223 protein-coding genes and 3 pseudogenes are annotated in these 225,237 nt (G+C 69.2%); 55 read left to right on the top strand and 171 right to left on the bottom strand.

Going from position 1 to position 225,237, the window contains the following annotated elements; all coding sequences use genetic code 11:
- Positions 1-19 precede the first annotated feature (19 nt).
- Entirely contained in the window at positions 20-1,933 is a 1,914-nt protein-coding gene (locus FVE25_RS17035; protein WP_157247938.1) for a zinc metalloprotease, read from the top strand.
- 1 nt (position 1,934) lies between these two features.
- Here FVE25_RS17035 and FVE25_RS17030 read toward each other — a convergent pair whose 3' ends face one another.
- Complete coding sequence (locus tag FVE25_RS17030; RefSeq protein WP_157247937.1) at positions 1,935-2,348, bottom strand: hypothetical protein; 414 nt, start codon at positions 2,346-2,348, stop codon at positions 1,935-1,937.
- 50 nt (positions 2,349-2,398) lie between these two features.
- On the opposite strand from FVE25_RS17030, the gene FVE25_RS17025 reads away from it, so the two are divergent.
- The 3 genes from FVE25_RS17025 to FVE25_RS17015 all read left to right on the top strand — a co-directional run bounded on the left by FVE25_RS17025 (position 2,399) and on the right by FVE25_RS17015 (position 4,854).
- Positions 2,399-3,079, top strand: a complete 681-nt coding sequence (locus FVE25_RS17025) for a response regulator transcription factor (protein ID WP_157247936.1) — start codon at positions 2,399-2,401, stop codon at positions 3,077-3,079.
- Positions 3,076-4,323 carry a sensor histidine kinase gene (locus tag FVE25_RS17020; RefSeq protein WP_157247935.1) on the top strand — a complete coding sequence of 416 codons (1,248 nt, stop codon included), beginning with the start codon at positions 3,076-3,078 and terminating at the stop codon, positions 4,321-4,323. Before FVE25_RS17025 ends, FVE25_RS17020 begins: the two co-directional genes overlap by 4 nt.
- Positions 4,324-4,557: 234 nt before the next feature.
- Positions 4,558-4,854 carry a PepSY domain-containing protein gene (locus FVE25_RS17015; protein WP_157247934.1) on the top strand — a complete coding sequence of 99 codons (297 nt, stop codon included), beginning with the start codon at positions 4,558-4,560 and terminating at the stop codon, positions 4,852-4,854.
- A gap of 5 nt (positions 4,855-4,859) precedes the next feature.
- On the opposite strand, the gene FVE25_RS17010 is transcribed toward FVE25_RS17015, so the two are convergent.
- Complete coding sequence (locus FVE25_RS17010) at positions 4,860-5,531, bottom strand: HNH endonuclease family protein (protein ID WP_157247933.1); 672 nt, start codon at positions 5,529-5,531, stop codon at positions 4,860-4,862.
- A gap of 240 nt (positions 5,532-5,771) precedes the next feature.
- Here FVE25_RS17010 and FVE25_RS17005 point away from each other — a divergent pair, with 240 nt between their 5' ends.
- Both FVE25_RS17005 and FVE25_RS17000 read left to right on the top strand, forming a co-directional pair.
- Complete coding sequence (locus FVE25_RS17005; RefSeq protein WP_343046144.1) at positions 5,772-6,350, top strand: RNA polymerase sigma factor; 579 nt, start codon at positions 5,772-5,774, stop codon at positions 6,348-6,350.
- Positions 6,347-7,411, top strand: a complete 1,065-nt coding sequence (locus tag FVE25_RS17000) for a CU044_5270 family protein (protein WP_157247931.1) — start codon at positions 6,347-6,349, stop codon at positions 7,409-7,411. Before FVE25_RS17005 ends, FVE25_RS17000 begins: the two co-directional genes overlap by 4 nt.
- Here the strand turns inward: FVE25_RS17000 and FVE25_RS16995 are convergent.
- The 5 genes from FVE25_RS16995 to FVE25_RS16975 all read right to left on the bottom strand — a co-directional run bounded on the left by FVE25_RS16995 (position 7,371) and on the right by FVE25_RS16975 (position 15,305).
- Positions 7,371-10,466, bottom strand: coding sequence for a 2Fe-2S iron-sulfur cluster-binding protein (locus FVE25_RS16995; RefSeq protein WP_157247930.1), 3,096 nt, complete (start codon positions 10,464-10,466; stop codon positions 7,371-7,373). The two genes, FVE25_RS17000 and FVE25_RS16995, sit on opposite strands and share 41 nt — an antisense overlap.
- Entirely contained in the window at positions 10,463-10,702 is a 240-nt protein-coding gene (locus FVE25_RS16990; RefSeq protein ID WP_157247929.1) for a sarcosine oxidase subunit delta, read from the bottom strand. Before FVE25_RS16990 ends, FVE25_RS16995 begins: the two co-directional genes overlap by 4 nt.
- Positions 10,702-11,904: a sarcosine oxidase subunit beta family protein gene (locus tag FVE25_RS16985; RefSeq protein WP_157247928.1), complete on the bottom strand. Its 1,203-nt coding sequence runs from the start codon at positions 11,902-11,904 to the stop codon at positions 10,702-10,704. The genes FVE25_RS16990 and FVE25_RS16985 overlap by 1 nt, the downstream gene beginning before the upstream one ends.
- Positions 11,901-14,294, bottom strand: coding sequence for a GcvT family protein (locus tag FVE25_RS16980; protein ID WP_157247927.1), 2,394 nt, complete (start codon positions 14,292-14,294; stop codon positions 11,901-11,903). The genes FVE25_RS16985 and FVE25_RS16980 overlap by 4 nt, the downstream gene beginning before the upstream one ends.
- A 180-nt stretch (positions 14,295-14,474) precedes the next feature.
- On the bottom strand, positions 14,475-15,305 hold the full coding sequence (locus FVE25_RS16975) for an aminoglycoside adenylyltransferase domain-containing protein (protein ID WP_157247926.1): 831 nt from the start codon (positions 15,303-15,305) through the stop codon (positions 14,475-14,477).
- 118 nt (positions 15,306-15,423) lie between these two features.
- Here FVE25_RS16975 and FVE25_RS16970 point away from each other — a divergent pair, with 118 nt between their 5' ends.
- The gene (locus FVE25_RS16970; protein WP_157247925.1) at positions 15,424-15,660 is read left to right on the top strand and encodes a FitA-like ribbon-helix-helix domain-containing protein; all 237 of its coding nucleotides are present in this window, start codon (positions 15,424-15,426) and stop codon (positions 15,658-15,660) included.
- Positions 15,657-16,043, top strand: a complete 387-nt coding sequence (locus FVE25_RS16965) for a type II toxin-antitoxin system VapC family toxin (protein WP_157247924.1) — start codon at positions 15,657-15,659, stop codon at positions 16,041-16,043. Before FVE25_RS16970 ends, FVE25_RS16965 begins: the two co-directional genes overlap by 4 nt.
- A gap of 239 nt (positions 16,044-16,282) precedes the next feature.
- Here the strand turns inward: FVE25_RS16965 and FVE25_RS16960 are convergent, their stop codons facing one another.
- From FVE25_RS16960 to miaA, 6 genes are read right to left on the bottom strand one after another with little or no spacing between them, the layout of a single operon-like run.
- Entirely contained in the window at positions 16,283-16,645 is a 363-nt protein-coding gene (locus tag FVE25_RS16960) for a phosphomannose isomerase type II C-terminal cupin domain (RefSeq protein WP_157247923.1), read from the bottom strand.
- A 39-nt stretch (positions 16,646-16,684) separates the two neighbouring features.
- A complete protein-coding gene (locus FVE25_RS16955; RefSeq protein WP_157247922.1) occupies positions 16,685-17,443 on the bottom strand; it encodes an SDR family NAD(P)-dependent oxidoreductase in 759 nt (252 codons plus the stop codon).
- Positions 17,443-19,719, bottom strand: a complete 2,277-nt coding sequence (locus FVE25_RS16950) for a tetratricopeptide repeat protein (protein WP_157247921.1) — start codon at positions 19,717-19,719, stop codon at positions 17,443-17,445. The genes FVE25_RS16955 and FVE25_RS16950 overlap by 1 nt, the downstream gene beginning before the upstream one ends.
- A gap of 19 nt (positions 19,720-19,738) precedes the next feature.
- Positions 19,739-20,491, bottom strand: a complete 753-nt coding sequence (locus tag FVE25_RS16945; RefSeq protein ID WP_246267106.1) for an SCO6745 family protein — start codon at positions 20,489-20,491, stop codon at positions 19,739-19,741.
- Positions 20,492-20,517: 26 nt separating this feature from the next.
- Complete coding sequence (dapF, locus tag FVE25_RS16940; RefSeq protein WP_157247920.1) at positions 20,518-21,330, bottom strand: diaminopimelate epimerase; 813 nt, start codon at positions 21,328-21,330, stop codon at positions 20,518-20,520.
- Positions 21,327-22,220: a tRNA (adenosine(37)-N6)-dimethylallyltransferase MiaA gene (gene miaA, locus FVE25_RS16935; RefSeq protein ID WP_246267104.1), complete on the bottom strand. Its 894-nt coding sequence runs from the start codon at positions 22,218-22,220 to the stop codon at positions 21,327-21,329. The genes dapF and miaA overlap by 4 nt, the downstream gene beginning before the upstream one ends.
- Positions 22,221-22,301: 81 nt before the next feature.
- Here miaA and FVE25_RS16930 point away from each other — a divergent pair, with 81 nt between their 5' ends.
- On the top strand, positions 22,302-22,583 hold the full coding sequence (locus FVE25_RS16930; RefSeq protein WP_157247918.1) for an antitoxin: 282 nt from the start codon (positions 22,302-22,304) through the stop codon (positions 22,581-22,583).
- Positions 22,584-22,624: 41 nt separating this feature from the next.
- Here the strand turns inward: FVE25_RS16930 and FVE25_RS16925 are convergent, their stop codons facing one another.
- Entirely contained in the window at positions 22,625-23,152 is a 528-nt protein-coding gene (locus FVE25_RS16925) for a methylated-DNA--[protein]-cysteine S-methyltransferase (protein WP_246267102.1), read from the bottom strand.
- Between FVE25_RS16925 and FVE25_RS16920 the strand changes: the two genes are divergently transcribed.
- Positions 23,121-24,014, top strand: a complete 894-nt coding sequence (locus FVE25_RS16920; RefSeq protein ID WP_157247916.1) for a ribonuclease Z — start codon at positions 23,121-23,123, stop codon at positions 24,012-24,014. The two genes, FVE25_RS16925 and FVE25_RS16920, sit on opposite strands and share 32 nt — an antisense overlap.
- Here FVE25_RS16920 and FVE25_RS16915 read toward each other — a convergent pair.
- From FVE25_RS16915 to FVE25_RS16905, 3 genes are all read right to left on the bottom strand, one after another.
- The gene (locus FVE25_RS16915; RefSeq protein WP_157247915.1) at positions 24,011-24,679 is read right to left on the bottom strand and encodes a class III extradiol ring-cleavage dioxygenase family protein; all 669 of its coding nucleotides are present in this window, start codon (positions 24,677-24,679) and stop codon (positions 24,011-24,013) included. The genes FVE25_RS16920 and FVE25_RS16915 overlap by 4 nt on opposite strands.
- Before the next feature lie 161 nt (positions 24,680-24,840).
- Positions 24,841-25,581: an isocitrate lyase/PEP mutase family protein gene (locus tag FVE25_RS16910; protein ID WP_157247914.1), complete on the bottom strand. Its 741-nt coding sequence runs from the start codon at positions 25,579-25,581 to the stop codon at positions 24,841-24,843.
- Positions 25,582-25,655: 74 nt separating this feature from the next.
- Positions 25,656-26,198 carry a hypothetical protein gene (locus tag FVE25_RS16905; RefSeq protein ID WP_157247913.1) on the bottom strand — a complete coding sequence of 181 codons (543 nt, stop codon included), beginning with the start codon at positions 26,196-26,198 and terminating at the stop codon, positions 25,656-25,658.
- A 492-nt stretch (positions 26,199-26,690) separates the two neighbouring features.
- Here FVE25_RS16905 and FVE25_RS16900 point away from each other — a divergent pair, with 492 nt between their 5' ends.
- Positions 26,691-26,852 carry a hypothetical protein gene (locus FVE25_RS16900; RefSeq protein ID WP_157247912.1) on the top strand — a complete coding sequence of 54 codons (162 nt, stop codon included), beginning with the start codon at positions 26,691-26,693 and terminating at the stop codon, positions 26,850-26,852.
- Positions 26,853-27,044: 192 nt separating this feature from the next.
- Here the strand turns inward: FVE25_RS16900 and miaB are convergent, their stop codons facing one another.
- Positions 27,045-28,535, bottom strand: a complete 1,491-nt coding sequence (gene miaB, locus FVE25_RS16895) for a tRNA (N6-isopentenyl adenosine(37)-C2)-methylthiotransferase MiaB (protein ID WP_157247911.1) — start codon at positions 28,533-28,535, stop codon at positions 27,045-27,047.
- 173 nt (positions 28,536-28,708) lie between these two features.
- On the opposite strand from miaB, the gene FVE25_RS16890 reads away from it, so the two are divergent.
- The 5 genes from FVE25_RS16890 (at position 28,709) to FVE25_RS16870 (ending at position 33,797) form a co-directional block, all read left to right on the top strand.
- The gene (locus FVE25_RS16890) at positions 28,709-29,428 is read left to right on the top strand and encodes an amino acid ABC transporter ATP-binding protein (protein WP_397081721.1); all 720 of its coding nucleotides are present in this window, start codon (positions 28,709-28,711) and stop codon (positions 29,426-29,428) included.
- Between the two features lie 18 nt (positions 29,429-29,446).
- Positions 29,447-30,310 (top strand): glutamate ABC transporter substrate-binding protein, encoded by an 864-nt coding sequence (locus FVE25_RS16885; RefSeq protein ID WP_157247909.1) that lies wholly within the window; start codon positions 29,447-29,449, stop codon positions 30,308-30,310.
- Between the two features lie 63 nt (positions 30,311-30,373).
- A complete protein-coding gene (locus FVE25_RS16880; protein ID WP_157247908.1) occupies positions 30,374-31,042 on the top strand; it encodes an amino acid ABC transporter permease in 669 nt (222 codons plus the stop codon).
- The gene (locus tag FVE25_RS16875) at positions 31,039-31,899 is read left to right on the top strand and encodes an amino acid ABC transporter permease (RefSeq protein ID WP_157247907.1); all 861 of its coding nucleotides are present in this window, start codon (positions 31,039-31,041) and stop codon (positions 31,897-31,899) included. Before FVE25_RS16880 ends, FVE25_RS16875 begins: the two co-directional genes overlap by 4 nt.
- Positions 31,900-31,970: 71 nt before the next feature.
- Positions 31,971-33,797: a S9 family peptidase gene (locus tag FVE25_RS16870; protein ID WP_157247906.1), complete on the top strand. Its 1,827-nt coding sequence runs from the start codon at positions 31,971-31,973 to the stop codon at positions 33,795-33,797.
- Here FVE25_RS16870 and FVE25_RS16865 read toward each other — a convergent pair.
- Together FVE25_RS16865 and FVE25_RS16860 are read right to left on the bottom strand one after the other, a co-directional pair.
- Positions 33,794-34,624 carry an NAD(P)H-binding protein gene (locus FVE25_RS16865; RefSeq protein WP_157247905.1) on the bottom strand — a complete coding sequence of 277 codons (831 nt, stop codon included), beginning with the start codon at positions 34,622-34,624 and terminating at the stop codon, positions 33,794-33,796. The genes FVE25_RS16870 and FVE25_RS16865 overlap by 4 nt on opposite strands.
- Positions 34,625-34,640: 16 nt before the next feature.
- A complete protein-coding gene (locus FVE25_RS16860) occupies positions 34,641-35,678 on the bottom strand; it encodes a saccharopine dehydrogenase NADP-binding domain-containing protein (protein ID WP_219825525.1) in 1,038 nt (345 codons plus the stop codon).
- An 88-nt stretch (positions 35,679-35,766) separates the two neighbouring features.
- Here FVE25_RS16860 and FVE25_RS16855 point away from each other — a divergent pair, with 88 nt between their 5' ends.
- Positions 35,767-36,372, top strand: a complete 606-nt coding sequence (locus tag FVE25_RS16855; RefSeq protein WP_157247904.1) for a TetR/AcrR family transcriptional regulator — start codon at positions 35,767-35,769, stop codon at positions 36,370-36,372.
- 54 nt (positions 36,373-36,426) lie between these two features.
- Here the strand turns inward: FVE25_RS16855 and rny are convergent, their stop codons facing one another.
- Entirely contained in the window at positions 36,427-38,064 is a 1,638-nt protein-coding gene (gene rny, locus FVE25_RS16850) for a ribonuclease Y (protein WP_157247903.1), read from the bottom strand.
- 652 nt (positions 38,065-38,716) lie between these two features.
- Between rny and FVE25_RS16845 the strand changes: the two genes are divergently transcribed.
- On the top strand, positions 38,717-39,946 hold the full coding sequence (locus FVE25_RS16845; RefSeq protein ID WP_181019617.1) for a tyrosine-type recombinase/integrase: 1,230 nt from the start codon (positions 38,717-38,719) through the stop codon (positions 39,944-39,946).
- Between the two features lie 100 nt (positions 39,947-40,046).
- On the opposite strand, the gene FVE25_RS16840 is transcribed toward FVE25_RS16845, so the two are convergent.
- On the bottom strand, positions 40,047-40,301 hold the full coding sequence (locus tag FVE25_RS16840; protein ID WP_157247901.1) for a helix-turn-helix transcriptional regulator: 255 nt from the start codon (positions 40,299-40,301) through the stop codon (positions 40,047-40,049).
- A gap of 161 nt (positions 40,302-40,462) precedes the next feature.
- Between FVE25_RS16840 and FVE25_RS16835 the strand changes: the two genes are divergently transcribed.
- Entirely contained in the window at positions 40,463-41,602 is a 1,140-nt protein-coding gene (locus tag FVE25_RS16835) for a tyrosine-type recombinase/integrase (RefSeq protein WP_181019616.1), read from the top strand.
- 42 nt (positions 41,603-41,644) lie between these two features.
- Here FVE25_RS16835 and FVE25_RS16830 read toward each other — a convergent pair whose 3' ends face one another.
- From FVE25_RS16830 to FVE25_RS16770, 14 genes are all read right to left on the bottom strand, one after another.
- Entirely contained in the window at positions 41,645-41,986 is a 342-nt protein-coding gene (locus tag FVE25_RS16830) for a hypothetical protein (protein ID WP_157247899.1), read from the bottom strand.
- A 304-nt stretch (positions 41,987-42,290) separates the two neighbouring features.
- On the bottom strand, positions 42,291-42,524 hold the full coding sequence (locus tag FVE25_RS16825; RefSeq protein WP_157247898.1) for a hypothetical protein: 234 nt from the start codon (positions 42,522-42,524) through the stop codon (positions 42,291-42,293).
- Entirely contained in the window at positions 42,521-42,895 is a 375-nt protein-coding gene (locus tag FVE25_RS16820) for a GNAT family N-acetyltransferase (protein WP_157247897.1), read from the bottom strand. Before FVE25_RS16820 ends, FVE25_RS16825 begins: the two co-directional genes overlap by 4 nt.
- On the bottom strand, positions 42,892-43,014 hold the full coding sequence (locus FVE25_RS56290) for a hypothetical protein (RefSeq protein WP_281367859.1): 123 nt from the start codon (positions 43,012-43,014) through the stop codon (positions 42,892-42,894). The genes FVE25_RS16820 and FVE25_RS56290 overlap by 4 nt, the downstream gene beginning before the upstream one ends.
- Positions 43,004-43,468, bottom strand: a complete 465-nt coding sequence (locus FVE25_RS16815; protein WP_157247896.1) for an XF1762 family protein — start codon at positions 43,466-43,468, stop codon at positions 43,004-43,006. Before FVE25_RS16815 ends, FVE25_RS56290 begins: the two co-directional genes overlap by 11 nt.
- The gene (locus tag FVE25_RS16810) at positions 43,458-43,793 is read right to left on the bottom strand and encodes a hypothetical protein (RefSeq protein WP_157247895.1); all 336 of its coding nucleotides are present in this window, start codon (positions 43,791-43,793) and stop codon (positions 43,458-43,460) included. The genes FVE25_RS16815 and FVE25_RS16810 overlap by 11 nt, the downstream gene beginning before the upstream one ends.
- Positions 43,794-43,853: 60 nt before the next feature.
- The gene (locus tag FVE25_RS55160) at positions 43,854-44,420 is read right to left on the bottom strand and encodes a KTSC domain-containing protein (protein WP_246267100.1); all 567 of its coding nucleotides are present in this window, start codon (positions 44,418-44,420) and stop codon (positions 43,854-43,856) included.
- Positions 44,421-44,423: 3 nt separating this feature from the next.
- Positions 44,424-44,573 (bottom strand): hypothetical protein, encoded by a 150-nt coding sequence (locus FVE25_RS16800; RefSeq protein WP_157247894.1) that lies wholly within the window; start codon positions 44,571-44,573, stop codon positions 44,424-44,426.
- A 4-nt stretch (positions 44,574-44,577) separates the two neighbouring features.
- Positions 44,578-44,769, bottom strand: a complete 192-nt coding sequence (locus FVE25_RS16795) for a hypothetical protein (protein ID WP_157247893.1) — start codon at positions 44,767-44,769, stop codon at positions 44,578-44,580.
- A 505-nt stretch (positions 44,770-45,274) separates the two neighbouring features.
- Entirely contained in the window at positions 45,275-45,877 is a 603-nt protein-coding gene (locus tag FVE25_RS16790) for a pyrophosphohydrolase domain-containing protein (RefSeq protein WP_157247892.1), read from the bottom strand.
- 60 nt (positions 45,878-45,937) lie between these two features.
- Complete coding sequence (locus FVE25_RS16785; RefSeq protein WP_157247891.1) at positions 45,938-46,192, bottom strand: hypothetical protein; 255 nt, start codon at positions 46,190-46,192, stop codon at positions 45,938-45,940.
- The gene (locus FVE25_RS16780; RefSeq protein ID WP_157247890.1) at positions 46,185-47,441 is read right to left on the bottom strand and encodes a hypothetical protein; all 1,257 of its coding nucleotides are present in this window, start codon (positions 47,439-47,441) and stop codon (positions 46,185-46,187) included. The genes FVE25_RS16785 and FVE25_RS16780 overlap by 8 nt, the downstream gene beginning before the upstream one ends.
- A 199-nt stretch (positions 47,442-47,640) precedes the next feature.
- Positions 47,641-48,084: a hypothetical protein gene (locus tag FVE25_RS16775; RefSeq protein WP_157247889.1), complete on the bottom strand. Its 444-nt coding sequence runs from the start codon at positions 48,082-48,084 to the stop codon at positions 47,641-47,643.
- Between the two features lie 182 nt (positions 48,085-48,266).
- Entirely contained in the window at positions 48,267-48,503 is a 237-nt protein-coding gene (locus tag FVE25_RS16770; RefSeq protein ID WP_157247888.1) for a hypothetical protein, read from the bottom strand.
- 424 nt (positions 48,504-48,927) lie between these two features.
- Between FVE25_RS16770 and FVE25_RS16765 the strand changes: the two genes are divergently transcribed.
- Positions 48,928-49,257, top strand: coding sequence for an Lsr2 dimerization domain-containing protein (locus FVE25_RS16765; RefSeq protein WP_157247887.1), 330 nt, complete (start codon positions 48,928-48,930; stop codon positions 49,255-49,257).
- Positions 49,258-49,360: 103 nt separating this feature from the next.
- On the opposite strand, the gene FVE25_RS16760 is transcribed toward FVE25_RS16765, so the two are convergent.
- The 8 genes from FVE25_RS16760 to FVE25_RS16725 form a co-directional block, all read right to left on the bottom strand.
- Positions 49,361-49,822, bottom strand: coding sequence for a hypothetical protein (locus FVE25_RS16760; RefSeq protein WP_157247886.1), 462 nt, complete (start codon positions 49,820-49,822; stop codon positions 49,361-49,363).
- Positions 49,819-50,121 (bottom strand): hypothetical protein, encoded by a 303-nt coding sequence (locus tag FVE25_RS16755; RefSeq protein WP_157247885.1) that lies wholly within the window; start codon positions 50,119-50,121, stop codon positions 49,819-49,821. The genes FVE25_RS16760 and FVE25_RS16755 overlap by 4 nt, the downstream gene beginning before the upstream one ends.
- 734 nt (positions 50,122-50,855) lie before the next feature.
- Positions 50,856-51,071 (bottom strand): zinc finger domain-containing protein, encoded by a 216-nt coding sequence (locus FVE25_RS16750; RefSeq protein WP_157247884.1) that lies wholly within the window; start codon positions 51,069-51,071, stop codon positions 50,856-50,858.
- Between the two features lie 1,539 nt (positions 51,072-52,610).
- Positions 52,611-53,726: a methyltransferase domain-containing protein gene (locus FVE25_RS16745; protein ID WP_157247883.1), complete on the bottom strand. Its 1,116-nt coding sequence runs from the start codon at positions 53,724-53,726 to the stop codon at positions 52,611-52,613.
- Complete coding sequence (locus FVE25_RS16740; protein WP_157247882.1) at positions 53,723-53,863, bottom strand: hypothetical protein; 141 nt, start codon at positions 53,861-53,863, stop codon at positions 53,723-53,725. The genes FVE25_RS16745 and FVE25_RS16740 overlap by 4 nt, the downstream gene beginning before the upstream one ends.
- A gap of 25 nt (positions 53,864-53,888) precedes the next feature.
- Positions 53,889-54,944, bottom strand: a complete 1,056-nt coding sequence (locus FVE25_RS16735; RefSeq protein ID WP_157247881.1) for an alpha/beta fold hydrolase — start codon at positions 54,942-54,944, stop codon at positions 53,889-53,891.
- Between the two features lie 238 nt (positions 54,945-55,182).
- Positions 55,183-55,512 (bottom strand): hypothetical protein, encoded by a 330-nt coding sequence (locus FVE25_RS16730; RefSeq protein ID WP_157247880.1) that lies wholly within the window; start codon positions 55,510-55,512, stop codon positions 55,183-55,185.
- 69 nt (positions 55,513-55,581) lie between these two features.
- Positions 55,582-55,929: a Scr1 family TA system antitoxin-like transcriptional regulator gene (locus FVE25_RS16725; RefSeq protein WP_281367862.1), complete on the bottom strand. Its 348-nt coding sequence runs from the start codon at positions 55,927-55,929 to the stop codon at positions 55,582-55,584.
- Positions 55,930-56,068: 139 nt separating this feature from the next.
- Here FVE25_RS16725 and FVE25_RS16720 point away from each other — a divergent pair, with 139 nt between their 5' ends.
- Positions 56,069-57,577, top strand: coding sequence for an NF041680 family putative transposase (locus tag FVE25_RS16720; RefSeq protein WP_246267098.1), 1,509 nt, complete (start codon positions 56,069-56,071; stop codon positions 57,575-57,577).
- 53 nt (positions 57,578-57,630) lie between these two features.
- Here the strand turns inward: FVE25_RS16720 and FVE25_RS16715 are convergent, their stop codons facing one another.
- From FVE25_RS16715 to FVE25_RS16695, 6 genes are all read right to left on the bottom strand, one after another.
- Positions 57,631-58,197 carry a Scr1 family TA system antitoxin-like transcriptional regulator gene (locus FVE25_RS16715; protein WP_281367857.1) on the bottom strand — a complete coding sequence of 189 codons (567 nt, stop codon included), beginning with the start codon at positions 58,195-58,197 and terminating at the stop codon, positions 57,631-57,633.
- 16 nt (positions 58,198-58,213) lie between these two features.
- The gene (locus FVE25_RS16710) at positions 58,214-58,969 is read right to left on the bottom strand and encodes a DUF6879 family protein (protein ID WP_157247877.1); all 756 of its coding nucleotides are present in this window, start codon (positions 58,967-58,969) and stop codon (positions 58,214-58,216) included.
- Positions 58,970-59,234: 265 nt separating this feature from the next.
- Positions 59,235-59,357 (bottom strand): hypothetical protein, encoded by a 123-nt coding sequence (locus FVE25_RS56285; RefSeq protein WP_281367856.1) that lies wholly within the window; start codon positions 59,355-59,357, stop codon positions 59,235-59,237.
- Between the two features lie 121 nt (positions 59,358-59,478).
- Complete coding sequence (locus tag FVE25_RS16705) at positions 59,479-59,886, bottom strand: Imm10 family immunity protein (RefSeq protein WP_157247876.1); 408 nt, start codon at positions 59,884-59,886, stop codon at positions 59,479-59,481.
- Positions 59,887-59,937: 51 nt separating this feature from the next.
- Positions 59,938-60,348 (bottom strand): hypothetical protein, encoded by a 411-nt coding sequence (locus FVE25_RS16700; protein WP_157247875.1) that lies wholly within the window; start codon positions 60,346-60,348, stop codon positions 59,938-59,940.
- A 91-nt stretch (positions 60,349-60,439) separates the two neighbouring features.
- Positions 60,440-68,116, bottom strand: a complete 7,677-nt coding sequence (locus tag FVE25_RS16695; protein ID WP_157247874.1) for an RHS repeat-associated core domain-containing protein — start codon at positions 68,114-68,116, stop codon at positions 60,440-60,442.
- A gap of 807 nt (positions 68,117-68,923) precedes the next feature.
- On the opposite strand from FVE25_RS16695, the pseudogene FVE25_RS16690 reads away from it, so the two are divergent.
- A pseudogene (locus tag FVE25_RS16690) lies at positions 68,924-69,368 on the top strand (transposase); the annotation flags it as partial.
- A gap of 573 nt (positions 69,369-69,941) precedes the next feature.
- On the opposite strand, the gene FVE25_RS16685 reads toward FVE25_RS16690, so the two are convergent.
- From FVE25_RS16685 to FVE25_RS16655, 7 genes are all read right to left on the bottom strand, one after another.
- Positions 69,942-70,394, bottom strand: coding sequence for a hypothetical protein (locus FVE25_RS16685; RefSeq protein ID WP_157247872.1), 453 nt, complete (start codon positions 70,392-70,394; stop codon positions 69,942-69,944).
- A 1,317-nt stretch (positions 70,395-71,711) separates the two neighbouring features.
- Positions 71,712-71,969 (bottom strand): hypothetical protein, encoded by a 258-nt coding sequence (locus FVE25_RS16680; protein WP_157247871.1) that lies wholly within the window; start codon positions 71,967-71,969, stop codon positions 71,712-71,714.
- 29 nt (positions 71,970-71,998) lie between these two features.
- Positions 71,999-74,383, bottom strand: a complete 2,385-nt coding sequence (locus tag FVE25_RS16675) for a hypothetical protein (RefSeq protein ID WP_157247870.1) — start codon at positions 74,381-74,383, stop codon at positions 71,999-72,001.
- A 154-nt stretch (positions 74,384-74,537) separates the two neighbouring features.
- A complete protein-coding gene (locus FVE25_RS16670; protein WP_157247869.1) occupies positions 74,538-75,074 on the bottom strand; it encodes a hypothetical protein in 537 nt (178 codons plus the stop codon).
- Between the two features lie 76 nt (positions 75,075-75,150).
- The gene (locus FVE25_RS16665; RefSeq protein ID WP_157247868.1) at positions 75,151-76,263 is read right to left on the bottom strand and encodes a hypothetical protein; all 1,113 of its coding nucleotides are present in this window, start codon (positions 76,261-76,263) and stop codon (positions 75,151-75,153) included.
- A 92-nt stretch (positions 76,264-76,355) separates the two neighbouring features.
- The gene (locus FVE25_RS16660; RefSeq protein ID WP_157247867.1) at positions 76,356-76,691 is read right to left on the bottom strand and encodes a hypothetical protein; all 336 of its coding nucleotides are present in this window, start codon (positions 76,689-76,691) and stop codon (positions 76,356-76,358) included.
- A gap of 66 nt (positions 76,692-76,757) precedes the next feature.
- On the bottom strand, positions 76,758-77,357 hold the full coding sequence (locus tag FVE25_RS16655; protein ID WP_157247866.1) for a hypothetical protein: 600 nt from the start codon (positions 77,355-77,357) through the stop codon (positions 76,758-76,760).
- A 321-nt stretch (positions 77,358-77,678) separates the two neighbouring features.
- On the opposite strand from FVE25_RS16655, the gene FVE25_RS16650 reads away from it, so the two are divergent.
- The 4 genes from FVE25_RS16650 (at position 77,679) to FVE25_RS16635 (ending at position 79,798) form a co-directional block, all read left to right on the top strand.
- A complete protein-coding gene (locus FVE25_RS16650) occupies positions 77,679-78,026 on the top strand; it encodes a hypothetical protein (protein WP_157247865.1) in 348 nt (115 codons plus the stop codon).
- A 119-nt stretch (positions 78,027-78,145) separates the two neighbouring features.
- Positions 78,146-78,334 carry a hypothetical protein gene (locus FVE25_RS16645; RefSeq protein ID WP_157247864.1) on the top strand — a complete coding sequence of 63 codons (189 nt, stop codon included), beginning with the start codon at positions 78,146-78,148 and terminating at the stop codon, positions 78,332-78,334.
- 45 nt (positions 78,335-78,379) lie between these two features.
- Complete coding sequence (locus tag FVE25_RS16640) at positions 78,380-78,628, top strand: hypothetical protein (RefSeq protein WP_157247863.1); 249 nt, start codon at positions 78,380-78,382, stop codon at positions 78,626-78,628.
- Between the two features lie 57 nt (positions 78,629-78,685).
- Positions 78,686-79,798: a hypothetical protein gene (locus FVE25_RS16635; protein WP_157247862.1), complete on the top strand. Its 1,113-nt coding sequence runs from the start codon at positions 78,686-78,688 to the stop codon at positions 79,796-79,798.
- Between the two features lie 231 nt (positions 79,799-80,029).
- Here the strand turns inward: FVE25_RS16635 and FVE25_RS16630 are convergent, their stop codons facing one another.
- From FVE25_RS16630 to FVE25_RS16585, 11 genes are all read right to left on the bottom strand, one after another.
- The gene (locus FVE25_RS16630) at positions 80,030-81,517 is read right to left on the bottom strand and encodes a hypothetical protein (protein ID WP_157247861.1); all 1,488 of its coding nucleotides are present in this window, start codon (positions 81,515-81,517) and stop codon (positions 80,030-80,032) included.
- Positions 81,517-82,350, bottom strand: a complete 834-nt coding sequence (locus tag FVE25_RS16625) for a hypothetical protein (RefSeq protein ID WP_157247860.1) — start codon at positions 82,348-82,350, stop codon at positions 81,517-81,519. The genes FVE25_RS16630 and FVE25_RS16625 overlap by 1 nt, the downstream gene beginning before the upstream one ends.
- Positions 82,347-82,829, bottom strand: a complete 483-nt coding sequence (locus FVE25_RS16620) for a hypothetical protein (protein ID WP_157247859.1) — start codon at positions 82,827-82,829, stop codon at positions 82,347-82,349. Before FVE25_RS16620 ends, FVE25_RS16625 begins: the two co-directional genes overlap by 4 nt.
- Positions 82,826-83,632: a hypothetical protein gene (locus FVE25_RS16615; protein ID WP_157247858.1), complete on the bottom strand. Its 807-nt coding sequence runs from the start codon at positions 83,630-83,632 to the stop codon at positions 82,826-82,828. The genes FVE25_RS16620 and FVE25_RS16615 overlap by 4 nt, the downstream gene beginning before the upstream one ends.
- Before the next feature lie 291 nt (positions 83,633-83,923).
- On the bottom strand, positions 83,924-84,442 hold the full coding sequence (locus tag FVE25_RS16610; protein ID WP_157247857.1) for a hypothetical protein: 519 nt from the start codon (positions 84,440-84,442) through the stop codon (positions 83,924-83,926).
- Entirely contained in the window at positions 84,364-84,870 is a 507-nt protein-coding gene (locus FVE25_RS16605; RefSeq protein WP_157247856.1) for a hypothetical protein, read from the bottom strand. Before FVE25_RS16605 ends, FVE25_RS16610 begins: the two co-directional genes overlap by 79 nt.
- 29 nt (positions 84,871-84,899) lie before the next feature.
- Positions 84,900-85,709: a C40 family peptidase gene (locus FVE25_RS16600; protein WP_157247855.1), complete on the bottom strand. Its 810-nt coding sequence runs from the start codon at positions 85,707-85,709 to the stop codon at positions 84,900-84,902.
- Positions 85,706-85,834: a hypothetical protein gene (locus FVE25_RS56280; RefSeq protein WP_281367855.1), complete on the bottom strand. Its 129-nt coding sequence runs from the start codon at positions 85,832-85,834 to the stop codon at positions 85,706-85,708. Before FVE25_RS56280 ends, FVE25_RS16600 begins: the two co-directional genes overlap by 4 nt.
- The gene (locus FVE25_RS16595; RefSeq protein ID WP_157247854.1) at positions 85,831-86,001 is read right to left on the bottom strand and encodes a hypothetical protein; all 171 of its coding nucleotides are present in this window, start codon (positions 85,999-86,001) and stop codon (positions 85,831-85,833) included. Before FVE25_RS16595 ends, FVE25_RS56280 begins: the two co-directional genes overlap by 4 nt.
- Positions 86,002-86,166, bottom strand: coding sequence for a hypothetical protein (locus FVE25_RS16590; protein ID WP_157247853.1), 165 nt, complete (start codon positions 86,164-86,166; stop codon positions 86,002-86,004).
- A 57-nt stretch (positions 86,167-86,223) separates the two neighbouring features.
- On the bottom strand, positions 86,224-86,487 hold the full coding sequence (locus FVE25_RS16585; RefSeq protein ID WP_157247852.1) for a hypothetical protein: 264 nt from the start codon (positions 86,485-86,487) through the stop codon (positions 86,224-86,226).
- Positions 86,488-86,518: 31 nt separating this feature from the next.
- Between FVE25_RS16585 and FVE25_RS16580 the strand changes: the two genes are divergently transcribed.
- Positions 86,519-86,686: a hypothetical protein gene (locus FVE25_RS16580; protein ID WP_157247851.1), complete on the top strand. Its 168-nt coding sequence runs from the start codon at positions 86,519-86,521 to the stop codon at positions 86,684-86,686.
- On the opposite strand, the gene FVE25_RS16575 is transcribed toward FVE25_RS16580, so the two are convergent.
- From FVE25_RS16575 to FVE25_RS16325, 54 genes and pseudogenes are all read right to left on the bottom strand, one after another.
- Positions 86,683-88,236, bottom strand: a complete 1,554-nt coding sequence (locus tag FVE25_RS16575) for a hypothetical protein (RefSeq protein WP_157247850.1) — start codon at positions 88,234-88,236, stop codon at positions 86,683-86,685. The two genes, FVE25_RS16580 and FVE25_RS16575, sit on opposite strands and share 4 nt — an antisense overlap.
- Positions 88,237-88,239: 3 nt before the next feature.
- Positions 88,240-88,758 (bottom strand): hypothetical protein, encoded by a 519-nt coding sequence (locus tag FVE25_RS16570; protein ID WP_157247849.1) that lies wholly within the window; start codon positions 88,756-88,758, stop codon positions 88,240-88,242.
- Positions 88,758-88,961 carry a hypothetical protein gene (locus tag FVE25_RS16565; protein ID WP_157247848.1) on the bottom strand — a complete coding sequence of 68 codons (204 nt, stop codon included), beginning with the start codon at positions 88,959-88,961 and terminating at the stop codon, positions 88,758-88,760. Before FVE25_RS16565 ends, FVE25_RS16570 begins: the two co-directional genes overlap by 1 nt.
- Position 88,962: 1 nt before the next feature.
- Positions 88,963-89,277, bottom strand: a complete 315-nt coding sequence (locus tag FVE25_RS16560; protein WP_157247847.1) for a hypothetical protein — start codon at positions 89,275-89,277, stop codon at positions 88,963-88,965.
- 14 nt (positions 89,278-89,291) lie between these two features.
- The gene (locus FVE25_RS16555) at positions 89,292-89,546 is read right to left on the bottom strand and encodes a hypothetical protein (protein WP_157247846.1); all 255 of its coding nucleotides are present in this window, start codon (positions 89,544-89,546) and stop codon (positions 89,292-89,294) included.
- A 68-nt stretch (positions 89,547-89,614) separates the two neighbouring features.
- Entirely contained in the window at positions 89,615-89,899 is a 285-nt protein-coding gene (locus tag FVE25_RS16550) for a stage V sporulation protein S (RefSeq protein WP_157247845.1), read from the bottom strand.
- Between the two features lie 132 nt (positions 89,900-90,031).
- Positions 90,032-90,613, bottom strand: coding sequence for a hypothetical protein (locus FVE25_RS16545; protein WP_157247844.1), 582 nt, complete (start codon positions 90,611-90,613; stop codon positions 90,032-90,034).
- Positions 90,610-90,828 carry a hypothetical protein gene (locus FVE25_RS16540; protein ID WP_157247843.1) on the bottom strand — a complete coding sequence of 73 codons (219 nt, stop codon included), beginning with the start codon at positions 90,826-90,828 and terminating at the stop codon, positions 90,610-90,612. The genes FVE25_RS16545 and FVE25_RS16540 overlap by 4 nt, the downstream gene beginning before the upstream one ends.
- Positions 90,828-91,394: a deoxynucleotide monophosphate kinase family protein gene (locus FVE25_RS16535; RefSeq protein WP_157247842.1), complete on the bottom strand. Its 567-nt coding sequence runs from the start codon at positions 91,392-91,394 to the stop codon at positions 90,828-90,830. Before FVE25_RS16535 ends, FVE25_RS16540 begins: the two co-directional genes overlap by 1 nt.
- Positions 91,391-91,528, bottom strand: coding sequence for a hypothetical protein (locus FVE25_RS16530; RefSeq protein WP_157247841.1), 138 nt, complete (start codon positions 91,526-91,528; stop codon positions 91,391-91,393). The genes FVE25_RS16535 and FVE25_RS16530 overlap by 4 nt, the downstream gene beginning before the upstream one ends.
- Positions 91,525-91,656: a hypothetical protein gene (locus FVE25_RS56275; RefSeq protein WP_281367854.1), complete on the bottom strand. Its 132-nt coding sequence runs from the start codon at positions 91,654-91,656 to the stop codon at positions 91,525-91,527. The genes FVE25_RS16530 and FVE25_RS56275 overlap by 4 nt, the downstream gene beginning before the upstream one ends.
- Positions 91,653-92,333, bottom strand: coding sequence for an FAD-dependent thymidylate synthase (gene thyX, locus FVE25_RS16525; protein WP_157247840.1), 681 nt, complete (start codon positions 92,331-92,333; stop codon positions 91,653-91,655). The genes FVE25_RS56275 and thyX overlap by 4 nt, the downstream gene beginning before the upstream one ends.
- Before the next feature lie 93 nt (positions 92,334-92,426).
- Positions 92,427-92,630: a hypothetical protein gene (locus FVE25_RS16520; RefSeq protein ID WP_157247839.1), complete on the bottom strand. Its 204-nt coding sequence runs from the start codon at positions 92,628-92,630 to the stop codon at positions 92,427-92,429.
- Entirely contained in the window at positions 92,599-93,897 is a 1,299-nt protein-coding gene (locus tag FVE25_RS16515) for a hypothetical protein (RefSeq protein WP_157247838.1), read from the bottom strand. Before FVE25_RS16515 ends, FVE25_RS16520 begins: the two co-directional genes overlap by 32 nt.
- Entirely contained in the window at positions 93,831-94,226 is a 396-nt protein-coding gene (locus FVE25_RS16510) for a WhiB family transcriptional regulator (RefSeq protein WP_157247837.1), read from the bottom strand. The genes FVE25_RS16515 and FVE25_RS16510 overlap by 67 nt, the downstream gene beginning before the upstream one ends.
- Entirely contained in the window at positions 94,226-94,531 is a 306-nt protein-coding gene (locus tag FVE25_RS16505; protein ID WP_157247836.1) for a hypothetical protein, read from the bottom strand. Before FVE25_RS16505 ends, FVE25_RS16510 begins: the two co-directional genes overlap by 1 nt.
- A gap of 215 nt (positions 94,532-94,746) precedes the next feature.
- Complete coding sequence (locus FVE25_RS16500; RefSeq protein WP_157247835.1) at positions 94,747-95,829, bottom strand: RecA family protein; 1,083 nt, start codon at positions 95,827-95,829, stop codon at positions 94,747-94,749.
- A gap of 192 nt (positions 95,830-96,021) precedes the next feature.
- A complete protein-coding gene (locus tag FVE25_RS16495) occupies positions 96,022-97,956 on the bottom strand; it encodes a glycyl radical enzyme family protein (protein ID WP_157247834.1) in 1,935 nt (644 codons plus the stop codon).
- A gap of 45 nt (positions 97,957-98,001) precedes the next feature.
- Positions 98,002-98,418, bottom strand: coding sequence for a hypothetical protein (locus tag FVE25_RS16490; protein WP_157247833.1), 417 nt, complete (start codon positions 98,416-98,418; stop codon positions 98,002-98,004).
- The gene (locus tag FVE25_RS16485; RefSeq protein ID WP_157247832.1) at positions 98,411-98,812 is read right to left on the bottom strand and encodes a hypothetical protein; all 402 of its coding nucleotides are present in this window, start codon (positions 98,810-98,812) and stop codon (positions 98,411-98,413) included. Before FVE25_RS16485 ends, FVE25_RS16490 begins: the two co-directional genes overlap by 8 nt.
- A complete protein-coding gene (locus FVE25_RS16480; protein ID WP_181019615.1) occupies positions 98,809-100,761 on the bottom strand; it encodes a DNA polymerase in 1,953 nt (650 codons plus the stop codon). Before FVE25_RS16480 ends, FVE25_RS16485 begins: the two co-directional genes overlap by 4 nt.
- Positions 100,762-100,880: 119 nt before the next feature.
- Complete coding sequence (locus tag FVE25_RS53860) at positions 100,881-101,621, bottom strand: hypothetical protein (protein WP_181019614.1); 741 nt, start codon at positions 101,619-101,621, stop codon at positions 100,881-100,883.
- A gap of 17 nt (positions 101,622-101,638) precedes the next feature.
- Positions 101,639-101,896, bottom strand: a complete 258-nt coding sequence (locus FVE25_RS16475) for a hypothetical protein (RefSeq protein WP_157247830.1) — start codon at positions 101,894-101,896, stop codon at positions 101,639-101,641.
- Position 101,897: 1 nt separating this feature from the next.
- Positions 101,898-102,416 carry a MerR family transcriptional regulator gene (locus FVE25_RS16470; protein WP_157247829.1) on the bottom strand — a complete coding sequence of 173 codons (519 nt, stop codon included), beginning with the start codon at positions 102,414-102,416 and terminating at the stop codon, positions 101,898-101,900.
- 10 nt (positions 102,417-102,426) lie between these two features.
- The gene (locus FVE25_RS16465) at positions 102,427-102,888 is read right to left on the bottom strand and encodes a hypothetical protein (protein ID WP_157247828.1); all 462 of its coding nucleotides are present in this window, start codon (positions 102,886-102,888) and stop codon (positions 102,427-102,429) included.
- A gap of 147 nt (positions 102,889-103,035) precedes the next feature.
- Positions 103,036-104,703 carry a DEAD/DEAH box helicase gene (locus tag FVE25_RS16460; RefSeq protein ID WP_246267169.1) on the bottom strand — a complete coding sequence of 556 codons (1,668 nt, stop codon included), beginning with the start codon at positions 104,701-104,703 and terminating at the stop codon, positions 103,036-103,038.
- 66 nt (positions 104,704-104,769) lie between these two features.
- Positions 104,770-105,765 carry a toprim domain-containing protein gene (locus FVE25_RS16455; RefSeq protein ID WP_157247826.1) on the bottom strand — a complete coding sequence of 332 codons (996 nt, stop codon included), beginning with the start codon at positions 105,763-105,765 and terminating at the stop codon, positions 104,770-104,772.
- Entirely contained in the window at positions 105,752-107,005 is a 1,254-nt protein-coding gene (locus tag FVE25_RS16450; protein WP_157247825.1) for a DnaB-like helicase C-terminal domain-containing protein, read from the bottom strand. The genes FVE25_RS16455 and FVE25_RS16450 overlap by 14 nt, the downstream gene beginning before the upstream one ends.
- Positions 107,005-107,448: a hypothetical protein gene (locus FVE25_RS16445; RefSeq protein WP_157247824.1), complete on the bottom strand. Its 444-nt coding sequence runs from the start codon at positions 107,446-107,448 to the stop codon at positions 107,005-107,007. The genes FVE25_RS16450 and FVE25_RS16445 overlap by 1 nt, the downstream gene beginning before the upstream one ends.
- The gene (locus tag FVE25_RS16440; protein ID WP_157247823.1) at positions 107,435-108,127 is read right to left on the bottom strand and encodes an ATP-binding protein; all 693 of its coding nucleotides are present in this window, start codon (positions 108,125-108,127) and stop codon (positions 107,435-107,437) included. The genes FVE25_RS16445 and FVE25_RS16440 overlap by 14 nt, the downstream gene beginning before the upstream one ends.
- Positions 108,124-109,050, bottom strand: coding sequence for a helix-turn-helix domain-containing protein (locus FVE25_RS16435; protein ID WP_157247822.1), 927 nt, complete (start codon positions 109,048-109,050; stop codon positions 108,124-108,126). The genes FVE25_RS16440 and FVE25_RS16435 overlap by 4 nt, the downstream gene beginning before the upstream one ends.
- 237 nt (positions 109,051-109,287) lie before the next feature.
- Entirely contained in the window at positions 109,288-110,364 is a 1,077-nt protein-coding gene (locus tag FVE25_RS16430) for a hypothetical protein (protein ID WP_157247821.1), read from the bottom strand.
- Positions 110,365-110,461: 97 nt separating this feature from the next.
- Positions 110,462-110,764 (bottom strand): hypothetical protein, encoded by a 303-nt coding sequence (locus tag FVE25_RS16425; RefSeq protein WP_157247820.1) that lies wholly within the window; start codon positions 110,762-110,764, stop codon positions 110,462-110,464.
- A complete protein-coding gene (locus tag FVE25_RS16420) occupies positions 110,761-111,087 on the bottom strand; it encodes a hypothetical protein (protein ID WP_157247819.1) in 327 nt (108 codons plus the stop codon). The genes FVE25_RS16425 and FVE25_RS16420 overlap by 4 nt, the downstream gene beginning before the upstream one ends.
- A gap of 95 nt (positions 111,088-111,182) precedes the next feature.
- Positions 111,183-113,543 carry a hypothetical protein gene (locus FVE25_RS16415; protein WP_157247818.1) on the bottom strand — a complete coding sequence of 787 codons (2,361 nt, stop codon included), beginning with the start codon at positions 113,541-113,543 and terminating at the stop codon, positions 111,183-111,185.
- Position 113,544: 1 nt separating this feature from the next.
- Complete coding sequence (locus FVE25_RS16410; protein WP_157247817.1) at positions 113,545-115,998, bottom strand: hypothetical protein; 2,454 nt, start codon at positions 115,996-115,998, stop codon at positions 113,545-113,547.
- Between the two features lie 24 nt (positions 115,999-116,022).
- Positions 116,023-117,417 carry a hypothetical protein gene (locus FVE25_RS16405; RefSeq protein ID WP_157247816.1) on the bottom strand — a complete coding sequence of 465 codons (1,395 nt, stop codon included), beginning with the start codon at positions 117,415-117,417 and terminating at the stop codon, positions 116,023-116,025.
- A gap of 3 nt (positions 117,418-117,420) precedes the next feature.
- Entirely contained in the window at positions 117,421-118,476 is a 1,056-nt protein-coding gene (locus FVE25_RS16400) for a hypothetical protein (RefSeq protein ID WP_157247815.1), read from the bottom strand.
- Positions 118,473-118,835, bottom strand: a complete 363-nt coding sequence (locus tag FVE25_RS16395) for a hypothetical protein (protein ID WP_157247814.1) — start codon at positions 118,833-118,835, stop codon at positions 118,473-118,475. The genes FVE25_RS16400 and FVE25_RS16395 overlap by 4 nt, the downstream gene beginning before the upstream one ends.
- Positions 118,836-118,855: 20 nt before the next feature.
- Entirely contained in the window at positions 118,856-119,542 is a 687-nt protein-coding gene (locus FVE25_RS16390) for a hypothetical protein (RefSeq protein WP_157247813.1), read from the bottom strand.
- A gap of 7 nt (positions 119,543-119,549) precedes the next feature.
- Entirely contained in the window at positions 119,550-121,031 is a 1,482-nt protein-coding gene (locus FVE25_RS16385) for a baseplate J/gp47 family protein (RefSeq protein ID WP_157247812.1), read from the bottom strand.
- Positions 121,024-121,449: a GPW/gp25 family protein gene (locus FVE25_RS16380; protein ID WP_157247811.1), complete on the bottom strand. Its 426-nt coding sequence runs from the start codon at positions 121,447-121,449 to the stop codon at positions 121,024-121,026. Before FVE25_RS16380 ends, FVE25_RS16385 begins: the two co-directional genes overlap by 8 nt.
- A gap of 29 nt (positions 121,450-121,478) precedes the next feature.
- A complete protein-coding gene (locus tag FVE25_RS16375) occupies positions 121,479-122,147 on the bottom strand; it encodes a phage baseplate assembly protein V (RefSeq protein ID WP_157247810.1) in 669 nt (222 codons plus the stop codon).
- Positions 122,148-122,158: 11 nt separating this feature from the next.
- Complete coding sequence (locus FVE25_RS16370; protein ID WP_157247809.1) at positions 122,159-123,304, bottom strand: hypothetical protein; 1,146 nt, start codon at positions 123,302-123,304, stop codon at positions 122,159-122,161.
- Complete coding sequence (locus FVE25_RS16365) at positions 123,297-123,560, bottom strand: LysM peptidoglycan-binding domain-containing protein (protein WP_157247808.1); 264 nt, start codon at positions 123,558-123,560, stop codon at positions 123,297-123,299. Before FVE25_RS16365 ends, FVE25_RS16370 begins: the two co-directional genes overlap by 8 nt.
- Positions 123,557-124,309: a hypothetical protein gene (locus FVE25_RS16360; protein ID WP_157247807.1), complete on the bottom strand. Its 753-nt coding sequence runs from the start codon at positions 124,307-124,309 to the stop codon at positions 123,557-123,559. Before FVE25_RS16360 ends, FVE25_RS16365 begins: the two co-directional genes overlap by 4 nt.
- A 323-nt stretch (positions 124,310-124,632) precedes the next feature.
- A pseudogene (locus FVE25_RS57380) lies at positions 124,633-124,914 on the bottom strand (aggregation-promoting factor C-terminal-like domain-containing protein); the annotation flags it as partial.
- 417 nt (positions 124,915-125,331) lie between these two features.
- Positions 125,332-125,841, bottom strand: a pseudogene (locus FVE25_RS55150) (C40 family peptidase); the annotation flags it as partial.
- A 1,530-nt stretch (positions 125,842-127,371) separates the two neighbouring features.
- Positions 127,372-128,214, bottom strand: coding sequence for a T4 family baseplate hub assembly chaperone (locus FVE25_RS16350; protein ID WP_157247805.1), 843 nt, complete (start codon positions 128,212-128,214; stop codon positions 127,372-127,374).
- 39 nt (positions 128,215-128,253) lie between these two features.
- The gene (locus FVE25_RS16345) at positions 128,254-128,802 is read right to left on the bottom strand and encodes a phage tail protein (RefSeq protein ID WP_157247804.1); all 549 of its coding nucleotides are present in this window, start codon (positions 128,800-128,802) and stop codon (positions 128,254-128,256) included.
- Positions 128,803-128,849: 47 nt separating this feature from the next.
- Positions 128,850-130,400: a phage tail sheath C-terminal domain-containing protein gene (locus FVE25_RS16340; protein WP_157247803.1), complete on the bottom strand. Its 1,551-nt coding sequence runs from the start codon at positions 130,398-130,400 to the stop codon at positions 128,850-128,852.
- Positions 130,401-130,414: 14 nt separating this feature from the next.
- The gene (locus FVE25_RS16335; RefSeq protein WP_157247802.1) at positions 130,415-131,050 is read right to left on the bottom strand and encodes a hypothetical protein; all 636 of its coding nucleotides are present in this window, start codon (positions 131,048-131,050) and stop codon (positions 130,415-130,417) included.
- Between the two features lie 96 nt (positions 131,051-131,146).
- Positions 131,147-131,674 (bottom strand): hypothetical protein, encoded by a 528-nt coding sequence (locus FVE25_RS16330; protein ID WP_157247801.1) that lies wholly within the window; start codon positions 131,672-131,674, stop codon positions 131,147-131,149.
- A complete protein-coding gene (locus FVE25_RS16325) occupies positions 131,671-132,471 on the bottom strand; it encodes a hypothetical protein (protein ID WP_157247800.1) in 801 nt (266 codons plus the stop codon). The genes FVE25_RS16330 and FVE25_RS16325 overlap by 4 nt, the downstream gene beginning before the upstream one ends.
- 93 nt (positions 132,472-132,564) lie before the next feature.
- Here FVE25_RS16325 and FVE25_RS16320 point away from each other — a divergent pair, with 93 nt between their 5' ends.
- Positions 132,565-133,005 (top strand): hypothetical protein, encoded by a 441-nt coding sequence (locus FVE25_RS16320; RefSeq protein ID WP_157247799.1) that lies wholly within the window; start codon positions 132,565-132,567, stop codon positions 133,003-133,005.
- A gap of 77 nt (positions 133,006-133,082) precedes the next feature.
- Here the strand turns inward: FVE25_RS16320 and FVE25_RS16315 are convergent, their stop codons facing one another.
- From FVE25_RS16315 to FVE25_RS16250, 14 genes are all read right to left on the bottom strand, one after another.
- Positions 133,083-133,502, bottom strand: coding sequence for a phage tail fiber protein (locus FVE25_RS16315; protein WP_157247798.1), 420 nt, complete (start codon positions 133,500-133,502; stop codon positions 133,083-133,085).
- Positions 133,502-133,747 (bottom strand): hypothetical protein, encoded by a 246-nt coding sequence (locus tag FVE25_RS16310; protein ID WP_157247797.1) that lies wholly within the window; start codon positions 133,745-133,747, stop codon positions 133,502-133,504. The genes FVE25_RS16315 and FVE25_RS16310 overlap by 1 nt, the downstream gene beginning before the upstream one ends.
- Entirely contained in the window at positions 133,735-134,061 is a 327-nt protein-coding gene (locus tag FVE25_RS16305; protein ID WP_157247796.1) for a hypothetical protein, read from the bottom strand. The genes FVE25_RS16310 and FVE25_RS16305 overlap by 13 nt, the downstream gene beginning before the upstream one ends.
- A gap of 84 nt (positions 134,062-134,145) precedes the next feature.
- A complete protein-coding gene (locus FVE25_RS16300; RefSeq protein ID WP_246267096.1) occupies positions 134,146-135,174 on the bottom strand; it encodes a N4-gp56 family major capsid protein in 1,029 nt (342 codons plus the stop codon).
- Between the two features lie 13 nt (positions 135,175-135,187).
- Complete coding sequence (locus tag FVE25_RS16295; RefSeq protein ID WP_157247795.1) at positions 135,188-135,949, bottom strand: hypothetical protein; 762 nt, start codon at positions 135,947-135,949, stop codon at positions 135,188-135,190.
- Between the two features lie 11 nt (positions 135,950-135,960).
- Complete coding sequence (locus FVE25_RS16290) at positions 135,961-137,670, bottom strand: phage portal protein (protein ID WP_157247794.1); 1,710 nt, start codon at positions 137,668-137,670, stop codon at positions 135,961-135,963.
- A gap of 123 nt (positions 137,671-137,793) precedes the next feature.
- Complete coding sequence (locus FVE25_RS16285) at positions 137,794-138,210, bottom strand: hypothetical protein (RefSeq protein ID WP_157247793.1); 417 nt, start codon at positions 138,208-138,210, stop codon at positions 137,794-137,796.
- A 72-nt stretch (positions 138,211-138,282) separates the two neighbouring features.
- On the bottom strand, positions 138,283-139,863 hold the full coding sequence (locus tag FVE25_RS16280) for a phage terminase large subunit family protein (RefSeq protein WP_246267095.1): 1,581 nt from the start codon (positions 139,861-139,863) through the stop codon (positions 138,283-138,285).
- 87 nt (positions 139,864-139,950) lie between these two features.
- Positions 139,951-140,238 carry a hypothetical protein gene (locus tag FVE25_RS16275; protein ID WP_157247792.1) on the bottom strand — a complete coding sequence of 96 codons (288 nt, stop codon included), beginning with the start codon at positions 140,236-140,238 and terminating at the stop codon, positions 139,951-139,953.
- Complete coding sequence (locus FVE25_RS16270) at positions 140,228-140,506, bottom strand: hypothetical protein (protein ID WP_157247791.1); 279 nt, start codon at positions 140,504-140,506, stop codon at positions 140,228-140,230. Before FVE25_RS16270 ends, FVE25_RS16275 begins: the two co-directional genes overlap by 11 nt.
- Before the next feature lie 141 nt (positions 140,507-140,647).
- On the bottom strand, positions 140,648-141,481 hold the full coding sequence (locus FVE25_RS16265; protein ID WP_157247790.1) for a hypothetical protein: 834 nt from the start codon (positions 141,479-141,481) through the stop codon (positions 140,648-140,650).
- Positions 141,482-142,325: 844 nt separating this feature from the next.
- On the bottom strand, positions 142,326-143,135 hold the full coding sequence (gene recX / locus FVE25_RS16260) for a recombination regulator RecX (RefSeq protein ID WP_157248347.1): 810 nt from the start codon (positions 143,133-143,135) through the stop codon (positions 142,326-142,328).
- Positions 143,136-143,860: 725 nt separating this feature from the next.
- On the bottom strand, positions 143,861-144,976 hold the full coding sequence (gene recA / locus FVE25_RS16255; RefSeq protein WP_157247789.1) for a recombinase RecA: 1,116 nt from the start codon (positions 144,974-144,976) through the stop codon (positions 143,861-143,863).
- Between the two features lie 142 nt (positions 144,977-145,118).
- A complete protein-coding gene (locus FVE25_RS16250) occupies positions 145,119-146,486 on the bottom strand; it encodes an alkaline phosphatase PhoX (RefSeq protein ID WP_157247788.1) in 1,368 nt (455 codons plus the stop codon).
- Positions 146,487-146,637: 151 nt separating this feature from the next.
- On the opposite strand from FVE25_RS16250, the gene FVE25_RS16245 reads away from it, so the two are divergent.
- Positions 146,638-146,919 (top strand): hypothetical protein, encoded by a 282-nt coding sequence (locus FVE25_RS16245; protein ID WP_157247787.1) that lies wholly within the window; start codon positions 146,638-146,640, stop codon positions 146,917-146,919.
- Here FVE25_RS16245 and FVE25_RS16240 read toward each other — a convergent pair.
- Both FVE25_RS16240 and FVE25_RS16235 read right to left on the bottom strand, forming a co-directional pair.
- Positions 146,906-147,100, bottom strand: coding sequence for a DUF3046 domain-containing protein (locus FVE25_RS16240; protein WP_157247786.1), 195 nt, complete (start codon positions 147,098-147,100; stop codon positions 146,906-146,908). The genes FVE25_RS16245 and FVE25_RS16240 overlap by 14 nt on opposite strands.
- A 264-nt stretch (positions 147,101-147,364) precedes the next feature.
- Complete coding sequence (locus FVE25_RS16235) at positions 147,365-147,853, bottom strand: VOC family protein (RefSeq protein ID WP_219825524.1); 489 nt, start codon at positions 147,851-147,853, stop codon at positions 147,365-147,367.
- 51 nt (positions 147,854-147,904) lie between these two features.
- Between FVE25_RS16235 and FVE25_RS16230 the strand changes: the two genes are divergently transcribed.
- Both FVE25_RS16230 and FVE25_RS16225 read left to right on the top strand, forming a co-directional pair.
- Positions 147,905-152,437 carry an ATP-dependent helicase gene (locus FVE25_RS16230; protein ID WP_157247784.1) on the top strand — a complete coding sequence of 1,511 codons (4,533 nt, stop codon included), beginning with the start codon at positions 147,905-147,907 and terminating at the stop codon, positions 152,435-152,437.
- 87 nt (positions 152,438-152,524) lie between these two features.
- Positions 152,525-153,616, top strand: a complete 1,092-nt coding sequence (locus FVE25_RS16225; protein WP_157247783.1) for a carboxylate-amine ligase — start codon at positions 152,525-152,527, stop codon at positions 153,614-153,616.
- Here the strand turns inward: FVE25_RS16225 and FVE25_RS16220 are convergent.
- The 4 genes from FVE25_RS16220 to FVE25_RS16205 form a co-directional block, all read right to left on the bottom strand.
- Positions 153,594-155,321 (bottom strand): hypothetical protein, encoded by a 1,728-nt coding sequence (locus FVE25_RS16220; RefSeq protein ID WP_157247782.1) that lies wholly within the window; start codon positions 155,319-155,321, stop codon positions 153,594-153,596. The genes FVE25_RS16225 and FVE25_RS16220 overlap by 23 nt on opposite strands.
- Positions 155,306-156,061 (bottom strand): ABC transporter ATP-binding protein, encoded by a 756-nt coding sequence (locus FVE25_RS16215; RefSeq protein ID WP_157247781.1) that lies wholly within the window; start codon positions 156,059-156,061, stop codon positions 155,306-155,308. The genes FVE25_RS16220 and FVE25_RS16215 overlap by 16 nt, the downstream gene beginning before the upstream one ends.
- Positions 156,058-156,648: a TetR/AcrR family transcriptional regulator gene (locus FVE25_RS16210; protein WP_157247780.1), complete on the bottom strand. Its 591-nt coding sequence runs from the start codon at positions 156,646-156,648 to the stop codon at positions 156,058-156,060. Before FVE25_RS16210 ends, FVE25_RS16215 begins: the two co-directional genes overlap by 4 nt.
- Before the next feature lie 310 nt (positions 156,649-156,958).
- Positions 156,959-158,095, bottom strand: a complete 1,137-nt coding sequence (locus FVE25_RS16205) for a cytochrome P450 (protein ID WP_157247779.1) — start codon at positions 158,093-158,095, stop codon at positions 156,959-156,961.
- 37 nt (positions 158,096-158,132) lie between these two features.
- On the opposite strand from FVE25_RS16205, the gene FVE25_RS16200 reads away from it, so the two are divergent.
- Positions 158,133-158,552, top strand: coding sequence for a MarR family winged helix-turn-helix transcriptional regulator (locus FVE25_RS16200; RefSeq protein WP_157247778.1), 420 nt, complete (start codon positions 158,133-158,135; stop codon positions 158,550-158,552).
- A 93-nt stretch (positions 158,553-158,645) separates the two neighbouring features.
- On the opposite strand, the gene FVE25_RS16195 is transcribed toward FVE25_RS16200, so the two are convergent.
- Complete coding sequence (locus FVE25_RS16195) at positions 158,646-159,278, bottom strand: M15 family metallopeptidase (protein ID WP_246267093.1); 633 nt, start codon at positions 159,276-159,278, stop codon at positions 158,646-158,648.
- Positions 159,279-159,305: 27 nt separating this feature from the next.
- A complete protein-coding gene (locus FVE25_RS16190) occupies positions 159,306-160,454 on the bottom strand; it encodes an ROK family transcriptional regulator (RefSeq protein ID WP_157247776.1) in 1,149 nt (382 codons plus the stop codon).
- A gap of 306 nt (positions 160,455-160,760) precedes the next feature.
- On the opposite strand from FVE25_RS16190, the gene FVE25_RS16185 reads away from it, so the two are divergent.
- The 4 genes from FVE25_RS16185 (at position 160,761) to FVE25_RS16170 (ending at position 165,308) form a co-directional block, all read left to right on the top strand.
- Positions 160,761-161,942 carry an extracellular solute-binding protein gene (locus FVE25_RS16185; RefSeq protein ID WP_246267091.1) on the top strand — a complete coding sequence of 394 codons (1,182 nt, stop codon included), beginning with the start codon at positions 160,761-160,763 and terminating at the stop codon, positions 161,940-161,942.
- 2 nt (positions 161,943-161,944) lie between these two features.
- Positions 161,945-162,967 (top strand): carbohydrate ABC transporter permease, encoded by a 1,023-nt coding sequence (locus FVE25_RS16180; RefSeq protein ID WP_157247774.1) that lies wholly within the window; start codon positions 161,945-161,947, stop codon positions 162,965-162,967.
- Positions 162,964-163,815, top strand: a complete 852-nt coding sequence (locus FVE25_RS16175) for a carbohydrate ABC transporter permease (protein WP_157247773.1) — start codon at positions 162,964-162,966, stop codon at positions 163,813-163,815. The genes FVE25_RS16180 and FVE25_RS16175 overlap by 4 nt, the downstream gene beginning before the upstream one ends.
- Before the next feature lie 74 nt (positions 163,816-163,889).
- Positions 163,890-165,308, top strand: coding sequence for a glycoside hydrolase family 3 protein (locus FVE25_RS16170; protein ID WP_157247772.1), 1,419 nt, complete (start codon positions 163,890-163,892; stop codon positions 165,306-165,308).
- Positions 165,309-165,349: 41 nt separating this feature from the next.
- Here the strand turns inward: FVE25_RS16170 and FVE25_RS53855 are convergent, their stop codons facing one another.
- From FVE25_RS53855 to FVE25_RS16150, 5 genes are read right to left on the bottom strand one after another with little or no spacing between them, the layout of a single operon-like run.
- Positions 165,350-166,387 carry a 2-oxo acid dehydrogenase subunit E2 gene (locus FVE25_RS53855; protein WP_181019612.1) on the bottom strand — a complete coding sequence of 346 codons (1,038 nt, stop codon included), beginning with the start codon at positions 166,385-166,387 and terminating at the stop codon, positions 165,350-165,352.
- Entirely contained in the window at positions 166,380-167,345 is a 966-nt protein-coding gene (locus FVE25_RS53850) for an alpha-ketoacid dehydrogenase subunit beta (RefSeq protein ID WP_181019611.1), read from the bottom strand. Before FVE25_RS53850 ends, FVE25_RS53855 begins: the two co-directional genes overlap by 8 nt.
- The gene (locus FVE25_RS16160) at positions 167,342-168,259 is read right to left on the bottom strand and encodes a thiamine pyrophosphate-dependent dehydrogenase E1 component subunit alpha (protein ID WP_157247771.1); all 918 of its coding nucleotides are present in this window, start codon (positions 168,257-168,259) and stop codon (positions 167,342-167,344) included. The genes FVE25_RS53850 and FVE25_RS16160 overlap by 4 nt, the downstream gene beginning before the upstream one ends.
- Positions 168,256-169,659, bottom strand: coding sequence for a condensation domain-containing protein (locus FVE25_RS16155; protein ID WP_157247770.1), 1,404 nt, complete (start codon positions 169,657-169,659; stop codon positions 168,256-168,258). The genes FVE25_RS16160 and FVE25_RS16155 overlap by 4 nt, the downstream gene beginning before the upstream one ends.
- Positions 169,656-171,062, bottom strand: a complete 1,407-nt coding sequence (locus tag FVE25_RS16150; RefSeq protein ID WP_246267089.1) for a class I adenylate-forming enzyme family protein — start codon at positions 171,060-171,062, stop codon at positions 169,656-169,658. The genes FVE25_RS16155 and FVE25_RS16150 overlap by 4 nt, the downstream gene beginning before the upstream one ends.
- A 207-nt stretch (positions 171,063-171,269) precedes the next feature.
- Here FVE25_RS16150 and FVE25_RS16145 point away from each other — a divergent pair, with 207 nt between their 5' ends.
- From FVE25_RS16145 to FVE25_RS16135, 3 genes are read left to right on the top strand one after another with little or no spacing between them, the layout of a single operon-like run.
- Entirely contained in the window at positions 171,270-171,506 is a 237-nt protein-coding gene (locus tag FVE25_RS16145) for an acyl carrier protein (RefSeq protein ID WP_181019610.1), read from the top strand.
- Positions 171,503-172,765, top strand: a complete 1,263-nt coding sequence (locus FVE25_RS16140; RefSeq protein ID WP_157247768.1) for a condensation domain-containing protein — start codon at positions 171,503-171,505, stop codon at positions 172,763-172,765. The genes FVE25_RS16145 and FVE25_RS16140 overlap by 4 nt, the downstream gene beginning before the upstream one ends.
- Positions 172,762-174,597 (top strand): N,N-dimethylformamidase beta subunit family domain-containing protein, encoded by a 1,836-nt coding sequence (locus FVE25_RS16135; RefSeq protein ID WP_157247767.1) that lies wholly within the window; start codon positions 172,762-172,764, stop codon positions 174,595-174,597. Before FVE25_RS16140 ends, FVE25_RS16135 begins: the two co-directional genes overlap by 4 nt.
- Here FVE25_RS16135 and FVE25_RS16130 read toward each other — a convergent pair.
- Genes FVE25_RS16130 through FVE25_RS16100 form a run of 7 tightly spaced genes read right to left on the bottom strand, consistent with a single transcriptional unit; the run spans position 174,563 to position 184,933 of the window.
- The gene (locus FVE25_RS16130; protein WP_157247766.1) at positions 174,563-175,276 is read right to left on the bottom strand and encodes a PIG-L family deacetylase; all 714 of its coding nucleotides are present in this window, start codon (positions 175,274-175,276) and stop codon (positions 174,563-174,565) included. The genes FVE25_RS16135 and FVE25_RS16130 overlap by 35 nt on opposite strands.
- Positions 175,273-176,430 (bottom strand): hypothetical protein, encoded by a 1,158-nt coding sequence (locus FVE25_RS16125; protein WP_157247765.1) that lies wholly within the window; start codon positions 176,428-176,430, stop codon positions 175,273-175,275. Before FVE25_RS16125 ends, FVE25_RS16130 begins: the two co-directional genes overlap by 4 nt.
- 22 nt (positions 176,431-176,452) lie before the next feature.
- The gene (locus tag FVE25_RS16120; RefSeq protein WP_157247764.1) at positions 176,453-177,106 is read right to left on the bottom strand and encodes a DUF6875 domain-containing protein; all 654 of its coding nucleotides are present in this window, start codon (positions 177,104-177,106) and stop codon (positions 176,453-176,455) included.
- Between the two features lie 5 nt (positions 177,107-177,111).
- Complete coding sequence (locus FVE25_RS16115; protein ID WP_219825523.1) at positions 177,112-178,341, bottom strand: FAD-dependent oxidoreductase; 1,230 nt, start codon at positions 178,339-178,341, stop codon at positions 177,112-177,114.
- Entirely contained in the window at positions 178,338-179,321 is a 984-nt protein-coding gene (locus tag FVE25_RS16110) for a methyltransferase (protein WP_181019609.1), read from the bottom strand. Before FVE25_RS16110 ends, FVE25_RS16115 begins: the two co-directional genes overlap by 4 nt.
- A 43-nt stretch (positions 179,322-179,364) precedes the next feature.
- The gene (locus tag FVE25_RS16105) at positions 179,365-180,675 is read right to left on the bottom strand and encodes an MFS transporter (RefSeq protein WP_157247762.1); all 1,311 of its coding nucleotides are present in this window, start codon (positions 180,673-180,675) and stop codon (positions 179,365-179,367) included.
- Positions 180,668-184,933, bottom strand: a complete 4,266-nt coding sequence (locus FVE25_RS16100; protein WP_157247761.1) for a non-ribosomal peptide synthetase — start codon at positions 184,931-184,933, stop codon at positions 180,668-180,670. Before FVE25_RS16100 ends, FVE25_RS16105 begins: the two co-directional genes overlap by 8 nt.
- Before the next feature lie 112 nt (positions 184,934-185,045).
- Here FVE25_RS16100 and FVE25_RS16095 point away from each other — a divergent pair, with 112 nt between their 5' ends.
- Positions 185,046-186,572 carry a glycoside hydrolase family 3 protein gene (locus FVE25_RS16095; protein ID WP_157247760.1) on the top strand — a complete coding sequence of 509 codons (1,527 nt, stop codon included), beginning with the start codon at positions 185,046-185,048 and terminating at the stop codon, positions 186,570-186,572.
- A gap of 45 nt (positions 186,573-186,617) precedes the next feature.
- Here the strand turns inward: FVE25_RS16095 and FVE25_RS16090 are convergent, their stop codons facing one another.
- Positions 186,618-187,796, bottom strand: coding sequence for an ROK family transcriptional regulator (locus FVE25_RS16090; protein WP_157248344.1), 1,179 nt, complete (start codon positions 187,794-187,796; stop codon positions 186,618-186,620).
- 89 nt (positions 187,797-187,885) lie between these two features.
- On the opposite strand from FVE25_RS16090, the gene FVE25_RS16085 reads away from it, so the two are divergent.
- Positions 187,886-189,658, top strand: a complete 1,773-nt coding sequence (locus FVE25_RS16085) for an endonuclease/exonuclease/phosphatase family protein (protein WP_157247759.1) — start codon at positions 187,886-187,888, stop codon at positions 189,656-189,658.
- A 57-nt stretch (positions 189,659-189,715) separates the two neighbouring features.
- Complete coding sequence (locus tag FVE25_RS16080; protein WP_157247758.1) at positions 189,716-190,165, top strand: RrF2 family transcriptional regulator; 450 nt, start codon at positions 189,716-189,718, stop codon at positions 190,163-190,165.
- On the opposite strand, the gene FVE25_RS16075 is transcribed toward FVE25_RS16080, so the two are convergent.
- Complete coding sequence (locus FVE25_RS16075) at positions 190,136-191,335, bottom strand: MFS transporter (RefSeq protein ID WP_157247757.1); 1,200 nt, start codon at positions 191,333-191,335, stop codon at positions 190,136-190,138. The genes FVE25_RS16080 and FVE25_RS16075 overlap by 30 nt on opposite strands.
- Positions 191,336-191,419: 84 nt before the next feature.
- Between FVE25_RS16075 and FVE25_RS16070 the strand changes: the two genes are divergently transcribed.
- Entirely contained in the window at positions 191,420-192,007 is a 588-nt protein-coding gene (locus tag FVE25_RS16070; RefSeq protein WP_157247756.1) for a TetR/AcrR family transcriptional regulator, read from the top strand.
- Entirely contained in the window at positions 191,994-192,767 is a 774-nt protein-coding gene (locus FVE25_RS16065) for a DNA-formamidopyrimidine glycosylase family protein (RefSeq protein ID WP_157247755.1), read from the top strand. The genes FVE25_RS16070 and FVE25_RS16065 overlap by 14 nt, the downstream gene beginning before the upstream one ends.
- Here FVE25_RS16065 and FVE25_RS16060 read toward each other — a convergent pair.
- The 8 genes from FVE25_RS16060 to FVE25_RS16025 form a co-directional block, all read right to left on the bottom strand.
- A complete protein-coding gene (locus tag FVE25_RS16060) occupies positions 192,764-193,120 on the bottom strand; it encodes a helix-turn-helix domain-containing protein (RefSeq protein ID WP_157247754.1) in 357 nt (118 codons plus the stop codon). The two genes, FVE25_RS16065 and FVE25_RS16060, sit on opposite strands and share 4 nt — an antisense overlap.
- 256 nt (positions 193,121-193,376) lie before the next feature.
- Positions 193,377-193,874 (bottom strand): CinA family protein, encoded by a 498-nt coding sequence (locus tag FVE25_RS16055; RefSeq protein ID WP_157247753.1) that lies wholly within the window; start codon positions 193,872-193,874, stop codon positions 193,377-193,379.
- A complete protein-coding gene (pgsA, locus tag FVE25_RS16050) occupies positions 193,871-194,443 on the bottom strand; it encodes a CDP-diacylglycerol--glycerol-3-phosphate 3-phosphatidyltransferase (protein ID WP_157247752.1) in 573 nt (190 codons plus the stop codon). Before pgsA ends, FVE25_RS16055 begins: the two co-directional genes overlap by 4 nt.
- Before the next feature lie 52 nt (positions 194,444-194,495).
- Positions 194,496-195,899, bottom strand: a complete 1,404-nt coding sequence (rimO, locus tag FVE25_RS16045) for a 30S ribosomal protein S12 methylthiotransferase RimO (RefSeq protein ID WP_157247751.1) — start codon at positions 195,897-195,899, stop codon at positions 194,496-194,498.
- A gap of 36 nt (positions 195,900-195,935) precedes the next feature.
- Positions 195,936-196,709 (bottom strand): helix-turn-helix domain-containing protein, encoded by a 774-nt coding sequence (locus FVE25_RS16040; RefSeq protein ID WP_157247750.1) that lies wholly within the window; start codon positions 196,707-196,709, stop codon positions 195,936-195,938.
- Between the two features lie 78 nt (positions 196,710-196,787).
- On the bottom strand, positions 196,788-199,298 hold the full coding sequence (locus FVE25_RS16035) for a DNA translocase FtsK (RefSeq protein ID WP_157247749.1): 2,511 nt from the start codon (positions 199,296-199,298) through the stop codon (positions 196,788-196,790).
- An 81-nt stretch (positions 199,299-199,379) separates the two neighbouring features.
- Positions 199,380-199,952, bottom strand: a complete 573-nt coding sequence (locus FVE25_RS16030; protein ID WP_157247748.1) for a response regulator — start codon at positions 199,950-199,952, stop codon at positions 199,380-199,382.
- A complete protein-coding gene (locus tag FVE25_RS16025; RefSeq protein ID WP_157247747.1) occupies positions 199,949-205,156 on the bottom strand; it encodes a HAMP domain-containing protein in 5,208 nt (1,735 codons plus the stop codon). Before FVE25_RS16025 ends, FVE25_RS16030 begins: the two co-directional genes overlap by 4 nt.
- A 117-nt stretch (positions 205,157-205,273) precedes the next feature.
- Here FVE25_RS16025 and FVE25_RS56270 point away from each other — a divergent pair, with 117 nt between their 5' ends.
- Positions 205,274-207,736 carry a SpoIIE family protein phosphatase gene (locus tag FVE25_RS56270; RefSeq protein ID WP_157247746.1) on the top strand — a complete coding sequence of 821 codons (2,463 nt, stop codon included), beginning with the start codon at positions 205,274-205,276 and terminating at the stop codon, positions 207,734-207,736.
- On the opposite strand, the gene FVE25_RS16015 is transcribed toward FVE25_RS56270, so the two are convergent.
- Both FVE25_RS16015 and FVE25_RS16010 read right to left on the bottom strand, forming a co-directional pair.
- A complete protein-coding gene (locus FVE25_RS16015) occupies positions 207,726-208,628 on the bottom strand; it encodes an aldose epimerase family protein (protein ID WP_157247745.1) in 903 nt (300 codons plus the stop codon). The genes FVE25_RS56270 and FVE25_RS16015 overlap by 11 nt on opposite strands.
- Positions 208,625-209,566, bottom strand: a complete 942-nt coding sequence (locus FVE25_RS16010; protein WP_157247744.1) for a LacI family DNA-binding transcriptional regulator — start codon at positions 209,564-209,566, stop codon at positions 208,625-208,627. Before FVE25_RS16010 ends, FVE25_RS16015 begins: the two co-directional genes overlap by 4 nt.
- 115 nt (positions 209,567-209,681) lie before the next feature.
- On the opposite strand from FVE25_RS16010, the gene FVE25_RS16005 reads away from it, so the two are divergent.
- On the top strand, positions 209,682-210,557 hold the full coding sequence (locus tag FVE25_RS16005; RefSeq protein ID WP_157247743.1) for an NAD-dependent epimerase/dehydratase family protein: 876 nt from the start codon (positions 209,682-209,684) through the stop codon (positions 210,555-210,557).
- Entirely contained in the window at positions 210,554-211,603 is a 1,050-nt protein-coding gene (locus FVE25_RS16000; RefSeq protein ID WP_157247742.1) for a mandelate racemase/muconate lactonizing enzyme family protein, read from the top strand. Before FVE25_RS16005 ends, FVE25_RS16000 begins: the two co-directional genes overlap by 4 nt.
- 50 nt (positions 211,604-211,653) lie before the next feature.
- On the opposite strand, the gene FVE25_RS15995 is transcribed toward FVE25_RS16000, so the two are convergent.
- On the bottom strand, positions 211,654-212,451 hold the full coding sequence (locus tag FVE25_RS15995; protein ID WP_157247741.1) for an NAD-dependent epimerase/dehydratase family protein: 798 nt from the start codon (positions 212,449-212,451) through the stop codon (positions 211,654-211,656).
- A 135-nt stretch (positions 212,452-212,586) separates the two neighbouring features.
- Between FVE25_RS15995 and FVE25_RS15990 the strand changes: the two genes are divergently transcribed.
- Genes FVE25_RS15990 through FVE25_RS15970 form a run of 5 tightly spaced genes read left to right on the top strand, consistent with a single transcriptional unit; the run spans position 212,587 to position 217,394 of the window.
- Positions 212,587-213,900 carry an ABC transporter substrate-binding protein gene (locus FVE25_RS15990; RefSeq protein ID WP_157247740.1) on the top strand — a complete coding sequence of 438 codons (1,314 nt, stop codon included), beginning with the start codon at positions 212,587-212,589 and terminating at the stop codon, positions 213,898-213,900.
- Positions 213,897-214,826 carry a carbohydrate ABC transporter permease gene (locus tag FVE25_RS15985; protein WP_157247739.1) on the top strand — a complete coding sequence of 310 codons (930 nt, stop codon included), beginning with the start codon at positions 213,897-213,899 and terminating at the stop codon, positions 214,824-214,826. Before FVE25_RS15990 ends, FVE25_RS15985 begins: the two co-directional genes overlap by 4 nt.
- The gene (locus FVE25_RS15980) at positions 214,823-215,680 is read left to right on the top strand and encodes a carbohydrate ABC transporter permease (RefSeq protein WP_157247738.1); all 858 of its coding nucleotides are present in this window, start codon (positions 214,823-214,825) and stop codon (positions 215,678-215,680) included. The genes FVE25_RS15985 and FVE25_RS15980 overlap by 4 nt, the downstream gene beginning before the upstream one ends.
- A 40-nt stretch (positions 215,681-215,720) precedes the next feature.
- Positions 215,721-216,482: an IclR family transcriptional regulator gene (locus tag FVE25_RS15975; RefSeq protein WP_157247737.1), complete on the top strand. Its 762-nt coding sequence runs from the start codon at positions 215,721-215,723 to the stop codon at positions 216,480-216,482.
- Between the two features lie 12 nt (positions 216,483-216,494).
- Positions 216,495-217,394, top strand: coding sequence for a 5-dehydro-4-deoxyglucarate dehydratase (locus FVE25_RS15970; RefSeq protein ID WP_157247736.1), 900 nt, complete (start codon positions 216,495-216,497; stop codon positions 217,392-217,394).
- Between the two features lie 512 nt (positions 217,395-217,906).
- Here FVE25_RS15970 and FVE25_RS15965 read toward each other — a convergent pair.
- Positions 217,907-218,725, bottom strand: a complete 819-nt coding sequence (locus tag FVE25_RS15965) for a dioxygenase family protein (protein WP_157247735.1) — start codon at positions 218,723-218,725, stop codon at positions 217,907-217,909.
- Between the two features lie 148 nt (positions 218,726-218,873).
- On the opposite strand from FVE25_RS15965, the gene FVE25_RS15960 reads away from it, so the two are divergent.
- Positions 218,874-220,244, top strand: a complete 1,371-nt coding sequence (locus tag FVE25_RS15960) for a pyridoxal phosphate-dependent decarboxylase family protein (protein WP_157247734.1) — start codon at positions 218,874-218,876, stop codon at positions 220,242-220,244.
- A 99-nt stretch (positions 220,245-220,343) separates the two neighbouring features.
- Here FVE25_RS15960 and FVE25_RS15955 read toward each other — a convergent pair whose 3' ends face one another.
- Positions 220,344-221,810: an aldehyde dehydrogenase (NADP(+)) gene (locus FVE25_RS15955; protein WP_157247733.1), complete on the bottom strand. Its 1,467-nt coding sequence runs from the start codon at positions 221,808-221,810 to the stop codon at positions 220,344-220,346.
- A gap of 112 nt (positions 221,811-221,922) precedes the next feature.
- On the opposite strand from FVE25_RS15955, the gene FVE25_RS15950 reads away from it, so the two are divergent.
- Together FVE25_RS15950 and FVE25_RS15945 are read left to right on the top strand one after the other, a co-directional pair.
- Positions 221,923-223,209 carry a glucarate dehydratase family protein gene (locus FVE25_RS15950; protein ID WP_246267085.1) on the top strand — a complete coding sequence of 429 codons (1,287 nt, stop codon included), beginning with the start codon at positions 221,923-221,925 and terminating at the stop codon, positions 223,207-223,209.
- Positions 223,210-223,402: 193 nt separating this feature from the next.
- The gene (locus tag FVE25_RS15945; protein ID WP_157247732.1) at positions 223,403-224,563 is read left to right on the top strand and encodes an alpha-amylase family protein; all 1,161 of its coding nucleotides are present in this window, start codon (positions 223,403-223,405) and stop codon (positions 224,561-224,563) included.
- The last annotated feature ends 674 nt before the right edge of the window (positions 224,564-225,237 follow it).

The raw sequence follows: 225,237 nt of genomic DNA, 5'->3' as shown, positions 1-225,237 counted from the left end.
AGCGAGCAGGGAGCCCCCCATGATCAGCGGCTTGTACCAGGGTCAGGACGGCGACGCGCGGCTGGAGCTCCGGGTGGACGTCGACGGAGCGCGGCCGACCGGGCGGGTCAGCGGGGACCTGTTCTCCGTGGCCGGGGCGACCACCTCCTACGTGGGCTCCTTCGTGGTCGAAGCGGCCGAGAGCGCCACCGAGGAGAACAGGACCCGCGTGTGGGGCGCCGGCCGCTTCACCTACGGCGTCACCACCCGGAGCGTGAGCATCCGGATCACCGGCGAGGGCGGCACGGCGCACGTGGGCGGGCGGAACTTCACGCTCACCCACGCCTCGCCGTACTTCCGCTCGGTGCTGCTGGAGCAGGACTCGGTCGTGGGAACGGTCCCGTTCGTCGCCTACGACACCGGCACGCTCCCCGGCCCGACCGGCTCCCCGCCGCGCGAGCTGAGCGTCCAGGCGGCGTTCGCGGAGGCCGGGATCGAGCTGCGGGTGGCCGAGCCGGGCGTGGTCCCGACCGGCGCCGCGGGCGCCGATCTGGCCTGGGACGACGCCGAACTGCACCACGCGATGACCACCCAGTTCAGCCGGTACGGCGACGCCGCCGCCTGGCGGGTGTGGCTGCTGGTGGCCAGCAGGCACGTGGGCGGCTACCGCGGCATCATGTTCGACTACAACGACAGCTTCCAGCGCCAGGGCGCGGCCGTCTTCTACGACGCGATCCAGGGCCAGACACCCCAGTCCCAGCGCGCCCAGCTCCGCACGTACGTGCACGAACTCGGGCATGCGTTCAACCTCCTGCACTCGTGGCAGAAGAACCTCGCCTCCCCGCCCCAGCCCCTGGGCCCGAACGGCGGCTTCGGCGACCTGTCGTGGATGAACTACGTACAGAACTACCGCCCCGGCGGCGAACAGGGCTATTGGTCGGCTTTCCCGTTCCAGTTCACCCACTCCGAGCTCATCCACCTGCGCCACGGCTTCTTCCGCGACGTGGTCATGGGCGCCAACCCGTTCGGCACCGGCGCCGCCGAGATCACCCCCTTCGAGCAGCCGGTGATCGACCACTCGGGCCTGTGCCTGGAGGTCCGCGCCAAGAACGGCTTCGCCTTCGGCGAGCCGGTGGTCGTGGAGCTGAAGCTGGCGGCGGCCGGCGAGCCGCGGACCACCCACAACCACCTGCACCCCGACACCGAGTTCACCCAGGTCTGCATCACGCAGCCCGGCGGACGCACGGTCCTCTACCGCCCGATGATGCGCCACTGCGTGGACGCCTCCCCCGACATCCGCCTGGACGAGAACCACCCCGCCCTCTACCGCAGCGCCTACATCGGCCACGGCCGCGACGGCCACTACTTCCAGCAGCCCGGCGAATACCAGGTCCGCGCCCAGTACGTCGCCGCCGACGGCTCGCACATCGTCTCCAACGTCTGCACCGTGCACGTCGGCTACCCGGTCTCGGCCGCCGACCACCAGGTGGGCGAGCTGATGCTCGGCGAGGAGCAGGGCAAGCTCTTCTCGCTCCTGGGCTCGGACTCGCCGTCGTTGCGCGCGGGCAACGAGGCGCTGGACGAGGTCATCGCCCGGCACGGCGGGCACCCGCTGGCCGTCTACGCCCGGATGGTGAAGGGGCTGAACGCCGGGCGCGAGTTCAAGGACCTGACCGCGGCCAAGAACCTGCGGATCCGGCCGCCGGACGCCAAGGAGAGCATCGAGCAGCTCGGCGTCGTCGTCAGGGAGGCCACGATCGACAACATCACGCTCAACATGGTGACCCGCCGCCTGGCCACGGCCGAGGCCCGCCAGGGCGACCTGGCCGGCGCCCACGCGACCATGGACGGCATGGTCGCCACGTTCGCGGCGAAGGGGCTCAACCCGGTCGTGATGGGCCAGATCCGGCGCCAGGCGGAGCTGACGAAGGCGGCGCTGAGCGCGGAGGCGTAGCTCAGCCGGTGACCGGCCGGCCGTCCTGGCAGCGGACCACCACCTCGACGTCCGCACCCTCCTCGCGGTCGAACTCGACCTTCAGGGAGGCGGCGGGCCCGGCCTCCGGATCGTCCACGGAGTACCCCTGGAAGGGGCTCCAGTTCCGGAGGCTGACCAGGCCCGCCGAGCAGGAGGCGAGCACGGTGCCGCCGGCCGTGCGGATGACCTTGCCGGGCGCGGCGCCCGCGGGATTCGGCGTGCCCGGGACGGCCGTGGGCGTGGGGAGGGTGGCCAGCGCGGCGCGGGCCTCGGCCTGCGTCATGACGGTGCCCCGCGGGCCGGTCAGCACGCCGCCGAGCAGCTCCAGCACCGCCACCGCGGCGCCGGCGGCGGCCAGCGCGGTCACCGCCCAGGCCAGCAACAGTCTCTTCACGCGCCCAGAGTCCCCCATCCATGCCTAAGGCCAGGTTAACGTGGATATATATGGCCTCCATCCTCCTCATCGAGGACGACGTGACCATCCGCACCAGCCTCGGCCGTGGGCTGCGTGAACTGGGGCACGCCGTCTCCTCCTCGCCCACCGCGCTCGACGGGCTGCGCCTGGCCGTCCAGGACCGCCCGGACCTGGTCGTGCTCGACCTCGGCCTGCCCGACCTCGACGGCCGCGAGCTGCTGCGCATGCTGCGCTCGGTCAGCCGGGTCCCGGTGATCGTGGCGACGGCGCGCGACGGCGACGCCGAGATGGTCCCCGCGCTGGACGCCGGCGCCGACGACTACGTGGTCAAGCCGTTCAGCGCGGCCCAGCTCAACGCCCGGATCAAGGCGGTGCTGCGCCGTACCGCCGAGGATCGGCCGGATCCCGCGGTGACCGTCGGCGCGCTCAGCGTCGATCCGCGCTCGCGGGTGGCGACGCTCGGCGGCACGCCGCTCGACCTGACGCCGCGCGAGTTCGACGTGCTGCACTACCTGGCGGCCCGCGCGGGTGAGGTGGTCTCGAAGCGCGAGCTGCTCACCGAGGTCTGGCAGGTCCCGTACGGCGGCGCCGACAAGACCGTGGACGTGCACCTGTCGTGGCTGCGCAGGAAGCTGGGCGAGACCGCCTCCGAGCCCCGTTATCTGCACACGGTCCGCGGGGTCGGGGTGAAGCTGGTCGGGCCCTCGTGAGGCGGTGGCTGGGGCTGCTGGTGGCGGCGACCACGTCGGTGGTGCTGATCGCGCTGCTGGTGCCGATGGCGTTGCTGATCCGCACGGTGGCCGAGAACGGCGCCCTGGCCAGAGCGACCAGCGCGGCCGAGTCCGTGGTGGTGGCGGTCGGCACGCCGGATCTGCGGCAGGCGGTGGAGCGGGTCGCGCAGCCGGTCTCGGTGTTCCTGCCCGGCGGGCAGGTCGTGGGCGGGCGGGCGACGGTCTCCGACGCGGTACGGCTGGCCCGGGCCGGGCGGAGCGTGACGGCGGAGGCGCCCGGCGGGCGCGAGGTGCTGGTCTCGGTGCGCTCGGCGGAGGGCCCGGTGGTGATCCGGGTGTTCGTGAGCGACGCGGAGCTGTCCGCCGGGGTGCGCGAGGCGTGGCTGGCCCTGCTGCTGCTCGGGCTGGCGCTGGTCGTGCTGGGCATCCTGCTGGCCGACCGGCTGGCGTTGCGGGTGACGCGGCCGGTGCACGAGTTGTCCAGGGTCTCCCACCGGCTGGCCGCCGGCGACCTGGGGGCGCGGGCGGAGCCGGGCGGGCCGCCGGAGGTGGAGTCCGTGGGCGTGGCGCTCAACCACCTGGCCGGGCGCATCGGCGGCCTGCTGGACGCCGAACGCGAGTCGGTGGCCGACCTGTCGCACCGGCTGCGCACCCCGCTGACCGGCCTGCGCCTGGACGCCGAGGCCCTGCGCGACCCGGAGGAGGCGGCCCGCATCGGCGCCCGGGTGGACGCGCTGGAGCGCGCGGTCAGCGCCCTCATCACCGAGGCCCGCGGGCGCAGCGCCCCCAAGGCCGGCTGCGACGCGACGGCCGTGGTGGGCGACCGCGTGCGGTTCTGGGCGGTGCTGGCCGAGGACCAGGAGCGCGCCTTCGAGGTGGAGCTGCCCGGCAAGCCGCTGGAGGTGGCCGTGTCCGCCGCCGACCTGGCCGCGTGCGTGGACGCGCTGCTGGGCAACGTCTTCGCGCACACGCCCGAGGGCGTGGCCTTCACGGTACGGCTGGCGGCCCACGAGCGCGGGGCGGTGCTCACGGTCGCCGACGAGGGCCCGGGCTTCCCGGCCGAGCTGCTGGAACGCGGCTCCAGCGGCGGTGGCTCCACGGGACTCGGCCTGGACATCGCCCGCCGTACCGCCCAGGCGTCGGGCGGCGAGATGACGGTGTCGACGGCGGCGGTCGAGCTGGTTCTGGGTCGCCGGCCCGCTTCACACTCAGCGGTGCCGTAGCCTCCTCAGCCAGTTCTGCACCCTCGCCTTGTTCCGCGGGTCACGCACTGCCCGGCGCGCCTTTTCCATGTTTCGCCTGCCCTGCGGGCTGTGCAGGTAGGCGCGGATTCGATTCATCAGTTTCGACATGCCCATCCCCTACCCGAGAGGACGAATCCATGCCGCCGCCTGGCTTAACCCGCCCTTAGGGTTGCCGCAGCGCGGCTTTACCCTTGATCGCGGTTTGGTTGACCCATGAACATCACCAAGAAGCTCCTCATCGCCGGTGCCGGCGCCGGAATCCTGCTCGCGGGCGGCGGCGTGGCCTACGCCGCGGTCGCCGCTCCCGTCGCCCCGAAGGTGAGCGTGGAGCAGGCCATCGACATCGCCAAGAAGCAGGTCCCGGGCGCCTGGGTGCGCGGCGTGGACCACGACGACGACGGCACCTGGGAGGTGGAGCTCGTCAAGGGCGCCACCGAGCACGACATCACGCTGGACGCGGCCACCGGCAAGGTCCGGTCGAACAAGTCCGGCACGGCCGACGACGACTGATCCCGTCAGCAACTCTCGAGTACGCGCTCCATGGCCTGCTTCTCCGCGGCCGTGACCCAGAGCGCGTACTTTGCTTTGACCTCGATCTGCTTGGAGATGTACGTGCAGCGGTAGCCCTTGCGCGGCGGCAGCCAGGTGGCCGCGTCGGAGTCGCTCTTCTGGCCGTTGAGCGGCCCGTCGACGGCCATCAGGTTGATCGGGTCGTTGGCGAACTCCTTGCGCTTGGCGGCCTCCCACTGCTGGGCGCCCTTCTGCCAGGCGTCCGACAGCGGGATCAGATGGTCGATCTGCACGGCCATGCTGGTGTCGTTGCCGCGTTTGAACGTGATGGTCTTGCCGCTGTAGGGGTCGTCGAGGACGCCGGTGAGCACGATGCAGTCGTGGGTACCGGCCTTGAACGTCTCGCTGCGCATGTCCCGCTTGAGGATGTCGTTGCGGGTGTCGCAGCCGTTGCGGTCCACGTCGGCCCAGGCGGGGCCGAACTTCTCGCGCTCGAATCCCGTCTTGGGCGCTCGCCCTTTGACGGCTAGCTTGTCGAGCTTTTTCCTGACTTCACTGGTCTTGATGGGTTTGTCGGCCACAGAGGAGCCGGTGTCCACCCCGGCCTGCAGCCCGCCGCACCCCGCAGCAAGGACCGAGACGGCAACCAACGCGCCGGCCAGACGATCTCTACGCACGCCAACCTCCACCCCAAGCCATGGTCAAAGCCTGCCCTCCTCCACCTAAAGAGGGCAAATTCCTACCTATCCTGGTTTGAAACCATCCGCCCCTGTCCGGCCATGGGCGATCGGGTTACCGAAGTGGGGATGGGCGAAGCAAAAGATCTTGGGAACCTCATCACGCCATCGGGAGAGAACGGGGTGAAGGGCGCGAACGCGCCCTACGGAAGGAAAGCCCCCTATGGAAAGACTCACGCTGTGGTGAGCGCCGCGCTGTCCGGCCGTCCCGTGGCCGAGGCCGACGCCGCCGTCATCGCGGAGTCGCTGACCGATCCCGACAGGTTCGCCCGCATCTTCGACCTGCACGCGGACGAGATCCACCGGTACGCCGCGCGCCGCCTCGGACCCGAGGCGAGCCTGGCCGACGACGTCACCGCCGAGACCTTCCTCGTGGCCTTCCGCAAGCGCAGGCGCTACGACCTGTCCCGGCAGGACTCCCGCCCCTGGTTGTACGGCATCGCCGCCAACCTGATCGCCAAGCACCGCCGTACCGAGCTCAGGAGGCTCAAGGCCCTCGCGAGGACGGCGGAGCCGGACGGCGAGGCGTTCGAGCAGCGCAGCGTGGACCGGATGGACGCCGAACGCCTCGGCCCGAGCCTGGCCGCCGCGCTGGCCGGGCTGGGCGCGGCCGAGCGGGAGCTGCTCTTCCTCGTCACCTGGGCCGACCTGTCCTACGAGCAGGCCGCGGAAGCGCTGAGCGTGCCGGTGGGCACCGTGCGCTCGCGCCTGTCCCGCACCCGAGCCAAGATCCGCCGCTCCCTGGAGGGCACCCGATGAACGAGTTCGACCTGGTCAACCAGGCACGCCCCGACGTTCCCCCCTACGATCCCGGCACCAAGGCCATGGCCAGGGATCAGCTGGTCGCGGCGGGCAGGAAGCGCGTCACGTGGCGCAAGCCGTACACCTTCGCCGTGGCCGGAGCGCTCGCGCTCGCGGTCGCCGCGGCGACGGCCGCCTTCCTGCCCGCCGGGACCGAGCCGGCGCCGCCGCGGCAGAACGCGGCGATGCCCAAGATCGCGCTCATGTCCGCGGAGCAGGTGCTCGACCGCGCGGCGGGGGCCGCCGCCGAAGAGCTCGACCCGCGCGACGACCAGTACGTGCTCGTCGAGTCGCAGACGATGTACACCTCGCAGGCGTTCGGCGAGGGCGGCAAGGAGGACCGCTGGCTCTACCGGACCAAGCGCAAGATCTGGCTCAGGGCGGACGGCAAGCGCGATGCCCAGGGCCGCGAGGGCGTGCTCGAGATCGAGACCCTCGACCCGGTCGCCTATCCCGGCTGGAAGATCCCCAAGCTGGCCCACGATGAGAAGGGCTCCGAGGTGATGCCGCTGGTGTACTGCGGCGGCACGGGCCCGTGGAGCAAGAACTACACCGCGCTCAAGCAGCTGCCCACCGACCCGGAGGCGATGAAGGCGCACCTGTACAAGAGCTTCCCCGCCACCGGCGACAAGCAGCAGTCCCCCGAGTACCAGGTGTGGGACGGCGCCAGCGAGCTGCTGCGCGAGTCGTACATGCCTCCGGCGCAGCGGGCCGCGCTGTTCAAGGCGCTGGGCACGCTGCCCGGCATCACCGTGACCGAGGACGCCGAGGACGCCGCCGGGCGCAAGGGGTACGGCGTCGGCGTCGTCTACAACGGCGAGCGTTCCGAGCTGGTCATCGACAAGGAGAACTACACCCTGCTCGGCGAGCGCAGCGTGGTGGTGGAGAAGAAGCAGGACAAGGCACCCGTCGGCAGCCTGCTGGCCTCCACCGCGCAGCTCAGCGTCTCGGTCTCCGACACCGCGCCCGACGCGCCGGTCACCGAGAAGGAGCAGTGCCAGCCGGGCCAGGGTGGCTGAGCGCGTCCAGCAGCCATTCGGCCAGGTAGCCGGTGAAGGACGAGCGCACGTAGACGCGGAAGACGTCCGGGGTGGTCCGCTCCAGGATCACCCCGGCCTTCCCGAGCAGCGTCTGCGCGTGCCCGGGGAAGACCGACGGATGCAGGTCCACCGGGCAGCCGGTGATCAGCACCTCGGCCGCGTCCGGCCCGGACAGCTCCAGGACGGTGCGCTGGCCGGAGACGTCCACCCAGCCGTCCTCGCCGGCGTCGGCCTCGTACACCAGCCACCAGTCCGGGCCCAGCCGCAGGCCACGGCCCGGATCCCGGCCGCGCACCTCCCACATGCGCACGAACGGCAGCTCGCGCAGCCGCACCCGCTCCGAGCTCGCCGCCATGAACCGGTGGTGGTAGCGCGCGGCCGGGCTCTCCGGCCGCCACTCCCCCACCCGGCCCGTCCGCTCCACCGGATCGCCGTCGCGGCGGGCGTTCTCCGGATCGTAGAAGACCGGCTCGACCACCTCGACCGGCACCGACCGGCCGCCGGAGACCGCCTCCAGCCGGTCGCCGGCCGCCACGTCCCGCGCCATCGCCAGCACGGCCGTCTCGTAGCTGGAGGTGACGTGCCCGAGCATCTCGCCGCCGCCGGGCCGGACGAGCTGCGCCCCCTCCTCGACGAACGCCTCGGGCCGCAGTCCGATCAGGCGCTTGCGGCCCGCGCGGGCGGTGTCGGGCCGGGCGTGTGAGCGTTTGCCGACGAAGTCCGGCTTGCGCTTGGAGACGATCCAGTCCATGCCGAGGTCCTGCGGGGTGACGGTCCCGTCGGTCTCCTGCCCGACGATCGCGAAGCCCTTCTCGGCGCGCAGCACGTGCATGGTCTCGGTCCCGTACGGCACCGCCCCCAGGGCCAGCACACTCTCCCAGAGCGCCGCGCCGTACCACCAGGGCACGTTGACCTCGTAGGCCAGCTCACCCGAGAAGCTGATCCTGAACACCCGCCCGTCCACCCCGGCGACCTTCGTCTCCAGGAAGCGCATGAACGCCAGCTCGGCCGCCTCCGGCGCCAGCGCGGCCACCACCTCGCGCGCCTTCGGCCCGGCCACCGCCACGGTCGCCCAATGGTCGGTCACCGAGGTGAACCGCACGTCCAGCTCCGGCCACTCGGTCTGCTGCCATTCCTCCAGCCAGTCCAGCACGGCGGCGGCGTTGCCCGTCGTGGTCGTCATGAGGAAGTGATCGGGGGCGAGCCTGGCGGTGGTGCCGTCGTCGAAGACCATGCCGTCGGCCGTGCACATGAGCCCGTACCGGCAGGCGCCCACGGCCAGCGTCGAGTAGAGGTTGGTGTAGATCCGGTCCAGGAACACGCCCGCGTCCCGGCCCCTGATGTCGATCTTGCCGAGCGTGGAGGCGTCCATGGCGGCGACGGTGGTCCTGGCCGCCGCGCGCTCGCGCCGCACCGCCTCCTCCATGCCCTCGCCGGGCTCGGGGAAGTAGCGCGGCCGTTTCCACTGGCCGACGTCCTCGAAGACCGCGCCCCTGGCGACGTGCGCGTCGTGCATGGCCGTGGTCCTGACCGGGTCGGACAACGGGCCGCGGTCGCGCCCGGCCAGCGTCGCGAAGGCCACCGGCGTGTACGGCGGGCGGAACGTGGTCGTGCCCACCTGCCCCGGGGCCGCCCCGAGCAGCGTGGACATGACGCCCACGACCACCGCCCCCGCCGTCTTGCCCTGGTCGGCGCCGGTGCCCGCGGTGGTGTAGCGCTTGACGTGCTCGGCCGAGCGCATGCCGGTGCCCGTCGCCCGGCGCAGGTCGGCCACGGTGACGTCCCGGTGCAGGTCGGCGAAGGAGGTGTCCGGGTCGTCGCCGGTCACCCACAGCCGGGCGGGCTTCCTGAGCGGGCTCTCGTCGCTGTCCGGGACGTGGAAGGCCGCGCGTTCGGTGATGCCGGCCAGCTCGGCCGCCTGGGTTCCGGCCGCGAAACCGTCGGCGATCGCCTCGGCCGTGCCGTACAGGCCGCGGCAGGCTCCGGCCGAGCGTTCGGCCTGGGCGGACAGGTGGGGCAGGAACGCCTGGAGCTCCTCGTCGAAGCGGAGCCTGCCCTGCGACTGGCTGAACAGGTGGACCGCCGGGTTCCAGCCTCCGGCCACGGCCAGCAGGTCCGCCTCGAGGTGCCGCCCGTCGGCCGTGCGGACGCCGGTCAGCAGCCCTTCGGCGTCCGCGGTGGTGCCCGTGACGAGCTGCCCGTCGCGGGCGTCGAGGAGCGCGGCCACCTCCACCCCGGCCGCCGCCAGGTCGCGGGCGGCCTCGTGGCCCGAGTCCGTGCACGCGAAGACCACCGCGCGGGTGCCGGGCCGCACGCCGTACCTGTTGACGTAGGTGCGCGCGGCGGAGGCGAGCATGACGCCGGGGCGGTCGTTGCCGGGGAAGGCGAGCGAGCGCTCCTGCGCGCCGGTCGCGAGGACGACGCGGCGGGCGCGCAGGTGCCACAGGCGCTCGCCGGACGCGCGCTTCTCGACCGCGGTCAGGTAGTTGTCGTCGTAGTAGCCGATCGCGGTGGTACGGCTGAGCAGTCGCACCTCGGGCAGCACCGACAGCCTGGCCACGACCTCGCGCACCCAGCCGAGCGCGGGGGCGCCGTCCAGCCGGACCCGGCTGCCGAGCAGGTCTCCGCCGAGCGCCGGCTGGTCGTCGAGCAGGATGACGCGGGCGCCGGCCTCACCGGCCGCCAGCGCCGCGGCCAGCCCGGCCGGTCCGCCGCCTGCGACGAGCACGTCGGCGTGCAGGTAGCCCTTGTCGTGGCGCCGGTCGTCCACGGCGTCCGGATCCACCCGGCCCCTGCCGCGCAGGCTCCACGCCGAAAGGCCCTCGTGCAGCTCGACGGTCGTGGCCGCCAGCATGGGGTCGGCGCCCACCCGGACCAGCGCGTTCGGCTCCTCGGGACCGGCGCTGAACACGCCGCGCGGGCGGCCGAGATCCACGCTGTGCCCGACCACGCGCACGCGGTTGCGCAGCAGCGCCGCCGCCAGCGTGTCGCCCGGCCTGCCCTCGTAGACACGCTCGTCGAAGGTGAACCTCACGGCCGCGGCCTCATCTCGTGGGTGACGGTGTGGCGGAGCAGGGAGAACCAGGTGCGGCAGCCGTGCACGTGGAACCAGCGCTCGTGGAACCAGCCCTTGGGGTTGTCGCGCATGAACAGGAAGGCGGCCCACTCCTCGTCGCCGGCGTCAGGGGCATAGGCGAGGTCGGCCTGCCCGCCGTACCGGAACTCGTTCTCGTCGCGGGGCCCGCAGTGCGGGCAGTCGATCAGCATCATCAGTGCGCCACCGCCGCGGCTCCGTGCTCGTCGATGAGCGCGCCGGTGGTGAACCGCTCCAGCGCGAAGGGTACGGCCAGCGGATGCGGCCGGTCGTGGGCAATCGTGTCGGCGTAGACCCAGCCGGAGCCGGGAGTGGCCTTGAAGCCGCCGGTGCCCCAGCCGGCGTTGACGAACAGGCCGTCCACGGGGGTGTGGCCGATGATCGGGGAGGCGTCGGGCGAGACGTCCACGATCCCGGCCCACGTGCGCAGCACGCGTACCCGGCTGAAGACCGGGAACAGCTCCAGGGCGGCGGCCATCTGGGCTTCGATGACGTGGAAGGCGCCGCGCTGGCCGTAGGAGTTGTAGGCGTCGATGCCGGCGCCCATGACCAGTTCGCCCTTGTGGGCCTGGCTGACGTAGACGTGGACGGCGTTGGACATGACCACGCAGTCCAGAACGGGTTCCAGGAGTTCGGACACGAGCGCCTGGAGGGGGTGGGACTGCAGCGGCAGCGGGAATCCGGCCTTGGCGGCCAGGACGGAGGTGTGCCCGGCGGCGGCCAGGGCCACCTTGCCGGCCGCGATGGCGCCCTTCGTCGTGTGCACGGCCCGGACCCGGTTGTTCCTGATGTCGAAGCCGGTGACCTCGACGTTCTGGATGAGGTCGATGCCGTGGGCGTCCGCCTTGCGGGCCAGCGCCCAGGCCACGTGGTCGTGCTTGGCGATGCCGCCCCTTCGCTGCAGGGTCGCGCCGAGGACCGGGTAACGGGCGTCGTCCGAGACGTTGACGATCGGGCAGAACTTCTTGACCTCGTCGGCCTCCAGCCATTCCGCGTCCACGCCGTTGAGGCGGTTGGCGTTCACCCGCCGCCTGCCCTCGCGTACGTCGCCCAGGTTGTGGGCCAGGTTGACCACGCCGCGCTGGCTGAACTGCAGGTCGTAGTCGAGCGCCGCGCTCAGGTCCTCCCAGAGCTTCAGCGAGTGCTCGTAGATGGCGGCGCTCTCGTCCCACAGGTAGTTGGAGCGGATGATCGTGGTGTTGCGCGCCATGTTGCCGCCGGCCAGCCAGCCCTTCTCCAGGACGGCCACGTTGGTGATGCCGTGGTTCTCGGCCAGGTAGTACGCGGTGGCCAGGCCGTGGCCGCCGGCGCCCACGATGATCACGTCGTAGCTCGGCCTGGGGTCCGGGTTACGCCACAGGAAGTCGGGATGGCTCACCGTCGGATCTTCTCCATCTTGGGGTCGAACAAGGGCTCGGTGGCGACTGTGGCGGGGATCGGGCGGCCGAAGTAGGAAATTTCCACTTCTGTTCCTTCTGTGGTGAGCTCGATCGGCAGCCAGGCGTAGGCGATGGGGCGGCCGATGGTGTGCCCGAAGGCCGCGCTCGTGGTGTACCCCACGGTCTTGCCGCCGTGCCGTACCGGCTCCTTGCCCATCACGACCTCCGCGCTCAGCAGCGGCACCAGCTTGCGGCCGATCTCCTTCGTCAGCGCCTCGCGGCCCAGGAAGTCCTTGTCCTCCCTGACGGCGAAGCCCAGGCCGGCCTCGTACGGGCTGTGCTCGGGCGTCATGTCCACGCCCCAGAGCCGGTAGCCCTTCTCCAGGCGCAGGCTGGTGAACGCCGCCCGGCCCCCGGCGATGGGCAGGCCGGTGGCCCAGAGGGTGTCCCAGAGTTTGCCGCCGAGGTCGGCGCTGGTGTACAGCTCCCAGCCCAGCTCGCCGACGTAGGACACCCGCATGGCGGTGACGGGCACGTGCCCGATGTAGCCCTGCTTGCAGGTGAAGTAGCGGAATCCTTCATGAGACATGTCCATGTCGGTCAGCGGCTGCACCAGGTCACGGGCCTCCGGGCCCCACACGCCGACGCAGCACGTGCCCGGCGTGATGTCCCTGACCCGCACGTCGCCGGGGGCGTGCCGCTGGAGCCAGTCCAGGTCCAGGTTGCCGTTGGCGCCCACCTGGAACCGCTCCTCGGTCAGCCGCGCCACCGTGAGATCCGACCGCACCCCGCCCCGCGCGTCCAGCAGCAGCGTGTAGGTGACCGCGCCCGGCTTCTTGTCCACGTTGTTCGTGGTCAGGCGCTGCAGGAACGCCGCCGCCCCCGGTCCTTCGACCTCGATCCGCTTGAGGGGCGTCATGTCGTAGAGCGCGACGTGCTCGCGGGTGTGCCGGGACTCGGCGGCGGCGATCGGCGACCAGTACCGGCTCGCCCAGCCGTCGCGTTGGGCGCCGGTCTCGTCGCCGGCCAGCGCCGCATTGGCCTCGAACCAGTGCGGGCGCTCCCAGCCCGCCCCTTCCAGGAAATATGCCCCAAGCTCCTGCTGGCGCCGATAAAAGGGACTTGTCCGCATAGGCCGCGGCGACTCCATCGGCTGGAGCGGATGGATGATGTCGTACACCTCGACGAAGTTCTGCTTCCCCCGCTCCTCCACGAAGGCGGGAGAGAGCTGCACCGGCTCGAACCGGTTCAGCTCACACTCGTGCAGATCGAACGTGGAGCTCCCCTCCACGAGCACCTCGGCCAGCGCCCGCGCCACCCCCGCCGAATGCGTCACCCACACGGCCTCCGCCAGCCAGAACCCGTCCAGCCGCGGCGCCTCGCCGATCAGCGGGAACCCGTCGGGCGTGAAGGAGAAGATCCCGTTGATCCCCTCCTCATAGCCCGGCTCCTTGAGGACGGGCAGCAACTCGACCGCATCCCGCCAGGCCGGCTCGAAGTCGGCCGCGGTGAACGCCTGCACCGACGGCATCGTGGTCCCCTTGGGCCCGATCTCGGCCTGCCGTACCGGCATGGGCCGATGCGCGTAGGACCCGACCCCGATCCGATCGAAGTGCTCGCGAAAGTAAAGATCCCGATCCTGATGCCGCAGAATGGGCCGGGTCGCTTCGTGACCGTCTTTGCGTACGGCCAGCCGTCCCGACTTGGCGTACTGATGGGCCAGCGGCAGCAACGGCACGCTCACCCCCGCCATGGCCCCCACGGTCGGCCCCCAGAACCCCGCCGCGCAGATCACGACGTCGGCCGCGATCACCTTGTACTCCCCGGCGGCGTTCTCCGTGGCCACCCCCGTGACCCGCCCGCCCTTCTGCTCGACCCCGACCACCCGATGATGCGCCAGGAACCGCCCCCCGCGCCCGATCGCCCGCCGCGCCTGCGCCTCACCACACCGCAACGCGTTGGCCAGCCCGTCGGTGGGCACGTGAAACCCGCCCAGCACCCGTTCCCGGTCAAGATCAGGCCACAGCTCAAAACACCGCTCAGGGCCCACGACCTCCCCGTGGACTCCCCACGCCTCGGCCCACCCCTGCCTGCGCCGCAGATCCGCCAGCCGCTCGGGCGTGGTGGCCACCTCAAGCCCGCCGACCTGCGCGAAACACCCGAGCGCGCTGTACTTGGCCACCGTGTAGGCGGCGAACTCGGTCATCGTCTTGGAGGGGTTCGTCTGGAACACCAGCCCGGGGGCATGCGAACTCGACCCTCCCGCGGCGAAGAGCGGCCCCTGCTCGACAACGGTGACGTCGGTCCACCCCCGCCCGGTGAGCTCGTCGGCCAGGGCACAGCCCACAATGCCGGCACCAATGATCACTAACCGCGGCCGGGACACCATGCGCCCTCCGGTTGTTCCCTAATACGCAACACGCACCGGACTACGCAACGAACATAGAGCCCACCTCAGCCCCAAACAAGCCCTCAGCCCAGGCTGCCGCCAACCACTCCACGTACCAAGACCGTCGCCCGCGAGGACTATCGGCACGTCCCCTCAGTCTGACGGGCTCCGTCATGACACCTATCCCTTCCGGTCCGCGTCCGCGATCACCTCGGCCATGAACTCGCCCACCAGCCGCGGCAATCCACGCGCATCTCCGACCTCGGGGCCCGGCTGCCCGAGCCGCCGGGCCAGCGCCAGCCGGATCAGCGGGTGCCAGCGCGCCTCGAAGGTGTCCAGCGCGTACTCCGCCGCCGCCTCCTTCGAGATCACCTCACCCGTCGCGATCGTGTGATGCAGGCGAGGCGGGGTCAGCACGGCGGCCATCGCCACCCGATAGGCCGGCAGCAGCGGCTTACGCGGCGGCTTCGCGGACATGGCCTTCCCGGCGAAGGCGGCGAAGTGCCCGTGCAACTGCTGGAGATTCCACTCGCGCAGCCTGCCCGGCTCCGGATCGAGGCCCAGCTCGCCCGGCGCCGGGCCACGCACGGTGACGCCCTTCTCCAGGAGCACCTTCCATACCACCGGGTTCACCTCGAACCCGCTTCCCCGTTTGAAGGTCGGCCCGCTGTGCGAGGCGACCGGCCGGATCCGCGTCACCGGCTCGCCCAGGTCGCCCGCGGCGACGAACACGCCGTTCAGGGTGCCGGGGATGTGCGGCCGGCCCCTGATCAGGGCCTGCCAGGCCGCCGGCAGGTTGCCGGCCTTGTGCAGCAGCGCCAGCCGGCGCAGGTCTCGTGCGGAGAGGTCGCCGTCCGCCACGGCGACGAAGTCGATGTCGCTGCGTCCTGCCCGCCAGGCACGCAGCGCGACCGAGCCGACGACGTAGAAGCCGGAGATCCGCCCCGGAAGCAACCGGTCGGCCACCGCCAGATACCGGGAAACCGCGCGCGCCACATCATCGGGAAGCATGCGACAGAGGCTGACATCCACGGCACGGCCCGATCAACCGGATGGGCGGAGCGTCAGATCAAACACGGACCACCCAATCAGCATGTCGGTCATGCCAAAAAAGCAGTATGCTTTTCCCATGGACGCCACCTTGCAAGTCCGAGGACTGGACGCGGAGATAGTCGCCGAACTGAAGGCGAGGGCCGCACGCAAGCGCATGTCGCTATCCGCCTACGTGGCCGACATCCTGACCGAGGTTGCCACCACCCCCTCCCCCGACAGCGTCAGAGAGCGCTTGGAAGCCCTCCGTGCGCTGGGCGGCGGAGCGAGCCACGACGACGTCGTCGCCGAGATACGGAAGATCCGGGAGACGTGATCGTCATCGACAGCTCCGCGCTCGTCGAGGCACTGGCCGGAGCCACCCCCGCAGACGAACTGCTCGCACGAGTCGCCGGCGGCCGGCTCCAGATTCCCCACCTGCTCGACTACGAGTTCCGCAACGCCCTGCGCGGCCTGCTTCTCGGCGGGAAGATCAGCGAGGCCCGCGCCGAAGGCGCCCGCCTCGTCAAGGCGGGTCTTCCCCTTACCCGTCATCCAGACGACCTGACCACCGAGCGTGCCTGGGACCTGCGCGCCAACTTCAACGGTTACGACGCCACCTACGTCGCCCTGGCCGAGGCACTGGACTGCGCCCTGGTCACCACGGACGAGAAGATCCACAAGGCGGCCGGCAAGTACATCGACGTCGACCTCTACTGACCCGGAGCCCGTCCCAGCCCCAAGCTCACTTCTCGGTACGGCTACCGCGGACCTGGCCGGTGCCCACGCGCAGGTCGTCGTCAGCCGGTAGAGACAGGGCTGACGTTCGGGCAGGCCGATGATCTCCTCGGTGGTCATGGGGCGCAGACAGGCGCCCGGCCGAAGGGAGAACTCCCGGCTGGCTGGAGACCCGGCCTTGCCCCCACGCGCGAAGCGCGCCCGAGGGCAAGCCCATGCTCTTACGAGCGTCCGTATGCGTCCTCGAGCCGCTCGATGTCGTCCTCGTCGAAGTGGCCGAAGGCGATCTCCAGGATGCGGGTGGCCGGGCCGGAGCTGGACAGCCGGTGGGTTTGGCCGGCGCGGATGAGGACCTTGTCGCCCACGGACGGTTCGTGGCGCCGGCCGTCCACCTCGAAGACGCATCCGGGGTCCAGGGCCACCCACAGTTCGTCGCGGGACTTGTGGCGCTGCAGGCTCAGCGTCTGGCCGGGTGCCACGTCGATGATCTTCACCGTGGACACCTCATTCAGCGTAAACCGCTCGAAACCACCCCAAGGTCTCTCATCGCGGATGATCGCGCCAAGCCTATCGATGTCGCCCAATTTGCCCCTCCAAGGACCGTCAAGACGCGCAGCAACGTATCAGGTCAGCAGGATCCCACCGTCCACCGGCAGCGTCACGCCCGTGATGTACGACGAGGCGTCGCTCGCCAGAAAGACGGCCGCCGCCACGAGTTCATCGGCTTCCCCCACGCGCCCCATCACCACGCGCTGCGCGATCATGCGATCCAGGTAACCAGGCGGGAACTCGCCGGTCATCTCCGACACGAAGAACCCGGGCGCCAAACAGTTCACCCGGATCCCGCGCCGGCCCGTCCACTGCTGCGCGAGGTCCCGGGTGAGCCCGATGACGCCCGCCTTCGACGCGCTGTAGGCCGCCTGCGGCAGGCCGGCCGTGGTCTCGCCCAGCACGCTGCCGATGTTCACGATCGACGAGCCCGGCGCCATGACCCGGGCACACGCCTGCGCCATCCAGTAGCTGCCGTTCAGGTTGGTCTCGATGACCTGCCGGAACTCCGCGGGCGTCTCCCGCACAGCGGGTACGGCGGTGCCGACCCCGGCATTGTTGACCAGGACGTCGACCCGCCCGAAGGCGTCCATGGCATGGTCGACCAGCGCCTGGCAGTCCTCCACCACGGAGACGTCCGTCGCCCGGCTCGCGCATCTGCGTCCGGTCTCGAGCACCAGCGCCTCGGTGGCGGCCAGCCGATCGGCCCGCCGGGCGCCGATCACCAGGTCGGCCCCCGCCTCGGCCAGGCCGCGGGCGAAGGCCACGCCCAGGCCCGACGAGGCGCCGGTGACGATGGCCACCTTCCCGTCGAGCCTGAAGCGATCGAGCATCAGAGGCCGTACTCCTTGACGATGCGCTCGTGCCGCTCGACCTCCACGTCGATCTCGCGGGCCAGGTCGAGCCAGGCCAGCGGGTGCGACCAGCGCTCGGTGGCGTCGTCGAGCAGGGCGTCGACCTCGGAGGCCGAGACGTCCGGCGGCACCGCGACCCAGCCGAACACGCCGGGCAGCGGATCGCTGGAGGTCGGGTGGCTGACGGTGTAGTTCTCGTCGGAGTAGACCCACATGGGCCAGCCGCGCTCGGCCATGACCTCGGTGAACTCCGTCCAGTCCTCCTCGGACGGCGCAGCGCCGTCGAAGAAGTAGCTGGTGTAGCCGCCGGGGCGCAGGATGCTGACGGCCGCGAACGGCGGCACGAAGTTCTCCTGCTCCTTCGGGTCCTCGGGGATCGGCTCGAGCAGCTGCGGGTCGAAGACGACCAGGTCGCCCGCGTTGTACTCCATGCCACGCGGCTGCGGCAGCGCCAGGCGGGCGGTGGCCGGGCCGGTGCGGATGGACAGGACCTGCCGCTGGCCGCCGTCGGGCGCGGGGAGGATGACCCGGATCAGGCCCATCTCCTCCTCGATCGGGCCCTCGGCGGACTGGATCGGCATCCCGATCTTGGCGGCGCCCTTGCGGACGGTGTCCCAGTCCTCGGCCGCGGTGGCCATGACGACCATGCGCCAGACGTCCTCGTCGCCCAGGTCGTCGAGGACCTCGGCCAGGACCTGCGCGCCGCGCTGGTTGTTGTCGAGCTGCTGGGCGGCGCCGGAGACCAGGCGGCGGGCCTCCAGCCCGGCGCCGGCGGCGATGGCGTGCTCGCCCTCGGCGACGGTCTCGGCCCAGCGCTCGCGGGCGCTGTGGAGGCGGGCCAGCGCGAGGTGCTGGGCGCCGTGCGGCAGCAGGGCGGCCATCTGCTCCAGGCGCTCGTCCTGGCGGGCCTCGATGAGCAGCGTGGTCAGGTAGGCGACGTCGTCGGCGTCGGCGCCGGCGATGTCGCCGGAGTCGACGAGCAGCTTCCAGTAGATGTCGGCGCCGGTGGCCGGGTAGCCGAGGAAGCCGAGCGTGGTGGTGTGGCGGCGGGTGGCCTCCAGGTCGTCGCCGGAGACCGGGGCCAGCCAGCCCACCCACTTCTCGGGGTCGGCGTTGAAGCCGTCGGCGGCGTCGAAGTAGGCGACCCGCTCGGCCTCGGGGCCGGGCGGGGCCGGCTCCTGGGTGGTGTCGGCGGCGGCGCGCAGGGCGGCGACGCGCTCGGCCACGTCGCCGGGCGAGCGGAGTTCGCCGGAGAACTGCTCGGCCAGGTCGGCCAGCAGCCGCGCCTGCCACACGCCCTGCCGGGCGATGGCCAGCTCGCCGGCGAGCAGGGCGAGCTCCACGCGCGATTGGTAGCCGCCCATCATGCTGAAGTAGTCGATCCACTGGCGCAGGACGCGACCGAGCTGCCAGGTGTTGGTGATCTGGGAGGAGCCGGCCAGCTTGAGCACGACCCGCGACCACTCGACCCAGGCGCGCGGGTGGTTGCCCACGACGTCGAGGTCGGGCAGCGCGTCCACGGCCTCGGCGGTGCGGCCGAGCTCGGCCAGGATGCGGGCGCGGCGCACGCCGTCGCGATAGTCCTTGGCCGGCGGGTCGTCGGCCTGGAAGTCGGCGGCGGCCTGCAGGGCGGTGAGGGCGTCCTCGCGGCGGCCGACGGCCAGCAGCGCCCGGGCGCTCTCGGCGCCCAGCTCCCAGCTCGCCTGCCGGTCGGCGGCGCGCAGCCGTTCGACGGCGGACTCGGCGTAGGTCACGGCCTCGTCGGCCCGGCCGGCGTCGGTCAGCGCCGCGACGTACTGGGTCACGAGGCCGGGGTAGGCCGGGTTGCCGGCCTGGACGTCGTCGATCACCGGGCCGAGCTTCTCCAGCCGCTGCTCGGCGTAGCCGGGGCCGTCGGCGTTGGCCCAGGCGAGGGCGAGCGCCTCGACGGCGGCGGGCGCGGCGGGACAGTCGCGCACCTCTTCGCGCTGGGCGAACGCGAGAAGCTCCTCGGCGTCGCCGATGGCCACGGCGCCCTGGGCCCGGTCGCCGATGCGGCCGACCAGGTGCCAGTAGCGGGCGTAGAACTCCAGCCAGGGCAGCCCGAGCGCCTCCGCCTGCTGGGCGATGGCGGGGGCCATCACGTCGAGCTGGGGATAGCGGCCTTCGTAGGCCTGTGCGGGGAGGTCTCCCAGCGCCATGGCGAGGCCCACGTTGCCCGCCTCAGATAGCTGCTGCTGGGTTTCGCCGACCCAGGCCCAGATGTCCACGTCCATGGGCAGTCAGTCTGCCAGGTCAATGGGCGTGCCCCAAACGGAGAAGCCGTATCAGCTCATCCGATTCAGCCGCGTTAAGGACAGAAAATACCGGCGCCATGAGCCGATCGGTGACCGCCTCCACCTCCGCCCTGAGCGCGACCAGCTCGGGGGACGGTGCGGGGTAGGGCTCCGGCCAGGTGAAGAACCTGGCCATCGCCTCCCCGGTGGAGTGCCCGAACGGAGGGTCGTGGTCGGTGGCCAGCGCGGCGTCCAGGGGGTGCACTCCCGCGGCGAGCACCGCGTTGGCGTGCAGGCCGCCGCGCAGCTCCCGCACGACGTGGAGGAGCTGGGTGGCCCGCGCGGGCGCGTCATCGGGCAGGGGTACGGCCCGCCATCCGGCGAACAGCGGCGCCCCGATCGGGGAGGCCCGCTCGACGACCGGTTCGAGGAGTTCGGCCAGCCTGGCGCATCCGTCGAAGTCGCCGAGCCTGCGCCGTCCCCACGCGTGGCAGGCGGCGGTGTACAGCTCGACCGCCTGCTCGACCGGCATCTTGCGCCCGCCGTCCCAGCTCTCCCTGACGTGCGCGAGCGGGAAGAAGACGGCGACGGAGGCGACGACGTCGGCGTCGCACTCGCCGAGCACGCCGCAGCGGCCACGGAAGTACATCTCGCGGGGGCCCAGCCCGTGTTCCTCGCACAGGGTTTTGACCTCCCGGGAGAGCATGAACCCGCCGCCCAGTTTGCCGATGGGGATCTTGACCTGGATCGCGGTGCTCTGCGGATCAGCCATGCGCCCCAGCATCGCCTAGAAGAACATTATTCTGCAAGAGTCAGATCGCCCTCGGCGATGATCACCGCGGGGCCTGCCAGGTAGCTCGTCTCCTCGGTCAGCGTGACCGTCAGCGTGCCGCCGAGCACCTCGACCGCCCACTCCCCGGTGCTCTCGCCGCTCAGGTGGGCGGCGGCCACGGCGGTGGCCACGGCGCCGGTGCCGCACGAGCGGGTCTCACCGGAGCCGCGCTCGTACACGCGCATCACCGCCCGGCGCGGGCCCACGGCGTTGAACAGCTCGATGTTGACGCCGTTGTGGAAGACGCCGGGGTCGAAGGCCGGCTGGTGGCTCAGGTCGAGCTGGGCGACCGGGTCGCCGATGGCGCAGGCCAGGTGCGGGTTGCCCATGTCGACGTGGAGGCCGATGTACTCCTGACCGGCGACGGTGGTGACGCTCTCGCCGTGCACGGCGGGCCTGCCCATGTCCACGGCGATGTCGCCGCCGGGGCCGAGCCGTACCTTGCGGATGCCCCCTCGGGTGGCGATGCCGAACTCGCCCGCCTCGGCCAGGCCGGCGTCGACGAGGTAGCGGGCGAAGACGCGCACGCCGTTGCCGCACATCTCGGCCATGCTGCCGTCGGCGTTGCGGTAGTCCATGAACCATTCGGTCCGCCCGGCCTGACCGGCGACCTCGGGGCTGGCCTTGGTGCGCACCACGCGCAGCACGCCGTCGGCGCCGAGGCCGGAGCGCCGGTCGCAGATCGCGGCCACCAGCGCGGCGGTCAGATCGAGCTCGCCATCCGGATCGGGGAGGATGACGAAGTCGTTCTCGGTGCCGTGCCCCTTCAGAAACCTCATGCCCCAACCCTAGCGAGGGCCTGCCGCAGCAGATCCGGCGCGTCGTAGGGCAGCCACACCACGCGCGGGTCCCGGCGGAACCACGACTCCTGGCGGCGGGCGAAGCGGCGGGTGGCCCGGACGGTCTCGGCGAGCGCCTCCTCCTCGGTCCACTCCCCCGCCAGATATTTCATGACCTGGGCGTACCCGAGCGCCCGCCCGGCCGTCAGCCCGTCGGCCAGCCCCTTCCCGAGCAGCCCCCGCACCTCGCCGACCAGCCCCGCCTCCCACATCCTGTGCACGCGCCGCTCGATCCGGGCATCCAGCTCGGGCCTGGGCACCTCCAGCCCGATCTGGACACTCGGGTAAACCGCCTCATAGGACGGCATGGTTGCCGAGAACGGCCGCCCGGAGAACTCGATGACCTCCAGCGCCCGCACGATCCGCCGCCCGTTGCTGGGCAGGATCGCCTCCGCGGCCTTGGGGTCGGCGGCCTTCAGCCGCGCATAGAGCACGGCGGGCCCCTCCTGGGCCAGCTCGGCCTCCAGCCGGGCCCGCACGGCCGGATCGGTGCCGGGGAAGTCGAGGTCGTCCAGGGCGGCCCGCACATAGAGCCCGCTGCCGCCGACCAGGATGGGCGCCTCCAGCGTGTCCAGCAGCGGCCGGACCAGCTTCTGGTACTCGGCGACGCTGGCCGTAACCGTCACGTCCCAGATGTCCAGAAGGTGGTGAGGAACCCCGCGCCACTCATCTTGGGAGAGCTTCGCCGTTCCAATGTCCATTCCTTGGTAAAGCTGCATCGAGTCGGCATTGATGCATTCGCCCCCCAGCCGGAGCGCCAGATCCACGGCGAGATCGGACTTTCCGGCCGCGGTGGGCCCCACGACGGCGATGACTGGCAGGTTGCGCACACCGATAAGTGTGTCAACCCAAGGGGTATGAAGGAGACGACGGCTCGGGGGGGCCGCCAACGACCACATCGGGGGATAGACATGTCGATCTTCGACAAGGTCAAGGAGATGTTCAGCGGCTCGGCCGAGAAGGTACAGGACATCCCGGAGCAGCCCAACGCCGGCGCCGCCGACACGGCCACGCCGTCCGGCGGCCTCATGGACCAGGTCCGCGAGCAGGCCGAGGACATGGCCAACCAGGGCATCGACAAGGCGTCCACGGCGGCCGGCGAGGCCACCGGCGGCAAGTTCGACGAGCACATCGCCAAGGGCACCGACATGGCGAAGGACGCCGCCGACAAGATCGACGGCAAGGAAGGCTAGAGGCCGGGCGCCAGGAGATCGAGCGCCCGGAGATCAGGCGCTCAGAGATCGAGCAACGAGGGCTGCAGATAGCCCTCATGGGTGAGCAGCCAGCGTTTGGTCTCCACGCCGACGCCGCCGCTGAAGCCGCCCAGTCCCGCCGCCGCGAGCACGCGGTGGCACGGCACGACGATCGGGATCGGGTTCGAGCCCATGATCGACCCGATCCCGCGCGCCGGCACGCTCGTGCCGCTGAGCCGGGCGAGCTCGCCGTAGGTGACGACCTTCCCGTACGGCACGCCGTGCAGCGCCCGCAGGACGGCCAGCCGGGAGCCTGACATGAGCCCCCAGTCGATCGGGGTCTCGAACGCCTTGAGCTCACCGGCGAAATAACGGCTCAGCTCACCGAGCACGAAAGCCGTACGATCCGGGTCATGAACCTCGTCGAGCCCGACCCGGAGCGGCCGCCAGCCCGTCGCGACCAGACCATCCTCGCTGACGGCGACATGGAGCGCGCCGACGGGCGTCGGCAGCTGCGCGTAGGCGACGGTGGCCATCGTGTCCTCTCGTGAGCTCGTCGTGCTGGGCACGTCCAGCGCGGTCCCTACCCGACACCGTAACCACAATGGCTATGTTTTGCGGTGGGATGGCAGGGGATACCTGTTCGATCCGGGCGAGGGCAGCCAGCGCCAGCTCCTGCACGCCGGCCTCAGCGCCGGCCAGCTGCACTGGATCTGCGTCACGCACTTCCACGGCGACCACTGCCTCGGCGTACCCGGCATCGTCCAGCGCATCGCCCGCGACCGCGTCTCCCACGAGGTCAGGGCGCTCTACCCGGCCAGCGGCCAGGAGTACTGGAACCGCCTGCGCCACGCCGCCGTCTTCACCGACACCGGCGTCATCACCGAGCACCCGCTCTCCGGCGAGAGCGCCACGCTCCCGCCGCTGACCGCGCGCCGCCTGTCGCACCCCGTCGAGTCGTACGGCTACCGCCTGCAGGAACCCGACGGCCGCCGCATGCTCCCCGACCGGCTCAGGAAACACGGCATCACCGGCCCCGACGTCGGCCTCCTGCAGAGCGAGGGCAGCCTGCGCGGTGTCACGCTGGAGTCGGTCAGCGAGCCGCGCCGCGGCCAGTCGGCCGCCTTCATCATGGACACGCGCCTGTGCGACAACGTCTTCGCGCTGGCCGAGGGCGTCGACATGCTGGTCATCGAGTCCACGTTCCTGTCGCCGGAGTCCCGGCTGGCCCGTGAATACGGCCACCTGACCGCGGAGGAAGCCGGCCTGGTCGCGCACGAGTCCGGCGCCCGCCGCCTGGTCCTCACCCACTTCTCCGAGCGCTACGGCTTCGACGCCGAGGCGGAGTTCCTGCTGGAGGCCCGCAAGCACTTCGACGGCGACGTCGTCGTGGCCCGCGACCTCATGACCGTCCCGGTGCCGAAACGCTAAATCCAGGTGGCCACCACGTACCCCACGCCATAGGGCGCCTCGTCCCACAGCTTCTCCGGCCGCAGCCGCGCGCCGCGGGCCGCTCCGGCCAGCACCTGCAGCGGCGCCCGCCCGGCCGCCCACATCGCGGCCGCCTCGCCGGGGTCGAGGTCGGCGAGCGCGGTACGGTCCCCCTCGGCCAGCGCCTTGACGAGCATGCGCTGGTACGGCTGAGCCGCCGGGTCCAGGTAGCCGGGCGCCTTCTCGGTGAGCTTGGCCGCGCCGTCGGCCATGACCAGCAGGGCGGTGCGGCCTTCGCCGGCCAGGCGTTCGCCCAGGGCCAGGCAGTCGGCGGGGGCGGCGCCGGTGGCCACGGCCTGGTAGCCGTCCGGGTCGGCGGCCAGCAGCCAGCGGCCGATGGTCAGGGACAGCGGGAGGACGGGTTCGCCGTCGCCGGCCCGGACGTCCACGCCCCACGGGGCCAGCGTGCCCGCGGCGCCCCCGGCGTACCAGGCGCTCTCCTCGGCCGAGCCGACGACCAGCAGCCGGTCGGGGACGGCGGCACGCAACGCTGCCACGGCGGCCGCGCAGGCGGCACGCAGGCCGTCGAGCTCCGGGGCGGCGGCGCCGGCGAGCTCGGGCACGATCAGCGGAGGGTGCGGGCACACGGCCGCGGCGACAAGCACGCCGCCAGCGTATGCGACCGCGGGCCGGCCAGGCGTGGCAGGTCCGCGACGGGGCGGGGGTGGCAGAGTGGCGGGATGGCAGAGCGGCGGAGTGGCCGGGCGGCGGGATGGCAGGGCGGCGGGGCGGTCGGGCTGTCGGGCTGTCGGGCTGTCGGGCGGTCCTACTGGGTGGTGAAGGGGTTGCGGCCCGCGCGCACGTGGGCGATCAGCTCGGCCGCGTGGGCGTGGACGGCCTGGTGCAGCCCGTGGCCGAAGCTGATCCTGGCCACCCCGGCCGCGGCCAGCTCGGCCTGCGACGGGGAGTCCTTGCGGAACAACACGTTGACCGGCGCGTCGATGGCCGCGACCAGCTCCGCCGGGTTCGGGGCGAGGATCGGGTAGATGCAGTCCGCGCCCGCCTCCAGGTACCGCCTGGCCCTGGCCACGGTCTCCGCGAGCGTCCCCCGGCGGCCCGCGTACGTGTCCACGCGCGCGTTGACGACCAGCTCGGACCCGGCGGCGGCGCGTACGCCGGCCAGGAAGGCGGCCTGCTCGTCGACGTCGATCAGCTCGCCGGTGCGCGGGTCGGAGTCCTCGAGGTTGCAGCCGACCGCGCCGGCCTCCAGCAGCCGCTCCACCAGCTCGGCCGGTCTGAGGCCGTAGCCGCGCTCCATGTCCGCGGTCACCGGCACGTCGACGGCCCGCGCGATCCTGGCCACCGCCGCCAGCATCTCGGCCGCGGGCGTGGCCTCGCCGTCGGCGTACCCGAGCACCGGCGCCACGGCCGCGCTCCCCGTGGCCACCACGGGGAACCCGGCCTCCTGGACGGCCCGCGCCGAGGCGGCGTCCCAGGCGTTGGGCAGGATCAGCGGATCACCGGGCACATGCAGCTCCCGCAGGCCGGCGGCCTTCTTACTCGTCATGCTCAGGAACCTACGGGCGCCGCCTGGCACGGCTGTAGGTCCATTGGGCCGTCAAACCGGCAGACCACTCGGGGCTAGCAGCCGCTCTCGGCGCACTGGCCGGAAAGCTCACCGGCGGGACCGTCTGCGGGGTTGTCCGCCGGAGGCGCGGTGCCGGGCTTGGGAGTAGTGGGTTTGCCGGAGTCCGGCCGATCCGTGGCCGGCTTGCCGGGGTTGGGCTTGGCCGGCGTCTGCGGACCGGGGTCCCGGGGTCCCGGTTCCTGCGCGTCGCCCTCGGGGACCGGGTCCTGAACGGCGTCCTGGGGAGGGTTCTCCTCGGCCGAGCCGTCCTGAGGGGCCTCTTCGGTGACGTCGCCGACCGTGGCGTCCTCTTCGTCGGCGAGCCGGGGGTCGGACTTCTGCGGCTCGGGCTGCTGGCCGGTCTGCGCACCTCCGGCCGGGCGCTCGCCACGATCGGCCAGAAAGAACCCCGCACCGCCCGCCACGAGCGCGGCCACCAGGGCCGACGCGGCGATGACGGCGGTCTTGTTCCACTTCCTGGTACGGCGGGCGGCCCTGGGCTCATCGCCCGGCCCGGTCAGGATCTCGGGCTTGTCCGGCTCGGTGGGGTGATGCATGGGGGAACAGCTCCCTGCGGTCGTATCGGGAAAGCTCGCCGGCTTCCGCGGGTGATGGACCACACTAGCCGCAGCAGTGGAATGCTCGCGCAACAATCACAAAGGAATCACGACTTGTCCCCCTTTGGAGATGTTCGCCCAGGTCGGTGGGGTGGGCTGGCGCCGGTGATCTCCTCCGTGACGGTGCTGGTGGTCGCCGGACTCGGCATTCTCCTGGCATTTCCCGCGCCCGATCCACCCTCGGAAAGATCGGCGAGGTCAGCCGGGTCAGCGCATCGGGTAACGCCGCTTTCCTCTCCCGCGAGCAGTGGCCCCGGCACCTGGATCCAATGGGTCCCGGCACCCGGAACCTCTCCCGGCGCCGGCCTCCCGCTCCCCTCCGCCACCCCGGGCATCCCGGCCCCCGGCCTCCCGGCACCCGAACCGGAGGCGGCAACGCCGGGCGGGACGCCGCGTGCCCGGGATGACGGTGCCGCGCCGAGCAGCTCCGCTGTGCAGCGGAGCGCCCCGGCGCAGGCGCCGTCACCCGTCGGGAGGGCCGAGCCCGCCCCGCAGGCGCCTCCTGTCGAGCCGAAGCCCGGGCACAACCCGTGCGCCACGTTCCCCGACTTCCGCCGGGACTACTGCGAACGCCTGCTCAACCGGCCGGGGTGACCGCGGCCGCCGGTCGAGCGGGCGCTGTGACGGCGGGGACCCCGTCCGGCTGCCGGCCATCGAACCGACCCGCCCGCCCACGGCGGCGGGCGGTGGGGGCGGCGGCTTCGCCGTAAAGCAGGAAAATTCGCCGTAAAGCAGGAAAAGCGGTAAGCAGCAGGAACGGTCAGTGAGACGCGCAGGCAGGAACGGTCAGTGAGACGCGCAGGCAGGGGCGGGCGGGAGCGGCGCGGGACGGCCGATCGACGGCATGCCCAGCGAGACGCCCTTGCTCGGCGGCGCCGACGTGCGCGCCTCCCACGCGTCGCCCGCCCGCGTGCGGCGCAGCGAGACCAGCGCCCCGTCGGCGACGAGGTGGTGCGGGGCCGCGTAGGTGATCTCGGTGGTGACCATGTCGCCCGGGCGTGGCACCTCGCCGTCGCCCACCGCGAAGTGCACCAGCCGGTTGTCGGCCGCGCGTCCGCTCAGCCGCAGCGTGGCCGCGTCCTTGCGCCCCTCGCCCTCGGCGACCAGCACCTCCAGCGTGCGCCCGACCTGCTTCTTGTTCTCCGCCCAGGAGATCTCCTCCTGCAGCGCCACGAGCCGTTCGTAGCGCTCCTGCACGACCTCCTTGGGCACCTGGCCGGGCATGGTGGCCGCGGGGGTGCCCGGCCGGATGGAGTACTGGAAGGTGAAGGCGTTGGCGAAGCGCGAGGCGCGCACCACGTCCAGCGTGGCCTGGAAGTCCTCCTCGGTCTCCCCCGGGAAGCCGACGATGATGTCCGTGGAGATCGCCGCGTCCGGCATGGCGGCGCGCACCCGCTCGATGATGCCCAGGTAGCGCTCGGCCCGGTAGGAGCGGCGCATCGCCTTCAGCACGCGGTCGGAGCCCGACTGCAGGGGCATGTGGAGCTGGTGCATGACGTTCGGCGTCTCGGCCATGGCGGCGATCACGTCGTCGGTGAAGGCGGCCGGGTGCGGCGAGGTGAAGCGGACCCGCTCCAGTCCCTCGACGTCGCCGCAGGCGCGCAGCAGCTTGCCGAAGGCCAGCCGGTCACCGAACTCCACCCCGTAGGTGTTGACGTTCTGGCCCAGCAGGGTGACCTCCAGCACGCCCTGGCCGACCAGCGTCTGGACCTCGGCCAGGACGTCGCCCGGGCGGCGGTCCTTCTCCTTGCCGCGCAGCGAGGGGACGATGCAGAAGGTGCAGGTGTTGTTGCAGCCGACCGAGATGGCCACCCACGCCGCGTAGGCCGACTCGCGCTTGGTCGGCAGCGTCGAGGGGAAGACCTCCAGCGATTCCTTGAGTTCGACCTGCGCCTCTCCGGCGACTCGCGCGCGCTCCAGCAACACCGGCAGTGACCCGATGTTGTGGGTGCCGAAAACGACGTCCACCCACGGCGCCTTGCGGACGATCTCGCCCTGGTCCTTTTGCGCCAAGCAGCCGCCGACCGCGATTTGCATGCGCGGATTCTTGACCTTGGCCGGGCGAAGGTGGCCAAGGTTGCCGTAAAGGCGGTTGTCGGCGTTTTCCCTGACGGCGCAGGTATTGAAGACGACCACGTCGGCGGACTCGCCCTCGGCCGCCGCCACGTAGCCGGCGTCCTCGAGCAGGCCCGACAGCCGCTCGGAGTCGTGCACGTTCATCTGGCACCCGTATGTGCGCACTTCGTAGGTGCGGGCGCCCTCCTGGGTAACAGTCATCGCACGTTCAAGGGTAGTCGTTGCGCGACTTGAGCCGTCCCCTTCACTGGCTAAAACTCCTGCTTGGTGGCGTGATGTGATCGGATCGGTACCGCCCGGTTAGTGACCAGCGTCCTTACGCCCTCTAGGTTGCATGCATGACGGAGAACGGGCACGCGTCTCCACTAGTACAAATGGAGAACGTCAACAAGCACTTCGGGGCGCTGCACGTCCTGAGGGACATCAACCTGACCGTCTCCCGAGGCGAGGTTCTGGTCGTGATCGGCCCTTCGGGCGGGGGCAAGTCCACGCTCTGCCGTACCATCAACCGGCTCGAGACCATCGACGGCGGGAAGATCATTTTCGATGGTCAGGTGCTTCCGGACGAGGGCAAGGCGCTGGCCAAGCTCCGCTCCGAGGTCGGGATGGTGTTCCAGTCGTTCAACCTGTTCGCCCACAAGACGATTCGCGAGAACGTCACCCTGGGCCCCCTCAAGGTGCGCGGGACGGCGAAGGAGCAGGCGGACAAGCGGGCCATGGAGCTGCTGGACCGGGTGGGCATCGCCACGCAGGCGGACAAGTACCCCGCGCAGCTCTCCGGCGGCCAGCAGCAGCGTGTCGCGATCGCCAGAGCGCTCGCGATGGATCCGAAGATGATCCTGTTCGACGAGCCCACCTCTGCCCTGGACCCGGAGATGGTCCAGGAGGTGCTCGACGTCATGATCGGGCTCGCGCGCGACGGCATGACCATGATGGTGGTCACGCACGAGATGGGGTTCGCGCGCAGGGCGGCCAACCGGGTGGTGTTCATGGCCGACGGCCAGGTCGTCGAGGAGAACACCCCTGACGAGTTCTTCACCAACGCCCAGACCGACCGGGCGCGGGACTTCCTGTCGAAGATCCTCACGCACTGAAGATTGAGGTAGAGACACATGTACAAGCGTCGAATCGGCGCCGGGGGCGCCGTGGCCGCCCTGGCGCTCGGCATCGCGGCCTGTGGTGGCGGCGGTGGTGGCAGCTACTCCACCGTCGTCGACAAGGTGACCGGTGCCAACGCGATCGTCGTCGGCACCAAGTGGGACCAGCCGAGCCTCGGCCTGAAGACCGGCGCCGACCCCGTCGGCTACGACGTCGACATGGCCAAGGCCATCGTCAAGGAGCTGGCGGGCGGCAAGGACGTCAAGATCACCTGGAAGGAGGCGCCTTCCAAGAACCGTGAGGCGCTGCTCCAGAACGGCACCGTCGACATCATCTTCGCCACGTACTCCATCACCGAGGAGCGCAAGGGCAAGGTGACCTTCGGCGGGCCGTACATCGTGGCCCACCAGGACACCATGGTCCGCGCCGACGACACGGCCCTGGCCAAGGCGACCGACCTGAAGGACAAGCGCATCTGCCAGGCGGCCGGCTCGAACTCCTACAAGCGCATCACCGACCCGCCGCCGGACGGCAAGCTGGGCCTGCCGGCCAAGCTGGTCGGCGCGAGCAACTACTCCGAGTGCGTGCAGAAGCTCAGCGGCTCCAACCTCGACGCCGTCACCACCGACGACCTGATCCTGGCGGGCTTCGCCAAGCAGGCCGGCGGCAACTTCAAGATCCTCGGTGACCCGTTCACCGACGAGAAGTACGGCATCGGCCTGAAGAAGGGCGACACCAAGACGTGTGAGGCGGTCAACAAGGCCGTCGCCGCGCTCTACCAGAAGGGCGAGGCCCAGAAGATCTGGACCACCTGGTTCGGCGACGCCAAGGGCCTGACGGCGCCCACCGCCGCGCCCCCCGTCGAGGGTTGCGCGTAAGAACACGCCCACGCCGCGGCGGCCGGGGAAACCGGCCGCCGCTGCTCTATGCGGTGGAGCACCATGGACGAACTCATTGAATATGGCCCCCAGCTCTTCCAGGGCTTCCTGGTCAACCTGCAGCTGTCGGCGATCTGCACGGTCCTGGCCCTGATCCTGGGCACGATCCTCGTGGCGATGCGGGTCTCCCCGATCCCGGTCCTGCGCGGCGCGGGCACGGTGATCGTCAACGTCGTCAGGAACACGCCCCTCACCCTGCTGCTGGCCTTCAGCGCCCTGGGTCTCAGCGACACGCTCGGGCTGATCTTCTCGCAGGAGCCGTACGACAACGCCTTCTGGCTGGTCGTCATGGCGATGTCGATCTACGCCTCGACGTTCGTCTGCGAGGCGCTGCGCGCGGGCATCAACACCGTGCCCATGGGCCAGGCCGAGGCGGCGCGGGCGGTCGGGCTGACCTTCATGCAGACGCTGCGGCTGATCATCCTGCCGCAGGCGTTCCGCGCGGTCATCGCCCCGCTGGGCAGCGTCATCATCGCGCTGATCAAGAACACCACGGTCGCGCAGGCGGGCGGCCTCCTGGCCGACTCGGCCTTCGAGATGTATGAGATCTTCGACACCACCGGCGTGTCGATTCCGATGTTCATCGGGATCATCATCGCCTTCATGGCGGTCACGCTGCCGATCGGCTGGTTCGCCGGCTGGCTGTCCAGGAGATTGGCGGTGGCCCGATGAGCAACCAGGCCACGGTCCTGTACGACGCGCCGGGCCCCCGGGCGCGGCTGCGCAACAACCTGTACACGCTGATCACGGTCGTCGCCCTGCTGGGGGCCGGCGCGTTCGTCGTCTACAAGCTGAACGAGAAGAACCAGTTCTCCAGCGACATCTGGTCGCCGTTCTTCACGTGGACGACGTGGAGCGAATACCTCATCCCCGGCGTCCTGGGCACGCTGACCGCGGCGGCGCTCGCCTCGGCCATGGCCCTGGTCTTCGGCGCGGTCTTCGGCCTGGCCAGGCTCTCCGACCACAAGTGGATCAGGTATCCGGCCGGCTGGATCGTGGAGGTCTTCCGCGCCATCCCGCTGCTGCTGCTGATCTTCTTCATCTGGTTCCTGGCACCCGAGCTCTTCGGCGGCGGCGACTACGGCCTGCTGGCCGTGGTGATCGGTCTAACGCTGTACAACGGCTCGGTGCTGGCCGAGGTCGTGCGCGCCGGCGTGCTGGCCGTGCCCAAGGGGCAGGCGGAGGCGGCCTACGCCATCGGCCTGCGCAAGAGCGGCGTGATGCGCCTGATCCTGCTGCCGCAGGCGCTGACCGCGATGATGCCCGCGGTCGTCAGCCAGCTCGTCGTCCTGCTCAAGGACACCGCGCTGGGCTACATCATCACCTATGTCGATCTGCTCAACATGGGCTTCAAGATCCTGCCCTCGGTGCACTTCGGCACGAAGCTGGTCGCGGCCATCTTCATCGGCGTCTTCTACATCGGGCTCAACATGCTGCTCAGCTGGTTCGCCAACTGGCTGGAGAAGCGCAGCCGGCGCAGCCGCAAGACCGCGGCCAAGCCGGTCTCCCTGGCCGAGGAGATGGGCTGAGCCGTCCGTCGTGAGGGGTGGTTACGCGAGACCACCCCTCACGTGCGGCCGTTTTCCGGCAGGATGCGGCTATGCCGTGGCCATCCCCCATCACCACCACCGACGTCGCGCGCGCGGGTCTGCGGCTGGGCTGGCCCAGCGCCCAGTCCGGCCAGGTGTGGTGGACCGAGGACCGCCCCGACGAGGGCGGCCGCACGACGATCATGCACAGGGCCGCCGACGGCACCCGCCGCGAGCTGCTGCCCGCCCCGTGGAACGCGCGCACCCGCGTCCACGAGTACGGCGGGCGTCCCTACGCCGTCACCCCCGACGCGAAGATCGTCTTCACCCATCACGCCGACCAGCGCATCTACCTCCTCGACGGCGCCGGCCCACGGCCGCTCACCCCCGCCGACGACGCCCGCTACGCCGACATGCTCGTCCGCGACGACCAGATCTGGTGCGTGCGCGAACGCCACAGCGGCGACGGCAAGGTCGTGCGTGACATCGTCTCCGTCCCCTTAAGCGGTGGCGCCCCGGTCGAATGGGTCACCGGCTCCGACTTCTTCGCCTCCCCCGCCCTCTCCCCCGACGGCCGCCACCTCGCCTACATCTGCTGGAACCATCCGCGCATGCCCTGGAACGGCACCGAGCTGCGCGTGCTCCGCCTCGAGGACCGCGTCTCCTGGACGGTCAAGGGCAGCCAGTCGGAATCCGTCCTCGCCCCGCAGTGGAAGGACGACCAGCACCTCTACCTGGTCTCCGACTGGTCCGGCTGGTGGAACCTGTACCAGATCAGCATGTACGGCACCTCCTCACAGGCGTTGTTCCCCGCCGAGGAGGAGTTCGCCTGGCCGCTGTGGATGCTGGGCGGCCGGCCGTACCTGGTCCTCGGCGACGGGCGGCTGGCCGTCGTGCACGGCCGCGGCAACCTGCGCCTGGCCGTGCTCGACCCCGGCAGCGGCGAGCTCGCCGATCTCGACGTCCCCTACGACGGCTGGGAGCCCAAGCTCGCCGCCGACGGCCCTTCTCTGGTCGGCCTCGGGTACGGCGGCGCCGTCCCGCGCTCGGTGGTCCGGGTCGACACCGTCACCGGCCGGGTGGAGGCGCTGCGCCGCGGCATCGACGAACTGCCGGACGTCGCGTACCTGCCCACGCCGCGAGCCGTGGAGTTCCAGGGCCGGTTCGGGCGGCACGTGCACGCCTTCCTGTACCCGGCGGCCAACCCCGCGGTCCGGCACGAGGGGGCGACGCCGTACGTGGTGTTCGTGCACGGCGGCCCCACCGGCCACGCGCAGTCGGAGCTCGACCTCGAGAAGGCGTTCTTCACCTCGCGCGGCATCGGCGTGCTCGACGTCAACTACGGCGGCTCCAGCGCGTACGGCCGCGCCTACCGCGACCGGCTGAAGGGCCAGTGGGGCATCGTCGACGTCGAGGACACCGTGGCCGCCGCCGAATGGCTGGCCGCCGAGGGCCTGGCCGACCCCGCCCGGATCGCGGTACGCGGCGGCAGCGCGGGCGGCTGGACGGTCATGGCGGCCTGCTGCCGCTCCGACGTGTTCGCCGGCGGCGTCTCCTACTACGGCGTCAGCGCGCTGGCCCCGCTCATCGAGCACACCCACGACTTCGAATCACGCTACATGGACTGGCTCGTCGGCTCGGACGAGTCCGTCTATCCCACGCGTGAGCCCCTCGCCTTGGTGGGCGGGGTGTCGTGCCCGATGCTGCTGCTGCAGGGGCTCGAGGATCCGATCGTGCCGCCGGAGCAGTCGAGCGCGTTCGCCGACGCGTTGTCGGAGCGTGGCGTCCCGTGCACGTATCTGGCGTTCGAGGGCGAATCCCATGGCTTCCGGCGGGCCGAGACGCGCACCGCCGCCCTGGCCGCCGAGCTCGCCTTCTACCAGCAGATCTTCGCCTAGCCACCCCGGATCGTGCGCGGCGGGCGTCCTCCGACGCGCCGGATCACGTCGGTGACACGGTAGAGCGGGTGGTCGCCGGAGCCGATGAAGCGGAAGATCGCCCACAGGTGACTGAGGTGCTCGACCGCGTACGGGTCCCGGTAGCGCTCGTGGGCCCGTTCCTCCCACACGTCCGGGGCCACGTCCACGTACTCCTTGCCCAGCGCCGCGGCCGCCTCCCCGATCGTCGCCATCTGCCCCGTGAGCGGGACCACCGCCTCGACCGGGCCCTCCTCGTCCAGGAGCCCGGCCGCCACCCGCGCCACGTCCTCGGCGGCGATGAGCGGGATCCGGGTCTCCGGCGGTCCCAGCGGGAGGGCGAGCTCGCGCTCGTCCGCGGCCACCCGGAGGTTCTCGAAGAAGACCGCCGCCCGCAGGTGCACCGCGCCGACTCCGGCCCAGTCGAAGACCTGCTCCGACAGCCAGTGGCGGCGCATGCGCGGCGTGCCTGCCACCGGGGAGGCGTCCAGCTGCGACACCTCCACCACGCGGGCCACGCCCGCCTCCTTCGCCGCCGCCGCGAACGCCGCCGTCGCCTCCAGAAGGCCCGCGGTGACCGGGTAGGTGAAGTACGCCCGCGTGATGCCGGCCAGGGCCGGCCGTACCTGGGTGATCTCGCGCAGGTCGCCGGTCACGACCTCGGCGCCCAGCTTCGTGAGCTCCTGCGCGCGGTGGTCGTCGGCGCGGACGAAGGCCCGCACCCGGTGTCCGCGCTCCAGCAGCAGTTCGGTGACCAGCCTGCCGGTGGCCCCCTGGGCGCCGCCCGCGGCGCCGGTTACCAGGATCATCGTCGAGTCCTTCGTCTCAGGAGGTGGGGAGGGTGAGGGTGAACAGGCCGAGGCGCTCCAGGTCACGCAGGAACGGCTCGGCCGCGAACGCCTCGGCCGGGCCGTACACGCCCGGGCCGGGGCCGCCGCCGCCGGCTTCGGCATCCACGAGCCGGACCGCGGCCTCCACCGAGGCCAGCGCGCTCTCCCGCCACAGGTCGTGCCCGGCGGCCTGCCCGGCGCGGTTGCCGTCGGCGGTGACCACCTGGACCGCCACGGTGAACCTCGACCCGGCGCGGGTGGCGGCGTCGACGTGTTCGCTGGTGAACGCGCGCTCGTCGGTGAACGTGTCCGCGGTGAGCTGCGCCTCCACCCGCCCGGCCCGGACATGCCGGGGGATGGTCACCACGTCGGAGGACGGAATGGGCGCGATCATCGTGCGCGGCCCCAGCGGCGGCGGAAACGGGTAGACGGCGTTGCGCGGCTCGAGGTCCCCGACGTGGAAGGCGCCGCCGGTGTAGGTGATGCGCCGGGTGTCGGCGAACAGCAGCTCGGCGGTGCTCTTGGCACCGGCGGTCAGCATCCAGTCGCTGACCGCGTAGGCCACGGTCACCCGCTCGATGCCGCTCATGCCCGCGGCCACGGCGCCCGCGAGCAGGTCGCCGAGCCCGCCGTAGAAGCTCATCGCGGTGACCATGGTGATGCCCGCCGCCCGGGCACGCGGTCCCATCTCGTCGAACATCCAGGCGGTGTGATGCTGCTCCAGCGCATGATCGACGTAGTGGCACCCGCCGTCGGCGGCGGCCCGCGCGACCTGCCGTCCGGTGTGCGTGAACGGCCCGGCACAGTGCACCAGCACGCCCGCCTCACCGGCCAGTTCCCGCAGCCCCCGCTCGTCGTCGAGGGCGACCTGCCGCACCTGCGCGCCACCGAGTTCATCGGCCAGCGCCTTCAACTTTCCTCCATCGCGACCGGCCAGGACGACCTCCCGGCCGCGCGCCGCGAGCTCCCGGGCAACCAGCCGCCCGGTGTGCCCGCTTGCCCCATAAATGGCGATGTTCGTACGAGGGGACACGGCCCACCTCCATGTTTCATACTGTCGGTATGTAACTGTGGTTCGAAGTTACGTACCGCGAGTATGTAAGTCAATGGGGAGCACGAGAATGACGCCGCGCCGCACACAGGCGGAGCGCTCGGACACGACCACGTCGCAGCTGATCGGCGCGGCGCGGACACTGTTCGGCGCGTACGGCTACGCCGCCACGTCCATCGACGCCGTCGCCGCCACCGCCGGCGTCACCAAAGGCGCCGCCTACCACCACTTCGACGGGAAACCCGGGCTGTTCCGCGCCGCGTTCACCCGCGAGCAGGAGGAGATCGCCGGCCGCCTCGAACAGGTCGCCGCCACCACCCCCGACCCCTGGGCCGCGCTGCGCCTCGGCTGCCGTACCTTCCTGGAGCGCTGCCTGGATCCCGGATTCCGGCGGATCGTGCTGCTGGACGCACCCTCGGTCCTGGGGTGGGCGGAGGTCAGGGAGATCCAGTACGCCCACACGCTCCGCGTCCTCCTCACCGGCCTCCGGGCGGCCATCGGGGTTCCGGAGGAGGATGAGCCGGGAGTGGATGCGACGGCGATCCGGGCCCAGCTGATGTTCGGGGCCCTGTGCGAGGCGGGCATGCTCCTGGCCCGGTCCCCGGATCCGGCCGCCGCCCTGCCGGCCCTGGCCATGGAGGCCGAGCGGCTGCTCACCGCGTTCCGGACCGGGTAGCCCTTTGGTTCCGGTTCCCGCGGCGGCGGCTCCGCCGTACAGGGGAGTGAGGTTCTAGCGGGCGAACTCCGTGGCGCGGGATTCGCGGACGACGGTGATGCGGATCTGGCCCGGGTAGGTGAGCTCCTCCTCGACCTGCTTGGCCACGTCGCGGGCGATCACCTGGGCCTGGATGTCGTCGATGGCGTCCGGCTTCACCATGACGCGGATCTCGCGGCCGGCCTGCATGGCGAAGACCTTGTCCACGCCGTCGTACGACTGGGCGATCTCCTCCAGGCGCTCCAGCCGCTTGACGTACGCCTCCAGGGATTCGCGGCGGGCGCCGGGGCGGCTGCCGGAGATGGCGTCGGCAGCCTGCGTGAGCACGGCCTCGACCGTGCGGACCTCGACCTCGTTGTGGTGGGCCTCGATGGCGTGGACCACGTCCTCGGACTCGCCGTAGCGGCGGGCGATCTCCGCGCCGATCAGCGCGTGGGAGCCCTCCACCTCGTGGGTCAGCGCCTTGCCGATGTCGTGGAGCAGGGCGCAGCGCTTCATCAGCGTCTGGTCCATCTTCAGCTCGGCCGCCATGATGCCCGCGATGTGGGCGGATTCGATCAGGTGCTTGAGCACGTTCTGCCCGTAGGAGGTGCGGTAGCGGAGCTGCCCGAGGAGCAGGGTCAGCTCGGGGTGCATGTCGGTGATGCCCAGCTCGACCAGGGCGTCCTCGCCGGCCCGGGCACACAGGTCCGCCACCTCCTGGCGGCTACGGTCGTGGGCCTCCTCGATGCGCTGGGGATGGATGCGGCCGTCCAGGACGAGTTTCTCCAGCGTCAGCCTCGCCGTCTCCCTGCGCACGGGGTCAAAACACGACAGGAGCACCGCCTCCGGGGTGTCGTCGATGATGAGGTTCACACCCGTCGTCGACTCGAACGCCCGGATGTTGCGGCCCTCGCGCCCGATGATGCGGCCCTTCATCTCATCGCCCGGCAGATGCAGCACACTGACGACCGACTCCGCCGTCTGCTCGGCCGCCACCCGCTGCACGGCCAGCGTCACGATCTTGGTAGCCCGCTTCTCGCCCTCCTTGCGGGCATCACCCTCGATCTCCCGGATGATCAGCGCCGCCTCGCGCTTGGCCTGGTTCTCGATCTCCTTGACCAGCTCCGCCTTGGCCTGATCCGCCGTCAGACCGGACACCCGCTCCAGGATGGCCCGCCGCTCGTCCTCGACCTGCAGCAGCTCCTCCCGGCGACCGGCCAGCTCCGTCTCGGTCTCGGCCAGCTTCCTGTCGCGTTCGCTCTGGCGGCGCGCCTCCTCGTCCAGCCGCTGCTCCCGCTCGGCCAGCCTGCCCTCCCGGCGTTCGAGATCGGCGCGGAGCTCCTTCACCTCGGACTTGAGGACGCGGCTCTGCTCCTCGACCTCCTGCCGCAGCTGCGCCGCACCCGCCGCCGCATGCTCAGATCTGCGCAGAATCTCCTGGGCGTCGGCCTCGGCCTTGTGCCGGATCGCCTCCGCATTCTGCCGGATCTCGCCCGCCTCCTGCCGCGCCTGCTCCAGCTCACCGTGCACGGCGGCCAACTGCTCGGGGGACGGCTTCGCCGTACGCGCGACCTGACCCGACGTGCGCCGCAGGACGATCACCAATGTGGCGATGGTCACGAACACCAAGAGGAGCACGGCCACCAACAGCACCACAACCAGCGGCTCCATGTGCTCCCCGCCCTCCTCGCGTCACAAGATTTCCAAACGCGGCCTGAAAAACGGGAGGGGTCACGTGCGCTGCACGGATAGAGCGATCGGCGTAGGTACCGATATCACGCCAAGACCGACCGGGCGTCGGCTCACCCAGCCGACACCTCGCCTGTCTCGGTCACACGAGCTCGTTCGTACGTCGTTCACCGGTATGGCAATCCGCGCTGCGCGGAGTAACTCCTCACTGCCGTCGAGGTTATGCGTCGAACAAGTCACGAGCAAGCATGGGTTTGCTCACGGTCAGGCGTCGCGTAGCAACTCCTACCCCAGGTCAAGGGCAATTTGCCCCCTCGTGGCGGAGCGTGCCGGGCGGTGCCGGATCGGGCGCGTTCTACCGAGATTTCTACCGCCAAAGAGTCCCTAAGGTGCACATACCGGACACGCGACAGCGTGCAATGAGGGGCTGGCAATGGCATACGTGAAGACCAACCGTGGCAAGCGAGGCACTGACCGTTACACCGGAATGTACCGCGAGCCTAAGGGCGAGTGGGTCACAGAAGTGGTCGAGCGAGGCAACGGGACCACCGAGAAGATCAAAAGACTGGTCCACCGGTACAAGAGCGCCGGCACCTTCGACTCCTACGACCGAGCACTGGAGGTCGCCAGGCAGATGGAGGAGGCCGCGGACTCGCTCATGGGCACCGATCCCAAGTTCCGGGCCACGGTGACGCTGGAAGAGTTCATTCCGATCTTCCTTGAGCAGCACCGAGTGACTCCGAACACCAAGCTCCAGTACCGGGCGGTGCTGTTCCGGCACGTGGTTCCGCTGATCGGGGACTTCCGGGTGGCGGAACTGCGGCGCGAGAACATCCGAAGGCTCCTTCTGAAGCTGGAGGAGGACGGCGCTCCGGCTTCCTCGATGAAGGTGGTGCGTTCCGCGCTGTCGGCGTTGATGAAGATGGCCCGGAACGACGGCTACCGGGACGACAATCCGGTGGAAGGTCAGGTGACACCCTCCTTCCAGCGAGCTCCGCAGCACGCCTGGGACATGGCGATGTTCAACGCCTTCCTGCCGCACCTTCCCAACCGCCCGGCCAAGACCTACGCGATGACCCAGGCGTCTGTGGGGGCCAGGTTCGGCGAGATGGCCGCGCTGCGAGTGTCCGATGTCAACTTCGTGCGGGCGCGGCTCGCGATCAACAAGCGGGTGGTGAAGCTCTCCCGGCTGCTGCCGGAGTACCCCTATCGCCTGATCGAGATGCCCGGGACCAAGACCGGCAAGGACCGTGAGGTCGACCTGGGCAACGAGATCCTGCGGGTGCTGCGCTCCTACATCGATGACTACGGCCTGTCGGGCGACGATCTTCTGTTCCCGGCCTACCTGGTGACCCCGAAGGACGAGAGCCCTCGTCCAACCGTTGAGGAGTTGACGGCGGCCTGTGAGGCGCTGGGCCCCATCGTGTCGCCCAAGACGGGGCGGCTCTTTGAGCACGGCCACTACAACAACTACTACACCGGCAGGTGCAAGGGGCCGTGGTGCACGGCCTCGGCCAACGAGTACTCCCGCAAGCAGCGGCGCAGGCGCAACGGAATGCCCGAGGAGGACTCAGAACAGCCGCAGAGGGCCGAATCGCCGTACCTGGACCCCGATGGGTGGGGGAAGATCTTTGAGGCCGCAGCGGTCGCTGGGGGGCTTGCGCCGATTCCGATGAAGAACCTGCGCCACACGCACGCCATCGCCTTGCTGGACGCAGGGGTCAGCGGTATCTACATCGCCAAGCGCCTGGGGCACACGCGCGAGGTACTGATGGAGCACTACATCGTCGAGCGGCCGGGGGTCCACTTCATCAACCCGGACGTGCTCGACAGCATCGGCATCGAGTTCGACTTCGCCAGCTAGACGCGAAGGAGCCCGCGGCCGTTAAGATCGGCTGCGGGCTCCCGGCCTCCTACGGGAGGGCTTAGGCGTAATGTTCGCAGGGCCTTCAAATCGTGGACCTCTAGGCTGGGTGGCGTTCGCGCCCTCGTCTGATGATGGTTCGTGCGGCCATCCACTTCTTCAGGTCCGGGACAGAGAAGCGCGTGGTCCGGCGGCCGAGCTTGATGTGTGGCAGGCCGCCCTTCTCTACCTGGTCGTAGATCCATTCCTTCTCGACGCCCCATAGTTCGCAGAGCATCTCGGCGTCGATCAGGGCGATGTCGGCGAACTGGTCGCGTGGGCTGGTGAGGCCCTGGTTGGTGTGTTTGGTGGTCACCCGACCAGCGCACCATGGGTATCAACTCCCCAGTCAATATGGCGAAAGTCACACTACACGTGCAACTTTCAGAGATATTCCTGTGGACTTGGTGATCACACGTTCATATGCTGACCGCACCACCACCAACCAGGGCCTCACCAGCCCATGAAGGACACCTCATGGCTACCGCCACCCTTCGTCGCGGGATGGGCTCCGTCCTGCGTCCCGCCTTCTGCAAGCACGGCGAGAAGTCCCGCTGCAAGTGCCCGCGGGTTGCTCGCTGGCGCGACATCGAGGGCAAGCAGCGTGAGCTCACGTTCAGCACCCACACCGAGGCCCTGGACCACCTCTGCGCGCAGTACGAGCTCAAGCGCAAGATCCGTCAGGGCATGCGTCCCAAGGGGGCCGCTCCCCTGCTGTCCATGTTCGCTTCCTCCTGGCTGGAGCAGCGGTCCTCGCTGTCAGCGAGCACTATCCGTAAGTACGACTCCGCGCTGACCAACCATGTGCTGCCGTACCTCGGACAGATGTCGGTGGCCGAGGTCGACTTCGACGGCGTGAACCAGTTCATTCAGGAGCTGAAGAAGTCTGGAGCGGAGCCGGGGCTGATCCAGACGTGTGTGGTCAACCTTCTGGGTCCTATCTTCGAGCTGGCCATTCGGTTGAAGTGGCGGGATGACAACCCAGCCAGAGGCCACGAGCTGGCCAAGGTGAAGGTGGGCAAGCGCATCCTCCCGCGTGTGGATGAGGTTGGGGCCCTGGCGGATGCCATCGGTCCCCGCTACCGGTTGGCTATCTGGCTGATGGCCGGATGCGGTCTACGTCAAGGCGAGGCACTGGGCGCGCGTGCCGGGCTGCTGCGTGGAACGGACACCATCTACATCGACGAGCAGTGGCTGGACCACGGTGCGGGGTATGGGCCGCTGAAGCACAAGGACGTCGGCGAGGGCAGGATCATCCCGTTGCCGCGGGACGTTCTTCGGGAGTACCAGGAGCACGTGGCGCGGTACGGCATCGCTGATGGCCAGCCGCTGTTCCCCTCCCCTGTCAAGGCGGGCCAGCCGGTGAGCCACTCGGCGTTCTCGGCCGCCTTCGCCCGTGCGCGGAGGAAGGTTGGCCTGCGGCCGGAGATCAAGCAGCACAACCTGAGGCACTTTTTCGCCACGCATGCGATCGAGAACGGTGCGGACATCACGCATGTCAGCAAGTGGTTGGGGCACGACTCGATTGAGACGACCTATCGGATTTACGCGGACCTGCTCCGGCAGTCGTTCACGCGAGGTGCGGCAGCCATGGATGTTGCGCTGGCTGCGGCCTAGAACGGCCGAAGGCCCCGAACAAGGGTTCGGGGCCTTCGACGTTCAGCGTCCGCGTTGCCTTCGACGGCGTTTGCGGGGAGGTCTCACCTCCCCCGACTGCTGCTCGCGGACTGATTCGCCCAGCGACCCGATGTCACTGGCCTGGACGTCGATTTGCTTCGAGTCCGCGCTTGGCGTCTCGATGCTGTTTCCTTCTTGTGTGCGTGGGTTCTCCCAGCGGATAGACAGGATTCCCAGGAAGCGGATGTGACCGTTCTGAACCTGGTTACGGCAGGCCAGCCAGAAAAGGCTGATCACTCCCAAGACCGCAATCACCAGGGCCAGAAGGCTGAAGACGCCTCCTTGACCAACCGCCGAGAGGATTCTCTCGGCGTTGGCCATCATGGGTTACCTAGGCCGTCCGCACACTCGTGGAGTTAGGAGTCATGCGCTCCTCCCCTCTTCTCGTAGTCGCCTTCGATTACCTATCCTGACCCGTCCTCGGCAGAGCGCCTGCTGGGTCCAGCGAGAATCTATGTCTGCCCAACAGCAGCAGTCATGTCCCGTCGTCGTCTTGGGGAGACACCGGGCGTCCCCTGGGTGTCGTTGTCGCGATGCGCCCAGGGCCCAACAGCCGCCAACGCGGCTGTTTGCATCAAGCATCGGCTGTCGAACAGGTGATCGCAACTTGTGCGCATGGGTGATCTCGCTATTGAGGGCGGTTCTGTAGGTCGTCCAGGAGACCGAGCATGCTCTGGAGTCCACGGCGGGCTTCGTCGAGTCGGTGTGGGGCGCTGTCCTTGCGGTAGTCCTCTAGTTCGCGCCAGACGCCTGCGAGGCAGACGTCGCCCCAGGAGAGCGCGTCGGGGACGGGAAGGCGGGCCAGGCGCTTGCGGGCCAGGTCGCGCGAGGCGTCGTGTTGCTTGAGGCGGCGGAGTCTCACTGTCCGGGTCTCCTGATCATGGTGTTGCTGATCTCGTAGTCCTTGTTGCGCCCCTTGTTGGGGGTGTAGCCGTGGCGTCGGTAGAAGCGGTCGAGGCCGGATTTGGTGCCGCCGTAGTCGGTTCTGGGAGTGAGGGACACTGTCCAGCCGTGGGCGTCGGCCGCGGCGTGAAGGTCGCGCAGGATGGCGCTGCCGTGGCCTTGGCCGCGTGCTTCCTTGGGCAGGACGATGCGGTCGAGGCTGACGTTGGCGCTCCCGTCGGTGAGGGGGCGTCCGGACAGGTTGATCTGGGCCTGGGGGTAACGGTCGCGGAGCTCGTGCTGGATGCGGTCGAGGTGTTCGGGCAGGAACTGGTGGGGGCTGAGGGTCATGCCATCAGCCCCAGCATGTCGAGCAGGGCGAACTCGTCGTCGATGTTGAGCGCCGCCTCGGCCACGATGGTGCGGACACTGTCTTCGCGGGCGCGCTGGTGGTCAGCTTCAGTGGGCAAGGCGCACCTCCCACAGGAGGCGCTCGGTGCGGTCGACACCGTGGTCGGCGCGGTTGCGGGTGGCACAGTTCCAGCCGGGACGGGCGGCCCGGGTGCAGGTGTGGGTCCAGCCCGCTCCCCTGAGGCTGGCGCCGCTTTCGGTGGCGTGGGTGTAGGTGATGAGGCGCTGGTAGCCCATCTCGGTGGCGATGCGTCGGACGGCGCCGTAGAGCTTGGAGTTGGCGTTGCGCGTGCCGAGGGTGCAGGTGCGGGTGACCTCGAGGGTCAGGCCGTCGTCGTAGTGGCGTGCGACGGGTCGGCCGGCGATGGCGACGCCGATGAGGGTGTTGGTGGTGTCGGCCAGGCCGATGCTGAATCGGTGGCCTACGGGTGCCTTGTGGTGGCGGTGGTGCTGGGTGACGAAGTTTTTGGCCTGGGCGAGGGTCACCGGCACGATGTGGAGGTCACTCGGCATCAGCCTGGGGCCTCTCGCTGTCGGGGTCCGCGGTGATGCGGTTGGGCCGTTGGAAGCGGTCGAGGAGGGTGCCGTCGTCGCTGAGGGCGTGCTCCATGTGGGCCTGGAGGGCGCGGAGCATGGCACTGTCCTCGTCGGGCTCGGTGCCGGTCCAGATGCCGATGGCGAGCGCTCGGGTGGTGAGGGGCAGGCGGAGGATGGCGCAGCGGCCGACGCGGAAAGGGAAGTCGACTTCCTGGGTGGGGGCCAGTTCGATGATCGGCCCGATTTTATTCATTCTCAGGAATTGGAAGTAGAGTTTCCCGAGTTCATAGGTCTTGAACACGCTGGAAACGTTATTGAGAATGGTTTCGAGGGTTGTAATTTCTGGCGGCTAGTTGCTTTGTTAGCGGTTGCCGGTGGGCATGTCGAGGTCTGGTTCTGGCGCGTATGGATAGAAGTTCAGCACGCGGTTGATGTAGCGTCCCGGCGATTTGGCTCGGCGGAAATTTCGCCAGATGTTCGGGGTGACGTTGTAGTAGCCGTAGACGCTGCCGTTTCTGAAGCGGATGTAGAGGGTGCTGATCGACTTTGCGTATCCGGCGGCCAGGGTGCGCGGGCGAGGCGGGTTGATGCTTGGGGTGGGCTGGTAGGCGAACAGGTAGACGTCGTTGCCGCGGGCGGCCATTTCTCGGGCCCACCACTCCATGGGGTCCATGTGGAGGGCGCGGTCGTCGGTGTCGTCGGCCTGGGTGAAGTCGAGGGCGAGCTGTTCGTACCCGTTGCCGGCGGGGGTGGGAGGTTGCTTGGGGCCGAGGACGAGGTCGGCCCAGCGGTCCAGGCGCGAGGGCTGTTGGCGCAGGGAGGCGACCGACGGGATGGCTGGCCGGTTGCGGGGCTTGGGGGCGGGGATGGCGACCGGCCGGGGCCCGGGAAGGTCGAGGCGGGGAACGGGGGTTCGTCTGCGGGCCACTGTCTAGGCGCCCTTCTCTGCGAGGGTGCGGCATCGGTCGGCGGTGACCTTGAGGTCGGCCAGAACCTCGCTCATGTCGTCGAGGGCGGCCAGGAGGGCGCGCCGCGCGGTGGCTACGGGGCCGCTGTGGTCCCTTTCGGTGTCCCTGGCCATGGGGTCACGCCTTCGGGTTCTTGGCGTCCGCCAGGGCGGTGACCACGTCCTCCAGTACGGCGACGACGTCTTCGAGGACTGCTGAGTTCTGCTTGGCCGACTCGACCATGGACTGGGCGACGGGGACGACCTGCTCGATGACGCCGTTGAGGCGGGCGTTCTCGTCGACGACGCGCCGGTATGCCTTTCCTGGCACGACGACTTCCTGAGTGAATATAAGGAAGACGAATGCTGCGAGAGGGCCGAGGAACCACGGATTTGAAAGGAAATCCGCTGCTGGGGTGATGGCCTCAGCGAGCATGGAAGGCAAAACGGTACCGCCGATCAGTCGTGCTTGTGACGTCTGATTCGACGGTACCGTCGCGTGTTTCTTCGGTTATATCGGCGAGTTGTGCCAGGTGGTGTTATCGGCGTTTTCCGTGCCCGGGGAGGCCGCCGGATACGGTTCTGACACTGTGTCTGGTGCCGATGGCCGGGGGCGGCTCGGGGGTGTGTTTCAGCCAGCGGGATTCGGCCTGGGCGCGCTTCTCGGCGGATCGGAGGTCGCGCTCCGTCCGGCTGGTGTTCTTGCCTTCGGCCTTGAGGCTGGCCAGGCGCTTGCTGAGGTGCTCGCGTGTCTCGACGGGGCTGAGCATCTGGATCAGCGGTGTGGGGCGGCGTGGCGGCCGGGTGGGGCCGCCTGGGCGTCGACCGGCCATGCGTCAGGCGCTGGTGATGATGGCGGCGATGTCGTCGTAGGACAGTTCCTGGAACCCGTCTGGCTTGAGGATCTTGCCGTCGCTGCGGCGCTTGATCTGGCCGGTTTCGGGGTCGAGCTTTCGCATGTTGTTGTCGTGGACGAGCTCCATCACCCGGTCCAGGGGGATGTCGAGCAGGTCTGCTGTGCCGTAGACGACGTAGAGGAGGTCGGCGAGCTCTTTGGCCAGGTGGGGGAGGCTGCCGTGGCCGTTGAAGTGGTTGATGAGCTCCGCGCGGACTTCGTTGTACTCCTCGGCGATGAGGCGCATGCGCAGTTCGACGAGGTCTGCGCGGTCGTAGTCGTAGTCGAGCTCGACGAATCGTTTGGTCTCGGTGATCTCGTGCCATTCGGCAAGGAAGCGCATGGGGTCGTAGTAGCGGATGACGACATGGGCCTTGCCGGTTTCGTCGTGCTGTCGGCTGATCTGGAAGGTGGGGCCGGTCTGGGGTCGACGGGTGAGGGTGAAGGTGACGGTTCCGTCGCCGTTGTCGATCGGGCTGTGGGCGTAGGGGTCTGCGTGCCGGAGGGAGTGCGAGAGGTTGGCGGTGGTGTCGCTGGTGGGCACGTTGGTGTTCCTTCGGTTGGTGGTAGTGGTGGATTGCAGCCGGTGGTGAGGCGGCCGTTGTTAGCGGTGCGGGTCGGCGATGGTGGCGCCGAGGTTGATGAGCAAGCGCATGTGGCTGTGGAGTTCGTGCCAGTCGCTGCGCTGTTGGTAGCCGTGGCCCAGGACCAGGGCGGTCCGTTGGGGGTCGTGGCCGTACATGTCGCGCAGGCCGAAAACGTAGCGGACGCGTCGTCCTTGGTGGCGCAGCTTGTTGACGATGTCGCGGGCGGCGACGGAGTTGGCGGCCAGGACGAGGTAGGTGTGCGGGTCAGTCATACAGGCCGTCGGCGAGCCAGATCTTGTACTCGCTGGTGACGTCGCCCTTGCGGGAGTCGATGAACATCAGGCGTTGGCTGGGGCGGCCCATGGCGGCCAGTTGTTCCTGGGCGTAGGTGTTGAAGCTCTCGGGGCTGCCACAGCCGCGGGCGATGGTGCCGTTGAGGGTGACTTCGACGAGTTGGTGCCAGTGGCCGAAGGCGACGTCGTTGAAGGTTTCGGGGATGGCGCCGGATTTCCAGCCCCAGACCTTCTTGCCCAGGCCGTAGAAGGGGAAGCCGGCGAATCCGCCGCGGATCTGGTCTCCGTGGAAGAGCAGGCAGGCGTACTGGTCGCCGATGCGGTCGATGGCGTACCAGGAGCTTTCGCCATGGCCGTCGGGGATGGTGAAGGTGATGCGGGGCTCGTGCTCAAACATGGCCTCGACGATGCGGTAGAGCATGCGGTCGGCGTTGGTTTCGGGGTTGAAGCGGGAGCGTCGACCGCCGGACAGGACGCCGTGGTTTCCGACGACGGCGGTGACGTGGACGCGGTCGAAGGTGGCGAGCATGCGTCGTAGGAAGGTGCCGAGGATGCGGGGGCCGTCGACGACGGTCTGGCGGTAGAGGCTGGAGTCGATGGTGTGGGGCTGGTGGCCGAAGATCAGTTCGCCTTCGACGATGTCGCCGAGGATCCAGACGCGCAGTTCGTTGACGGGGTGTCCGGCGCGCTGGATGTCGGTGATGCGCAGGAGCTTGTCGGCGTAGAGGTTGATGCGCTCTTCGCAGACGGCGGAGTTGTAGGTGGGGGTGACCTTGCCGAGTTGCCAGTCAGCGAGCATGGCGACGGCGACTTCTTCGCGGCCCGGCCCGGCTGGCGCGGTGGGTGCGGGGACGGGGTCGAGGTTGAGGCCGGTTGCGGCGTCGCGGGCGGCCTGGAAGACGGCTTCGACGAGTTCGGCTTTGGATGCCTTGGCCTTGGCCAGGCGGTTCATGAGGTTGAGGTTGGCCCGGCGTAGGTCCTTGATGCGGTCTTCGTCGGTGAGCTCGAGCTCGCCGTCAGTGGCAGGACTGTTGTGGGACGCCGTGGTGTCGGTGGTCTGGGTGGTGGTGGGGATGTCCAGGGTGCGGCGGGCGCGACGGACGCTGGATTCGGTGGTGGTGACGCCGAGTTGGGTGATTCGGTGGGCGGCCTGGACGTGGGTGTAGGTGGTGTCGTGGAGGATGGTCGCGACGTCTGATCGACTCGCAGATATTTCGTAAAGCCCCATACACGCTCTCGCTTTCACTCAAGGGGAGTGCGAGGGACGCTATAGGGACGGGCTCTGTCGCATCAACTCTGGCGCAGGGTAGTTGATACGTAAGAACAGGGCCGGGGATGCACGAAAACCCCCGTAGGTCGTACCTACGAGGGTGACGTCAGGATGTGGATCAGTGGCGGCTGAGCTTTTTGAGCCCTGGGCCGCCCTTCTATCTGGTCGCCTCCTGGTCGATGCGCTCCTTGTAGTAGCGCAGGTCGGCCGGGGGGATACGGCCGGCCTCCTTGGTGGTGATAGGAAGCTCAGGGTCGTCTTGCTTCCAGCCCAGCAGGGCGGCGCGGACTTCCTCGGCTGTGGCGCCGGTGAGGGTCTTGGCGTCCGTCCTAGCCAGGCCGCGTCGGGGACGGGTTGCGCCCGAGCTGGCGACCAGGGCTCTGCCTACGGCGCGCTTGCGAGAGAGGGCGGTCAGGTCGACGAACTGGTTGGCCAGTTCGACCAGCTCGGCGGCGCATTCGGCGCACAGGTGGCCCGAGCCTGCCTGGTTGCCGATGACGACGTTGGTCTCCTGCTGGGTATCGAGTGGCTTCTGGCACAGGACAACCTTCCCATTGTCATCCACACCACGTTTCCTGTCGCAGACGGCTTGGATCGCCATCGCTATCTCCTTGTTCGGTCTCGCGGGTGACTTCAAGCGTTCATGGAGGGGCTAGAACGCCTCAAGCCCGAGGCCCGACAGCGGCGGAGCTGTCGGGACTCAGGCTTGAGATTAGCAACTTATATTGTTGGATGCTACCGAAGCACATAGGTTACACATATAACGAAAGCTGTATCACAGGTTCAGCTTTCGATCCTACTAGGGGGTTCGCCGTCGACTTCGGGATCGTCGTCTGCGTCCCAGAACGCCTTCAACCCCAAAGGGGTAGGGAAGTAGTGCGCCCGCCCGTCAGGCCCCAGACGGATCTCGACCAGCCCTTGCCGCGCCAAGTCAATCAAGTCTGCTTCGACATCCGCAATGGTGGGGATGGCTTGCGGCTGGGCGATCCCGGTCACATCGGGCAGGGCATAGCGGGTCATCTTCACCCATCATTCGTCATATCTCGTGGAGGCACCCGGTCAGCACACCCGGGGAGGCCAACTCTAGCGCGTTTAGCACACTAGTTCGACTTCTGGATGGCCATTATCGCAGGCAATGCTATGTCTCGGGTGTGACACTTAGCGATGCACGGCGGATCCGGCGATGATTGGCGGATCTTGTGATAGCGCCGACATCTTGGTTGCGGTCGGCTGCTACAGGCGTGGTCGGCGGCGGCCTTCTGGCTGCGGATCTTGGGCTCGCCTCAGATAGGCCCCTCCCCATGGGCCTATCGGCGTAGCGATGCCGTCCCGCCACAGGCCACGTAACAACTGCGACAGCTTAACAACCGCTCCGGCTTTACGAGAATTGGTTTGAGTTGGTAGCGTCGCCGCACCACCAAACCAACCACCAAAGGACCCACCCATGCTTGTGGTCATCGAAACGATCACCGACGACTTCGACGGCAGCGAGCCTGCCAGCACTGTCCCGGTGACCTACAAGGGATACAGCTTCGAGATCGACCTGTCCCGCGAGAGGGAGGCCGAGCTCGACCAAAAGATGGCCCCGTACATCACCCACGGCCGCCGAGTGACAAACCCGCGATCCACCGCGAGCGTCACCGCCCAGCGGCGCCTTGCAGAGGCGCCCAAGATCCGCGCATGGGCCAAGGCCAACGGCATCGCGGTCAACGACTTCGGCTTCATCCGCCGTGATGTCGTGGCCGCCTACCGGGCCGCCATCGAAGCTGCCTGACCGGAGCCGTACACGACGAAGCCCCCAACGCCACAACGCTGGGGGCTTCGTCGTTGGGCCTTTACGAAGTAAGAAACGTGTTCTGGCGCGGGTCCGCCGGCGCCTACCGCTCACTCTCTCGACCTATGGGCCAGCGGAACAGGAGCTGGGCCCGCTGCTTCGGAACGATCTGGGCCATGTCGATTGGGTCTCCCCCGGCGGGCTGCTGCCAGGTGACAACCGCGTCGGTGTCGACCAGCAGGCCGGCCGCGACGGAGCAGGTGAGGTACTCGATCGCGTCGCGCCGGGCTCGCCCGGGCTTGATCTGTGCCCATGCCTCCCACCTCGCCGCGGGGACCTCGATGACCATGTGGAAGCTCTCAACCCAGCGGCCCGGCTCGCTCGCCGCGGGGCGCGAGCCGCGCCAGTGGATGCGGGCGTTGGTGTCGGAGATGCCGGGCAGCCATCCGATGGCGTCGCTCAGGTGGTAGCCGACATCCCACGGACACATGAGCAGGTCGACTCCGAATCGGTCGGCCCAGGAGTCCTCGGAGACCGACACCGTGAAGGACAGGTCGATCTTCACCGCCGGGCGCCGAAGAGCTTGCGGCCGTCCAGAACGCGCAGTGTGATGCCCTTCTCTCGGCAGATGGTGCGCAGCTCGGGCTCGTAGCCGTCGAACCAGTCGGCGTCGACGACGTCGGCGCCGGTGTTTCCAGCCGGGCCGGTGACGTGGAAGTAGACCGCGTCGCGAACGTCCAGGACGCGCTCGGTCTTGAGGCAGACGATCTGGTGTGCGACCGCGGCCTGGAGCTCGATACGGTCGACGGCCAGGTCGGCGTCCATCGCGCCGGTCATGACTGCGGCGATGTCGTTGGTGAACATGCTGGATCCTTCGTGGTTGGGTGTGGCGGCTTACGGCCGGTGGTGAGTCGACCGATCAATTCACGTAAAGCTTAATAGCGAGTACGACTTTCGCACAAGAGTTGGGGTGGGCCATCTCCGGGGCCCGAGGGAGGGAAGCCAGGGAGGGGAGCCCGCCCCCCTGCTCGCGAAACGGCACAACTCTCCCGTTCAGGAGGGTCGTCTCACGAGCAGGTGGGGGTCAGCTCATCTCCGTACGCCGTCGGTCGGTCGCATCGGTCGGATCGCTGCCAGGACGGTCATTACGCGTCCCCAGGGCGGGATGCTCTACAGGGTCCAGCGCCCAGGCCCGCTCCCCCGCGGGGATGGTGTCGTCCAGGGCGCACCCCTCTGCGGGGTCCAGGCCGAGCCTGCCGTGTTCCGATCCCGTGCCTCGCGGCCTATCCCCCGGACATCGGGACCTTGCCGGAACGGTGGCCGTCGCGCGTGGGGACTTCGGGGACCAAAGCCTGGCCGCCTGTAGATTCAGTGACCCCTCCAGCCCTTTCGGGCCTCGCACTACACCCGGTGGGTTAGCCGGCGGGAGGTACTCATTCCGCCTCGTGCCTCCATGGCGGGACGCCTGCGGAACGCAGCGCGTGGCGGGCTTCTGGCGCCCGTCCGTGCCTCAAGATTGTTTCGACGGGCAGACGCTACAGCACGCCCATGACTTCACACAAGTTCTCGTAAAGCCGGATATTCACTCCGACTTTCGACTAGGATTCATCCTGCTCACGCTCAGCTCGCTGCTGGTCGAGCTCGTCCTGCTTCTGGCGACGCTCAGGGTGAAGCTTGTCCTGCGGCACCATGCCGCGGTGGCGGGCCTTGGTCATGCACGGCTGACCCTTGACCGCCATGCACTCCAGCCGAGGGCACGTGACGTCAGCCGTCTCGAAGCGCTTGTGCTGCGGCAGCACCCTCTTGGTAGCCATGACGCAGAGTCTAACGAGCCTCGTCGCTGAGCTGTCTAACGCAACTGCCAGCAAAGCAAGCAGAGCTCCATGCCTCCGAGTTCTTTGAAGCGTTGCGGGAAGTCGCGGCGTTCTCCTCGACTACGCGATAACCGCCTCCCACCCTCCACGCCGCAGGGCGATCTGGCCATCGGGTTCACCATTGCTCCGGCCCGCCCACTGACAGTTCCCCATGCTGAAGCCGGTAGTCCCTTAGTTCGTCGAGGAGGTCCCACCGACGCCTGGGCCGCCCTGTGTACCGCCGGCCGGCCGCTTGGATGGGTAGATGTCGCTCGCTCCCACGAGCCGTCCTCGTGGGCCATCCACGCGACGAACTCGCCGTTGTCCATTTGAGTGAACCAGTCCAGATGCCGGGGGCGGTGATGTCCAACATGGGCGACAGGCCCCAAGCTTCGACCACGTTGATCACGGGGATAGCGGCCGATCGTCACCTCATCGCCCTCGCGCCAGGGGTCGTCCAGTTCGATGCTGACTGGGTACGGCTCCGTGGCGGGTGCCTATGAAGCCTTGCCCGGCCCCCACTCAATATGGCCCCACGCGCTGCCGGCCTCGCGCTTGTCGACCGGGAAAGGCCCGAAGGAGATTGTCGAGGCGGCGATCACCGACTATGCCGACGCGCTGGGTGCCCCCACCGAGCTCAACAAGAACGACCCAGGATTCACTGAAGCGTTACCGCACGACTACAGCAACGCGCGAACCGGCGACCGAACGGCAGCGGTGAAGACCCCGATCTGGTCATCTCTCCGTTCGAGTGGCTCCGATCTCTCGTGCACGGCTCTGGCATTCCTGCGACTCTTCCGGGCAGCGTGGGCGAACCACGGTTACAACAGCGTTGAACCTGTACCTCAGAAAGCACGACGTCCCGCAGAACGTGCATCGCGACTCTGATGGCCATCTCATCGCCGGATGAGAGAGTGGCCTGCCCCACGACGTTTCGCCTGAGTAGGCAGGTCGACGCCGCCCGATCTCGGGAGCTAGTGAGCCGGGTTCGAGTTCCTGGCACACCACGTGAGGCGTGGCCAGCACCAAGTGCCTGGTCAGGGTCTCGCGGGTCATGCACTCTGGGGCGCGAAATCTCGAAATCGGGACACTAGCGCGGCCACAACACCACAAATATGATCACGACTTGTGCGGAAATCCCTCTGCGCGGCGTTCAGCGCTGCCTCCCTCCTTTTCCTGTCCATCCCGGCTGCGTCGGCTGCCGCCACGACATCAAACGCAGGCTGGTGCACGGAGAAGCAAGATAGCGGCCGGTACTACTACAAGCACGGCAAGCATTGGGACTGTGTTTCGCCGGGCGCGTTCTGTGCGAAGGCTCAGTACAACCAGTACGGCTACTCGATGCGGCACGCTACGCACAGCCGGAAATACAAGTGCACCCAGTACCCGAATGGCACCTGGCACTGGAGGCCGGTCAAGTAGCGCTCTCCCCCCATGGACTGCCCGGTCATCCTCCGCGAGGATGACCAGGCAGCACTCGGACGGGACTGGTCACGTTGATCACAGATTGACGACCCGCCCGGGATGGTCCACCCAGATGACGTCGCCCTCCGGCGTGCTGCTGTAGCCGTACCGGTTGCTGGCCGGGCAACCCCAGGAGATCCAGCGCAGGAACACCTCCTCGGCTTCGCCGTACAGGTCGCGGTCGCCGCTGGCCTGCACGATCCAGTCGCCCACCTCCTCATCCCACGTGACGTAGGCGGCTGAGGTGTCGGAGTGAGCCCACAGCACGAACCCGCCGTCCTGCTCGGTGGTGCAGACGACGCCGGGCAGCATCGCGTTCAGGAAGATCGAGGCTGCCCACTCCCCGGCGATTCGCTGCGGGTCGATCCGGGCCGGGCGCTTGCGGACGTCGTCGCCGAGCCCCCGAAGCTCCCCGGAGCGCTGGCCGCGCATCATCATGAACGAGCAGCCCGATTCGATACGACCGACCGCTGTGCCATCGCCCACGGCCCGCAGGGCAACGAACGCACCGTACCGCCATGTCGGCATCCACGGGAACACGATGGTGCCGCCTGGCCGGGTCTGCTCGATCCATGCGGGCGACGCCTCGATCGCGCCGACGGTGACGTGCACAGCGTCGTACGGCTGGCCGCTGGGATAGCCCAGGGTGCCGTCCCCGTGGATCAGCCGGACGTCGTCGTGACCGGCCCGCGCCAGGTTGCCCCCGGCCTGCCGGTAGACGTCGATGTCGATCTCAACCGTGGTCACCTGGCCGTCACCGACGAAACTGGAGATGAGCGCTGCCGTCCACCCGGTTCCAGTGCCGATCTCCAGCACGTGATCGTCGGTGTGGAGGCCGAGGAGCCCAAGCTCGGCAGCCACGATCGTGGGCATGGAGTTGGACGAGGAGTAGAGTCGCCCGTCCTCGTAGCCGTCGACAACGGGTGTGGCCCCGTCGTCGATCTGGGTGACGATCGAGATGTCGCTGTAGACGGCCTTCTCCCAGGCCGAGGCATCCGCGTCACGGTCGATCACATAGCCGGGCCCGTCGCCCGGCGACACCCACGCCTGGCTCGGGATGAACAGCCCTCGCGGGTTCGATCCCAGGGCTTGCAGCCATCGGGGGCCCAGCGGCTCGAAGGGCCCGGCTATCTGGTCGCTCAGATCGGTCACTTCTTCTCGCCTCCGGCGTGTGAGCCGTCGCCCTTGCCGCCCGGCTGCGTGCCGTCCGACGACGGTTTCGGCTGCTTGGGCAGCGGCTTGTCGCCGGGCTTCTTGTTGTCGTCGTGCTTGCCTACCTGGGGTCTCATGGCATTCTCCCTCTACCTGTTGGGCCTAGCTGGACTTCGCGGTCCGGAGCTTGGCGCACATGTCGGTGACGGCCTTGACGATCAGCTCAGGCTCGTCGGCCTGGATGTTGTGCGCGGCCCGCTCGGCGACGATCAGCGTGCTGTCGTCGGACAGGCTGACCAGGTCGGTTTGGATGCGCGCCCAGACGCGGTTGTAGCGCTCGGCGACCTCCGGCGGCCTGCTGGCGAAGTAGTCGCCGTAGTAGGTGTCTGCTGCCGGGTATGGGGCTTTAGAGATGACGGTCAGCGGCAGATTCCCGAAGTGCGTGCGTCCGGCCTCCAGGACCTTGATGGCTCCGGCCCGGCCGAGATCCTCCAGGACCTCCGCGCGGCGCTGCCCGCTGGTCAACTCCAGCGCCATCCCCAGCTCGACCAGCTCGGCCGGGAGGCGCTGCCGCATCCGACGCAGCATGTCCGGCTCTTCCCCTCGACGGATCGCCAAGAGCAGCCGAGCGCGGACCAGGCCGCAGGGCATCACGGCGTAGCGCAGGGCCGACCCCCAGTGCCGCAGCGGCCCGGCATCCCGCCAACCGAACTCCTCGATCATCCAGGTCATACGCTCGGAAGGGGCATCCACGAGCACCATCCCAGCGACCTGGTCACGGTGGCGGGCCACATACAGCCGGGCGATCTCCCCGCCCATCGAATGACCGACGAGCAGGAACGGGCCCGGCTCGCCGGACGCCTCCAAAACCTCGTGGAGCTCATCGGCCAGCGCCGAGCAGCCACGCCACTCCCACCAGGACGGACCCTCGCTCCATCCAAGCCCCGCCCGGTCGTACTGCCACACCCGCTGACCCGGCACCAGTCCCCGCCGGACGTGGACCCAGCCCAGACCGTTATCGGTCATACCGGGCAGGATGACTACAGTCGGGCCGCCCTCGCCCTCGGCGTGCACGTGCAGTCGCCGGCCTCGGACCATGACGAAGCGGCCGGGTGCGGGGAAGCGGCGGAGGTCAGTCCGCTCGGATGTCTTCTGGTACAGGGCACTGGCGAGACCCGCCAGGGCGAAGCCGACAGCAGTTCTACCGATGATGGTCACGACATGGCTCCTTCGACGCGAGGGGGCTAGCTGACCTTGCTTTGCGGCAGATAAAGGACTTGACCGCCGCGTCCTTCTGTTTCGAGCGCCCGCCGCAGCTCTTGAAGGGAACCGCGGTGAACGTTGTCCTGGCCGGGTACGGGGCTACGCCGGGTCGCGATCAAACGGCCGGGGACGCACGACTCGGTGATCTCCCAGCGCGGGAAGCCACGGACGAGAACCGCTACACCCCGCTCGTTCACGGTGTGCCCGCCAGCAGTGCGGCCTGCCTGGCTTCCTTGACGTGAACGACGCCACCAGTCAGCATCAGCGCCACCCTGAACTCCTTGCGCTCTACCGTGATGGTGGCCCGTGCACGTCCCCGATGGTCATAGATCTCCAGTTCGGGTTCGGAGTAGCGGGGAACCATGCTCTCCATGTGGAGGCGGATACGGGAGACCAGCCGGAAATGCACCTCCCCGCGGTTAGCGGCGAGCAGATTCATCACCCCCTGAAGGCGCTGCTCGTGGCGCTCGGCGGTCTCACGGGTGATCTCGTTCCGGGTGCTCTCGGCGGCTCGGGGGGTCATACACCGACGGTGACGTGCACGTCTGCGCGCTGACTAGGAGATTGCCCAAGGTTGCCGCCCTGCGCTGTCTTACGCTCCTAGTCTCTCCAGAGCAGCAGTAATCAGGACTCGGGCTGCCGCCCCATGCGCGGCATGTGCCGCCAGTGCGGTGAATATTTGTATATACAGGGCGACCTCTCCCGGTTGTCGCACTTCCAGTAGGCCAGAGACCAGCTCGACGGCCACCAGCTCGTCGTCGAACATGTAGAACGCCTCCGGCTGCCACAGGCCGTACCGCCTTGCTGAGTCCGGGACGATCCCCACAGAGACGGACGGAAGCTGCATCGCGGCTTCCAGGTGATGCAGTTGCTCGGAGAGCACCGCTGCGGGAACGGTGCGCTGGGTAAGCTTGTTGTTTGAGTTCTGATCTTCGCGTATGCCGCGTTCGGCGGCTCGGGTGATGTATCACCACACAGCGGATTGTGGCCGTTTCGGCACGGTGTGTCGCCGTGAAAGGGGACGGTCACCGTCTCATCTTCGGATTCGACCAAGACTCCGAGGCGAGGCGGTGACCGCGATGCCCACTCTGGCACGCGCGACGGCGACACGAACGCGGATCGACACGATGAGCGCCAGGCCGGACGGACTGGCCCGGTTGTCGGAGTTCCGGCAGGAGTTTTACGCGTGCCTGATCGCACGGCGCGATGAGCTGTTCGAGCTGGCCGAGGCGGTGTTGTGCACCGAGGGGCCGGTCAAGACGCTGGTGGACCTGGCGCTGGCGCCTGAGCACCGGCGCGGGCACGCAGCGCTCTACGACGGAGTCAACCACGGCCGGATCGAGATCGGGCGGCTGCGCCGGACACTGGCGACGCTACCGCTGCCGCGGGCGGCCGATGGCCGGATCGTGCTCGCGGCCGATGTGTCGCCGTGGCTGCGGCCCGACGCCGTCACCAGCCCGGACCGCTCCTTCTGCCACACCTACGGCCGCAGTGAGAAGAGCAAGCACCAGATGATCCCGGGCTGGCCATACTCCATCGTTGCCGCCCTGGAGAGTGGCCGTACCTCCTGGACCGCGCTGCTGGACGCCATCCGGCTGGAGCCAGGCGCCGACCTCGCGCAGGTCAGCGCCGACCAGCTGCGCCAGGTCGTCGAGCGCCTGATCGAAGCGGGCCGGCACACCGACGGCGACCCCGCCATCCTCATCGTCGTGGACGCCGGCTACGACGTGCCCCGCCTGGCGTTCCTGCTGGCCGACCTGCCCGTGGAAGTCCTGGGGCGGATGCGCTCCGATCGGGTGATGCGCCGTCCCGCTCCCTCCCGGGAGGAATTCGACCGTGCCCACCCCTACGGCGGCCGCTACCCCAAGCACGGCGCCGAGTTCGTCTTCGGCAAGCCCGCCACCTGGGGTGACCCGCACGCGGCGACCGTCACCGACACCACTCGCTACGGCAGTGCGACCGCGATGGCGTGGGACCGGCTGCACCCGATCTTGACCCACCGGGCCGCCTGGCAGGACTACCCCGGCGACCTGCCTCTCATCGAGGGCACCGTAATCAGGCTGCAGGTCGATCACCTGCCCTCTGGCGGTGACCCCAAGCCGCTGTGGCTGTGGTGGTCAGGCACCGGCGCGACCGAGCATGACGTCGACCGGCTCTGGCAGGCGTTCCTACGAAGATTCGACCTGGAGCACACGTTCCGGCTGCTCAAGCAGACCCTTGGCTGGACCAAACCACGCCTGCGCGACCCGCAAGCCGCCGACGTCTGGACCTGGCTGGTCATCGCCGTGCACACCCAGCTCCGCCTCGCTCGCGGGCTGGTCCACGATCTACGCCGCCCCTGGGAGAAACCCCTGGATGCGGCCAAACTCACCCCAGCCCGGGTCCGCCGGGGGTTTCGGAACCTGCGCACAAAAGCGCCACCGATCGCCCGTGCGCCCAAACCGTCTGGGCCCGGCCGTGGACGGCCGCTCGGCTCCACCAATCGCCGCGCTCCGCGCTACGAGGTTGGGCTTCTCCTGGTCACCGGCGAGCTCTACAAACGCCCAGCTCACCACAAGAAGGGCACCAAACCCCGCCGCACCACCTGACCGACTACACACAGCCACCACCCAGAAGGTCCCGAACGTCGCGAACGCGAAGATCAGAACTCAAACAACAAGGTAAGGGCCTGTTCCTCGATGATGAAGACGAACCGGCGCCTACCAGATCGCAGCACGCTCTGGCGGTCTATACGCTCGGCCACAGCTTCGGCGATGTCGTCGGCGGGCAGCGACAGCCGGTCACGGATGGCAATCAGCCCCGCCTCGGTGTAACCGGCCGTCTGGAGCAGGCCGGGAATCATGTTCGGGGTGTAGGCCCGCAACAGCGTCGCCCGTTCGTAAACCGGCCGGACAGCCGCCTGTGCCTGACGCATGCCCGCCCGATGCGAACGGCGGTATGTGACCCACATGCCGGCGACGGCCCGTTGTTCGGCCAGCAGTTCCTCTCTGCGTTGTGGGCCTACCTTGCAGGCTTCGCACCACAGGCGCACGTCAGAGCTGCTGGCCGCTCTGGTCGCGTTCTCGATCCGCGACACCTTCTCCGGCCTCCATCCGGCCTTAACTGCCAGCTCGCGGCCAGTAATGCCTGCCTGCTCTCGTACCTCGCGCAATTGATCAGCGAGGGCGCGGCGTGCCGCTTGTGCGCTGGAGGACGGCGAGACAGGCAACGGAGGCGCTTGTGGCTTACGGCTTGAAGTCGGCGTGAGGAATGGCCCGATCCCATAGGACCTCGAAAGCGGCGAGATTCTGCGCCACTACTGTCCGATCCCCGGTGGACTGCTCCGATGTAAGGCGACCGTCGAGGTCAAAGTGTGCGAACCTCACGGTTGCCGTGTCGAATAGCCAGAAGTCATGAGCGGGTAGCAACAAGCCGACCGCTTGACTCCGTGGCAGCCAGCGCACTTGCTCACCTGGCGTGACGTTCACCTCTTCCGTAATCGCATGCTCCCACCAGAGGTAGTCGGTGAGGGGCTCAGGCACGATGCGTAGACGCCGGAACGTCACGCCTCGGGCGACTGCCGTACGGATGGTGTTGCGCCATGCCTCGTCGCGCTCGTCGTCAGCTGGGTGTTGGGAAGTCTCCTTCCAAACGAGGAACGACGGATCGTCCAGACCGTAATGCGGCTGCATCTCCAGATGTGCGGCCGATCGCTGGATGACGGCGATCATGTCCTCGATGCGGAGCGGGCCGTGTCCTTGAAGGCCGGGCTCGTAGTCACCGGCCGCAGCTTTCGCGATAGCGGGCCACATCGACGCGGGCATCCTGAAGACACCTTCGTCGATGTCGATGTCGGCGTGCTTGGTCACCTGGGCGATGATCTCTGGGTCAGTGACGACCTTCCCGACGAAGATCCCGTCGCCGCTTTCCCGTTCGACGTGCACCGCTGGGCAGTTACCGTGCGGCGAAGTGTCGCTCATGCCGACGAAATCTAGCGACATGCTGTCCTCCTGCGCTGGGGGATTGCCGGAGATTGCCGTGAGCGTCCTCACCTTCTCTCCGGTGATGTAGGGAGTCAACGAGATTGCCCAACATTGCCACTATGCATGTGGTTGCTACCCGCGCCCCGAACAGCATCTCCCGGGTCGTCGAGCGAACAGCCAAGCGTATCCAGATGCGGTGAAGGCTCCGGTGATCTACCGGAGCCCTTGTCCTATCCCGTCATAGATTGATTGATCGAGGAGTACATGCCTGCGGGCGGGACGACTACTTCAGGATTCGATTGTCTGCCCATTTCGCGGCGTAGGCCGCCTTGTCGCAGGCGGGACTGGTGCAGATCACTTCCCACCAGTGATCCAGGTTCGTGCTCGCCAGGCCGGTGGTGTCCATGTTGCCGTAGTGCGGGTAATTGAGCTGACTGGGGACGACCTTGGTCCACTCGATCAGAAAGCTTAACGAAAGAATCCCTCTGCTGACGTTCTAGTATCTCTTCAAAGCAGCAACGTCGCCCCTACAAGTCGATCACTCTTGGGCGGGCATCGACTCGGCCGTACGTCATAATCCGTCTGAGTGCTTGCCGAAATCGTTCAATTGAGACATCATCCGAATCAAGGACGATTTCGACGTAAGGGCTCGGCAGATCAAGCGTCTCTAGAGCGTCCAAGTCTAAGGTGACTAACAACTTGTTGTCGCGGAGAGTGATCTCCTCCACCGCACCGTATGCGGTCCGCTGGTCAGCAGTGACAACGCAGTGGGTGTCCCAGGAAAGGTCGTCGCCCTGCTCATTCGGTTCAGTGCTGCATAGAAAGACAAATGCCATTCCCGTGCCGTCCCGGGCTTCCGCCACCCCAGCAGATAGACAGTCATAGTCTTGGCAGTCATCTACGCTGACTACGTGCGCCGTGAATGTTACAGTCATACGCACCAACATAACTAAGTGGATGTGGATCCTACAGGCCGCCCAGGTTCCCTATAGGTTCACAATCACTTCCGGAACGGAGATATAAGAAAAGAACTCTTCCAGGCCATGCCGTGCTTCAGCGGCAAGGGAGGTCGGTTCAAAATCCAACGATACTTTAGCGTCTATACCAAGCTGCCAAGCGCTAGCATCGTCGAGCGTAATGCTGAGAATAGAACCGTCGAAGCTAATAGACTTTATGGGCCTAGCCACCGCTTGCCCCGCCTCAGTCGCAATAAGATACGACTGAGCATCCTCAGCTTCTGCCCCAACCTTTCCGTCGAAGTACAGCCTGCGACCCGTCCCCTTTTCGCCCTCTATGAAAGTGACAACGAAAGTCCCCTCAAAAGGAACCTTCTGAGCGAACACATGCCGGACGGTCCACCTCGTAGCCATGTCGGGATAGTACTCCCTAATGTCCACGCGAGCAAGTTGGGTGGAGGTTAAGCCCTCTCCATCCCCACTCTCGGTGCTGCCTCAAGCAAGAGAATCCTTGCCCGAGGCAGCGGAGCACCTATTTACATCTGGAGCATTTTCCGCCGCCTCCATATGTGAACCCATTCCATACCGCCTTATTTCCGCGGCCGCCACCGGCTGACCAGTAGCCTCCGCCAGGGGCTCCGGGACCCGCGGACCGCCAGATGTATGTGATACTGACTCTGCCTCTCTCGTTTCTCCATCGCTCGTTCATGGCCCCCTTACAGCTAGGGCATGGCGGATATTGCCCTTCCATAACTATGTGCCACCCCGGCCTAACTGGCGTACTTCTCATAGCGCGGTTTTCCGTGTGAGTCAAAAGAGAAGTCCTGGGGAAACCCTTTGCTATCTCCTCTGGTGTGGCATTGCCGCTTCTAAGCGTAAAGCTGCTCTGGGGAACGCCCTTCTCATTGTAAACGGTAACCGTCATGATGTGCGGCGGCTTGCCTGACGAGAATTTACCTAGTCCGACTACGCCAGCACCGCCAACTAGTAGTGTTCCACCAACACCGATGCTAGAGAAATTATTGCACCATGAAGCCTGAACACGGCAGACCTCTTTAATGACCCAGGATTGTTCTGCAGTTTCATCCTCGCTTGCATGTCTGCGGCATCGCGCATCGCTTCCGCACAACTTCTGAACCGCTGCATTGACAATGCTATCCAGTTGCCCCTTGGTTGGGGCGGCGATAATAGTCCCGTTGACCAGAATTACAACTCGATAGCGAGCTGCCTCCAAAAGGTCGTTGCAGTGCTTCTTGCCCAGCTTCTGCTCGCACCGCTTCTGCGCGTTATAGTCCGCACAATACGGGTCAGTCTTCGATACCGTACAGTCGTCAGGATTTGGGCCCGCCCTGCCCCCACCTGAGGGCTTCGTGCTACCGAATCGCATAAACCACCACATACGACTCAGTTGTTTGTCACTGAGCTCAGGATTCCAAGCTCGATGAAAAGCATCTCGCTCCGCTTGACTTGCCAGCCAATAATCCTCACCAATACCTCGAGGCAGCTTTCGGCCATTCTCCATTACACCGATACGCCTGGCCTCTGCTTCATCGAAAAGCGGTGCGTACTCTACCGACTCCCATTCCGCATGTGGTTCAAATCCACCGCAGATATCCAAGCCAGCCCCGCTGCAGGCTATGGGGCCTCCGGAACCTGCCCCCCCAGGCTGTAGGCATACGCCGGCGCTGCATGGGTCTCCCCAGTAACCACCGCCGGTGTTGCCCCAGCCTGATGTGCCGCCGCTGTTCCAGGAGTTGGGGGTTTCCGTGGCGTGGCCGGTGGGGTCGATGCCGGTGAGGGGTGAGGCGTTGGCGTAGGTGTAGCGGTTGGCCTGGACCGACGGGCTGGGGTTGAGGTTGGCGGTGTCGCGGCTGGTGAAGGTGCCGGTTCCGGGTTGGTACCAGCGGGCGTGCATATTGGTTTTGCCGGTCTCGGGATCGGCGTATTCGCCCTGGTAGCCGAGGTTGGTCTTGGCGCCGGTCTGGGCGGTGATGGTGCCGAAGGGGTCGTAGGCGGTGCTGGTGGCCAGACCCGTAGTGCTGAAGGTGGCGACAAGGTCGCCGTGTAGATCGGTAAGAGTGGCTACCACCGGGCCAGTGCCTTCTTGCTGACCGAGCAGGCCGCCGAATGGGTCGCGGCCGTATCGCGCTTGGATGTCGCCACTGGTTTCACTGATCTTGGCTAGGTCGTTACCGAGACCGGAGTAGGTGAAGGTCTGCTTAGTGGTACCGCGGGTGCGGCTGGTGACGCGGTCGAGGCCGTCGTAAGTGTAAAGGCTGTCGCCGTCGGCGATGAGCCGGTCGAAGGCGTCGAAGGTCAGGTTCGTGGTCTGGCCGTTCTTGGTTTCGGTGGCCAGGGTGCCACGGGGGGTGTAGGCGTAGGTGGTGCCGTTGCCGCTGGTGAGGCGGTTGCGTTCGTCGTAGGTATAGGTCTTGTCGCCCGCTTTGGTGCGGTTGCCGGAGGCGTCCCAGGCGTAGTCGGTTTTGGCGCCGCCGGGGGCGGTCCAGGAGGTCAGGCGGCCGGCGTGGTCGTAGGTGTAGGTGTTGATACCTGCGCCAGCCGTACCTGCAGTGGTCTTGGTTGTGAGGTTGTCATCTTTGTCCCACCCATAGGTGATCTTCGCCAGCTGGGCGCCCGTGCCGTTCTTCAGCGTCTGGGATTCGAGGCGGTCAACAGCGTCGTAAGTGAAGGTCTGGGAATCCGAAGCCGCTCCGGTGTTGGTTTTGCCGGTCATGGAGGTCAGGCGGCTAGCCTTGTCGTATCCATAGGTCAGCGTCCGCCCGGTAAGGGGATCGGTGGCGGTGGCGAGCCTGTTGGCCTTGTCCCACGTGAAGTTCGCTGTGCCCGCGTCGTCAACACGCTGAATGGGGTTGCCAGCCTCGTCGTAGGTATAGGCGGTGTATGTAGTGAAACCCGTAGGGGGTTGTTCCACACCGACGAACGTCAGCAGACCGCGGTCGTTGTAGGAGAGATCCGTGTTGTTGATACGTGTGGTGCGGCCAGCCAGGTCGTACCGGAAGTAGCGATGAGCACTGGCCGCGCCCCCGCCTGAACCGCTCTCTTGGGTTAAGAATCCGAGATAGTCGAAGTGCCGGTCGATGCGCACCCCACCCGGCAGCAGCGAGGTGACGGGGTTGCCTGCCTGGTCGTAGATGCTAGTCCAGGTGCGGTCGGCAGGGTTCGGGTGTGCCGTGGTGGCCGGCTCGGTTACGGTTTCGGCCAGGCCAAGGCTGTTGTAGCTGGTCCAGGTGGCGTTGCCGCGTCCGTCGGTCAGCCGGGTACGAGCACCGGTGGCGTCGTAACCGAAGCGGGTGGTAGTCGACTCGCTCGCAGAAATCGGCTCGATCAGCGAGGTGACCCGGTTGAGGGCATCGTAGGTCTGCTTGGTGACGTGTCCCTCGGGGGAGGTGGCGCTGATCGGGTTGCCCGCCGCATCGTAGGCGGTACTGGCCGAGCGCACCATCGCGCCGCTGGCGTTCAGATCCTGGACGCCGATCTGGCGGCCAGCCAGATCGTATTCGGCCGTGGTGGCGTTGCCCTCCGGGTCGGTCGTCCTGATCAGGCGCCCAGCCAGGTCGTAGGCCATCAACGTCTTGTTCGTGGCCGGGTCAGTCTGTGTGATGACCTCACCGGCGGCGTTCACGGCGAAGCTGGTAATCCGGTCGCCCGGCGCGACCTGTCTGATGAGCCGGCCACCGTCGTTGTACTCCAACCGCGTGGTGAAGGCTGCAGGCGCAGGGCTGCGCTCCACCTGAGTGCTGGTAATGACTCGGCCCAGATCATCGTAGGTCTGCTCACTGCGGGCGCCCGTCGGGTCGATGACGGCGAGCTTCTCTCCGACGAGATCGTAATCGACCACTGTATGGGCGGACTGCTTACCTTCCGGCGCCAAGTTGTTGATACGGACCTGGTGCCCGAGCTGGTCATAATCGAAGGTGGTGGAGAAACCCTGCGGGTTCGTGGTTTTGATCAGCTGTCCGGCCGCGTCGTATGCGTACGTGGTGGTGGGCGTCATCGCCAGCCCACCGGGCGGTGTGTACGATGGTGCGACCTGGCTCATCAGACGGCCTGCTTTATCGAAGACCGAGGTGAGCGTCCGGCCTTCTGCGTCGGTCTTGTGAGTCTCGGCGCCGAAGGTGTCGTAGCCGATCTTGACAGTCGGTTTAGCCGAGGTACTGGATCCCGCTTTGTCGACCGCCACCTGCGGTCCAACGGCTTCGGCCAGGCGGCCCATCGCGTCGTAGCGCATCCTGGTGGTGAAATCGGCAGCGGTCACACCAGCGACGTTGCCTCGTGGGTCGGTGATCGCGGTGACCAGGCCGCGCTCATCGTAGGCGAGCGTGGAGATGAGGTCCTGCTCGCCGTTCTCTACCGTCTCCCGGGTTGGCAGGTTGGCCTTGTTGTAGGCGTACTCGGTGCTCTCTGCCCGTGTGCTGCCGCCACCAGTGTGGGTGGTCTTCAGAATGTTGCCGTTGGCGTCGTAGGTGAAGGCGGTCTTGCGCACGAGCTGGGCCGGGTCGAAGGTCTGCGACGTGATACGGCCGGCCGCATCGTAAACGGTCTCGGTGGTAGCGACGCCGCCACCGGTCACCAGCTTGGTGCGCTGGCCCGCCGCATCGTATGTGTGCGCTTCCAGAGTGACATCGCGAGCCGTGGCCGAGCCGTTTAGTTTCACGTCGTCGGCGATCTTCTGCCACAGCAGGTTATCAGTGAAGTAGGTGTAGGACGTCTTGCGACCCATGGCGTCGGTCCGGGTGGCTAGGCGGCCTGCGGGGTCGTACGCGAGAGACTCCAGCACCACGTCCTGAGCAGGTTGCGGGTTGACTGGGCTGCCTGTCCATCCCTTCAGCGTCCGGGCGTGAAGCTCGCCGCGCTTCGTGTAAGCGTTCTCGACTACCGTGCCACGAGCATCAGTTATGCGTACAAGCTGGCCTAGGGTGTTCCACGTCTGGCGGACCACACCCCCCTCAGCGCCGGTGATCGTCTCCACTCTGCCCTGGGCATCGTAGGTATTGACGATGGAGCGTGCGACGTCGCCGCCGGTCAGGTCGGTGACGATCTCGCTTAGCGTGTTGCCGTCCGCGTCATAGGTCCGCGTGGTCTTCTTGGTGTGAGTAACACCGGAAACCTCGTTCTTCACCCCAGGCTCGGTCAGCGTCTCGGGCCGGCCAGCAGCATCATAAGTAAAGACGGTCTTCACACCATCTGGAAAAGCTGACGATACCTGGGTGGAACTGGTCGGTCGTCCGATCGCGTCGTAGTCCAGCTTGGTGATCAGCCCTCCGGGGTCGGTCTGCTCAACCAGATCACCGGCGGCTGTGTAACGGTAGGTCCAGGAGTGGCCCCGCAGATCAGTCATGATCTTCGGCAGTCCGGCCGGGGTAGTTCCACCGCCGACGGCTGTCTCCGTGCCGTCGGTGTAGGCGACCGTGGTGGAGCGGCCGTTGGGGAAATCAGGGGTGGCTGGAGTGGTCTGCTTTATCTGCTCGCCGAAGCTGTTGTATTCGATCGAGGTGGCGTAGGTGTTGTCAGTCGCCGTTGCCGAGCGAGCGTCGCGGATCTTGATAGGGCGGTCATTGCGGGGGTCGAACTCGTCGTTGGTGTTGAGGCTGTACTCGACGCGCTGTGTTTGGCAGTTGCCCGCCGAACGACATGTTGAGACGGCTAGTGCGTTGCCGCGTTTGTCGTTGGCGCGCGTGACGGCGTTGCCGTTCGGGTCCGTGGCCTTCTCCAGGAAGCCGCCCGTGTCGTAGCCGTAGCTAGTTTTCTTGCCGAGCTGGTCTGTTATCGAGATCAGACGGTTGCCACGCCAGCTGTCGTGCTCGTATACGAGTGTGTTGCTGGCGGGATCGGTGACCGTGATCTTCTCCACGACGGACAGGTCAATGAGGTCAACAGGCCCGGGGACGGGCGCACTGATCTGCCAGGTGCCGCCGTTAGCGTCAGTATAGGTCTTGATGCGGTCATTGCCCGTGTCATAGACAGCCCGCATCTCCACTCTGCCCGAAGGACGGGCAATCTTCGTGAGCAGGTGCGGCGCGGCGGTGCGAGCGGCGTAATGGAGGGCGACCTCTTGTGCCGACAGTGGTTTGTCAAAGATGGCCACCTCGTCCAAGTAGCCGCTGTAGTTTGTGGCCGGGATCGCAGGCCAGATGTTGCTCTGAGCACCGGCTGGCGTGGTCAGCGGATTACCGTCATTGAGAACGCCAGCGCCGAGCTGTGCGGTCACTGGCCAGCCGCCCCATCCGGGGGTAGCTGTCACTGTCCCTGCCACCGTGCCGTCCACGTACATGGTCTGCTTATCACCAGCCATGGTCAGAACCACGTGATGCCACTGTCCGTCGTTGACAGCAGAAGCGCTGGTAATCGGAGTGATCGGGGAACCATCGGTTGGACGGAACTGCCCGCGCAGCTTGCCGTCTGAGCCGACATAAATCGCCGACCGCGAGTAGAAGTACTCGTCAGTTCCGCTCGTGGAGAAGATCGCGCCCTGTTGGCTGGTCTTAAACCACGTCTCGAAGGAAGCGCCAGTGCCGATTCGGGCGATCACATGTTCAGGCAGCGTGACTGACGGCTGAGGGCCAGTGACCCCGCGGCTCAGTTGAATTGCAGTATCTGTGCTGCCTTCAATCGCTCCCGGCTGGCCGAGGGTCACGTCGTTGTAGCGGCCTGAGGACCCCGCCCAGCCTGCGTCTTTAGCCTCCTCCTTGCTCGTCTCACCCAGACGCCAGTAGCTCAGCGGGTCAGAGTTCAAGACCGTGCTCGCATACTGCGACCCAGTGGTGTAGTCATACGCAGTGCAGTTAGGCGCCTTCTGAGGAGAACAGACCTGCGTGAGCTTGTCACCGTCGTAGATATAGGTCCACTTCAGCGGCGTCCCATTCACCGGGGCAGTCATCACCTCGGTGACATGCTTGCCGGTCCAAGTGAACGTCAGCCTCCGGTCGCCAAGACCGGTCACCTTCTCCAGAGTCCCGGCAGCGCTGTAGGTGAGCGTTAGGGCACGGCCACGCAGGTCGGTGATCTTGGTCAGGCGGCCCTGGCCGTCGAAGTGATAGGAGGTGGACGCCTTGTCCATAAGCCGCCAGCCGCCATCGGAGACATTGGCCAGCGTCGCGTGCATCCCCGGAGGTGGCTGGAAGGTGCCGTCCCCGCTGGCCGCGAACCGCACCTGCTTACCGTTGGCCAAGGTCACCAGCAGTGTCACACCGTCAGGATGATTTTCCGTCACGATCCGCATGTCCCAGGCCGTCGACCAGCCAGCACCGAACATGCCGCCGCGATGCGGATCCATGCTGTTGTAGGAGCGCACCACTCCCAGCGGGAGCCCAGCATTCGCCACCAATGCGTCGGTCACGCTCGTCGTGTAGTTGCCCGTCGCGGTCTCGAACGCCGCTCCTGTCGAGGATGTGGACAGTTGTGAGGTAATCACGGGCTGGCGCACGCCGGTGGTGAACGTTCCGGTCCAGCCTGCGGTCTTGGAGTTGCTGGTGTCGGTGACGATGACCCGCCACCAGTACTGCTTACTCCAGACCAGCTTGCCAGCCGGCACCTGCCAGGTGTTCACATCATTGCCCAGCGTGGGTGCGGACGCGCACCCCTTGCTCAGTGCCTCGTCCTCACAGACGGTGAAGGCGTAACTGAGTGCGTAGAAGCCAGCATTGCTGCGCGCGAGCGCCCGCAGTGTCGGTGTTCGTGTGCCCACCAACATCCCACCCGGCGGGGACACTGCGTGCAGCGTCGGCGCCGGCGGCTCCGGCTGCGGATCCGGTGGGCACGACCCGGAGTCGTACCACGTGCCCCAGTCATTATCACTTCCCGGGGCGACCAAGGACGATGCGCCGTCGCTCCTTGCCGTCCAGATCCGCCATTCACGGACCCGGTTCTGATAAGTGACCTGAGCACCGCCTGGATAGTTCCGCGGTTCCCAAATCGGATAGCCGGTACAGGGTTCGCTCGCCACCCCGGACATCGCAGTCGTTGTGCTGGAACGTTCCTCAGACCGCAGCGCCTTCTTCGGCCGCCCCATCTCGGGGTCGACCTCTGCAGCCACCCGCTGCGTGACAGTGGTCTCCACCAGTGACGGCAGCGACTTTGCAGAACCCATTTGCTGCCGAGGCGTGTCAACCGAATTTGCCGCTACCGTGGACGTCTGGCCTGCGGTGGCCACGGCCGGCATCACAGTCATTCCCAGCAGCCCTGGCGTCACCGCAAGTATTAAGCTCGCGGCCAGCGACTTGCGTGTATGCCGAAAGAAGACACGCGAAAATGGACGCACGTGCTATTCACACTCCGAACCGACGAGGGACGTCCCCGCACAGGACGTCAGACGTTCTCCGCTCCATCCGGCACGCAGCAGATCCATCGGCCCGGAGGCTCAGAACACACAACCAAACGGGCAAAGCGTAACTTTCGAACGACCACTCTGCAAGATCGCCCCTGACATCATCCAGGTACATAGCGTGATATTTTCGGTTCAGTGAACTGATACATACGCCAGGTCCAGCAGGACACGCACCAATAAGTCGAGCAAGACCGCATCCGTTGTATCGGCGCTTGTCGGTCCACTCGCTCCCTCGGCATAGGACCAGCAGGAAGTACTCCCAAAATCGCGCCCGTCAGGCGAAGTCGAGATGTACCCACCCGCGAGTGAACCATGGTTACCGCGTGGTGATGGTGGTACTGATACAGGGCTCGGCACGAGCCAAACAGGCCGCCCGACCTCATCAAGGGCGGGGCGGCCCCTTGCGTTCCAGCAGGGGATTCACACTTACCGATCTCATGCCCAACAAACTGAGCATCCCCGAAGTAGCGCCAGGCTCGGGCTCGGCTCGCTGGCTCGTACAGGTCGTTGCTCAGCGCGCCTTGTAGGTCACGAGCGATATCAGCGCACCTCGATGAACGTACCTGGGTCGACGTCCGTGAGCTCCTCGGCTGTGATGACGAATCCCCTTCCCAGCTCGAACATCCGCTCCTGCGAATGGTCGAGGCGATCAAGACCGCACTGGACGCCTAGACCGTCACCGTTCCCGGGACCACCGCAGACGTGACCGTCCTGCCGCACCTGGCCCGCTCCTGCTATCAGTCCACAACCAGCGCAAACAGATCGCGGCATAGGTCGAGGGGATGCTCGATCCGCGCCTTCTCACCGAGGTTCTGATCTCGATGCTCGGCTTCGAGATCAGAACCGCCTCCCGTGTCCTTCTGAAGATCGGCGACATCACTGCCTTCCCCACCCGCGGACATCTGGCCGCCTATGCCGGCCTCGCCCCCGTCACACGCCGCTCCGGCTCCGCCATCCGAGGTGAACACCCAACCAAAGGCGGCAACAAAGCCTTGAACCGCGCCATCTTCCTGGCCACGTTTGCCTCCCTCGCCGACCCGCTGAGCAGGGCCTACTACGACCAGAAGAGAGCCGAGGCCAAAGGCACAACGCCGCCCTCATCTGCCTCGCCCGCCGCTCAGGCGGCCGGATGGACCCCCGTGAGACGATCACCCACATGAACGAGTTCACCCCAGACCTGATCGCCGCCGCCATCCAGGACCGCGGACCAATCTGGGAAGCAGCAGGCATCCACTGGCTACTCACCACCGGGCCACGACCGACAAGCCCGCAGTCTGGGCCACCTGCGAGAACACCCACAACCTCGCCCAGCTCACCATCTGGACCAGCGGAGAAGCCGAACTCGATCTCGGCCACCCCACCGGCGGCGCCACCACGAGCACCCGCTACAACCTCGCCACGCAAGAGGACCTCGCTACGTGCCTCGACGACCTCACCAGCCTGCTCAACCAGCGCCCCGCTGCTTGACAAACTCCATAGGGACACCCCCGGCATGGCCAGAGCGGGCTCAAAGTTGTTAGGCCGCAGCCAGTCTGGGCGGGGACGGGCTGGAAGCACCGTCCACTCATGCATGTCGAGCAGGTTGAGGTCGACGGGAGGGTTGTCGCCGAATGCGTCGAGCATGTGCTTGGGGGGCGTGGTTCTCCGTAAGATGTTTAATGGCGAGCGATCCTAGCCAACCAAACCCTCCTCAAGTCGATGCAGAGTCGGCGGCGTTCTCCGTAGTTTCCGACTCCCTGCGAACCCTGACATTCTCGTGGACGGCGCTCAGGTGACCTCCTGGGGCCAGCGGCTTCGTCGTAAATCCGCAGTCCCGGTCGTAGTCGATGTCTAGGCCCCGCTCGACCTGACTGAGCAACCAGCGCAAGGCGGTGTTCAGCTTCACCTCGGGTACATCAGCGAACTGTACATAACGGGACAGATTACGTAGGTTCGTCGCCTCCCGACTGTGTTGGTGCTCCGTTGCGATGATCCACGGGAGGAAGGATTTGTGACTCACATTCCCGCCCTGGAACCCCTCGCGCTCGGCCGCTTGTTGTACACCGCCGACCGTCATGCCGTACTTCTTCGCGATCACCGCGTACGGCAGGCCCGCGTTGAAGTCGAGTCGGATCTCTTCTGGGTGTGCCTTGTAGTTCGCCACTTCGCCCCTCCCTTATCGGATCTGTGCCCGCTAGCGTATCGGCGGGCCGCCGCTGCCAGCATGGCCGCCACCTCGCCACTTTCTGGGGAGGTTTCATTTTCAAGATAGACCCTCTTTCACCCAGACAAACGCATGCGTTTTCGAGCGGATTTTTCCTCTCGCCTTTGAGTCACACCTTTCCTGAGATGTACTACAAGCACTCGCCAGTCACTTCTCGGCAACTGCGAGCCATTCCACTTCACATTGGCCACTGTCTTATAGCCTCTGGCGCGAGACGCCCAGAAAACCGGGCTGGATACGTTGCATAAGACGTGTTTAACGGTGGGCGGGGGTCGCATTTGTCAAGAGGGCTGAGAAGTTCATGGTTTCCTACAAAATCCATGCGCGTACACATGCCGCCACGATGCACCAAAGGGTTCGGCGTACCTGTGCGCACTTGCTGGCTTAATGCTGACCGCTGACAGAATTGCTGCTTTGACCTGCATAGACGTGGACGCGTGGAGATGGTTACATCTCCTAGCCTTTCAGGCCGAGGCGCTGACCTGCACGAACGCAAGGCGCGAAGGAATGACATCGCGAGCCTCTTTCGGAGGTCGCCGAGGTGGCCAAGTTGGCGCTTTTCCACGATTTGTAGGGTTCAGAGCTTGACTTTAGGCCACTGCGTCCCGCCATTTTCAAGGCCCGTGGCGGTATGTCCTGACAAACTGAGGTGCCGCCATGTGGTGGACTTGCTACGCACGGACACATCAATTATCAGTGAGCACCATTTACCGATAGCTACACATATTCAAAAATGGCTCGGAAGAATGGGCCAGATAATCGCGCTGAATAATCGTGAGCTGCGCCGTACCGGCGACGTGGGCGGGCCGGTCGAGTCCGTGGGCATGCTGTGGGGCATCGTGTCGGCAACGGAGTGCGCTGAGCCTGGCGCGATTTCGGGCCGTCAGCAGGGCCCGGACATGCGGAAGCCCCCGGCGATGCCGGGGGCCTGGGGTTGGGTGCTAGGCGCTGAGGGTCTTGTTCACGAGGTCCTCGGCGCGCTTGACCGCGATCTCGGCGGACCCCTCGGGCCTTTTCCCGCGCATCCCGCGCACGCAGTTGGAGCCGTTCCAGACGGACCAGACCCAGCCGTCGCCGTCCTTGTCGGGGAAGACCTCGCCCCAGATGTAGCCGTCGTCGGGGGGCGTAGTAGGCGACCAGGAAGGCGAGGCCGTGGTTGGGGTGGAGTCGCCAGACCTCGCGGCTCTCGGTGGCGGCGGTCAGTTCGGCGTCCTGCATGGTGAAGTCGTACATGGGTGGTCCTTCGGTTGTTGGTGGTTACTCGTAGGCCAGGTGCTCGAAGCACTCGCGGGCCGTGCGGCGGTTGGGGAAGTAGCGCGTCCTGTGGGGTTCAGGGCTTGCGCCGAAGTGGGAGCGCTGGACGAACCAGCGGCCCGCTCCCCCGGCGAGGGTGAAGGTCACCGTTCCGGCCCCTTGGATGTCGCGGTCTCCCTGGTCGTAGTGGCGGACCCTTGCGCCCTTGCGGTCTTTGGGGATGTCGGGCTTCCAGGCCAGGGCGTCGGGGAGGTAGCTCATGGCGGCGAAGGGATTGCCGGGCGGTACGGCTAGGCGTCTATGTCGGCTTGCCAGAGCTGGCCGATCTTCTCGGCGATCTCGCGCTGGGTGGCGGTGAGGGCGTTCTCGTCGTCCTCCAGGCCGTAGGTCTCGACGAGTTCGCCCAGCGTGCGGAGCGCAGTCTCTACGTCGTCGCCGAGCAAGGCGGCGAGGTCGGGCCGGTGCCGGTGCCAGAGGTGGCCCACCCTGCGGGCGACGTCGAGCTGGCGGTTGCTGAAGACGTCGTGCCCGTCCTCGATGCCGTAGGTGTGGACGTAGGCACCGAGGGCGCGCAGGGCGATGGCGATCTCTTCGGCGGCGAGTTGCTCGGTGAGCGTGGCCGGAGCGGCGAGGGGCGGGACGCTCAGGGTGAGGATGGAGACGATCACGTCGGCGTCGAAGGGGTAAGAGAGGCCGATCCTGGGGTGTTCGTCGTTGGTGTGGACGACGCTTGACCAGCCCTCGAACTTCTCGATGACCTCGAGCACCAGGATGTAGTCAGCGCAGCACTCGTGGATCAGGTGGCCGGGCTTGAGGTCGCGGGCCTTGATCGTGACGTGCGGCAGGGTGCGGGGTGCGCTGGGCGCTTCTTCGTCGTCAGTGGCGGGGGCGAAGTTGGCAGGCGGGTCGACCAGCTCGAAGCCCTCGGCGTAGGCGGTGGCCTGCTCGGTGAACACGTCGTGCATGGCGGCCATGTCGGCGACGTAGTCGGCCATGGGGTCAGCGCTATTGGCCGCGTTCTCCAGTTGCTGGAGCTTCTCGATCCAGGCGCTTCCGTCGTCGGTGATCTGGGCGGCGTCGAGGGTCTGGACGCGGTGGCCTCGGCGGGTAGTGGTCTCGGCCGTGATCGGCGTGACCAGACCTCGACGGACGAGCGCGGAGAGGGTGGCGGCGGTGGCGTGCTGGCCGGGCTCGCCGAGCTGGGGGCCGCCCCGATAGATGATGCCGGGCTTGCCCTGTTGCCGGGTCTCGTGGGCGTAGGTCAGTGCGCGGAGCATGGCGGGGGTGATGTAGGCGGTCATGGTGGGGGCTCCTTCAGGTGGTTGGTTGGTGGCGGTGCGGGCCCGGTGGTGAGTCGGGCCTGGTGGGTTAGTCGTCGACGGGCTCGGGCGGCGCGGTGGCGATGACGCGAGCGCAGAGGGCGCAGGTGAAGTCGGGCTCGCCGGGCTCCATGTCGAGGGTCCAGGGGTAGACCTCGCCGATCTCGGCGTCGTCGTTGTCGTACGGCGGGAAGCAAGCGGGGCAGAGGTGGCCGATGGGCTCGACTCGGTAGGCAAGTGCCTCAGCGGCGGGCCTGCGGCTGATCTGTGGGTACACGGCGGGCGGCCTCGGGTTGGTGGTGGTGTCGGCCCGGTGGTGAGGCGGGCTCTGAGGGGTTGCTCAGGCGGCGGTGGTGAGCCGGTGGAGGGGGGTGAGGCGCTCAGCTCGTGTTCGCGGTCGTAGAAGGCGAGACGGGCCCGCTTGGCTGCTGTCTCGGGGTCGTGCCAGCCGTAGTAGGCGACCACGTCGGCGGGGCCCTGCGGGGTGAGGGTGTAGACGGCGAACATGGTGCGACCAGTGGGTGTGCGGTGCTCGGCCAGGACAGCAGCACCGGACGCGGCGGGGGTGGCTGCAATGACGTCGTACAGGTGGGCGTCGAAGCCAACCGGGCGGAGGTTGACCATGTCGCCGGGGACTGGCGGGTTGACGGGGCAGGCGGGGGCCTCGATCTCCCAGCCGAAGTAGTCGACGGCGAGGGGGTGCGCGAGGGTGGGCAGCTCGTCAGAAGGGAGGCCAGCGGCGACATGAGTCTCCCAGCCTGCGATGGCGATCTCGGCCCAGCGCTTGGCGTAGAAGTCGCTCCAGAGGATGTGGCCGGGGTAGGGCTGCCCGTCATCACTCATGGTCTGGTCGGCGTTCTCCATTGCGCCGCTGATCGCGTGCCAGGCGTCGGTATTGCCCTCGGTCTGGAAGACGTGGGCGGCGAAGCGGATCAGCGCGTCAGGCGTGAGGTGAGCGGCCTCGTCGGGCAGGCCCAGGGCGCGGACTTCGGCGAGCTTGGCGGCCTCGGCCTCGGCCTTGCGGACCTCGCGCCAGTTGGACTCGTACACGTTGCCCACGGCCAGGATGCGGTGCCCCCCGGCGGTGACCGCGATGCTGCGCACGCCGAAGGTGTATCCCTCGGCCTGGGTGTAGCGCTCGATCTCCTCGGCCCGCTCCCAGACCACGCGCTCGGCGTGGGTGCCGAACAGGCTCACCTGGGTGCCGGTGCGCTCCTTGATGCGCTCGCCGTATGCGGTGCACCGCCGGTAGACGCCTTCGACCTTGAAGTCCCGGCCCTGGACCAGGCCGATAGAGCGGAGGGCGCGGGCGATGGCGATGGTGGGGGTCTTGGCGGGGGCGATCTTGCGGGCCATCTGGGGGTCCTTCCGGGGTTGCTGTCGGGCGGAGCCTCAGCATATCTCGTAAAGCGCTACATGTATTAGCGCTTTCGCGCATGCCGACGGGCTGTGACCAAAACGCAACAAGCCCCGGCTGTCAGGCCGGGGCTTGTCGTGGCGTCAGAGCAGGTCAGGCCAGGTAGGGCGGGCGTCGAGCGCCGCCGTTGAGAAAGTCGTCCATGGTGCCGTGCACGCGCTCCAGGCCATCGAGGACCTCGGCGAGCTGCTCCGGTGTCAGGCGCGGCCAGCGCAGCCCGATCAGGGCGACCAGGGCCGCACGCTCAGACTGCACAACCCTGCCCCACTCGTCCCGCAACCACTTCAGGTGCGCAGCCTCGGTGGAGAACTTACGAAGCTCGCTCGTCGCCTCGTAGAAGCTGGTGGCCTGATTGGTCAGCAGGGTGTCGAGGACGGCGGGCGCGAACGGGACTGCGCACTCGTCCGGGTAGGGGATGCCGTCGTCGTCTCCGGTGATCAGCACCGGGTCCCGGCGGCTGGAGATGCACGTCAGGAGGATCCTGGGGTCGTGCCCTGGGGCGGGCTGGTCGTCGTACTCGATCCCTTCCGCCAGGATCGCACGGAGGAGCTCCAGGGCTTGGGCGGGCGGGGTTGAGTCGGGGACGTGGTAGGTCACGACGGCCAGGGCGTCGATGGTGTGAGTGCCCATGGTGATCTTCCTTCGGGGTGGTGGTTGGTGGTGGTGGTGGTGCGGGCCCGTTGGTGATGCGGGCCTGGTGGTGGGTCTAGCGGGCGAGTACGGCTTCCTGCGTCATGCAGTGCCCACAGGTGCAGTCGACAGGGTCGAGGTCCCAGGCGCTGGCATAGCCGGTGACGCTGTCAGCACCGAGTACGTGGGCCAGGGCGTCGGGGTCAACGGAGAGGATGCGCACATGGCCGGGCCCGGTGCGGTCCACGTAGACCTGGGCTGACGGGGTGTCGGTGTTGGTGCGCGGGCCCGTCTCTTCTTCTTCCTCGCTGCGGTATTCGATGTCCGCGCAGGTGCCGCATTTGCCGTCGTAGCCGTCTCCGTCGACCGGCTCGCCGCATTCGCACAGGATGGTGTCGCACTCGCTGCACACCGCCCCCTCGTCGTCCCAGTCCGCTCCGCAGTTGGGGCAAGGGGGAGGCCCGACGGGCTCGATGTCCCAAACGGTGAGTCCCTCCAGGGGCTGGCCGCTGATGTCGTAGGCGAGCACGTTGCCGTTCGCGAACACGTCGCGGACCTCGAAGTCGTCCACGATCTGGGTCCGGTCTCGCAGGGTGTAGCGGGTGGTCGAGGGGACCAGCCAGTCGGTGCGCGGTCCCTGTTCGATCTCGTCGGCGTTCCGGCTGGACTCCTCGGCCCGGGCCTGCTCGGCCAGGTATTCGGGCGAGGGGGTCCAGATCCACGGCTCGGGGCGCAGCTTGGTGGTGGGCACGGTGAGCTCCACGCCGTCGTGGTCGATGCGGGCAATAGCCGCCGGGGTGTCGTCTTCTAGGGCGGCCTGGACGTCGATCACGTCGACTGGCACAGTCAGGTCTGGGTTGTGATCAGGGTGGAAGGTGATCCCCTTCATGCCCGCCGTGATCGGGGTGGCCACCAGAACGATGGTGCGGCGGAGTGTTCCGGTCTCGCGGGTTCCGCCGTAGGTGATCGTGTAGGTCTGGCCGGGCTCGTGTTCGATCAGCCGGGCGTCGTTGTAGCGGGCCAGCACCTCGAAGGCGTCGGCCACGGTGACGACGCGGTTGATGTACCCCCAGGTCTGGCAGGAGACCCAGCGGCGCTCTTTCTTGTCCCACGCGTAGTGGTGCAGGTGGGTGATGGCGTCGCGGATCTCAGCGAGTTTGGCCATGCGGTTGCGGGCGATCGTCAGCATGGGCGGATTCCTTCGGTGGCGGTGTTTGGTGGCAGTCCTGGCGGACTCCCCGGCGGGCCGGGCCCGGCTGGGTCCGGCCTGCGGAGGGCTCGTCAGAGCTTGATGGGGTCGTGCTGGTGGGTGTCGCAGGCCCAAACTGGGGGCCATGCCCCGTCGTTGAGCCGAACGGTTCCCTGGCCTTTGCACACGCGGCAGCGGCGCGGCGAGCAGTAGTCGGACTCGCCGTTGCGGTTGACGGTGTAGGACACCGGCTTGGGTCCGCCGGAGGTCGAAGCGGTGCCCTGGATCTTCCAGCGCGTCCCGTGTGCCGCGCTGGCATCCATCACGCACGAGGTGACGACGACCGGGCCGAGTGTGGTCCCCCGGTCGAAGTACATGCCTGAGAGGGTGTCGCCCGGCTGGTAGGGCGGGCGGGGGTCGTGGCGCATGACGGCTTCCTTCGGTGGTGGGTGGTGGAGGTGGCGGGCCCGCTGGTGAGGCGGGCCTGTTGCGGTCTAACGGGAGGTCAGCGGGTCGCCCTTGTAGTCGACGGCGTCGAGCCGATCTGCCGGCAATTCGTGGAAGGCAGCCAGAGCCTGGAGGGCGTGGTTGCGCCCCTTGACCGGCATCGATTCGGCGACCTCGCCCTGGGGGCCGTAGTGAAGGCTGTAGCGGCGGCCTCCGTGGTGCTCCAGTACGGCGGTGAAGTCAGGCCCCAGGATGCGGAAACAGCCCTGACCGCGCAGTTCCAGGAACGTCAGCGGGATGCGGACGTCTTGCCCGTCGAGGTACCTCACGTAGTGGGTGAGGCCGACCACGGCCCGGTAGACGGCGGAGGTGAAGCGCTCGCGGTAGGTGCGCCACATCGCGTCTTTCGTGTGCCAGATGACGAAGCGGGGCGTGCGCTGCGTGTCGGTGGTCTCGATGGCGAAGACGGCGAACCTCGTCTTGTGGGGGCTGTCACGTCGTGCCCCCTTGGCGACACAGACCCTCCACGTGGAGTCCTTCGCATCCCCCCACATGACGATCTCGGCCTTGATGGTTGCGCGGGCGGTGTACGGGAGGGTGATGGTTTCGCCGACCGCTGGGAGGGGCGCGGGTGCCTGGGTGTCCATGAAGCGGGTTTCCTTCGGAGGGGCTGGTTGGTTGGTGGTGGAGCCATCAAAGCATGTGCGAAAGCTGTAATACAAGTCCAGCTTTACGAGAATCTTGCAACGAGTCCGAGAGCGTGGCACACAGGGGCGTCACACGGGGATGCTCGGCGCGATGGCCGCCAACATCGCCGAGCCCCCCACGCGAGCAGGCTTACACGCGACACCTGGACGAGGACGACGAGCCCAATCCTCTCGCGCAGCATCTCGTAAAGCTTAACTTGCATTACAGCTTTCACTCATGCTTAGCTTCTGCCACACCACCGACTACCGAAGGAGTTGGACATGGCGTTGCGCTGGTATCGCTACCTACCGAGCAGCGAGCTGTTCGCGCAGATCCGCGTCGAGTTCAAGCCCAACACCCACGACCTCCTGGGGATGCTCGCCCTGTACGCCCACAAGGAGGCCGACGGCTACGACCCAGAGTCGATCTCCGCCTGCCCTCGCCCCACCCAGGCAGGGTTCGAGTCCTGGATGCGTGAGGAGTACCGGCAGTACGGCGTCGACATCTCGTGGACCTGGCACGAGCACAGCGATGCGGATGGGGTCGAAGCGGCCAGGCAGTGGGCTCTGGGGACCGCGCTCAAGTTCTGGCCGAAGTTCGCCGAAGACTTCCGCAAGGCGTCCGCGTGAAATCCGGCGGGCCGATCTACCACGGTTGCGATCTCGCCTGCTTGGCAGCGTGGCTCGCCCGGTTACCGGGCAACAGGTCCAGCCAGCTCCGAGAGGTCCGACCAAGACAGGAATGCGCAATGAAGATCAGCCTCACCATCACCGTGGACGCCTCGCCTGAGGGCGTCCGGCAGTGGGCCACCGCCTACGGCGTGGAGCCGACAGGTGCAGTCGTTCGCGAGGACATCCGCCGGTACATCGGCAACCAGATCGCCTCGCACTTCGCGTACAACCCCGAATACCCCGCGATCAGCGCCGACTGGCGATAGGCGCGCGCGACCCCGACGACTCCCCCACCACAAAGCGAGCACCGCGTGAACCTCTTCGCCAGCACCGACCAAGCGGTCCGCCAGGCAGCAGCCGAGGAGATCATCGCCGAGCGCCTGGTCGAACTGACCCAGGTAGAGCTCGCGCTGGCTGCCGAAGCAGACGGCTGGCTCCGCAAGGGCCTACGCAACCGGGTGAAGGGTCTCAAGAACAACATCACCTCGTGGCAGGACTACATCGCCGAGGACTGCCCGCGCGAGGTCCGGGCGACCACCAGGCCCGGCGACCGCTGCTGACCGGCAGCGACCACCACCAAACACCACCACCAACCAGCACCTGAAGGAGTCCCCGTCATGAAGAAGGCCGACATCCAGCCGGGCCTCGTCTACCTCTACGACCACCGGGGCTTTGACAACCCCGTTGTGTTCCTCAACGACCTTTCCCAGCTTGTCCAGCACGCCGATTCCTACGACCGCCGCAACGGCTCCACCGTGTTCCAGACGTCCAGGGAGGCCAGGCCCGCACGGCTGAGCGCCTACGGCAACCGTGTGGCCGGATACCCGGCGCTGACCGTCACCTCCAAGAAGGATGAGACGCTGTCGCAAACGGCGGAGCGGCTCCAGGCCAAGGCCGCCACGGTCAAGCTGGACGACATGCTGGCCGCGACGAAGGCGAGCACTGACGACGGCTTTGAGTACATCCTCGTGTCGTCGCTACCCAAGATCCTCGGTGAGTATGAGCCGACCGTCACGGCGCGGCGCGAGGAGGAGGCGCAGGCCGAGGCTCTGCGTCAGGCCCGCCGCGAGCGCATCATGGCCTCGTGCGATCGGAACAACGCCATCGCCGACCGGCTGGCCGTCCACGGGGTGACCATCGAGCACCAGGAGAGGCACGGCTACCACAGCGGCGAAGTCCGGACCGCTCCAGTGAGTCTTGATGACCTGGAGAAGGTGCTGGGACTGCTGGAGAGCATGGCTGTGGTGGCTGACCACGGTTCGCAGGTGATGGCGCTGCGGGCCGCCTTCCCTGCCTCGGATGCCACGGTGGCGGCGACTGCCGGTCTGCTCCACGGGATCCGATCGCTGGGCCAGCAGCTCGGCGTGGTGGAATCCGGCCCGCTCCAGGTCGACCTGTCCGACCGGTGCCGTGACTGCGGCGCGCAGCGGGACCTGGGCGATGACGGCTGGGCTCGGCACGAGAGCCACCTGCTGTGCCCCTTCCACCACCGCGCCCGGATGGTCACGGATGAGAACGGCTACGCCTACGTGGACTGCTGCTTTGACTTCGACACCTTGGTTCCGCTGGATGAGTCCGATCGGGTCCAGTCGAGCAAGACGGGCCGCCTGGGGACCGTGACCGGGCGCGTGGCCAAGGCATCGGCCATCGTGACGTGGGACGCCGATCCTGAGCGGCGCAGGGAGGAGATCACCACGCGCGGGGGCCGGACCTGCTTGACCAAGGTCTGATCTCCGGAATGCACGAAGACCCCGCCGGGCTCCGGCGGGGTCTTCGCGTATTTCCACCAAACACCAGGGGGTACCATCCGCCCTGGTGCCCAACCAATCGGCGGGCACCACCCCGCCGACCGAAGGAACCACCGCTGAGCGGCGGCCTCGAGGCCCAAGGTAGCAGCCGGGCACTCGCGCTCAGCCTCGCTGAAGAGAGGGTTTCCTGCTCTCAGCGGGCCGGGATATCAACTACCTGTCGATGACCTCTGCCTCGACGACGTCCAGGCTGGCCAGGACGTCATCGCTGCGGCGGGGCGCCTCCAACTCGCGGGCGCGGTGGCTGGCATCGGAGCCGAACAGGCGGGCGATGGTGCCGCCCTCGGCCATGGCGCGGCCGGACGCCTTGACCGTCAGGCTGAAGCCCTCGGCGTCGGCCTCGGCGCGCTTGGCGAGCATCCGGTGGAGCCGGTCGATCTCGGCGGACAGGTTGGGGTCGGCGTAGCCGCCTTCCGATTCCTCGACCAGGCGCAGGAAGGCGACCCGCTGGAACTGCATGGACACCACGGCGTCCTCGACGGCGCGGAGCTGGTCGCGGGTCTTGATGGTGACCGGGATGGTGTAGGCGCAGGCGCTGCCGGGGCTGTTGGCCGGGCAGTGGGAGGCGAGGTAGCAGGTGTCGCACTGGCGCAGGCTGTCGGCCTGGAGCTCGACGAGGGAGCGGGTGGTGGTGGTCGGCTGGCCGTCGTCTCCGATGCCGGTTTCGCTCACCTGGGCCAGGGTCAGGCCGGGCAGGAGGGCTCGTTCTCCGGTGCGAGGAGTTGGTACCGGCTTCCGCGTTTGCGGGGCGGGGGTATCAACTGGGTCCGGCTCGACTTCCGCGTTTGGTCCGGAAGGCGTTTCGGGGGACATATCAACTACTTTCCGTTTGCGCGTGTTGATGTGGTCGACGAACCGACGCCAGCTCCAGATCGCGACCTTGAGGACCTCGCTCGCGTTGTCCGATTCGATGAGCTCGATGTCGAAGCCGGCGCGCTCCAGGTGCTGCCGGTGGCGTTTGCGGCCCTGGTCCTTGTACTTGCGGGGGTAGCGCTTGAGGGCGTGTCCGGTCCAGATCTGGGTGTCGCCGTACTGGGCCGGGGACAGCCAGCTCGTGGAGGCGACGGAGTCGAATCCGATCTGCTCCATGAGGTCGGTCTTGGTCATGGCCACGCCGTGGATCCGGACGCCGCGGCGGGCGAGCCGGTTGAGGAGTCCGGCGATGTCGCGCCCGGCGACGGAGATCTGGGGGACGCCGACCCGGCCGTAGCGGTCTGCCAGCCGTTCCAGTTCGGCAACGCCGTGCTCGGCGTGCCAGATCGGCAGGAACTTCTCCCCCAGGTGGTCGTAGAAGTCCGATCGGTGGCGGGCGAGCCAGTCCGGCCCCATGCTGGTCGCATCCAGTTCGGACACCATGGCGATCCGGTCGAGGTTGGCTTCGATGAAGGTCCGGTAGGCGCCAACCAGGTCCTCGACGCGCTCAGCGGGCCACTCCTGCGGCTTGGCGTTGAGGGTGTATCCGCCGGAGTCGACGAAGACGCTCTGGTGGTCGGGGTACTTGGCGGAGATGAGCCAGGGCCGGGTGAGTTTGGTCCGGCGCAGCAGCCCGACAAAGGACAGGGCGACGTGCTCGACGCCTTGGGCGGCCAGGAGGGTGCGCCAGCCGGGCACCTCCGAGCCGCCGAAGTACAGCGACAACATCAAAACAGGCCGGGCTGGTGGTGCTGGGCCCGCTTGCGGGCGGTTGACCAGTCGACCGGGGCGCGGCCCGCGGGCGCCGCCTTGCCTGCGGTGTGGCTGGTCTGGCCGACGGTGAACAGCGTCTGCTGGCCGCCGGTCGGCGGGGGGATGCGGCCGGAGCGCTGGGCGGCCAGGAGGGTGGACTGGGCGATGCGCTTGGCCTGGATGTCCTCGATGCCCTCGCGGATCACCTGGCGCATCCGCTGGCCGTAGGTGGGCGGCTGGGGCGGGCCGGCCGGGGCGGGGGTGGGCTGGGCGATGGCTGGGCCGGGCTTGGGCAGCGGCCCGGGGGTGGGAACCTGGCGGGCGCCGACGCGGGCCTGGACGGCGGGCAGGTCCCGCGGGTCGGTGACGCGGTTGAGCTGGCGCACGTACGGAGCGACGCGCCGCTGGATGAACGCGGCCTTCTCCTGCGGGCTGGGCGGGATGACCTGGCCGACGTGGTTGCGGGCGCCCGGCGCCGGGGCTGCCTTTCGCTTGTCGCTCGCGCTGGAGCGGTTGAGCGGGTCGAAGGTGACGGCGGACGGCTTGTCGTAGGGCGACAGGTCCACTCCCGCGCCGGGTGCGGTCGTCGGCCCCGGTACGGGCGCGGGGTTCTTGACGCTGGCGTTGCGGGCGGCCTGCTCCCACTCGGCGCGGGCCCGGGCGGTGGCCTGCTTCTTGCCGCGCTCGGCGCGGGCGCGGATGCGCTGCTGGCCGGGGTTGTTGACGAACCCGTTGAACAGCTTGCCCGCGGCGTGCAGGCGAGCGGCGCGCTGGGCGAGGATCTCGGGTACGGCGTCGGGGTTGATCACAGGGCGTCCTTGTCGGGTCGGGGGTCGGCAGCGCGCAGGCCGCGCACGCGGTCGACCTCGTCGACCATGAGCTGCCAGGGGGTCAGGGCCGCCTCGTGGTCCGGCAGGTACTCGGGGCGTGCGTAGGCAGGGTGGATGTAGTGCAGGAGGGGGATGCCGCTGCTGGCCAGGATCGCGATGACGCCTGGGTTGGGGTCGGCCAGCAGGGCGATGTGGGCGCCTTGGCCGCGTAGCCGCTCGACCTGGCGTAGCCGGCGAATGGCTGGGTCGTCGGGGTCGGTGGGGTGGGCTTCGAGGACGAACTGGTGGTCGGTGAACCCGTTGAGTTCCAGCCACGGGCTGGCGGGCTGGTCGCTGATGAGGGCCAGGCGGTGGACGCTGGCGATGGCGGCGTACAGGGCGCGGCCGGTGGGGATCGGGGCGCCGGAGGCTTCGTCGCGCAGCAGCCCGTCCACGGTCAGCAGGGCGAGTCCGGTCATCGGCTGCTCCACAGCAGGGCTTGGAGGCGGGCGGTGCTGGCCTCGGCGAGCGGCTGGCCGTACAGATGGCGCTGGGTGTCCAGGGCGGCTTGGCGGCCGACGGCGGCGATCTCGGCCAGCGCCGGTCCGATCCCGGAGGCTTTGGCCGCTTGCCAGCGGAAGTTGGCGAAGTCGCCGTAGCCGTGGCCGCCGGGCCCGAAGGCTTGGTGGCGGCCGGTGTGGATGTCGTCGAACAGGTGGCTGGCCTGGTCGACGGCCAGGTGCAGGGCGGTCATCGCGTTGGTGTGGCCGGGGCTGGCGATGGACGTGGATTGGGCGGTGCCGCGGGCGGCGTTGTAGCGGGCGATGATGTCGCGGGCGGTGGCCGCTTCGCGGTCGACCTGGGCCCACCAGTCGGCCGGGTAGAGGGTGCGCGGGTCGGCGGGTAGGCGCGGCGGGCGCACGGTCCAGGTGTCGGCGGTCAGGTCGTAGGCGGCGTAGGGGTGGATCGCGGTGACGCCGCCCGGGGCGTTGGTGGTGGCCGGGTTCCAGTAGTAGGTGAGCTCGAAGAGCTTGCCGCCGAAGTGGGTGCGGGCCGTCTGCGGCCACAGTTCAGCTCGCAGCAGGGAGTTGAGGGAATCCGCCAGCTCCGGTTCGGACAGTGCTGCTTGCTCGGGTTGGAGCTGGCGGAAGCGCAGGGGGTTGATCCCGATCATGACGTCCAGGTCGCCGTTGCCTCGGTCTCCGGACCACTGGTGGGAGATGCCGGATCCGGCCAGCCACAGCCGGGTCCAGGAGTCCGGGTCGCGGAAGCGGGAGCGCATGAAATGTGTGAATGACCCGGTGATCGTGTCACGGACGTGCGGCCGGAGTTTTTGGCCGTCGAACAGGGCCGGGTCGAAGCCGGGATCGGGCGTCGAGAAATAGCCGCTTTGGCCCGAGGTGACGGTAATACGCCCGGACGATTGTGCGGCATTGTCGAGATAATGTGACGCCGATTGGTAGCCCATGTATTTCAGTTTAGGGTGATTGGTGTTTTTCGAGTTATTCGCCGAATAGGCGGAAAGGGCCCTCCGGAAGCGCGCGGAGGGCCCTTTGTCGGTGGGGATTTCCGCCTATGGCCTGGGGGCGTTGCGGACCTGGTTGAGGATGGCGGCGTTGGCTTGGGCTTCGGCGGCCTGGCGGGCGGCGGCCATCATGACGTTGTGGACCTGCATGGCCGTCTTCTGGGCGACGATCTCGTCGGCGACGACCGAGCATCCGGCGGTGATCTCGTCGGGGTGGGCGGTCTTGTCGAGGGTGAGCTTGTCGCTGATGAGGGCGGGGTCGTTGGTGCCGACCCAGGCGCCGTCGTAGTCCTGGTAGATGACGAACGCGGTGCGGACGGGCAGGCCGGGAGCGGGCGTGTCATCCGGGCCGGTGGGGCTCGGGCCGGCGGCGGGCTGCGGGTCGGGGTTGTGGCCGATGATGGTGGCGGCGCCTGCGCTGTTGATGTGGTTCTCCGGGTGGTTGGTCGGCTGGTGGGCCTGGTGGTGTTCGGTGGCGTGGGCGGGCGTCAGCCGGTGTAGTGGTAGTCGCCTCGGGCGGCCCGCATGCGCTGCATAACGACGCTGAAGTGGGGGCAGAACTCGCACAGGAAGCGGTTGGAGCGGGCCTTGCCGAGCCCGGCGGCCTTGCGCTCGGCCGCGGTGTCGGGGGTCAGGCGTTTGGCCTCGGACTTGAAGTCGCCGCAGTTGGTGGTGCGGTTGTGCTTCTTCCAACAGGTGAAGGCGTCCTCTTTGAAGGTGTCCTTCAGCTCATAGAAGCTTCGACCCAGGCCCTCTCCGCTACGGACGTTGATCTGGTCGACGATCTGCTTGCGGGTCTCTGTGTTGCGCCAGTGCTTCTCCTCGACGTCGAAGAGCTGGCCGCCCGCGTGGGGGGTGCCGGAGGGGAAGCGGTGGCGGGAGGCCAGGTAGGCGAGCAGGTCGTCGGATTCGACCGGGCCGTGGTGGTCGGGCAGTTCCTCGATGGTGGTGCAGGTGCCGCAGAGCAGAAGCCGGATCTTGGGTTCGGTGGTCATGCGCCGTTTCTTGATTCGTGTCGTGGGGGTCAGGCGGTGACGGGGGCGTCCCAGATCGCGGCCCAGGTGCGGGGGCCGACGAGGCCGTCGACGGCCAAGCCCTTCTCGTCCTGGAAGGCGCGTACGACCTGGCGGGTGATGGGGCCGAAGACGCCGTCAGCGGTGATGTTCCAGCCGCGGTCGGCGAGCTTGGCCTGCACACGGCGGATGGCGTCCCTGTCGGCCTTGGCGGTGCCGGTGCGGTGGCCGATGCCGTAGACCTGGCCTGCGCTCAGGGGGAAGCGCGGCGCCTGGTTGCCAGTCGACGGCTTGGTGGGCCGGGTCGGCTTGGTCGGCTTGTCGGGCTTCTCGTCCGGGCGGGGCTTGACGCTGACCTTGGCGTACTTGGGATAGCCGTAGCCGACGATGTAGCGGCGGTCGCGGTAGCGGATCTTGACCGCGTCCTCGGTGTTGCCCTCGATGGTGACCACGCGGCCCCGGTTGTCGGTGCCCAGGACCACACCGACGTGGTCGATGGCGCTGATCGAGCGGGTGCCTGCCCAGTCGAAGAACACCACGGCGCCCTTGGTGGGCCGGTTGCCGAACGCTCCGTGGCGGGCGAACCAGCCTGCATGGTAGGGCGTGTACGCATATTCGCCGATGATGTCCAGGCCCTGCTCGCCGCCGGCTTTGAAGGCGCAGTAGGCCAGGAACATGTCGCACCAGGCGGCGTCGCGGAAGCCGTGCGTGCGGTGCCGGGAGTCCCACCACAGGCCGAAGGTGGTGTCCTTGTCGGGCTGCTCGCGGTAACCCTTGAAGCTCTTGAGGGTGTCGAGGAACTCCTCGACGGTGAGGCTCACCAGCCGCTCCCGCCGTCGTAGACGGGCAGGTCCAGGATCTCGCCGTCCTGCTCACCGTCCTCGGGGGTGACGGCCGCCTTGTTCTGCGGGGCCAGGGGCCGCGGGGAGTGGTCGAGCTCGCTCATGCCAGGCCGCCCTTCGGGCCGATCACGCCGGTCATGACGTGGCCGGGGTAGGCGTTGGCGGGGCTGTGGCCAAGACCGCCCCGATCGGGGGCGGGCTTGCGGACGGCGCCGTCGGTGATGCCCTCGGCCAGTTCGGCGCTCATGCTGCGGGAGGTGGGGTAGGCCATTTAGGCGATTCGCTTTCCGGTTCCGTTGGGCTTGCGCCGGTCGTTGAATATCTCCGCGAGCGGAGGCCCGGCGCCGTCGGTGTCCTTCGGGACGGTGAAACGCACGTTGTCGCCAATTCCGCCACGGCGCCGGTCGGTCGCTGCCATCGGCTTTCGAGTGCCCATGTGCGCCCTTCCTGGATAATTCCGACGTGGACATTTCCCAGCGTATTTAAAATGGCGTCACAAATGGTAATGTTCGGTCCCCGAGTAACCAGGCCGGGCCGACAGCGGGTCTGCTTTGGGGCCGGGGTAGAGCTCGTCCAGGCGGACGACGTCGGCCACCTCGATGACGTGCTTGCCCAGGCCGTAGCGGGGGGCGACCCGGCCGATGTTGGGGATCGGTGGCCTGATGGCGTTCATCGCCTGCGCCGAGGCGTTCATCAGCTCGTCCAGGCGGTCACTCACGAGGTTTTCGGGCAGCGACGCCCAGGGTCCAGCGGGCACTAATCGAACACCTTTCCGGTAGCATGCGGGCATGAGCGAGAGCAGCAGCGAGGAGTTCGACTCCGAGCTCGATGGGCCGGAACTGGACAGCCCTGGGACGTCGCTGGAACCCGGGGACATGACCCGGGAGGAGTTCTTGGAACGGGGCGGTTCCGAGGAGGACGCCGAGTTCTACTACGGCGAGCGCGACTACATCTAGTCGCCCGGCATGACCGGGTAGGGCTTGTCCTTGCTCGGATTGGTGTTGATCTTCGTGTTCGGGTTCGGCCGGAACTGTGCCCCCAGGTGCATTCCGGAGTGCTCCCCGAAGTGGGACGACCATTCCGGACTCAGTGACTGCGCGCCTTCTGAGGCCCAGTCACGCACGACCGGGTACTGGTCGGCGTGGCTGACCATCACGTCTGCGCGGCGCATCTGCTGGCTGCCCCAGGCGGCGGCCTGGATGGTGTGGGCGTTGTCGGCGTAGTTGACGCCGCGGCTGAGGCCGCGCTCGGCGGCCACCCGGCGGGTGGCGTAGTCGTTGAGGGCGTGGACGTAGCTCTTGCCGTCCGACAGCATCTGCTCGGGGCGGCTGTTGCCGGTGTCGTGCTTCTCGGTGACCTTCCCGGTCTTCTCGCTCACGGTGGTCTTGATGACCGGGGTCGCGCCCCTGACCGCCGAGACGGGCTGGTCGGCGTAGTACGGGAACTTCTTACCGTCGGCGCCGGTGTACATCTTCGACTTGCTGGTGGGCAGGCCCGGCGCGACGACGGACGCCTCATGGATGTCGCTGACCTTGTAGGCGTCGGCGTGGTCCTTGTCGGCCAGCGCGCCGCGGAAGGCGATCGTCTTGGCCGCGGAGTACGGGTCGCCGTAGTGATGGGTCGACGGGTCTCCGGTGGACAGGCTGTGCAGAGTGCGCTCGACCACCTTGTAGTTGTTCTGCTTGCGGCCGGAGATGAACCTCGGGTCGCGGCCTTCGACCGCTGCGCTCACTGCCTCTTCGGCCTGCTCGATGTTGGGCCATGAGTCCTTCGAGCGCCACTTGGAGTTCGGAGATGTGTCGGCCACGGCCTGGTTGGTCACCGCGCGAGCCATGACCGGGTTGTCCGCGAACTGCTGGTGGCTCATCACGTTGTGATGGGCCTGTTCGAGGCGGCCGTAGGCCGACATCATGCTCTCATCGTGACGCTTTTGCAGGTCAGCGTCGGGAAGGCGGGTGGTGGGCCTGCCGCCGTAGAACATCTGGGAGCCGGACTCGTTCACGCCCGCCTGGATGTGCTCGGCCATGACCCGGTCAAGTGCCTGGTGATGGGTCTTCTCCAGGGAGCCGACCGGGTTCCTCGGGTCGTGGCCGTAGTGCGCCAGCACCGCCTCGCCCTTGCGGTACTCCGGGCCCGTCAGGTCCTCGGCCCGCCGCTGCACGGTGATCTCGGGGTGATGCTCGTGCGGCTGGTTGATCGCGGGGCTGCCGCGCTCGGCCGCGGTGTTGGGAAACATGCGGTGGCCACCGGCCAGCCAGGTGAAATCGCCGTGGGACATGCCCTCTGGCCGCCGGTAGCCGAGCTGGGCGTCAGCGCTGCCGCCGGGGGCGGTGACCTCGCGGTGCAGACGGCGCATCCGGGTGGCGTCGGCTGCGGGACCCTCGAACTGCTTGGCGTTGACCGCGCGGGACAGTTCGCGCCCGGTGGTGGCGGTGAATGTGTTGGCGGGCTGGCCGGTGATCGGGTTGAGGTTGGGGTCGGCCGGACCCTTCTTCTTGGGGGGCATGCTCTACTTCCAGGTGGGCAGATGGCGGCGCATCTGCTCGGCGAACTGGGGGTTTGATTCGCGGCGGGCGGCCGGGTCGGTGACCTGCACGCCGTACTGGGCGGCCAGGCGGCCGAGTTCCTCGGGGCTGACCAGGGCGTTCTTGCCGCCGTGGGCGAGCCGCTCGACGGCGTCTCCCTTGGCGGTCCACTTGGTGCCGCGGGCCTGAGCCTGGAGGCCGGCTTGGGGGTTGACCTCGGCGGTCCAGAAGTAGTCCGCGGGCGCGACGCGCTCGCCCTTGTGGACCCCGCGCTGGTAGGAGCGCTGGTTGAGCTTGGCCTTGACGGAGTTGAGCAGCCGGTCCTCGCGGCGTGAGGCGATCGTGCCGAGGTAGCCGTCGGGGTACTGGGCTGAGGGGATGGCGGGGACGCGGCCCGAGCGCTTGGCGTCGAGCAGGTCGCGGTAGCCGGTCCCGGCTCCGCCGCCTCCGCCCGTGGTGGTGCCGCCGGGCTGGGCGACGAAGGTGTTGTAGGACCAGGGCACTACGGCCCCTGAACGTCAGGGGCGGGGGGCTGGGTGTGCAGGGCAGCCGCGCTGTGGTTCATCGCCGACTCGGCGAACTGAGCGCTCTTGCTGACGGCGCCGCGGGCTGCCGCGCCAGCCGCCGCGCGCAGGAGCTGGGGCCCGGCGGCCCGGGCGACCGTGCCCAGGACGGCCGGGATGGCAGCCAGCAGGGGTCCGGGCATGTCAGGCTCCCCGGTTCTGGTGCAGGTAGAAGTCGCCGAGTCCGGCCTTGGACGGGACGGTGTAGACGTTGCGGCCGGTGGCGGCCGACTCCTCAGCGTTGGGGTAGACGTAGGTGGCCTGGACGGCGCCCTTGTGGCCGAGCCGCTCGGGGATCTGCTGGCGGTAGCCGTGCAGGACGGCCTCGATCATGCCGCCCTTGGCGTTGCCGCTCTTGAGGACGCTGGTCTGGGTGGGGCCGCGTTCGGCCGAGCGGTTGACGAACGTCGACGCCTGCGTGCCCATGGTGGGGAAGGTGGTGGTCGTCTTGTCCTTCACGGACTCTCCTCGGGTCAGGACGCGCCCAGCCAGGTGCGCCGGTCGTAGGTCTCTGCGGACACGCCGTTGACGGAGGGCAGGACATCGCCGCTGGGCAGCATGCGCTGGGCGTCGGAGGGCGAGTGGCCGTTGGGGCTGGCGGCGTACGGCTCCAGCACCGAGCGCCGACGATGGCCTGCGCGCCCGGCGCCGACCTGCCGGGAGTAGAAGCGGGTCATGGTGGCCGCGCGGGCGGAGTCTGCGAATCCGCCGTTTCTGGAACCGTCCACGAATCCGCCTTTCCTTTTTGGTTCGTCCGCTTTTCCAGTGTAGATTTTCTGGCCGCCCGGAAATTAATTCAGCGTTCGGCGATGACGCGGATGTTGATGGCCGTGGGTGACCCGTCGGCGAGTTTCACCGTCTCGAATGACGGGCGAAACGACAGGGAGTAGCCGCGCGAGCCGACAAATCCGCAGGCGATGGCCAGGGCCTTGACGCTCTGGTTCACCGCGCCCGCTCCGATGGCCCGCAGCCAGACGCGTTTGCCGTCGTAGACGGCGTGGCTGATGGTGGCGGCCAGGGAGGAAGAGCTGGTGGTCGAGGCGACGCGCAGCAGCACCTCGTTGTCGTCGGGCAGGCTCATATAGGGCTCCTGAAAGGGAAATGCTCCGTGTTGGGAATCTTCCTTCCAGGGTAGATTCGGCGGTTTTTCTTTTGTTAATACGAAGTCGCCCCGCACGGATTGTTCCGGGCGGGGCGACTGGTATCTCATCGGTCAGGCGGCGTGCCGTTCGGTGAGGAGTGTGAGCTTTCTCAGCACGCTTTCCTGGGCGGGATTGGTGGTGCCAGCGACGGCCAGGTGGGCGAGCCGGGCACACAGGTAGGCGTCGGCGAGATTGTGGTTCTTGGTCACGAACCCGTGCTGCGCTGCGGCCGTGATCATGTCGTCTTTGCTGGCGTTGCCCCTGCCTGTGGCGAACTGCTTGAGCTGGGGCGGCGGGACGATCGTCGGGTAGCGGATCGGGTCGGGAAGGGCCTCGGCCAAGGCCAGCTTGACGGTGGCGCCGAGTTCGCCGGCCTGCTCGCGCCCGAACCGGGCCTCATACGCGTAGCCCTCCATGACCACGTGCTCGATGCGGTCGCGGTAGGGCGACAGTTCCTTCCACAGCCAGTGGTAGATCTCCAGCAGCCGCATCACGCCGCTGCCGTGCTTCTTGGCGGGCCAGGTGCCGGTGATGGCTTTGACGATGCCGGTGTCCGGGCCGAGGACGATCAGCCCAAAGCCGGTATAGGACTGGTCCAGCCCGACAAACAGCGGCTCGGGTTCGGGCATGCCGGGCAGGGCGAGCTGCATCACGCCCCCTCCCCTGCCGGGCGGGCGAACTCTTCCGTGACCTCGCCCCACTCGATCTCGCCGTTGACGTTGCCGAACGCCTGGTAGACGGTCGGCCGGACGGTGTAGCTGTACGGGGGGCGGCCGTAGTCGGCGGTGATGGCGCAGTTCAGGGCGCGGCGGGAGGCGTACAGTCGGCCGCCCATGGCGAAGATGTCGGTGATGGTGGGCGCGCTCATCAGCGGGTTCTCCGGATGGTCAGGCGGTGGATGAGCATGTCGGCCTGGGCGATCAGGTCAGCGATGGTGCTGGAGTTGGTGATGCGCCAGTCGAACAGCGGCTCGGGCAGTCCGGCGTCGCTGATGTGGTCGTTGACCGGGCCGACGCCGGGCCGTTCGACCTTGACCAGGGTGGCGCCGTACAGGTCGCGCAGCAGGGCGGCCTCGTTGGTCATGCGCACGTCAGAGAAGACCACGCGGTCGGCGCCCTCGGCCCGGCGGAACGCCTCGTCGATCCAGGTGCGCGCTCCCAGCACCTGGCGCACACTCATGCCGGTCGACTGGAGCAGTTCGCGCACCGGGGGGTAGATCTGCTTGGCCTCGTCCCAGCCGAACCGGTCGACCAGCTCGCGCAGCCGTACGGGGTGGCCGTCCTCGAACAGGGCGACGGGATTCTGCTCAGCCAGCAGCTCACGCACGGGGTCGGCGAAGGCCACCTTGCGGAAGTCGTAGTTTCGGACGAGGGCGTCGGCGAAGGTGTCCTTGCCTGACTGGGCGAAGCCGTGCAGGCCGATGATCAGCTTCACTGGCGCTCCTCCAGCTCGCGCAGGGAGGCCAGGGCGAGGTCGATGGTGGCGTCGGCGTGGCCCATGGCGTGTCCGAACCGGTAGGTGGCAAACAGCGCGGCGGCTGCGATGACCGCGATGAGGATCTCGGTCATCGGCGGGCCTTCCATCGCAGGTAGGCGTTCATGACGATGACGGAGATGGGGGCGAGCAGGCCAGCGATCACGGCGACGGTGACGCCGAAGATCAGGCCGTGTAGGAGGGTGTCGAGGTAGCTGTTCACGCCTGCTCCTTCAGCGTGATGTCTTGGACGGAGTTCGGGGCGAGGGTGCGGAGCTCGGCCAGCAGGCGCTCGGCGAGCCGACGGATCTCGCGGTTGGCCGTGAGGTCGAGCCGCTTGCTCAGCAGGTCGCGCCAGCCGCGGAAGTTCGCCGAGGCGACCAGGTCGGTGCTGGTGTTCAGGGGCAGCACCTGGGCGGCTGCCTCGCGGGCTTCCTTGATCTTGTAGCCGGAGGCGATCAGGTACTTGTAGAGCCAGTCGTAGTGGTCGCTCGCGGTGCGCCAGGACTCCTGGAGGACCCGGCGGATCATGGGGTTCTCCTGCTCGGCCAGGGTGGGGTGGAGGGTGTAGTCGCGGGGCGGGCAGTAGCGCAGCGACTCGACGGAGAATCCGGCGTGCCGGTGGCGGGTGAGTTCGCCGAGCAGGTGCCGGGACACGCCCTCGATGAGGAAGGCCGCGTGGGTGTGCTCCAGGACGCTGTGGTGGCCCTGCTCGAGGATGTTGGCCAGGTAGTCGGTGTTGCGGCGGGTGGCCGGGTTGGGTTTGTGCCAGCTCTGGTAGCAGATGCGCCCGGCGTACTCGGCGATCAGGTCCGCGTCGGTGTCACGCTCGTCGGGGTGGGCGACCCGGACGAGCACTTCGTTGCTGGCCCTACTTGAGCTCAGCAGGGTGACTCGCATGGTGGTTTCTCCTGGTGGTTGGTGGTGGATGTCTCGGCCGGTGGCTCAGCCGCTGGTAACGGCTCGGCCGCAAACGGGTTGGGCGCGGCGCTGTTAGGTCGTCCACCGGGCTGCTCGGCTGTCGCGGTCAGATCGGGCGGTGCGGCGGGTGAGCTCGCGCGAGAGGAACGAGCTCAGCCGGTCGGCGTTCTCGTAGCCGATCTGGTGTTGCTTGCGGGTGGCGTAGGCGTCCAGGCAGTGGTTCTGGGCGTCGACCACGTCCTGGTCAGAGGCGGCCTCGGCCTTGGCTGCCGTCACGGTCTTGGACAGCTTGCCGATCACGGCCTGGGCGCGGCGGATCTCCAGGATGCTGTCGGCGTACTTCTCGGCGATCTGGGCCTTGGCCAGTAGCCCGGCGTAGTACCCGACCCACTGGGTCATCTCGCCGAACAGACGCATCAGCTCCCGGTCGTCGAGCTCGGTCACGTCGTTCGGGACGGCCGGTGGCATCTCGGCCGGGCGGTCGGGTGCGTGCAACTCGGCGTACGCCCGCTCCTGCCGGGCCTGGATCCTCGCCTCGGCCTTGGCCGTGGTCAGGTTCCGGCTGCGGGATACCGTCCTCAACCTTCCAGCACTCCTTCACCCAGGCACAGCTTGCGCAGGGCTTCTTGTCGGGTTCGTGGTGCGCGCGGTCAGGCAGCGGCCCGCCGGCTATGGCGTCGCGGATGGCGTCTGCTCTGGCCAGCAGGGGCTCGAGGATGCGCGGCGATGGCTTGATCTCGAAGCTGCGGGTCTGCTGGTTGGCTTTGAACTCGTAGATGAAGATCATCGACTTGACCGGGATTCCCGTCAGGGCGGCCAGGTGCAGGTAGATATTGGCCTGCCGGACGTGAGGCGCCAGGGGGCGTTTGATGGCCGCCCAGATGCCGTCCAGGTCGAGCAGCTTCTTGCCCGCGGTGGTCGGGTGGGTGTGCTCGCGCACCAGCTCAGGCACGTCCAGGCGCAAGGTGCCCTTGCCGATGGACTTGATCTCAATGAAGGACTCCCCCACCCAGCCGTCGGCGTGCCCGGCGATCAGGTGCTCCTTCTCCCCGTCCAGGGGGACCTCGCCGTAGACCAGGCCGACGACGCTGTCGCACTTGGGGCAGGAGATGGGGTCCTCGCCGAAGTCGACGCCCTTGCGTTGGCAGGTCAGGCAGTCCCAGCGGCCTTTCAGGCGGCCCATCTGCCGGATCCAGCTCTGCCACTTGGCGTGCAGGCTGTGCCCCTCCTCGAAGATGGACAGCAAGCCGAGGCCGTGCTTGTCCGCGGTGACGGGGGTGCCCTGGCGCACGTCGCGGATGCGGTAGAAGGTCTGGCGGGGGCACCATTCGGCCGAGGCCATCTCGCTGGGGTGGATGATGTCCTGGCGCCGGTCGGAGGGGGCATCGGCCTTGGCGATGAGGTGGGCTTGGATGTCGCCGAGCAGGCCGCCTTCCTTCTTGGTGGCGCCCAGATCGGCCAGGCGGCCGGTCAGTTTCAGGCCAGCAGGGGGCTTTCCTCCGCTTCGAGGTCGGCGCTTTCCTGCTGGGTTGGCGGGTGCCACGTCCACTCCCACGGTGTTGTTCGGGTCTTGGGGTTCTTCAGGTGGGCCTTGCGCTCCCAGCGCAGTGCGCGCCGGTCGTGTGGGGGCAGGCCGCCCCAGATGCCGATGGACTCGTTGTTGATGCAGGCGAACTCCAGGCATTGCTGGCGCATGGGGCAGACGAGGCCGTCGGCTTCGCCGTTGCAGACGGCCAGGGCGTCGCTGTACTGGGCGGGGTCGAACCAGGGGTCGCGCCGGGGGTTGGGCCGAAACGGCAGGCACTTGGCGGCCCGGGTGGGGTTACCGCTGGCGCTCCAGTCGGGGGCGCGGGTGCGGGGCTTGAGGACCACTACGCAACCGCCTCCAGGTCGGCCAGGTAGTCCTCGCGTGCCATCACCACCCAGGTCCGGCCGCCCATTTCAATCTCGAAGAGCATTGCCCGGCCGTCGAGCAGGGCGTGGGTTTCGGCGGCCAGGAGTTCGTCGAGCTTGAGCGTGTAGGAGCGTTTGCTGGTGGTCTTGCACTCGATGGACTTGGTGGCGGTGCGCACGTCGTTCTTGCGGAAGGGCTGGTTGCCGGATCCGGCGTTGACGCTCCCGCCGTACACGGCCGCGGTGCGCTGTTCCTGCTGACGGGATGCCTTGTGCCGGTTCACCACCACACCGCCAGGGCGACCAGGCCGCAGGCCAGCAGGATCAGCAGCGCCGCCCCTGCCGCGGCCATCCAAAAGCAGCCGTCCTCGATGCGGCGGTCGCGCTTATGCACCACGGTCGGCCTTCTTCCTGACGCGCTCGCCGAGCTCGATGATCAGGTCGCCGAACAGCAGGCAGAGCAGGATGCCGCCGAGGATGAGGCCGATGTCCTGGCCGGTCATGATGCCTCCGTGGTGATCAGGTCCCGGTCGGGTTTGGCGGAGGCGGCGAGGATGCCGGCGCGCAGGCTTTCCTGGAGGTCGATTTCGGCGCGCAGGTCCTGGAGGAGGGCGTCCTTGCCTTGCCAGCGGCGCTCGCCGATGGAGTAGTAGGCACCCGCCCGCTTGATCAGGTCGTACAGGACGCCGTAGGTGAGCAGTTCCTTGGCGCTGTCGTAGTCGCCGCGCAGGAAGCCGAGGTTGGGGGCGTCGCGGAAGTACACGTCCAGGGAGGCGACCTGGCCGGGGCTGGCGGCCTTGTTCTTCAGGGTGCGCAGCTTGACGGTCTGGCCGACGCGGGTCTTGCCTTTGCCGTGGCGGGCCTCGTCGATGAACTCGTCGCGCTTGACCTCCAGGCGGACGTAGTAGAAGTAGTTCTTCGCCTTGCCGCCGGGGGTCGTCTGGGGGGTGCCGTGCGGGGAGAACTGGCCGATCGCGTCCCGGTACTGGTTGATGATCAGCCCGAACATGGGCCGCTCGGTGCCGTCCAGGGCGCGCTTGGAGGCGGCGCCCATCTTGCGGAAGAACTTGCCCACCAGGCGGGCTCCGACGGCGACGACGGCGTCCTCCATCGTCTTGTCGGCCTCTTCGCCGGGGATCAGGGCGGGGTAGGAGTCGAGCACGATCAGGTCGATGCTCTTGGAGGCGGCGAACGACAGCATCGTCTCGAAGGCCAGCTCCATGTCCTGGGTGGGCATCACGATCACGCGGTCGGTGTCGACGCCGAGGGCGTGGGCCTGGTCGACGTCGAAGTGCTCGGCGGCGATCCACAGGGTGGTGAACTTGGGGTCGCGCTGCTGGTTGGCGGCGACCGTCTTGAGGGCGATGAAGGTCTTGCCCTGGCTCTCCTTGCCGATCACTTCAGCCCACTGGTTGGCGGGCCATCCCCCGCCGAGGATCACATCCAGGCCGATCGAGCCGGAGGTGTAACGGGCCGGGACCGACATCTCCGAGCCGGTGACGAGGGCGCCCTCGCCGTGCTTCTTGTTGATCTGGGCGATGAGGCTGCGGGCCTCGATGGGCAGGGAGGCGTGACTGGTCACTGGGCTCCCCTGCTGACCAGCCCGGCTGTCGGTTGTGAATGTGACCCCGGCAATTCATTCTCCGAATTCTCGCAAATAAGTAAAGGCCGTACGCGGGAACGCTATGCGAATCCCGGATACGGCCTCAACCAATGTATTAACTAAGGTGCCACGATTGTTTTCGGAGTTGCTAGGCCAATTTCCCGCCTGCGATTAGAGCGTGTCACAGGCTCCGGAAACACAGGCGAATTCGCGAGCGCCTTCGGTGTGGTCTTCGGTTTCGTAGAAGACGAGATCGGCCCAGCGGATGGACGGCATAGCGGCCTTGGCGGCGGCCAGCCCTTCGGCAGTGATGGGCTGGTAGGGCGCCTGCTGGTAGACGTGGTCGGAGTGCGGCAGGAAGGAGACGCCGGTGATGTCGTCCAGGTAGTCCCACACCCATGCGCCGACGTCCGGCCACTCGTGGTCGCGGACGCTAACGGTGACGCTGGGGGTGTGCTCGCACCAGTGGCGCTTGTAGGTCAGCCAGAGCTCCAGGTGCTCAAGGGCGGTGAGGTCCTCGCGGGTGACCGCGTCGGCCGGGACGTCGATGGGGAAGGCGAAGACCAGGCCGGTGTCCGGCTGGGCCAAGTCGCTCTCGCAGGGCACCCCGGCGTCGAGCATGAGCTGGGCGAGCGGGTCCTTGGTGTCGGCGCGGACGGTGCGGATGTAGCCGGTCGGCGCGTACCAGGGGTGCAGGGCGGAGGAGACGCCGGCGAGCTGGGAGCTGTTGCCCTCGGGCTTGACGCAGGTGATGGCGGCGGCCGGGTTGATACCGAGCTCGGCCGCCAGGTGCTCGTTGGTCTGGCGGGCGGCTGCCCGCAAGCTGTCCAGCAGGTCGGCCAGGTCCGGGCCCTGCTCGCGCAGCAGTTCGTTGCCGAAGATGCCGTTGAGGGAGACGCCCAGCAGCCGCTCGGCCTCGCAGTTGGCCCGCCAGTCGGCGCGCAGGTAGGGGAAGTTGATCAAGGTGCTCTGCCAGGTGCCGAGGATGGCGGCGAGCTCGACCTTACGCCGCAGGCGAGAGGCGTCGTCGCCAGGCCGGGCCACCACCGAGGACAGATTGCAGAACTCATGCGGCCTGAGGAGGATCTCCATGCAGGGGTTTCCGCCGTAGGCGGTGTGGGCGTCCCGGCGGCCCCAGCGCGATGCCTGGCGTCGGGCGGCGCTGCGGTTGAAGATGCCGCGCTCGCCCGAGCCGCTGGCTACCAGGTCGGCCCACTCGCGGTCGAAGTCGGTCTTGGAGATCGGCTCGGCGTACACCGCGGAGTTGTTCGCGAACGCCCGTTGACCTGCTGCGTTCCACCACTCCCCCGACTTGGCCAGGGCCATCGGCCGGTCGGCGAGGTCGGACAGGGAGATCAGGGCGCTGCGCCGAACGCCGCCCGCCTGGACGACGGATGCGATCTTGCAGACCAGATCGTGGACTTCCAGCGCGGTGAGCTTGCGTCCCTGGGCCGTGCTGAGCAGGTTGACGGTGTAGGAGAACAGCTCATTCAACGGTTCGAGGCCGCTGGCCCTGCCGCCGAAGGTGCGCAGTCGTGCGCCCTTGGGCCGGACGGCCGACAGGTTCCAGGTGGGGATCACGCCGTCGCGCCACATGAGGGTCAGCAGGGTCTCGAAGCTGGTCGCCCAGCCGAGCTTGTTGTCCGGGACGACGATCTCTACCCCGTCCATCGTGCGGTGCAGCGCGGGGACGGCGGGGAGCTGGTTGATCTCGGCATGCTCGCAGGAGAACCCCACTCCTGTGCCGTGCATAAGGATGAACAGCACTTCGGCGAACGCCTTGATGTCGTTGATCGGCAGGTAGGCGCAGTTGTAGGCGCCGATCGACGACTCGTGCAGGGCGGGACCGGCGGTCATGAGGGCCCGCATGCTGGGGAAGACCTGGTGCTCGCAGATCGCTTCGCGGATCTCCAGGAGCAGGTCGCTGTCGGGGACGTAGCCGTGGTTGCGCTTGAGGTGGCCGGTCATGAAGGTCAGGTAGCGGTCGACGGTCTCGCCCCAGGTCTCTCGCCTGCGCTCCTCCTCCAGCCAGCGGGAGTAGCGCGACAGGGCGATGTAGTTGCGGAAGGGATCCTTGAGAGAGCCGTCGGGGTTGAGGATGGTCAAGAGGGATGTCCTTAGCAGGGGTTTCGCAATCGGCGGCAGGTCGGCCTAGACGCGGCCGATGATCTGCCGGGGGTTGAAGTTGCTGGTGCCGTCGTGGACCTGACGGGCAGGGGTGGCCGGCTGCCCCGGGGTGGTCGCCCCGCCTGCGCCGCTGCCGGTCTGGACGACGGGATAGCCACAGTCGAAGCAGCGCATCGCGGCCTGGGAGCCGGGTGGACGCATGTAGTTGCCGCTGGCGCAGTCCGGGCAGGTGTCGGTGAGCCTGGCGGACTTGGCCGCGGCCGGGGCCTGATAGTCCTGCGCGAGCGCGGGCTGCTCGAGCGGCGGGGGTAGCGGGGCCGCGGGGGAGGGGTCCCACCACGGCCGGGCTGCGCTGGCGGCCGGGGGCGAGGCGGGGGTCTGCGCCTGCGGCGGCTGCTGGCCTTGTGCGGCGGCCAGCTTGCGGGCCCAGAAGTTATTCACGGCCGTTCCTTTCCGGGAAGGTAATTACTCCTGTGTCGAGGAGATTGGCGATGATGACCAACGCGCCGACCCGGATGACTTCGCCATATTGTGTCGCCAGCGCCTCGCGGATTTCTGCTGGGACTTCTTCGGCCGTGTCACCCAGGATAGTGGCAATCAGGATTTCGGCAGAGAGCGTAGATAGTGCGGTGACGTCTTTCAGGAGGGGCGCGACGCGAAATAGCCGCCGCTTGGATTCGAGGTACATTTCCGGCGCGGCGTCGGTGCTAGGGGGCACCATGCCGAGCTGGCGCATGACCTTCTCGGTCTTGCGGGAGGGCACCAGGTCCCACACCAGGCGGTGCTTGAGCAGGGGCGTCCAGTCCAGGCCGTGCAGAGGGTTGTCGTGGCTCACTTGGCCTCCGACCAGCGCTGGACGATCGAGGTGTCGACGGTGAGCGGGACCGACAGCAGGCGCTGGATGCCCTCGCCGAGCATGGCCTGGCGCATCGCGGCCTCGACCAGCGGCGCCTGGTGGGTGGGGGTATGGATGACGAGCTCGTCGTGGACGGTGAGGATCAGGTGCGCGGGCTCAGGCAGGGCCCGCAGCCGGGGGCCGAGGCGGTTGATCGACAGTTTGATCAGGTCCGCGCTCGAACCCTGGATCTTGGAGTTGAAGGTCTGGCGCTCGGCCTTGGCGCGGCGGCCGTCGTCGGCACTGCGCAGGTCGGGCAGGCGGCGGTAGCGGCCGAGGATGGTCCGCACGTGCGGGGTGGGTTCGGCTCGCCGGGCCTGGCTGATGCACTCGGCACGGTACTGGTAGATCTCGGGGAACTGGGCCGCGTGCGTCTTCATGTGGGCGCGGGCCTGCTTCTCGGTGATCCCGGCCATGTCGGCGACGGTGGCGGGTCCAGCCATGTAGATGATGGCAAAGTTGAGGCCCTTGGCGACCTGGCGCATGTCCTTGGCGACGTCATCGGGGGCGACGCCGAACACCATGGCGGCGGTCATGGTGTGGGGGTCGATCCCGGCGTGGAAGCCCTCGAACAGGGCTCCCTGGCCGATGAAGTGGGCGGTCAAGACGAGTTCGATCTGGCCTTGGTCGCCGACGACCAGGGACCAGCCGTCATCGGCGCGGAATGCGCCGCGGATGCGCTTGCCGTCGGCGGTGCGCACGGGGATGTTCTGGAGGTTCGGGCCGGAGCTGGAGAAGCGGCCGGTGGCGGTGCCGGACTGGTTGAAGCTCCCGTACACGCGGCCGTCGAAGACGATGCCGGGCTTGGTGTCGGTGCCGACCAGGCCGTCCACGTAGGTGGTCTTGAGTTTGACGTCCTTTTGGTAGTCCAGGAGGCGGGCCACGAGCGGGACGCGGGCGTGCGGCTTGAGGGCGTCGGCGTCGGTGGAGTAGTCGTAGATGGTGACTGGCTGTCGGGCGCGTTCCTTCTTCTTGCCTCCCGGGGTGAGCGCGCTGGGCTTGAGGCCGAGGCCGCCCTCGCTCTTGGGCAGGTAGAGGATCTCGGCCTTCTGCTTGGGGCTGTTGAGGTTGAACCGGCGTCCGGCGGTGGCGTAGATGTCGCCCTCGATGGCGACGATGCGGCCGGCGAGCTCGGCGCCGAAGGTGGTCAGGACGTCGGCTTCGAGGGGTGCGCCGTGGTGGGCGGCATCCAGCAGCTCGGTGATGAGGGTGTGCTCGAGGTCGCGCAGGTCGCCGATGCCGAGCTGGTCGATGAGTTCGGCGAAGCGGTGGTAGAGGAGCCAGGTGTACTTGGCGTCCATGTAGGCGTAGCGGGCGACCTTGTGGAAGGGGTGCTGCTCGACGCACTTGCCGACGTTCTCTTTGTCGTAGTCGACCTGGTAGAGCTCCTTGACCAGGGCCTTGAGGCCGTTCTGGCGGTTTTCGTCCAGCAGGTGGCCCATGACGCGGGTGTCGGCGTAGGGCGGGGGGACGATGCGCTCGCCGTTGTACTTGGCGATGGAGATACCGTCGAACACGAAGTTGTGGGCGATCTTGGTTCGGTCGGAGTCGAACAGGGGCCAGCATTTCTCCCAGACCTGGGAGGGGCGAAGCTGGGCGGGTGGGGCTTCCCAGACGGGGACCTTGTCGCGGCGGATCCTGCCGTTGGCCAGCAGGCGCGGCTGGGTGTCGTAGCGCTCGATGCGGTTGCCGATGGGGTGGCCCATGGGGATCGACACGGCCATGCCGTGGGTGGCCATGGACAGCCAGATGACCTTGTTCTGTGCGGGGATGAGCCGGTTGTCTCCGGTCGTCTCGGTGTCGAAGGCGAAGGCGTCGTGGCGGGAGAAGTGGCCGATGACGTGGTCGAGGTGCTCGGGGGTGAGCACCACGGTGGAGCTGGGGCGCATGGGCGTGGTGGGCCCTTCGGTGGTTGGTCGGTGAGGTGGCGCAGGCCGCCGCCCCGGTGTGAGCCCTGGGACGGCGGCCTGCCGCTTGCTGGGGTTGGTAGCCCCTGGTGTTTGGTGGGTTAGGTGAGCTCGTCCACGAGCTCTTCGAGGTCTTCGCGGCTGTCGGTCTTGGTGTAGTTCTCGAAGCCGTGGACGGCCTCGCGTAGCTCGGCCAGGTCCTCCTCGGTGAGGGGGGTGACGGCCCATTCGGCGACGAGGTCGCGTTCCTTGATGGGGACCAGGTTGTATTCGGTCTTGGTGCCCTTGCCGGAGCGGGAGACTGACCAGTAGAGGTCGTCGCGGTCGATGGGGCTGGTCTTGGTGTTCTGGGACAGGGTGCGGATCTTCTCGGCCAGCCGTACGCCGCAGGCCCAGATCTTCATCTCCGGTTCGCCCACGTCGTTGCCGTTGCTGTCGCGGTAGGGCATCTCGATGACGTTGAACAGGACCTGGGTGCGGGGGCTGTCACCGAGCTGCTCGCACAGGGGGCAGTCTTCTGCGTGGCAGACGAAGCCCTTCTTGCCCTGGGCTTGTTCCAGCCAGTGCCAGGCGAAGACGGCGAACGGCTCGGTCTGGGCGAACTTGAAGACGATCTCGTCGGAGCCGACCTTGAAGGTGTCGGCGAAGCCGGCCGATGCCTTGGCCTGGTTGCGCAGGGCGTCCCAGCCGCCGGAGGCTCCGGCGCTCGTGCGGCCTGCTGGACGGCGGGAGTCGGTGCGGCCCGCGGGCCGGGAGGCGGGGTGTCGGCGCTGGCTGGCTTCCTTCTCCTCGGGCTCGGTGGTCTGCTCGGTGGAGGTGCGGCGCTTGAGAGCGCGGGCCATGTGGGGGTGCCCTTTCGTTAGTGGATGTTCTGGGTGTTCTGCTCGGCCAGGACGTGGACGTATGACTCGTTCTCGGTGGTCAGGCTGGTGGCTCGCGCGATGTCGGCGGCCAGGGTCTGCTGCACCTGCTCGCGTGCGGTGATCAGGAGGTCGCCGAGCTCGACGTTGTCGGCGTCGGGGAAGTCGGTGTCGAAGACGGTGGCCGAGGCGGTGTATTCGATCCACTCGTAGGCGCCCATGTTGACGTGGTGGCGCTGGGTGTAGGTGACCTGCATGTCAGGTGGAGACCTTCCGGGAGCGGGCCTGGTGTTCGCGGAACATGGCCAGGACGCGCTCGGTGAAGCGGGTGTGCTTGATCGGCCGGGAGTGGGGTTCGAGGATTCCCTCGTCCTGGGCGATCTGGCGGATTTCCAGGACCTGGGCGCGGGTGTAGAGGCGCCGGGAGCCGCGGGTGTCCTTGCCGGTGAAGCGGTACTGGGGGTGGGGCAGGATGCCTTCGCGCTCCCACTTGCGGATGGTGACGGCCTTGCGGCCCAGGACGTCGGCGAGTTGGCCGACGGTGAAGAAGTCGGTGTCGATGCCGCGGACCTTGTAGACGCGAGGCTTCTTGCCCTCCAGCGGGTCGTCGAGCTCGGCGGGCCGCTGCCAGGAGGCGGGGATGGGGGTTTCGTTTCCCGCGGGTGGTAGGTGTGCGGCGGGTCGTGCGGGTGTGGTGCGGGGTGCGCCCGGGCGGCTGGAGTCGGTGCGGTTGCCGGGTCGGGTGGGCTGGCGCGCTCCCGGGCGGGTGGTGCTCATCACGGGGGGCTCAGATTCCCTTCAGGGCGTAGGTGATGGTCGTGTCGATGAGGGAGTCGAGCTCGTCGGTGGTCAGGACGTCTTCTTGCTGGAGCGCGTAGAGCTCGTCTTGGTCCAGGACCTCGATGACCTCGTGGCGGAAGACGCGTTTTTCGACGTCAGGCCCTTTGGAGCGTGCCAATGTGCGGGCGCGCTCCTCGTTGACGGTCATGGAGACACGTTTCTCGCGGACGAAGCCGGAGTAGGTTCTGTCGCCCTCGTACGGCTGGTCGAGGGTGATCGTCATGTGCCCCTTGGCGTCTTCGTCGCCGTGGTGGGCGGCAAGGTCGAGCAGGTCGGCCCGGAGCGCCTTGACACGGTTGTCGATCTGAGCGGCTTGCTCGCGCAGGGTGGCCCACTGGCGGAAGAGCCGCTCGGCCCGCTGGGGGGCGTGGTCGGGGGTGGCGGGTTCGGCTGGGGCGGTTCGTGTCACCCTGCGCACGATGTCTCACCTCGATGAATATGTCGGGGTTGGATAGGGAAGACCCTAACCAGACATCTTGGCCGTCCACAACGTTACTACCCAATAATCGTCAAATAATCTTTGACAGCGCTACTTTGTTTACTACTTTCGCTCATGCTAGTGCGAGAGTGCGCCAGCCTGCTGACGAGGGCTTTCGGCTCCGGCTGCCAGCACCTCCCCCAGGTGCGAGGTGAGGGAGGTCACGTCGTTGTCGATCCGGCCCTGATGGTCGGCGCCGCGCCCGTCCACGGCCGCCTCGCCCACGCGGCCCTTGAGCGCCAGGCGCTCGTACTCGCGCACTTCGATGCTGGCTGCGGTGATCAGCCGGAGCACGCACACCCTGCTGTGCCGGGAGGAGGCGCGGACATGGCGCGCGGTGATCTGTCGGTACTGGCCCGCCGAGCGGGGCGGGTCGAGCAGGATCAGGTGGCTTGCCGCGGGCAGGTCGACGCCGTAGGCGCCTGCGTGGCTCATGGCGAAGATCCGCACACTGGGGTCGGACTGGAACTTGGCGACGGCCGCCTGCTTCTCCCCCGGCGTCATCTCGCCATGGTAGGTGACCAGTTCCACGTCAGGAAACATCTTCTGGACGATGTTTAGCATTCCTGTAAAGCGGGAAACGAGAATGGCTTTCGCTTCTGAATTCGTCAGCAGGTCGCGCATCTCCTGCCGCAGGGCGGCCATCTTGGCGCCCTCGCTCATGCCGTCGACCGCGCCGGAGGCAACCAGGTCGAAGCAGTATTTGCTGCCGGGAAGGACCTTCGGGGCTCCGGGCCGGGTCCGCAGGTGTTCGGCCTTGGCGTAGTTGGCCGCGCTGGCGCGCACGAGGTCGGGCTGGACCAGCAGCATCTGCGCGGCGGTGTGCACGGCCATGACCCGACCGGCGAGCGTGTTCTCCTCCCGGCCTGCGTAGTAGGCGCTGGGATCCCATTCCGCGGTGGGCCCGAGCTGCTCCAACTCGGCCAGCAGGTCGGCTGATATCTGCTGGTAGACGGCTGCGGTGGCGGGCTCCATCTCGATCATTCGGGTGCGTTCTTCCACGGCGGGCATGTACGGCGCGACGTCGGCGTCGGTGGTGCGCTTGCGGACCAGGGCCGGTGCGATCTTGGCGTGCAAGGTCTTCATGTTGCGGTAGCCCTTAACGTTGCCCCAGGTGTCGCGCCGGATGTAGGCCCGGTCGTAGGCGACGAAGTCGCCCAGGACGTCAGGGTCGACCCACTCCATGATCGAGAACAGCTCTTCGAGCCGGTTGTCGACCGGCGTGCCGGTCAGCGCGAGCCGGTAGGGCGCGGTGAGCTTCTTGATCGCCTTGGACCGCTTGGCCTTAAACGATTTGATCGCAGTCGCCTCATCCAGCACCACCAGGTCGAACCCCAGCCGGCGAAGGATGCGCAGGTCGGCCACGACGGTGTCGTAGGAGGCGATGACGTAGTCGGGCCGCTGGTGTTCCATCCGTGCCCAGGCCGCCTGCCGTACGGCCGGGCTGCCGTCGATCACCGTGCAGTAGCGCTCCTCCGGGACGACGATCGGTTCGCCCGCCACGACCAGTTCGGTGTCGGCGACGTCGGTGAAGCGGGCGATGGAGGCGGCCCACTGGAGTTTGAGCCCGGACGGGACGACGATCAGCGCGGAGGTGATGTCGCCTCGGCCGAGCAGTTCCTCGGCCACTGCGATGGCCGTGACGGTCTTGCCGAGGCCCATCTCGAAGGCCAGCAGCAGCGAGCCGCGTTCGGTGAACCTCTCGACGGCCTGGTCTTGGTAGGAGTGCAGCGTGATGGTGAGCACACCCAACGGCAAGAGCCCGTCCCAACAGCGGCTATTCCGCTGGGACGGGCTCGTGGGCGGGAGTTGCTAGCCTGCGCGCAGCCAGCGCGAGAGCAGGCCGGGGGTGGCCAGGTCGACCATGGTGCGCAGTTCGGTGTCGGTCAGGTCGCCCGGGTCCAGGCCCGTGGTGTCCTCGCGGTCGACGAGGTTGGCGTAGTCGACGAAGAGTGTGGACAGCCCGCTTCCCCGAGCGGCCTGCCACAGCTTGCGCGAGTAGATCAGGCCCGCCTCGTCGTGGTCGGGGAAGTCGATCAGGGTGTCGGTGACCTGGCGGATCAGCCGGAGCTGCTCAGCCGACACCGACGCGCCGTAGGTGGCCACCGCGCCGGGCACTCCGGCGGCCAGCAGCCGTGGCGCATCCAGCGGGGATTCCACCCGGACGACGGGCTGGCCGGGCTTCACGGTGTTCAGTCCGAAAAGGGCCGTGGACTTCTTGAGGTACTTGGGCCGGTTGCGGAAGAGTCGGCGGTTCTTCTCCTGCCAGCCCAGCAGGGTGCCGTGCTCGTCGCGCACGGGAGTGATCCACAGCTCTTCGCGCGGGCACCAGAGCACGCCGTAGGCGGCGCACGCCTGCGCGGTCAGTCCCCGGCTGCGTAGGGCCTGCGGGGGCGGGGTGGTGTAGATGGCCAGGGCCGCTTCGGTGATCAGCTCGCTGGTGTCGACGGGCGGGGGTGGCTTGGTGGCCAGGAGCCGCTCGGCTCGGGCGATGGTGCCCCGGGCGCGGATCCAGGCGACGGCGTCGGTGCGGTCGATGCGCAGGACGTAGGCGACCAGGTCGGCGAAGCGGCCCCGGAACCCGCACGAGAAGCAGTTCATGAAGCCGCTCTCGACGTTGACCGCGAAGCTCGGGTTGCGGTCTTCGCGGCCGGTGTATTCCAGGTGGGCCGGGCAGCGGCAGGTGGCCTCGCCGGAGTCGTCGATGCGGATGATCTCCAGGCCGAGCGCCTCCAGGGCGGAGATCACGTCGCCGGGGACGACGTCGGCGAAGGCGTCGAAGCCGGAGGTGATCTTAGGCCGCGACACCGTAGCCTCCTTCGTCCCAGCCCGAGCCTGTGGGGTCGTCGATCTCCTCGAAGAGGGCGCGCTCCCAGTCCCAGGCGTAGTGGACGCGCATCGGCGAGGCGGTGCGGGCCAGCACGATGCTGATGACGTTGATGTTGTGCTCGTCGGTGCGTTCGACTGCCAGGACGGCGTCGCTGTCTTGGACGAAGCTGGAGCTGTAGCCGATGGAGTAGCTGGTCACCTTCTTGCCGTTCATCTTGCTCTCCAGCGCCTGGGTGGCGATGACGATGGGCAGGTTGAGCTGCTGGGCCATCCGCTTGAGGCCGCGGGTGATGTTGGTCAGCGCCTGCGGGGATCCGGCCGGTTCTCCCTGCTCGTCCTGCATCATGTAGACGCCGTCGACGAAGACGATGTGCGGCCGGATCTTCTCGATTTTGGCGCGCAGGCCGGTGAGGGTCATGACGGACTGGGAGTCTGCCGACAGGTGGAAGCTCGGCATGGACTCCATGGAGTGGACCGAGCGCTCCAGCTTCTTCCACTCGGCCAGGGACAGGGTGCCGTTGCGGAGCTTGGAGTGCGGGATCCCTGCGCGGAAGGCGTCCAGTCGCTGCTCTTGCTCGAGGTTGGACATCTCGAAGCCGATGAACAGCGGGCTGTATCCGGCGTCGTTGGCGGCCTTGGCCATGAGCAGGGTGGCGGTGGACTTTCCCGCCTTCGGGGGGCCGACGAAGGTGATGAGCTGGCCTCCCTCGAATCCGCCGAGCGCCTGGTCGATGGCTCCGAACCCGCTGGGGATGCCGCGCAGGCGTCCGTCCAGTTCGGCCAGTTCGCGGTAGCGCTGGATGCGCTGCTCGCCGTTGGTGGTCAGGTCGACGTCGTGCAGGGTCGGGCCCTCGCGCATGATCTGCGCCAGCACGGTGGCGATGGCGGCCGTGGCGCCGGTGACGTCGCGCCGGGTGTGCTTGAGCACGGCGTCGGTCAGGCCGGTCTCCAGCACGACCAGGTGCCGGTGCTCGCGCATCTTGTCCAGCAGGTAGGGCAGGTCCTCGTCGGCCTTGATCAGTTTGTAGGTGGGGTGGTCGGCCTTGACCGCTGCCAGAGAGGGGACGGTGCCGTAGGTCTGCTTGTGGCTGGTGATGGCGTCCCAGACCTGGGCGGATTCGGGGTCGCGGAACCAGACGCGGGTGATCCCGGCGTGAGCGAGGGGCCCGAGATCGCCCAGTTCGATCACGCGCGAGATCAGCGAGCGCTCGATGTCCATCAAAAGCGTCCCATCTGGAGCAGGTTGTCGGTGGTGATCAGGCGCCCGCGTGAGCCGTACAGCAGGGCGTGGTGGGGGTCGGTGGTGTAGACGGCCGCCACGTACGGCATGGACGCGAGCCGGCGGGCCAACACTCGCGGCTGGTAGGCCCACACCCGGGAGGCGGGCACCTGCTCGGCGTCCAGCCGTTCCTCCAGCGCGGTGGCGAAGTCCGGGCCCTGGGTGGTGATGACCTCCAGGGTCTGGTGCAGGCGCCAGGACAGATCCCACATGACCTTGACGACCAGGTCGTCGAGGTCCCACTCGAGGGCCAGGCGGTGCCACTGGCCCAGGGTGCGCTTGACGGCGGCCAGCCCCTTGCGGGCGGGCGGGTGGCCGATCAGGTTCTCGAACTCGATCAGCAGCCGCGGGGTGGTCTGGTTGCTGATGTCACCGCCTTGCACGGGCGGCCTCCTTGCGCAGGTCGACGCCGCCCAGCACGACTTCGTCGAAGGTCTCGTGGGCGAAGGAGGCCATGGAGGGGTTGTAGGACTCGCCCCAGGCGGCCAGGCGCAGGTTGGTGGTGGCCACGGTGGGCAGGGCTCGGCGAAAGCGCATGCGCAGCAACCGGTCGACCTCGTCGATGGCGGCGTTGCTGGCGGTGCGGTGTTCCTTGCCGACGTCGTCGAAGACCAGCAGCGGTGTCGTCTCGGCCTTGTGGACCATGCGTTCGATGGCCCACCACAGGTCGATGGCCTCCTGCACGCCCCGGTCGGCCTGGGCCTTGATGGCGTGCTGCTTGGCCAGGGCCTTCATGTAGTCGGCGACGGCGACGAACATGATCCCGGCGTTGTGGCGCTCGGCCGTCTCGGTGGCGGTGATGCAGGCGAGGGTGGTCTTGCCTGCCCCGGCGGGGCCGACGAGGGCCAGCCCGCGTCCCAGGAGGCTTCTGGAGGCGTTTTGAGCCTCACTGCTCACTCTGGCCTCAAATGTGTCGAGAAAGGCTTCTACGGACGATCTGGCGGCGTGTGCGTGGTTGTTGTAGGGGTTCCAGTCGGTGAGCCGCAGTCCGCGGTACAGGGCCGGGATTCCGGCGAGGTTGGCGCGGCGCGCGACGGCGTCGGCGGTGAGGGCGGGGGTCACAGGCTCGTCCAGTCGTCGGGGTTGAACGGTTGGTCGTCGGTGAGGCCGGAGGACCACTCCTCGGGCCGGAACTGCTGGGCTGCCTGGGCGCTGCGGGCGCGGGTGATGTGCTGCCACAGCAGGGCCCGCTTGGCGAGGAAGTCGGTCCACGGGACGGCGGAGTCCGAGCGGTAGCCGGGCACCGTGGCGTAGGCGGCGATCATGTCCCGGATCTGGTCGGGGGCCGCGCCTTGCCGCATCCACCGGTTGAAGGCACCGGCGAGCTTGGTCTGGTTGGCCACGTCGATGTAGGCCGGGAACCCGTCGCTGGCGCTGCCGGTCATCGCCCGGGCGAAGTGCGCGGCCAGGCCGAGGCCGGTGTCGGGTCCGGGCGCCCGGCGGGTGCGCTGCTGGCGCGGGGGTCGTGGCTCCCGGACCCCGGCGGCGACCGCCGGGTCGTGCTCGTCGTCCAGCTCCATCTGCTGGTGGCGCATCTTCGGCGTCGTGGCGGCCCGCCGAGCCGCAGGCGCGGCGTATGAATCTAGAGACGAAGTCTCTAGATGAATAGGGTTTTTAGTCTTGGGTCCAGATTCCGGACGAGTTGGTACCGGCTGGCGCTGCGATGTATCAACTGGTCCAGATTCCGGACGGGTTGATACCTCCCCTGCCCGGAAGGGCGGGGCGGGGCAGTTCTCGTCCCAGAAGTCGGGCGTGGTGATCCGCCGCACGACCGACAGGTAGCCGCGGGCCTCGCCCGGCCAGTGGTCCTCGGCAACCTCCTGGAGGATCCCCCGGTCGGCGAGCTTGGCCAGGGCGGCGTAGACGGTCGAGCGCGAGGCGCGGACCTCCCGGCACAGCGACTCGACGCCGAGCCAGGTCATGCGGTGGTCGGCCCCGGCGGAGTTGGCCAGCCGGAGCAGGACGAGGAGTTCGGTTCCCTTCACCGCCGCAGGTGCTTTCTGCCACACCTCAGCAACGATTTCGATGGCCAATTGAGTTACTTTCCTTGCCGAAATTCCTGAATTACGGAGCGCGTGGGGTAGCGTTTATGTTTACGGAAGTCCGGTTCCCTTCCCGGCTCCTTCCTCGCAGATGATTTGCCTGTCTGCGAGTGCGTGGTGGTTAAGGGCCCCCAGCCCCGTCCTCTGTGTGGCGGCTTATTGCTGGGGGCCCTTCGCGTTTTAGTCCTGGTCGAAGTCGCTGAGGAACGCCTCGTATTCGGCGCGGGTCATCTCGCGCTTGGTCTCGCCCTTGCGGGGGCGTCCGCGCCCGGCCAGGCGAATGGTCTGCTTGTCCTCGTCTATGAGGACGGTGACCGGATCTGCGGCGGTGTCGCGGGCCTTGCCGCGCGCCTTGGCGGACGGCTGTGGGTTCTGGCTCGGGGCCGCCTGGGCGTTGAGTTCCTCGTTCAGGCGCTGGAAGTGGTGGCGTACGGCACGGGTGAGCGGGGCAAGGTGGACCGGTTCCATGCGGCGGGCGGCGTTGGCGTGGTCCTGCTGGGTGAGGTGCTCGATCGTGAAGGCGAGGGTGGTGAGCAGGTCGGGGACGTCCGCGGGCCGGGGCGCGGGGGCGGGCGGGATGGCCTGCGCCTCGTCTGCCGGGGCGGCCTCCTCCTCGGCTGGCGCCGCTCCCTGGTCGGGGCGGGGTGACGGGCTCGGATCCTCGAGCGTCAGTTCCTGCTCGATCTGCTCGAGTTCGGCAGGCTCGCCGGACGGGGGCACGGCGTCATCGTCGTCGTCGGCGTCGTCGGGGTGCTCCTCCTCCGGGTCCTCGGCCGGAGGGTCATCGGTGTAGGCCAGGTCGTCCAGTCCGGCGGTGAGGTCCTTGACGGGGATTCCCGCGGCCACGGCCTGGTCGAACAGCGTGCCGGTGTCCTCGTCCGGGGCCTCGTCGGATTCGCCCCAGGCCAGCACGAGCACGGCCTCCTTGCCGTCCCGCTGGGCATTGGCCAGCGTCTGGATGAGGTCGTCGGCGACGTACATGGTCTCTTCGGAGCGGGCGCAGGAGGCCAGGACGAGCTTTCCTCGGCGGCCCGGCTTCGGGGCGGCCAGCGCGGTGTAGGACACCTCGGATGCCTCGGCCCACTCCGCGACGTCTACGACGGCCTTGCTGGTCAGCGCAAGATCGGCGGGCAGGTAGAGCGCGACCTCGCGCTCGGGGTCGTCTTCCAGCCAGTCGGTGAGCAGGTCCCAGGTGTTGTCGGTGCTGGATTCGCCTGCTCCTGCGACGGCGAAGACGAGGGGCTTGGTGGTGGTCACGCAGATCCTCACATATTTGAAAGCGGGAGATGCGTCTCAGCTTTACGTAAAGTGGGAGTCTGCGACAACTTACGTATCAACTCGTGGGGGAAGATTCTCAGCGCGGCAGGTCGGGCACCCGGGAGGCGCGGCCCCTCCCCCGAGACGCTCGTTTGCGCAGCTCAATCAGCATTTCTGTCAGCGACTGCGCGGAGGTTTCGGGGCGGCTGGACATCCGGGTGACGACGGCCGCCACTGCCGCGGCGGCCAGGGCGTGCGTGAGCTGGGGCGGAGCGAACGGCAGCCCGTAGCAGGCGCCGATCACCAGCAGCGACTGGAGGGCGGCGGGCACCGGCACGACGGCGCGGACGACCTGGTAGGCCATCCACGCCGCCAGACCGGTCAGGACGACGCTGATCACGCCGCCAGATCCACCTTGTCCCGGACGAGGACCGACTGCACGGCGTCGGTTGCGCCGGTCGGCTTCCAGATCGCCTCGTGCACCGACTGCGCGGCGATGAAGGCGCCGACGGCCACGAGCAGGGCCGTGCGCCAGTCGAAGACGTCACCGGCGCCGGCCGCCTGCTCCCAGGCGACGATGAAGCCGTCGAGGGCCGACAGGGCGGCCAGCAGCAGGCCCTTGACCGCGCCGGACCACGACGCCTTGGTCACTAGGCCGACCAGCAGGGATAGGAACGGCCCGACCACAAGGCCGAGCACGAGGGCGGTATCGAAACCAGCCATTTCTCTAACTCCTCCGGAGAGTTATGAATTCGCCGGAGAAATTCCGGCACTCTACGACGGTATTGATAAATGGGCGGCCCTTTGTAATGCGCGAGTTAGTCCAAATGCGGGATGACGCCGAATTCAGGTGTGCCGACACGGATACCCATCGGCGTCTGCTCCTCCAGCGCGCTGACGAGTCGCGCGGTTCGCTGGTCGATGTCGCGGTAGTGGAAAGCCCCCAGGTTGGTGTCGGTGCCGTTGTAGCGCAGGAAGTAGTCGCGGCTGCCGAGCTTCATGTGGAAGTACGGGGTGGCGCGGCTGCCCTCCTCCACCTGGATGCCGGCGATGTTGAGGGTCAGCGGCAGGGGGACCGCGCCGTCGTAGGGGAAGTTGATGTGCCAGAACTGGCCCAGGTCGGAGGCGGTGAAGGGGGCCTGGATCCGTGTCCAGCCCATCTCCGGCGTCAGGGACAGGTGTTCGGAGGTGCCCTGCTCGACCCAGCCCTGGCCGCGGGTGACGGCCAGGCGGAGGATCACGGGCTTGTCGGTCTTGATGTGCAGGGAGACGACACACGGAGATCCGGGAGGAGGCGCGATCATGCCACCGCCCATGAATCCGGTGTAGCCGGGCTGGTAGACGACCTTGGCCACGGGCTTGGGGTCGTCGGCGTACGGCGAGCTCCCCTCGCGGGTGACCGTGATGTTCTGGGATCCGAAGAACGGCCACACATCGCCGATGGCGTAGTTGATGCGGTCAGCGACGACGAAGGGGCGCAGGGTCTGGGCCGTGCTATAGCTGCGGGGCCCGGGGGCCGTCTGGGCGGCGGCTTCGGCCTGCACGCAGGTGAGCTCGTGGTAGTTGTTGGCGGGCACGGCGTTGAAGCGGAAGCCGACTGCGGCGTAGGCAGCGCGACGCCAGGCGACCGAGCCGTTGACGCTGATCTGCTCGGCCGGGCTGACGAACTCGGCGTACACGCGGTTCCACGCCGCGTTGAACGCGCCGGATGCCGTCCCGGCGTTCGTGGCGCCGACACCCAGCTTGAGCGGGTCCTCCTCGGTAACGCCGAAGATCGCGAAATCGCTGAAGGCGGCCTGCGGCGTGCCGTCGGACAGGTCGAGCGATCCGGTCGCGGCAGCGTAGCCGTCGCCGGTGAGCTGCCAGCCGACGCCCATGGCCAAGGTGCCGTTGCCGAGGGCGCGGCCGTTCATCTCGATCGGCTGAGGGAAGCTCAGCGCGAGCGATCCGGTGCCGGTGCCGGTACCGCTGCCGAAGGTGGGCCACGCCTTGACGATGGCCAGGCGGGGGGCGTTGGCGCCGCTGCCGGGCCCGGAAGTGCCTGAGGCGGAGATCTTCTTGATGGAGTAGAGGTAGGCGCTGCCGAGGGATCCGCCGGTACCGCCCGCACGGAAGGCGCCGACGCCCCACATACGGACGGTGCCGTTACCGCGGCCCTGGGCCTTGCCGCCCAGGACGCCGTGGGTGTCGGCGGTCAGTTGTCCCTGGTTCTTGCTGCTGCCCTGCGCGACCATGAAGGTCAGGCGCATCATGTCCGGCAGGCTGCCGTTGCCCGAGGCTGTGCCCGATCCCGTCAGGGCGACCATGGCCAGGGTGGGCGAGCTACCGGGGGTGCCCGACCAGACGTAGCCGGGCGTACTGCCGTCTACGTACGCGGTCTCGGTGACGCCGCGCTCCAACTGGATGGCATCGACGTAGAACGTGGCGGTGCCGCCGTAGACAGCCGGGCTGGTCTGGACCGAGCGCGACTGGGATGCCTGGTTCCACTTGTAGTAGTAGTAATACTGCTGGCCGCCGCTGCCGATGCCACCGGAGGGCGATCCCTTGCGATAACCGGAGCTGGTGCCGTTGTTGGACCAGGAGCTGTCACTGGTGTAGCTGGAGTAGGTGGAGGAGTCCACCTGGCTGCCGCTGGGCGAGCTGGTGCTGTAGGGAAACTCGCTGGTGGTGTACTGCCCGAAGGAGTATTCGGTCCAGAAGGTGCGCGACTCGTTGCTGTAACTGGCCGAGCGATAGAAGGAGGAGTTCGTGGTGAAGGCGACCACGAGCCGGTCCGCGGCCGGGCGCGGGGTGAAGTTGCGGATCGCCACCCGGCCGTTGGTGGTGTAGGCGAAGGTCTGCTGCTTGAGCTGCTGGCGGGCGGTGACGGCCTCGCCGGGCAGCAGGTCGTAGACCGTGATGGTGACGCCCGCGTTGTAGCTGGCGCCGTTGGACTCGGTCAGCCCCTTCAGCGTGGCCGACAAGGTGAACGGCCCCGCGCCGGGCTCGATGGCGACGAGGGTGGAGACCCCGCCACCGGCCTTGGCCTCGCCGTACCCGGTGTAGGTGAGCTTGAGGGCGTAGGAGCCGTGGACGGCGTTACTGCCGCCGCGCGACAGCGACCCGCTGCCTTCGGCCTGCCAGCCGGTCGAGCCCAGTTCCAGGGAGGGATTGGGGATGTAGTTGGCGTAATTGGGCACGTCAGGGCTCCACGGTCAGGCCGAAGATCGTCGAGGTGTTGTTGAAGGCGCTGGTCGCGGCGAGGACGGCGGTTCCGTTGATCTTCGCGCTGTAGTTGTCGCCCGAGACCGTCACCGACAGGCGGTCGCCGTCGGTGACTGGCCGGGTGTAGGTGCCCAGGACGGTGACCACGCCTGCTTGGACTCGCTCGAGCTGGGTCCGGGTGGCACGCAGGTAGTTGTTCTGGTCCAGGTAGCGCAGCACCAGGGCCTGCCGGGTGGATGCCTTGGTGGGCGCGGTGGCGAAGGTGGCGGCGATCGTGGCGTCCTTGCTTCCGTAGTCGATGGTCGACAGGCAGCGCACGTCGGCGCGGGGGCGTGCGACGCCGTTGGCGTAGCTGTCGCGGATGAAGCCGTTGGATCGGGCGGTCCAGGTCTTGTTGCCGTATTCGGTGACCCGGCCGCCGAGGCTGTAGTTGCCCGCGCCCAGAGCGCTGAGCTTCAGTGATCGGCTCCCGGCGTAGGCGCGCTCGGTGGTGATGTCGGCGAAGGCGTTCTCCAGATACCAGGTGGCAAAGCCGTTCTCGAAGGTCGAGTCGGCCGTCAAAGGTGTGCTCGGGGCGGCTGCGGTGGCCAGGTAGAACTCATCGACGTAGGTGGTGGGCGGGGCCAGGTGCGCGCCGACGTTCATGTAGAGGGTGAGCACCGCCTTGGCGGCTGTGGCCGGCGCGGTGAGCGGCGCGGTGTAGCTGCGCCAGGTGGAGGCGGTCACGGTGACCGAGCTCATGGTGGAGTTGAGGAAGGTGCCGGAGGCGTTGTACCACTCCACGCCGACGTCGAAGGGGAAGGGCGCGGTCTGGAAGAAGCGGCCCTGGACGGCGTAGGAGGTTCCGGCGGTGACCGCTACCTGGTTGCTGGCCAGGTAGATGGCGTTGGTTCCGCTGGTGGCGGTGAAGGTGTCCAGCACGCGCGTGTCGGGGCTGTTCTTGGCTTCGACGCGGGCGATCTGCTTGCCCTGCTCGTCGAACCAGGTGATGTATGGGAAGCACGGCGCTGCCGCCTGGGAGGCCAGGTGGGGTGTGTGGATGTAGCCGGAGACGGTCAGCTTCAGGCGGGAGTCGGTGCTGTTGAGTGACCAGTCGCTGGGCGACTCCTGGGGCTGCTTGCCGGTGGAGCGCCGCAGCGCGCGATACACCTGGCCGCGGTGGGTGACCAGGTCGTCGGCGCGGTAGGCGCGGGCTGCCTCCCAGCGCGGGACGCGGGGCAGCGCGATGCCGTGGGTGATGGGCAGGAGCGGGTCGTAGGTGGCGGCCGGGTTGGGAGGCAGGGAGTGCAGGGCGATGTCGGCCGCGCTGGCGCTGGTGTTGGTGACCGTGAGGGTGTTGGCGTCGCGGTCGTCGGTGACCGGGTGGGGGACGCCGATGACGAGCTTGGGCAGGGCCTTGCTGGTGGCGTCCTGGCTCTGGCCGGTGAAGCTGACGGCTGACCAGCCGTGCATCGTCGCCCGTGCGGCTTCCCAGGCGGGGTTGGTGGCGTCGTTGGGCAGGATCGCGGTGTGCACGGCCCACCAGGTGTTGTTGCTGCCGTTGCCGGGCGGGGCCTGGTCGATGCCGTAGGCGGCCACCAGGCATCGGTAGAGGTGGAAGTCGGTGGAGACCAGGTCGCCGACCTTGTAGCGGATGGAGGCGTCCCAGGCCGGGTAGCGCGGAGTGATCTGCTCGGCCTGGTCGTAGCTGGGCATCAGGTTGCCGCTCTTGCGCAGTTCGACGTCCCAGCCGGACACGGCTTGCGCCAGGGACCGCATCGCGGCGGGGTGGCCGCGTTCTGAGGCGAGGTAGGCGGCGTCGATGGTCAGGGCCCGCATCTGGTCGGGCGCCAGCCCCTCGGGGACGTAGGCGCCGATGGAGGCGGCGATGGCTGCGGCGGTGGTGATGTGCGTGGTGCGCAGTTCGCTGGACTCCAGGGCTGCTTCCATCGAGGTCCGGACCCGGTCCAGGCCGTAGCCGAGGATCTTGATGAAGTGCAGGAGCGTCTGGTTGGAGTCGGCGTCCACGGTCAGGTGGTTGCCACGCAGCAGCCGGTAGTGGTGCGGGATGCGCTCCCACATCCACTGGACCGAGCCGTAGTCGGCGATGTGCAGGGTGGAGGTGAGGGCCGAGCGTACCCACACGTTGTTGATCTTAAGGAAGATGGCGTAGTAGCAGAACCGGCCGTTGGGGGCGTCCTTGTCCAGGTGGGAGGCGGGCGCGGCGGGACTGTCGATGAGTACCGTGCCGCCGGTCTCGGTGGTGGGGTAGCCGTCGAGGCTGGCCACCAGCCGGAACCCGGCATAGGCGCCGGAGGGCTGGTCCCACGCCAGGAAGACCCCTTCGTATCCGACCGAGTAGGAGGTGAAGCTGCGCTCGGGGAAGTACGGGACTTCGGGGTTGGGGCCGTAGAAGGTTCGCGCGTATTGATCAACGCGATAGACAGCCATGCGGGGGTCTTCCTGGTCGGGGTGCTACTTCTTTTTCTTCTTGCCGCCGGGTTTCGGCGTGGGGCCGGTGTGCTTGGGCGGGGTGGGCCGGTTGCCGTGGGTGGGGCAGTTCGGGAAGCGCTCGGGGTACATCCAGCACAGGTCGTTCTCGTAGACCGGGCCGGTCGGGTACGGGTTGTAGTAGTGGTCGCCAGGCACGGTTGGGTTGGGCGGCGCGGTTGGCGGGGGCGGCGGTGGTGGGGGCGGTGGGGGTGGCGGGGTGTAGATCGTGCTGGGGTGGTCGTCCAGGAAGCCGTCGTCGTCGCCCTCGGTGACGCGTACCAGGTGCAGGCGCAGGTAGGCGGTGGCCGGGTAGGTGCCCTTCAGGTCGGTGCCGTCGATCCGGGCCGAGGCGCTGATCTGGGTGCCCTTGGACAGCACCTCGGTCCAGTGGATGACGTTGACCAGGGCGTCGCCGTTGTCGGCGCTCTCGCGCACCATGTGCTGGAGGGTGTGGTCGCGGCCGTTGATCTCCAGTCGGGCGCGGCGCCGGGCGCGGACGGTCGTGGTTTCCGTGGTGGGCTGGTGGACGACCATCAGCGACATCATCCACAGGCCGGTCTCGTTCAGCACGGCCCCGTCGTGCCAGCCGATGCCGAAGGTGTCGTCGTCGCCCTTGATGGGCAGGCGCTGCCATCCGCCGTCGCCGATGGTGCCCGGGTCGTCTTCGATGGGCAGGCCCGGTTCGACCTCGGGGACGCCGGGTTCGAGAAGGATGCGCCCGGCGAAGGTGCCGGAGCGGCCCAGGTAGGTGTCGCCGTGGTAGTAGGTGTCCATCACGATCGTCCACCACTGGCTGCCGTTGGCGTAGCTGTCGAAGGTGGCCTCGGAGACGGTGGTGTGGCCGCCGGGCGGGTTGGCCCAGTCGGGCGAGTTGGGGGTGCGGATCTTGATGCGCTGGTTGTCGGGCCCGTAGACGGGGGCTTTGACCCAGCCGCCCGTGGGGTGCAGCGGGACGAGCAGTTTGTCGCCGGTCTGGGCGTCGTAGTAGGAGGCGTGCACCTGGCGGGCGTTGTCGCCGCGCACCAGCACGCCGCGGCCGGCGAGTGTCTCGTGGATCCACCGGTCGTTGTCCATCGGCTTGCGGATCGGGTCCTTGGGCTTGACGAGGTTGCCGCCGCGGAGCTGGAAGTTCTTGGTTGAGCCCTGGAAGTAGGGCAGGTGCTCGCCGCGGGCGTAGGCGGTGGCGCGGGCGGCGACGGTGCCGTAGTTGTCGGGCCGGGCGCCGGGGTTGAGGTTGGCGATGTGGGGGTTGACGCCGATGACGGTCTGGGTGGCGCGCAGCTCGTCTTGGATGTCGTTGACGTGCGACTCGAAGATGGTCTGCGACAGGTCGCGCTTGGTGGTGAAGGAGCGGAACGCCTCGGGGTAGCGGGCCACGGCTCACCACCCGCCCGAGTAGGAAGGGCGTCCCGGCCCGTAGGAGGAGCCGTCTCCGCCCACGACACCGCCGCCGTAGTATTGGCCGCCGTCCCAGCCGTAGGCGGACCAGACGGTGGTGAGCTGGCCGTTGACGCACCGGTAGGAGCCCACCTGGCCGCCGTCGGAGATGGTGAAGGTGAAGGCGTAGTCCCGGTCGTTGCAGGTGTTGGGCTGGCGCGGGTAGGTCGGCTGGTGGTCGTTCGGCCCGCAGTAGCCGCCCAGCGGCGTTTCGGGGATCGGCTCGGGGTCGGGCGGCAGCGGGAAGCCTTCCATGTCGAAGCCGTCTTCGGCCACGCGGACCAGGTGGAGCCGGACGTAGACGTTGGCCACGGCGGTGTAGCCGGTGCCGAGTCCTTCGCTGCGGATGTCGACGTTCAGGGTGGTGCCGGCGCGGAAGGTGTCGGTCCAGGTCAGGGTGTTGATGGGAGCCTTGATGCTGTAGGCGTCGTCGTCGAGGTAGTCGCGCAGGCCGACGTCGGAGCCGTTGACCATGACGCGGGTGGCCTGGGCGGCGCTGGAGACGACCTCGGCGTGCCCGAGGGACCAGTCGACCTTGACGGTGAGGGTCCACAAGCCGTCCTGGTTGATGACCAGCCCGTCGCCGGAGGCGAGTTTGAAGGGGTCGTCGAAGGCGCGCAGGGTGGTGCGGGCCCACTTGTTGGCCGGGACCTGCATGTCGTAGATGCCCGCACGAGCGTAGGGCAGGTGGCCGCCGCGGGCTTGGAAGGTCATGCGCCGCTCGATGGTGGCGTGGTCGCGCGGCGCGACGTACGGCGGCTTGGTGCTGGGCCGGTGCGGCACGGTCTTGATGGGCGGGATCGAGGTCCACCGGTCGGCCTGGCGGACGGCTTCGTTGATCTCGGTGCGCGTGCAGTTGGGCTTGTCGCGCAGGTAGCGGCCCAGGAGGGTCAGGGCGGTGGTGTCGCTGTTGCCGATCCAGGAGGCGATGCGGTGGGGGTCGACGGCCAACAGATCGTCTTGCCCGTACGGCAGGGGGGTGAGGAGGAGGTCGCTCATGCCGTACCGCCCCAGGGCAGGGACGGGTAGCGGGTGCCCCAGTCAGGCCAGATGTCGAGCAGGCAGTCGCGGATTTTGGCCGGGTCGTAGTTGTGGCGGACGGGCGCGCGGTCGGTGAGGACGTCGATGATGCGCGGGATGTCGGTCTCGGGGGCGCGGCCGATCCATTCGACGATGGGCAGCAGTTCGTAGGGGGTGCTGCCGGGGTCGCTGGCGGCGATCTGGGGCGTGGTGCCCAGGGTGCGCTGGACGGCCAGCAGCTCGTCTTGGAGGGTGTTGACGTGTTCGGCGAACACGATCGTGGTGTAGTCGAACTTGGTCGACCAGGCGCGGAAGGCGGAGGGGTAGCTCGCGGCCAATTCAGGTGCTCCTTGCCGCGTCAGGCCGCCGGGCGCAGCAGTGCGCCGTCGTTGATCACGCGGTCGACGCAGCGCACCAGGTAGGCGCGCAGCACGATGTTGGCCAGCAGATCGTGGGGCGGGGCGTCCAGGTTGGTGCGGACCTGGACCGAGACACGGGTTCCTCGGGGCAGGACTTCCTGCCAGGTGACTTGGTTGTGCAGGGCGAAGCTGTTGCGGGCGTCCTCGGCGGTGAAGTCCGACAGGCCGACGTCCTTGTCATCCAGCAGGATGCGCAGGCGCCGCTTGGCTCGTTTTTGCAGGCTGTAGCCGGTGGCCCGCCATTCGGCGCGGGCGGCCAGCACCCACAGCCCGTGGGTGTTGAGCTTGATTGCCGGTCCGCTGTCGGCCAGCTCGAAGGGGTCGGAGCGGTGCTCGAAGGCGACGGTGTTCCAGGTGTTGGGGGTGGTCTTCATCGACTTGGCCATGCCGCGGTAGAAGGGCAGGTCTTCGCCTCGTGCGTGGGCGGTCAGGCGGCGGGCCAGGGTGCCGTAGTCGCGGCTGAGCCCGCCGGGGTTGTTGCGGGCCTGGTGCGGGTTGAGCCCGAGGATGCGCTGGGTGGCGTCTTCCTCGTCCTGGAGCTCGTTGACGTGGCTGGCCCACACGATGTTGCGCCAGCCCAGTTTGGTGGTCCAGGTGCGGATCCCGCCCGGGTAGGTAGCTGCCATGCCGTTCCTAGACGGGGGCGATGACGCCACCGGAGGTGACGATTTTGACGGTGCCCAGGACGGGCATCTCGAACAGGGCCATGACGGCGTCGTCGGCCCCGGACTGGGCGGTGTCGGCGCGGGCCATGACCGGGATGTTGACGTTGAGCACGCCGGACAGGGTGGCGACCGCGGAGTAGACCTGGGACAGGGTTACCCGGACGCCGAAGGTGACGGCGTCGTCCTTGAACAGGCCCGCGAGCGCGGCCTGGACGGCTGCCTTGACGTGGATGTCGCGCCAGCCGGGGGCGACCCACACCTTGACGGGCAGGGCGTCGGTGCCGAAGTTGACCGGCACGAAGGTTGGGCCTTGGACGGAGACGACGGTTCCGGCCAGGGCGCGGGCGTTCAGGTGCGCGGTGGCGGTGTCCAGGAGCTGGGCGTTGGGGGTGGTGCGGTCGGGTCCGGTGACGAACACGGTCACCGACTGGGGCCGGGCGGCGACCGTGTTGGCGGCCGAAACGCCAGGCACCTCGAGCGCGGCGCGGGAGAAGTCGTCCTTGGTGACGCACCGGTATTGGGCGGCGAACGCCTGGGGGGCGTTGCGGCGGATCTCGTCGTTGCCTTCGGGGTCGGCTCCGCCGGTGGTGGCGGTGCTGATCGGCTTGCCGGAGGCGTCGGTGGCGATCTGGACGCCGATCAGGCCGGAGGTGGCCAGGTGGAGGATCTTGCTGGCGGGCAGGTTTCCGGCCTTGCCAACCCCGACCCGGTAGGAGGCGTAGATGGTCGCGCCGAGCTCGGGGATGGCGCCGTTGGCGCCGTTGCCGAACATGACGATGGTGGCGCCGTCGGCGCGCAGGCGCGTGGTGAAGACGCGCTCGGTGGGTGCGGCCTGGATCAGCCGGGACTTGCGGATCCATTCGATGTTGGCGTGCGGGGCCTCCACCCAGATCCGGACCGAGCCTTCGATGACGCCGGGGGTGGCGAGGACCAGGGATTGGCCGGAGCTGCCGGTGCCGGATCCGGCCTCGAAGGGGGCGATGGTGACGCCCTGGGTGATGGCGGCCACGGCCGTGCCGCCGGCTGCGGGCACCAGGAGGTCGGCGTCGGTCTCGAAGGTGACCGGCTGGTCGACCGCGGCCACGTAGTCCGACAGCAGTTGGGTGCCCTTGGGCACGGTCACGGCGGGCCCGCCCGGATCGGTGGCGAAGGTGATGCTGCCGGTAGCTGGGATGGTGCCGTGGGTGATGTAGCCGACCTGCTCGGCCAGGGCCAAGACGGCGGCCCGGGTGGTGGCGGTGGCCAGGACCGACTCCCCCACCGCCCGGTCGATGTAGTAGTTGTTCAGCTCGGCCGCGTACGCCTTCAGGCGCACGAGCATCATGCCGGGGTCGCCTTCGCCGCGCGAGGTCCACTCGGGCATGACCTGCTCGGCCTGGCGCAGCAGCTCGGCGACGATGGCGTCGAAGTCGCGGGCGGTGTAGTCGAGGGAGACGTTCTGCTCAGCCACGCAGGTGCTCCTTGACGGTGCCGTCGCGGCCGATGGTCGCGGTGTGGATGTGGCGGGCGGCGGCCGGGTCGGAGTCGGAGGCGTCGGTACGGCGGTAGGCGACATCCAGCATGCCCTTGCCGGGTTCCTCGTGGTCGGTGACGATGACGCGGGTGATGACGGCGCCCGGTTCGTAGGCGGCGGCCTGGCGCTTGATGTCGGTGGTCAGCAGCGCGGTGACCACCTTGATGTCGGTCTCGAACAGCATGCGAGCGACTCCGACGCCGAGGGTGGGCTGCATGACCCGCTCGCCGGGGTTGGTGCCGATGATGCCGATGAGCCGCTGGCGGATCTGCCGGTCGACGTCGCGGTTGGAGGCGATGGCGCCGTTTTCGATCCGGAACGGCAGGTCTATCGCGGAGGGCAGCGTAAGCGCCATTAAAGCCACCTCCCGAACATTATTGCCGTCTAATCCGAATCCTTTTCAAGTGTATTCAGATCGGCCTTCTCATTTGTATTCGCGAGTTTTTCTTCCAATGCGTCCACGCGGTGGGCGAGCTGGCGGACCGCCTCCCACAAGAGTCCGACCAGCGCGGATTGGGAGACCGCCGCGTCGCCGACCCGCGCGATGGCGGGCAGTTCTTCGCGCATGGGGCCGAGTTGGTCCGCGCGGCCTGGGCCGTCTGCTCGGTAGCGGTAGAGGTGGGCGGGGGCGTTTTTCACCGCCTGGACAGGGTCGAAATTCAGGGGCGCGATCTGGGTCTTGAGTTCACGCGCCGAGCTTTTGATGAAGTCCTTGGCGTAGACGATGACGTAGCCGCCGCTGGACTTCATGGCGTGTACGTCGGAGTTCAGGGTGATCCCGGCCGCGGCGGGCCCGTCGAGCGACAGGGCCGAACCGCTGGTGCGGATGCGGCCGTGGGCCGGGTCGTAGGGGACGGTGTAGAGCGGGTTGCGCAGGTCGCCCGCGTCGAAGTGGACCCACACCTTGTCGCCGGGCTTCAAGACCTTGTCCACGATGGTCGCGGGCGGCGCCCAGTTGGAGATCTTGTCGCCGAGCAGGTCGGGGACCTTAGCGGTGATGCGGCCCTTCTTGAGCGGGTCGGCGGTGGAGACCACGATGCCCCAGGCGGTCACGGCGTTCTCTCTCACAGCACCACCTGCGCCATGACGGCCGAGCGCCACTTGTTGCCCGCGCCTACGCAGCGGTCATCGACCTGGGGCATGCGCCGGTCGCGGGGGGCGAAGGCTGCCGGGGTGTTGCGGGCGACCTCGATGGTGGCGGAGAAGTCTTTGCGGCCCAGCCCGTTGTGCTCCAGCATCGACAGGCGCTGCTCGGCCGCGGTGATCAGCCACGGGCCGTGCAGGCGCCGGGCGATGGCCCTGCCGGAGAGCTGGAGCTGGTTGCCGGGCAGCAGGGCGGGGTTGCCTATCAGGTCGACCTCGGCCAGCAGCCACTGCTCGTTCTTGACGGCGACGGACTGGGCGGAGATCAGCAGGTCCTCCATGGATTCGATCATGGTGTGGCGGTGTTCGAGGTCGGGGCCGGGCAGGGAGGCCGGCGACTTGGTGTGGATCTCGCGGCCAGTGCGGTGGTCGACGCCGTGCACGCCGCGCGGGGCCTGCTGCCCGGCCTTGGGGATGAGCGAGCCGTCCAGGGCCTTGAAGGAGGCGATGCGGTCGGGCTGGCCGTGGGCCTTGTCCATGGCGGCCGGGAAGGCGCGCAGTGAGCGGGCCATGGCCAGGCTGGAGGGGTCGATGAAGTAGAGGATGCCGTTGTCGACGTGCAGTCTGCGCCCGGCTTCGGCGGCCCGTTCGCGCAGCCAGTTCATGTCGGAGACGCCCTGCTGGAGCAGATAGTCGTGGACCTTGGTGGTGCGGTGGACGACCGCGGACAGCCCGTTGTCCTGGGCGATCTTGAGGGCGATGCCGGAGTCGGTGGTGCGCCGCCATTCCTTGTAGCGCTGCTGACCGAGCACCCAGCCGGTGCCGACGAAGCAGTGGCGGACGGTCACGATGGCCTGATCGGGGCCGGGGTTGGGTTCGTCCTCGACGTCGTTGTGGTGGACGTAGCCGAACCAGGAGTTGAGTTCGGTCGGCTTGTACCCCCAGGTGACCTCGACTCGTGAGCCGTGCACGGGGAGCTGGATCTTGGACGGGTGGGGCACGGGGTAGGCCAGGCGGGCGAAGACCAAGGTGTTATCGCCGATGCGCTGGGTGAGCTTGAGGTCGAGCGGAGCGGGCTTGAGCACCCGGTCGTTGATCTTGACCTCGTAGAACAGGCGGTTAGACATTCGGGATCCTGATCACGAAGCCGGGCGAGAGATCGTGCCAGGCCAGGATCTCGGGGTTGGCGTCGGCGACCATCCACCACAGGCTGGCGTCGTTGTAGTAGCGGTAGGCGATGAGGTCGATCCGGTCGCCTTCCTTGATCTGGTGCAGGGTGAAGTTGAACGACCAGCTCTTGTTCGGGCGCAGGGCCTGGCCGCGCACCAGCGTGCCGCGCCAGGAGCGGGTCTCGGTCGGCCGGTCGGCGTAGCGGGAGGTCACATGGTCACCTTCCCGCCGCCGTCGAACAGGCCGCCTGAGTCGTTGGTTCCCCACTGGCCTGGGGCCAGCACGGTGGAGTCGGGGTCGGAGGGGACCAGGTTGGGGTTGGGGCTGGAGCTGCGGCTGGTCGCGGGGCTGCCGCCGCTCTGCGGGTCGACCAGCGGCATGAGCATCATCGAGATCGACATGGCGGTGCGGAAGGGGATCATCTTGTCGGAGAAGAGGGTGTAGCCGACCGACAGGCTGGTGATGGCTCCGGTGTAGACCATGCCGCCGTTGTGGCCGAAGTAGACGTCGGCGCGGCGGATCTTCATGATGCCGATCTCGCCGGGGGTGGCGATGTCGGCCTTGCTGGTCTCGACGGCTCCAGCTACTGCCAGGGCGGCCCGCACATCGTTCCAGGTGCCTTCCTCATCGCCCTTCCACACCTCGTAGGTGCGGTCGAACAGCAGGGAGAAGGCGAGGGTCTGGCCGAGCTTTCCCTTGATCTGGTAGCCGTCGTCGTTGCCGGGGTCTTGGAACAGGACCTTGTCCCAGGAGGAGTTGACCGGGTTGATGGAGTAGGTGGTGGAAAACCCGGTCGGGTTGTAGAGGAAGTTGAGGGTGCTGGTGACCGCGGGGCCCTGGGCCGAGCCGAGGCTGGCCCAGTCGGAGGAGCGGATGAAGCCCTTTTCCGGGCCGTAGCGGCTGGCGCGGGATCCGTCGCCGCTGCCGTAGATGCGGGGGTCGAACGGCCGGTTGGATGTCATCACAGTCCCTTTGCGATCTTGCGGTACTGGCGGGTCTGCTCCAGTTCGGCGAGCATGCCGCGCACAGCCTCGCGGCCTACCTGTTCGCCGCCCTGGGTGCCGGTGATGGTGAGCTGGATCGAGCCGGGGTCGAAGGTGATGTGGACGTCTCCGCCCGCGCCGCTGAGGCTGGCGGGTGCGTCGCCCGCCAGGCTGGCCCCGGCCTTGAGGTTCTCTTCGACCAGGGCGTCGCGGATGGTGCGGGCTTGCCCCGCTGGGATGATCATTTCGCCCTTGTGGACCGTCGCGACCTGGTCGTGGGGCAGCTCCCATGCGCCCTTGGCGTACCAGTTGACCGCCACCGAGTGGGCCCAGGCGCCTTCGGGGTCGCCGTAGCGGCCCTTGATGTACTTCAGGCCCCACTTGATCTGGGTGTCGGGGTTGTCCCGCCAGTCGGCGCCCTCGGCGGCCATCTTGTCGCCGGGCAGCGACTGGGGGATGCCGTAGGCTCCCGATCCCTTGTTCTCGGCCTTGTGGTTCCAGCTCGATTCCTTCTGCCACAGCGCGAGCAGGGCGTTCCAGTCGCGGCCATCGGCCCAGCCGTAGCTGGCGGCCAGGGGCTGGGCCTTGGCGATGTTCTGGCGGGCCAGGTCGCTGCCGGGGGTGACGGCGGGGATGGCGACCTTGTTCGGGTCGATGCCCTTGCTCTTGGTCGTGCGGTCGGTCTTGGTCTCGTTGTCGGGGTCGTCGCTGCTGCCCGCGCCGGTCGGGTCGACGTCTTCGCTCGGTGTCCAGCCCTTGACCTCGGGGTCGACCTGATCGCTTGCGTCGCTGCTGCCGGTGAACCCGCCGCTTGCGCCCATGGCGGCGAACATGCGCAGCATGTCGATCTCCTGGTCGAACAGGCCGAACGCGGGGCTGGCGGCGATGGTCGGCTGCGAGCCGGTGCCGTCCTTGGTGGTGTCGGTGTCGCCGTCCTCGCTCCAGGACGGTTCGCCGGTCCCGTCGACCTCGCCGATGATGCGCCGGGCCTGCTCGAAGTTGTCCTTGTTGAGCGGGACGATGGAGACCTTCTTGCCCGAGGTCGGGGCGTGGATCATCTGGCCTTCGCCCAGGTAGAGCCCGACGTGGCCGGAGCCGCCGGTGTCGCGCACGACGATGTCGCCGGGCTGGATCTCATCCCACGGAACGTGCTTGCCTGCCTGCTCCTGGACTCCGGTGGTGCGGCCGGGGTCGATTCCGGCGCCCTGCCAGAAGCTGGCCTGGATGAAGCTGGAGCAGTCGAAGGCGCGGTTGAAGCTCTTGCCGAACCGGTTGGTGCCGGGGCCGGGACCGGACTTGCTGCCGGCGCCGTAGGCGTAGTCGACGTTGAGCCAGGACTTGGCGCGGGCGATGACGCTGTCGATGAGGGAGGCGTTGGTGGTGCCGTCCAGCGGGTCCGTGCCGGTGGCGTCCTTGTTCTTCCCGGTGTCCTTGCCCTTGCCGGTGGTGGCCCTGGGGGCGGGGGTGATGCCGTCGGGGCTGGGCGTCGGCCCAGCCTGCCGGTCGGCCATGCCTTGGGTGTAGGGGTCTGGCCCGCCGGGGAAGGCTGCGGAGGTTCCGGCCCACCAGGAGGTGAGCTCCTTGACGACCGGCAGTTCCAGGATGTCGTTGAGGACCTCGCCGAACTCCTCCAGCAGGTCGGTGGTGTTGGACAGGGCGGCGGTGAACGATTCGTTCTGCTCGCCTTCGCGCGCCATGTCGTCGGACTCGGCGGACTTGGCCTGGAGCAGGGTGTCTTGTTCGCGGTCGAGGTTGAACTTGTCCTTCAGCCAGGCGCGGGCGGCTTCCGCGTCCTCGCCGTCGCCCTGCACGTTGGCCCTGCGCAGCTTGTCGTCCAGTTCGTCGGTGCCGATGCCTTGCTCGCGGGCCCGGGCGACGAGCTTCATGTAGTCCAGGTTCTGCTCGGCGGCCTGCTCGCTGCCGGAGTAGTAGACGAGCTGGTCCCAGCCGATCCCGCCGAGGGTGAAGCGGCGCGACAGTTGCTCGGCCGAGACGTTGCGGTTGCCGTAGAAGCCGCGCAGCAGCGAATCGGCGTTGGCGGCATTGCCCTTGTAGACGCCCTTGGCGTCGAGGTTGGAGCCGAATCCGCCGAGCATGCGTTCCATCTGCATGGTCGGGTTGATCTGGCTGGCGACGAGCTGGGTGGCATCCAGCCCCGACATGGTCGGGGTGAGGAACGTGGAGCCCTCGGTGGCCCGCTTGATGGCCTGGGAGCGGGCGCCGGAGTCGTTGATCTCTCCGGTCAGCCGGTAGCGCAGCGACCAGGACGCCTGGGCGTCGGCCTGGTTTTGGAAGGCCATGGTGGGCGTGCCGCCGTACGAGCCGAGCATGGCGCGCATAGTCGCCTCGTTGGCCGCGCTGTAGCCGGTGCCCAGCGGCATCTGCCGCTGGGCGTAGCGGGCGTACTGCTCCAGCGTCATGTGGGTGGCCTGCTCGCCCTTGGCGTAGGCCGTGACCGCGCTCTGGATGCCCCGGCCGATGTTCCAGGCGTTCTCGGTGCGGGTGAAACCCTGCCCCCACGGCGGACGGTAGGCGGGCGGGGCCATGGGCGGCTGGCCGCCGTTGTGGGAGCCCGCGCCGCCCTGCTGGCCGAGGTGAGCGGCGGCCGGGGTAGCGCGCTGGCCGGAGAAGGTGGGGTTGCCGCCCAGCCCGGATCCGCTGGCGCGGGCCTGGAGCGGGCCGCTCTGGTGGCCGCCGGGCTTGTTGACGCTGCCGTGCAGCGCCTTGATCGCCTTGGCCAGGCCGTCCAGGACGGTGGCGTATTTGGTGTGGGAGGTGACCAGCTTGTCCACGCCCCGGTCGAACCGGTCGACGGTGCGCTGAATGCCTGCCACCCCGAGCAGCGCTACCGCATTCGGGGACGTGGCCTTGGCGCTGCTGGGTTCTGCTGTGCTTGCCACATCTGTCTCCTCTCGATGCGCTCGGCTGCTCGGGCCAGGAAGTAGCGGCGTTCGGAAACGGTCAGGGCTCGCGCCTGGGCGAGTGTCCAGCCGTAGGTGAGGATGAGCGCCTCGTACGCCTCGAACAGGTGGGTGCGGTCGCTACTCGCGAAACAGGGCCTCCACCGTGACGGCCAGCGTGCCGTCGTGGCCGCAGGCGGTGCAGTGGACGGGCACCTGGTCATAGCGCGGGCCGTAGCGGAGCTTGTCGAGCTCGGCGAGGATGCGCTGGCGGTCGGGCATGGACAACGAGCGCACCGGGCCGGTCTCGCCGCGGACGGCCAGGTCGCTGTGGCCGGGCCGGTGGATGGAGATGACCGAGCGCGACAGCAGCAGCGTGTTCTGCTCGGCGATGTTGAGCCGGTCGGTTCGGGTAGAGCTCAGGACGGTCTTCTGGTCGGCGCCGATCAGGGCGCGGGCCTTGACGTGGCCGCCCTTGCGCAGGGCGATGGTGTAGGTGTCGTCGCTCGGGCCGGTGGCGGTCTTGACCGGGATCTCCTCCAGGCCGACCGTGAGGGCGAAGTCCTCTCGGCAGCCGGGGCAGCGGTAGCGGTCGTAGCGGATGCTGTCGCCGAAGGTGACGCGGCGGATGCCGAGGATGAGCGCGTCGCGGTCGCCGATGGTGAGCCGGTCCAGCAGCAGAGGGGTGGCCTCCAGGCCCTCGACCTCGACGACGCCGCACTTGAGCAGCGCGTCGACCAGGCGTTCGCTGTGGCCGGTGGCCGCGGCGCGGGCCAGCTCTTCCTCGTGTTCGCCGGTCAGTTCGCGCACGCGGGCGGCGCGCAGTTCCCTGCCGTCCAGGATGGAGCGCGAGGGCAGGGTGACCACGTCGTCGGCGGGGGCTGGCATGTCCACATGGGCGACGGTGGAGGCCAGCGCGTCGGCGATGTCGGCGGCCGAGGTGCTCAGGTCGTCCAGGGGGTTCCGGTAGTCGTTACTGGTCATGGTGCGTGTCTTTCTGCCGATGCTGGAACGTTCCAGGGATTAGAACTTGACCTCGGAAGCGCCCGCGTCCTTGGCCAGCTTCATCTCGAAGCCTTCGTGGGCGAGGGTGAGCTGCTGGATGATGATCGAGTTGGCGCCGGCGTCCAGGTCGCTGAAGGCGACGGAGGTGGGCCAGGCGTTGAGGACCTTGAAGGCGGCCTTGACCTTGCCCTTCTCCCCCCAGGCGCCGGGCGTGGGATGGTCCAGGACGTTGATGGTCAGGTCCATGCGGAAGTCGCCGAGCGTTCCACCGCCACCGCCCTGCACGACGGTGAAGATCGTCTGCATCCAGTTGAGCATGTACGGCTCGCCGACGCACAGGCCGTTGGACAGGGTGATGGGCGAGAAGTCCGACTGGCCGGGCATCTTGCGGGTGGTGGTGTTCCAGCCGCCCTCGCGGTACGGGATGACCTCGGTGGTGATGTTCAGTCCGGACACGGACATGAACCCGGCGTTGGCGAAGCCGAGCTTGGAGGACTCGGATCCGATGTTGACGATGAACTTGAACGAGCGCAGGGGGTCCTGCTTGAGCCGCTCGGTGTCGGCCATGACAAAGCCTCCGAAGGGGGAAAGGGGGAGTTCGGGGAGCGGAGGGATCAGAGGTTGTCTTCGGCCGAGTCGGTGCCGCCGTGGTGCTGGCCGAGCCGGATGATCACGAATTCCGCCGGGTAGCGCAGGGCGACGCCGATGTCGATGTTGAGGCGCCCGGCGTTGATCTGGGACTGCGGGTTGTTGTCCTGGTCGCAGCGCACGAAGAAGGCTTCGGACTCGCTCTGACCTGCCAGCACGCCTGCCTTGAGCAGGCCGGACAGGTACTTGGTGAGGACCAGGCGTACCCGCTCCCACAGGTCGGGCCCGTTGGGCTCGAAGACGGCGAAACGGCTGGTGTCGGCCAGCGTCTTGCGCAGCATGATCAGCGTCCTGCGGACCGGGACGTAGCGGTCGGGCAGTTCGCGCTTGAGCGTGCGGGCGCCCATGATGCAGTGGCCGTAGCCGGGGATCAGGCGCACGACGTTGATGTGGGCGTCTGCCAGCGTGTCCAGCTCGCCCTCGGTGAAGCGGGCCTCGGCTGCCACGACCGCGGCCAAGGTGGTGGGGATGCCAGCGGGGGCCTTGGCGACGTGCCGTTCGACGTCGGTCTTGGCCATCTGGCCGAGCATCGCGCCGCCTGGCGGGAGCAGCCGCACCGCGCCGTACAGGGTGGAGCTCGGGTCGCTGGTCATGATCCACGGGCCGTAGATGGCCGCGTAGGAGGAGGCGACCAGCGGGGTGGCGGCGTTGACCATGGACAGGTACCCGGCCATGACCTGGGCGGAGGTGGAACCCTCGGCGGCCCTGGGTCCGTCGATGACGACGAAGACCCGTCCGGTGGAGGCGGCCCAGTCGATGATCGGGTTGAGCACCGCCACCTGGGAGACGCCGGGCAGGTTGAGGTCAAAGTTGATCGCCGGGACGTCCTGGAGGGACTTGGCAGCCTCGGCCAGATCGTACGCCTGCACGCCCTCCGAGCCGCCGTTGAGGACGAGGGTCTGGGCCGGGACCACGTCGGTGGCCGGGTTGTACTGATACCCCTCGGTGTTGACCTTCTGGTTGGCCAGCCGGAGGTAGATGCTGCCGGAGTAGGGGCTGTTGACGATCGAGATGACGTAGCGGGAGTCACCGGGGTCGCTGGACAGGTCGGTGAACCGCTCGGACTCGCGGCCGTCGTCGAGCACGATCAGGTCGAAGCGGCCCGACGGCGCCCCGGTGGGCACGATCTTGATGCTGGTGGCGTTGCCCCACACGCCCTCGGCCAGCGCGGTGACCTTGAAGGCGGGCTTGGGTCCCTGGTCCTGGGCCTTGGTGGAGTCCATCAGGGTGGCCGTGGCCGCAACGGCGTCCGCCCGGGTGGCCCTGGCGATGAAGCATGAGGTGCCGCCGTTGGCGAAGTAGAGGTAGACCGCGTACGGCAGCCAGCTCGTGGGGCCGGTGAACCCGCCGAACAGGTTGACGTACTGGGCCCAGGAGCGGACGCGGGTCGGCAGGGTCGGGCCCTTGGGCGCGATGCCGACGAACGCGGCCACCGCGCGTGAGGCTGATCCGTCGCCCAGGCCCGGGGGCGCGAGGTTTTCCTCGACATAGACCCCTGGCGTGAGGTAATTCGCCACTCATATCTCCTTGGTCAGCCGTTGTCCGGCCACGCGAAATCGTTGGAAACCTGGTCGACCTCAAGCGGCACGACCGACTGGGTGATGGACTCGACGCGCAGGTATTTGGTGAGTTCGCCGGGGAAGAATTCAGATGCGACGCGCACCAGGTACGAGGCGGAGAAGAGACGTTTTCCATTGGCGTCGACGAGCTCGGCGAATTCCGGGCCGCCCAGGACGTCCAGGCTCACAAGGACCCTGTTTTCGGGGATCTCCAGGAACCCGCCCTGGTGGGGAAGCCGGTCGCTCTTGGCCAGGCGCGCGGCCAGTTCCACCAGGTGCGCCTGGCTGCGGGCCAGGACCTGGATCTGGTAGTCCAGGTCGTACGGGATGGGGTGGTCGTGGCTGTAGTAGTCCCAGGTCGCGCCTGTCGGGCGTTCGGGGACGTCTTCCAGGCGGTAGGGCAGGCGCATGAAGCCGTGGTGCTGGCGGCCTTCGGCACGGGTGATCGCCTGGCGGGTCAGCACGATGACCGGGTAGGTCATGTCGGCCGACTCGGGCTCGGGGGTGGAAAAGCGCGCCGGAACCTCCAGCCGCCCGCCTGCGGTGGGTACTGAAAGCGCGGACAGCTTGCGCTTCAGCGCAGTGTCCTCATTCAGAATCCACGGCATTCAGCCCGCCACCCATTACCCGTTAAATGGAAAACAATCGTCACCATTTAGGGTAAAAGTGCGGCCTGGAGAAAAGTTAATGCCGGGCTTTACCTGTTACGCGCCGGACTGAGAGTTCCACCAATTCGAGAATTGCGGGTCGCCGTACAGGTCTTCCTTTTTCATTTGCACGGCGTCGATGCCGACGATGACGTCGCGGGTGCGGAGCTGGCCGAGGACGCGGATGCTGGTCACGCGGAAGACGCGGGTGTCGTAGACGAGCCGGTCGCGCAGGTAGCGCCCGTGTTCGATGTCGATGCGGGTGAACCCGGCGCGTTGCATCTGCGCGAACCCTGCCGACAGGTGCAGGCTGTCGGTCCAGGTCAGGCCCGCTTGCCGCTGCTCCGCGCTACCCTCTTCGCGCACCACGCTGAGGGCGCGCAGCGGGAACGGCTCGGCGAACACGCGCCCGGCGCCGGTCGACTCGCCGTAGGTGTCGTGGAACTGCGACAGCTCGCGGGTGAAGCGGTAGTAGTCGACGTCCTGGCCGTAGATGCGCTGGAAGCCGTCCAGGGCGCCGTCGATCTCGCCGGATTCGTAGGCCGGGTCGAAGCGGCCCTTCTTGAAGTCCAGGCGGGCCATCATGCGCCGTACCCGCCCCAGATGGGCGAGGGCAGGCCGGACTCGTCCTCGTGCGGGGCGTCGATGGGCGGCAGCAGCCGGCGGGGTGGCTGGTAGTCGTCGTACTCCCGGCTGGCGAAGACGGGGACCAGGCGGCCGGTCAGGCGCGAGACGCGCCGCAGGGTGGAGACCTCGATGCGGTACAGGCCGATGTTGAGTTGCTGGCACAGCTTCTCGTAGCGCGCCTGCAACGACTCGATATGGCCCATCAACTGCTGGTAGCGCTGGGCTCGCGACAGGTGCGTTCCCTCGGCAGTCCACACGTCCACGTCGGAGGCGGCATCGGTGGCCATCGCCCACAGCGCCTCGATGGTGGCCAGGATCGCCAGCGGTTCTTCTTCCACCGCGGGGAGTGTGGCCAGGGTGAGCGGCGTCTCCTCGTAGTAGATGAACCCGTTGGCGTTCCTCTTGCGGACCGTGATCTCCCGCTCGTGGCAGTGCTGGCGTGCGGCGTCCTGCACGAACTCAGTGATCTCCGCATCGGTGAACAGGGTGTGCGCCGTGCCGGTCACCAGCAGGGACGATCCGGGCCTCAGTTCCTCGTGCAGATCCAGTGCCCCGGCCGCGCTATCGAGGGTGTAGGCGCTGGCGGGCAGGTCGCTCACCTGAGAGCCGGTCACCAGCGACACGATCACGCCCGTGAGGTAGCGGTGGCCGATGTCGAAGGCGCTTCCGGGTGTGTCCAGGACGACACGCAACGGGTAGCCGGGATCGCCCAGGGCCTTGCGCACGCGCGACACCAGCACGCCGATCTCTGCCATGCACCTATCTTCCGATTCGGGGTGTTCAAACTGGTATCGGCTAGTTCGTACGGCTAAGATCCGCGATCAACGGGCGCACGAGAAAGAGACCACGTGGACAAGCGCTACGACCCTTACACCTATCCCTCCGGCGGCGACCCCGAAGACCTCGCCCGCTGGCAGACCCTCCACGACGCCGCCCGCAATCCGGAGTTCATCCCCGTCACCGACCCCGAGACCGGCGAGGTCCTGCGCCACGCTGACGGGACGCCGGTGATGTTCCCCAAGCCGCTCGAGCAGCGCATGGCGCCTTACATGGACGCCTCCCGGATCTGGCGGCTGCGCCTGGGCGCGGCCGGTGCCATCGGGGTGGTGCTCATCTTGCTGATGGTGGCCCTGCGCGATACCGGGGAGTGGATCGTCGAGCGCATCCTGGCGCCCGCCTTCGGCGTCGCGCTGCTCGGCGGTGCGGCGTTCCTGATCATCCGGCACGGCTGGAGCATCGTCCGCTTCGTCTTCTATGACGTGTGGCGCCGACCGGACACTTGGCGTTGAGCTGCGTCACTGAGCCAAGACCCCCGAGCCGGCCATGGGCTCGGGGGTCTTGGCATCCCCGGGTAGCGACGCCGGAGCTAGGACTGCGACATGGTCAGCTTGCCGATGGCGATTTGCAGCGCCTGTCCGTTGACAGCCTGCTGGCTCACATCCAGCGCCCAGGTGTAGAGCACGTCGCCCGTGGTGCCCACCTGGGGGGTGACCAGCGCTGCGTGCGTCACCGGGGTCGACATGTCCGCCGAGACCGGGCCGAAGGTGACCACGCCCGCGTTGCTCGACTGGGAGGGCTTGGCCAGTGTCGCCGGGGTCCAGGTGATCTGCTGACGCGAGTAGCCTGCGGTCGTCACCTCCGGCAGTGAGGACAGGCCCGCGTTGTCCAGCGGCGCGGAGGTCAGCAGGGCCAGGTAGACGTTGCGCGCAGCCGTGTAGCCGAGTGCCCGTCCGGTGATGTAGTCGAGCTGGAGTTGCGCGCCGAGCGCCGTGGGTCCGCCGGGCATCAGCTCACCGCCACGAAACGCTGCTCGAACTCAGTGACGCCCACCGCGATGGTCTGCACCGAGTCATCGGCCCTGGTGTAGTCGGCCAGGACGGTGTCCTCCTCCGACAGGCCGATGCCGGGCGTGCCTGGGGGGTAAATGCCGGTCACCACCACTTCGGCGCCAGCCGGGAGCGAGCCCGGCCCGACCCCGAAGTCGTCGACCAGCCGGTAGAGCTTGCCGACCTCGGCGATCAGTTGAGCCACGTGTAGCCCTTCTCCTCCAGGTGGGCTGCCACGTGGGCCGGGACGGTGTAGGTCTTTCCGCGCAGGAAGGTGTAGCTGGTGCCGACACCAACGCAGATGTCCTCCAGGTCCTCCAGGACCCGGATCTTGCGCGTGGGCACGTCGACCTCGACCGCATCGGCCACGACGATCTCCTCGTCGTCGACCTCCTGAGGGATCCCGGTCAGGGTGGTGATTTCACCGGCCCGGGCCTTGAGCTCCTCGGCGCGTTCCTCGGCCAGTTCGGCAGCCTTGCGGCCGGTCAGATCGGTGGGTGACTTGCGACTTACAGCCACGATGAAATAGCTCCGATTGCATTGGGGGATGACGACACCCAGATCGCTCGGACGCCAGGCGAGGGGCGCCCGAGCGGTCCGGCATTAGTTGGTGCGAAGCTCGATGACGGCTTCCTTGGTGATCAGGCCGAGGCCCCAGATCGAGTACCATGCGATGGAATGCTCGCGGCCGTGGTCGAGCACGCCGCCGTCGCGGAGCTCGACGGGCAGGCTGATCGCATGGCCGAACGCATTGTCCCCGATGATCGTCGAGGAATAGGTCTGGGCGGTGTCCGCGCCGACCGTCAGCGCCCGGTTCTTGACCTGAGTGGTCTCGATGAAGACGACGTCGTCGATGCGGCCGATCTCGCCGAGCGCGAAGTTGCCCGGGGAGGCGTACTTCGTCATCTCGATCCAGCTCGGGTCATCCCGGAGCTTGCGGGACTGGTGCGGGTGAACGAACGCGACGTAGGTCTCGCCCAGGCGCGGCACATTGGCAGTGGCGAGCTTCTCGACGGCGTCCTTCACCAGGGCGGTCGTGAAGTGGTAGCCGCCCTTGGCCAGCAGGTCCGGGTTGGCCGCGGCGGAGCCGAGGTCGTACGGGGAGATGCTCGTGGCCGGAGCGGACGGCGCCGAGAGCTTGTTGTAGCCCAGCAGCAGGTTCGGCGTCTGGAGCAGGGTGTCGCGGGCCTGGGAGTCGAGGTAGAGGGCCATGTTGCGGCCCAGCAGCCGCGATGCCGAGGCCATCACGTCGTCGAAGCTGGCGTTGAGCAGGAGCTCGGATACGGCCACGGCCATGCCGTGCTCGGCCACGGTGATGCTGTACTGGGAGGCCGACAGCGCGTAGGTCTCCATGCGGACGCCTTCAGTGAGCTGCTTGGCATCCGGGAGCTGGTTGTAGCGCATGAAGTTGATCGTCAAACCGGGCGTGACACCGAGCTCAGTCTTCTTGATCGCGAACTGCTCATACCGGAGGATCGGCATGGCCGCGAAGAGGATCTCCTTCGACCAGACGCCCTGGATGGCCGGGGACAGGCCACTACCGGACTGGTAGTACGCCCCGGGCGTGGCGACGGTGCCGTTACCGCCAGCGACGGTCGCGAGGTTGGGGGTACCGGTGATTGCAGAGGGCACTTGCTAGGTTTCCTTAACCGAAGAGGCCGTGAGAGGCGTTGGGGGCTGCCGCGCGGCCGATCAAGGCGGGCCGGAGCTTGGCGTATTCGGACATCGGCATGGCCCTGAGCTCTTCGGGTGTGATCGTCTTGGTTACGGAGTCCATGTCCAGGGGGCCGGTAGCGGCGTAGCCCGCCGGGGATACGCCGCGAGGAGCAGGCGGGGGCGCCACGGCCGAGGTGGCGGCCTGCATGTTGGCAACGATGCTGTTGGTCTTGTCCCGCAGCAGGGTGATGCTGGCTTCGACCTCATCCGGGGTGTTGCCGGAGATCAGGTCGACGAGCTCGGGGGCGATGGTGCCAGCCTCGCTCTCCTCGCGGACGCGGCGCTGCACGAAGCCCTGGAGCTCGGCGAACTGGCGGTCCTTCTCCAGGGCCGCTCGTTCGGTTTCCCGCTCGCGCTCGATCTGCGCGAAGCGGTCGTTCCACTCCTGCTCCTTGGTCTGGAGGAGCTGCCGTACGGACATCTCCTCCTCGCGCGCCTTGCGTTCGGCGTCCTCCCGCTCGGCCTGGAGCTGGGTGGCCTGCTCGGCTGCGGCCTTGCGCTCGGCGAGGACGTCTTCGAGCTGGGCCTGGAGCGTGGACAGCTTCTCGTCCTGCTTGGAGATGCGGCCGTACAGCTTGGCCTTCTCCTGCTCGCGGGCCTTTTCGATGTCGGCGGCGGTGAAGTGGTCACCGCTCGCGGGCGGCGGGGCCGCGGTAGCGGGTGCAGCGGTCGTCGGGTCAATCTCGGGCACTAACTCGTCTCCTAGGCGTCATCTGCGTCCGGATTTCGGCGCTGCGGCAATTTGGTGCCGTACGCCTGTGTCACCAGTTCGTTGATGAGGTTGTTTTCCTGAGAGCCGATGAGCCCGGCGAGTTCTTTATTCACCGGTGGCATCGGCACAGGGCCCGCGGATTCCGAATTAGTACTGCCTTGTAGCGGGGTTGAGTTTTCCTGAGGCGAACCATCGGGATTCATCCCAGTCATTTGAACGATAGCAGAGGCAATATGCGCGTTTAGCATGTCGAGCGCACCCTGCTCCTTGGCGTCGAGCACCAATTCCTCGAAAATCTCCTGGATTTTCTCGTCGGGGAATTCGACGCCCAAGTCCTTAAGCGCTCCGCGCTTGCTTTCCAAGCCGAGCGCCATCTTGGTCTGAATCTCATTGAGCTTGATCAATGCGTCGACAGGCAGCGGGGGCGGCCAGTCGACGGTCGTGCGGTACACCAGGGGGTCTGCCGGGTCGATGATGTACGGCTGGTCGTCCTGGATGATGCCGTCGGTGGCCGGGTCGTAGAAGCGCGTTTCCGGCTCGAAGACGAAAAGCGTCCGCAACACGAGTTCGTTGATCCGCCGCAGCCCTGCGGTGTAGTTGACCTTCTTGGCGTTGTAGCGGTTCATCATCGGCTGGTACTGAATGGCCAGGGCCACGCCGGAGGTGTTGGAGATCGGCTGGATTTGGCCGAGGGCCGTCTCGGGGACGCCGGTCATTTCGTGCATGGTGCGCTTCAGGAGTTCCAGGAACTCCATGGGGCCCGCCAGGTTGACGCCGTTTTCGAGGTTGAAGACGCTCGCGTCCTTGGGCAGGCCGCCCCAGACTTTCTTGGCGCCCTTTTCGAGGTTGGACGCCTTGGCCCCGGTGATGATCGTGACCGGCTCGGCGTGGTAGGCGATGATGTCCGCGACCTGGGTGGCGACCTCGTTGTAGGTCCTGTTCAGCGGGACAACGTCCTGGCAGTCGGCCAGACCCCAGGGCGAGCCGGAGACATCGACGTTGGGCACGTGGACGATCGGGATGCAGCCGAGCGGGTTGGCGCGGCTGTCGATCAAGTCGTCGTTGACGTATTCCTCGATGCGGTCGGCGGTGACGATCTCGGTGTACGTCATGACCTGGCGGGTGCCCTCTTGCGAGGTCGTCCAGAACTTGTACTTGATCTTGCAGCGGATCATGCGCTCCCGGTCGTGGGGGTGCCACTCGGGGAACACGAACGAGGAGTTCAGGGGAAGGACCCGGACGCGGCCGGGGTGCGTGTTGCCGGCCGGGTCGACGTAGGCCGGGTCGTATGCCACCTTGACGAAGCAGTCGCCGGACACGCCGCCTTGCTGCGCCATTTCGCGCAGGACCTTGGGCTTGTCGTTGTCGGTCTCCCAGACTCGGTTCAGCAGGGCCGGGACGATGTGGGCGTACTGCTTGGCCGAGGAGAACGTGACGCCGCGGGAGAAGGTGAAGTTCGCGACGAAGTCGGTCAGGGCCCGCACATAGTTCGAGGTGTGCTGGGTCTCCCCCGCCTCGCGCCGGTACGCGTGGTGATGGCCCAGATAGAAGGCCCAGTTGAGGGCGTACCGGTTCAGCCGAGGGCCGTGGACTTCAAATTCTTCGTCGGCCAACTCGACAAGGCCGAGCGGCGAGATGGAGATGGCAAGGTCTGAGCCCGCGGCGCGTTGTGCCGGTGGGTAGAACGCAATAGCCGACACGGACTCGCGAGACCTCTAACATCTCCAGCGCAAAGAAAAGCGCGCCCAACATTTCGCTTTTCAGCGTATGAAGGGCGCACTTTCGCTTTGTAATGCGGAGTTGCTATATGCGACGCGGGCGCATCAGTCGTTCACCGCGGCACCGTTACGGCGGGTGTAGTGGCCGCCGTATCGAGTCACCTGCTCGTATTCGATATGGCCGTGGTCTCCGTAGGAGCCGTGCGCGAACTCACCCAGGAAGGTGGGCGCCTCGATCCAGGAGCTGGAGCCGACGTGAGCGCGCTGCTTCAGGGTCTCGGCCGGCGCCTTCACGTAGACGTTGCGGTTGTGGTTCGGGCGGCCCGGGGCGGTGACGTAGCCCTGCATGATGCCGACCTGGAAGTCGTTGGGGACGTCGGTGTCAGTTGCCACGCCCTCCTCGAAGCGGAGGGGGCCGCGCCGGACACCGTTGACTCCCGCCTTGCGCTCGTAGACCGGGGTGATGCGCTCCGGGTACTGCGGGGACGGCGCGAGAGGGGAGGTCTCGATGGGATCTGCCATGTGGGAAATGCTCGCTTCCATGGAAATTAGCGACATTCCCAGAGTAGGAAGAATGGCTGTCCGGTTTGTAATTCAGCGGCGAAAGAACGGGTTATTGCCGACCTCGATCTCGGGCATTTGGTTGTCGTCAGAGGCCAGGATGCAGGCCATCGCCAGGGAGTCCGGGTAGTCGTCGTGGGCGTCGGCTTCGTTGGGAGCCTCGGCGAGCATGTACGGGCCGGTGTAGACGAGTTGGAGGTCTTCCATCTGCTGCGCGAAGCGGCGGTAGGTGCGCAACCGGCGGGTCTTGGCGTGCGCTGGCCAGGCGATCCGGTGCCTGTCGAGGAGCTGGGACAGGTGCTTCCAGCGCTTGGACTGGTCGGGCCGCTGGCTGCCGAGCGGGACGACCTCCACGCCTGGCATCAGGACCTGGAGGCGCTGGGCGACCGCATCGCCGACACCCCCGCTGTCCACGCCCACCTTGTAGACGTAGTAGTGGCTCATCCATTCCACCAACCGGAAGTATTGTTCCTCCCAGTTCATGCCGGACAGGTCGAGCCAGTTCAAGATCCGGTGGTTGTAGAAGCCGAACTCGTCCGGGTTGGCCCAGTCGACCCACACGGCCGTGGCGATGGTGGAGTCCTGCTTTCGGGCTGGGTCGATGCCCACCAGGATCGGGCTGCGATACCAGTCCTTCACGATCTCCATGCTCTTGTCGCCGAGGCTGGAGATGACCTCGGCCGTGGTGAACATGCCCTGAGCCAGCAGCCACATCAACCTGTACGACAGCTTGAACTCGTCGCTGTCCTCGCCGATTCTCAGCAGTTCCTTCTTCACGAACCGGCCATAGTGCGGATTGGCCTTGGCGGCGGCCTTCCAGTCGGCCTCGAAATGGTTCTGGCGAGAGCCTCGCTTGGTGGCCTGGCGCTTGTTGAGCTGGATCGTGCGGTAGAAGACACCCTTCTCGTAGGAAGGCGTTCCGGTGAAGACCATGGTGGCGTTAGTCGAGGCACCCATCGGGCCAATGCTCTTGTTGACGACTCTCTCGTCGGCACCCTGACACTCGTCGATCAGGATGACGTGGTAGGTGCGGCCCTCAATGATCGCGCGAGGGTGGCAGGTCTGCTTGCGCACGAGGGAGCCGGAGCGCAGGGTCAGCGTGCGGCCCTTGGCCCGGACGGAGTCGTCGATGTCCGGGTCGGTCATGAGTTCCATGGCGCGGTCACTGGTCAGGCGGGAGACGATGCGGGCGTACAGGTTGTCCGCCTGATCATCCACCGGAGCGAAGGCACCGACCCAGACACCCTCCCGAAATTTGCCCATGAGCTCGGGGAAGATCCTGGACAGCACGGGGAAGAGGATCATCACGGCCGCAATGACGTTGGCCACGGTCTCACTTTTCCCACTCTGCCGGGAGAAGAGCGCGGTCAAGGTGGCGCCATCACCGATGACGAGGGACTCGACGAATCGGCGGGCGAAAGGCTTCTGATATTCGTAGAGCGGATGCCCGCTTAGCTCGTCGACCACGACCATGGTCTTGTCGACAATGAGGTCGACGTTCGCCTGCGAGATTTCATCCAGCCGAACCTCGGTGTCCTCGCGCGCCTGGCGCTCGGTCTCCGTCTCATCCAGCAGTTCGTAGTCGAGCAGGTCATCATCGGCCGTCAATGTCACAATTCATACCCTCATTAGTCCTATTTCGAGGGTAAGAAAAAAGGCCCGCCACTTTGTAATGTGGCGGGCCGCGATTGGACTGGCCGGCTAGTCCTTCGCGCGCTTGGTCTGTGCAATGGAGCCTCGCTTCACGAGGATGTCGTTGACGGCTTGGCGTGTCAGCCCGAATGGCTCGCCGCATTCAGACGGCGGCAGGCCGACTACGTCGTACATGTAGGTGATCGCCGAGTCGCGGTCTTCCCTGCTGTAGATCCACGTCGGATCCTCCATGCACCAGATCGAGCAGTACACCCTGCGGTTGGCGTCGGCGTAGCCGATGAACCCCTGGCACGACCGGCATCGGATCTCGATGATGTCCTTCTTCTCACTGGCCATCGGTGACGTCCGGGGTAGTCAGCTCGAAGGTGTCCCTGATCTCCTGAAGCGCCTGGATGGTCTGCTCTAGGAGGGCGGGCGGGATGTTGATCCCGTGCCCGGCCCGCCAGAAGGTCTCCCCCGCATCGTCGACCATCTGGACCCACTCGCGGATCTCGACCCGCTCGCCCGCTCGCGGGTGCGTGCGGAGTGCAATCCTCAGTCGCTTGTCTGTGTACTGGCTGAGCGGCACGTCGAGCTGGACTTGCCTTACAGAATCCTCGGTCACTTCAGTTCCTTCGGTACGGGTTGGCGACCAGGACTGTACCAGAAAGCCGAAGTGCGAGTCGAGCTTTACGAGAATAGAGGTCCGCTATCCCAGGGAGACCGAAGGCCCCGGGAGCCGCTCCCCCGAGACCTTCGACTCACCCTATGCGCTCAGCTTTGCGCCGAGCAGTTCCAGGCACCCATCGGTGTCTTTGGTCCACAACTCCAGCGCCTCACGTTTGGCCGCAGTCCAGGAGCGCTCACTGGGGGATCCGTACGTGGCCTTGAGCCACGGTCCGGTCATGCCCTCTAGATCGTCCTCGGGATCCTTCAATCGGCGCTCGGCGATCTCCCTCAGGCACAGCATCACCGTTCGGCGAGGGAGGTCCCACAGGTTCGCCGGGACTGGCCGGATGATCGGTTCCTCAGGCTCCGGAAGAGCCGGAACCTGGGGCGGAAGGTCCGGAAGGTGAGCTTCTTCCGATGCTTCCGGCTCCGGAAGCGGCGTGCTCCTGTCGGTCGGAAGCGCGGAAGTCGCCGCTTCGTCGGAAGCAGACGCATGGGGGCTGGGCTTCCGGCTCACGAGAAGGCTTCCGACCTTCATGGCAGCTACGAAGGCGATGCTCGGAACCGCGCTGAGGTACCAGACGAGGGCTTCCGTCTGCTCGGCGTACCCGTTGTGGATTCGGTTCCAGATGACGTTGAGGCTGTAGCTCACGAGGGTTGCCAGGACGGAGAACCAGAACGCCTTGTTCCGCGTCTTGCGGTCCTGGGCGACGCTCCAGACCACGAGGGTGACGGCTTCCAGAAGAATGACGCCGCCTGGGAGCAGGTACGCCTGGGCGCCACCCATGCCGTTCCACCCGACAGAGGCGGCCAGTTGGCTCTGGTCGCCGAGGGACAGTCCGGCCACGCAGAGGGCGGCCAGCATCGTGCCCGCCTGGATAGTTCGGGTGACCTTGGTCGAGGTCAGACCACTATCGTTGTTTGAGGACATTGGGAGTCTCCAGCTCTCTCTGTTCCCAGAGGCCCTGACTGCGTGGCTGCGCCGTCGGGGCCTCGTTGTGTTGTGGGACAGATGAGATCACACGAGCTGCATTTTTGGCGAATAGGTCCCTCGCATCGCTATTGACCGCCAAACACCCTTACGCACCCATGTATCAGGCGATATTCTGGTCCTCTACCAGAATTTCTACCCAAGACGATCGCCATATCGCTGGATGATCAAGGAATGCCCTGGTAGAAGCATGAACCTCAAGGGCTTTCTTAGGCGCTCGGGAGAAGACGAGCAAGCAAACGACTCATCAAGCGTGTCTTACCGACCAGGCTCCAATTCAGCCGGATATCCCGCCCAACACCCGCTTTTGGGCCCCAGCCCCGCTTTCATCCCCCCATCCCGGTCCACACCCTTCGGTCACGACTACGCCACGCGCTCCCCAGAACCATCCCACCTGGCCCCTCCGGGACACACCTGGCCATCGTTGTCCGCTGAGCCTGACTCAGGGGGTCGGGGCCGCGTGCTCGCCCTCGTGCGGCCGGGAACGGACGACCCGGTGGCCCGGCCACGGCCTCCACCCGCGCGGCGCGGCCGTCGCTCCCCCGTGTGACCTCCTCGGCAGAACCAATGCGACGCAGGACCAATACCGCACAGGACAGAAGCCGCACAGGACAGAAGCCGCACAGGACAGAAGCCGCACAGGACAGAAGCCGCACAGGACAGAAGCCGCACAGGACGGAAGCCGGGCAGGACGGAGGCCGCGTGGGACGGAGGCCGCGTGGGACGGGCAGGGCCGTGGTGAAGGGGCAGCGGGAACTCTGCGCACGCCGCACCGGGTGAGGGGCTAGGGGTGGTCCTCTTCCAGGTCGATGCCCTCCTGTTCTAGGGCTTCCCGGATCACGCGGAAGGCGAGGCCGCCGGAGTAGCCCTTGCGGGCCAGCATGCCGGCGAGGCGGCGGGTACGGGCCTGAGGGTCGAGGCCGCGGGTGGAGCGTAGTTTGCGGTCCACCAGTTGGCGGGCCATCTCGGCTTCCTGGTCGGAGTCGAGGCGTTCGACGGCATCGTTCACGGTGTCGTTGTCGACGCCGCGATGGCGGAGTTCGGCGGCCAGGGCGCGACGGGCCAGGCCGCGGCCGTGATGGCGGGAGTCGACCCACGCCTCGGCGAACGCCTCGTCGTTGATCAGCCCAAGCTCGGTGAACCGGTCGAGTACGGCGTTGGCCGCCTCCTCCGGAACCTCCCTCTTCCTGAGGGCCTCGGCCAGTTGGGCTCGGGTTTTGGGGGCCATGGTCAGCAGGCGCAGGCAGATGTTGCGGGCCACCGACTCCGGGTCGGCCGGAGGGGACGAGGCCGCGCCGGAGCCCTGGTCCGGCCCCTCAGGCAGCCGGCCACTATCCGCCCGAAATCGCGTCCCCCTACCGGACCCTCTACCCCGCCGTCCCTTCCCCCGCCCACCGCGGCCACCCGTGCCCCGGCCATCCGCGCCGCCGGCATCCCAACCGCCTACGCCGTCGTCACGCCCACTCTGGCCGCCTGCGCCACCCGCGCCCCAACCGCCTACGCCGCCGTCGCGGTCGTTCCGGTCCTGGCCGCCCAGACCCCAACTGCCCGGGCCGCCGACGCCAAGGGCGGAGCCGGTGTCCTGGCCATCCATGCCGGCGTCAGGACCGGTGTCCTGGACGCCCCTGTCGCGATCGGTGTCCGCGTCGCGGGTGGATCGTGCCTTACGGCGTCCGCGCTGGGTCCCACGTCGGCGGCCGCGGCCGGTGTCGTCCTCGTCCAACGCATCGAAGAACCCACCACCAGCGGGGCCGCCCGGCGATCCGTCCCCAAGCGCCCCGTCTCCAGGAACCCCGGGCATCTCGAAGCCGCCCGGCGAAGGCGTGTCGTCAGGCCCCCACGTCATCCAGGGAGCAGACGCCTCCGGCTCCTTCCAGGGCTCCTCGGGCTCCTGCCGGGGAGCTGAATCCTCGTCCCCCCGCCGGGGAACCGGGTCATCGTCGCCCGAGAAACGGCGGCGAGCGGCGCGGACCTCGTCCAGCGACGACGGCCACCCACCCGCGCCCTGCTCCGGGCCCGCAGAGTTACCCAAGCCCGCGGAGTTGCCCTGGCCCGCAGACCGGCTTCCGCGCGCGGCGGAACCCCCACGGGCGGAGGAACTCCGGTAACCGGGGGAACCCTCACGAGCAGCGGAACCCCCGTCTCCCGGGGAACCCCCGTAACCGTCAGCGGCAGAACCCCCGCGGCCAGAGGAACCCCCACCACCGGAGCCCCTGCGGCGGCGGGCCGGTTCGGTGGTGGGGACGTCCGGCCAGGCGCCCCAGTCGTGGGGGTGAGACGCCTGTGCCGCTTCGTCCTTGTCGTTCACGTGCCGACCGATCAGACGTCACCCGGCTTCGGCGTGGCCGCCTTGGCGCCCCGCCCGGCGGCGGCAGGGGCGGGGGCGGCTCCGGCCCCTGCTGCGGCGGGAGCCGGAGGGGCGTCGGCCGGGGCGTCGAGGCGGGGGCCCACGCCCAGCTTGTCCTTGATCTTCTTCTCGAGCTCGTTGGCCATGTCGGGGTGGTTCTTCAGGAAGTTGCGCGCGTTTTCCTTGCCCTGGCCGAGCTGGTCGCCCTCGTAGGTGTACCAGGCGCCGGACTTGCGGACGAAGCCGTGCTCGACACCCATGTCGATCAGGCCGCCCTCGCGCGAGACGCCCACGCCGTACAGGATGTCGAAGTCGGCCACGCGGAACGGCGGGGCCATCTTGTTCTTCACGACCTTGACGCGGGTGCGGTTGCCGACCGCCTCGGTGCCGTCCTTCAGGGTTTCGATGCGGCGGATGTCGAGGCGGACGGAGGCGTAGAACTTCAGCGCCTTGCCACCGGTCGTGGTCTCGGGCGAGCCGAACATGACGCCGATCTTCTCGCGCAGTTGGTTGATGAAGATGGCGGTGGTGCCGGTGCTGTTGAGGGCGCCGGCGACCTTGCGCAGGGCCTGGGACATCAGGCGGGCCTGCAGGCCCACGTGGCTGTCGCCCATCTCGCCCTCGATCTCGGCCTTGGGCACGAGGGCGGCCACGGAGTCGATGACGATGATGTCGACGGCGCCCGACCTGATGAGCATGTCGGCGATCTCGAGCGCCTGCTCGCCGGTGTCCGGCTGGGACACCAGGAGGGCGTCGGTGTCGACGCCGAGCTTCTTGGCGTACTCGGGGTCGAGGGCGTGCTCGGCGTCGATGAAGGCGGCGATGCCGCCCGCGCGCTGGGCGTTGGCCACGACGTGGAGGGCGACGGTGGTCTTGCCCGAGGATTCGGGGCCGTAGACCTCGACGATCCGGCCGCGGGGAAGGCCGCCGATGCCCAGCGCCACGTCGAGCGCGATCGACCCGGTGGGGATCACCTCGATCGGCGCGCGGGCGTCGTCGCCCAGGCGCATGACGGTGCCCTTGCCGAACTGCCGCTCGATTTGCGCGAGGGCAGTCTCAAGGGCCTTCTCGCGGTCGTTGATAGCCATGGGAACTCCCCTGAAGGGTCGTGGTCCGGTCGGTCGAGAGCAAGCTACGGGCTGCCACCGACAATTTCCCGCCGTCGCCACGAAGTCGCGGTCCGGCGTGTTCATAGTAGCCGAACGACTGTTCGATCAGGGACCGAACACGCTACAACGACCCACGCCTCCAGGGCCCGGTGATCGCGAAGGTGATCCCCGGCGTCTGGATGTTGGCGAACAGCCAGTTCCCACCGGCGTCGAAGGTGGATCCGCACCACTCCGAGCCCCGGTAGTCCCCCGGCGCCACGCTCTTGCCCGGCACGCCGCCGTCGGGGATCACCACGTTGTTCTCGGCGAACGGGAAGATCTCGCCGTCCGTCGTGAGCCCGTGCAGGAACTCCGCGCCGCTGCCGTCCTCGCACAGGACGATGCCGCCGCGGGGGCTGACGCAGATGTTGTCGGGGTTGTTCAGCACGGCGGCGTCGGGCGAGGCGAACAGCACCTTCATCCGGTCGCGCCGCAGGTCGTATTCGAACACCTGCCCCTGGCCGGTGGGCCCGCCGCTGGTGCTGACGATGTATACCTTCTGCCGGTGGTACCAGGCGCCTTCGAGCCTGCGGAAGGAGGCGCCGCCCTTGGCGATGCCCTGCCGCACCGTGGAGGTCTCCCCGGGGCCCGGGTCCGGGTTGTCCACGACGACCCAGCCGATCTTGGGATAGACCGTCCCGGTTCCGTCCGCGTACGTGGTGTAGGGGGAGTCGCCGATCGTGAGCATCTCCAGCGTGCCGCCCTTGCCCAGCTCGCCGCGGACCTTGGGGCGGAAGCGGTAGAGCCCGCTGGGCGTGGCGTCCTCGGTCTCGTAGACGTAGCCGGTGCGCGGGTCCACGGCGACCGCCTCGTGGGAGAAGCGCCCCATCTCCTTGTACGGCGTGGCCGCCGAGATCCCGTCGTGGGGGACCTCGAAGATGTACCCGTGCCGGACCTCGCCGTTGACCAGCGTGGTCTCCTCGCACGACAGCCAGCTGCCCCACGGGGTGGGTCCTCCGGCGCAGTTGCGCACGGTTCCCGACAGGGAGGCCCAGGAGGCTAGCCAGGCGCCCTTGCGGGTGTCGAAGACGAGGTTGGTGGTGCCGCCCCCGGCCTGGGGGTCGTAGTGGGGGTCGAGGTAGGCGCCGTTCAGGTCGCCGACCTCGTGGTTGCGGACCAGGACGGTCGTGTGCGGCCCGCCGTACCTGAAGCCCCATCGCGGGCGGAAGGTGGCCATGCCGTCGTGCAGGGCGGGGGTGGGGCGGCCGTCGGTCATGCGGTCGCCGGTCCAGCCGTGGGAGACGTAGGAGAAGCCTCGGGGGAGTTTGAGCAGTTCGAGGCCGGTGGTCCGGTCGCGGACCGGGCTCAGGGGGCCGTAGTCGACGCTGAACGGACGCTTCACCATCGTGGCGGCGTCCGCGGTGCGGACGGACAGGGCTGCGAGGGGTCCGCCGGCGGCTGCGCCGAGTGCCGCGGCGCGTAAGAAGCGGCGTCTGTCAATGGTTGCCATGGTCGCACCCTCCTCGTCGCCAGTGTCCGTCCGGCGACCGGTGGGTGTCACGCACCTGAACCCAAAGGACATTCCCGGGCATTGCGCCGGGTCTGTTGCCATGCCCCGTGAGCTGGGGAGATCCTGAGGACAACGGTCGAAGGGCGGCGACGTGGCGAGCACGTACACCGGGGAACGGCGCACCCATCTGGAGGCTCTGGCCGAGCTGCTGCCCGATCACGGGCTGGTGGGTCGCATGGTCGGCGGCGACGATCCGGTGCTGTGGGCCTGGCATCCGCGGACCGGCAGACAGACCATCATCTTCGCCACGCCCGCCTACCGCGGCTGGATGTTCCTGTGGTCGCCCGGCGGCCAGGGCAGCGCCGAAGACCTGGCGCAGACGGCCAGGTCGCTCAAGGAGACGCTCTCGGCCGAGAACGTCAGTGGAGTTTAGAGGAGACGTTCTCCACCTGGCAGACCGCCCGCCAGACGGACTTGGCGCTCTCGCCGTCGGCCAGCGCCTGCACGACCGTGCGCCCGCCGAGCGGCGCGAGCACGTAGTCGCGAGCCCACGAGTCGGCGTACGCGTCGCCGAAGTGCACGCGCATCCTTCTCCAGAATTCGGTCAGGCGCATGTACCAAGTATCGACCCGTTAACGCGTGGGTAAGACACCCGCATGCCAAAGGCCTCCAAGTCTTCGTCTACGAAGCCCCCCACGTCAGCCAAGGTAAGGGCCAATCGCGCAAAACGACGTCATGTCCTGGTAGTGGTCCGCGTCACCGTCAAGCAGGAGAAGGTCGAGCGTTCCGAACGGCATGCGGGCATCCGCCAGGCGCCCCGCGCGGGCCGCCCGAGGACCCGCCGGGCCTCACGTCGCTAGACACGGGTTCACCCGGCATCACAGAACGCGCGAGCCGTACATCTCCCCCAGATGGTCGGCGAGCAGCTCCAGCCTGGCGCCGTCGGGGTCTTTGAAGTAAATGGAGGCGCCGCTCTCGATCTGGTGCGGCACGCCGGCCATCTCCAGCTTGCCCCGCAGCCGCTCCCACGTGGCGGGGTCCACCGAGATCGCGATGTGGTGCAGGCCGCCGAGCACCTCCCGGTACGGCCCGAGGTCGAGGCCGGGGAAATCGAAGAAGGCCAGCAGGTTGCCGTTGCCGACGTCGAAGAAGAAGTGGCTGGAACCCGGGAAGTCACGGTTCTCGACGATCTCCGTGAGCGGGAACTCCAGGAGATCCTGGTAGAAACGGATCGTCCGCTCCGCGTCCGTGGAGATGAGGGCGACGTGGTGCAGCCCGCGGGCGCTGCTCGAAGGCCGGTGCGGTAAGAGGAAGACCTCCTTGATCCGCTCCCGTCGTGCCTGGTTGGCCGCGTGGTCGATGGTCACAGTCGCTGGTATGTCCGTTCGCGCGTCGCTCAACCACCTCCGGTCGCCACAATGCGATTTTCTGTCGGTGCCGCGAGGCACTATGGCAAGGTGAGTGCTCTTGCCCATTTCAGCCCGCTGACCAGCCAATGGTTCACCGGCGCCTTCGTCGCGCCCACCGCCGCCCAGGAGGGCGCGTGGGAGTCGATCGCGCGTGGCGACAACACGCTCGTCGTGGCCCCGACCGGGTCGGGCAAGACGCTGGCCGCCTTCCTGTGGTCCCTGGATCGGCTGGCCGCCCGGGCCGAGCCGGGCAAGGGCACCAAGGTGCTCTACGTCTCGCCGCTGAAGGCGCTGGCCGTGGACGTCGAGCGTAACCTGCGCGCCCCGCTCGCGGGCATGAAGCAGACCGCGCGGCGGCTGGGCCTGCCGGTGCCGGAGATCTCGGTCTCGATCCGGTCGGGCGACACGCCCGCCGAAGACCGGCGCAGGTTCGCGGCCAGGCCGTCCGACATCCTCATCACCACGCCGGAGTCGTTGTTCCTGCTGCTGACCAGCCAGGCGCGCGAGGCGCTGAGCGCGGTCGAGACGGTGATCGTCGACGAGGTGCACGCGGTGGCGGCCACCAAGCGCGGCGCGCACCTGGCGCTGAGCCTCGAACGCCTCGACGCCCTGCTCGAACGGCCGGCGCAGCGGATCGGGCTGTCGGCCACGGTGCGGCCGGTGAGCGAGGTGGCCGCGTTCCTGGGCGGCGCCCGCCCGGCGACCGTGGTGCAGCCGCCCGCCGACAAGCGGATCGAGGTCGAGGTCGTCGTCCCCGTCGAGGACATGACGGAGATGGACGGGCGCCCGGCCGAGCCCGCGGGCGACTTCGCCGAGCCGGTCAGCCGCTCGATCTGGCCGCACGTCGAGGACAAACTGTTCGACCTGATCGGGGCCCACAGTTCGACGATCGTCTTCGCCAACTCGCGGCGGCTGGCCGAGCGCCTGTGCACCCGGCTCAACGAGCTGGCCTACGAGCGCGACAACGGCCCGGAGGCGCTCGACCTGACGGGCTTCGACATGCCCGCGCAGCTGATGGCCCAGGCGGGGGCGAGCAAGGGCGCGGTCCCTGAGATCGTCAGGGCGCACCACGGCTCGGTCTCCAAGGAGGAGCGGGCCCAGATCGAGGAGGCGCTCAAGTCGGGCAGGCTGCCCGCGGTGGTCGCCACCTCCAGCCTGGAGCTGGGCATCGACATGGGCGCCGTCGACCTGGTCGCCTGCGTGGAGGCGCCGCCGAGCGTGGCCAGCGGGCTGCAGCGCATCGGCCGCGCCGGGCACCAGGTGGGGGCGGTCTCCAAGGGTGTGATCTTCCCCAAGTACCGCGGCGACCTGGTGCAGACCGCGGTCGTAGCCGAGCGGATGAAGGCGGGCCAGATCGAGGAGATGCGTTATCCGCGCAACCCCCTCGACGTGCTGGCCCAGCAGATCGTGGCGATGACGGCGCTCGACGAGTGGACGGTCGACGACCTCGAGGCCCTGGTACGGCGGGCCGCGCCGTACCAGACGCTGCCGCGCACGGCGCTGGAGGCGGTGCTCGACATGCTCGCCGGGCGTTACCCGAGCGAGGAGTTCGCCGAGCTGCGCCCGCGCATCGTGTGGGACCGCGTGACCGGCACCCTGCAGGGGCGGCCCGGAGCGCAGCGGCTGGCGGTGACCAACGGCGGCACGATCCCCGACCGCGGGCTGTTCGGCGTCTTCCTCGTAGGCGAGAAGGCGTCCCGGGTGGGCGAGCTGGATGAGGAGATGGTGTACGAGTCGCGCGTCGGCGACGTGTTCGTGCTGGGCGCGACCTCCTGGCGCATCGAGGACATCACGGCCGACCGGGTGCTGGTCTCCCCCGCGCCGGGGCAGCCGGGCAAGCTGCCGTTCTGGCACGGCGACACGATGGGCCGCCCGGCCGAGCTGGGGCGGGCCATCGGCGCGTTCCTGCGCGAGCCCGGGGAGGAGCGCATGCGCGCCGCCGGGCTCGACTCCTTCGCCGCGGGCAACCTGCTGTCCTATCTGAAGGAGCAGCGCGAGGCCACCGGGTACGTCCCCGACGACCGCACACTGCTGGTCGAGCGCTTCCACGACGAGCTGGGCGACTGGCGGGTGGTGATCCACTCGCCCTACGGCGCGCGGGTGCACGCCCCGTGGGCGCTGGCGATCAACCGGCGGCTGCGCGAGCGCTACGGCATCGACGTGCAGGCGGTCCACTCCGACGACGGCATCGTGCTGCGCATCCCCGACACGCTGGCCGAGCCGCCCACCGACGTGGCCGCCTTCGACGCCGAGGAGATCGAGCAGATCGTCACCGAGGAGCTGGGCGGCTCGGCGTTGTTCGCCTCCCGCTTCCGCGAGTGCGCGGGCCGGGCGCTGCTGCTGCCCAAACGGGTGCCGGGCAAGCGCAGCCCGCTGTGGCAGCAGCGGCAGCGGGCCGCGCACCTGCTGGGCGTGGCCGGGCAGTACGCCTCGTTCCCGATCGTGCTGGAGACGATGCGCGAGTGCCTGCAGGACGTCTTCGACGTGCCGGGGCTGGTGGCGCTCATGCGGGACATCGCCGCCAGGAAGGTGCGCGTGGTGGAGGTCGAGACCTCGCAGGCCTCGCCGTTCGCCGCCTCGCTGCTGTTCCACTACATCGGCGCGTTCATGTACGAAGGCGACGCCCCGCTGGCCGAGCGGCGTGCCCAGGCGCTGGCCCTGGACACCTCGCTCCTGGCCGAGCTGCTCGGCCAGGCCGACCTGCGGGAGCTGCTCGACCCCGACGTGATCGCCGACACCGAGCGCGAGCTGGCCAGGCTCGATCGTGCGCTGCGCGACCGGGAGGACCTCGCCGACCTGCTGCGCTCCCACGGGCCGCTGGCGGCCGAGGACGTCAGCGTGCGCGGCGGCGACCCGGCCTGGCTGGCGGAGCTGGCCGCCGCGCGCCGGGCGCTGGCGGTGCGGATCGCCGGGCAGGAGCGCTGGGTCGCGATCGAGGACGCGGCGCGGGTGCGCGACGCGCTGGGCGCGCCGCTGCCGGTCGGCGTCCCGCACGCGTTCCTGGAGCCGGTCGCCGACCCGCTGGCCGACCTCGTGGCGAGGCACGCCCGCACGCGTGGCCCCTTCCACGCCGGTACGGCTGCCGCCCGCTTCGGCCTGGGCGTGGCCGTGGTCACCGACGCGCTGCGGCGGCTGGCGGTGACCGGCCGGGTGGTCAGCGGCGAGTTCCGCCCCGGCGGGCGTGGCGAGGAGTGGTGTGACGCCGGGGTGCTCAGGATGCTGCGCCGCCGGTCGCTGGCCCGGCTGCGCAAGGAGGTCGAGCCGGTCGCCCCGGAGGCGCTGGCCCGCTTCCTGCCCGCCTGGCACGGCATCACCGGCTCGGCGGGGACCGCCGGTTCAGGGGGCACGGCGGGCGGCGCCGGGCGGGCCATGGACGCCCTCGTGGGGGCGCTCGACCAGCTCCAGGGCGCCGTGGTCCCGGCCTCGGCGCTGGAGACGCTGGTGTTGCCGGCCCGGGTCCCCGGCTACCATCCGGCGCTGCTCGACGAGCTGACCGCCGCGGGCGAGGTGCTGTGGGCCGGTCATGGTTCGCTGCCGGGCGGCGACGGCTGGGTCGGGCTGTACTTCGCCGACACCGCCCCGCTCCTGCTGCCCGACCCCGCCGAGATCACCCTGACGCCGCTGCACGAGCAGATCCTCGACGTGCTGGCCGGTGGCGGCGCGCTGTTCTTCCGCGGCCTGTCCGACCGGCTGGGCGCGCAGGACGACGCCGTCCTGTCGGCGGCCCTGTGGGACCTGGTGTGGTCGGGCCGGATCTCCGGCGACACCCTGGCCCCGCTGCGCGCCACGCTGGGCACCGGCCGCCCGGCGCACCGCCCGGCGACGACCCGGCGGCGGCGCGCGGTGCTGCCCTCGCGCAGCGGCCCGCCCACGGTGGGCGGGCGCTGGTGGCTGCTGCCCTCCCCCGCCGACCAACCGGCCCAGCGGGCGCAGGCTCAGGCCGAGGTGATGCTCGAACGCCACGGCGTGGTCACCAGGGGCGCGGTCACCTCCGAGCGCCTGCCCGGCGGCTTCACCCCGATCTACCAGGTGCTGCGCGCCTACGAGGAGAGCGGCCGATGCCGCCGCGGCTACTTCGTGGAGGGCTTGGGCGGCGCCCAGTTCGCGCTGCCGGGCGCGGTCGACCGGATGCGCGCGATGTCCCCCGACACCGATACCGGGGAGCGGGCGCAGGCCCGCCGCGCGGTGGTGCTGGCCGCCGCCGATCCGGCCAATCCGTACGGCGCGGCGCTGTCGTGGCCGGCGCATCCCGGCGAGGTCTCCCACAAGCCGGGCCGCAAGGCGGGCGCCCTGGTCGTCCTGGTCGACGGGCATCTGGTGCTGTATGTGGAGCGTGGCGGCAAGACGCTGCTGTCGTTCGCCGACGACGACCGGTTGCAGCCGGCGGTGGACGCGCTGGCGCTGGCGGTGCGCGACGGGGCGCTGGGCAAGCTGACGGTCGAGCGGGCCGACGGCGGCCACATCAACGACTCGCCGCTGGCGGCGGCCCTGGAGGCGGCGGGCTTCCATCCCACCCCGAGGGGGTTGCGCCTGCGCGCTTAACCGCACGTGAAGCCGCTTCCGGGGCCTGGAGCGCCGGAAGCGGAGGTGTGGCGTTCGCGCGAGGGAAGAAAAGGGTATAAACCACCCGTGACTCCCCTCATCGGGATCGAGGAGGAGTACCTAATCGTCGATCCCCACACACGACATGTGGCTCCCCGGGCGGCGGAAGTACTGGCCGCAGCGACGAACGTCCTGGGTGAGAACATCGCCCAGGAGGTCAGCCGGTTCCAAGTCGAAGCGCGCACGACGCCGTCGGCCGACCTCTCCGAACTGGGCGCGAGACTGCGCGCGGCGCGGACCGAGGTGGCCAAGGCGGCACAGGAGTGCGGGCTGGCGCTGGTCGCCAGTGCGATGCCGGTCCTGGGCGACAAGGGACCGATCCCGCTCAGCGACCATCCTCGGTACGCGAACGGGCAGGTGCGCTATCGGGCTCTCCAGGACGAGCTGTGCATCTGCGCCTTACACGTGCACGTGGACGTGCCGGACGAGGAACTGGCCGTCTACGTCGGCAACCATCTGCGCCCCTGGTTGCCGGTGTTGATCGCGCTGGCCGCCAACTCCCCCTTCTTCATCGGGCGGGACACCGGCTACGCCTCCTGGCGGGTGATCAGCTGGAGCCGGTGGCCGGTTTCGGGGGCTCCGCCGTACTTCGAGAGTTTCGCGGAGTACGAGCGGGCCGTCGGGGCTCTGTCCGAGACCGGTGCGCTCATGGACGCCAAGACGATCTACTGGGACGTCCGCCCGTCCTCCATCCTGCCCACGATCGAGGTGCGCGTCGCCGACGTGCCTCTCGAGATCAACGACAGCCTGACGATCATCGGTTTGATCCGCGGGCTGGTGCTCACGGCGCTGGAGGCGGTCGCGCGCGGAGACCGCGGGCTGCCGGTCGGCACGGAGGTGATGCGCGCCGCCTACTGGCGGGCGGCACGCGACGGCATCGCGGGCTGCTGCCTCGACCTGCGGGCGGGCGAGCTCGTGCCGGCTCCGGAGATGGTCAGGCGGCTGCTCCGGCACGTACGGCAGGCGGTCGGCGACGCCGGTGACCTGCCGTTCGTCGAGGAGGGGCTGGACCGGCTGCTGCGCCGGGGCTCCGGGGCGAACCGGCAACGGAGCGTTCACGCCCGGGCGCACGACCTAGAAGGCGTGGTCGACGACCTCATCGAGGCGACCGTGGCTTGATGATCCACACGCCCACTCCGTACATGCCGAGGCCGAGGGCGATCATGGCGCCGGCAACCGGGTAGCGCAGGCCCGGCGGCATGTACGTGGCGAGAAACCAGGTGTGGCGCAGCATGTCGTTGGCCACGAAGACCGCGGCCACGACGCCCTGGGGCAACAGCGGGATCGCGCCGAAGCCGAGGCACCACCAGGCGAGGTTGCGCTGCCATGCGGGCAGGCGGTCGAGGCGTGAGGGCGCGGCGGCCTGCGGCTTGCGGCCGGTGCGCATGATGTCGAGGAGCTCCGGCCCCCGGGCGCGCAGGCGGCGTGCGGCCAGCCGGCCGAGGCCCCAGTAGCACAGAGCGCCGGTCAGCATGCCGACGGCCAGGCCGGCCCAGCCGTACCAGAAGGCGATGAGCGCGGCGGGCACGCCCGTGAGGGCGACCAGGGCGAGCATGAGGTAGGCCAGGCCGGTGAGGCCGCTGTCGTCCTCGCTGGTGCGCAGCGGGTTGCCGGCGCGGCGGTGCGGGTCGGTGCCGGGGACGAGGGCGTACACCGAGATCAGCGGCACCAATCCGGCGCCGCCGCCGAGCAGGGCGGCGAGCAGGGCCAGCGCCAGGGGCCAAGGGCCGCCGGTGATCGCGGTGAACGCCACCGTGACGACGATCGCCACGGGCGCCTGCGCGGCGAACCAGGCGAGCTGGCGGCCGCGCACGTCGCCGGCGCCCGGGGTCATGAGCGTGAGCCAGAGCGCGGTGCCGTCGGTGCCGTAGAGGTTGGCGGCCATGGCGGCGGCCATGACGACGAAGATCGGGCCGGCGTAGGGCAGCAGGCCGTTCCAGCCGAGGAGGAGCGGGCTGGCGGCGAAGCAGATGGCATAGGACAGGGCGAAGGTGGTCTGGTGGCTGCGGACGAGGTCGCGCGACCAGGTCCGCAGCTCCTTGGCGACGATCGCGCCGCGGGCGCTCGCGGCGGTGAACGGGCGGCGTCCCCTGGTGGAGGGGCGTACGGCGCCGGCCCGCCGGTTGAGCAGGGCCGCCCACGCGCCGAGCAGGAGCGCCACGAGCACGGCCAGCGCGGCCAGCGCCCACCAGTGTCCCTGGACGGCCAGCACGCCCCACCCCGACGGCAGATACCACACCGCCGAGGGCACGCCCGTCTGCCCGAAGGCCCAGAAGAACACCCAGATCTGCCCGAGCCCCGCCAGGATGGCGCCGTTGAGCAGGCCGGAGCCGATGGCCCCAAGCCGGGTGCGCAACGCCAGGCCGACCAGGCCCACGGACACCTTGGACACCAGCACGAACACGGCCACCTGCAGCACCGCCGCGGGCACCGCGACCAGGGCGTTGGCCGGGCCGAGCCGTACCCCCAGCACCACGAGACCGGTCAGCGCGGCGAGGCTGACCAGCGGCGCCAGGCCGACGAAGGCGCCGACGAGCAGGCCGGAGGCCAGGCGGCGCGGCGGCAGGCCGATGAGGGTGAAGTACTCGGGGCGCAGCGTCTCGTCGCCGCCGCCCATGAAGACGGGGCCGAGGATCCAGCCGAGCATCCACACGGCGTACCCGGCGGCGAGCAGGCCGGGGCTCTGGAAGCCCAGGTAGACGATGCCACCGGCGAGGATCACGCCGAGCGCGGCGCCGGTGCCGGCCGTCTGGGCCCGCTCGCCGCGGAAGGAGTGCCGCAGGAAGGCCAGCTTCATGCGGGCCATGGTCAGCTCGACAGCCACGACAGCTCCTTGATCCCGTTGGCCTGGTCGCCGACCAGCTCGACGAAGGTGTCCTCCAGCGACTGGCCGCCGCGCACCTCGTCCAACGGCCCGGCGGCGGCCACCCGGCCCTTGTCGATCACCGCGACGTGGTCGCACAGCTGCTCCACCAGCGCCATCACATGGCTGGAGAGCACGACCGAGCCGCCGCCGGCCACGAACCCCCGCAGAATGGTCTTGATCGTCGCCGCCGAGACCGGGTCCACGGCCTCGAACGGCTCGTCCAGCACCAGCAGCCGCGGCGCGTGCAGCAGCGCGACGGCCAGCCCGATCTTCTTGCGCATGCCGGTGGAGTACTCGATGACCAGCGTCTTCTCCGCCCGGTCGAGTTCGAGTACGGCCAGCAGCTCCTCGGCCCGCGCCCTGACCACGTCCTTGTCCAGGCCGCGCAGCAGCCCGAGATAGGTGAGCACCTCGCGCCCGGTGAGCCGCTCGGGCATGGCCAGGCCGTCGGGCAGCACGCCGACCAGCGCCTTGGCCTGTCCGGGATCGTGCCAGACGTCCTTGCCGAACACGGCCGCACGGCCCGCGTCGGGGCGCAGAAGCCCGACCGCCATGGACAGGGCCGTGGTCTTGCCTGCGCCGTTCTGGCCTACCAGGCCGTAGAAGGATCCCTGGGGTACGGCCAGCGTGATGTGGTCCACGGCGAGGGTGTCGCCGAAGCGCTTGGCCAGGCCGTCGATGTCCAGCGCGGGGGTCATGCCGGTCTCCTGGTCGCTAGTTCGAAGGTGCTGATGAGTTCAGTGGCCAGGTGGCCGAGGTCGTAGTCGGGATTGCTGATCAGGTAGGTGGGGACGGCGTCGATGGCGCCGCGGATGGCGATGGCCATGGCGCGGCGGTCGAAGTCGCGGAACTCGCCGTTCTCCTGGCCCCACGTGAGGACGTTCTCCAGGTCTTCCAGCGCGGACTCCTGCTGGCCGGAGTACGGACCGTCGCGGTCGGCGACGATGATCTCCACGAGGGCCAGCAGGGGTTTGCGGTGCACGCGCATGAAGTCGAGGTTGGACTCGATGTAGGCGGCCAGCGCGGTGGCGGCGGTGGTCTGGGCCATGATCCGCGGGACCATCAGGCCGGTGGCCAGCTCCACCACGTGCCCGACCACGGCCTTGATCAGCTCGTCCTTGCTGCCGAAGTGGTAGGAGATGACGCCTGGGGTGATCTTGGCCAGTTTGGCGATCTGGGTCATGGAGGCGTTCCGGAAGCCGAGCGTGGCCAGGGCGTCGATGGCGCAGGTGATGATCTGGGCTCGCCTGGCTTCTTCAATGAACGTTCGGCTTTCTGGCGTCACGGGTAGAAGTTTAAACGGTCATTCAAAATTTGCAACACGGCTTCAAATACCCCCTTGACCAGCGGGGGGTTCGCGCGGGGGGTGGGGGCGGGGTCCGGCACGGAGGTTGGCCCGGGGAGAAAGTGACCCGAGAGAGGGGCCCCAAGAGGACACAGCCCAGCAGGGACGGCCCTAGGAAGGGGCGGGCCCGGGAGGCGCAGGACTGGGAGGGCGTAAGCCCGGAAGGAGGTGGTGGGTCTGTGGGGAGGCGGGCGGGACGGTGGTCGGGAAGAGAGGCGGACCTGACGGGGTGGGTTGGGAGCGGGCGGGGCTAGAAGGTTACCGGGAGGCTGGCCGGGCCGTCGTCCAGGGGGTTGCCGGTCCATGGGATGTCCTCGGGTGGGCAGGCCAGAGCGAGGGTGGGGATTTGGGTGGTCAGGGCCTCCAGGGCGGCGGTGAGTTCCATGCGGCCCAACGCGGCGCCGAGGCAGTGGTGGGGGCCGTGACCGAAGGACAGGTGGGGGTTGGGGGTGCGGGACGGGTCGAAGCGGGACGGGTCGGGGATGAGTGCGGGGTCCTGATTGGCCGCCTCCAGCCGGACGAGGACCTGGTCGCCGGCGCGCACCTCGGCGCCGGCCAGGGTGAGGTCCTCCTGGGCGTGGCGGGGGAATGCCTCGCCGCTCAGGCCGGCGGAGTAGCGGAGCATCTCCTCGACCACCGCCGGGGCGGGGAGGTGCGCGATTCGGCCGAGGCCCCCGGTGGTGAGGAGGTGGACGACGCCGATCGACAGCGCGTTGGCCACGGTCAGGTACCCGCCGAAGACCAGGGAGATGGCGATGGTGTGGAGTTCGCCGTCGCTCAGCCGCCCGTCGTCGGCGTCGCGCACGGCGATGACCGCGCTGAGCAGGTCGGGGCCGGGCTGTGCCCGCTTGGCCGCGATCAGTTCCGGGAAATAGGCGTTGAGCTCGGCCCACGCCTCCTCGAACCCGATGCCGCCCCCGGTGATGCCGGACGCGGCGTCGGCCCAGGCGTAGAAGCGTTCGGGCGCCTCGATGCCGAGCATGTCGCAGGTCACGCCGAGCGGCAGCGGCCGGGCGAGGACGGTCACGAGGTCGGCGCCCGGTCCTTGGCGGCGCAGGTCGGTGACGAGGTCGCGGGCCAGCTCAGTGATCCGGGGGCGCAGGCTCTCCAAGGCCCGCGGGGTGAAGGCCCGTGACAGCAGCCGCCGCAGGCGCGCGTGTGCCGCGCCGTCGCTGAGCAGTGAGGCGTTCTCCTCGTGGGCGCCGGGCGGGGCCATCGTGAAGCGCGGGTCGGTGAGCACCTGCCGGGCCAGCTCGGCTTCGACGATGATCCATGCGGGCTGCCCGGCCGGGGTGACGACGCGGGCGATGGGTGCGGTACGGCGCAGCTCGGCGTGGACCGGTGTGGGGCTGAACGGCGTGGGCCGCTCGAATGGTAGATTCCGCATATCGTGAAGCTAGCACATAGTGAAGGTGCATCACTATATGACCATCGAGATGTTCGAGCGCACGCTGGAGCTGGCCGCCCTGCTGGCGGCCGAGATCGAGCGGAAGCTCGCAGCCGACGGCCTGACCAGGTCAAGGGCACAGGTGCTGCGCCGGCTCGGCGAGGAGGGACCGATGCAGCAGCGCGAGCTGGCCCGGGTCTTCGACGTGAGCGCGCGCAACATCACCGGCCTGGTGGACGGCCTGGTGACCACGGGCTTCGTCACCCGCGAACCGCACCCGGACGACCGCCGCGCCACCCTGGTCACCCTGACCGCGCGGGGGGTCACGGCGGCCCAGACCATCGAGGCGAGCCGGCATGAGCTGGCGGAGGCGATGTTCGCCGGGATACCGGAGCGGGAGAAACACGCCTACCGGGGCGTGCTCGACACCCTGCTGGACAACCTCAGAACCCGATAGGCCCATACAGGGCGAGGAAGATGCGGGGGTGGGGCAACCTCAGAACCCGGTAGGCCCCGTACGGGGCGAGGAGGATGCCGGGGTGGGGCAACCTCAGAAGGCGGTCGGCCCGTACAGGGCGAAGGAGTTGCCGGTGGTGAAGGCCCAGTAGCGGTCGCCGTAGGACCAGTGCCACCACTCGGTGGGGTAGTTGATCAGCCCGGCCTCCCCCAGCGCCGCGCCCAGGATGGCGCGGTGCTCGCGGGCTTCGGGCGTGATGTTCGGCGCGCCCGTGTAGCAGGCGCCGTCGCTCTGCTCCGGGTTGTCGTTGACGGCGGTGCCCATGTCGTATTCGACGCCCTCGGGCGAGCACAGCGTGAGGTCCACGGCGGCCCCGGCCGTGTGCGGCGCCACCTCCACGGGCGAGACATACCGACTTGCGGCGACATGCGCCTCGCCGGGCGACATTTCGGGGAAAGTGGCGACCAGCTCATCGCGATACTCCTCGAAGTACCGCCGCTGCGTCGCGATCGGCCGGTAGCCCTCGACGATCAGCAGGTGATACCCGGCCGGCAGCAGCCCCTCCGCCTTCTCCAGCCGCGCCAGCAGCCCGGAGCGCAGGTGCGCGTAGGCCCCGGCGGCGTCGGCCAGCCGGTCGTCCACGCGCAGCCGCCCGCGCACGTCGGCGAGCGGTTCCCCGTTCTCGCGCACCGGAATTGCCGCCACCCGTGAGTCCGAAATCAGCACGATGTCACCCGCCATGGGCACAAATTCTCACACAGTGTCGGAGAAGACCTGTTCACGGGCCTGCTCCAGGGCGGCCACGAGCGCCCCGCGCAGCACCGGGTTGCCCGCGACGCCGGTGGTCACGACCCGTGAGGGCGAGGGGCACACGCGGGCGACGGCCTGCTCCACCTTGGCGGCCAGGCGCACGCCGCCGGCCCTGCCGATGTCGCCGCTGAGCACGATCAGCCCCGGGTCCAGGACCACGGCGATGGCGGCGCAGCCGACGGCCAGCCGCCCGGCCACCTCGTCGAGGTAGCGGTCGCCGCCGTTGCGCACCTGGTCGGCGACGGACAGGCCGTGCACGCCGTGCCGCTTGGCCAGGCCGGTCAGCGCGTCGTGCCCGACGAGGCGCTGGAACGAGCCGGACTGGGGGTGACGCACGTCCGAGGGCAGCGGCTCGCCGGGCACCGGCAGCCAGCCGATCTCCCCCGCGCCGCCGGTGAGGCCGCGGTGCAGGCGCCCGCCGAGCATGACGCCCAGGCCCTGGCCGATGCCGGCCCAGATGACCGCGAAGTCGTCGTGCCCGGCGGCCGCGCCGTACCTATGCTCGGCCAGCGCGACGAGGTTGACGTCGTTCTCTATCGTCACCGAGGCGCCGAGGGTCTGGCGGAGGCTGGCCAGGACGCCGACGTGCCAGTCGGGCAGGTCATGGGAGAAGCGCACGTCGCCGGAGCGGGGGTCGACGACGCCGCGGGTGCCGATGACGAACGAGCGGAGTTGCGTCTGGCTGATGTTGGCCGAAGCGCACGCCCGCTGCACAGCGGAATGCACCGCTCTGACCGGATCCTTCCCACCCTTGGGATTGACCGTTACCTCGACAACTATTTTACCTGTGATGTCGGCCACACCCACGGTCAGGCTGTCGGGCAGGACCTCGAGCCCCGCGACGTAGGCGCTCGACGGGACGACGGCATACAGGGCGGCATGCGGGCCGCGGCCTCCGGCGCGTTCGCCGACGACCTCGACCAGTCCCCGATCTTCCAGGCGGGCCAGCAGCTGACCTGCGGTTACCTTGGAGAGCCCGGTGCGTTCCCCCAGCTCGGCACGGGTGAGCGGTCCTTGCGAGAGGAGCAGCTCGAGTGCCGATCTGTCGTTCAGCCGGCGCAGCAACCGAGGGGTTCCCGGGCTTCGACTCATGGATGCGCCTCCTCTCGTCACGATCGGCTAACGTTCGTTTCTTTTAATAAAGTTTCTTGTTAGTTTAGCAGCAATCGTTCGGACTGACGATCAGCCAGCCTGGTGCGGACCGTAGGCCAGCACCCGGGAAGGGAGAACCCTGTGAGGATCGCGAAGATCACAGCCACTACGGTCACCACAGCCGCTCTGGCGCTTGGCGTGGCCGCTTGCGGAGGTTCCACACCGCCGCAGGCGTCCCAGGCCCCCAAAGCGGAGGGATCGAGCGCGGCACCTGGCGCCAAGCAGTACGCGGGCCAGACGCTGACGATGTGGCGCCTCGGCACCCCCAAGGACGTCTCGACCAAGCTCATGAACGACATCAACACGAAGTTCAAGGAGCTCACCGGCGCTGACGTCAAGGTGGAGTTCGTACCCTGGCCCGACGCCCAGAAGAAGTGGACGACCGCCCTGGCCGCCGGCGAGGGCCCCGACGTCACCGAGTTCGGTAACGACCAGGTCGCCGCCTGGGTCAAGCAGGACGCCCTCCAGGACATCACCGACCTGGCCAAGTCCACCCCCGACTTCCAGTCGATCCCGCAGAACCTGTGGAGCTACGAGACGATCGACGGGAAGATCTACGGCGTTCCGTGGGGCGGCGGCACCCGCGCCGTCCTCTACCGCAAGGACTGGTTCGACGAGCTCAAGATCGAGACTCCGAAGACCTGGGACGACCTGGTGGCCGCGGGCAAGAAGATCCAGGAGAAGAAGGGCAAGGACGTCGACGGCTTCGCCTTCAACGGCGGCTCCGACGCCAACATGTCCCTCTCGCCCTTCGTCTGGTCGGCCGGCGGCGACTTCGCCGCCTCCGAGGGCGGCAAGTGGGTCGGCAAGCTCACCGACCCGGGCTTCAAGGAGGGCTTCACCTTCTACACGGACCTCGTCGCCAAGAACGGCGTGTCCGGCAAGGCCCGCCTCAACCTCAACTCGATCGAGATCTCCCAGCGCTTCGCCGCCGGCAAGGTCGGCATGTACGTGACCGGTGGCTGGGACATCAGCCAGGTCAAGGAGCAGAGCAAGGGCAAGATCGACGAGTCGAAGATGGCCTTCTTCTCGCTGCCCAACAAGGACGGCAGCGGCCCGGCCCCGGCCTTCCAGGGCGGCAACGACATCGCCATCTGGAAGGACAGCAAGAACCCCGAGCTCGCGGCCGAATACATCAAGGTCGCGGCCGGCAAGGAGTTCGGCACCCTCTACGCCACCTCGGAGGGCCTGCTCCCGCTTTACCCCGAGGCCCTGGCCAAGCTCGGCATGGACCCCGCGCAGAAGGCGTTCACCGACACCTTCGCGGTCGCCAAGGGCTTCCCGGCCAGCCCCAACTGGGCGGAGGCCAACGACACCAAGGCGGTGCTGCAGAACGCGGCCCGCAAGGTGATCAAGGGTGAGGCCAGCGTGGACGAGGCTCTGGCCGCGGCCAACACCGAGCTCGAGTCCATCCTCAACCAGCAGTAGCGATGACTGATACGTCAACCATCGCCCGAGGCGGAGGCCACCGCGCCTCCGCCTCGGCGCGGCGTGCCAAGAAGCCGCCGCGCCGGTCCAGCGGACTACCTCCGCGGTTTGTCCCTTATGCCCTGCTCCTGCCCGGCCTATTGGTCATCGCGGTGCTGCTGCTCTACCCGCTGTACCAGATGGTCGACATGTCCTTCCGCAAGGTCGGGCTGCGGCAGATCCGGCCGAAGAACCCGCTGCCCGCGGAGTTCGTCGGCGCCGACAACTACACCGCGGCGCTGCAATCGGACCTGTTCGGCGTCGCCGTACGCAACACGCTGCTCTTCGCCGTCATCACGGTGGCGCTGACGCTGATCCTCGGCACGCTCGTCGGGCTGCTGCTGCACAAGCTCGGCCCGAAGATGTCCACCACGGTCATCGTGGGCACCATGGCCGCCTGGGCGGTCCCGCCGACCTCGGCCGCCGTCGTGTGGAAGTGGCTGTTCGACGCCGACTCCGGCGTGGTGAACTGGACGCTCAACCTGCTGCCGGACTGGTTGTCCAACCTGGTCTTCGGCCGCTCCGACTGGAGCGGCGTGCCGTGGCTGAACGACCCGACCGACATCTACCTCGTGCTCATCCTGACCGTCGTCTGGGCCTCGTTCCCCTTCATCGGGGTCTCGATCCTGGCCGGCCTGAAGAGCATCCCGAGCGAGCTGTACGAGGCCGCGCGAGTGGACGGGTCCACCGCCTTCCAGACCTTCAGGAAGATCACCTTCCCGCTGCTGCGACCGGTCTTCTCGGTGCTGGTCGTGCTCTCCATCATCTGGGACTTCAAGGTCTTCACCCAGCTGTTCATCCTGGCCGGCGGCACCAACATGCCCCGTGAAGCCTTCAACTTCTCGGTGTGGAGCTACATCGAGGCCTTCAACCCGCCGCCCGACATGGGCCTGGGTTCGGCCATCGCCGTCGTGCTGACCGTGATCCTGTTGCTGATCACGTTCGTGTACGTGCGGCAGATCGTGAAGACGGAGGACGTCCGATGAACGCCAAGACCCGGAAGAAGCTCGGCAAGGTCGGGCTCAACGCGGCCGGCATCGCCGTCTTCCTGTTCGCGATCTTCCCGGTCTACTGGATGGTCTCGGCGGCCTTCAAGCCCAACGACCAGATCTACACCACGGAGTTCATCCCGTTCCCGATGCCGCCGACGCTCGAGCACGTCGAGCGCGCCTTCACCAAGGGCATCAACGGCAACTCCATCTGGACCTACATGATGAACAGCGCGATCGTGTCGGTGAGCACGATCGTCATCGGCGCCGTGTTCGCGCTGCTGGCCGCCACCGCGGTCGCGCGCTTCCGGTTCCGCTTCCGGACGAGCTTCCTCATCCTGCTGCTGATCGTGCAGATGGTGCCGTCCGAGGCGCTGCTCATCCCGCTCTTCCTCAACGTGCGCCAGATGGGCCTGTACAACGAGCTGCTCGGCCTCATCGTCATCAACGTCGGCCTGACGCTGCCGTTCTCCGTCTGGATGCTGCGCACCTTCGTGGCCGCCGTCCCGAAGGAACTGGAAGAAGCCTCCTGGATCGACGGCGCCAGCCGGTTCACCACCTTCTGGCGGGTGTTGTTCCCGCTGGTCGCGCCGGGCCTGGTGGCCACGAGCATCTTCTCGTTCATCACGGCCTGGAACGAGTTCGTCTTCGCGCTCACGCTCATCGAGGACTCCAGCAAGTTCACGATGCCCAGGGCGCTGTCGTTCTTCGTCGGGCAGCGCTCGACGGACTGGGGCGGCATCATGGCCGCGTCGACGCTGATGACGATCCCGGTCCTGATCTTCTTCCTGCTGGTGCAGCGCCGCATGGTCTCCGGCCTCGTAGCCGGCGCCGTCAAGGGCTAGAGCACCCCGCAAGCGGCTCGCGCCGCCCGCCGGAAAGGCCGCGGCGCGAGCTTCCAACCTCGTGATGAGGAGTTATGAGTCAGAGTGATCGGGGGCTGCGCCGCCTCGCGGCCGGCACACTGCTCGTCGCCTTCCAGGGAACCACGGCGCCCGACTGGGTGCTGAGGGAGCTGGAGCACGGCCTCGGGGGCGTCACGCTCTTCGGCTTCAACGTCGCCAACCCCGCCCAGGTGGCGGAGCTGACCGGCAGCCTGCGGGCGGCCGGTGAGCCGGTCATCTCCCTGGACGAGGAGGGCGGCGACGTCACCCGCCTGGCCTACCACGTCGGCAGCCCGTACCCGGGCAACGCGGCGCTGGGCGCGGTGGACGACGTCGAGCTGACCCACCGCGTCTACCGGGCGATCGGGTCGGAACTCGCGGCCTGCGGGATCAACCTGGACATGGCTCCGGACGCCGACGTCAACACCGCCGACGACAACCCCGTCGTCGGCACCCGCTCGTTCGGCAACGACACCGCGCTGGTGGCCCGGCACACCGTGGCCGCCGTGCGCGGCCTGCAGTCGGTCAACGTGGCCGCCTGCGTCAAGCACTTCCCCGGCCACGGCGCCACCCAGGTGGACTCCCACCTGGCCATCCCGGTCGTGGACGTCACGCTGGACGTGCTGCGCGAGCGGGAGCTGGTGCCGTTCCGCGCCGCCATCCAGGCCGGCGCCAAGTCCGTCATGACCGCGCACGTGGCCGTGCCCGCGCTGACCGGCCAGACCCCGGCGACCCTGTCGCCCGCCGCGCTGACCGGCCTGCTCAGGAACGAGCTCGGCTTCGACGGCGCAGTCGTCTCCGACGCCCTGGACATGCACGCGATCACCAAGAGCGTGGGGCTGGCCGGTGGCGCCGCCCGCTCGCTGATCGCCGGCGCCGACCTGCTCTGCCTCGGGCCGATCCCCGACTACACGGCCGTCCAGCAGGTCATCGCCGAGATCGCCGCGACCGTCCCGGCCGAACGGCTGGAGGAGGCCGCCGCCCGCGTGGAAGCCCTGCGCACGTGGTTCGGCACCGGTACGGCTGCCGCCGCCGACCCCACCGTGATCGGCCTGGCCGCCGCCCGCCGGGCGGTGCGCCTGACCGGCTCCCCCAACCCGCTCTCCGACCCGCTGGTGGTCGAGATCGACACGCCGCCCACGATCGCGGTCGGCGACGTGCCCTGGGGCCTGGAACTGCCCGAAGCGGAAACGATCAGGCTGAAGCCCGAGGACGCGGACGCGAAGACCCTTTTGGAACGCGCCAGCGGCCGATCCCTCATCGTCGTGGTCAAGGACGCGCACCGCCACTCGGCCAGCCGCCGCCTGGTCACGATGCTGGTCACCGCCCGCCCCGACACCACCGTGATCGAGATGGGCCTGCCGATCTGGCGCCCCGAGAGCGCCGCCTACATCGCCACGTACGGCGCGGCCCGGGCCAACGCTCAGGCGGCGGTCGAACTCCTCACCGCCTGAGCGCCGGCCCTCCGGGCCCGAACCCCTGGGCCCGGAGGTCTCTAAACCACTGCCCCGCCGTTCCACTGCGCCACGGCCGTCCGGAGCGCGGCCAGGAAGAGCGAGGCGTCCCTGCCGTTGATCAGCCGGTGGTCGTAGGCCAGCCCGATCAGCGCGGACCCCTCGTCGGCCGGCGCGGTCACGGCCAGCGCGCAGGCGGTCCCCGGGAAGACGAACGGGATCGCCATCTCCACCTCGCCCTCGGTGTGCAGGGTGACGACGAAGTTGGCGCCGCTGAGGTCGGACTCCTTGAACTCGCCGGTGGTGGCGGCCAGGCGATGCTTCATGAGCGTCACGGCGACGTCCTTGAGCGTACGGCCGGCCGCGTCGTGCACCACCGGCACGTACAGCCCCTCCCCCAGGTCCACCGTCACCCCGATGTCGGGCGTCTCGGACAGGACCGCGTGGTTGCCCTGGAGGGCGGCGAAGAACAGCGGGAACTCGTCGTGCAGCCCGGCGACCGCCTGCACGAACACCTCGGCCACGCCCACCGGCCGCCTGACCTCCTTGGTCAGCGCCTTCGCCCGCTCCAGGGCGGGGCCCAGGTCCATGCGGACCGCCACGTAGGCGGCCGGGATCGTCTGGTGGGACACCTCGACGGCCCGCGCGACGGCGCGTTGCACGCGGGGCAGCTCACGCAGCTTCGCCCCGGCCACCAGGCGTTCGACGTCGGCCCGCCGTACCAGCCGGACGCCGAGCGCGGCGACCTGCTCGGGGGTGATGCCGTGCGCGTCGATGATCGCCTGGGCGGGGGCGGTGACGAGCGGCCCCTCGCTCGGCGCCGGAGTGTCCTCGACGACGACGGGGGCGTCGTCGCCGACGGTGGCGATGACCTCGTCGGGGCGGCACCAGGCCCCGGCCTTGACCACGTGGCGCAGCACGCCGGTGGCGTCGGCGGGCAGTTCCTCGGTGGCCTTGGAGGTCTCGACGAGCACGACCGCGTCGTCCTCGTGCACCGGCGTGCCGTCGGGGACGAGCCATTCGACCAGCAGGTACTCGGTGTCGTTGTTGTTCAGCTTGGGCACACGCAGCTCAGCCACGGATGACCTCTCTGATGGCGCGATGGATGACGGCCTCGTCCACGACCACCTCGCGTTCCAGGTGGGCAGCGGTGGGGATGACGGAGTCCGCGGAGTGGATGAGCGTCACCGGGCCGGCCAGGCGGCCCCAGTGCGCGCGGTGGACGGCCTGGGCGACCTCGGCGCCCCAGGTGCCGCCCGCGGTGCTCTCCTCGGCGACGAAGACGTGCGGTGCGGAAGGCACGTCCACGTCGAAGGGGTACAGCCGCGAGGGGACCAGCAGCGTGCAGACGATCTCCTCTTCCAGGAGCAGGGAGCGCATGGCCGCCAGGGCCCGGTGGGCCATCCCGCCGGGCGCGACGATCACGCAGTCGGGCCGCTCGTCGAGGAAGACGCGGGCGACGCCGCCGGTGTTCTCGACGGTGAAGGGCGCCTCGACGCCGTGCATCGGGCGGGTGTAGAGGACTTTGTCCTCGAACAGGACGCAGGGTTCTTCCCTGGCCAGCATCTCCTCGAAGACGGCCAGGTTGTCGTGGAGGTGCGACATCTCGTACAGGGCCAGCCCCGGGATGCCGACGAAGTGCTTCTGCAGGCTCTGGCTGTGGGTGGGCCCGTAGCCGCGGCCGCCGCCCACCGGGCAGCGCACGATCATGCGCATGGGGACGCGCGAGCCGTACATGGAGACCGACTTCGAGGCGAAGTTGAGCAGCTGGTCGAAGGCGAGCGCGGCGAAGTCGCCGAACATGATCTCCACGATCGCGCTGTCGCCGCACAGGGCCAGGCCGGAGGCGACGCCGGTGATCGCGCTCTCGCTGATCGGCGTGGTCAGCACGCGGCCGGGGAAGCGGGTGGACAGGCCGCGGGTGACCTTGAAGGCGCCGCCGTAGGGATCGAGCACGTCCTCGCCGAGCAGGTACAGGTCCTGACGGCCGGCCATCAGGGTGTGCAGGGTGGCGTTGAGGTCCTCGGCGACTCTCATGGCCCGGCCCACCTGGACGGCGGCCGGGCGGTGACCTCGCCGGCGATGGCGTCGATGCGGTCCCGGGCGGCCCGCTCCAGGTCGTCGAACTGCGCGGGGTGCGCGCCGCCGTACACCGCGTGCCAATCGGCCTCGCGCACGTCCCGTACGGCTTGCGCCGTCCGGGTGTCGTCGCCCTTGCTGTGCGGCCCGACGCGCTGGGTGACGAACTCGGCGACCAGCGGCACGCCCTGCCGAACCCGGTCTGCCAGGGGTTCGAGGGCGGCCCGGATGGCGGGCAGGTCGAAGCCGGTCAGCAGCGTGTGGTCGATGCCGAAGGCGGCGGCACGGCCGGCGATGCTGCCGGCCATGTGGGTCTCCAGCGGGGTGGATTGGGCGATGCCGTTGTTCTCCACCACGACCAGGACGGGCAGGCGCCACAGGGCGATGATGTTGAGCGCCTCGTAGACGGCGCCTTCGCCGAAGGTGCCGTCGCCCACGTAGACGCAGGCGAGCGAGCCGTTCCCGGCGCGCTTGAGGTGGAGGGCGACGCCGGCGGCGACCGGCAGGCTCTCGCCCTGGACGCCGGTGGACAGGTAGCCGTCGCGGCGGATGTGCTGGCTGCCGCCCACGCCGCCGCAGACGGCGCCCTCGCGGCCCATGATCTCGGCCAGCAGGCCGCCGAAGTCGGCGAAGCGGGCCAGGTAGTGGCCGTGGCCGCGGTGGTTGCTGAAGACGTGGTCGCCCGGGGCCAGGAGGGTGCGCAGGGCGACCGGCACGTACTCCTGGCCGAGGCAGGTGTGGGTGGTGCCGTTGAGCTGCCCGCGCGCGAACAGGTCGAGCAGTTTCAGCTCGAACGCCCGGATCTCCAGCATGAGGGAGAGGTCGGCGTCGTCCAGTCGCGGCACGGCGGCCCGGTCGAGGGTGGCGGTCATCGCCTGATCACCTGGACGAGCCCGGCGATCGTCGGGTTGTCGAAGAAGTCGTCCAGCTCGATCTCGACGCCGACGCGCTTGCGGATGCGGGCGATGATCTGGGTGATGGTCAGCGAGTGGCCGCCCAGGTCGAAGATGTCGTCGTCCGGCTCGACGGGGGCGAACTTCAGCACCTCTTCCCAGATGGCGGTGATCTCGGAGATCAGCGGGTCGTCGGTGGCGGCCGTCTCCTTGACGGTCTCCTCGGTGCTTTCCGCGACGGCGAGTTCGTGAAAAGGGGTCAGGTCCTTCAGCTTCAGGCCGGGCTCGATGCGGGCGAGCAGCTCGCGCAGGTCGGCCACAACCCGGCCGGGGTCGGTCAGCTCCTGCGGGTCGTAGCGGAGGCTGGCGCTCAGGACGCCGGGGCCGTCGAGGAGCTGGAGCTGGAAGGCGCCGCGCACGGCCTGGTTGAACGCCAGCCACTCGACCTCCCAGCCGGGCACGCGGGGTCCGGCCTTGCGGTAGCTGACGCTGACCGGGGCGAGGGCGGCGTGGGGGCGCAGGCCGGGGATCGCGCGGGCGACGGGGACCTCGCGGAAGCCGTACACCTGGCGCAGTTCGGCGCGCAGAGCGGTGGCGAACTCGCCGAAGGTGGTCTCCGGGCCCGGCTCGCTGACGACGGGGACCTCGTTGACGAACGCGCCGATGCGGCCGGTCTCGGCGGGGGTGCGGGTGGACAGGTCCACGGCGGTGGTCACCCGGGCGTTGCCGTACGCGCGCAGGAGGGTGTGGAGCGCGGCCAGGACCACCTCGAACGTGGTCAGCCCCGGCAGCGCGGGCGGGCTGAGCGTGAACTCGAGCACGGCGCCTTCTCCGGCGCGGCGCGAGCGCAGCCGGGAGCCGGGCACCGCCACCTCGCCCGGCTCCCGCCAGCGTGCCGCCCAGAACTCCTTGGCCTCCTCCAGTTGGGCGGCCACGCGCTCGCGCTGGGCCGCGGCGAAGTCGGCGGCGGCCGCCAGGGGCGCGAGCTCGGTGCCGGCCAGCAGGGCGGCCAGGTCGGTGACGAGCACGTCCTTGGACTGTCCGTCGAAGATCAGGTGGTGGGCGAGCACGTGGAGGCGGTCACCCTGGAGGTTGAAGCGGACCAGAGGGCCCTTGTCCAGGTCGAAGGGGCCGTCGCCGGGCTGGGCGTCGAGCGCGGGGCGCAGCGCGGCCGGGACCAGGAAGGGGACGCCGTTGCGTTCTTCGACGGCGGTCGTGAGCGCCGGGTGCCGCTCGGCGAGGCGGGTCACGGCGGCGGCCAGCCGCCCGCGCTCGGGCGGCTCGGCGAAGTGGATGGTCAACGGCATGTGGTAGGCCGAACCCGCACCCATTCTCTCCATGATCCACATGCCGTGCTGGGTGAAGGACGCTTCGGTCATCTAACAGCCTCTCGAAGTGCGTGTTTGTCCACCTTGCCGTTGTGGTTGCGCGGCAGGGCGTCGAGGGTGACGAGCCGGACGGGCAGTTCGTGGGGAGCCAGGTGCTCCTTGAGGAAGATCCGCAGCTCCTCGTGGGTCACCGGGCCGACGACGGCGACCGCGACGGCCTTGCCGAGCGTCGGGTGCGCGACGTCGAAGGCGGCGGCCTCGGTGACGTCGGCGTGCTGGTAGACGGCGTCCTCGACGTGGAGGGTGGAGACCTTGTAGGCGCCGGACTTGATCACGTCGCTTTCGCGGTCGACCAGGTAGAGGTAGCCGTCCTCGTCGAGGTAGCCGAGGTCGCCCATCCGGACCCAGCCGGCGCGGAAGACCTCGCCGGTGGCGGCGGTGTCGCCGTAGTAGGCGCGGACCGCGGCGGGCGAGCGCATCCAGACCTCGCCCGTGACGCCGGGCGGCAGCGGCTCGCCCTGCGCTGTGGCGATCTTGACGGCGCCGCCGGAGGCCGGGCGGCCGACGCTGGAGGGACGGTCCGGATCGAAGATCATGACCGTCTGCGCGGGCGCCGCCTCGGTCGAGGTGTAGTAGTTGGTGATCGTGGCGTTGCGGAAGGCGGTGCCGAGCCCGGTGGCGACCTTGGCGGGCAGCGGGGCGGCGGCCGAGCCGAGCAGCAGCACGCTGGACAGGTCGTGGCGTTCGTGGACCCGGGCGGCGAGCATCTCGATGGCCATGGCCGGGACGAGGAAGACGGTGCCCGCCCGGTAGTGCTCGATGAGCTGGGCGAAGCGGCCGGGGGTGAAGCGGGGCAGGGTGACGGTCTCGGGGTGGGCGTCCACGGCGTTGACGAGCATCCACTGGCCGGCGTTCGTGCCGATGGGGAAGGCGTGGGCGAGGTGCTTGCTGTGGGCGAAGGGGCGGCGCCTGCCGCCGCAGCCGTAGGCGAGGTTGGCGTGGGTGGCGGCCACGCCCTTGGGACGTCCGGTGGTGCCGGAGGTGTAGAGGATCTGGGCGAGGGCGCCGGGCGCGGGCGGGGGCGGCGCGGATAATCCCCCGCCCGCTGGCTTCGGAAGCTCCCCGGGGCGTAAGACGAGACGCGCGCCACAGTGGGCGAGCATCGCGTCGACGTCGGCGCGGGCCAGGCGGTCCGACAGGGGCACGGCGACCGCGCCCGCTCTGACGGCGCCGAAGAAGGCGACGGCGTACTCGAGCCAGTCGCCGTTGCCGTAGACCAGGCCGACCCGGTCGCCTTCGCGCACGCCGCGTTCGGCCAGCGCTCCGGCCAGGTCAGCCGATCTGGTCTCCCACTCGCCGAAGGTCAGCGAGCCCGTGCCGTGGACGGTCATCGCGACCCGGTCTGGGTCGGTGTCGGCCCGCATGCGAAGAAGGGAGGGAAGCGTCACGCTCACGATCGCCCCCAGCGCTCGAACGTCTTTCTATTAGTAAACTTTCCTTTTATTTCAACGAGCGCCAGTCTCGCATGCTGCCGCGACGGAGACAAGCCCCGAACCCCCGCCCCCCTCGGCCTTGCGGTCTCCGGAAGATCCGTGGAACACTCCTAACAGTAAAGAATCTTTCCAGTAAGGTGCCCTCTCCCTCGGGAGGCCAAGCAAGTGATGATCAAGGAAAGACTCGCCGAACTCGTCGCCGAATGCTCCGACGGCGAGATCAGCGCCCAGGAGGCGCTGACGGCGGGAGTACCGCTCAGCGCGCTCGGCATGACGTCCATCGCGCAATTACGCCTCATCGACGCCGTCGAGTCGGAGTTCGGGGTCGAGATCGACCTCACCGACGAAGGCGTCGCCCTGCTCGACGACCTCGACGCGCTGGCCGGGCGCCTGGCCACGCGATGATCGCCGCATTCGCCGCCGGAGACTCCGGGACGGCGCCGCTGACCTGGGGGCAGCGGGCGATCTGGGAGGCGATCGAGCGCACCGCCCCCGACGACCACTACTTCAACTTCGGCCGGGTGCTCAAAGTGCCCCACCGGCGCACCCCGGCCGAGGTCACCGCGGCCCTGGCCGCCCTCGTCGAACGGCACGGCGCCCTGCGCACCCGCCTCGGCGAACCGGCGGACCAGCGGCTGTCCGCCTCCGGCGAGCTGCCCGTCGAGCTCGTCGCCAACGACCCGGACAAGGTGCTGGAAGACCTGGCCGCCACCCGCTTCGACTACACCGGCGAATGGCCGCTGCGCGCCGCGCTCGTGACCGACGGGGACACGGTCACCCACGTGGTGCTCGTCTTCTGCCACCTCGCCGCCGACGGGCTCGGCGCCGAGGTCGCCGTGCGCGACCTGCGCACGCTGCTGCTGCGCGGCCACGTCCCCGGCCCCGCCGCGCCGCAGCCGCTGGAACTCGCCCGCTGGCAGAGCGGCCCCGACGGCCGGCGCGTGGCCCAGACCGCCGCCGCCCACTGGGCCGGCGTGCACCACCGCATGCCCGCCACGATGTTCGGCACGCCGAGCGGCGAACCCGCGCGGCCGCCCATCTGGCGCGCGATGCTCCACTCCCCCGCGCTCGTCCTGGCCACCCGCGCCATCGCGCACACCCAGCGCACCTCCACCTCCACCGTCCTGCTCGCCGCCACCGCGCGGCTGGCCGGGCGGCAGGCCGGGTACGACACCTGCGTGATGCTGCCCATCGTCGCCAACCGCTTCCGCCGCGACACGCTCGGCCTGGTCAGCACCCTCTCCCAGGAAGGTCTGCTCACCGTGGACGTGACCGGGACCTTCGCCGACGTGCTGCGTGCCACCGGCCCCGCCGCCCTGCGCGCCTATCGCAGCGCCTACCACGACCCCGCCGACCGAGCCCGCGTCGTGGCCGCCGAGAGCGAGCACCGAGGCGAGCCCGTCCACCCCAACTGCTGCTTCAACGACATGCGCATGGCCGACCCGGGCCCCGCGCCCTGCACCCCCGCCGACCTCGACGCCGCCCTGACCGCCAGCAGCCTGGACTGGCCCATGAGCCAGGACATGCTCAACTGCCGGTTCTGCGTCCACGTCACCGGCGACGGCGTCTCCCTGACCGCCGACACCCGCTACCTGTCCCGCGCCACCATCGAGCGCTACCTGCTGGACCTGGAGACCATGCTCGTCGAGACGGCCCGCCGATGACCGTAAGCGCCTACGCCGCCGCCACCTCCTGCCTCCAGGGGTCCACGCTCCGGTTCACGCTCTCCGCACCCGCACCCGTCGAGATCGCCGACGTCACCGACGACCGCGTGGTCTTCTCCGGTACGGCCACGCCCGACTGGACCCTCGAGATCGGCGCCGCCTGGCCCAGCTCCCTCTACCGCGCCCGGTTCGGCCCGGAGATCCCCTGGCCCCAGGGCCTGCCCGGCCAGACGCCGTGCCCGGACAACGAGGTCTACTTCGTGGTACGGCAGGCAGTCCCGACCGCCCCGATCCTGGTCAGCGTGCCGTTCACCACCTGGCAGGCGTACAACAGGTCCGGCGTGCCCGGCGAGGGGCTGTACTGGACCGAGTCACCGGTGCGCGCCGCCCGGGCCCGCTTCGACCGCCCGGGCGGCGGGCCGTCCCCGGAGCGCTGGGAACACGGCATGCTGCGCTGGCTGCGCCCGGCCGGCTACGACGTCGCCTTCTGCTCCAACCTCGACCTCCACGACGGGCTCGACCTGCTGACCCGCCACCGGATGCTCATCGTCAACGGCCACGACGAGTACTGGAGCGCCGGCATGCGCGACGCCGTCGAGGAGTACGTGCGCCTCGGCGGCAACGTCGCCTTCTTCTCCGGCAACACCGCCTGGTGGCAGATCCGCTTCGAGGACGGCAACCAGACCATGGTCTGCCACCGCGACGCCTCCGCCGACCCCGTCGCCGACCCGCGCCTGGCCACGGTCGAATGGTCGGCGACCGGCCGCCCGGAGAACTCGCTCACCGGCGTCAGCTTCCGCGCCGGGGCCGGGGCGTGGGGCGAGCACATGCCGCGCATGCTGGAGGAGTCCTACACCGCGCGCTTCGCCACCCACTGGGTCTTCGAGGGCACCGGGCTGACCGACGGCGACAAGTTCGGCCAGGGCTGCCTGGGCTACGAGACGGACGCGGCCGAGTTCGAGGAGATCGGCGGCGTGCCCAGGGCCACCTGCCGGGACGGCACGCCGTCGTCCTTCGTGGTCCTGGCCACCGCCGACCTGCGCCACTGGAGCACGTACGGCCAGGGCGGCATGGCCACCATGGGCGTCTTCACCAGCGGCCTCGGCCAGGTGTTCACCGCGGCCACCGTCAACTGGGGCAACACCCTGCACGACCCCGGCGTGGACCGCATCACCAGGAACGTCATCGACCGCTTCTCCGCGGCCGGGCCCGCGGCCTGGGAGGTGATCGGGCCCGGCGCGGACCTGCGGGCGATGGCCGTCTTCGGCCGCACCCTGTACGCCGCCGGGGCCGGAGGCGGGCTGCTGAAGCGGGAGCTGTGCGGCCAGAACCTCCCCTGGACCACCGCCACCGCCGCCCCGGCCGGCCTGCGCGGCCTGGCCGTACCCAGGGAGGCCGCGGGCGGGCGCGGCGTCGCCCTCTACGGCGTCTCGGCCGACGGCCGCCTCCTGCAGCTCGACGGCCAGACCTGGCGCGACCTCGGTGCGGCGCCCGAGCAGGCCGTCGGCCTGGCCGTCGCCGACCTCGCGTTCTACGTGGCCACCGAGGGCGGGCAGCTGTGGCGGCAGGTGTTCGGCTCCGCCACCTGGGAGTCCGCCGGGACCTCCGCAGGGGCCGTCACCCTGGGCGGGATGAACGGCCGCCTGTTCGCCGTCGACGCCTACGGCCGGTTGCTGACCAAGCTGCCCTCCGGCGCGTGGGAGGAGTACGGCCTGGCGGTGCCGGGCAGCGTGCTGACCGCCCACGCCGGTGTGCTGGTCGCGGGCGGCCGGGACGTGCCGATCCGCTGGCGGCCGTTCAGAAGCGCGCCGCCCAGACCAGCTCGTGCGTGAGCGGTCCCGGTACGGCCAGCACCTCGCCGAAGTCGGTGGCCAGCGGCGCGAGCTGGGAGGCGTAGGCCAGCACCGCCCGCCGCTTGGCCACCCAGACCTCGCCCTTCACCAGCGGCGTCCGGCAGGGGGCGATCGAGCAGGTCAGCGCCCGGATCGGGGCGCCCGCCCTGGGGTGCTCGGCCAGCGCGCGGGCCGCCGCCTCGGTGCCCCACTGGGGGACGACCGAGGCGTAGGGCAGGTCGGCGTAGATCCACGGCGCGGGCAGCCCGGCCGCCGCCAGCGCCTGGAGTGACTGGTCGCGCACCACGGCGTGGTCGGCGTTGCCGATGCCCATCGGGATCAGCACCCGGGTGGCCGCGCCCGCGTGCGTCGTGAGGAACTCGGCCAGGCCGGCCAGCCGTACCCCGTTGGCGGGGGCGTCGGGGTTGTCGAGCACGAGTTGCCCGACGCCGAGCAGCTCGCAGGCGCGGGCGTCCTCGGCACGGCGTTCACGGGCGGCCTCGGCGGCGGAGGTGAACCCGCACAGGCGGTCCCACGCGGACGGGGCCCGGTCGGCGTGCGGGGCGCCGCCGAAGACGGTGACGAACACGGCCGGGCGGGGCAGCGCGTCGAGCAGCCCGGCCACGGACAGGGCGGCGTCGTCGAAGTGCGGCGAGACCACGATGGTCCGGTAGCTCACGACGCGGCCCCGGTTCGCGGCCGCTCGTCGACGGCCCCAGCCCGTGTCAGCGCCAGGCCCTTGCTCCCGCGTTTGCGGACGTACGCGAGGCCGTCGCAGACGGTCTCCAGGGCGGGCGCGGCCAGCTCACGGCGGTCGGTCACCCGCCAGACGTCCTGACCGCGCACCCACGGCCACAGGGTGTCGGCCATGCGCTCGCCCGACAGCGAGATGAGCAGCATGTCGGCGGGCAGGTCGTGCAGAAGGTCGAGGTCCTGGCCGTAGTACAGCATCTCGGCCAGCAGGTAGATCCGGGCCGGATGGGCTTGGCGGGCGGCCAGGTCCTCCAGGCTGTCGGGCAATGCCACGATGCCCTGCTCGCGTTCCAGCCGTTCGCGGAAGAGCGGGTTCGGCTCGGTGGCACGCACGGTGTACCCCTTGGCCAGCAGCCGCGCGGTCAGCGCCCCCTCGCAGGCGCCGACCTCGACGACCGGCCCGTCGTCCGGCGCGGCCCAGCGCGTCACCCAGGCGGCCGTGGCGTCCAGCCGCCCGGCCTCGTACGGCGAGCCGCGGAACTCCCACGGGTCGTCGGCCAGGGCGGCCTCGTCCCCGAGGCTGGCGGTGAGCGCGTAGAGCCGGTCGGCCTCCTCCTGCCACACGTGGAAGAAGCGCTCGACCGCGGGGACCCGGTCGGTGGTGACCAGCCGGTCGGCGACCTTGCTGTCCAGGAGCGCGCAGCCGTGCCGGGCGACGAAGGAGATCTTGGCGGCCGTCTGCGCCCGGTCCAGCGTGACGGCCCGGTCGGCGAGGATCTGCAGGTGCGGGCTGTCGCCCACCGAGCAGGTGACCGAGCCGGCCACGCGGGCCACGGTCCATCCGAACCGGCCGCGGCGCATCCGGTGGTCGGCGGGCGAGTGCGTCCACACCCGCGTGCCCGGCGGCAGGCGCTCCGCCAGCCACTCCGGCGGCGGCGCGTCCGCGGTGTTGCGGCCCGGCTCCATGTGCGGCGCGAGCAGGTCCAGCCGCTCGCGTAACGGAAGCCCGCCCGGCAGGACGAGCTCGGCCGCCGGCACGCCGACCAGGACACGAAGGTCCTCGTCGGCGTGCCGGTTCAGGACGGAGACGAATTCCAGGGCAACGTCCTCCGCGTGAAGGACGGCCAGGACTGTCGGCATGTTCTCCCCCGTGTTGTGGGTGTCACCCCGGGCGGACCGCGGCGATCGCCTCCCGGAGCGCGGCCGGCGGCCGATCGCCGAAACGCTCCAGATAGGCGGCCGTGTGCTCGGGGTCTTCCTTGAGGAATGGGAAGTCGCTGGCGACCATGTGCCTGATCGCCAGCAACGGTACCGGGCTGCCGAGCGGGCGGAAGTCGGGGTTCCAGAGTCCCGCCTTGGGCGGCGGCCCGGGGTAGAACTCCCCGATCATCAGCCCGGCGGCCACGTACTCCGACTTCAGCACGAGCTGCGCGGCGTCGATCACCGCGGCGGCCCGGGCGTCCGGCAGGTCGGGCACGAGGACCAGGATCGTGCGGTACTGCGGCGAGACGCCCTCGGGGGCGACCAGCCGCTGGAACCACGAGCGGTATCCGGCCAGCAGCGCCGACAGGTCGTCGACGGTCGGCTCGCCGGGGCAGACCGCGAGGTAGAAGGTGCCCCGGTCAAGTGCGGTGTGCACATAGGGGCAGACAGGGCCCTTCCTGCCGAGGGATGGATGGGGCTGGGTCAGGTACGTGCGCGCCCAGGTGACGATCTCACGCAGCGGCTCGCCGTACATCTTGACTGGTTCGGAATCCCCGTCGAGGTCGGCCACCTCGATGAGCACGCGGGAGGGGTCGGTGGGATCCGTGAGCATCGTTCTTAGCGGACCTTCCTGGCGAACATGGCGACGACGGCGAGCCCGGCCACGCCCGCGGCCGTCCAGCGCAGGACGGCGTCCTGGCGCTTGGCACGCGCGAGCGCGTCGGCGTAAGGCGTGGTGGTGTGCGAGACCGCGGTGTAGAGGGGCACCCAGCGGCCGGGGAGGAGCCTCGCCAGCGTCAGATCGGCGCGCTTGCGCGCGTGGTGGAGCGGCGAGCGGACACGCTCGCGCAGCTCGACGAAGTTCTGCCTGGACAGCTCGTCCAGGACATCGGTGTGCGGGCGGCGGCGGCTTTCGAAGGCGGCGAAGGCGGCGGCCGGATGGTCGGGATGCTCGGCCAGGCAGGCGTCGAGCACGGTGCAGTCCTCGAGGGCGGAGTTCATGCCCTGCCCGTAGAAGGGGTAGACGGCGTGGGCGGCGTCGCCGATGAGCACGACGTGGCCGTCGTGGTGCCACGGCGCGGTGCGGATGGAGACGAGGTGGCCGACGGGCCGCTCGGCGAACTCCTTGGCCAGGTCGGGGATGAGCGCGAGCGCGTCGGGGAAGCGGCGGGCGAAGAACGCCTCGGGGTCGGTGATGGCGGCGAGCGTGTCGTAGGGCAGGAACAGCGTGGCGGTGGCCGAGCCGTCGAGGTTCGGGTGGGTGACGATGAGGCCGTCGTCACCGCCTGGCCACACGTGCAGCGCCTCGTGGTGGACGGGCATGCGCGGGATGGTCAGTTCCTTGTACCCCCAGGGCAGGTACTCCTGGCGGAAGTCGGCTCTGGCGCCGCGTCCCATGAGGGTTCTGACCGTGGAGAAGGCGCCGTCCGCGCCGACGACCACGTCGGCCTCGGGCAGCGCGCTCAGCTGCGTGTCGTAGTGGAAGGTGACACCTGCTCTGGCGGCGTGCGCGACCAGGCTCACGACCAGGTCGCGGCGGCTGATCGAGTGGAGGATCTCCTCCTGGTGGTTGCCGTACGGGTGGAAGGCGACCTTGCCGTCGGGCCCGTGTACGGCACGGCCGCGCATGGGCACGGTCAGCGGCCAGATGTCGGCCATGAGACCGACGTCGGTGAGCGCCTTGACGCCGCGCGCCGACAGGCCGAGGTTGATCGAGCGGCCCTCGGCGTCGTCGTAGCGCCTCGGGTCGGCCCGTCGTTCGTAGACGTCCACGCGGTGGCCGCGCGCGGCGAGATAGCAGGAGAGCAGGCTGCCGGCGGGGCCTGCTCCGACGATCGCGATCTTCACTGCGCCCCCTGCCGCGCCACGAGCAACTCGTCGCTGGAGGGCGCGCCGAGCGCCACCCGCTCGACACCGGTCAGGCCGGCCGCCGAGGCCCAGGAGGCGACCTCGTCGAAGGTGTACAGGCGGCCGCCCTGGGTGGCGGCCAGGTTGAGGCTGAAGCCCGCCAGGAAGGCGGTGTCGTGGGCGCCCGCGCCGGCCGGCGGGTCGGCGAAGGGCTCCAGCACGAGCAGGACGCCGCCGGGCCGCAGGGCGCGGGCGACGCGGGCGACCAGGTCGGCGGCGGCCTCCCGGTCGAGCCCGTGGACGACGTTGAACAGCAGGGCCGCGTCGTGGCGGCCGTCGATGTGGTCGGCGAGGTCGCCGGGGACCAGGCGCACCCGTTCGGCCAGCCCGGCCCGTTCGACGTGGACGCCGCCCTGGCGCAGCGCCTCCGGCAGGTCGATGACGGTCGCGCACAGCTCGGGGTTGGCCTGGCACAGCGCGATGCTGTAGATGGCGTGGCCGCCGCCGACGTCCAGCAGGCTGCCGGTCAGCGGCGGGGCTGCCGCGGCCACGGCCGGGGCCAGCGTCCACGCCAGGCCGGCCAGCATGTCCTGGAAGTCGCGCACCCGGTCGGGGCTGCGCACCAGCCAGGGGTAGAAGGGCTCGGGCGGGGCGCCGGCGCGTACCGACGCCTCCAGGCCGGTCCACAGCTCGCCGATCAGGTCATGCCAGACGGCCAGGATCGGGGCGAAGCCACCGCCGGCCGTACGGTCGAGCCAGGGGTCGGCGGCGGGGCCGAGAGCGTAGGCGTCGTGGGTTTTGACCAGGTAGCCGAAGGCCACCAGGGCGTCGAGCAGGACGGGCAGCGGCTCGGCGGGCAGGCCCAGCTTGGCCGCGAGGTCCGCGGCCGGCTGCGGGCCGGCGCCCAGGAGCTCGAACACACCGAGTCGCTGGGCCGTCCCCGCCGTGCGGAAGGACATGGCGCCGATCAGGTCGATCATGGCGCCGGGACCTTGGTTCAGGTCCCGAAAGCTGTGTAACGCATCAGGATCGAGATATAGCGGCATCCGAGGGCTCCTCGATGTCGGGCAGTTCCGCCTCCACGCGGCGCAGACGCGGCTGGAGGTAGGCCAGGGGCGCGAGCACGAGCAGCCCGGCCCCGGTGAGCAGGAAGATGAAGGCGATGCCGCGGCCGTCGCCGGTGCCGATGGCCGCGCCCACGCTGCCGGCCAGCGCGCCGCCGGGCTCGAGCATCGGCTCGAACACCCGGTCGGCCAGCGGGCCGGCGGCCAGGTAGGTGAGCACGGTCGCGGCCTGGGTGACCGTCCGGACCGCGCTGAGCACCCGGCCCAGCTCGCCCGGCGGGGTCTTGAGCTGGATGACGGTGATCCCGGTCCCCTGCACGAACGGCAGGGTGAACAGGAACGCGGGGGCGACCACGGCGACCAGCCACGGCGACGGCGCCAGGCTGTGCGCGGCCAGCAGCAGGCCGCCGGCGAACATGAAGGCCAGCATCCCCCGGACCCGCTGCTTGGGCCCGCCCCAGGCGCTCATCACCAGCCCGCCGGCGAAGACCCCGGCGCCGCCGGCGGCCATGAGCGCGCCGAGCACCGCGGCCGAGCCGAACGAGAGGATGAGCGGCTGGACCAGCACGCCGGCCATGCCGAAGAACAGGTTGTAGGCGGCGAGAAGCGCCACCAGCCAGAACAGTCCCGGCCTGGATCGCAGGAAGGACAGGCCGAAGCCCAGGTCGCGCAGGACCGGCTCGGCCGGCTTGCCCTCGCCCGGCCGGGTCACGGCGCGCGGCAGGGGCACCAGGTGGAGCACCACCCGGGAGAGCAGGAACGCGGTCAGGTCGATGACCACCACCCCGGTCAGGCCCACGCCCACCAGCAGCGTCCCGGCCAGCAGCGGCGAGGCGATGCGGACGGCGTCGGCCACCTGCATCATGCCGTTGGCCCGGCCGAGCTGCTCCTTGGACACCAGCAGCGGCATCATCGAGTGGTAGGCGGCCATCTGCGCGGTGCCGAAGACGGCGCCCACCGCGGTGACCACGTAGATGTGCCAGACCTCCAGCGTGCCCGTGGCCAGCAGCAGCGCGAGCGCCCCGGTGGCCAGCGCCGCGCCGAGGTCGGCGCCCATCATCAGCTTGCGCCGGTCCCACCGGTCGGCCAGCGACCCGGCCAGGGGCGATAAGAGCACCTCGGGCAGGATCGCGCAGAGCGTGATGGTGACGAACTGGGTGGCCGAGCCGGTCTGCTGGAAGACCCAGACACCCAGCACGAAACCGGTGATGCTGGAGGTGATGATCGACAGCAGCTGGGACGACCAGATGACGACGAAGGTCCTAGTCACGGCAGCCTCCCGCGAGGACGCCGGAGTCCACCAGGTCGTCCAGATAGACGTCGAGCAGGGCGGCGGCAGGCGGGCAGACCAGCCCGGCCTCGGCGAGCCTGGCCTCGGTGGCCGAGCAGTCGAAGCGCGGGCCCCGCTCTTCGCCGTACTCGGCGAAGAAGGCGGGGAAGGCGGCGATCGGCAGCTCCTCGCCCTTGTCCAGCCGTTCGCGCACCTCCTCCCGCCACTCCGCCGCGGGCGCCAGGGCCACGGCGACGCCGTGGGCGGCCAGGCCGTCCGCAAGCTGGACCGAGCTGACCGTGCCCGGATTGTGGTAGTGGAAGTCCCCCTCCGCCCCGCTCCTGGCGAGGTGGCCGATGGCGGCGGCGACGTGGTCCACCGGAGCCATGTCGAGATGCTCGCCCGCGGGCAGCGAGCCGAGCTCCGCGCAGGTCGCCAGGAACCTGGCCAGGAAGTCGTCCTTGGGCCCCTTTCCGGTACGGCTGTCGCCCGAGATCCGGGCGGGGCGGTGGATGGCCACCGGCAGCCCGGACTCCCGCGCGGCGGCGGCCAGCCGGTCGGCGACCCATTTGCTCTGGTCGTAGCCGAGATGCAGGTGCTCGGGATCGGGCAGCAGATCGCCCTCCCGCACCAGCCGCTCCCCCGGCGCCAGATAGACGCCGAGCGTCGAGACCAGGTGCACCGGCGTCGCCGTGCGCGCGGCCAGGCGCAGCAGGGCCAGCGTGCCGTCCACGTTGGCCGGCTTCAGCCGGGCGTAGGGGCGGGTGAAGTCCACGGCGCCGCCGTTGTGCAGGATCAAGTCCATCTCCCGCGACGGCTCCACCCGGCCCGTGGCCAGGTCGCCGGGCTCGGCCACGATCCTGGCCGCGTACTCCGGCCGCCACAGGCCGTGCGCCTCCAGGTTCCCGCGCACCCGTCCGGCCGGGTCGGCGCCGCGCACCAGGCAGTGGACCGTCGCCCGCGACCGGGTCAGCAGGTCGGCCAGGAGATGGGCGCCCAGGAAGCCGGTCGCGCCGGTCAGCAGCACCCTGCCGGGCTCGCCGCGCGGGCGGGCCGCGACGACGGCGTAGTCGGCGGGCAGTACGGCGTCGCCGTACAGGCCGGGCGGGGCGGTGGCGGGACGCTCACCGTCGAGGGCGGCGGCCAGCTCGGCCAGGTCGGCGCAGGCGAAGAAGACGGGCAGCGGCAGCCGCACACCGGTCAGCTCGGCCAGGCGAGTCACCGTCCGGGGGGTGAGCAGGGAGTGGCCGCCGAGGTCGAAGAAGTTGTCGCGGCGACCGGCCCTGATGCCCAGCACCTCCTCCCAGACGACGGCGACCAGTTCCTCGGTGGCCCCGCGCGGCGGCTCGTAGGCCGTGGCGGCGATCTCGGGCTGGGGCAGCGCGCGGAAGTCGACCTTGCCGTGCGGGGTGAGCGGGAGGGCGTCCAGCGCGACGACCGCGGCGGGCACGAGGGCGGGCGGCAACCGCTCAGCCAGGAAGGCCCGCAGCTCAGCGGTACTCGGCACCCGGCCCTGGACCGCCGCCCGGCCATCCGCCGCCGCCCGGCCATCCGCCGCCGCCCGGCCATCCGCCGCCGCCCGGCCATCCGCCGCCGCCCGGCCATCCGCCGTCTCCCAATCGCCTCCCGTATCCCGATCGCCCCACGCGGCCCGGCTTTCCGGTGGCATGGCGGTCAGGTAGGCGACCAGGCGGCCGCCGGCGGCGGTGACGACGGCTTCGCGGACGTCCGGGTGGGCCAGGCAGGCGGCTTCGACCTCGCCCGGTTCGATCCGGACACCGTTGATCTTGAGCTGCCGGTCGGTGCGGCCCAGGAAGTCGAGCGTGCCGTCGGCGTGGCGGCGGACCAGGTCGCCGGTGGCGTACATGGTGGCGCCGGGCAGGAAGGGGTCCTCGCGGAAGCGGGCGGCCGTCTGCTCGGGCTGGCCGAGGTAGCCGCGGGTCACGCACTCCCCGCCCAGGTGGAGCTCGCCGGGGACGCCGACGGGCACGGGGTTGCCGTGGCCGTCCAGGACGTAGGCGCGCACGTGGGGCAGGGGTGAGCCGATGGGCAGGTGGGTGCGGCCGGTCAGTTCGCCGCCGTCGACGGTCCGGTAGACGGTGGCGCAGACCGTGGCCTCGGTGGGGCCGTAGTGGTTGTAGAAGGCGATCTTGCCGCCGGTCAGCGCGGCCCAGGCGCGCAGCCGGTCGAGGGGCACGCTCTCGCCGCCGACCATCATCGTGGTCAGCGGGCCGGTGTCCACGTGCTCGAGCGCGGCCAGGTCGTCCACCCACTGCTGCCACAGGGCGCTGGCGGTGTCGACCATGGTGATGCCGTGCCGGCGGCACAGTTCCAGCAGCCCGGCGCCGTCGAGCGCGGCGGGGTCGGGGTGCAGGACCAGCGCGGCGCCGCTGATCAGGGCGGGGAAGATGTCGCCGACCGAGGCGTCGAAGCTGAGCGGCGGCACCATGAGCACCCGCTGGCCGGGACCGAACCCGTGCACGTCGCGGAAGGACATGGCCAGCCGCGCGGCGGTGCGGTGGCCGACGACCACGCCCTTGGGCAGGCCGGTCGAGCCGGAGGTGTAGATCACGTAGGCGGCTCCGGGCTCGCGGACCCGGCCGGTCAGCCGCTCGGTCCCGCCGGCGTGGACGACCGCGGCGCACCCCTCCAGCAGGACCTGGATCCTGGCCTCCGGCAGGGCGGGATCGACCGGCACGTAGGCGGCGCCCGCCTTGAGGACCGCGAGCAGGGCCACGATCGCCTCGGTGCCGGCTCTCATGCGCACGCCCACCAGCGAGCCGGTGCCGACGCCCAGCGCGGCGAGTTCCTCGGCCAGCACGTCCGCCCGCCGGTCGAGTTCGGCGTAGGAGAGCATGCCGTCGCCGTTGATCACGGCGGGGGCGTCGGGGGTGCGGGCGACCTGCTGGGCGATGAGACCGTCGAGCCGGTCGGGCAGCGCCAGGGCGAGCTCGGCGGGGGTGAGCATGCACAGCTCGCTCAGCCGGGCGCCGGGCCGGGCCACCATGTCCTCGAGCAGGCGCCGGAAGTGGCCGGCCAGCCGTTCGACGGTGGCGTGCTCGAACAGCTCGCTGCTGTAGGTGAAGAGGAACTGCAGATGGCTCTCGTAGACGATCACGTCCACGGACAGGTCGAACTTGGCCGGGGCCAGCCCGGACAGCACCGGCGTGCGCTCCAGCCCGGCCAGGGCGAACTCGCCGGTGCCGCCGGTCCGCCCTTCGTCGGGGTTGTCGAGGTTGAGCATGGTCTGGATGAGCGCGCCGTCGTCGCCCTGCCGGCGTAAGGCGGTGACCACCTCGTCGAAGGGCACCTCCCGGTGCGCGAACGCCTTCAGCACCCGCCGCCGCACCCGCTTGACCAGGTCGCGCACGGTCGGGTCGCCGCCGAGGTCGGCGCGGAGGGCGAGCGTGTTGACGAAGGGGCCGAAAACCTGCTCGAAGTCCACGTCCTCGCGCCCGGCGATGGGGACGCCCACGCAGAAGTCGTCCTGGCCGGAGTAGCGCGACATCAGCGCCTGGTAGGCCGCCAGCACCACCATGAACGGCGTGCACCGCTCCGCCCTGGCCAGCTCGGTGATCCGGGCCCACAACGCGATCGGCATCCGGTGGATGACCAGGTCGCCGGTGCCGGCGGGCACGGCGGGGCGGGGCCGGTCGGCGGGCAGGTCCAGCGCGGGCACCCCGGCCAGGTCGCCGCTCCAGAAGTCGAGGTGCGCGCCATGGTCCTGCTCGCGCTGCCGCCGGGCGTAGTCGGAGTACGGCGGCGCCGCCGGCAGATCCGGCTCCGGGCGGCCTTCGGCGTGGGCCGCGTACAACGCCGACAGTTCGGGGAACAGGATCCGCTCCAGCGACCAGGCGTCGCCGACGATGTGGTGCAGCACCAGGAGCAGCACGTGCTCGCGTTCGCCCAGGCGCAGCAGGCTGACCCGGATCAGGGGGCCTTCGGCCAGGTCGAAGGGGTGGTTCGAGCGCTCCGCCACCAGCAGGGGGAGGAGGTCTTCCGTGGTGTCGAGCAGTTCGACGGGCATGGGGGCGGCCGGCCGTACCACGGCGGTGGGTTCACCGCCGTACTCGGGGAAGGTCGTGCGCAGGGCCTCGTGGCGGGCGACCAGGCCGGTGAAGGCGCGCTGGAGAGCGGCGGCGTCCAGGGGGCCGGTGAAGCGCTCGGCGACGGCGATGTTGTAGGAGGAACCGCCGCTCGAGAGGCGGTCGAGGAACCACAGGCGTTCCTGTGCCCTCGACATGATCGCGCTGTGCATACGACCTCTCCTTGGGGCGATATCGGAGGGTTCAAAACTCTTAGGAAACTTTCCTATTTATTAGGTGAGTTTGATGCTATACACAGGTGATGACCACAGACAAGGACTTGCCATGACGTCATGGGCGAGTGCCCGGAACGCCGGGAGCCCCGTGCTGGCCGAGCTTGCCGACGCCGTGCTGCAACCCGGATTCAAGGGCACAACCCTGCCCGACTGGCTCCGGAAACGCCTTGCAGCCGGCTTAGGGGGCATCGCCCTCTATTCGCGAAATTTGGTAGAAAAAGGACAGATAGAGGCTCTTACGGCCTCAATCCGGGCGGAGAACCCGGACGTCATCATCGCGCTCGACGAGGAGGGCGGGGACGTCACCCGCCTCGAAGCGTTCACCGGCAGCTCACGGCCCGGCAACCTCGCCCTCGGCGCCGCAGGCGACCCCGCGCTGACCGAGACCGTCGCCCGCGGCCTCGGCCACGACCTCGCCCGCGCCGGGATCACCCTCAACTACGCGCCCGTCGTGGACGTCGACTCCGACATGGACAACCCCGTCGTCGGCACCCGCGCCTTCGGCAGCGACCCCGCGCTCGTCGCCCGCCACGCCGCCGCCTGGGTCACCGGCCTGCAGGCCGCGGGGGTGGCCGGCTGCGCCAAGCACTTCCCCGGGCACGGCGCCACCGACGTGGACTCCCACGACGCGCTGCCCACGGTCAGCCTGTCCGCGGCCGAGCTCGCCGCCACCGCCCTGCTCCCCTACCGCTCCGTCATCGACGCCGGCGTCCGCGCGATCATGACCGGCCACCTGCTCGTCCCCGCCTACGACGCCGGCTTCCCCGCCACGGTCAGCCGGCCCATCATGATCGACCTGCTCCGCAGGGAACTGGGCTTCGACGGGCTCATCGTCACCGACGGCATCGAGATGCCCGCCGTCTCGGCCGAGTACGGGCTCGGCGGCACCGCCGTACGCGCTCTGGTGGCCGGCGCGGACGCCCTCTGCGTCGGCGGCGAGAACGCCACGCCCGGCGTGGTCGGACTGCTGCGCAACAGCATCATGGCCGCGGTGAACGATGGGACCCTGCCCGAGGCCCGCCTGGCCGAGGCCGCCGCCCGCGTGCGCGCCCTGTCCCGCTGGGCCTCCGCGGCCCGCGACACCGGCACCGGCACTGGCACCGGCTCGGACCCCGACTGGCGACCTGCCGCCCTCGACGCCGCCCGCCGCGCGCTGCACATCACGGTCAACGGGCCGCACGCCGCCTCGGGCCCGCCGCACGTGGTGGAGCTGGACGCCCCGACGAACCTGGCCGTCGACCCGGTCACCCCGTGGGGCCTCGGCGCTCCCCTGGCCCGCCTGCTCCCCGGCACCACCGTGGTACGGCTGGCCGCCCCCAGCACCGCCGAACTCCAGGAAGCCGTGCACCCGGGCGCCGGGCGCCCTCTGGTCGTCGTCCTGCGCACCGCCTACCGGCACCGGCACCTGACCACTTCGGCCGACCGCATCCTGGCCCTCCGGCCCGACGCCATCGTGGCCGAGCTGGGAGTGCCGGGCGACGACCGGCCCGGCGCCGTGCACCTGGCCACCCACGGCGGCACCGCGCTGTGCTGCCAGGTCGCCGCCGAGGCCGTCGCCGGCCTGCTGAAACCCTGAGCCGCCGCGCCCCGGCCCGGCCGTAAGCCTGAGCCGAGGCCGGGCTCAGGAGCTGAGGAGTTCCTCCCTGGCCTGCTCCAGCGCGGCCAGCACCGCGCCGCGCAGCACCGGGTTCTGTTCCATGGTGCTGGTGACCACCTGCGGGCGGACAGGGCAGATGCGTGCCACCGCCTCCTCCACCCGCGTGGTCAGCGCCGCGCCACCCGCGTGCCCCACCTCTCCGGCCAGGACCACCAGCCCGGGGTCGAGGATCACGCAGACCGCCGCCACGCCGAGAGCCAGCCGCTGGGCCAGTTCGTCGAGCAGCGGGTCACCGCGCTCCCCCGCCGCGACCGCCACCCGGACCGCCTCGCCGGCCGAGGCGGCGGCGAAGCCGTACCCCTGTGCCAGCTCGGCGACCACCTCGGCGCTGACCAGCGACTGCAGGCCACCGGCGAGGGTGGGCAGGCGGCCGGGCACGGCGCGGATGTCCTCGGGCAGCGGCACGCCGGGCACGGCCAGGTAGCCGATCTCGCCCGCGCTGCCGGAGCGCCCGCGGTGGAGCTTGCCGCCGAGCATGACGGCCAGGCCGAGGCCGCGGCTGGCCCACAGCAGCACGAAGTCGTCGATGCCCTGGGCGGCGCCGTCGGAGCGTTCGGCGATGGCGGCGAGATTGACATCGTTTTCAATGGTGACCTCGCGCTTGAGGTCACCGGCGAGGGCCTCGTGGATGCCTTCGTGCCAGCCGGGCAGGTCGAAGGAGAAGCGCACGTCGCCGCTGCGCGGGTCGACCACGCCGGGCGTGCCGATCACCACGCCGCGCAGCTTGCTCAGGCTCACCTTCGCGCTGCGGCACGCCTTGACGATCGCGCCGTGCACGGCCGGCACGGGGTCGTCGTGTCCGTTGGGGTCGACCGTGACCTCGGCCACGGTCCGCCCGTGGATGTCGGCGATCACCGTCGAGATGAGTTCGGGCCCGACCTCCAGCCCCGCCACGTAGGCGCTGGAGGAGACCACGGAGTAAAGGGCCGCGTTGGGCCCGCGCCCACCGCCCTGCGTGCCGACGACCTCGACGAGCCCCCGCTCTTCCAGCCTGGAGAGCGTCTGTGAGGCCGTCACCTTGGACAGCCCCGTCAGATCGCCGATCTGGCCCCGCGTCATGGGGCCGGTGGCCAGCAACAGGTCGAGCGCGGCCCGGTCGTTGATTTCTCGCAGCAACCTGGGCACACCAGGACGTCGCTCCACGCTGTATCCCACCGTCATTCAGTCAAGGTTGTTGGAAGTTTAGCGCTCCAGCCCTTGCGAATCATCGCAGCTGAACACGAGGATGCCTCATGAGCATCCCCCGAGGCCCGCTCTTACTGGCGCTCGGCGTCACTTTGTTCTTCGACCTGCTGCGGGTTTTCCTTCCTTCGCTGATCACCCTTTTCGGGCGTGCCGGGGAGACTCCGCCCGAGCTCATGGGCCTGTATGCGGCCGTATGGTTTGTCCTGCCCTTCCTCGCCGTCCTGCTGCGGCCCAGGTGGGCGCTGCTGGGCGGCGCGGTCCTGCTGGTCGTGGCCCGCCTGCTCCTGCAGGCGGGCGTGGGGCAACTGTACGTCGCCTCCGCCGGCGTCACCGCCGCTCTGGTCTTCCTGTACGGCTGCGCCCGCACGATGCCCCGCGCCTGGGTGGCCCCCGGCATCATGGGCGGCCTGGCGCTGTCGTTCGTCGTCCACTTCCTGCTGGACGGCGTGGACCTGGTCTGGCGGGACGGCCCGCTCCCCTGGCTGGCCGGCGTGGCGGTGTGCGCCGCCTTCCTCGCGCTCACCTGGCTCTACCGGCCGGCCCCCGGCGAGCCGGCGCCGTGGTCGGTGTGGCTCCTGGCCGGGCCGGTGATGTTGCTGGCAGGCATGTCCGCCACCGGGCAGCGGCCGTCCGGGAGCCCGGAGCTGGAGTGGCTGTTCACGGCGCCGGTGGTGATGGCGCTCGTGTTCGCGCCCTACCAGGCCACCCGGCCGCCCCGGTCGGCGTGGAGCGCGATCGGGTTCGCGGCGCTGCTCCTGGCCGGGTTTCTCCATCCGGTGTTCCTGGTGATCGGGGCGTCGGCGCTGCTGGCCGTACCCGGGAGAACCGCGCGCAGGCCGGGGGCGGCGATGCTGAGCGGTGGGCTGATCTTCTTCGCCGGGCTGTTCCTTTACTACGCCGCGTACGACCTGAATCTCGGCTTCCCGAACGTGCTGGTTCCGGCGGTTGTGGCGGTGACGATCGCGGGCGTGTCGCTATCCGGATATTTCAGGAATCCTCCGCCTCGCTATGACCTGGGCGCGATCTGGCCGGTCTTCGCGGTGGCCGCCGCGGTCGCCCTGCTGGTGAGCGCCACCACCTTCCAGACCGCTCCCGCCGCCTCCGCCAAACAGGGCGGCACCCTGAGGCTCATCGCCTACAACATCCGGATGGGCTTCGGCCTGGACGGCCGCCTCTCCCTGGACCGGATCGCCGCGTGGGCGGCGGCCCAGCGGCCCGACGTGGTCCTGCTCAGCGAAGTGGACCGCGGCTGGCTGCTGAACGGCGGCCACGACGACCTGTCCCGCATCGCCCGCCCCCTCGGCATGCGCTACTACTTCGCCCCCGCCGCCGACCCGCTGTGGGGCGACGCCATCCTGACCAACCTCCCTACTAAATCGCTCAACTCCACCCCACTGGGCCGGCACGACTACCCGACCGGCGCCCAGGCGCAGACGATGGTCGTCGAGGTCGGCGGCCGGGAGCTGGCCATCGTCAACACCCACCTGCAGGCGCCGGCCGGCCAGGCCCCCGAGGTGGCCGAGCTGGCCGAGCTGGCCGGGAAGCTGATCGCCCAAGGCCGGCCCGTCGTGCTGGCCGGCGACCTCAACCTCCGTCCCGGCGACCCGGGCATGCGGGTGCTGGAGCAGGCGGGCCTGTCCGACCCGCTCATCGCCAAGGGCGATCCGCCCACCTCCCCCGCCGACGCGCCGAAGGAACGCATCGACCACGTCCTCACCAGCGCGAACGTCATCCTCGACGCGGTCGCCGTCCCCAGCCTCGACTACTCCGACCACCTGCCCGTCGTGGCGGATCTGCGCATCACCGATGCGAGCCGGTGAGCGCTGACCAGGCAGGCGGTGCTCTTTCCACGTTCCCCAGGAGGGATAATCGACAACATGCGCCTTTCCGCTCGTGTCGACTACGCTCTCCGCGCCGCCGCCGAACTCGCCGCAGCCGGTGCCGGCCCGACCACCGTGGGCGAGCTCGCCAAAGAGCAGGACATGCCGCCCAAATACCTGGAAAACATCCTGCTCCAGATGCGCCGCGCCGGTCTCGTGCGCGGCCAGCGCGGCCCCGAGGGCGGCTATGTCCTGGCCCGCCCCGCGGCCGAGATCAGCCTCGCCGACGTCATCAGGGCCGTGGACGGCCCGCTGGCCAACGTCCGCGGGGAGCGGCCCGAGCACGTCGGCTACCGCGGGCCCGCCGAATCCCTCCAGGCCGTGTGGATCGCCCTGCGGGCCACCGAGCGGGCCATCCTGGAAGAGGTCACGCTCGACCAGGTGGCCACCGGGGCGCTGCCCGAGCGGGTGCGCCAGCTAGCCGCCGACCCCGCCGCCTGGGACTGACGCGGCCACGCCGTACCCGCGCCCGGCGCTGCGCGCGGCCGCCCACATCAGGAGCAGGGCGGCCACCTCGACGAGCGCCGCCACGGCCGGGAGCACCGCGCTCCCCCACGACTCCAGCAGCACCCCGCCCAGCGCGCCGCCGAAGGACACACCCACGTACACGGCGCTGCTGTTCAGAGCCAGGGCCTGCGGGCCGGCCGAGCCGGCCATCGCCAGCAGGCGGGTCTGCGCCGGCGGCGGAATCCACCACGACACACCCGCCCAGATCGCCAGCAGCGGCAGCAGGGCCGGCAGGGGCACCGGGCGGACGAACCAGCAGGCCGTGAAGGCCGCCATCACCGCGGTGAACCCGCCCACCCCCGCGAGCAGCGCCCGGTCGGCGCCCCAGCGGTCGGCGGCCCGGCCCCCGAGATGGCCGCCGGCGAACCCGGCCACCCCGGCCAGCACGAAGATCCAGCCGAGCTCGGCGGCCCCCACTCCGGCCAGGTCCCGCAGGTAGGGGGCCAGATAGGTCAGCACCATCATGCTGCCCATCACGATCGCGACGACCCCGAGCAGGCCGAGCAGCACCGGCGGGCGGGCCAGCGGACGCAACCGCTCCCCCATCGGTACGGCAGGCGCGGCCGGCGGTTCCGGCACCGTCCAGTAGACGGCGGCCAGCGCCACCACGCCCAGCGCTCCCCCCAGCCCGAAGGTCGCCTGCCAGCCGAAGGCGCCGCCGACCCAGGTCCCGATCGGCACGCCGAGCGCGAGAGATCCGGTCAGCCCGCCCATCACCAGCGCGAGGTAGCGCCCGGTGCGGCCTTCGGGGGCCAGGGCGGTGGCGATCGCGTAGGCGGCGGGCACGACCGCGGCGGCGGCCAGGGCGGCCAGCACACGCAGGCCCATGAGCAGCGGATACGACTCGGTGAAGGCGGCGGCCCAGTTGGCGGCCACGAACACCAGCAGCGCCCCGCCGATCAGCCCGCGGCGCGGCAGGCGGGCGGCCACCACCGAGGCCACCGGGGCGCCGAGCGCGAAGGCCAGCGAGAACACGGTGACGAGCTGACCGGCCGCCGCCTCACTCACGCCCAGGTCGGCGGCGATGGCGGGCAGCACTCCGGCGATCACGTAGTCGTCGGTGGCGAAGGTGAACGTGGTGAACATGAGCGCGAACAACCATGCGGGCATGGCTCTCCCCTCGAATTAAGGTAACACTTGTTACCCAGATAAGGTAACGACTGTCACCCCATCGGTGTCAAAGGGGATATCCACATGGCCAGGACCGCCGACCCGCGGCGCCGCGCAGAACTGCTCGACCAGATCGTCGACTACCTGGCCGACCACGGCCTGTCCACGCTGTCCATGCGCCCGCTCGCCGAGCACCTGGGCAAGTCCACCCGCGTGCTCACCCACCACTTCGCCGACAAGGAGGAACTCCTCTCGGCCACCATGCGCCGCCTCGACGAACGCCACCGCGCCTGGCTGCGCTCCCTGCCCGGCTGGGCGGGCGGCGACAGCGTGGGCACGATCGTCCGCCGCACCTGGGACTGGCAGCTGCGCGAGGAGAACCTGCCGATCGCCCGCCTCATCCACGAGATCGAGGGCCTGGTCGCCGGCGGCCGCATGATCGGCCACATCCCCGAACTGCTCGCCGACCGCTCCGCCTTCGTCGCCGACCTGCTGCGCGAACGCGGCGTCCCGGAGGAGGACGCCCGCCGTATCTCCACGCTGGTGAACTCCGCCTACACCGGCCTGCAGATCGACTACCTGACCACCGGCGAGCGCGAGCGCGTGGAGGCCGCGCTCGACCAGCTCACCGCGATGCTCGACGCATGGGTGGCCGAACATGCCCGAGGGTGACGTCGTCTACCACACCGCCGCCCAGCTGCGCCGGGCACTCGACGGCCGCACGCTGACCCGCTCGGACTTCCGCGTGCCCCGCTACGCCACCGCGGACCTGACCGGCCGCACGGTCCTGACCACGCTCTCGTACGGCAAGCACCTGCTCACCCGGATCGAGGGCGGCCTGACCGTCCACACCCACCTGCGCATGGACGGCACGTGGCGCATCACGAAACCCGGCGCCCGGATCCCGCCGGGCGACCAGGTACGGCTGATCCTGGCCAACGCCGAGTGGCAGGCGGTCGGCGTCAAGCTCGGCATGGTGGATCTGGTGAAGGACGAGCGCGAGGTCATCGGGCACCTGGGGCCGGACCTGCTCGGGCCGGGCTGGGACGCGGCGGAGGCGGTCAGGCGGCTGCGCGCGCAGCCGGAGCGCACGATCGGCGAGGCGCTGCTGGATCAGCGCAATCTCGCGGGGATCGGGACGATCTATCGAGCCGAGACACTCTTCCTGCGCGGCGTGTGGCCGTGGCGGAAGGTCGGCGAGATCGAGGACATGGACAGCCTGGTCTCGCTGGCGCAGCGCCTGCTGAACGCCAACAAGGATCACGTGGGCACCATCACCACAGGCGATCGCCGTCCGGGCAACCAGACATGGGTTTACGGCAGGGCAGGACGGCCCTGTCGCCGATGCGGCACCCGCATCAGCCGCGGGGAGATGGGGGCACAGCCACAGGAACGCCTGATCCTGTGGTGTGAGAACTGCCAGCCGCGCTAGGCGGCCACCATGTCCTTCACCTCGGGGAACACCGCGTCGCCAATGGAACCGGGCACCGTCTCGGAAAGCGGGAGACGCTCGTGCTCGGGCACGTCGGCGAGCACCGGCGCAGCCTGAAGCTCGGCCAGCGCGAACTGGTCGGAAACCTCACGCAACACCTGTGACAACGGCACACCCAGCGCACCGCAGATCGAGGCCAGCAGTTCCGAAGACGCCTCCTTCTGCCCGCGCTCCACCTCGGACAGGTATCCAAGGGAAACACGCGCCAGCGTGGACACCTCACGAAGGGTGCGACCCTGACGCACCCGCAGCCGCCGCAGCACATCGCCGAGCAGCTGACGCAGCAGAATCATCTGTCGCTCCCTCCCCGGAGTGGATGCAGGCACCCCGCCTCGCGCGATCTGAGTCTTCTTCTTGGCTTCGTACATACTCCTCGCCGTCATCGTCGGGCGTCGCCGCCGCGTCGCACGTGGCTCGTCAGGCCCGCCGGCCGGGCGCTCAATGCTTGCAGATGGCTCACGGACCTCACTCACAGCTCCACCGTACCCGTATCCACCGACACCGCGTCAGACCGTGCTTGGCATGTTCGCTGGGGACGTAACACGGTAATCACCCGGAATGTTCCCCATTGCTCCCCTTCAGCACACCTGCGAGGAGATCGATAGCCTCGTCCACCGTCCTTACCCGGATCTCCTCCCGCGACCCTCCCCGCCCCAGATTTCGCCGCCAAAGCTGGTCACCAGGTCCGCTCACCGCGATGTACACCGTGCCCACGGGCTTGCCGTCCTGCGGATCGGGCCCCGCCACACCGGTCACCGCCAGGCCGTACGTGGCCCCGCACAGCCGGGCCGCGCCCCGCGCCATCGCCGCGGCCACCTCCGGGTGCACCGCGCCCTCCCGCCGCAGCAGCTCATCGGGTACGGCCAGCAGCGCGTGCTTCAAGTCCGTGGCATAGGCGATCACGCCGCCCCTGAAGACCCTGGAGGCCCCGGGCACGCCCGTGAACGCCGAACCCAGCATCCCGCCCGTCAGCGACTCGGCCACGGCCAGCGTGGCGCCCCGCCGTACCAGAGCCTCCAGCGCCTCGGCGGCCGGCGCGAGACTCACTCGCCCCGCACCCGCTTCGCCAGGCTGCGCAACTTGATCGCCCTGATCACGTAGTCGGCGCCCGTGCCGACCGTCACCACCAACGCTGCTCCCATGACCACCCAGCGTGCCATGTCCGGGACGCCGGGGAGGATGTACAGCACGATCGCGGCGATCTGGAGCACCGTCTTGACCTTGCCGCCATAGCTGGCCGGTATCACCGCGTGCCGCAGCAACCCCAGCCGCAACAGCGTGATGCCCAGCTCACGGCCCAGGATCACGATCGTGACCCACCAGCCCAGCTCGCCCAGCAACGACAGGCTCACCAGCGCCGCCCCGGTCAGCGCCTTGTCGGCGATCGGATCGGCGATCTTCCCGAAGTCGGTGATCAGGCCGTATCGCCTGGCCAGCTCGCCGTCGAGGTGGTCGGTGATCGAGGCCACCGCGAACACCCCGAGCGCGGCCAGCCGCCAGCCCGTGCCGGGCAGGAAGAGGCAGAAGACGAAGAAGGGGACGAGCGCCAACCGAGCCACCGTGAGGACGTTGGCGATGTTCCACGGGCTCACCACGCGGCGCTCGTCCTTGTTCACGAGTCGGCCTCCGGTGTGAACGACCGAGAAGCGGAGCCCCGGAGACCCCCGCTCATGGACCGGCCTTGATGCGGGCGATCAGATCGACCCCCTCGGCGTCCACCGCGACCGCACGCACGATCTGCCCCGGGACCAGGCCGATGCCCTGGACCGTCACGGAGCCGTCCACCTCGGGACCCTGGTGCGCGGCGCGGCCTTCGTAGCCGCCGTCGCCGAGGTCCTCCTCGATGAGCACGTCGAGCTCGGCCCCGATGCGCTCCTCCGCACGCTGCGCGGTCAGCTCCTCGGCCAGCTCGGTGAGAATCCGCACCCGCTCGTCCACGACGTCCTGCTCCAGCTTGCCCGGCAGCGAGGCGGCCTCGGTGCCGTCCTCGTCGGAGTAGCCGAACACGCCGATCACGTCGAGCCTGGCCTCCTCCAGGAAGCCGACCAGCTCCCCGAACTCCTCCTCGGTCTCGCCGGGGAAGCCCACGATGAAGTTGGAGCGCACGCCCGCCCCGGGCGCCTGCGCCCGGATGGCCGCCAGAAGCTCCAGGAAGCGCCTGGGGTCGCCGAAGCGCCGCATCCGGCGCAGCACCGCCCCGCTGGCGTGCTGGAAGGACAGGTCGAAGTACGGCGCCACGCCGTCGGTGCCCGCGATCACGTCGATCAGGCCGGGACGCAGCTCGGCCGGCTGCAGGTAGCTGACCCGCACCCGCTCGATCCCCTCGATGGCGGCCAGCTGCGGCAGCAGCTTCTCCAGCGCGCGCAGGTCGCCGAGGTCCTTGCCGTAGGAGGTGGAGTTCTCGCTCACCAGCACCAGCTCGCGCACCCCGCGATGGGCCAGCCAGTCGGCCTCGGCCAGCAGCTCCTGCGGGTCACGCGAGACGTAGGCGCCGCGGAAAGCCGGGATCGCGCAGAACGTGCAGCGGCGGTCGCAGCCGGAGGCCAGCTTCAGCGAGGCGACCGGGCTCTCGTCCAGCCGCCGGCGCAGCACCCGCGGCCCGCTGGCCGGCGCCAGCCCCTCGGGCAGGTCGCCGTGACCGGGAATGGCCGACTTGGGCGCGCTGGCACGATCCACCGGCGAGATGGGCAGCAGCGTGCGCCGGTCGCGTGGCGTGTGCGGGACGAGCGGCCGGCCCTCCAGCACGTCGTCGAGGCGCTCACCGATCTCCGCGTAGTCGTCGAAGGAGATGACCGCGCTGGCCTCGGGCAGCGCCTCGGCCAGCTCCTTGCCATAGCGCTCGGCCATGCAGCCGGCCGCGACCACCTTCGCGCCGGAGTCGGCGGCGGCCAGCAGCGTGTCGATCGAGTCCTTCTTCGCAGAATCGATGAAGCCACACGTGTTGACGACGACGACATCGGGGTCGTCGTCACCGAGCTGCCAACCGGCAGCCTCAATGCGCGCGGCGAGCTCCTCGGAGTCGACCTCGTTGCGCGCGCAGCCCAGGGTGATCAGCGATACGGACTTTGACATGGTGAACACTACGGTATCGGGAGTTGGCCACTACCTTCACCGTGGCCTCGGTGCAGAGGGTCCGAACGAGCGCCTGACCATCTCCCCGCGGCTGCCCGGCTGCCCCAGATTCTTGCCGTTCACCTGCAAGGAGACCGCTCCGGCGTCGGCGATGAGCAGCTTCACCTGAGTGGCCGCCTTCCACGTCGAGCTCTTGCCGGCCTGCAGCGTGCCGGCGAACAACTTACGCCCCTCTGCATCGCGCACGTTGAGGTACGACGACCGCTTCGCCTTCACCTTGACCACGACGAGATCCTTCGCCGCGGGCGCGGCCTTCTGCGGCGACGGGCGCGGCGGCGGCGGGGGCTCGGTGAAGGGGGTGTTCGGCGGCACGCTGGGCACCGCCGAGACCGGCTGCACGTCGGCGACCGGTGTCTCGCCCGAGCCGCCGAACACCCGCACGACGCCGAAGACCACCACGATGGCCAGCGCCACACCGAGCGCCAGCGTCCAGTTGGGGCCGCGCCGCTCGCGCAGCTTCACCTTCCGGTCGGCCTGGAAGACCATGGCCGCCCGCACCGGCAGCGGCGTGCCGCCCCGCTGCTCGTCATAGAGGTGAACCGTCACCTCCGGATCGAGCCCCACCGCCCTGGCGATCGACTTGATGTGCCCCCTGGCGTAGAAGTCGCCTCCACACAGGGAGAAGTCGTCACGTTCGATCGCGTAGATCAGCGCCTCGCGAATGCGCGTGGTCGCGCTCAGCTGACCGACCGTCAGCCCCGCTGCTCTCCTGGCCGCAGCCAGCGTGGACCCAATGCTCTGCTCCTGCACGGCAAACGCCTCCCCGCCCCCGACGTTGCGTAGTGGTTCATATTCAACCAGTAATCGCCGGGAGAAAACGCACCGGGGTCACTCGCCGCGCAGGTCGGCCAGCAAACCGGCGAGTTCGTCGGGCTTCACGAGCACGTCGCGCGCCTTGGAACCCTCGCTCGGGCCGACGACGTTGCGGCTCTCGAGGAGGTCCATGAGGCGCCCGGCCTTCGCGAAGCCGACACGCAGCTTGCGCTGGAGCATCGAGGTGGAGCCGAACTGGGTGGTGACGATCAGCTCGGCCGCCTGCAGCAGCAGGTCGAGGTCGTCGCCGATGTCCTCGTCGATCTCCTTCTTGACCGCCACCGCGGCCACGTCCTCGCGGTACTCGGCCTGCATCTGCCCCTTGCAGTGGGTGACGATCTCGGCGATCTCCTTCTCCGAGACGAACGCGTTCTGGATGCGGATGGGCTTGCTCGCGCCCATCGGCAGGAACAGCGCGTCACCCTGGCCGACCAGCTTGTCGGCGCCGGGCTGGTCGAGGATGACCCGCGAGTCGGTGAGGCTGGAGACCGCGAAGGCCAGCCTGGAGGGCACGTTGGCCTTGATCAGGCCGGTCACGACGTCCACGGAGGGCCGCTGGGTGGCGATGACCAGGTGGATGCCGGCCGCGCGGGCGAGCTGGGTGATGCGGACGACGGAGTCCTCCACGTCGCGTGGCGCGACCATCATGAGGTCGGCCAGCTCGTCCACGATCACCAGCAGGTACGGGTAGGGCTGGTAGACGCGCTCGCTGCCCGGCGGCGGCACCAGCTTGCCCGCCCGCACGGCCTTGTTGAACTCGTCCACGTGCCGGAACCCGCTGGCCGCCAGGTCGTCGTAGCGCCGGTCCATCTCCCCCACGACCCATTCGAGGGCCTCCGCGGCCTTCTTGGGGTTGGTGATGATCGGCGTGATCAGGTGGGGAATGCCCTCGTAGACGCTGAGCTCGACCCGCTTGGGGTCCACGAGCACCATGCGCACCTCGTCCGGCGTGGACCGCATGAGGATGCTCGTGATGAGCCCGTTGACGCAGACGGACTTACCGGCGCCGGTGGCGCCCGCGATAAGCAGGTGCGGCATCTTGGCGAGGTTGGCGACGATCGTCCGCCCCTCGACGTCCTTGCCCAGGCCCACGATCATCGGGTGGTGGTCGGCCTGAGCCACCTGTGCCCGCAGCACGTCGCCGAGCGCGACCAGGTCCTTGTCCGCGTTCGGAATCTCCACCCCGATCGCACTTTTTCCAGGAATCGGCGACAAAATCCGCACATCCGCCGACTTAACGGCATAAGCGATGTTCTTGGTGAGGGCCGTGACCTTCTCCACCTTGACCGCCGGCCCGAGCTCGATCTCGTAGCGCGTCACGGTCGGCCCACGCGTGAACCCGATCACCTGCGCGTCGATCGCGAACTGCTCCAGCACGCTGGTCAGCGCGTTGACCACGACGGTGTTCGCCTTGGTCTGCGGCTTGGGCGCGCTGCCCGGCTTGAGGCTCTGCAGATCCGGCAGCTGGTACGGCCCGGCCTGCGGGGACAGCACCAGTTGCTCCACCTTGCGCGGGGCAGGAGTGGGCTGGGGCGGCTCGGCCACGGGCTGGGGCGGCGGCGCGGGAGTGTCTTCCTCCTCGGTCAGCCCGGGCACGATCTCCGGCGAGTGATCACCCCGCTTGTCCTTCTCCGACAGAACGGGCGTGTCATAGGGTTTGACCGAATCGGGCGTCTCCGGCTCACCCGGCTTCTTCCCCCGCACCCGCTTCTTGGCCTGGTCACCCGGCTGCGCCGGCCCCTGGCGTTCGAACAGCAGGTGCTTCAGCTCCGCCAGCCGTTCCGGAATCCGGTGCACCGGCGTCGCGGTGATGACCAGCACCCCGAACCCGGACAGGATCAGCAGCAGCGGAATCGTGATGAACGTCGGCAGGATGCTGTGCGGCGGCGCCGAGACGATGAAGCCGATGATGCCACCGGCCCCCGACACCTTGTCCATCCCGTCCGCCGCCGTCCCCGACGGGTACGGCACGCCGTTGGCGACGTGGACGATGCCCAGGATCCCGATGAGCAGCGCGCTCCACCCGATCACCATGCGCCCGGTGTCGGCGTTCTGGTCGGGGTGGCGCAGGAACCGCCAGGCCAGCAGCCCGAGCAGCAGGGGCAGTGCCCAGGCCAGCGACCCGAACACGGCATGGACCACGACGTTGACGACGTCCGAGACCGCGCCCTTGGCCTCGCGCCACGTCATGGCCGCCAGCACGATCGCCCCGGCCAGGACCGCCAGCCCGACGCCGTCGCGCCGGTGCGCCGGATCCAGATCCCGCGCGCTGGAGCCCAGCGCCCGGGCCGCGCCTCCGATGCCGTTGGCGAGCAGCATCCAGATCCCGACGATCAGCTTGCCGATCATCGTGAAGATCCAGCTGATGGGGTCCTGGTGGGTCACGGACGACTTGCGGGCCGTGCCCGTCCCCTTGCCCTTGGGGCGCCCCGCCGCCGGGGACGTCCGCTTGGCGGGGGTCGCCCGAGACGAGTTCGACCGCTTCGCCGGCCCCTTCGGTGCGCTTTTCGGCGTACGGGTGGCCATGATGCCAAAGGTACGTCCCCCAACCCCGCCGGTGCACAGAGGCTCGCCGTACTGAGGCAAATGTCCCACCCGTCCCAGAGGTCACGGGGCCTCGAAGGCGGCCTGCATGGCGGCGACCCGGTCGGCCAGTTCCTTGACCGCCTCGCGCAGCCCGTCGTCGTCGGGAATGTTCCGCGCCAGCGCCGCGAGCTGCTCCTCCACCGCCTTCAGCCGCTCGGAGAACGTGGTCTGAGGGTTCAGCAGGGCCGCCTGCTCCTGCAGGATGCGGGTCTTGCGCGACAACTCGATGAACACCGCGACCTTGCTCCGCAGCACCCACGGGTCGAAGGGCTTGGTGATGTAGTCCACCGCCCCGACGGCGTAGCCGCGGAAGGCGGCGCCCGAGCCGGTGTCGGTGCCGGTCAGGAAGATGATGGGCACGTCGCGGGTCTGGTCGAGGCGTTTGATGTGGGCGGCCGTCTCGAAGCCGTCCATGCCGGGCATCAGCACGTCCAGGAGCACCACGGCGAAGTCGTGGCGGAGCATCAGCTTCATGGCCTCCTGCCCGGACCCGGCCTTGAACAGGTGCTGCTGCAACGGGCGCAGCACCGCCTCCAGGGCGACGAGGCTCTCCACCTTGTCGTCCACCAGCAGGATCTTCACCGGGCGGTTCACGGCGCCTCCTCCTCCACGGCCCGCTCACCGGCCAGCCAGCCGCGCATCACCTCCAGGAGGTGGTCCAGGTCCACGGGTTTGGGCACGTAGTCGGAGGCGCCGCAGGCGATGGTCTTCTCGCGGTCGCCGGGCATGGCCTTGGCCGTCAGCGCGATGATGGGCAGGCCGGCGAAGCGCGGCATCTGGCGCACCACGCCCAGCGTCTCGTAGCCGTCCATCTCCGGCATCATCACGTCCATGAGCACCAGCGCGATCTTCTCCTCGCGTTCCAGCACCTCGATGCCCTCCCGGCCGTTCTCCGCGTAGATGACCTCCATGCCCAGGCGGCCCAGCACGTGGGTGAGGGAGTAGACGTTGCGGATGTCGTCGTCGACGATCAGCACCCGGCGCCCGGCGAACGCCGCGTCCACAGGACCGTCGGCCAGCTCACTCAGGCGCACGTCGGGGTGCCACAGGTCGTCGCCGCCGTCGCTGAGCGGCCACTCGGCCTGCTGCGGGGCGGCGCGCGGCGCCACGGCCCTGCGCGGCGGCGGCTCGGCCGGCCGCTCCGGCTCCTTCCCGGGTACGGCGGCGCCGGTCTGCTCACCGGGACCGGCGGCCGCCGGGCACACGGCGGGCACGTACAGCGTGAACGTGCTCCCCCTGTCCAGCTCGCTGATCGCGTGGATCTGGCCGCCGAGCAGCCGGGCGATCTCACTGCTGATCGACAGGCCGAGGCCGGTCCCGCCGTACTTGCGGCTGGTGGTGCCGTCGGCCTGCTGGAAGGCGCCGAAGATGGCGGGCAGTTTGTCGGCGGCGATGCCGATGCCGGTGTCGCTGACCGCGAAGGCGATCACGTCTCCGGCGGCGGCGGGCACGTCCTCGCCGCCGAACTCGAAGGCCCCGGCGTTGGAGACCTCCAGGCGCACCTCGCCGGCGCCGGTGAACTTGACCGCGTTCGACAGCAGGTTGCGCAGGATCTGCTGCAGGCGGCGCTCGTCGTTGAACAGCTCGCACGGCACCCCGGGCCGCACCTGGATCTCGAAGGTGAGGCCGCGGTCCACGGTCAGCGGGCGGAAGGTGGCATCCACGTAGTCGAGCAGTTTGCTGAGCGCCAGGGTCTCCGGGCGCACGTCCATGCGGCCGGCCTCGATCTTGGACAGGTCGAGGATGTCGTTGATGAGCTGGAGCAGGTCGCTGCCCGCGTTGTGGATGGTGGTGGCGAACTCGACCTCCTGCTCCGACAGGTTGCCTTCGGGGTTGTCGGCCAGCAGCCGGGCCAGGATGAGCAGGCTGTTGAGCGGGGTGCGCAGCTCGTGGGACATGTTGGCCAGGAACTCCGACTTGTAGCGGGAGGAGGTGGCCAGCAGGTGGGCCTTCTCCTCCAGGGCCGCGTTGGATCTGCGGAGTTCGGCCTGCTGGCGTTGCAGTTCGTCGGAACGGCCCTGCAACTGCTGGGCCAGGCGCTGGGACTCCGACAGCAGCGACTCGGTGCGGGCGTTGGCGATGATCGTGTTGATCGCCACGCCGATCGTGACCACGAACTGGTCGAAGAAGGCCAGGTGGACCTCGCTGAACCGGCTGAACGAGGCCAGCTCGACCACGCCCAGCACCTTGTCCTCGAACAGGATCGGCAGCACGACCACGCTGGCCGGGGCGGCCTCGCCGAGCCCGGTGTGGACCTTGATGTAGCCGGTGGGCACGTCCTCCAGGAGGATGCGCTTCTTCTCCAGGGCGGCCTGGCGGATGAGGCCGGGGCCCTCCGTGCCCGGATCGGGGAGCACGTCTCTGTCGTGGGCCGCGCCGTACCCGGCGATGAAGGCGAGCGAGCCGTCACGCGCGTCGAGGTCGGCCAGGTAGAACGCGCCGAACTGGGCGCTGACCAGCGGGGTGAGCTCGCGCAGGATGAGGTCGGCGACCTCGACGAGGTCGCGGTGGCCCTGCATGAGCCCGGCGATGCGGGCGAGGTTGGACTCCAGCCAGTCCTTGGCGCGGGTGGTCTCGCGCAGGTTGGCGACCATGAGGTTGACGTTGTCCTTGAGCTCGGCCACCTCGCCCTTGACCTCGAGGCTGATGCTGCGGCTGAGGTCGCCCTGGGCCACGGCGCTGGCCACCTCGGCGATGGCGCGGACCTGGGTGGTGAGGTTTCCGGCCAGTTCGTTGACGTTCTTGGTGAGGCGTTCCCAGGTGCCGTAGACGCCTTCGACCTCGGCCTGGCCGCCCAGGCGCCCTTCCGAGCCGACCTCGCGGGCCACGCGGGTGACCTCGGAGGAGAACGACGACAGTGTGTCGACCATGGTGTTGATCGTGGTCTTGAGTTCGAGGATCTCGCCGCGGGCGTCCACGTCGATCTTCTTGGACAGGTCGCCGTTGGCCACGGCCGTGGCCACCTGGGCGATGTTGCGCACCTGGGAGGTGAGGTTGGAGGCCATGAAGTTGACGTTGTCGGTCAGGTCCTTCCACACCCCGGACACGCCGCGCACCTGGGCCTGACCGCCGAGGCTGCCTTCGGTGCCGACCTCGCGGGCCACGCGGGTGACCTCGTCGGCGAAGGCGGACAGCTGGTCGACGGTGGTGTTGATGGTGTCCTTGAGCTGGAGGATCTCGCCGCGGGCGTCCACGGTGATCTTCTTGGACAGGTCGCCGTTGGCGATGGCGGTGGTGACGACGGCGATGCTGCGGACCTGGGAGGTGAGGTTGGAGGCCATGAAGTTGACGTTGTCGGTCAGGTCCTTCCACACCCCGGACACGCCGCGCACCTGGGCCTGACCGCCGAGCCGTCCCTCGGTGCCGACCTCGCGCGCCACCCGGGTCACCTCGGCGGCGAAGGCCGACAGCTGGTCCACCATCGTGTTGACGGTGTCCTTGAGCTGCAGGATCTCCCCACGCGCATCGACGGTGATCTTCTTGGACAGGTCGCCTTCCGCGATGCCGGTGGTCACCTGGGCGATGTTGCGCACCTGGGAGGTGAGGTTGTCGGCCATGAAGTTGACGTTGTCGGTCAGGTCCTTCCAGACGCCGGAGACGCCCTTGACCACCGCCCGCCCGCCGAGCTGCCCCTCCGTGCCCACCTCGCGGGCCACCCGGGTGACCTCGTCGGCGAAGGAGGAGAGCTGGTCGACCATGGTGTTGATGGTGTTGGTGAGCTCCAGGATCTCGCCCTTCACCTCGACGGTGATCTTCCGCGTCAGGTCGCCCTGGGCGACGGCGGTGGCCACCTGGGCGATCGAGCGCACCTGCGTGGTGAGGTTGTCGGCCATGAAGTTGACGTTGTCGGTGAGGTCCTTCCAGACCCCGGACACGCCGCGCACCTGGGCCTGACCGCCGAGCCGTCCCTCGGTGCCGACCTCGCGCGCCACCCGGGTCACCTCGGCGGCGAAGGCCGACAGCTGGTCCACCATCGTGTTGACGGTGTCCTTGAGCTGCAGGATCTCGCCCTTCACGTCAACGGTGATCTTCCGCGAGAGGTCACCCTGCGCCACCGCCGTGGCCACGGTCGCGATGTCGCGCACCTGCGTGGTCAGGTTCGAGGCCATGAAGTTGACGTTGTCGGTCAGGTCCTTCCAGACGCCGGAGACACCCTTGACCACCGCCCGCCCGCCGAGCTGCCCCTCCGTGCCCACCTCCCTGGCCACCCGGGTCACCTCGTCGGCGAAGGCGGACAGCTGGTCGACCATGGTGTTGATCGTGTCCTTCATCTGAAGGATCTCGCCGCGGGCGTCGACGGTGATCTTCTTGGACAGGTCGCCGTTGGCCACCGCGGTGGTGATCTGGGCGATCGAGCGCACCTGGGAGGTGAGGTTGTCGGCCATGAAGTTGACGTTGTCGGTGAGGTCCTTCCAGGTGCCGGAGACCCCGCGCACGTCGGCCCGCCCGCCGAGCTGCCCCTCGGTGCCGACCTCCCTGGCCACCCGGGTCACCTCGCTGGCGAAGGCCGACAGCTGATCCACCATCGTGTTGATCGTGTCCTTGAGCTGAAGGATCTCCCCACGCGCATCAACAGTGATCTTCCGCGACAGGTCACCCTGCGCCACCGCCGTCGTCACCTGCGCGATCGAGCGCACCTGCGTCGTCAGATTCGAGGCCATGAAGTTGACGTTGTCGGTGAGGTCCTTCCAGGTGCCCGAGACGCCCTTCACGTCGGCCCGCCCGCCGAGCTGCCCCTCCGTGCCCACCTCGCGGGCCACCCGGGTCACCTCGCTGGCGAAGGCCGACAGCTGATCCACCATCGTGTTGATCGTGTCCTTGAGCTGAAGGATCTCCCCACGCGCATCAACAGTGATCTTCCGCGACAGGTCACCCTGCGCCACCGCCGTCGTCACCTGCGCGATCGAGCGCACCTGCGTCGTCAGATTCGAGGCCATGAAGTTGACGTTGTCCGTGAGGTCCTTCCAGACCCCGCTCATCCCCCGCACCTGAGCCTGGATCCCCAGCCGCCCCTCGGTGCCGACCTCCCTGGCCACCCGGGTCACCTCGTCGGCGAAGGCCGACAGCTGATCCACCATCGTGTTGACGGTCAGCTTGAGCTCCAGCAGCTCACCGGTGGCCTCGACCGTGACCTGCCGGGTCAGATCGCCCCTGGCCACCGCGGTGGTCACCACCGCGATGTCGCGCACCTGCGCGGTCAGCCGCCCGGCCATGGCGTTGACCGCCTCGGTCACGTCCCGCCAGCTCCCCTGCATGCCCTGGACGTTGGCCCGCCCGCCGAGCCGCCCCTCGGTGCCCACCTCGCGTGCCACCCGCGTGACCTCGCCGGAGAACAACGCGAGCTGGTCGACCATGCGGTTGACCGCCTTGCCCATCAGCCGCAGCCCGCCCCGCAGCGGCCGGTTGCCCTCCTGGAGATCGACCCGCTGCGACAGGTCGCCGTCGGCCACGGCGTTGAGCACGCGGGTGGCCTTGGCGGCCGGGATCACCAGCGCGTCGATGAGCGAGTTGACCGCGGTGACGTTCGCCGCCCACCCGCCGGTGCCCAGGCTGGGGCTGACCCGCTCGTCGAGGTGCCCCTGCCTGGCCACTTCGGTCCGGACCCTGGCCAGCTCCCTCGACAGGTGCTCGTTGCGCTCGACGACCTGGTTGACGGCGATCGCCAGCTCGGCCAGGACGGGGTCGTCCGGCACCGCCAGCCGGGTGCGGAAGTTGCCGTCGCGCAGGCTGTGCAGGGCGACGAGTAACGGGCGCAATTCCGCGATTTGGAACGCTCCAGGACCGAGGGGTACGTCCATCTGCCCGACCATCTTCACAAGTGGAGGTATGAACCGTGCTAAGTCTGCCACCCTGAGAGTGACGGAACTGCCACATCGAGTGATGTTCTAGGAAGACACGTGGACAGCACGCGGGTTATGAGCACGGCTTTCGCCGGAACTCCCCAGGCCCCCGCAGCGGCGCGCCGATTCGTGCGCGACACCCTGGCCGAGTGGCACCTCAGCCACGTCGAGGCCGACGCGGTGCTGCTGACCAGCGAACTCGTCACCAACGCCGTGGTCCACGCGGGCACGGCGGTCGAGCTGACCTGCCGCCTCGACGCGGCCGCCGCGCCGCCACGCCTGGAGATCCAGGTCGACGACCGCCACCCCCTGCGGACCGTCCCGCCGCCGGCCGCGGGCCGGGGGCTGACCCTGGCCGAGACGCTGGCCGACGCCTGGGGCGTGACGTACTCCCGCACGGCCAAGCGCGTCTGGGTGCGCATCGACCTCATGGACGACACCGGCACGAAGGGTACGGCGGGGCCGCCCGTCTCCGCCCCGGCCGTCGCCGCCGCCCCGGTGGAGTCGCTGCGCGTGGCGGTGATCGTGGCCGACTCCGATGGCCGGGTGCTGTCGTGGAGCCCGGAAGCCGAGGAGCTGCTGGGCCGTACGGCGGGCGAGGCGGCCGGGATGACGCTCGGCGAGCTGGTGGCCTGGCGCGGCGACGGCCGCTACACGCTCACCCTGGACGACACGCTCGACCTGGGCCGCTGGCACGGCGAGTCGCGCATGCGGCACGCCGACGGCCGGTTGATCCCGGTGTACGTCTCCCACCTGCGCACCGGCGGCCGGGCGGGCGATCGCCGGGTGGTGTGGATGGTCGTGGCCGAGGCGCACCGCTACGTCCTGACCCCGCCGCCCGCGCCGTTGAAACGCGAGACCGGTGGCCGGATCCGGGAGGTGCTGGCCGGTGCCCGCCCGTTGCCGGAGCGGCTGCGGGCAGCCGCCGCGGTCGTCCAGGCGTCCTCCTCCGCGGACGCCGCGTACGTGCTGGTCAGGAGCGAGGACGGCGAGGGTTTCGCGGTGGCGGGAGGCGCGGGGGCGACCGCCGGGCTCGTGGGCGTCCTGGGGGCGGGAGCGACCACCGGGCTCGTGGGCGTCCTGGGGGCGGGAGCGACCACCGGGCTCGTGGGCATCCTGGGGGCGGGCGTGTTCTCGCGCACCGGGCCGAGCATGGTGGACGACCTGCTGGCCACCGACGTGGAGCTGGCCCGGCGGCTCGGCGCAAGGTCGCTGGCCTGCGCGCCGCTGAAGGCGGGCGACGAGGTCAAGGGCTACCTGGTGGTGACCGCGGCCGAGCCGGGGCGCTTCGACAGCGGGCTGGCCGCGGGGCTGCAGCACGTGGCCGACCAGGTCGCCCGGCACGTGGAGCGGGAGCGGCTGGCCGAGCGCGAGCGGGCCTGCCGCGGCAGGCTGTCGTTCCTGGCCGAGGCGGGCGAGCTGCTGGCCGGGGTGCACGACGAGAATCTGATCGCGGCGCTGGCGGCGCAGCTCGTGGTGCCGAAGATCGCCCAGTGGGCGGCCGTGTATCTGACCGGGCTGTCGGGGACGACCCGGCTGGCCCACGTCTGGCACGCGGAGGAGCGGCACAACGCCGAACTGCGCCGGGCGCTGCCGGCCGTACCCCAGCAGGAGCTGGGCGCGGCCGACTGGCCGCCGGGCGCGGCGACGGTGTTGTCGTTCCCGCTGCTGACCGAGAGCCGCTCGCACGGCGCGCTGGTGATCGGCCGGGCCGAGCCGCTGCTCTCCCGCGAGCTGGCCGGCCTGATGGCGGACCTGTGCCGGCTGGTGGCCCTCAACCTGCACACCGCGATGCTCTACGCCCGCCAGGAGACCACCTCGCGGGTGCTGCAGCGCAGCCTGCTGCCGGTGCGCGCGCCCGCGATCCCCGGGCTGGAGTCGGCGGTGATCTACGAGCCGGCCGAGGAGGGCGCGGCCGTCGGCGGCGACTTCTACGACCTGTTCGCGGTCGGTGACCGATGGTGGTTCGCGCTCGGGGACGTGTGCGGCAGCGGTCCCGAGGCCGCGGCGGCGACCGGCCTGGCCCGCCACGCCGTACGGCTGCTGGCCAAGGAGGGCTACGCGGTGGCGGCGATCCTCGACCGGCTCAACGGCACGCTGATCGACGAGGCGGACGAGGGCAGGTTCCTGAGCCTGCTGCTCGGCGAGCTGACGCCGCTGCCCACGGGCGGCGCGCGGTGCGCGATCGCCGCGGCCGGGCATCCGCCGCCGCTGATGCTGGGCGCGGACGGCGCGGTGGAGGCGGTGGCCTCCTCCCAGCTCCTGCTGGGGATCGCGGACGGCGCGGAGTTCTACGACGAGACCTTCGAGCTGGCCGCGGACGACGTGCTGCTGTGCGTGACCGACGGGGTGACCGAACGGCGGGAGGGCAACCGGTTGCTGGACGACGACGGCGGCCTGTCGCTGCTGCTGGCCACGTGCGCGGGGCTGAGCGCCCACGCCGTCGCCGAGCGGGTACGGCTGGCCGTCGCCGCCTTCTCCGCCGAGCCGTCCCGCGACGACGTGGCGGTGCTGGTGCTGAAGGCGGTCAGCGGGTGAAGCGGTAGGTGGTGCTCGACTCCACCCGTTCCCCGGGACGCAGCACGGTCGTGGGGAAGTGCGGCTGGTTGGGCGAGTCGGGGAAGTGCTGGGTCTCCAGGCAGAACCCCGAGAACGGCCCGTACGGCGTGGCCGCCGGATCCAGCATGCCGCCGGCGTAGAACTGCACGCCCGGTTCGGTGGTGGTGACCTCCATGGCCAGTCCGGAACCGGGTTCGACGACCCGGATACGGCCGTCGAGCACGAAGCAGTGGTCGTAGGCCGCGCCGTACCTCTCGCCGATCGCGACCGGCGTGGTGAAGTCGAACGGCGTGTCCCGCACGGGCGCGAGCTCGCCCGTGGGGATCTTGCCCGCGTCGACGGGCAGGTAGCGGTGGGCGTCCATCTGGAGGACGTGGCCGCGGATGTCGCCGCCGCCGGCGAGGTTGAAGTAGGTGTGGTTGGTGAGGTTGACGACGGTCGGGGCGTCGGTCACGGCCGTGTAGGCGAGGTGGAGGGCGTCGCCGTCGAGGGTGTAGGTGACCGTGGCGGTGAGCCTGCCGGGGTAGCCCTGGTCGCCGTCGGGGCTGGTCAGGCTGAGGGTGACGGAGTCCGGGGAGGTGGCGGCGACGGTCCAGTCCTGCTTGTCGAAGCCCTTGGTGCCGCCGTGGAGGCTGTTGGCGCCGTTGTTGACGGGCAGCTGGTAGGTGGTGCCGTCGAGGGTGAAGCGGCCGGCGGCGATGCGGTTGGCGTAGCGGCCGACGACGGCGCCGAAGTAGCGGCTGCGGGTGAGGTAGTCGGCCGGCTCGTCCAGGCCGAGCACCACGTTGACGCCCTCGACCTCCAGCGACTGCAGGACGGCGCCGTAAGGCAGCACGCGGGCGCGCAGCGCGCCGGACGACAGCTCGATCATCTGTGGGCCTCTCCGGTGGATTCGCGGACGATCAGCGAGGTGGGCAGCGTGACGGAGGCGCCGGCGTCGTCCATGAGCAGGTCCACGGCGGCGCGGCCGGCGGCCGGCGCGGGCATGGCCACGGTGGTGAGCTTGGGCCGGTTGAGCCGTCCGGGCAGGATGTCGTCCACGCCGATCACGCTTACGTCGCCGGGCACGTGAACGCCGAGCCCGGCCAGGCCCTCGATGAGGCCGAGCGCGACCAGGTCGTTGTAGGCGAGCACGCCGGTGGCGCCGGAGTCCGCGACGGCCTGCGCGGCGGCCAGGCCGCCCTGCGCGGTGGGCTGGTTGGGGCCGATGACGGGCACGCCGGTCGCGGCGGCGCGCATCTGCTCGCTGGTCCAGGATCCGGCGGGGCCGCCGACGTAGGCCAGGCGGGTGTGGCCGAGGCCGCGCAGGTGCTCCAGCGCGAGCCGGGCGCCCTGGGCGACGTCCATCAGGACGCAGGGCAGGCCCTCGATCTCGCGGTTGACCACGACGAAGGGGACGTCCTCCGCCAGCCGCACGATCGTGTCGTTGGCCAGGCGGGGGCTGCACAGCAGCACGCCGTCCACCTGCTTGGCGAGCGTGCGGATCAGCTCTTCCTCGGTCGCGGGATCCTCGTCGGTGTCGGCGACGAAGACGTGGTAGTCGTGGGTTCTGGCGTGTCCCTGGGCGGCCTTGATGAGGGGCGGGAAGAACGGGTTGGCGATGTCGGCGACGATCAGGCCGAGGTTCATCGTGCGGCCGGTGGTCAGCGCGCGGGCGGCCCGGTTGGGGCGGTAGCCGAGCTGGTCGGCGGCGGCCAGGACGCGGTCGCGGGTGGCCTGGTTCACCAGGTGGGGGGCGGAGAAGCTGCGGGAGACCGTGGAGACGTGCACGCCCGAGGCGCGGGCCACGTCCCTGATCGTCACCGTCATGAGCCCTCCCCCTGCAAACGGTTGCTCCACAAACCTTGACGGCAACGATGGCGAGCGTCAAGGTCATTGCAAACGGTTGCTTTCGTGGTGGCGACGAGGTGCTTGAGGAGTGACGATGACGCGAACGCTCGTGACGGGGAGCGCGGGCAGGCTCGGCCGCAGCGTGGTGACCGCCCTGGCCGCCGCGGGCCACGAGGTGATCGGCATCGACCGGGCGCCGGGCACCCCGCCCCAGGCCGCCGCCACGATGCCCGCCGACCTGACCGACCTGGGCGAGGCGTTCGAGGTGATGACCCGCTTCCGGCCCGACTCCGTCGTCCACCTGGCCGCGATCGCCGTGCCGTTCAGCAGGAGCGACGCGGTCACCTTCCGGGTCAACACCCAGCTCGCCTTCAACGTCTGCGAGAGCGCGGTCCGCTCCGGCGTCGAGCGCGTCGTGGTCGCCAGCAGCCCCACCGTGATCGGGTACGGCACGCCCGGCTGGACCCCGTCGTACCTGCCGATCGACGAGGACCACCCCCTGGCCCCGTGGAACGCCTACGGCCTGTCCAAGCAGGTCGCCGAGGAGGTCGTGCGGTCGTACGCGCGCACGGCCGGGACCCGGCTGGCGGTCTTCCGCCCCTGCTACGTCGTGGCGCCCGAGGAGTGGGAGGGGGCGCCCACGCAGCAGGGCCACACGATGGCCGAGCGCCTGGACCGGCCGGAACTGGCCGGGGTCTCGCTGTTCAACTACATCGACGCCCGTGACGCCGCCGCGTTCGTCCAGGCGCTGCTGGACGGGCTGCCGCGCATCCCCAACGGCGAGGTCTTCTTCGCCGGCGCCGCCGACGCCCTCACCCGCGAGCCGCTGTCCGAAGTCCTGCCCAAGGTGGTCCCCTCGACCTCCGGCCTGGCCGACTCGCTGGGCGACGTGGTGTTCTCCTGCAAGAAGGCCGAACGGCTGCTCGGCTGGCGGGCCGCCCGGTCGTGGCGCACGGAGCTGCGCGCATGATCACCGACGTCGCCGTCACGCCGCACACCGTCCCGCTCCCCCGGCCGTGGGGGGCGGACGTGCCGGTCAACCACGTGCTCAAGGTCGAGGTACGGCTGGCCGACGGCAGCACCGGCACCGGCTTCTCCTGGACTCCCCAGATCGGCGCGCATGCCGTACGAGCCCTGCTCGAGCACGACGTGCGCGACTTCGTCATCGGCCTCCCGCCCGACCCCGGCGTGGTCTGGGATCTGCTCTGGCGGCACCTGCGCGAGGCGGGCGGGGGCGGGCTGACCACGATCGCGATGGCCGGGATCGACCTCGCGCTGTGGGACCTGCGCTGCGGTACGGCGAGCCTCGCCGACGTCCTCGGACGGCGGCGCGCCTCGGTTCCCGTGTACGGCAGCGGCGTGAACCTCCACTACACCGACGCCGAACTCGTCGAGCAGGCCGGGCGGTGGAAGGCGGCCGGGTACCCCGGGGTGAAGGTGAAGGTCGGGCGGCCCTCGCTCGCCGAGGACGTGCGGCGGGTGGCGGCGGTGCGGGAGGTGATCGGGCCGGAGGCGCTTCTGATGGTCGACGCCAACCAGCGCTGGGACCTTCCTTCCGCGCGGCGGGCCGTCGCGGCGCTGGCCGAGTTCGGGTTGTACTGGGTAGAGGAGCCGCTGCCCGCCGACGACATCTCGGGGCAGGCGCGGCTGCGGGAGTCCGTCTCGGTGCCGGTCGCGGTGGGTGAGAGCGCGTATACCGTGCACGACTTCCGGGATCTGGTGGTGGCGGGGGCCTGTGACGTGGTCCAGCCGAACGTGGTGCGGGTGGGGGGTGTCACGCCGCTGATGCGGATCGCGGAGCTGGCCCGGACATTCGGGGTGCCGACATTTCCGCATTTGCTGCCGGAGGTTTCCGGGCAGATCGCTATGGCGTTGCCGCTGCCTTGCATGGTTGAGGAGGTGGAGGACGCCTCCTTCGCCGCGCTGGGGGTGCTGGCGGAGCCGTACCCGGTCGAGATCAAGGACGGCGTGCTGACCACGACCGGGGTCCGCGGGCTGGGATTGTCCCTGCCCTGAGCCCCCTGCCCAAGCCGCCCTCACCAGGGCTCACCCACCCAAGCCCTCCCTCACCAGGGTTCGCCCAGGGGGCGGAGGGTGAACATGCCGCCGGCGCGGTCGTGAAGCGGGTCGGTGAGGTCCGGCTCGCCCTGCTCGGCCAGCAGCGGCCCGGCGTGGGCCTCCGAGTCGTCCGCCGAGACGTACCCGATCGCCTGGGCCTCCCCCAACGACCACCATCGCCGGGCATTGTCGGAAACGCCCCACACCACGTGGTATCCGGGCGCGACCATCGCGCACTCCACCAGCCGGGCCAGGTCGCCGGGTGAGATCCAGGTGGCCAGGCCACGGGTGTCGCCTGAGCGCTCGTTGCAGGTGCCGAGGCGGATCACGGTGACGTTCATGCCGAACCGGTCGTGGTACAGGCTGCCCAGCGCCTCCATGACGACCTTGCTCACCCCGTACAGCGTGTCGGGCCGGGGGAAGGCGTAGTCGGCCAGGTCCTCTCCGGTGATCGGGCGGGTGTGGAATCCGGCGGCGTGGTGGCTGCCGACCAGGACGGCCTGCCGTACCCCTTCCTTGAGCGCCGCCTCCATGAGCGCGTAGGTCCCGTTGATGTTGGCCTGGACGATGTCGGCCCACGGGTGCTCGCGGCTCTGACCGCCCAGGTGGAGGACGGCGTCCACGCCTTTCGTGGCCGTCTCGAGCGCGGCGGCGTCGTTGAGGTCGGCGGGGACGAACTCCTCGCCGGGGGCGAGGTCGGTGATCGGGGTCAGGTCGGTCAGGCGGACGATGCGGTCCGGGCGGGCCAGGAGGGGGCGCAGGAGCGTGCCTACCTTGCCGGCGGCGCCGGTGACGAGGATGCGCATGGAGATGTTGTACACAACTCTGATCGAAATTCACATCCTTGAATATTGACCACAGCATGCGCGCGTCGTTACGTTCACATGAATCCGTTCCACATTCAAAGCAGACGTCCACATACGTGAACAGGAGGCGGTCTGATGTCACGCAACCTGATCGGGGCCGGCGTTGCCATGGCTCTGGCCGTAACAGCGGTGGGTTGTGGATCACCATCAGGCTCCGGCGGCGGCGGAGACGCGCTGGAGATCTGGATCCGCCAGGTGCCCAACTCCCCCTCGCACAAGACGGCCCAGAAATTCGTGGCGGAGTTCGAGAAGGCGACCGGCGTCAAAACCAAGCTCGTCTCGCTCTTCGACGACTTCGAGACCAAGCTCCAGCAGCAGGCCCAGGCCAAGGACCTGCCGGACGTGGTCATCAACGACACCGCCCGCCTGGGCAACATGCAGCACCAGGGCTGGCTGCGCGAGGTCGACAAGGCCAAGCTCGCCGGTCAGGACAAGGTCACCGAACTGGCGTGGAAGGCCGCCACGGCCGGCGACGGCAAGTATTACGCGGCGCCGTTCTCCGCCCAGTCGTTCGCCCTGATCATCCGCAAGGACTGGCGGGAGAAGCTGGGCATGGAGCCTCCCCAGACCTGGGACGAGCTGGCCAAACTGGCCAAGGCGTTCACCGAGAAGGACCCCGACGGCGACGGCACGGCCAACACCTACGGCTTCGTCGCCCCGGCCGGCACCAAGCGCGGCTACGCCTCCTGGTACGTCTCCTCGCTCGTCTACGCCAACGGCGGCGACTTCATCAAGGCCAACGGCGGCGGCAAGTTCTCCTCCGCGGTCACCGACCCCAAGACCGTCGAGGCGGTCAAGTGGATGCAGGAGCAGTTCTGCACCGCCAAGACCGTCAACCCCGGCGCGGTCAGCAACGACACGACCGTCACCCACACCGTCTTCGAGAAGGGCCAGGGCGGCATCTACCTGGTCGGCCCCTACGTCCTGGCCCGGTTCGTCAAGAGCGTGGGCGATGACAAGATCGAGGTCGTCCAGGTGCCGAAGGGCCCGTCGGGCGGCCCCGGCACCCTCGGCGAGGGCGAGAACGTCTACCTGATGGCCGGCTCCAAGAAGGAGCCCGACCAGCAGAAGTTCGCCGAGTACGCCATCTCCGCCGCCGGCCAGAAAATCGGCATGAACGGCGACAACGAGGGCCCGATCGTCCGCCTGCCCATCAACAAGGACGTGGACCTCGGCGCCGAGCGCAAGGACCCGCGCTGGAAGGTCTTCGCCGACGCCTACCCGACCGCCGTCTACACGCCGCCGGTGCCGGACTGGACCCCGTTCCGCCAGAAGGCCGCCGACGCGATCAACGCCGCGTGGGCCGACTGCGCCAAGGACGTCAAAACCACGCTGGACGGCCTCAACACCACCTTCACCGCGGAACTGACGACCCAGAAAGCGTCATGACCACCACCCTGTCGCCCCCGCGCACGGGGACCGAGCCGCGCCGCCGCCACAAGCGGGTACGGCGGCGCGGCGCGCTGGTCCCCTGGTTGTTCCTGGCACCGGCACTGCTGCTGTTCCTGTACTTCAAGTTCATCCCGATCTTCGTGATGATGCGGGACAGCTTCTTCGAGGTCCGCCCCTTCCTGGGCAACCGGTGGGTGGGCGTGGAGAACTACCAGACCGCCCTCACCGACAGCGCGTTCACCTCGGCCATGTGGCACAGCGCCGTCCTGGCCCTCGGCACCACGGTCGGCTCGATCGTGCTCGGGCTGATGCTGGCGCTGCTGGTCGAGGGGCCCGCCCGCTATCTGTGGTTTGTCCGCACCGCGGCGTTCCTCCCGGTCGTGACCACGATCGCGGCGGTGGCCGAGGTGTGGCGGATCATGTACCACCCCGGCCCCGACGGCCTGCTCAACACCGTCGCCGGCTGGGTCGGCATCGGGCCCATGTCGTTCCTGTCCAGCGAGGACAGCTCGCTGTGGTCGATCATGGGCATGATGATCTGGCGCGGCGCGCCGTACGACATGATGATCTTCGTCGCCGGGCTGGTCGGCGTGGACCGCACCCTCTACGAGGCGGCGGCCGTGGACGGCGCGACCGTCTGGCAGCGGTTCTGGCGCGTGACCCTGCCGGCGCTGCGGCCGGTCTTCTGGATCCTGTTCACGCTGGCGGCCATCCGCGGGCTGCGCGTGTTCGTCGAGGTCTACGTGCTCACGAACGGCGGGCCGAACGGGTCGTCCGAGGTGCTCATGACGCTGATCTACAAGGAAGGGCTGCAGAACAACCGGTTCGGGCTGGCTTCTGCCGCCTCGGTCCTGCTGTTCCTGGCGACGCTTCTGCTCACCGTGATCGTCCAGGTACTCCGGAGAAGGCAGGCGGCGCGATGAGGTTCGACTCCACGCTGGGGCTGGAGAGCAAACGTGGCCCCCTGGCCATCACCCTCAAGACGCTCCTGTACGCGGCCATCGTCATCGTCTTCCTGGGCCCGCTGGTCGGCCTGCTGATCAACGCGTTCGGCGCGGTGCCGGACCCGACCCGGTTCTCCCTGCCCGACACCTTCTCCCTGGACAACTTCATCCAGGCCGGCAACCGCAAGGTCTTCCTGTACCTGCTGAACTCGTTCGTGGTCGTGGGCCTGGGGCTCCTGCTGCAGATGGTGGTCAGCGTCTTCGCCGCCTACGCGCTGGCCCGCAAGAGGTTCCGCGGGATGACGATCGTGCTGCTGCTCATGCTGGTCACGATGATGATCCCGGAGGAGGTCATCGTGCTGCCGCTGTCGGCGGTGCTGGGCGAGCTGCCGGTCTTCGGCACCCGGCTCATCGGCACCTACGCCGGGATGATCCTGCCGATCGGCGCCTGGGGGTTCTCGATCCTGGTGATGACCGAGTTCATGAAGGAGGTGCCGATCGAGCTGGAGGAGGCGGCCAGGATCGACGGCGCCGGGGAGATGCGCACGTTCTTCACGATCATCCTGCCGCTGTGCCGGCCCGCGATCGGCGTGATCGGGGTGTTCGGCTTCACCATGATCTGGGACCAGTACGTGCTGCCGCTCATCGTGGCCACCGATTCCGACCAGTGGACGCTGCCCATCGCGCTGCGTTCGCTGCGCTCCGACGAGGAGGTCGGCATCGGCGTGTTGCTGGCGGCGTCCCTGCTGGCGCTGCTGCCGTCGATCATCGCGTTCCTGGCGTTCCAGCGGCAGTTCATGCGCGGCCTTACCAGCGGTGCCATCAAGGGTTAACTGTCCATGTATATGAACGCCATCCAATATCCTGGACCGCATGGAGTCCTCGATGGTCAAGTCAGCAGAGCGAACAGTGCGCATCCTGGAGACACTGGCCGCGTCCCCGGATCGCCTCTCCCTGTCGGACCTGCAACGGCAGACCGGCTTCCCGCGCAGCAGCCTGCACGCCCTGATGCGCACCCTGGTCGAGCTCAACTGGGTCGAGACCGACAGCGCCAAGGCCGCCTTCGGCATCGGCCCCCACGCCCTGCTGACCGGCACCGCCTACCTGGACAAGGACCTGGCGCTGCCGTACGCGCTGGAGACGCTCGACGACCTGCGCGACGAGATCGGCCACACGGTGCACTTCGCCCGGCGCGACGGCGCGCACGTGCTCTATCTGGCCACCCGCGAGGGCCGCAGCGCCCACCGCGTGATCCCGCGCGTAGGCCGCCGCCTGCCCGCCCACGTCACCGCGCTCGGCCAGGCGATGCTCGCCCAGCTGACCTTCGACGAGGTCATGTCCGTGCTCCCCGACGAACTCGTCCGCTTCACCCCGGACACGATCACCGATCACGCGCGGCTGGCCAGGGAGCTGGAGGACGTTCGCACACGTGGATGGGCGCTCGAATGCGAGCAGGGCACCCCCGGTGTGCAGTGCGTCGCGGTCGTGGTCGATTACCGCATCCCCGCGACCGATGCCATCAGCTGCTCGATGCCCGCCAACCTGGACGACTCCCTGGTCGACAAGGTCATCGACGCCATGACCCGCCACACCCGCAAACTGACTGCCACCCTGCGCAGGGAGGGCATCCGCTAGAAAGGACCGTTCATGCGTCTTGATGGTGTTCTCTTCTTCCCGGTGACCCCGTTCGGGCCCGACGGCGACGTGGCCGAGGCGGTCCTGGCCGAACACGTCGCACGAGGGGTCTCGGCCGGAGCGGGAGGAGTGTTCACCGCGTGCGGCACCGGCGAGTTCAACGCCCTCGACCTGGCCGACTACACGCGGGTCGTCAAGACGAGCGTCACGGCGACGGCGGGCGGAGTGCCCGTCTTCTCCGGAGCGGGCGGCGTCTCCGCCCGCGCCTTCGCCCGGGCCGCGGCGGAAAGCGGCGCCGACGGACTCCTGCTGTTCCCGCCCTACCTCGTCTCCTCCCCCACCCAGGGCCTCATCCGCTACGTCCAGGACGTGGCCGCGGAGACGGACCTCCCCGTCATCGTCTACCAGCGCGGCACCGCCCGCTTCACCCCCGAGGCTGTCGCCGAACTCGCCGCCCTCCCCAACGTCATCGGCTTCAAAGACGGACTGGGCGACATCGACCTGCTCCAGCGCATCATCCTGACCGTACGGCAGGCGGTCGACCGCGAGTTCACCTTCTTCAACGGCCTCCCGACCGCCGAACTGACCGTGCCCGCCTACCGGGGCCTCGGCGTCACCCTGTACTCCAGCGCCGTCTTCGCCTTCGCCCCCGAGGTCGCGCTCGCCTTCTACAAGGCCGTGACCAGCGGAGACGACGACCTCACCCGGGCTCTGCTGACCCGCTTCTACCTTCCCCTGGTACGGCTGCGCGACACCCAGCCCGGCTACGCCGTCTCCCTCGTCAAGGCAGGCGTACGGCTGAGCGGCCTGGACGTGGGCGGGGTCCGGTTGCCGCTGGTGGATCCAAGCCCGGAGCACGTGGCCGAACTGGAGCGGATCATCGCGGCGGGGCGTGAGCTCGCGGGGGCCTGATGCCCGATCTGCCGGGGCCGTGCTGACAGCTCGGCCCGAGGCGCGCAGTTTTTCGCCGAGACGGCGCGACAACCCACTGGGACGTGCGGGGATCGACGCGCGGGCCGACGGCGGAGCGCGGGCCGACGCCAGAGCGCGAGGCGATGCCAGAGCGCGAGGCGATGCCAGAGCGCGAGGCGATGCCAGAGCGCGAGGCGATGCCAGAGCGCGAGGCGATGCCAGAGCGCGAGGCGATGCCAGAGCGCGAGGCGATGCCAGAGCGCGAGGCGATCCCTCAACCGGGAGCGATCCCGACATCCTCGCCCAGGATGCGCACAAAGCCCGAGGGCGATGCTCCTCAGGCTCCTGGGTGGTGCCTCTCTTGGGCTCCGGGGTCATAACCCTCTTGGGCTCCCGGAGTGGTGCTGAAATCCCCGGGGCAGGCGCTCGCTCGGGCTCCCGCCCCGGTGATTCCCCCCATGGTGTCGGCTACGGCCCCGCCGCCGGGAACGACCGCCCGGCGGCGGGCGGGCTTACACGCGTTGCCAGAGGGCGGGCACGTTGGGCGGTTCCCAGCCGGCCTGGGAGGTGTGCGGCTGGAGGCACCGGTAAGTGGCGCCGCCGTAGGTCACGGTCGCCCCGGCGGTATAGGCCGTACCGGGGGCCCATGACCCGCCCGGCGGGGTCGTCGTGGGCGTGGGGGTCGGCGAGCCGGTGGGGGTGGGCTGGCCCGCCACGTTGAGGACGAAGTCGAAGGTGCCCTCACGCCGCCCGTTGACCGTCCGTATGGTCATCAGCAGCCGCGGGTCGAAGATCGTGTCGGTGTTGTTGCGCGGTTCGCCGGGGAAGTACAGCTGAGTGGTCAGCACGGGCCGGTTGGGCGCCTGCGCCTTGACGTGGATGTGCCGGGTGCGGCCGGGGTAGAGGCCGGGAACGATCGTGGTGAGCTGGTAGCGGCCCTGGGCGTCGGTGAACTGGTGGCCGCGGAAGTTGAAGCCGCGGTTGTCGTAGTTGCCGTTGGTGTCGCACTGCCAGAAGTCGAGCAGGACGTTGGCGAGCGGCTGGCAGGCGAGGCCGAAAACGAAACCGCTGACGACGAGCGGGGTGCCGGAGCCCGGCAAGGTGCTGCGCCGTGGCGAGTTGGGTTTGAAGTAGGGACCTTCTGTCTGCGGGATCGTCGGGTCATCGCCGTCCTCGCAGAAAGGCGTCGGCTCGAGCGGTCCGCCCTCAGCCCATACGGTGCGGGCCAGGGCAGGCGCCCCCGTCGCAAGCAGCGGCACCGGTGCGGCGATGAATGCTGCTTTGAGAAGGGTCTTGCGGGAGATTGCGGGAGTGGTTCCCTCTTCTTCCATGGGGTTCTCCTTGTCAGAGTTAGCCCCAAGGTCGCATCACGGACATACGCGGATAACCCTTCAGATCTCTATAACGTTCGCTTATGTCAATGTTCAAATCTGAACAACACTGCCATATGGCAAAACCTGCCGGAAAAGGAGCGCCCGCATGCCGTACCCGCTCGAACCCACCCCCGAGGACGCGCACGCCATGGGCCTGGCCGCGCTGGAGTTCGCGGAAGCCTACGTCGGCAAGCTCGCCGACCTGCCCGCCAGCGTCCTCGACGACGCCCACCAGCTAGCCGCCGACCTGCGCGAACCCGCCCCCGAACACGGCCGGCCCTTCCCTGAGCTCCTGGACACGGTCGCCAGAGGCGCCGCCTCCGGCGTGACCACCGCCGGTCCCGGCTACCTGGCCTACATCCCGGGCGGCGGCTTATACGCCTCCGTCCTGGCGACCTTCCTGGCCGCCGCCGCCAATAAATACGTCACCGTCTGGAGCATCGCACCCGCGTTCGCCCAGTTGGAGGCCACCGCGATCCGATGGCTCTGCGACCTGTTCGACTATCCGGCGACGGCCCGCGGCATCCTGACCTCGGGCGGCTCCCTGGCCAACTTCTCCGCCATCGCCACCGCCCGAGCCGCCCTGCTCCCCGAAAACTTCCTCTCCGGCACCATCTACGTAACCGCCCAAACCCACGCCTCATGCGCCAAGGCCGCAAAGCTCGCCGGATTCCCCCCGGCGAACACCCGCCCCGTACCCACCCTCGACACCCTCGCCATGAACCCCGCCGCGCTCGAGGCCATGATCGAAGAAGACCGCCGGGCAGGCAGACAGCCCTTCCTCGTGATCGGCACCGCCGGAACCACCAACACCGGCGCCATCGACCCCCTGCACGAGGTAGGACAGGTGGCCCGCCGCCACGCCCTCTGGTTCCACGTGGATGCGGCCTACGGCGGACCGTTCCAGCTCACCGAACGCGGCCGAGCCGCCTTCCACGGCATCGAGACCGCAGACTCGATCACGCTGGATCCGCACAAGGCCATGTTCCTGCCGTACGGCACCGGCGCCCTGCTCGTCCGCGACGGCACCCGGCTCCGTGCCGCCCACCACGTGGGCGCCGACTACCTCCAGGATCTCGACGCCGAAGAAGACATCCCCAATTTCACCGAATACTCCCCCGAACTCACCCGCCGCTGCCGGGGCCTGGGACTCTGGCTGCCCATCAAACTCCACGGCCTGTCCGCCTTCCGCAACGCGCTGGACGAAAAGCTGGATCTGGCCAGATTCGCCTACACCGAACTGGTCACCGCAGGCTTCGAAGCCCCCTGGGAACCACCCCTGAGCACAGTGGCCTTCCGCCTGCCGTCAACCGACTCGGCCAACCAGAACCTCCTGCGCCGGGTGAATGCCAGCGGCCGCGTATTCATCTCCAGCACGCTGATCAACGGACGGTTCTTCCTGCGCCTGTCCATCGTCAGCCACCGCACTCATCGCGACCGGGTGGAAGAAGCCCTCCGCATCATCGGCCACGCCTAACCACCAAACCCCGCTCATCTCTCAGACCCGCGTTCTGCCCAGCCCGCGATCGCGACCCGCCGGCGCCCCGGCGGATCGCCACCACCCGAGATCTCGCCCCTACAGATGCCCGTCGATCCGCTGCGGAACCCCCAGCGGATTCTCATCCCGCAACTCCAGCGGCAGCAGTTCCTCCGGCCAGTCCTGATAGGCGGTCGGAGCCAGCCAGCGGTCGATCGCGGTCGCCCCGACGGAGGTGTGGGCGGGGTTGGTCGACGCCGGCCAGGGCCCGGAGTGGTGCATGGCCCAGCAGACGGCGACCCCGGTGGGCCACCCGTTCCAGATGAGCCGCCCGGCCTTGCGCCGCAGCACGTCGGCGACCGGTACGGCTTCCTCGGGCGCGGTAGCGTGCACGGTCGCGGTGAGTGACCCTTCGAGCTGGTCGAGTACGGCCAGCAGCCCCGGCATGTCCCGATAGGTCACGACAATGGAGGCAGGCCCGAAACACTCCTCGGCGATCCTGGGCAACTTGTCGGCGAATCTTCCGATATCGGTGACGAAGACCTTGGGCGTCACCGCCCAGGCCCCCTCCCCCGCCTTCCCCTCGGCCAGCAGGGGCAGCTCGGCGAGCCGCTCCACCCCGCTCAGATACCCGTCCCGGATCCGCTCGCCCAGCATCGGCCCACCGGTCGTCTCCCTGACCGCCACCGCCAGCTGATCCAGCAGCCCGGGCTCGTCCGGCACGAACAGCAGCCCCGGATTCGTACAGAACTGCCCCACCCCCAGCGTCAGCGAGGCCGCGAACCCTCCGGCCACCGCCCCGGCGTCCGCCGACGGCAGCACCACGACCGGGTTGACGCTGCCCAGCTCACCGAAGAACGGGATGGGCGTCTCCCGTCCGTCGATCAGCGCCTGGATGGCCCGGCCTCCGGCGACCGATCCGGTGAACCCGGCCGCCACGACCTCCGCGTGCCGCACCAGCTCCGCGCCGGCCTCCAGCCCGTGCACCAGCCCCAGCAGGCCGGCGGACGGCAGCGCGCCGCGCACCACCTCGGCCACCCGCTCCGACGTAGCCGGATGCCCGGGATGCGCCTTGACGACGACCGGGCAACCCGCCGCGAGCGCCGAGGCGGTGTCACCACCGGCCACGGAGAACGCGAAGGGGAAGTTGCTCGCCGCGAAGACCGCCACGACGCCGGGCAACGGGTGTTTCATCCGCCGCACGTCGGGCCGGGGCGGAGTCAGCGACGGCTCCGCATGGTCGATGATCGCCTCCATATGCCCGCCGTCCCGGATGACCTGGGCGAACAGCCGGAACTGCCCCGCCGTACGCGCGACCTCGCCGCGCAGGCGCACCTCACCCAGCGCGGTCTCGCGGTCGGCGATCCGCCAGAGCTCGTCCACGTGCGCAGCCAGGGCGTCGGCCACCGCTTCGAGCACCTGCGCCCGCTCGCGCGCGGGGGTGGCGCGCCACCCGGGGGCAGCCGCGCCCGCCGCCTTCACGGCCGCGTCGACGCCGGCCGCGTCCGTCTCGGGCAGCGCCTCGCCCACGGCCGCGCCGGTTCTCGGGTCATGTCCATAGATCATCGAGCGACCTCCCAGTGCAATATCACACTTCACAATCTATCGCTTGACACTCCCTCGAGGCGATTCTTACAGTTGCGGCACCTGTCCACAAATCTGGCTCTTGTTCACATATATGGACGGCGGTTATATGATCATCCGGGAGATCCGTGTCACGCCTGTCGCCTTCCGAGACCCGCCGCTGCTGAACGCCGCCGGCGTCCACGAACCGTGGGCACTACGCACCATCGTCGAGGTGGTCACCGAGGACGGCCTGACCGGCCTCGGCGAAACCTACGGCGACCTGGGGCACCTCGAGAAGGTCCGCGAGTGCGCGCAAGCCCTCGTCGGCATGGACGTGCACCACACCAACCGGATCTACTCCCGGATCAGGTCACTCGTCGGCGACGTCGTCAGCGACCTCCATGGTCTGACCGGCATGTCCACCAAAGAGAAGAGCATCGACCGCGTCTACTCCCCCTTCGAAGTCGCCTTCCTCGACATCCGCGGCAAAGCGGCCGACGTCCCCGTCTGCGACCTGCTGGGGGGCCGCGTCCGGGACGCCGTGCCGTACAGCGCCTATCTCTTCTACAAGTGGGCCGCCCACCCGGGCGGCGAGCCCGACCGCTTCGGCGCCGCGCTCGACCCCGCGGGCCTGGTGGAGCAGGCGGCCCTGCTCATCAAGGAGTACGGCTTCCGCTCCATCAAACTCAAAGGCGGCGTCTTCCCCCCGGAACACGAGATAGCCGCGATCCGCGCACTGCACGAGGCGTTCCCCGGCGTCCCGCTCCGGCTGGACCCGAACACGGCCTGGAGCCCGGAAACCTCCGTGCGGGTGGCGGAGGAACTCGGCGACGTCCTGCAATACCTGGAAGACCCATGCCCCGAAATTCCCGGCATGGCGGAGACAGCCCAGAGCCTCAAGTCCCGAAATATCACCACAAAGCTCGCCACCAACATGTGCGTCGTCACCCCTGAACACCTCCCGCCGGCCATCGCCTCCAACGCCATCCAGGTCCTGCTGCTGGACCACCACTACTGGGGCGGACTGGCCCGCTCCGCCCAGGTGGCCGCCCTGTGCGGCACGTTCGGCCTGGACCTGTCCATGCACTCCAACTCGCACCTCGGCATCAGCCTCGCCGCCATGACCCACCTGGCCGCCGCCACGCCCAACCTCACCTACGCCTGCGACACCCACACCCCATGGCAGGACGGCCAGGACGTCGTCAGCCCCGGCGCCCTGCGCTTCGTCGACGGCGCCGTCCCCGTCCCCAGCGGCGCCGGGCTGGGCGTGGAACTCGACCGTGACGCGTTGGCCGTCATGCACGAGCAGTACCTGCGCTGCGGCATCACCTCCCGCGACGACACCGGCTACATACGCCGCTTCGAACCCGGCTTCACCGTCAAGCGAGCCGCCTGGTGACCTCCAGCCCCGTTTTCCCGCCTGAATCCCGGGAGACTCCGCCCCGAACTCTTCATCGCTCGTCCCGGAACGCCCGCCCGGTAGCCGCAACCACCCCAGCCAGCCGGAACGCCCGCGCCTTAGCCGCAACCACCCCAGCCAGCCGGAACACCTGCCCCCTAGCCGCAACCACCCCAGCCAAGAGAGCCACCCGGTGAACATCGCCTACCTCTACCCCTGGGACATCGTCGGCGACCCGGCGGCCCCCGACCGCATCGCGGCCCTCGGGGTCGACGCCGTGGCCCTGGCCGCCGCGTACCACTCCACCCGTGCCGCCACGCCGTACCACCCAGACCACCGCGTCCTTGAGGTGCCCCATTCGGCCCTCTACCTCCCGATCCGCCCAGAGGCATGGGGCACCCTGAAACCCGCCTCTCCCACCTGGACACCACCCGACGCGTACCTCCGGGCCCAGGACGCCCTGCGCGCCACCGGCCTCAAGGTCCTGGCCTGGACGGTCCTGACCCACAACTCCTACCTGGGCACATCCCACCCCGAGGTAACGGTCCGCAACGCCTTCGCCGACCCCTACACCCACGCCCTTTGCCCCGCCCACCCCGAGGTCCTGGACTACTGCGAACGCCTGGTCCGCGAAATCCTCACCGTCGCCCGCCCCGACGGCCTGATCCTCGAAGCCTGCGGCCCCCTGGGCTACGGCCACCAGAACATGCACGAAAAGACCGCCGGCGCCGACTGGAACGGCCCGCTGTCAGACCTTCTGTCCCTCTGCTTCTGTACGGCATGCGCCAACCGCTACCCGGATGGCACCCGGGAGCACATCCGTCACCTCATCGACACCGCATCCCCGGTCGCCTCGATGGAGGAGGCCCTGGGCGCCCGTACCCAGGTGATCAAGGATGTGCGCCTGTCACTCTCGGCAACTCTCCGCCAACGCCTGATCACCGTCTCCCGCACGGTCTCCCCCAAAATCCCGATCACCCTCCACGCCAACCCCGACCCCTGGGCCGCCGGCGCCTTCGCCGCCCTGCCCTACGGCGAACCCGGCGCGGACGTGCTGGTCGGCAACTGCTGGGGCACACCTCGCACCGATGCGGACCGCCTCACCACCCTGGCCACCATGGCCGCCTCGAGGCCCGGGGCTCCCAACCGCCCCAGCCACACCCAGCGCATAGGCGCCTACGTCCTCACCCTGCCACCCCGCCCGGCCGACGCTCAGGTCCTGGCCGACCAGATGGCCACCTACGCGAAGGCGGGTGCCACGGAGTTCCACCTGTACCACGCCGGCCTGGCCTCCCCCGCCCGCCTGACCGCCCTCCGCACAGCCCTCACCAGCCAGGCCCCGCCCCAGCGCTGACCTTTGCCCGGACCGGTATGAGCCAACACCCATCACATCCCCCTCCCCAGCCCCGCGACCACGAACCCAGCCGACGACACGGCCGAACCGTTGAGGCGACCATCACAACCGAGCCCGCAGCGGCTGCGCCCAGCCGGCCCTTTCCCGGCACTTCGACCTGCCCAACCACGACGGAGCCCCCAGGACAGGAGCAGCTCCACGTTCGCGGCCCAGCCGAGCGTCAGCCGGACCACCACCGTGACCACGTGGGCGGTTCGCGCGCCAGCGGTTGGACGGCCTGACCGACGAGCCGCTGCCCCGGGGTGCCGGGTTCGATCTCAGACGCGCAGGTGCAGGAGGGGTGGTGCGCTGTGGCGGACACCTGGAGGAGGTGCCCGCCGGCTCGACCCGCTGGGTCCAAGCGGGAACCGGCCCACACAGTCGGCCTGTCACCCGCTAGCTTGCTGTTCACGCTCAAGTCCTCCCACGAACGTCCGCCACGACGGAAACTCAGCCTGCGAGGTTGCAGGTAGAAAAGCCGCCACATGGCGAGAGCCCGGCCACCGACACGCCAGGACCCTCACACCGCGCCAGGTCTTTCGATCCGATCGAGCATCGACTGCGCGGCTGCCACCAGCGTCGCGGAACCACACAGGCGGCAGCCCCCCCGTTCGGGGGGGGCAGCAGCCGCAAGC

Origin of the sequence: Nonomuraea typhae (assembly GCF_009760925.1) — a bacterium.
Classification (GTDB): Bacteria; Actinomycetota; Actinomycetes; order Streptosporangiales; family Streptosporangiaceae; genus Nonomuraea; species Nonomuraea typhae.
This window is presented reverse-complemented; position numbering and strand designations above follow the sequence as displayed.

What these genes read in the sequence shown, in the direction of transcription:
- FVE25_RS16775 (WP_157247889.1), bottom strand. Translation starts at nt 48,084, where the DNA reads ATGGCGATCCAAGCCGTCTGCGACAGGAAACGTGGTGTGGATGACAAT.
- FVE25_RS16240 (WP_157247786.1), bottom strand. Translation starts at nt 147,100, where the DNA reads ATGCGCCTGACCGAATTCTGGAGAAGGATGCGCGTGCACTTCGGCGAC.
- FVE25_RS16145 (WP_181019610.1), top strand. Translation starts at nt 171,270, where the DNA reads ATGATCAAGGAAAGACTCGCCGAACTCGTCGCCGAATGCTCCGACGGC.
- FVE25_RS16885 (WP_157247909.1), top strand. Translation starts at nt 29,447, where the DNA reads ATGTACAAGCGTCGAATCGGCGCCGGGGGCGCCGTGGCCGCCCTGGCG.
- FVE25_RS16980 (WP_157247927.1), bottom strand. Translation starts at nt 14,294, where the DNA reads ATGGTGTCCCGGCCGCGGTTAGTGATCATTGGTGCCGGCATTGTGGGC.
- FVE25_RS16540 (WP_157247843.1), bottom strand. Translation starts at nt 90,828, where the DNA reads ATGAGCGCGCCCACCATCACCGACATCTTCGCCATGGGCGGCCGACTG.
- FVE25_RS16095 (WP_157247760.1), top strand. Translation starts at nt 185,046, where the DNA reads ATGACGTCATGGGCGAGTGCCCGGAACGCCGGGAGCCCCGTGCTGGCC.
- FVE25_RS15965 (WP_157247735.1), bottom strand. Translation starts at nt 218,725, where the DNA reads ATGGAAGAAGAGGGAACCACTCCCGCAATCTCCCGCAAGACCCTTCTC.
- FVE25_RS16630 (WP_157247861.1), bottom strand. Translation starts at nt 81,517, where the DNA reads ATGTTGTCGCTGTACTTCGGCGGCTCGGAGGTGCCCGGCTGGCGCACC.
- FVE25_RS16480 (WP_181019615.1), bottom strand. Translation starts at nt 100,761, where the DNA reads ATGCGCCCCAGCTCCACCGTGGTGCTCACCCCCGAGCACCTCGACCAC.
- FVE25_RS16360 (WP_157247807.1), bottom strand. Translation starts at nt 124,309, where the DNA reads ATGACATCCAACCGGCCGTTCGACCCCCGCATCTACGGCAGCGGCGAC.
- FVE25_RS16350 (WP_157247805.1), bottom strand. Translation starts at nt 128,214, where the DNA reads ATGACCAGTAACGACTACCGGAACCCCCTGGACGACCTGAGCACCTCG.
- FVE25_RS16470 (WP_157247829.1), bottom strand. Translation starts at nt 102,416, where the DNA reads ATGAGCACCACCCGCCCGGGAGCGCGCCAGCCCACCCGACCCGGCAAC.
- FVE25_RS16930 (WP_157247918.1), top strand. Translation starts at nt 22,302, where the DNA reads ATGTCGATCTTCGACAAGGTCAAGGAGATGTTCAGCGGCTCGGCCGAG.
- FVE25_RS16575 (WP_157247850.1), bottom strand. Translation starts at nt 88,236, where the DNA reads ATGCCCCCCAAGAAGAAGGGTCCGGCCGACCCCAACCTCAACCCGATC.
- FVE25_RS16420 (WP_157247819.1), bottom strand. Translation starts at nt 111,087, where the DNA reads ATGGCTGGTTTCGATACCGCCCTCGTGCTCGGCCTTGTGGTCGGGCCG.
- FVE25_RS16635 (WP_157247862.1), top strand. Translation starts at nt 78,686, where the DNA reads ATGAAGAAGGCCGACATCCAGCCGGGCCTCGTCTACCTCTACGACCAC.
- FVE25_RS16730 (WP_157247880.1), bottom strand. Translation starts at nt 55,512, where the DNA reads ATGACCCCCCGAGCCGCCGAGAGCACCCGGAACGAGATCACCCGTGAG.
- FVE25_RS56270 (WP_157247746.1), top strand. Translation starts at nt 205,274, where the DNA reads ATGAGCACGGCTTTCGCCGGAACTCCCCAGGCCCCCGCAGCGGCGCGC.
- FVE25_RS16750 (WP_157247884.1), bottom strand. Translation starts at nt 51,071, where the DNA reads ATGGCTACCAAGAGGGTGCTGCCGCAGCACAAGCGCTTCGAGACGGCT.
- FVE25_RS16595 (WP_157247854.1), bottom strand. Translation starts at nt 86,001, where the DNA reads ATGGCCTACCCCACCTCCCGCAGCATGAGCGCCGAACTGGCCGAGGGC.
- FVE25_RS16060 (WP_157247754.1), bottom strand. Translation starts at nt 193,120, where the DNA reads ATGATTCTGCTGCGTCAGCTGCTCGGCGATGTGCTGCGGCGGCTGCGG.
- thyX (WP_157247840.1), bottom strand. Translation starts at nt 92,333, where the DNA reads ATGCGAGTCACCCTGCTGAGCTCAAGTAGGGCCAGCAACGAAGTGCTC.
- FVE25_RS16330 (WP_157247801.1), bottom strand. Translation starts at nt 131,674, where the DNA reads ATGATGGCCCGCCTGGACTTCAAGAAGGGCCGCTTCGACCCGGCCTAC.
- FVE25_RS16530 (WP_157247841.1), bottom strand. Translation starts at nt 91,528, where the DNA reads ATGACCGAGATCCTCATCGCGGTCATCGCAGCCGCCGCGCTGTTTGCC.
- FVE25_RS16005 (WP_157247743.1), top strand. Translation starts at nt 209,682, where the DNA reads ATGACGCGAACGCTCGTGACGGGGAGCGCGGGCAGGCTCGGCCGCAGC.
- recX (WP_157248347.1), bottom strand. Translation starts at nt 143,135, where the DNA reads ATGGATGGCCAGGACACCGGCTCCGCCCTTGGCGTCGGCGGCCCGGGC.
- FVE25_RS16780 (WP_157247890.1), bottom strand. Translation starts at nt 47,441, where the DNA reads ATGGGGCTTTACGAAATATCTGCGAGTCGATCAGACGTCGCGACCATC.
- FVE25_RS15990 (WP_157247740.1), top strand. Translation starts at nt 212,587, where the DNA reads ATGTCACGCAACCTGATCGGGGCCGGCGTTGCCATGGCTCTGGCCGTA.
- FVE25_RS16450 (WP_157247825.1), bottom strand. Translation starts at nt 107,005, where the DNA reads ATGGACATCGAGCGCTCGCTGATCTCGCGCGTGATCGAACTGGGCGAT.
- FVE25_RS16315 (WP_157247798.1), bottom strand. Translation starts at nt 133,502, where the DNA reads ATGCCCGGCGGACCCACGGCGCTCGGCGCGCAACTCCAGCTCGACTAC.
- FVE25_RS16650 (WP_157247865.1), top strand. Translation starts at nt 77,679, where the DNA reads ATGGCGTTGCGCTGGTATCGCTACCTACCGAGCAGCGAGCTGTTCGCG.
- FVE25_RS16680 (WP_157247871.1), bottom strand. Translation starts at nt 71,969, where the DNA reads ATGAGCTACCTCCCCGACGCCCTGGCCTGGAAGCCCGACATCCCCAAA.
- FVE25_RS16785 (WP_157247891.1), bottom strand. Translation starts at nt 46,192, where the DNA reads ATGACTGACCCGCACACCTACCTCGTCCTGGCCGCCAACTCCGTCGCC.
- FVE25_RS16970 (WP_157247925.1), top strand. Translation starts at nt 15,424, where the DNA reads ATGGACGCCACCTTGCAAGTCCGAGGACTGGACGCGGAGATAGTCGCC.
- FVE25_RS16770 (WP_157247888.1), bottom strand. Translation starts at nt 48,503, where the DNA reads ATGACCCGCTATGCCCTGCCCGATGTGACCGGGATCGCCCAGCCGCAA.
- FVE25_RS15995 (WP_157247741.1), bottom strand. Translation starts at nt 212,451, where the DNA reads ATGCGCATCCTCGTCACCGGCGCCGCCGGCAAGGTAGGCACGCTCCTG.
- FVE25_RS16910 (WP_157247914.1), bottom strand. Translation starts at nt 25,581, where the DNA reads ATGACGAGTAAGAAGGCCGCCGGCCTGCGGGAGCTGCATGTGCCCGGT.
- FVE25_RS16275 (WP_157247792.1), bottom strand. Translation starts at nt 140,238, where the DNA reads ATGGCCAGTGAGAAGAAGGACATCATCGAGATCCGATGCCGGTCGTGC.
- FVE25_RS16565 (WP_157247848.1), bottom strand. Translation starts at nt 88,961, where the DNA reads ATGCCCGGACCCCTGCTGGCTGCCATCCCGGCCGTCCTGGGCACGGTC.
- FVE25_RS16170 (WP_157247772.1), top strand. Translation starts at nt 163,890, where the DNA reads ATGAGTCAGAGTGATCGGGGGCTGCGCCGCCTCGCGGCCGGCACACTG.
- FVE25_RS16475 (WP_157247830.1), bottom strand. Translation starts at nt 101,896, where the DNA reads ATGCAGGTCACCTACACCCAGCGCCACCACGTCAACATGGGCGCCTAC.
- FVE25_RS56280 (WP_281367855.1), bottom strand. Translation starts at nt 85,834, where the DNA reads ATGAGCGAGCTCGACCACTCCCCGCGGCCCCTGGCCCCGCAGAACAAG.
- FVE25_RS16085 (WP_157247759.1), top strand. Translation starts at nt 187,886, where the DNA reads ATGAGCATCCCCCGAGGCCCGCTCTTACTGGCGCTCGGCGTCACTTTG.
- FVE25_RS16660 (WP_157247867.1), bottom strand. Translation starts at nt 76,691, where the DNA reads ATGCGCCACGACCCCCGCCCGCCCTACCAGCCGGGCGACACCCTCTCA.
- FVE25_RS16710 (WP_157247877.1), bottom strand. Translation starts at nt 58,969, where the DNA reads ATGTCGCTAGATTTCGTCGGCATGAGCGACACTTCGCCGCACGGTAAC.
- FVE25_RS16010 (WP_157247744.1), bottom strand. Translation starts at nt 209,566, where the DNA reads ATGACGGTGACGATCAGGGACGTGGCCCGCGCCTCGGGCGTGCACGTC.
- FVE25_RS16720 (WP_246267098.1), top strand. Translation starts at nt 56,069, where the DNA reads ATGCCCACTCTGGCACGCGCGACGGCGACACGAACGCGGATCGACACG.
- FVE25_RS16620 (WP_157247859.1), bottom strand. Translation starts at nt 82,829, where the DNA reads ATGACCGGACTCGCCCTGCTGACCGTGGACGGGCTGCTGCGCGACGAA.
- FVE25_RS16190 (WP_157247776.1), bottom strand. Translation starts at nt 160,454, where the DNA reads ATGAGTCGAAGCCCGGGAACCCCTCGGTTGCTGCGCCGGCTGAACGAC.
- FVE25_RS16880 (WP_157247908.1), top strand. Translation starts at nt 30,374, where the DNA reads ATGGACGAACTCATTGAATATGGCCCCCAGCTCTTCCAGGGCTTCCTG.
- FVE25_RS16380 (WP_157247811.1), bottom strand. Translation starts at nt 121,449, where the DNA reads ATGGCGCTTACGCTGCCCTCCGCGATAGACCTGCCGTTCCGGATCGAA.
- FVE25_RS16655 (WP_157247866.1), bottom strand. Translation starts at nt 77,357, where the DNA reads ATGGACACCCAGGCACCCGCGCCCCTCCCAGCGGTCGGCGAAACCATC.
- FVE25_RS16070 (WP_157247756.1), top strand. Translation starts at nt 191,420, where the DNA reads ATGGCCAGGACCGCCGACCCGCGGCGCCGCGCAGAACTGCTCGACCAG.
- FVE25_RS15950 (WP_246267085.1), top strand. Translation starts at nt 221,923, where the DNA reads ATGGACGGCGGTTATATGATCATCCGGGAGATCCGTGTCACGCCTGTC.
- FVE25_RS16830 (WP_157247899.1), bottom strand. Translation starts at nt 41,986, where the DNA reads ATGATGGCCAACGCCGAGAGAATCCTCTCGGCGGTTGGTCAAGGAGGC.
- FVE25_RS16400 (WP_157247815.1), bottom strand. Translation starts at nt 118,476, where the DNA reads ATGAGCGACCTCCTCCTCACCCCCCTGCCGTACGGGCAAGACGATCTG.
- FVE25_RS16285 (WP_157247793.1), bottom strand. Translation starts at nt 138,210, where the DNA reads ATGGCAGATCCCATCGAGACCTCCCCTCTCGCGCCGTCCCCGCAGTAC.
- FVE25_RS15955 (WP_157247733.1), bottom strand. Translation starts at nt 221,810, where the DNA reads ATGATCTATGGACATGACCCGAGAACCGGCGCGGCCGTGGGCGAGGCG.
- FVE25_RS16335 (WP_157247802.1), bottom strand. Translation starts at nt 131,050, where the DNA reads ATGCCGTGGATTCTGAATGAGGACACTGCGCTGAAGCGCAAGCTGTCC.
- FVE25_RS16835 (WP_181019616.1), top strand. Translation starts at nt 40,463, where the DNA reads ATGGCTACCGCCACCCTTCGTCGCGGGATGGGCTCCGTCCTGCGTCCC.
- FVE25_RS16000 (WP_157247742.1), top strand. Translation starts at nt 210,554, where the DNA reads ATGATCACCGACGTCGCCGTCACGCCGCACACCGTCCCGCTCCCCCGG.
- FVE25_RS16080 (WP_157247758.1), top strand. Translation starts at nt 189,716, where the DNA reads ATGCGCCTTTCCGCTCGTGTCGACTACGCTCTCCGCGCCGCCGCCGAA.
- FVE25_RS17035 (WP_157247938.1), top strand. Translation starts at nt 20, where the DNA reads ATGATCAGCGGCTTGTACCAGGGTCAGGACGGCGACGCGCGGCTGGAG.
- FVE25_RS16975 (WP_157247926.1), bottom strand. Translation starts at nt 15,305, where the DNA reads ATGCTTCCCGATGATGTGGCGCGCGCGGTTTCCCGGTATCTGGCGGTG.
- FVE25_RS16025 (WP_157247747.1), bottom strand. Translation starts at nt 205,156, where the DNA reads ATGGACGTACCCCTCGGTCCTGGAGCGTTCCAAATCGCGGAATTGCGC.
- FVE25_RS16755 (WP_157247885.1), bottom strand. Translation starts at nt 50,121, where the DNA reads ATGTTCACCAACGACATCGCCGCAGTCATGACCGGCGCGATGGACGCC.
- FVE25_RS15985 (WP_157247739.1), top strand. Translation starts at nt 213,897, where the DNA reads ATGACCACCACCCTGTCGCCCCCGCGCACGGGGACCGAGCCGCGCCGC.
- FVE25_RS16135 (WP_157247767.1), top strand. Translation starts at nt 172,762, where the DNA reads ATGACCGTAAGCGCCTACGCCGCCGCCACCTCCTGCCTCCAGGGGTCC.
- FVE25_RS16410 (WP_157247817.1), bottom strand. Translation starts at nt 115,998, where the DNA reads ATGGCTGTCTATCGCGTTGATCAATACGCGCGAACCTTCTACGGCCCC.
- FVE25_RS16865 (WP_157247905.1), bottom strand. Translation starts at nt 34,624, where the DNA reads ATGATCCTGGTAACCGGCGCCGCGGGCGGCGCCCAGGGGGCCACCGGC.
- FVE25_RS16820 (WP_157247897.1), bottom strand. Translation starts at nt 42,895, where the DNA reads ATGACCCTCAGCCCCCACCAGTTCCTGCCCGAACACCTCGACCGCATC.
- FVE25_RS15980 (WP_157247738.1), top strand. Translation starts at nt 214,823, where the DNA reads ATGAGGTTCGACTCCACGCTGGGGCTGGAGAGCAAACGTGGCCCCCTG.
- FVE25_RS16675 (WP_157247870.1), bottom strand. Translation starts at nt 74,383, where the DNA reads ATGGCCCGCAAGATCGCCCCCGCCAAGACCCCCACCATCGCCATCGCC.
- FVE25_RS15960 (WP_157247734.1), top strand. Translation starts at nt 218,874, where the DNA reads ATGCCGTACCCGCTCGAACCCACCCCCGAGGACGCGCACGCCATGGGC.
- FVE25_RS16370 (WP_157247809.1), bottom strand. Translation starts at nt 123,304, where the DNA reads ATGTCTAACCGCCTGTTCTACGAGGTCAAGATCAACGACCGGGTGCTC.
- FVE25_RS16945 (WP_246267106.1), bottom strand. Translation starts at nt 20,491, where the DNA reads ATGGCTGATCCGCAGAGCACCGCGATCCAGGTCAAGATCCCCATCGGC.
- FVE25_RS16740 (WP_157247882.1), bottom strand. Translation starts at nt 53,863, where the DNA reads ATGAGACCCCAGGTAGGCAAGCACGACGACAACAAGAAGCCCGGCGAC.
- FVE25_RS56285 (WP_281367856.1), bottom strand. Translation starts at nt 59,357, where the DNA reads ATGGACACCACCGGCCTGGCGAGCACGAACCTGGATCACTGGTGGGAA.
- FVE25_RS16615 (WP_157247858.1), bottom strand. Translation starts at nt 83,632, where the DNA reads ATGCGCTCCCGCTTCCGCGACCCGGACTCCTGGACCCGGCTGTGGCTG.
- FVE25_RS16670 (WP_157247869.1), bottom strand. Translation starts at nt 75,074, where the DNA reads ATGGGCACTCACACCATCGACGCCCTGGCCGTCGTGACCTACCACGTC.
- FVE25_RS16705 (WP_157247876.1), bottom strand. Translation starts at nt 59,886, where the DNA reads ATGACTGTAACATTCACGGCGCACGTAGTCAGCGTAGATGACTGCCAA.
- FVE25_RS17000 (WP_157247931.1), top strand. Translation starts at nt 6,347, where the DNA reads ATGAACGAGTTCGACCTGGTCAACCAGGCACGCCCCGACGTTCCCCCC.
- FVE25_RS16605 (WP_157247856.1), bottom strand. Translation starts at nt 84,870, where the DNA reads ATGACCACCGAACCCAAGATCCGGCTTCTGCTCTGCGGCACCTGCACC.
- FVE25_RS16075 (WP_157247757.1), bottom strand. Translation starts at nt 191,335, where the DNA reads ATGCCCGCATGGTTGTTCGCGCTCATGTTCACCACGTTCACCTTCGCC.
- FVE25_RS16215 (WP_157247781.1), bottom strand. Translation starts at nt 156,061, where the DNA reads ATGACCCCCGCGCTGGACATCGACGGCCTGGCCAAGCGCTTCGGCGAC.
- FVE25_RS16870 (WP_157247906.1), top strand. Translation starts at nt 31,971, where the DNA reads ATGCCGTGGCCATCCCCCATCACCACCACCGACGTCGCGCGCGCGGGT.
- recA (WP_157247789.1), bottom strand. Translation starts at nt 144,976, where the DNA reads ATGGCTATCAACGACCGCGAGAAGGCCCTTGAGACTGCCCTCGCGCAA.
- FVE25_RS16265 (WP_157247790.1), bottom strand. Translation starts at nt 141,481, where the DNA reads ATGTCCTCAAACAACGATAGTGGTCTGACCTCGACCAAGGTCACCCGA.
- FVE25_RS53860 (WP_181019614.1), bottom strand. Translation starts at nt 101,621, where the DNA reads ATGGCCCGCGCTCTCAAGCGCCGCACCTCCACCGAGCAGACCACCGAG.
- FVE25_RS16580 (WP_157247851.1), top strand. Translation starts at nt 86,519, where the DNA reads ATGAGCGAGAGCAGCAGCGAGGAGTTCGACTCCGAGCTCGATGGGCCG.
- FVE25_RS16250 (WP_157247788.1), bottom strand. Translation starts at nt 146,486, where the DNA reads ATGGCAACCATTGACAGACGCCGCTTCTTACGCGCCGCGGCACTCGGC.
- FVE25_RS16200 (WP_157247778.1), top strand. Translation starts at nt 158,133, where the DNA reads ATGACCATCGAGATGTTCGAGCGCACGCTGGAGCTGGCCGCCCTGCTG.
- dapF (WP_157247920.1), bottom strand. Translation starts at nt 21,330, where the DNA reads ATGAGGTTTCTGAAGGGGCACGGCACCGAGAACGACTTCGTCATCCTC.
- FVE25_RS16765 (WP_157247887.1), top strand. Translation starts at nt 48,928, where the DNA reads ATGCTTGTGGTCATCGAAACGATCACCGACGACTTCGACGGCAGCGAG.
- FVE25_RS16175 (WP_157247773.1), top strand. Translation starts at nt 162,964, where the DNA reads ATGAACGCCAAGACCCGGAAGAAGCTCGGCAAGGTCGGGCTCAACGCG.
- FVE25_RS16185 (WP_246267091.1), top strand. Translation starts at nt 160,761, where the DNA reads ATGTGGCGCCTCGGCACCCCCAAGGACGTCTCGACCAAGCTCATGAAC.
- FVE25_RS16845 (WP_181019617.1), top strand. Translation starts at nt 38,717, where the DNA reads ATGGAGGAGGCCGCGGACTCGCTCATGGGCACCGATCCCAAGTTCCGG.
- FVE25_RS16875 (WP_157247907.1), top strand. Translation starts at nt 31,039, where the DNA reads ATGAGCAACCAGGCCACGGTCCTGTACGACGCGCCGGGCCCCCGGGCG.
- FVE25_RS16160 (WP_157247771.1), bottom strand. Translation starts at nt 168,259, where the DNA reads ATGACCGCCACCCTCGACCGGGCCGCCGTGCCGCGACTGGACGACGCC.
- FVE25_RS16665 (WP_157247868.1), bottom strand. Translation starts at nt 76,263, where the DNA reads ATGCTGACGATCGCCCGCAACCGCATGGCCAAACTCGCTGAGATCCGC.
- FVE25_RS53850 (WP_181019611.1), bottom strand. Translation starts at nt 167,345, where the DNA reads ATGAGAGTCGCCGAGGACCTCAACGCCACCCTGCACACCCTGATGGCC.
- FVE25_RS16065 (WP_157247755.1), top strand. Translation starts at nt 191,994, where the DNA reads ATGCCCGAGGGTGACGTCGTCTACCACACCGCCGCCCAGCTGCGCCGG.
- FVE25_RS16390 (WP_157247813.1), bottom strand. Translation starts at nt 119,542, where the DNA reads ATGGCAGCTACCTACCCGGGCGGGATCCGCACCTGGACCACCAAACTG.
- FVE25_RS16905 (WP_157247913.1), bottom strand. Translation starts at nt 26,198, where the DNA reads ATGCATCACCCCACCGAGCCGGACAAGCCCGAGATCCTGACCGGGCCG.
- FVE25_RS16345 (WP_157247804.1), bottom strand. Translation starts at nt 128,802, where the DNA reads ATGGCCGACACCGAGCGGCTCAAGCAGGACCCCCTGCGCTCGTTCAAG.
- FVE25_RS16645 (WP_157247864.1), top strand. Translation starts at nt 78,146, where the DNA reads ATGAAGATCAGCCTCACCATCACCGTGGACGCCTCGCCTGAGGGCGTC.
- FVE25_RS16015 (WP_157247745.1), bottom strand. Translation starts at nt 208,628, where the DNA reads ATGATCGAGCTGTCGTCCGGCGCGCTGCGCGCCCGCGTGCTGCCTTAC.
- miaB (WP_157247911.1), bottom strand. Translation starts at nt 28,535, where the DNA reads ATGACTGTTACCCAGGAGGGCGCCCGCACCTACGAAGTGCGCACATAC.
- FVE25_RS16890 (WP_397081721.1), top strand. Translation starts at nt 28,709, where the DNA reads ATGGAGAACGTCAACAAGCACTTCGGGGCGCTGCACGTCCTGAGGGAC.
- FVE25_RS16100 (WP_157247761.1), bottom strand. Translation starts at nt 184,933, where the DNA reads ATGCACAGCGCGATCATGTCGAGGGCACAGGAACGCCTGTGGTTCCTC.
- FVE25_RS16180 (WP_157247774.1), top strand. Translation starts at nt 161,945, where the DNA reads ATGACTGATACGTCAACCATCGCCCGAGGCGGAGGCCACCGCGCCTCC.
- FVE25_RS15975 (WP_157247737.1), top strand. Translation starts at nt 215,721, where the DNA reads ATGGAGTCCTCGATGGTCAAGTCAGCAGAGCGAACAGTGCGCATCCTG.
- FVE25_RS16110 (WP_181019609.1), bottom strand. Translation starts at nt 179,321, where the DNA reads ATGATCGACCTGATCGGCGCCATGTCCTTCCGCACGGCGGGGACGGCC.
- FVE25_RS16205 (WP_157247779.1), bottom strand. Translation starts at nt 158,095, where the DNA reads ATGCGGAATCTACCATTCGAGCGGCCCACGCCGTTCAGCCCCACACCG.
- rimO (WP_157247751.1), bottom strand. Translation starts at nt 195,899, where the DNA reads ATGTCAAAGTCCGTATCGCTGATCACCCTGGGCTGCGCGCGCAACGAG.
- FVE25_RS16035 (WP_157247749.1), bottom strand. Translation starts at nt 199,298, where the DNA reads ATGGCCACCCGTACGCCGAAAAGCGCACCGAAGGGGCCGGCGAAGCGG.
- FVE25_RS16140 (WP_157247768.1), top strand. Translation starts at nt 171,503, where the DNA reads ATGATCGCCGCATTCGCCGCCGGAGACTCCGGGACGGCGCCGCTGACC.
- FVE25_RS16125 (WP_157247765.1), bottom strand. Translation starts at nt 176,430, where the DNA reads ATGCCGACAGTCCTGGCCGTCCTTCACGCGGAGGACGTTGCCCTGGAA.
- rny (WP_157247903.1), bottom strand. Translation starts at nt 38,064, where the DNA reads ATGGAGCCGCTGGTTGTGGTGCTGTTGGTGGCCGTGCTCCTCTTGGTG.
- FVE25_RS17015 (WP_157247934.1), top strand. Translation starts at nt 4,558, where the DNA reads ATGAACATCACCAAGAAGCTCCTCATCGCCGGTGCCGGCGCCGGAATC.
- FVE25_RS16230 (WP_157247784.1), top strand. Translation starts at nt 147,905, where the DNA reads ATGCGATTTTCTGTCGGTGCCGCGAGGCACTATGGCAAGGTGAGTGCT.
- FVE25_RS16120 (WP_157247764.1), bottom strand. Translation starts at nt 177,106, where the DNA reads ATGCTCACGGATCCCACCGACCCCTCCCGCGTGCTCATCGAGGTGGCC.
- FVE25_RS16855 (WP_157247904.1), top strand. Translation starts at nt 35,767, where the DNA reads ATGACGCCGCGCCGCACACAGGCGGAGCGCTCGGACACGACCACGTCG.
- FVE25_RS16955 (WP_157247922.1), bottom strand. Translation starts at nt 17,443, where the DNA reads ATGCTCGATCGCTTCAGGCTCGACGGGAAGGTGGCCATCGTCACCGGC.
- FVE25_RS16990 (WP_157247929.1), bottom strand. Translation starts at nt 10,702, where the DNA reads ATGATGCTGATCGACTGCCCGCACTGCGGGCCCCGCGACGAGAACGAG.
- FVE25_RS15970 (WP_157247736.1), top strand. Translation starts at nt 216,495, where the DNA reads ATGCGTCTTGATGGTGTTCTCTTCTTCCCGGTGACCCCGTTCGGGCCC.
- FVE25_RS16550 (WP_157247845.1), bottom strand. Translation starts at nt 89,899, where the DNA reads ATGAGCCTGCCCGACGACAACGAGGTGCTGCTGCGCGTCGCCTCGACC.
- FVE25_RS16590 (WP_157247853.1), bottom strand. Translation starts at nt 86,166, where the DNA reads ATGGGCACTCGAAAGCCGATGGCAGCGACCGACCGGCGCCGTGGCGGA.
- FVE25_RS16950 (WP_157247921.1), bottom strand. Translation starts at nt 19,719, where the DNA reads ATGGACGTGGACATCTGGGCCTGGGTCGGCGAAACCCAGCAGCAGCTA.
- FVE25_RS16155 (WP_157247770.1), bottom strand. Translation starts at nt 169,659, where the DNA reads ATGACCGAAGCGTCCTTCACCCAGCACGGCATGTGGATCATGGAGAGA.
- FVE25_RS16325 (WP_157247800.1), bottom strand. Translation starts at nt 132,471, where the DNA reads ATGGCAGAGATCGGCGTGCTGGTGTCGCGCGTGCGCAAGGCCCTGGGC.
- FVE25_RS16800 (WP_157247894.1), bottom strand. Translation starts at nt 44,573, where the DNA reads ATGGCCAGGGACACCGAAAGGGACCACAGCGGCCCCGTAGCCACCGCG.
- FVE25_RS16815 (WP_157247896.1), bottom strand. Translation starts at nt 43,468, where the DNA reads ATGCCGAGTGACCTCCACATCGTGCCGGTGACCCTCGCCCAGGCCAAA.
- FVE25_RS17025 (WP_157247936.1), top strand. Translation starts at nt 2,399, where the DNA reads ATGGCCTCCATCCTCCTCATCGAGGACGACGTGACCATCCGCACCAGC.